The following is a 224,303-nucleotide window of genomic DNA, read 5'->3' on the forward strand; positions in this document are numbered from 1 at the left end:
GTGCAGCCGGACGAGGTCGCGGTCGAATTGCGCTTCGGCAAGCCGAAGGCCGAACTTTCGCAGCCCGGCCTGCATTTCCACTGGTGGCCGATCGAAACGGTCGAGACGGCCAAGATCTCCGAGCAACTGGTCAGCATCGGCGGCGGTTCGGGCACGACTTCGGGCCTCATGCTCTCCGGCGACCAGAACATCGTCAACGTGCAGTTCTCGGTGGCCTACCAGGTCTCCGATCCACGGGCCTATCTGTTCGACGTCTCCGATCCCGACGGCATGCTGACGCAAGTGGCCGAGAGCGCCATGCGCGAAGCGGTCGGCCGGCGGCCGGCGCAGGACATCTTCCGCGACGATCGCCAGGGCATCGCGGCCGCGGTGCGCGAGATCATCCAGACGACGCTCGACGGCTACAAGGCCGGTTTGCAGGTCAACGCGATCTCGATCGAGGACGCAGCACCGCCGCGCGAAGTGGCGGATGCCTTCGACGAAGTGCAGCGCGCCGAGCAGGACGAGGACAAGTTCGTCGAGCAGGCCAACCAATATTCCAACCAGAAGCTCGGCCAGGCGCGCGGCGCAGCGGCCCAGATCCGCGAGGACGCGGCCGCCTACAAGAACCGCGTCGTGCAGGAGGCGGAAGGCGAGGCGCAGCGCTTCATCTCCGTCTACAACGAATACGCCAAGGCGCCCGACGTGACGCGCAAGCGGCTTTATCTGGAAACGATGGAGAGGATCCTGAAGGACTCGAATAAGGTCGTCGTCGAACAGGGCAACGGGCAGGGCGTGCTTCCCTATCTGCCGTTGCCGGCACTGCAGCCGAAGGCGCCGCCGGCGCCGGCCCCCATGGGCGCCACGACGGGAGGTAACCAGTGATGGCCAACCGTCTTCCCATCATTGCCGTCCTCGCGGCGGTCCTCCTGTTCCTGCTCTATTCCTCGGTGTTCGTAGTCAATGCGGGCCAGCAGGCGATCGTGCTCAGGTTCGGCGAGATCATCGACGTCAAGAGCGAGCCCGGCATCTACTTCAAGGCGCCATTCGCCTTCTTCGACGCCGACAGCGTCCAGATGATCGAGAGGCGGGTGATGCGCTTCGACCTGGACAATATCCGCGTCCAGGTCTCCGGCGGCAAGTTCTACGAGGTCGATGCCTTCATCGCCTACCGCATCTCGGATCCGCGCACCTTCCGCGCCGCGGTATCCGGCCAGGTGGAACTCGCCGAAGCCAGGTTGAAGACGCGCCTCGATGCGGCGCTGCGCCGCGTCTACGGTCTGCGCGACTTCGAGGCGGCACTCTCCGAGGAGCGCGCCGTGATGATGCGCGAAGTACGCGATCAGCTGCGGCCCGACGCCACCTCGCTCGGCCTCGATATCGAGGACGTGCGCATCCGCAGGACGGATCTGACCGCGGAAGTCTCGCAGCAGACCTACGACCGCATGAAGGCCGAGCGCCTGGCCGAAGCCGAGCGGCTCAGGGCACGCGGCAACGAGGCGGCGCAGCGCATCAGGGCAAGAGCCGACCGCGAGGTCGTCGAGATCGTCGCCGAGGCGCAGAAGGAATCGGAGATCCTGCGCGGCGAGGGCGAGGCGCAGCGCAGCGCCACCTTCGCCGATGCCTATAAGCGCGATCCGGCCTTCTTCGATTTCTATCGCTCGATGAATGCCTATGGCACGGCCCTGGACAACAGCGGAACGACCATGGTGCTGTCGCCCGAGTCCGAGTTCTTCCGCTACTTCCGTGATCCGGCAAGCAAGCCAGGTCCCGGACAGCCGGCGGCATCGCTACCGGCACCGGCCGGGTCTACCGCGCCCGCTGCCCCGGCCACACAACCCAGCACCGCCCAGTAGCGGGCGGTGCAGGATTTCCTGGCGGCAATCGGCCTGGTGCTGGTCGTCGAAGGCATTGTCTGTGGCGGGTTTCCGGGCCTGGCCCGGAAACTGGCGGCAGAGGTGCTGTCGATGCCGGAGAATATGCTGCGGCTCGGCGGGCTGGCGGCGATCGCCGTCGGCGTCGGTATTGTCTGGCTGGTCCGCGGCTAGTTGTTTGTTTTTACGCAATTCCGGACGGAAAACCGCTGCGCACTTTTCCTGGAATTGCTCGAGTGAAAATTCCTTGGTGCCGCGGCGATTGACGTTTTATCTTCCACCGATAGCTATAGCCGCAAACGCGCCTTATTTCTTACCAACATGACAGGACACGGCGTTTTTGCGGAAGCGCTTTTCCAGTTCAGAAACACCGGGAGGCCACGATGATATCCCACACCCTGTTGCGCGCGGCACGGCGCACGCTGTTCGCCGGCGCCACGGCATTCGTCGTCGGCACGCTTGCCGTACCGTCCTTCGTCAGCCCGACGGTGGCGGCGGACGGTCCGCCCTCGGTCGCCGATCTCGCCCAGGGCCTGCTTGGCGCGGTGGTCAACATCTCGACCTCGCAGACCGTGAAAGGCACGGAGGGTCCTGGCGCGGTGCCGATGCCGCAGCTCCCCGAAGGCTCGCCCTTCCAGGACTTTTTCGATGACTTCTTCAAGAACCGCGGCGGCGACAAGGGTGGTGGCGGCCAGAAAGTGCAGTCGCTCGGTTCCGGCTTCGTCATCGATGCCGAACAGGGCATCGTTGTGACCAACAACCACGTCATTGCCGATGCCGACGATATCGAGGTGAATTTCTCCGACGGCGTGACGCTGAAGGCGACGCTTGTCGGCACTGATACCAAGACAGACGTCGCGGTGCTGAAGGTCGATCCGAAGGGCCACAAGCTGACGGCGGTGAAGTTCGGCGATTCTACCAAAATGCGCGTCGGCGACTGGGTGATGGCGATCGGCAATCCGTTCGGCCTCGGCGGTACGGTGACGGTCGGCATCGTCTCGGCGCGTAACCGCGACATCAATTCCGGTCCCTATGATGACTTCATCCAGACGGATGCGGCCATCAATCGCGGCAATTCCGGCGGTCCGCTGTTCAATAGCGCCGGCGAGGTCATCGGCATCAACACGGCGATCATCTCGCCGTCGGGCGGCTCGATCGGCATCGGCTTCTCCATCCCCTCGCAGCTTGCCTCCGGCGTCGTCGACCAGCTTCGCCAGTTTGGCGAGACGCGGCGCGGCTGGCTTGGCGTGCGCATCCAGCCGGTGACGGACGACATTGCCGAAAGCCTCGGCATGGCGACCGCCAAAGGCGCGCTGGTCGCCGGCGTCATCAAGGGCGGCCCGGTCGACAATGGCACCGTGCAGGCCGGCGACGTCATCATCAAGTTCGACGGCAAGGACATCCACGAGATGCGCGACCTGCCGCGCGTGGTCGCCGAAAGCCAGGTCGGCAAGGCGGTCGATGTCGTGATCGTGCGTAAGGGCGTCGAGCAGACGGTGAAGGTGACGCTCGGTCGGCTCGAGGATGGCGAGAAACTGGCCAGCGGCGGTGAAAACGGCAACACCGATCAGGGCAAGGGCGACAAGGCGACGCCTCCGGTATCGTCGGCTTCCGTGCTCGGCATGACGATCGGCGAGCTCAATGACCAGACAAGGCAGAAATTCGGCATCGCGGCCGATGTCTCCGGCGTCGTGGTCACCGACGTCGCCAAGAATTCGGCGGCCGCCGAGCGCGGCATCCAGCCGGGCGAGGTGATCACCGAGATCGCGCAGGAGTCGGTCGGCACGCCGAAGGACGTCATGGACCGGATCGGTGCGCTGAAGGAACAGGGGCGCAAGAACGCGCTGCTGATGCTTGCGTCCAAGACCGGCGAATTGCGCTTCGTGACGATCCGGATGGATTGATTCCGGAGATACTGACAACCCATTGAGGTTCAAGAAAAAGGGCGGTTAGCGGACCGCCCTTTTTCGTGCCCGCCAATCCTCGCGCGACAGCCTGTAGAGGACATGCCGCTTGAGATGCGGATGACTGTCGGGAACGGCCGGATGATCGAAGTCGCCGGCCGGATCGGCGCGCATGCCGAGGCGTTTCATGACGGCGACGGAGCGGTGGTTCTCAGCGACGGCAAAGGAAACGATTTCACCCAGCCCGAGCGTTTCAAAGCCGAAGGCGAGCCAGGCTTCAGCCGCTTCGGTGACATAGCCCTTGCCCCAGAATTCCGGCGCCAGCCGCCAGCCGATCTCGATCGTGCCGTCCGGTAGCGATGGCACATCATCCGTATCCAGGAGACCGACGAAGCCGACGCATTCGCCGGTGGCCGCGATCTCGGCGGCGGCGAAGCCGTAGCCATCCTCCTCGATCCAGCCGCGCAATTCGTCCATCTTGGCATCCGCGGCGGCACGATCGCGGCGGAATGGGAAGAACTCCATGACGCGCTCGTCGGAGTTGATGCGATGGAAGAGCGCGCGGTCGCGCTCTTCCCAGTTGCGCAGGATGAGGCGTTCGGTCCGGATCGGCTTCATTGCACGAATTCCTCCCGGCGATAGCCCTGGAGATAAAGCAGCGCCGTCAGATCGCTATGGTCGATGCGGATCCTTGCCTGCTCCGCCACGACCGGCTTGGCGTGGAGGGCGACACCCGTCCCGGCAAGGCGGATCATGTCGAGATCGTTGGCGCCGTCGCCGACGGCAAGCGCGTCGGCGGTCGTCAGGCCAAGCCTTGCCGCGATGTCGAGCAGCGCTTCGGCCTTGGCGGCGCGGCCGAGAATCGGCTCGGCCACCATGCCGGTGAACCTGCCGTTTTGCTCAACCAGATGGTTGGCGCGGTTTTCCTGAAAGCCGAGCATTGCCGCGATGCGGCTGGTGAAGACATCGAAACCGCCGGAGACCAGCACGGTCCAGGCGCCGTTGGCGCGCATCGTCCGCACCAGCGCGCGGCCACCTGCGGCCAGCGTCAACCGGTTGGCGATGATGCGGTCGACCACGGCTGTGTCGAGACCTTTCAGCAAGGCGACGCGCTCGCGTAAAGCCGGCTCGAACGCGATCTCGCCATTCATCGACCGCGCCGTAATCGCGGCGACATAGGCCTTGACGCCGATCTCGTCAGCCAGCTCGTCGATGCATTCCTGGTCGATCATCGTCGAATCCATATCGGCAAGCAGGATCTTCTTCCGCCTGCCTTCGGCGGGCTGGACGACGATGTCGACCGGCTCGGAGGCGAGTGCCGCCCGCAGGTTGGCTGTCATTTCGCCGACGTCGGGATCCTCCGGCAGGACGAGATCGCAGGCGATGCCTTCAGCCAGCCAACGAAGGTCGCTTGCGCCGGACGCACGTGAGGCCATATTCGCAAGCGGGGCCGACACTGTGCGGTCTTGCGGATGGGATATAAGCGTGGCGATCAGCGGCATCGAGAATTCCGGCGAGCAAGCGGGCGACGGCCGCGTGACGAACGCGATCCTGATAGCGGGGCCGACCGCCAGCGGCAAGTCGGCGCTGGCGCTCGATCTCGCCGAGCGCAAGGGCGGTGTCATCGTCAACACCGATTCCATGCAGGGCTATTCGGTGCTCGACGTGCTGACGGCGCGTCCAAGTGCCGCCGAACTGGCACGCGTACCGCATTTCCTCTACGGCCATGTGCATCCGTCGACAGCCTATTCCACCGGCGCCTGGCTGCGCGATGTAACCCGGCTGATCGCGGCTGGCGTCCTGTCGGGGCGGCCGGTCATCTTCGTCGGCGGCACCGGGCTCTACTTTCGCGCGCTCGCCGAAGGCATCTCGGACATGCCCGACATTCCGCAATCGGTTCGCGAGCGCTGGCGCTACGAGCTCAAGGAGCAGGGGGCTGAAAGGCTGCATCGCATTCTGATGCGCGAGGATTCGACCGTGGCCATGCAACTCAGGCCGACCGACGGCCAGCGCATCGTACGGGCTCTCGAAGTGCTCGACGCTTCAGGGCGGTCGATTCTCGAATGGCAGGCGGCGCGCGGCCGGCCGCTCGTCGATCGCGACAGCGCCCGTTTCCTGGTGATCGAGCCGGACCGCGGCGAACTGATCGAGCGCATCGAGGCGCGGTTCGACCACATGCTCGACAAGGGCGCGCTTGATGAAGTCAGGCGATTGATGGCGCTTGATCTCGATCCGGACCTTCCGGCGATGAAAGCGATCGGCGTGCGCGAGCTGCAGGCCGCTATTGCCGGGCAAATGAGCTTTCCCGAAGCAATCGAGCACGCCAAAACCGCGACCCGCCAATATGCCAAGCGCCAGGCGACCTGGTTCAGGCACCAGCTGGGACCGGAATGGCAGAGGCTCCGCCCGGGCGATGCGCTGGCAGATTGATGAATCGCAATTGCAATCAGCGACTTAAAATCGTGATCCTGGCTTCCCGCTCAGGTTGTCCGGGTTAACTGTCCGTAAGGCCAGGCGTGCCATAACATCGGCGGGGTTGAAGTCCCGCGGGGAGTTGATGCGTTTTCACAAGGCGGAATCCGCATTTTTCGTCTTTATTTTCGTGATCCTGGCCGCCGGCCTGGTGACGTTCCATGCTTATTGCCAACTGCAGGACATTGCGACGGATCTCGATACCGCGTCCCGCATCGAAAGGATCGTCTATCTCAACAAACTGCTTTTCGTGACCGGTGCGCTGCTGGCGGCGGCGCTGTTCTTCGGGGTCTTCTTCATCTACCCGCTGATCCGCGGCCAGGTCAGGGAAGAAGGTAAACTGCGCGCCATGACGGTTTCGCTCAGCGCCCGTTCGCAAACGCTCGAGCAGGCGGCCCTTACCGACGGGCTGACCGGCATGCAGAACCGCCGCTATTTCGACGATGCGCTGCGGGAATATCTCGATGAGTTCCGCCGCATCGACAAGCCGGTGGGGCTGATGATCCTCGACCTCGACCATTTCAAGCAGGTCAACGACACGCACGGCCACGATGTCGGCGATGAGGTGCTGCGGGCGGTCGCCACGTGCCTGAGGGGCATGACACGCTACCACGACGTGGTGGCGCGGCTCGGCGGCGAGGAGTTCGCGGTCGTCACGCCCAATATGGATAGCGAACTGCTGCTCAGATTTGCCGAACGCATCCGCAGGGCAATCGCCGGCATGTCGGTGCTGTCGGGCAATGTGCGGCTGAAGGTCACCACCAGTGTCGGCCTTGCCGTCTGGGACCGCAAGGAAAGTGCCGAGGACTTCTATCGCCGTGCCGACCGCCAGCTCTACGAGGCGAAGAAGCAAGGCCGCAACCGCGTCTGCGCCTAAAATTCCGTCATCAAATTCGTGAGGCTGGCCGCCTGAAGCCGCTTTGTGCGCTTCCGGTGCTCACGGACTGAATGTCCGCTCCGCTCCGGTTCTCCAAAGCGACTCCAGTCGACTCAGCCTGACGAATTTCCTGACGGAATTTATCCATGACGGCCGACGACGCAGAGCCGTAGGAGCCTACCTGGTTCTTTTATCGAGACGGCGAGAGGCGCGGGTCAATCGTTCTGCTGGCGCATGCCGAAGGTCGAGGGCTTCAGGCCGTAGCGCAGGTCGAAATCGTCGTCCGGCTGGACGCGTGGCGCCGGCGGCTTTCGATAGTCCGGGTCGCCGGCCTGGCGGCCGGTGTCCACCGCCTCGGCGAAGGCTATGGATTGCTGCGGCTTCGGTACGTTGCGCAACCGCTCGACAATCGCCGCAAGGTCGACATCGTCGCCGGCTTCGGCGGGGAGGGTCTGCTCGCGCTTGGCTGTGCCCGGAATGAACTCCTGGGACAGTTTTTCGAATTTGAGCCGCATGGTCGTTGCCACACCTTCGCCGAAGGCAATGGCTTCGCGCTGGCCCATAGAAGACAGGAACGCAAGCGTCGAGGCCGAGGAGTCGGCGATCGCCGAGCGGATGATCGCCTGGTCCTGCTCATTGGCGAGCCGCATGGCGAAGAAGGTCGAGCATTGCGACAGGATGGTCGGATCGAGCTCGCCCGGACGCTGGGTGACGACGCCGAGGTAACAGCCATATTTGCGGCCCTCCTTGGCGATGCGCGACAGAGCGTGCCTGGTCGGCGCGAAACCGAGGCGCGGATCCGCCGGCATATAGCGGTGCGCCTCCTCGCAGAGGAACAGCAGCCGCAGCCGCCCCTCGCTCCAAAGCGCAAGGTCGAAGGCCAGGCGCGCCAGCACCGAGCAGACGGAATTGACTACCTCGGACGGCATGCCGGCCATTTCGAAGCAGGTCACCGGACGGCCATGGTGGGGGACGCGGAAAATGTTGCCGATCGTCTCGTGGATGGTGTCCTCGATCAGCCGCGAATTGAACATGAAACGGTAGCGCGGGTCGGCCGCCGCCGATTCGATGCGCGTCTTCAGCGACTTCAAGGTCGGGCGGTCGTTCTTGCTTTCAAGCAGGCCCATGCGCTCGTCGATCTGCTTGATGAGATCGGCGACGCGGTAAGGCACCGGCGTGTCGGCGGTCAGCGCATCGCTGCCGCGCCGCAGATAGGTGCCGGACGTCGGATTGCGGTAGAGGTTCTTGGCGGCCGGGATGAGGTCGCGCAGGACATCGACTTCTTCCGGCACCGTCTCGCGTCCGCGAAACAGCACCTCGGCGAACTCCTCCAGCCTGAACATCCAGAAAGGCAGGTCGAGCGTCTTGGAATCGACCTTCACGCAATATTCGGGAAGCGATGCGGCAAACTCGTTGTGGGGGTCGAGGATCAGCACGCGCAGGTCAGGTCGCGCTTCGATCGACTTGCGCAGCAGCAGCGAGACGGCCGTGGACTTGCCGACGCCGGTCGTGCCGACAATTGCAAAATGGCGCGCCAGCGTGTCGTCGATCGCGATGTTGGCGTCGATCGCCTCGTCCTGGGACAACGTGCCGATGGTGATCGAATGGCGCCCGGCGAGATCGTAGACCGCCTGCAGGTCGCGACTGCGGATGCGGTGGGCGATGGCTCCGATATGCGGGTAGCTGGTGATGCCGCGGTCGAAAACAGGCTTGGCGCCGGGATCGGCGCCGTCACGCACCTCACCGATCAGCTCGATGCTGACCTCGATCGCATTCTGTCCCTCGTTGCTCCAGGCGCGGTCGGACTTGCCGATCTCATAGACAAGGCCGACCGTGCGCGTCGAGCCGAGATTGATGGAAATCATCTTGCCGACGGTCCATAGGCCGGTGACCGCGCCGTCGGCGTCCTCGGCATAGGCGCTGATGGTCGCGCGGGCGCCGTCGCATTGCACGACATTGCCCAGAATGCGCTTGTCGTTCTGGTCCCGATTGCGGCGCTCCTGTGAGGTCAGTTCCCCCGCGGAGACTTCGCGTTCGACAAACATCGTTGGTCTGATCCCGTTCCCATGGAGCGTCAAACCTATCCAGTCGGGGTTAAGGTCGCGTGAGGTCGGATGGTGTAGGCGTGGTTAAGCCGGTTGTGAAAGTTCGATCGACAGCCTCTTTCGTAGCACCCGGGTTTTCGTTATATTGGATGAATGAATGATATATCGAACAACATCACCTCGACGATCGGCAGACGGATTCACTCGGAAAGGGTGCTGCGCGGCTGGTCGCTGGCCGAGCTTGCCGGGCGCTCCGATGTCTCCAAGGCGATGCTGAGCGCCATGGAGCGCGGCATGACCAGCCCGACCGCGGCGCTCCTGGTGCGCATCGCAGCGGCTTTCGGTATGACGCTCTCGACGCTGATCGCGCGCGCCGAGACGCAAGGCGGCGGTCTCTCCCGCAAGGACGAGCAGCCGGTCTGGCAGGATCCCGCGACCGGCTACATCAGGCGGCATCTGTCGCCGGCATCGCAAATGCCGCTCGAACTGATCCGGGTCAGCCTGCCGGCCGGCGCCAGGGTGAGTTTCCCGGCTGCATCCTACGCCTTCATAAAACAGCAGATCTGGCTGATCGGGGGCCGGCTCGACTTTACCGAAGGCGATGTCGTGCACAGGCTGGAACCCGGTGACTGCCTGGCGCTCGGCGCGCCGTCGGACTGCAGCTTCCATGCGCCAGGACCGGAAGCCGCCGACTATCTGGTGGCGCTGATCAGAGGCTGATTACATGGCGGATCAGCCGAAGCGCTCGCACAACGGCGGGCCACCTCTCAACGACTACGAAGGTCCGCCCTGGGGCAAGAGCGACGCTTATGTTTTCCTTGCCTGGCGCGCTGCCCACGACAGGGCGTGGAAGGCGCCTGGTCATGAAATCATGCTGATGCGGCTGGAGCGGGCCGAACGGCTTGGCCTGACCTACGAGGAATACACGTTTTGGAGCGCGGGCGTCACCTTGGCCACGACGATGCCGAGCGCATCGCCGAGATCCGCCGGGCGCGGCGGCGCAGGCGGGTCAGCCATTTCAAATGACCGCGGCCCGGTATCGCATTGCTGGAGAAGATCGATATGAATTCCCTTGAAATCAGGGCGCTGACTAATGACGCGACGATCAATGCGATCCTGGCCGATCTGTTGATCGAAACCGTCGCCGCCGGCGGCTCGGTAAGTTTCATGCACCCATTGTCTCCCGAAGCTGCGGAGGATTTCTGGCGCAAGTCGCTGGCCGCTGCGGCGCGGGGCGAAAGGGCGGTGCTGGGCGCCTGGGACGGCGAGGCGCTCGTCGGCACCGTCACGCTGCTTCTCGATTTGCCGCCCAACCAGCCGCACCGGGCCGAGATCGCCAAATTGATGACCCGCCGCGACCGTCGCGGCAAAGGCATCGCGACCCGCCTGATGCGAGCCGCGGAAGAACTGGCCATTGAGAAGGGCAAGACATTGCTCGTGCTGGATACCGCAAGCGAAGAGGGTGCTTCCGGCCTTTACGAGAAACTCGGCTTCACGCTGGCCGGCGAGATTCCCGACTTTGCGCTGAAGCCGCATGGCGGGCTGACCGGCACGCTGGTCTACTGGAAGCGGATAGGCGGTAGGAGCAGCCGAAGGTAGCATTTGTGCAACATCGCATCACACCGGCGTAGCCAAGAAATCCGCCATCTAGATTTTCGACGGCCCAACGAGAAACTCTCTAGCTAAAATGTATCGATACTGATACAGTACGCCCGTGAAGGTGATTGAATGGCTTGGAAGCAGTAGGTCGGATGTTCGGGCGTTTCCTGACGATGCGCGGATAGAGGCTGGCTAGCAGCTCGAACTTGTTCAGCGCGGCGACGATCCCGACGACTGGAAGCCCATGCAGATCGTGGCGCAAGGCGTCAGGGAAATTAGGATTCGGGAAGCGTCGGGAGCGTTCCGCATCATCTATCTGGCGACGTTAGAGGACCGCGTTTTGGTACTTCATGCGTTCCAGAAGAAGACACAGGCCACATCAAAGAAAGATCTCGATGTAGCGGCCCAACGGCTGAAACGATGGAAGGCAGAACGATGAACGTAGAAATCTATGAAAACGTCTGGGATGCCCTGGCCGACACGGAACAGGAGGCCGCAAACCTGAAAGCGCGTTCGGCGCTGCTCTACGAAATCCGTAAGGCGGTCCAGCGTTGGGACATTTCTCAGGAGCAGGCCGCCAAGCGGCTCGGCCTGACGCGCCCCCGGACCAATGACCTGCTGCGCGGCAAGCTCGCCAAGTTCTCGCTTGACGCGCTCGTCAACATCGCCGCCTCCGCGCACCTCGATATTGAAATCCGGGTAAAAGAGGCGGCGTGATCATGAGGTGTGTCGCGGGCGTACTGTCGCAAGGATAAGTGCGCCGTTCTCTCCGCCGCCGCCCTCAGAGCCATTGGGCAAAGTCATCAGAAAGCGATTCACTTAATATTGTGAGTGTCCTTAGGGCCAGGCGACTTCGCTGCTTGACTGTCAGGATATATCGCGGGGAAAGGCAGAACATTGCTCGTGCTGGACACGGCAAGCGAAGCGGGAGCCTCCGGCCCTTACGAGAAACTCGGCTTCACGCTGGCCGGCGAGATTCCCGACTTTGCGCTGAAGCCCCATGGCGGGCTGACCGGCACGCTGGTCTACTGGAAGCGGATAGGCCGGTCATAAAAATAGTCGGGTGCCGGGGCACTGGGGTCCGCACAAAGGAAAGCGCGACCAGGCCACGCCTTCCTTCCTTCGCACGCGGACAGCGGCCTATCCCTTATGGTGGACCTGCTGCAGCCCATAGACGGGCGTCGGCAAGCCAACCTGTCTTGCCTTCAATTGAAGCGACAGGAATTGTGAATAGTGACGCGACTGGTGCAAATTGCCGCCGTGGAACCACAGCGCCTCCTGCTGGGTGGGCTTCCACATGTTGCGCTGCTCGCCTTCCCAGGGGCCGGGATCCTTGGTGGTGTTCGAGCCGAGACCCCAGCATTTGCCGACCTTGTCGGCGACCTCCTTCGAGATCAACTCCGCCGCCCAGCCATTCATCGAGCCGTAACCTGTGGCGTAGACGATAAGATCTGCCGGAAGTTCGGTGCCGTCGCTGAGCAGCACCGAATGCTCCTTGATCTCGCTCACGTCGACGCCGCTCTTCAGCTTGATGGCGCCGTCGATAATCAGTTGCGAGGCGCCGATGTCGATATAGTAACCGGAACCGCGCCTCAGGTACTTCATGAACAGGCCGGAACCGTCATCGCCCCAATCGAGCATGAAGCCGGCATCCTCCAACCCCTTGTAGAAGGCGGCGTCGCGTTGCTTCATCTTCTCATAGAGCGGAATCTGGAACTCGTGCAGGATCTTGTAGGGCAGGGAGGCGAAGATGAGGTCGGCCTTGGCGGTGGTCATACCGTTCTGCACCGCCTGCTCCGAATATAGCGCGCCAAGGCCGATGTCCATCAGCGTGTCCGACTTGACGATATGGGTGGTCGAGCGCTGCACCATGGTGACGTCGATGCCCGCTTCCCAAAGTGCCGCGCAGATGTCGTGGGCTGAATTGTTGGAGCCGATGACGACCACCTTCTTCCCGGCATATTTGTCCGGTCCGGGATGTTTCGAGGAATGGTGCTGGTCGCCCTTGAAAGCCTCCATGCCCTTGAACTTCGGCAGGTTTGGCCGGCCCGACATGCCGGTCGCCAGCACCAGCTGCTTCGGCTTCAGCGTGATGTCCTTGCCGTCGCGGCGGACGACGACGGTCCATTCCTTTTTCTCGTCGTCATAGGACGCGCTCTTGGCCTCGGTCGAGGACCAATAGTTCAGCTCCATGACCTTGGTGTACATTTCCAACCAGTCGCCGATCTTGTCCTTGGGCGAAAACACCGGCCAGTTCTTCGGGAAATCGATATAGGGCAGGTGGTCGTACCAGACCGGATCGTGCAGGCAGAGCGACTTGTAGCGCTTGCGCCAGCTGTCGCCGGCCCGCTGGTTCTTCTCCACTATGATGGTCGGCACGCCGAGCTGCCGCAGCCGCGCGCCGAGCGCAATGCCGCCCTGACCGCCGCCGATGATCAGCGTGTAAGGCTGGGTCTTGAAGCCAAGTTCGGCTGCTTCCTTCTCTCGCTCCTCCTTCCAGGTCGGGCGATTCTTGCCCGAGCCATGCTTTGCGCCCAACGGCCGCGCGAAGCCCGCCGGCTCCTCATGGCCCTTGAGTTCGGCCATGGTGGTCAGCAACGTCCAGATCTTGCCATCCTTCAGCCTGATTTGCCCGAAGCCGCGCGCAAGCTCCGTTTCGAAGCTGATCCAGCCCTCGATCAGGCCGCCGCTTTCGCTCGCATCCTCGTCCCTGGCGACGGCAAAATGCGACGGCCTGATCTTCGACAGCTGGCTTTCCAGCATGTCGCGCACCTGATCGCGGCCTTCCATGGTCTTGATGTTCCAGGTGAAGGTGACGAGGTCGCGCCAATAGCAGTCTTCCTGGAAGCAATCGACCGCCCCGTCGATATCGTTGGCGGCAAGGGCCGCGCCGAATGAATCGAGAAAGTCGGACAGCTTCTTGTTAGGAGCCTTCTCAAGCATTCAAATTCCTCCCATGGAATCCTGGTTGTCGTTGCTCTCCGCCAGATCTGTACCCTGCGGAGAGTATCGGCAGAGATGGCGCTCTTCGTCACGCCCCACCATAGTTTTCAACGGTTTCAATGAGTTGCCTGAAATAGGCACTCACAGGCAGGAGACCAAGACCTGTGCCGGCGCTGGCCGACGAGCCCATCCCTGGCCTTGCCTGCCTGTGATTTTTCCCGTTGACACGCTGCCTTTCGCGCCCGTAGTGTCCGCCACCATGAAAACGGCACTCATTCTCGTAGGAAAGCGCGTGGGCAAGGCGGTGTAACCGCCGGGCGGAAACCTCCCATGCGCATCACACAGGCTCCCTCGGGGGCCTTTTTTATTGCCTGAAACACGACTAAACGACCAGCAATCGCCAAGGCGAACAGTACGGGACCAGACCGATGAGCAACGGACAGAACGAGCGGCGCGAGATTTCAAGGACCGAAATGCCAAGGACCGAAATGACTGGCGCCGAAATGGTGGTGCAGGCGCTGAAGGACAATGGCGTCAAGCACGTCTTCGGCTATCCGGGCGGTGCGGTGCTTCCGATCTATGACGAAATCTTCCAGCAGGATGAGGTCGAGCACATTCTCGTGAGGCACGAGCAGGGCGCCGGCCACGCTGCCGAAGGCTATGCGCGCTCGACCGGCAAGGCAGGTGTCCTTCTGGTGACCTCTGGCCCGGGTGCGACCAATGCGGTGACGCCGCTGCAGGACGCGCTGATGGATTCCATTCCGCTGGTTTGCTTGACCGGCCAGGTGCCGACCTCGCTGATCGGCTCCGACGCCTTCCAGGAATGCGACACGGTCGGCATCACGCGTCCCTGCACCAAGCACAATTGGCTGGTGAAGGACGTCAACGAACTGGCCGCCACCATCCACGAGGCTTTCCATGTCGCAACCACGGGGCGTCCGGGTCCCGTCGTCGTCGACATTCCGAAGGACGTGCAGTTCGCCAAAGGGACCTACGTGCCGCCGCAGACGGCGCCGCGCACCAGCTACCAGCCGAAGGTCCAGGGCGACCTGGATAAGGTCAAGGCAGCGGTCGAGCTGATGGCCGGCGCCAGGAAACCGGTCATCTACAGCGGCGGCGGCGTCATCAATTCCGGACCGGAAGCGAGCCATCTGCTGCGCGAGCTGGTCGACCTCACCGGCTTCCCGATCACCTCGACGCTGATGGGGCTCGGCGCCTATCCGGCCTCGGGCAAGAACTGGGTCGGCATGCTCGGCATGCACGGCACCTATGAAGCCAACATGGCCATGCATGATTGCGACGTGATGATCTGCATCGGCGCGCGTTTCGATGACCGCATCACCGGCCGGCTCACCGCGTTTTCGCCGAACTCGAAGAAGATCCACATCGATATCGATCCGTCGTCGATCAACAAGAACGTCCACACCGATGTGCCGATCCTCGGCGATGTCGGCCGGGTGCTGGAGGATCTGGTGCGGCTGTGGCGGGCGACCGCCAAGGCCGACAAGAAGGCGCTCTATCCATGGTGGGAGCAGATCGCGAAATGGCGCGCCCGGGATTCGCTCGCCTACAAGATGAACAGCGACGTCATCATGCCGCAATACGCGATCCAGCGGCTCTATGCGCTGACCAAGGATATGGACACCTACATCACCACCGAGGTCGGCCAGCACCAGATGTGGGCGGCGCAGCACTATCATTTCGAGAAACCGAACCGCTGGATGACCTCGGGTGGACTCGGCACGATGGGCTACGGCTTGCCGGCGGCGCTCGGCGTGCAGATCGCACACCCCAACGCGCTCGTCATCGACATTGCCGGCGATGCCTCGGTGCAGATGACGATGCAGGAGATGAGCACGGCGGTGCAGTACGAAGCGCCGATCAAGATCTTCATCCTCAACAACCAGTATATGGGCATGGTCAGGCAGTGGCAGCAGCTGCTGCACGGCAACCGGCTGTCGCATTCCTACACTGAGGCGATGCCGGACTTCGTCAAGCTGGCCGAAGCCTATGGCGGCCACGGCATCCGCTGCGACAAGCCGGACGAGCTCGACGACGCGATCAGGGAAATGATCTCGGTGAAGAAGCCGGTGCTGTTCGACTGCCGCGTGGCGACTTTAGCCAATTGCTTCCCGATGATCCCGTCAGGCAAGGCGCATAACGAGATGCTGTTGCCGGACGAAGCGACGGACGAGGCGGTGGCCAATGCCATCGACGCCAAGGGCAGGGAACTAGTCTGACGGACCGGGGCAGGGCTTGTTGCAAAAAGCCGTGTGGAAACAGAGAATTAGCTCAAGAGTTTGAAATCGAGATTATGTCATGAACGCACAGCTCCAGCCGACCGGCTCCGCCTATTTCATCGCCAAGGAAACCGAGAAACCGGAAACGCACACGCTTTCGGTGCTGGTCGACAACGAGCCGGGCGTGCTTGCCCGGGTTATCGGCCTGTTTTCCGGGCGCGGCTACAACATCGAAAGCCTCACGGTCTCCGAGACCGAGCATGAAAAACACCTGTCGCGCATCACCATCGTGACGCGCGGCACGCCGCATGTGCTGGAGCAGATCAAGCACCAGCTCGAGCGCATCGTGCCGGTGCACCGCGTCGTCGACCTCACCGTGCGCTCGCACGAATTCGGCCAGGAACGGCCGCTTGAGCGGGAATTGGCGCTGGTCAAGGTCGCCGGCACCGGCGAGGCCCGCGTCGAGGCACTGCGGCTGGCGGACGCCTTTCGCGCCAGCGTCATCGACGCCAACACCGAGCATTTCATCTTCGAGATCACCGGCAAGGGCTCGAAGCTCGACCAGTTCATCGCCATCATGAAGCCGCTCGGGCTGGTCGAGATCTGCCGCACCGGCGTTGCCGCGATGAACCGCGGCCCGCAGGGAATGTGAACAGGACGATCATCCTGTTTCAAGCTTTGGCCCGGAAGTTGCCCGTTTCTGGCTTTTGCGCATTTGCTAAAAGGACAGCAAGGCTGACGTATCCGGGAGGATAACATGTCGCTCGACGCGTTTCTTGCCCTGCTGGTCTATGCCTTCGTGACCTCGATCACGCCGGGGCCGAACAACCTCATGCTGCTGACATCGGGCGTCAATTTCGGCATCGTCAGGACGATCCCGCATATGCTCGGCATCAGCATCGCTTTTTTCGTCCTGCTGCTGTCCGTGGGCCTTGGCCTCGGCGCGGTGCTAACCGCGTTTCCGGCGCTGCATACGACACTGAAGATCGCTGGCGTTGCCTATCTGCTCTATCTCGCCTGGAAAATTGCCATGTCGCGCTCGTTGAGCGGCAAGGGCGAGGCGCGCGCAAAGCCGATGCGTTTTATCGATGCGGCAGCTTTTCAGTGGGTCAATCCAAAGGCATGGATGATGGCGGTGTACGCCATGGCCGTCTACACCAATGCCGACCACCCGTTCATTTCGGTGATGCTGATCTCGGCCGCCTTCGCCATCGTCAACCTGCCGAGCGTCTCCGTTTGGGCTGGATTCGGCACGGCGATGCGCGGCTTCCTGTCGGATCCGGTGCGGCTGAAATGGTTCAACATCGCCATGGGCGTTCTGCTTGCGGCGACGCTCTGGCCGATGTTGCGCTGAGCCTTATTCCGGGCTCGCAAAGGGCCCGTCGCGGCATGTTAGCCGGCTGCACGGTTATTGTGCAGTGCACATTAAATCTTCGTAATGCCGCCTTTTGGCCCTTTTCCGCCAAACCCTTCTTCTATCTATTCGGCGAAAATCGCGGCAATGGACCGTGAATCGAGCTAAAATGGACCACCGGGATCGGCGTGTCGGGTAGAAGGCGTATGTCGATGCGCGGAAAAATTGCCTTGGCAGTTGCAGCGGTCGCCTGTCTGGCGGGCGCCGGGCTCTATTTTTCGCCTGCGACGCTCGGCAAGGTCGAGCAGCTGATTTCCGGCCAGCAGGCGGCGACGGACAGCACCGGCAGGACGGCCAAGGCGTCGGACAACCCGGCATCTGATAATCCGAAGGGCGGCGGCGGGGGCGCGCGTTCGGCTTCGATCGTTTCGGCAACCGCTACGACCGCGGATTTCCCGATCCGCCGCTATGCCATCGGCTTCGTTTCCTCGCCGGAGGTGGTCAGCATCAACGCCCGGGTCTCCAGCCAGATCGTGTCGATCCACGTCAAGGACGGGCAGATGGTGAAGGCCGGCGACCTGTTGATCTCGCTCGACGATCGCGCGCTGAAGGCGCAACTCGCCAAGGATCAGGCGACGCTCGCCAAAGACCAGGCGATGCAGGTCAGTGCCGCGGCCGACCTGCAGCGGGCCAAGGATCTCGTTGCCAAGCAGGCCGGCACCCAGCAAACCTACGACCAGGCGGTGGCGGCGCAGAAGGCGGCGGCGGCAACCGTCGATGCCGACAAGGCGACGATCGATGCCGATACGGTCCAGCTGAGCTACGCGACGATCACGGCGCCGATCTCGGGCAGGCTGGGTGCCGTCAACGTTTCGGTCGGCGATCTCGTCACCACCAGCAACGGCAACAGCAGCAGTTCCACGCCGTTGGTAACGATCACCCAGATCGATCCGCTGCAAGTGAACTTCAACCTGCCGGAAAGCAATCTGGCGCTGCTGCACAAGGCGCTGGCCAACCCGCAGCAAGGGGCGGTCACCTTGACCAAGGACGGCGACCCGACACCGATCGGCAAGGGCACGCTCGATTTCGTGGATTCCAGCGTCAATACCGCCTCCGGCACCATCGCCACCCGGGCGAGCATACCGAACTCGGACCTTTCGCTGTGGCCCGGCCAGTATGTGAACGTCGTGCTCGAGGCCGGCACGATGCCGCAAATGACCTCGGTTCCGACGGTCGCGGTGCAGCCCAGCCAGAAGGGACCGTTCGTCTACGTGGTCAAGCCTGACAATACGGTCGAGATGCGGCCGGTGCAGGTGGCGCTGACGGAAGGCCAAAACAGCGCCATCAGCCAGGGGCTGAAGAGTGGCGAGAAGGTGGTCGTCGAAGGCCAGACGAGGCTGAAGCAAGGCGCGGCCGTGCATGAAGGCAAGGCGGCCAACGATGGCGGTCAGGCTGCTCCAAAGGTCGCGGAAGCCGACAAGGCCGGCGGGGCCAGCCAATGATCTCCGAATTCTGCATTCGCAGACCCGTCGCCACGCTGCTGATGTCGTTCGCCCTCGTGCTGGGCGGAGTGTTTGCCTACAAATTCCTGCCGGTCGCTGCGCTGCCGAGTGCTGAATTTCCGGTGGTCAACGTCTCCGCGCAGTTGCCGGGCGCCTCGCCGGAAACCATGGCGACATCGGTGGCGACGCCGCTGATCAAGCAATTCGCGACCATCGCCGGCATCGATTCCATCTCGACCACCAACTCGCTCGGCCAGACCTCGATCGCCATTCAGTTCGTGCTCAACCGCAATATCGACGCGGCGGCCGCGGACGTGCAGGCGGCGATCGCGCGCACGCAGCGGCAGCTGCCGCCGCAAATGACCGCGCCGCCGAGCTATCGCAAGGTCAATCCGGCCGACGCGCCGATCCTTCTGATGTCGCTGGTCAGCGACACAGTCCCGTTGACCGATCTCGACGCCTTCGCCGAAAATGTCATTTCGCCGTCGCTGTCGACCATCGACGGCGTCGCGCAGGTATCGATCTTCGGCCAGCAGAAATACGCGGTGCGCATCCAGATCGATCCGACCGCACTTGCCGCGCGCGGCATCTCGATCGACCAGCTGCAAGCAGCGATCGCCTCGGCCAACAGCAACACGCCGCTGGGTGTCCTGCAGAACAACAAGCAGCAGCTGACGATCACGACGAACACCGAGCTCGACAACGCCGCCGGTTTCTCCAACCTCATCATCGCCACCAAGGATGGCCATCCGGTGCGGCTCGGCGAGGTGACGCGCGTGGTCAATTCGGTGCAGACCACGACGACGGCGAGCTGGTATGACGGCACTCGCGCCGTCATTCTCGCCGTGCAGCGCCAGCCCGACGCCAATACGGTCGACGTCGTCGACAAGGTCAAGGCGATGCTGCCGTCCTTCCAGGACCAGATGCCGGCCGCTGCCGAGATCAAGCTGCTCAACGACCGCTCGACCTCGATCCGCGCCGCCGTCGACGATGTGCAGTTCACGCTGCTTCTCACCGTCGCCCTCGTGGTTTTGGTAATCTTCGTCTTCCTGCGCCGGGTGACGGCAACCATCATCCCGGCGGTGGCGGTGCCGATCTCGCTGATCGCGACGCTGGGCGCGATGTTCCTGTTCGGCTTCTCGATCGACAACATTTCGCTAATGGGTCTGACACTTGCCGTCGGCCTTGTCGTCGACGACGCCATCGTCATGCTGGAAAACATCTTCCGCCACATGGAGGAGGATGCGCTGTCGGCCTTCGACGCCTCGCTGAAGGGCGCGCGCGAGATCGGCTTCACCATTATCTCCATCTCGATCTCGCTGGTGGCGGTGTTCATCCCCGTGCTTTTGATGGGCGGCGTGATCGGCCGCATCTTCAACGAGTTCGCGGTCGTGGTGACAGTCGCCATCCTGGCTTCGATGTTCGTATCGCTGACGCTGACGCCGATGCTGTGCTCCAGGCTGCTGTCGGTATCGAAGGCCGACCGCGATGCGCACCGCGAAGGCCACGGGCACGACCTCTTCACCCGCGGCTACAACTGGCTTTTGAGCTTCTGCCTGCAGCACACTTTCCTGGTGTTCCTCGTCTTTGTCGGCACCGCGGCGCTGTCGGTCTGGCTGATCCAGGTGTCGCCGAAAGGCTTCTTCCCGCAGGAAGACATCGGCCAGATCTCGGTGACGGCGATTGCCCGCCAGGACATCTCCTTCGACGCCATGGTCAAGCTGCAGGGCCAGGTGGCGAAAGTATTTGCCCAATCACCCTACGTCTCGCACGTGGCCTATTCCACCGGCAGCGGCGGCAGCGCGCTGAACCAGGGCCAGCTCTATGTGCAGCTGAAAGACAAGAGCCAACGCCCGAACATCGAGAAAGTGCTTGCCGACCTGAGACGGCAACTGGCCGGCGTCGCCGGCATCGAGACCTACATGCAGCCGGTGCAGAACCTCAGACTCGGCGCGCGATCCTCCGCCAGCGCCTACCAGCTCGTCGTGCAGGGTCTCGATACCGGCCAGACCGATATCTGGGCGCAGAAGCTTAATGATGCGATGGCGGCCGATCACACCATGTTCACCGACGTCAGCAGCGACCTGCAGAACAATGCCTTGCAGGCGACGCTGGTCGTCGATCGCGACAAGGCGGCAAATCTCGGCATCGACACCGATACGCTGCGTTCCAGCCTCTATGGCGGCTTCGGCACCCAACAGGTCTCGACCATTTTCGGCTCGGCCGACAGCTACCAAGTCATCATGGAACTCGACCCCAACATCGAATGGTCGCCCGAGCGGATGCTGGCCATCCAGGTGAGGACGGCGAGCGGCAGCCTGGTGCCGCTCGGCGCCTTCGCGCGGGTCGATCGCACGGCCGGCGCGCTGACGGTCAACCAGCTCGGCCAGCTTCCGGCGGTGACGATTTCCTACAATTTGCCGCAGGGCGTGTCGCTTGGCGACAGCGTCACCCGGATCAACGCGCTGAAGGAGCAGATCGGCTTGCCGAGCACGATCTCGACCACCTTTGCCGGCACGGCCAAGATCTTCCAGGATTCGCTTGCCAATCAGGGCCTGCTGATCGGCGGCGCGATCCTGACGATCTACATCGTGCTCGGCATTCTCTATGAGAGCTTCATCCACCCGCTGACCATTCTCACCGGCCTGCCTTCGGCGGTGCTGGGCGCGGTGCTTGCGCTGCGTTTCGCCGGCATGGATCTTTCGGTGATCGCGGTGATCGGCATCCTGATGCTGATCGGCATCGTCAAGAAGAACGGCATCATGATGGTCGACGTCGCGCTGGAGCTCCGACGGCAGGGCATGTCGGCCAAGGACTCCATCCACAAAGCCTGCCTGATGCGTTTCAGGCCGATCATGATGACGACGCTGGCAGCACTCATGGGCACGTTCCCGATCGCGCTCGGCACCGGCGCCAGCGCCGAGTTGCGCCAGCCGCTGGGTGTCGCGGTCGTTGGCGGCCTGCTTGCCTCGCAGGCGCTGACGCTGTTCGTCACCCCGGTGATTTATGTCTATTTCGAGAATTTCTCCGGCTGGCTGCTCGGCTTCTCATCGAAGAGGAGCCGGCCGGCGTTGCGCGCGGTCCAGCCAGTCGAACAACCCTCGCTGTTCGAGGAAGAAACCGAACCGAAAAAGGTGGCCGCCGAATAGAGGATGATCCCGAAAAGTTGCAGACTTTTCGGAGAAGACCATGCTTCAAACAAAAAGCGGCCGCCTCTGGCCCAAGTCGTGCCGCTTGCGGCAGCGTGCCGGCGATCCTAGTCTGATGTCATGGCCCATGATCATGACCACGACAACGAGCTCGATCCGTTCGCTGCGCGGGTACGCGCGCTTGAGACGATCCTGACCCAGAAGGGCCTGATCGATCCGGCGGCAATCGACGTCATCGTCGACACCTATGAGACGAAAATCGGCCCGCGCAACGGCGCCAGGGTGGTGGCCAAGGCGTGGAACGATCCGGCCTATGCCGAATGGCTCAAGCGCGACGCGACGGCGGCGATCGAATCGCTCTCCTACACCGGCCGGCAGGGCGAGCACATGCAGGCGGTGTTCAACACTGAGGAAACGCACAACCTCGTCGTCTGCACGCTCTGCTCCTGCTATCCGTGGTCGGTGCTCGGCCTGCCGCCGGTCTGGTACAAGGCGCCGCCCTACCGGTCGCGTGCGGTGATCGATCCGCGCGGCGTGCTGGCGGAGTTCGGGTTGACCTTGCCGGCGGAGAAGAAGATCAGAGTCTGGGATTCGACCGCCGAGCTGCGCTATCTCGTCGTGCCGATGCGGCCAAGGGGCACCGAAGGCTGGAGCGAGGAGCAACTCGCCGGGCTGGTCAGCCGCGACGCCATGATCGGCACGGCGCTGGCCCAAGAGCCGCAATAAAGGGGAACCGGCATGAACGGGCCGCAGGATCTCGGCGGGCAGATGGGTTTCGGACCGATCGCGCCCGAAAAGGACGAGCCTTATTTCCATGCCGAATGGGAAAAGCGGGCGCTAGGCGTTACGCTGACGGCCGGCGCCATGGGCGCCTGGAATATCGACGAGAGCAGGCATGCGCGGGAATCGCTGCATCCCGCCGACTATTACTCATCGAGCTACTACCAGATCTGGATCAAGGCGCTGGAGACGCTGCTCAAGCGCCACGGCTTCGTCACGGAACGCGATCTTGCCGCCGGCAGGGCCGTCGATGCGGCCGCGACGCCAAAGAGAGTGCTGAAGGCGGCGGAGGTGCCGGCGGTGCTGGCCAAGGGCGGACCATGCGACCGCCCGATCGCCAGGCCGGCGCGGTTCCGGGCGGGCGATCACGTGCGCACGAAGAATTTCAACCCGACCGGCCACACGCGCCTGCCGCGCTATGCGCGCGGCAAGAACGGCAGGATCGAGGCGGTGCGCGATGGCTTCGTGTTCCCCGACAGCAATGCGCATGGCAAGGGCGAGAACCCGCAATGGGTCTACACGGTGGTGTTCGAGGGCGCCGAGATCTGGGGCGAGGGCGCCGACCCGACGCTGAGCGTCTCGATCGACGCCTGGGAGAGCTATCTTGAGCCGGCATGAGGCCAAGCTGCCGGAGGGGTTCGAAGAACCGGTATTCGCGGAGCCCTGGCAGGCGGAAGCCTTCGCCATGACAGTGGCGCTGCACGACAAAGGGCTGTTCTCGTGGAGCGAATGGGCGGAGGCCTTGTCCGCCGAGGTGAAGCAGCCGGGCGCTGCAAGCGATGGGCACGATTACTACGAGCATTGGCTGGCGGCGCTGGAAAAGCTGCTGTCGCGAAAACGGGTCGCCGGCAAGGGCGAGGTGGACGAGCTCGCCGCCGCCTGGGAACGCGCCGCGCATGCGACGCCGCATGGCAAGCCGATCCTGCTACAGAACGATCCGGGGCCTGACAAGTAACGTCAGGTCAAAAGTCCGCTTGTTCCCTTTACGTTCCGGTCTGCGCCTGATAGCGTATCCTACTGGAGGCAAATGAGATCGTTGCCGGCGATGTCAATGGGCAGGCGGCCAATCTTGTCTTTCGCTCGCGAATCCGGTCTGTCGAACTGATGGAATTCTCTCCCCAACAGGACGAGGCCCTGAAGGCGGTCGGGCGCTGGCTCAAGGAGGGCCGGCCGCAGGTCTTTCGGCTGTTCGGCTATGCCGGCACCGGCAAGACGACGCTGGCGCGCTACTTCGCCGAGCATGTCGACGGGCAAGTGCAGTTCGCCGCCTTCACCGGCAAGGCCGCGCAGGTGCTGCGCTCGAAGGGCGCCGTCAATGCGCGCACCATCCATTCGCTGATCTATCGGCCGCGGGGCGAAGAATCGGTTGCCGACGAGGTGACCGGCAAGACCTCGATCTCGCCGACCTTCTCGCTCAACCGGCAAAGTCCGATCGCGCGCGCCAAGCTGGTCGTCATCGACGAGTGCTCGATGGTCGACGAGCAGCTCGGCCGCGACCTGCTGAGCTTCGGCACACCGATCCTGGTGCTCGGCGATCCGGCCCAGCTGCCGCCGATCTCGGGCGGCGGCTTCTTCACCGAGCACGAGCCGGACGTGCTCTTGACCGAAATCCATCGCCAGGCGCGCGACAACCCGATCATCCGGCTGGCGCTCGACGTGCGCGAGGGCCGCGAGTTCATGCGCGGCGACTATGGCGCGGCGCAGGTAATCGGCAAGGAAGCCGTCACTCAGGATCTGGTGCTCAAGGCCGACCAGGTTCTGGTCGGCACCAACCGCACGCGCCGCCGCTACAACCAACGCCTTCGCGAGCTGAAGGGGTTCAACGCCGACTATCCGCAGGCAGGCGACAAGCTGGTGTGTCTGCGCAACGATCCGGCCAAGGGGCTGCTCAACGGCTCGCTGTGGAAGGTGATGACCTCGTCGCGCGAGACGGTGAAACCCGGCATCAACCTGCTGGTCTCGCCCGAAGAGGATGATCCGGATCGCGGCGTTGCCAAGATCAAGCTGCTCAAGGCTGCATTCGAGGATCCCGACGCCGAAATTCCCTGGCAGCAGAAGAAGCGGTTCGACGATTTCGACTATGGCTATGCGCTGACCGTGCACAAGGCGCAGGGTTCGCAATGGAACGACGTCGTGCTGTTCGACGAGAGCTGGGCCTTCAAGGAGACCCGGCAGCGCTGGCTCTATACGGCGATCACCCGCGCCGCCGAGCGGCTGACGGTCGTCCGCTAGCCGCCGTCTGTCTCGCGCCAAGCCATTGCCAGGCGGCTTCTTCGTCGTCACTGCCAAAGCGCCTGAACTCGAACGGCAAAACCTTCGGGAAGAAGCCGCCAGCAAAGGACGACCAGTCCGGCTCGCCAATGACCGCGCAGCGCACGACATGTTCCAGCGCATCGGCCACACCCTGGCGGAGCGTTTCTTTCGAGATGTTGGCCCAATCGACGCTTTCCTGGTCGGTCAACCGAACCAGAACGTCGATCCTCGGGTGAAGCGCATAGGCCGCTTCCAGCAGACCGAACAGGTTTTCCGCATCCGCTGGGGTTACGTCACCGACCACATCGATGGCAAAAAGCGCATCGCGGTTGGTGTCGAGGCGGCGTATCGCCGGCACGGCGTCGAGGAAATTCACGACCTTTTCCTTTCGCTTTGCCACCGTCTGGTTCTTCTGGAACACCGAAAACCCACTATCTGTTCCCGTTAAAGGCGGTATAGATGCCCGCCAAAATCCAGTTTGGAAGCCTGATCATGCCCGCAAAGCTTTCGGTCAATCTCAACGCCGTCGCCATGCTGCGCAACCGTCGCGACCTGCCGTGGCCGAGCGTCACCGGCCTTGGCCGCATTGCGCTCGCCGCCGGCGCGCATGGGCTGACGGTGCATCCGCGTCCCGACGAGCGGCATACCAGGCATTCCGATCTGCCTCAGATCAGGGCGCTGATCGACGATGAGTTTCCCCAGGCGGAATTCAACATCGAGGGTTATCCGACCGAGGATTTCCTCGCGCTCGTCGAAAAGCATCAGCCGGAACAGGTGACGCTGGTGCCGGACGATCCGGCGCAGGCGACATCGGACCACGGCTGGAACTTCGTTGCCCAGGCCGCGTTCCTGTCACCGGTCGTCAAGCGATTGAAGAAGGGCGGCTTTCGCGTGTCGCTGTTTTCCGACGCCGATCCGGGCGGTGTGAATGCCGCCCGCGATACCGGCGCCGACCGGATCGAACTCTACACCGGCCCCTATGGCGGCTTTCATTCCGATTCCGCCAGGGCGGCGAAGGAACTGGAAAAACTGGGAAAAACCGCGGATGCGGCACTCGCGGCCGGGCTTCAGGTCAATGCCGGGCACGATCTGACGGTGGCTAACCTGCCGGCGCTGGCCAGACGCATCCCGGCATTGGCCGAAGTATCGATCGGACATGGGTTGACAGCCGATGCGCTGGAGTATGGCATGGCCGGCACGGTTGGGCGGTTCTTGAAGGCATGCGGATGGTAGGGCGAGGAAGCCTTGCGTAACTCCCGCGTTTTTTGCGAGTCTTTCGCAATGCGGCGACAGTGGAGCATCGCGCATCTGATAAAGTGGGGTGCATGGTGCTAGCCAACGCCAGCAGCGAGGCGGAAAACCTCGAACAATCGGGCCATGCCGAAACCGAGCGGCAGCACAGTACCAAAGTTCTCATGCTCGGCGCGCTCGGTGTCGTCTACGGCGATATCGGCACCAGCCCGATTTATGCCTTCCGCGAGGCGCTCCACGCGTCGGGAGGGCCGATCGCCCGCAACGACATCCTCGGCGTGTTGTCGCTGATCGTGTGGGCGCTGACGATCATCGTCACGATCAAATATGTCGCCTTCGTCTTGAGGGCGGACAACAAGGGCGAGGGCGGCACCTTGTCGCTGATGTCGCTGGCGCGCAGCGCCTACCCGAACGGATCGAGGTTCATCCTCGGAATCGGCCTTTGCGGCGCGGCGCTGTTTTTCGGTGATTCGATCATCACGCCGGCCATCTCGGTGCTTTCCGCCGTTGAAGGCCTGGAGGTCATCACGCCGGCGCTCGATGCCTATGTCGTTCCAATCACGCTGGTCATCCTGGCGGTACTTTTTGCCGTGCAGCGTTTCGGCACCGGCAAGGTGGCGGCGGTGTTCGGGCCGGTGACGGCAACCTGGTTCGTGGCCATAGGCCTTGCCGGCCTGTACCATCTGCTCGACGATCCGTCCGTCCTGCTGGCGATCAACCCCTATTATGCGGTCTCTTATCTGGCCACCACGCCAACGGGGGCCTTCGTCACCGTCGGGGCGGTGTTCCTGGCCGTCACCGGGGCCGAGGCGCTTTATGTCGACCTTGGCCATTTCGGCCGCAAGCCGATCGTGCTGGCATGGTTTTCAATCGTGTTCCCCTGCCTGCTGCTCAACTATTTCGGCCAGGGCGCGTTCGTGCTGGCGCATGGCGGCAAGCCGACCAATCCGTTTTTCCAGATGCTGCCCGAATGGTCGCTGATGCCGATGGTGGGCCTTGCGACGGCAGCGACCGTCATCGCCAGCCAGGCGGTCATCTCCGGAGCTTTCTCGCTGACGCGGCAGGCGGTGCAGCTCAACCTTTTGCCCCGTATCGAAGTGCAGCACACTTCCGAGATGCAGAGCGGCCAAATCTATATGCCCAGGGTCAATCTGCTGGTTGCGCTCGGCGTGATGCTTTTGGTCGTCGGCTTCGGCAGCTCGAGCGCGCTCGCCTCGGCCTATGGCATTTCGGTGACCGGCGAAATGCTGATGACGACGATCCTTTTGTTCGTGGTCATGCGCTGGCTCTGGAAATGGCAGCTGGCGCCCGCAATTGCGCTGGCGCTGGTCTTCGGCACCATCGATCTCGGCTTCTTCTCGGCCAACATCGTCAAGATCGTCGAGGGCGGCTGGGTGTCGATCACGGTCGCCTGCATCATGGGGCTGATCATGTCGACCTGGATCCGCGGCACCCGATATCTGTTCGACAAGACCCGCCGCAACGAAATTCCGCTCGATTTCCTGGCGGCGAACCTTCTGAAGAAAAAACCGCAGCTGGTGTCGGGCACCGCCGTCTTCCTGACCAGCGATCCGCTCAGCGCCCCGACGGCGCTGATGCACAGCCTGAAGCACTACAAGGTGCTGCATGAAAAGAACGTCATCCTCTCGGTCGTGACGGCGCCGCAGCCGACCGTGCCGGACAGCGAGCGGGTCAAGTTGGAGACGGTCAACGAGCTTTTCATGCGCGTCACGCTGACCTTCGGCTACATGGAGCAGCCCAACATCCCGCGCGCCCTGGCGATCTGCCGCAAGCAGGGCTGGAAGTTCGACATCATGACGACATCCTTCTTCCTGTCGCGCCGCTCGCTCAAAGCCTCGCCCAATTCCGGCATGCCGGTGTGGCAGGATCGGCTGTTCATCAACCTGGCGCGTTCGGCGGCGGATGCGACCGAGTATTTCCAGATCCCGACCGGGCGCGTGGTCGAGATCGGTACGCAGGTGGCGATCTGACGGCTGCCCGGATGAGGGCCCCCGGCCGCTCCGTATAGGGGTAAGCCCTGCGCTGGCGGCATGGGAGCCCTAACGCCACGGCACTTGATATTGCACTGCAGCAAGCGTAGAGCACCGCGCGTTTATCGGAGTGTCGTGCATGGCTCTTACCAATGGTGGTATAGAGGCAGAACCCGTCGACCAATCGAGCCATCCGGAAATCGAACAACACAGCACGAAGGTGCTGATGCTGGGCGCCCTCGGCGTGGTCTATGGCGATATCGGGACCAGCCCTATCTACGCGTTTCGCGAGGCACTGCATGCCTCGTCCGGGGGCGATGTCGCCAATCGTGCCGATATCCTCGGCGTCCTGTCGCTCATCATCTGGTCGCTGACGATCACGGTCACCGTGAAATACATCATGTTCGTGCTGCGCGCGGACAACCGCGGCGAGGGCGGCGTGCTGTCGCTGATGGCGCTGGCGCGCGGCAGCTTTCCGACGCGCTCGGCAATCATCCTCGGCATCGGCATCGTCGGCGCGTCGCTGTTTTTCGGCGATGCGGTCATCACGCCAGCCATCTCGGTGCTGTCGGCGGTCGAAGGCATGAATGTCGTCACGCCTGCCTTCCAGCCCTACGTGGTGCCGCTGACGCTGGTCATCCTGGCCATGGTGTTCGCCGTGCAGCGGTTCGGCACCGGCGGCGTCGGTCTGGTGTTCGGACCGATCACCGCCATCTGGTTCCTGGCCATCGGCCTTTCCGGCCTCAACCACATCATCAGCGACCCCGAAATCCTGTGGGCGATCAGCCCCCACTATATCGTCGCGTTCCTGATCCATTCGCCCGATGTGTCTTTCGTGACGATCGGTGCCGTCTTCCTTGCGGTTACCGGTGCCGAGGCGCTCTACGCCGATCTTGGCCATTTCGGCCGCAAGCCGATCGTGCTGGCGTGGCTGGCGATCGTGTTCCCATGCCTGCTGCTCAACTATGCTGGACAGGGCGCCTTCGTGCTGGCCAAGGGCGGCGTGGTAGGCCATCCGTTCTTCGAGATGAACGAGGGCTGGGCGCTCATTCCCATGGTGGTGCTGGCAACGGCGGCGACCGTGATTGCCAGCCAGGCGGTGATTTCCGGCGCCTACTCGCTGACCAGGCAGGCGGTGCAGCTCAACATGCTGCCGCGGCTCGAGATCCTGCACACGTCGGAAAGGCAATCCGGCCAAGTTTATATGCCGCGCGTCAACACACTGCTGGCGCTGGTGGTGATGCTGCTGGTGGTCGGTTTCGGCGAATCCAGCAGGCTGGCGTCCGCTTACGGCATCTCGGTGACCGGCAACATGCTGGTGACGACGACGCTGCTTTTCGTCGTCATGACGCGCATCTGGAAGTGGAACATCTGGCCGGCGATCGCGTTGACGGCGCTGTTCGCGCTGATCGACATCGGCTTCTTCGCTTCCAACATCATCAAGGTGTTCGAGGGTGGCTGGGCCTCGCTCGCCGTGGCCTTCGCCATTATCCTCGGCATGTGGACCTGGGTGCGCGGCAGCCGCTACCTGTTCGAGAAGACCCGCCGCAACGAGATCCCGCTCGACTTCCTGGCGGCGAACCTTTTGAAGAAAAAGCCGCAGCTGGTTTCTGGCACCGCCGTCTTCCTGACCAGCGATCCGCTCAGCGCCCCGACGGCGCTGATGCACAGTTTGAAGCACTACAAGGTGCTGCACGAGCAGAACGTCGTCCTGTCGGTGGTGACAGCGCCGCAGCCGATCGTGCCGGACAGCGAGCGGGTCAAGATGGAGACGGTCAACGAGCTGTTCATGCGCGTCACGCTGACCTTCGGCTTCATGGAGCAGCCGAACATCCCGCGCGCTTTAGCCATCTGCCGCAAGCAGGGCTGGAAGTTCGACATCATGACGACATCCTTCTTCCTGTCGCGGCGCTCGCTGAAAGCCTCGCCCAATTCCGGCATGCCGATCTGGCAAGACCGGCTGTTCATCGGCCTGGCCAAAACTGCGGCTGACGCGACCGAGTATTTCCAGATTCCGACCGGGCGCGTGGTCGAGATCGGCACGCAAGTGGCGATCTGAAGCGCCACTCGGCGATCCGCCGTTTTATGCATGTCGTGGTCCCGAAAACCATTGTACGGTTTGACCGGCATGCATTTGGGAGGCGGATGTGAGCGGCGAATTGGTGCTTGTTACCGGCGGCTCCGGCTTCCTTGGCGCGCATTGCATCGTGGCCCTGCTGAACGCCGGCTACCGCGTGCGCACGACCATACGCTCAGCCAAGCGCGAGGCGGACGTTCTCGCCATGCTGAAAGCCGCGGGGATCGAGCCGGGCGACAGGCTTTCCTTTGCCGCCGCCGATCTCATGGCCGATGCGGGCTGGCCGGCGGCGGTCGCCGGCTGCGATCACGTCCTTCACGTCGCCTCGCCATTTCCGCCCGGCGTGCCGAAGCACGAGGACGATCTGATTGTGCCGGCCCGGGAAGGCGCTTTGCGGGTGCTCAGGGCCGCGCGGGACGCCGGCGTCAGGCGCGTTGTGCTCACCTCGTCCTTTGCCGCGATCGGCTATGGCAAGATACCGCCCGACGGGCGGCCTTTCACCGAACAAGACTGGACCGATCCGACGGCCAAGGTCAGCGCCTACGTGAAGTCGAAGACGCTTGCCGAACGCGCCGCGTGGGATTTCATCGCCGGCGAGGGCGGCGCGCTGGAACTGTCGGTGGTCAATCCGGTCGGGATTTTCGGACCGGTGCTCGGCCCGGACCATTCAACCTCCACCGCGTTTGTCCAGCGCATGATGAACGGTGCGCTGCCAGGCCTGCCGCGCATGTCGTTCGGCGTGGTCGACGCGCGCGACGTGGCCGATTTGCATTTGCGCGCCATGACGAATCCCGCCGCCAAGGGCGAGCGCTTCCTGGCGGTATCGGGTGACTTCATGACCGCGCAGCAGATCGCGCAAACCGTGAAAACCCGACTGGGTGCTGCCGCGGCGCGCGTCTCGACCAGGATGCTTCCAGATTGGCTGGTGCGGGTCGCCGGACTGTTCAACGCCGAAGCCGCGCAGCTCGTGACGGAACTCGGCAAAGTCAAGAACGCCACCAACGCCAAGGCGGTGCGCCTGCTGGGCTGGTCGCCGCGATCACGCGAAGATGCGCTCGCGGCGACCGGCGAAAGTCTGATCCAACTGGGACTGGTGAAGAAATAGGACAGGCCGAGCCATCCGGTCCGGCCTGTCCGATAGGTCAGATCAAACTGCCAGGACGGCCTTGTTAGCCTCCAGGAATTGCTTCAGCGACACGGATTTGCGGCCGGAGAGTTTTTCGACGGCGTCCGTCACCATGCCGAGTTTGCCGACGCGCGTGGCGGCGTCGAAGGATACCAAAAGCCGGGCGATCGGTTCGGGGACGCCGACTGCCTTTATCCCCTCGGCCAAAGCTTCATCGGAAAGCTGAATGACCTCGATCGGCTTGCCGGTGATTTCCGTGGCAAGCGCTGCAACCTCGGCGACAGTGTAGGCTTTCGGCCCGGTCAGGGTGTAGGTCGTGCTTGCGCGGGCCTCGGAAGCCAGCCCGGCGGCGATCGCTGCCGCCAGATCGTCGCGCGCGCCGTATGATATGCCGCCATCGCCCGCCGACGTGTACCAGTGTCCCGACGCCAAGGTCTGCGGCAGCGACAAGAACAGATTCTCGTCATACCAGCCGTTGCGGAAGATCGTATAGGCGATGCCGCTCGCCTTGATTGCCTGTTCGGTGGCCAAATGATCGGGAGCGAAGAGAATTGGCGAACCTGGCTCGGGATCGGGCATCGATGTGTAGAGAATATGGGCGACGCCTGCCTGCCTGGCCGCCGCCACGGCCGCCAGCTGCTGCTCCTGCCGCTTGCCCCGCACCGCCAATTCGCTGGTCGAGATGATCAGCACCCGGTCGGCGCCCTTGAAAGCCTCCTCCAGCGAAGCCGGGTCGTCGAAGTCGGCGGCCCTGACGCTGACGCCCTGCGCAGCGAGATCGGCAAGGTTCCCGGGACTGCGCGTTGTGGCGATGATGCGGGCCGGCGCGACCTGTTGCGCATCCAGCAAATGACGGATGACGGCGCGGCCGAGCTGGCCGGAAGCGCCGGTGACGAGGAGGGTTTCGGTCATGGGAGGTCCTTGGAATTGCGCCAAAGGGCGCGTGCCGTTACTGGTCTCGAAAAGAGACCAGCGCTAAAATAAGAATTGACCTGAGGCCGTAAAGAAGGCAGTTTTTCGGGAGGTAGGCACAGCCGGGGAACCACTCGGCTGGATGCCGTTTCGAGCAACGGACGCCGTCATGGACAGCAAGATTGTCAACCTGAAATCGAAGCTCGAGGTCTACAAAGCGATGACCGGCGGCGGCAATATCGCTGATTGCCCGGTTCGCGATGTTATCCAGGGCATCAACGGCAAATGGAGCTCGCTGCTGGTCATGGCGCTGGCCGAAAAGCCTTATCGGTTCGGCGAATTGCGCCGCCTGGTGCCCGACATCTCGCAGCGCATGCTGACGCAGACGCTCTACGATCTGCAGCGCGACGGCTATGTGCATCGCGAAGTGTTTCCGACCAAGCCGCCGAGCGTCGAGTACAGCCTCACCGATCTCGGCCGCTCGATGTTCGCGCCGTTGCAGATGCTCATCCAATGGGCCGAACTCAATCACGATACCGTACGCGAGGCGCGCGCCGCCTTCGATGCCGCGCAGGCCTGAGCCGGCTCCATCGACGACAAGCGTCAAAGCGCCAGCTTGATTTGGCGCTGGCCGTGAGAGATTGTCCCCGCCGGTTCGGGTTTGGGGGCAATGGACAAGTCTTACGAGATCGCGATTGCCGGCGCCGGTCCGGCCGGCTTGGCCGCCGCCCTCTATCTCGAGCGGGCAGGGCACAAAGTCACCGTTTTCGAGCGCTTCGACGAGCCGAAGCCGGTCGGCTCCGGCCTGATCCTGCAGCCGACCGGGCTGACGGTGCTCGCCGATCTCGGCCTGCTTGAAGACATCCTTTTGCTCGGCAGCCGCATCGAGCGTCTTTGTGGCACCGATGCCAAGAGCGGGCGAACGGTGCTCGATGTCCGCTATGATTCGAGGCGCGGCCGCTTCGGTCTCGCGGTACATCGGGCGGCGCTTTTCGGCGTGCTTTATCGTGCGGCGCGGCGCGCGGCGATCGCCATCGAAACCAATGTCGAGATCGAGACGTTGGAGGCCGGTGAAAGGGCGACGCTTGTCTGCGGTAACGGGAAGCGGCTGGGACCTTTCGATCTGGTCGTCGACGCCAGCGGGGCGCGCTCCAGGCTGCGGCAATGCCTCGGCGATCCGGCCATGCCGCGCCCGCTTACCTATGGCGCCTTCTGGGCCTCGCTCGGCTGGCGCGACGGTTTTGACCCGAAAGCGCTGCTGCAGCGCTACGACAAGGCCAGCGTCATGGTCGGCGTGCTGCCGATCGGCAGGCCCGAGCCAAGCGCCGAGACGATGGCCGCGTTCTTCTGGAGCCTCAAGCCGGCGGATGTCGAAAGCGTGCGGGGCGAAGGCCTCGACGCGTGGAAGGCGAGGGTGATCTCGGTATGGCCGCAATGCGAGGCTTTCACCCGCCAGATCGACAGTTTCGAGCAGCTCTCGCTTGCCCGCTACGGCCACCACACGATGGCGCTGCCGGCCGGGCGACGGCTGGCGGTTATCGGCGACGCCGCGCATTCGACCAGCCCGCAGCTCGGCCAGGGCGCCAACATGGCGCTGCTCGACGCGGCGGCACTCAGCCATGCGCTGGCGCGAACGAGTGGCGTCGACGAGGCGCTGGAGACTTATGCAAGGGCACGCCGCTGGCACGTGCGGGTCTTCCAGGCGCTGTCCTTGTCGTTGACGCCGTTCTACCAGTCGGACTCCGTCACGTTGCCGTTCGTGCGCGACCGGCTGGTGGCGGCGCTGGCGAAGATCCCGCCGGGGCCGCAATTCCTCGCCGCCATGGTTGCAGGAACCGTGATCGATCCGTTCAGGCCGATCGGGCTAGCCGAGCTGCAATGGCCTCCGACCGGATCATCTGCGACAGATAGGACGCCTTTGCCCGCAGGAAGGCGTGCAACCGCAGCGGATAGCCCGGACTGACAGCCTCCTTCACCGATTGCCGTTCGCTCAACGCCTTGCGCCAGGCCTGGACGAGAGGTTTTCCATCCAGGATGCCAAAATCACCGAACCTGTCGAACGTGTCGAAATAGCGGAAGATCGGCCCGTAGACGGCATCGACCAATGAGAAGCGGTCGCCGGCGAACCACGGACCGCTCCGCCTTGCCGACAGTTCCGCCTCCATACGCCCAAACATTTCCGACAAGCCGCTGCTTTCCTTGAAGAACGCGGCCTCATCGGCAGCGGAATAGAAGCGGCCTATCGCATTGAGAATGGCCGAGCCGAATTCGATCCAGGCGCGGTGCCTGGCACGCATGAGCGGATCGGCCGGGTGCAACGGATTGGCCTGCGTCTCCTCGAGAAATTCGAGGATGACGGCCGATTCGAAGATGATTTCTTCTCCGCCGTCGTGCCGCACGCGCAGCAGCGGCACCTTGCCGAGCGGCGAGATCGCCTTGAACCAGTCTGGCTTGTCGGCGAGGTCGACGTTGACGCGTTCGAACGGCACGCTTTTCTCGGCCAGCGAGATCGCCGCGCGTTGCACATAGGGGCAGAGGTGATGGCTGACGAGAACGAGCTTTTCGCCCATCTCACTCTCCCCAGATATAGTTCAGCGTGCCATCCTCAACGCGCGTGGAGAGAAACATCAGGCGCGAGCCCTTCGGCGCCGGGCCTTCGAGCCGCGCGCCGCTTTCCATGTCGAAGCTGGCGCCATGCCATTGGCAGACGAAAGCGCCGTCCCTGCAGTCGAGCGGCCCGCCGAAATGCAGGCAGACATTGGCCGCGGCGCGAATGCGCTCGCCGCTGCGCCAGACATGGACCTCGCGGCCGAAGAACGGCGCGATCAGGCTGCCGCTTTGCGGGATGTCGGCGATCTTGCAGATTTCGTGTTTCATCGGAAAACTCCATATCGATGCATTTGCATTTATATAGATGCATATGCATCGACCGTCAAGCTTGATGCAATTGCATCTATCGCGTAGGCTGCGCCGATGACGAAGACATCCCCTTCACCGCAGGCCATCGACGCCTGGGCTCGCCTGATGCGCGTCTCGCGCCAGCTTGTCGAAAGGACCGAGGAGGTGCTGAAGGCCGGCGGCCTGCCGCCGCTTGCCTGGTACGACGTGTTGCACGAACTCGCCGAAGCGGGCGAGGGCAGTTTGCGCCCCTTCGAACTGGTCGATCGCACACTGTTGGCGCAGTACAACATCTCGCGGCTCCTGGCGCGGCTCGAGGCGGATGGCCTGGTGGAGAAATTGCCCGTCACCGAAGACGGCCGTGGGCAAACGGTGCGCATCACGGCGAGCGGCCGGAACATGCGACGCCGCATGTGGTCGGTCTACGGAGCCTCGATCAAGGCGCTGATGGGCGACAAGCTTTCAGTGAAGGAATTGGAAACGCTGGCGGCGCTGCTCGGGCGGCTGCGGCATCCGCCGATCATGGAATGAAAAACCAGGCAGGCGCCTTAGGGTGTGTTGATATTCAGGTGAGGCCGGCCTGCAAATGGCGGTTTCCTGCGCTTCCGGTGCTCACGTACTTCAAGTACGCTCCGCTCCGGTTCTCGGAAGCCACCATTTTCGACTCGGCCTGACCTGAATCTCAACACACCCTAGGCAACATACAACGCCCAGAGAAAGGCTATCGTCGCCAGCGCGCCCAATGTGGTGCGGACGAGATGCATCCCGCCCCATTTGATGATCAACGGCCGCGCCTGCGGATTTGCAACCGCCACATCCATAGCCTCAAGCTGCCGGTTCGTCGGCATCATCACCAGCAGCGTCCATGGCCAGGGCAGGATGACGAGCACCGCTCCGGCCAGATAGGCTGAAAAACCGGTCCGCCACCAGGCGATCAGGCCGAGAATGCAGGCAAGCAAGGCGATCGAGGCCTGCATGGCGGCGCCGCGTTTGTAGGAAGGCTGCCATTCCTGCAGCAGCGCCTTGTCATCCAGCCGCAGCCGCGCCGGTTGCTCGGCGACGCTGACATAGATTGCGGCGCCGGTGAAGGCGGCGGCAACGGTCAAGGCCAGCAACCCGATCAGCATCGTCGTCCCTCGATAACCTAATATTCTATTCGGGCCATCCTGATATGCGGTCTGCAGGCAAATAGGGCTTGCGCCGATCGAGGCAATGCGGCATAGACTGCAGAACCGTAACGTACGGTACGCTTCTTGCCGCAAGCCTGACGAGAGAACTTTGTTGAACAGCGCGCCGGACATTGACAACAGCGAAGGGCTCACCGAACGGCAGCAAGCCGTTCTGGATGCGGCGCTTCGCCTGCTGGTCGAGGAGGGCGACAATCTGACCATGACCGCGGTGGCGCGGCGGGCAAGCTGTTCCAAGGAAACGCTCTACAAATGGTTCGGCGACCGCGACGGGCTACTGACTGCGACGGTCCAATGGCAGGCCTCCAAGGTGCGCGTGGCGCCAGTCGACCGCGACAGGCTCGACCTTGCTTCGCTGACGGCAAGCCTGGAGCGTTTTGCCTCCGACTGGCTGAGGGTGATCTCCAGCGACACGTCGATCGCGCTGAACCGGGTGGCGGTCGGTCATGCCGGTTCCGGCAAAGATGATCTTGGCGCTATCGTGCTGCAGAACGGGCGCTTCGCGCTCGCCAGGCGCCTGAAGCCGGTGCTCGAAGCGGGACGCGAGGCCGGGCTGCTCGACTTCGAGGAAGCCGAGACGGCGTTCAGGACCTTTTTCGGACTGGTCGGCCGCGACGTGCAGATCCGGCTTCTGCTCGGCGACCGGCTGCAATTGACTGAGGCGGCAATCGGCGGCGACGCCGCCCGCGCGACGCAGCAGTTTCTCGCTCTCTACGGGTCGAAGACCCGGGAGGCAAACAACCGGCCGCAAGGCCTCTGATCTTCAAAACGGGAAGGAAGACCAAAATGCGTGTCTATTACGATCGCGATGCCGATCTCAATCTGATCAAAGGCAAGAAGGTCGCCATCATCGGCTATGGCAGCCAGGGCCGGGCGCATGCGCTCAACCTGAAAGATTCCGGCGTCAAGGACATCGCCATCGGCCTCAAGGCCGGCTCGGCGACCGCCAAGAAGGTCGAGGCCGACGGACTCAAGGTGATGAGCGTGGCGGATGCCGCCAAATGGGCCGACCTGATGATGATGGCGACGCCGGACGAGCTGCAGGCCGACATCTACAAAAACGAGATCGCGCCGAACATCCGCGACGGCGCCGCGATCGCCTTCGCGCACGGCCTCAACGTGCATTTCGGCCTGATCGAGCCGAAGGCTTCGGTCGACGTCGTCATGATCGCGCCGAAGGGTCCCGGCCACACGGTGCGCGGCGAATACCAGAAGGGCGGCGGCGTGCCGTGCCTGGTCGCCGTCAACCAGGACGCTTCGGGCAACGCGCTCGACCTTGCGCTCTCCTATGCCTGCGGCGTCGGCGGCGGCCGCTCGGGCATCATCGAGACCAACTTCCGCGAGGAATGCGAGACGGACCTGTTCGGCGAGCAGGTGGTGCTGTGCGGCGGTCTCGTCGAGCTGATCCGCGCCGGTTTCGAGACGCTGGTGGAAGCCGGCTACGCGCCGGAGATGGCCTATTTCGAGTGCCTGCACGAGGTCAAGCTGATCGTCGACCTGATCTATGAAGGCGGCATCGCCAACATGAACTACTCGATCTCGAACACCGCCGAATGGGGCGAATATGTCTCGGGTCCGCGCATCATCACCGCCGAGACCAAGGCCGAGATGAAGCGCATCCTGAAGGACATCCAGACCGGTAAATTCACCTCCGAATGGATGCAGGAATACCGCGCCGGCCTGTCGCGCTTCAAGGGCATCCGGCGCGGCAACGACAGCCACCAGATCGAGGAAGTCGGTGCCAAGCTGCGCGCGATGATGCCGTGGATCGCCAAGAACAAGCTGGTCGACAAGGCCAAGAACTAAGGCGATCCTGATCACGCATTTTATTGCTACGGCAAAGGCCGACGGGGCAAACCGCCGGCCTTTTCGCGCCTTGGTTGTTGTCGACTGACCGCGACCCCCGGCGTCAGCCGTAATGCCAGTGCGGCTTCGGCTCGGTGCCCGTGAACTCGACGCCGATGCGGTCCTCGCGGCGCCAGCGGACGATCGCCTTGTAGCCGATGCCGTCGGTCGGCACATAGAGCAGGAACTCGTCGGGCACGCGCGCCTCGATCGGCACCTTCAGTTCGGCGCCGCCGGGATGCATGTTGCGCACCGTGCACTTGACCTCGGAATTGGCAATGCCGGTCAGGATCGCCGCACCCTTCAGCACGCGCTGCCTGCGCTTGGTTCTGTTGTCATCTTCGGGCATGGCGGCATGTCCTGACGATCGATGAGGCGATCGTGTTTTGGGGGCACCGCGCAGCGAGATACATCGCGCCGATGAACATAGGGTTACACGGGCCATCGCGGACAGCTTGGACATGACGAAACGGGCCGCGTCGCGGCCCGCTCATCGGACTAACCCTTGGCCTCAGGCATAAGGTGAAATGCACTGCCGACGGGGGCCGTAATTAGGCTGGAAAGTGTTGTCCCAGGCGCGATAGGACCGATAGCGGTTGTAGCACCACCGGACATGCGCGCTGGAAAGCCGCTCCGTCCGGTAAATGCGCCGCGGGTGGTAGTAGCGCGGATAGGGATCATAGTAGTAGGGGTCATAATAATTGTCGTAGGCCAGGCTGCCCAGGCCAAGGCCGAGGCCCAAGCCAAGAAGGGCGGCTTCACCATTGTCGAAACCTCGATGATGGCGATGGTGCCGCCAGCGCCAGTCGCCATTCCAATCGCCGCCATCCCAGTTGCGGGAGAAATGGCGGGCGCGGAAGTCGCCGCCGCGCCATCTGAAGTCGCGGCCGCGCCAGTCGCCGCCGCGCCGCCAGCGCCAGTCAAACATCTGCTGCCGGTCGTTGCCGCCGGCCCAGCTGTCGCGCACCGGGATGATGGTGGGTGCCGCCGAACTTGTCGCGGTCGATAGATCGGGCTGCAGGATCGGACCGGCGATCGACGGCGCCGTCAGACCCGCCATAAGGCCCAAGGCCACCAGCCCGGAGCCGAGGGAAGAAAAGAGCGGTTTCATTTCACTCTCCAAGGAGCAAGGCCCCACGCCCAGAATACCCCGGGGAAGAGGCCTATTGATGGGACTTTCCGTCTGAACGGAAGATGAACGGAAAAGGTTCCATCAACCATGGCGCGTAGGCGCCCGGCTCTTGTTTTCGGCCTCGCTTGCAGGCAAAGGTCACGGCCATGCCGCTTCGCCTAGCCACCTTCAACGTCGAGAACCTGATGAACAGGTTCGATTTCTCCGGATATCGCAACCAGCTCAACGAGGATCGCACGCTGGCGCTGTTCGATATCCAGAGCGAGGCCGAATATCGCATGCTGGAGCAGGCAAGGGCGATCGCGCAGTCGGACGATACGCGCCAACTGACCGCGCTTGCCATCGCCGCCACCCGCGCGGACATCATCTGCATGCAGGAGGTCGACAATATCGAGGCGCTGAAGGCGTTCGAATATGGCTATCTGTTCAAGATGGTCGGGCAGGGCTACCGCCAGAAATACACCACGGCCGGCAACGACTCGCGCGGCATCGACGTCGCCGTGATGATGCGCAGCGAGACCGCGCAGGGCCAGCCGATCGAGTTCGTGCGCATGACCAGTCATGCCTATGTCACCTTCGAGCAGTTCGGCCTGTTCACGCCGGAGCTTGCCGCGCTCGGGCATTTGGCCAACGAACGCGTTTTCCGGCGCGACTGCCTCGAGATCGACGTCAGGGTGGGCGGCGTGCCGCTGACGCTTTATCTCGTGCATCTGAAATCGATGGGCTCGCCCCGCAACGGGCTCGACGGCCGCGAGGCGACGATGCCGCTGCGCGTTGCCGAGGCTCAAGCCGTGCGCCGCATCATCGAGGAGCGCTTCGGCAAGGATCATGCCGCCGACAAGCGCTGGGCGATCTGCGGCGACATGAACGATTACAGGCAGCGCGTGAAGATCGAAGGCGACAGCCTCGACGGCTACCGCTTCGAGGTGATCGACGAGCGCCAATCCTGCATCAACGTGTTCACCGCCGGCGGCTTTTGCGAGAACGTCGTCGAGCGGCGGCCGGAGATGGACCGCTGGAGTTTTTATCACACGCGCGGCCCGCAAGAGCGGCATCTGTGCCAGCTCGACTATATCCTGCTGTCGAAGGCGTTTGCCGCGAAGAACGCGACGGCGGTTCCGGACATCATCCGCAACGGCCAGCCGTGGCGCACCATCTTTCCGCCCGGCCAGGAAGTCGAGCGCTTCCCACGTGCCGGCTGGGATCGGCCGAAGGCGTCCGACCACTGCCCGGTGGCGATCACCCTGGACATGGCATAACCGGTGAGTTTCGACCTGCCCCGCAATGTGATCCTGCCGGTCGACGCGGTCGACGTCCGGCTCGACTCAGGCCCGCACCCGTTCGAACGCGACAACCAGGCTGCCATCGCCGAGAACTGGCAGCGCGAGATGAGCGCCAAACCCGCGCTCTACGACGGCACGGTGGTGCTGCTTTCGGAGCTCAGCTACCGCGACAGCCGGCTCACCGGACGCTGCCATGCGGTGAAGTATTCGAGCTTCATGCTGTGGCGCAGGCAGCGCCAGGGGAGCGGCGCCGAGCATGCCTACGCACATGCCATGCTGGTCGCCGGCGACAATGCGCTGGTGGCAATCCGCATGGGCGCGCACACGGTCAATGCAGGCGGCGTCTATTTCGCCGCCGGCTCGTTCGAGCCGACCGATTTTCGCGACGGTTTTGTCGATGTCGACTTCAACATGATCCGCGAGGTGAGGGAGGAGACTGGGCTGGACCTTTCGACGGCTGAGCGCGGACAGCGCTATCACGCGCTATCGACGGCAAGCGGCACCGTGATCTTCCGCCGCTACCAGGTTCCCGAGCCGGCCGACGAGATCGAGCGGCGCATCAGCGCCTTCGTTGCCGCCGAGGCAGAGCCGGAGATCGAGGGGCCGGTGATCATCCGCCATGCCGCCGACCTGCCGGGCGGGCTGATGGGGCATATGAAGCCGCTGATCGAGTGGCATTTCTCCGACGATCAGCCCTGAATTTATCCGGACAGGCCGCCGGTAATCACTCGTGGCGGAGCGCATCGATCGGGTCGAGCCTGGCGCCGCGCAGCGCCGGGAAGAAGCCGAACACCATGCCGATCAGCGCCGAGAAGCCGACGGCGAGCAGGATGACCGCCGGACTGGGCGCGAACGGGATGTTCAGCGTCGCCGAGGCGAGGCCGGCCAGCGAAAGTCCGATCAGGATGCCGATGATGCCGCCAAAGAGCGACAGCACCGTCGCCTCGACCAGGAACTGGATGAGGATGTGTTTTTCATGCGCGCCGATCGCCAGCCTGATGCCGATCTCGCGCGTGCGCTCGGTCACCGAGACCAGCATGATGTTCATGATGCCGATGCCGCCGACAAGCAGACTGACGCCGGCGACGGCGCCCAGCATGCCGGTCATGGTGGTGGTGGCGCTGGCCATGGCGTCGGCGATCTGGGTCATGTCGCGGATGGCAAAATCGTCATCGCGGTCGGGCGTGACGCGGCGCGTGTCGCGCAAAATGTCCTCGACGCGCGGCTGCAATTCGCTGGTCGGCGTCCGCTCGTCGGCGGCGATATAGATGTTGTCGATGTCGCGGTTGCCGGCAATGCGGCGCTGATAGGCGTGCAGCGGCATCAGCACGACATTGTCCTGGTCCTGGCCGAAGCCGGTGTAGCCCTTCGGCTCCAGCAGACCGACGATCTTGCAGGAGGTGCGGTTGACGCGGATGATCTCGCCTTCGGGATCGCCGGCGCCAAAGAACTGCTGGCGCACCGTCTCGCCGATCAGGCACACACCGGCGCCGGAGCGCGTCTCGGAATCGCTGAACGGCCGGCCCGAGACCAGCTTCCAGTCGCGCGCGTCGAGATAGGCGCTGTCGGTGCCGGTGACGCCCGACGTCAGGCTTTCGGTGCCGAAGATGACGCGCACCTGCTTTTGCGAGGCGGGCGAAATGGCGCGCGCGCCGCTCAGATGCGCGACCAGGGCGGCAACATCCTTTTCGGCCAGCGGCCGCACCACCTGGTCGAGCCCTCCCGGCCCGCCAGGGCCAGCCGGGCGGCCGGCGCGAACGACGAGCAGATTGCTGCCGAGCTTGGAAATGTCGGACTTGACCTTCTCGGTCGTGCCTGAGCCGATGGTCAGCATGGCAATGACGGCGGCGACGCCGATGACGATGCCGAGCAAGGTCAGGAACGAGCGCAGCACGTTGCGGCGAATGGAGCGCAGCGAAAGGCGAACCGTCTCCCAGATCATTGGGCGAGTTCCAGCTTCGCGGTGTCGGAAGCAACATGGCCGTCGAGGAAGCGCACGGTGCGCTCGGCATATCCGGCGACGTCGGCCTCGTGCGTGACCATGACGATGGTGAGGCCGAGCTCGGCATTGAGCCTGGTCAGCAATTCCATGATCTCGTGCGTGCGCGCCGTATCGAGATTGCCGGTCGGCTCGTCGGCGACGAGCAGCGTCGGCCGGGTGACGATGGCGCGCGCGATCGCCACGCGCTGCTGCTGGCCGCCGGAGAGTTCGGCTGGCGTGTGGTGCTCGCGCCCGACCAGGCCGACCTCAGCCAGCGCCTGCATGGCGAGATCGCGGCGCTCACGGGCCGAAACGCCGCGGTAGATCAGCGGCAGCTCGACATTTTCGGCCGCCGTGGTGCGCGGCAACAGATTGTAGCCCTGGAAGACGAAGCCGACATAGAGGTTGCGCAGCACGGCGCGGCGGTTGCGGTCGAGCCGGCCGGCATCGATGCCCATGAAACTGTAGGTTCCGGCGGTCGGCGTGTCCAGGCAGCCGATGATGTTCATGGCCGTCGACTTGCCCGAGCCGGACGGCCCCATGATGGCGACGAACTCACCGCGGCGTATGGCGAGGTCGACGCCGGCGAGCGCATGCACCTGCGCCTCGCCCTCGCCATAGCTCTTCCAGACCTTGTCGAAGGTGATGAGCAGGGGAGCGGACAAGGATCAGCTCCGCTGCTGCGAAGCGGTGATGACCTCGACGCCTTCCTCGAGGCCGGAGGTGATCTCGGTCAATTCGCCGTCGGTCGAGCCGATCTTGACGTTGACCGGATGCGGCCGTCCGTTTTCCAGCACATAGAGCGTGCGCGAGCCGTCGGTCGGCGCCTTCGTCGCCTCGCGCTGCCGGTTGGGGCGGCCCATGCGGCCGCTGAACAGGTCGCTCAGGCTCCATGCGCGGGCGACAGGTGCTGCGGGCCGGTAGCGGAAAGCGGTCGACGGGACAGTCAGCACGCCCTTGGCCTGCTTGGTGACCACCGAGACCGTTGCCGTCATGCCGGGCCGCAAGAGCAACTCGCCATTGTCGACTTCGAGCCGCGCTTTGTAGGTGACGACGCCGTCGGTGGTGACCGAGGCGTAGGAGATGTCGCGGATCTCGGCATCGAAGGGACGGTCGGGAAAGGCGTCGACGGTAAAACGGGCATGCTGGCCGGGCTTCACCGCGCCGATATCGGCTTCATCGACCGCCGCCTGCAACTCCATATTTCTCAGGTCGGCGGCGATGATGAACAGCACCGGCGCCTGCAGCGAGGAGGCAACGGTCTGGCCGGGATCGACCGAACGCGTCAGCACGATGCCGTCGATCGGCGCATAGATGGTGCTTTTCGCCAGATCCGTCTGTTGCGCCTTGAGGTCGGCCTCGGCGATAGAGAGATTGGCTTCGGCGCTGTCGAGCGCTGCCTTGGAGCGATCGCGCGTCGCCGTCGCCGCTTCGAGAGACTGGTCTGTCGCCATGCCGCGCTTGGTCAGCGCGCTTGCGCGAACAACCGCGTTCTCGTTCTCCTGCAGGGTCACCTTGGCGTTCTCGACGGCCGCGGCCGCCGCCTTGGCGGAGGCGGTGGCCCGCTCGATCTGGACCTCCAGCTTGGCGGTATCGAGCCTCGCGAGCACGTCACCCTTCTTCACCTGCTGGTTCTCGTCGGCCGCGACCGAGCGGACGATGCCGGACAATTCGCTGGAAATATCGACCTGCGTCAGCGGCTGCAGCGTGCCGGTCGCCGACACCGCGACGGTGAGATCGGCGATCGTAGCGGGCGTCGTGGTGTATTCGACCCTGGCCGGAGACGCGGCATACCGTTGATAGCCGCCAATGCCGGCCGCAACGACAGTGAGCGCCAGCAGCGCGTAGAACCAGTTGCGGCGGCGTTTGCGGCTCACACCCTTGCGGTCGAGCCCCAGTGCCGCCTCGATGGAGGAATCGGTTTCCGCCTTTGGCGGCTTGACAAGCTGGTCCACGCCGGACCCCTATGGTGGAAGTTGATGTCCCTATCCGTGCACAAATCAGGCCTTGAGGTTCGAATTTCAAATTAAATTTCCCTCATGTTTGGATTGAGGCAGAAATTCGGACCGAGGCGGAAGGTTTTCTCGACGATGCGCAATTACTTGCTTTACGATGTGTTTACGACCGAACGGCTGGCCGGAAACCCGCTCGCCGTGGTGCTCGACAGCGACGGGCTCGACAGCGCCGCCATGCAGGCGGTAGCGCGCGAATTCAACCTGTCGGAGACGGTTTTCGTGCTGCCGCCCGACAATCCCAAGCACCGCAACCGTATCCGCATCTTCACGCCCGACTATGAAATGCCGTTCGCCGGCCATCCGACGGTCGGCGCGGCGATCGCGCTTGCCGAACTGGCCGGCGAGGCGACCGGCATCTTCGTGCTGGAGGAGAATATCGGCCCCGTGCGCTGCGCGGTGAGCAAGCACGACGGCTCAACCTTTGCCGAATTCGACCTGGCAAAGCTGCCGGAGCGGTTGGACCTGAAGGCCGATCCCGAAGCCATTGGCGCCGCACTTGGCCTGACGTCGCACGAGATCGGCTTCGAGAACCACCGCGTCTCCTTCTGGTCGGCCGGCGTGCCCTATGTCACCATTCCGGTCGCCGGCCTCGAAGAGGCGGCGCGGATCAGGCTGGACAACCAGGCCTGGTCGGAACTCGCGCCGCGCAAGAGCGAATGGGCCTTCGCCAGCCCCTATGTCTATTGCCGCGAGACGCAGCAGCACGACAGTGCCTTCCATGTGCGCATGATCGTGCCGGGCACGCCTTCCTATGAGGACCCCGCGACAGGTTCGGCGGCTGCCGCATTCGCCGGTGCCATCATGCATTTCGACGGCCCGACCGACGGCATTTCGCAGCTCTGGATCGAGCAGGGGCTGGAGATGGGCCGGCCATCGCGCATCCGCCTGGAGCTCAACGTCGATGGCGGAAAACTCGCCTCCGCACGTATCGGCGGCCATGCGGTCAAGGTGGCTGAAGGCAAGCTTTTCGTTTGATGCGGTGCCGGGCTTTTAGTGAGCATGATCTTTTCCGAAAACCGGATTCCACTTTTTGGGATCATGCTTGAGGCGATTTGTCGGGAAATGATCCGAGCAGGGCTGGACATACCGGAGATCGGCGGCTATATGCCCGCCGACGCTGGGTTTACCGGCCGTGTGGGTGTGTAGCTCAGTTGGTAGAGCAGCTGACTCTTAATCAGCGGGTCCACAGTTCGATCCTGTGCACACCCACCAATAAAATCAATAGCTTACAGCAAATCCCGTATAGTCGCCGTTTGGCGAAAATGAATGTTCAATGAATGCAGCCACGAGTTTTGCATTGATTTTCCGTCATTCCGACCGGTCCGACTCAAAAGACATTGGATTGACATTTCAAAACGATCCCCGCATATATTGGACACCAAATCGGCGCGATGCCGGGAAGGGCGATGACCTGCATTAGCCTCATTCGAGGCCGGACGTGGGCAGGCTTCGCGAGACGAACGCGAAAGAAAAACAAAGCCGCAAAGGCCGCGTCTCCAAATGTAAACACCGACACACTGGCCCCGCTTTTTGGCCGGCGTGCGGTAACATTTGGGGTGTAGTCCAATGCAGACTTTGTTAACTCGTCGGCAAGTCGCCGATCTTCTTTCCGCATCAACATCGACCATCATCAGACTTGAACGGGCTGGACAGCTGCCAATCGTGCGACTGGCTGGCGGGCGAGGTCGCGTCAGATATGCCGCAGCCGATGTTCAAAATTTGATCGAAGGCTCGAAAGAGCAACCGGCCAAGCCGGATCGCGTCCGCGTCCAGAAGCGGGAGGGCTGACCATGACTCGCAGATATAACAAGCACCACCACCACGAGCCTCTAACCAGCGATGGACGTGGGTTCTACAGCGGGACATTGGATTCTCTGTCTGCCGGACTTAACAGTTCGGACCCACTCGTTGCGGCAATGGCACGTGCCATCGAAGGGGAATTGTGGACAGCTATGGAGCAGTGGGCCGAAAACGAGCGTGAACGCGAAACCGATCCCGCCATAATCATGGAGGCACTTGCCCTTATTCAGATACAGGCCTGGGCCAACTTGATGGCGGAGTGTATCGAGCCGGAACCCGGTTATGCGAATGCTGCTCGACACTACAAGCAATTGGTGCGGGATAACTTGATCCCCTATGCCAAAAAAATGCTGGCACGCTGGGACGACGGCGGGGATCAGGCCGATGAGTAAATCATTCGTCTACAAGGCCAACCCCGAAGCAGTTCAAAGGCGGGCGGAACGATGGCAGCGTGAAGCAGCGAAGGAGGCGCCCGATAGTCAGCAGCAGCGCGACGACGTTCTGCCACAAACTGATCAGGAGAACATGATTTCGGCACTCGCGCACAAAGACGAGTTGGGGCGAAAGCTTCTCCAGTCGCTCACCCCTGGCCTTTTTGAAGGCGACTATAAGTTCGTCGCGGAGCGGCTGTTCGAATACCGGAAACGATATGATCGACCACCTGGGGTACACACAGCTGATCTGTTCTCTGACATTCTAGAAGACCCCCAATCGAAACGCCGCGGCACCATTCATCGCATCCTCGTCAGCATGTTGCAGCTTGCGGAGGCGATGGACGAAAACTTTGTCTTCGACAGGGTCGGTAAATTCATCCGCCGGCAGAAGCACAAGATTTTCTTACCGAGAATGGTCAATGCGCTGAACTCCGGGCGCGACGCGGAGGCCGAGCGGCTGCTGTTGGAGCATATCGAGGGCAGCACCGACGGGGCCGGTGCGCGACTCGTCACCGGCGACCAATTCGAGATGAGGGAAATCGAATGGTACATGCGACCATTCTTTCCCTTCGACATGGTGTCGATCCTGAGTGCGGAAAAAGGTCAGGGCAAAACAACTATCATCGCCGACATCGCCGCCGACCTGGGAAAGCATGGCGGCCACATGGTCTATATTTCGAACGAAAGCACGCCGTCGCTCGAATTCCTGCCACTGGTCGAGGCGGCCGGCGGCGCCGCCGCCAGAAGCAAAATTCTGCTGTACGGCGAGCCGGACGCGGCCGGCAAAATGGATTATCGACCACCGACTTTGTTAACGCCGCAGGAGCTGGCCAGACTCGAAGGGTTCATACGGGAACACAATGAGGCTGGCCGGCCTGTCGAATGCGTCGTTCTCGAACCCCTGAACTCGTTCATTCTGGCCGCCAAGGCCAGCAGCGATGCCGGCGTTCGCGAACTCCTCGATCGCCTTGCCCTCATGGCCGCGCGACTTGGTGTCATGGTGATAGTGACGACACACTGGAACAAGAATACCGAGCTTCGAGCGCGAGATCGCATCATGGGATCTGTCGGGGTTATCAATGCAGCGCGCAGCGTCAACGTCATCGTCAACGATCCTGACGAGGATGGCGGCAAACTGCTCGTCAACCTGCTCGGTAACTTCGTATCGCCGCACGAAAACAATGCGCGCGGCTATCACACGGTGCAGGTCCGCGCCTTGCGCAAAATCAAGTGGGAACGGCGGTGCGACATGTTTCGGATGGACGAGGACGAGGTGGACGCGCTCGTCGTGCGCAAGGCGGAAGCGAAGAAGCCCGGCAGACCCGCCAAGACCGATGACTGCGAAACCGAACTGCGCCGGCTGCTCCGCAACGGACCGATGCCCGTGCGGGAGCTCAAGCAGAAACTGAACGTCCTGGGTTACTCCGACTCGACGGTGGACCGCGTCAAGGCAAGGTGTGACGACGACATTAGTACTGATGTAGAGGACAGCGTCCGCTATTGGTTACTCAATAAGGCGCGTCAAAAAGCAGGAAATTAGTTTTGATGAGGGTTTTGACGAAGGGTTTTGACGAAGAGGACGGGTTACTCGACAAGGGGACTTCGTCAAAACCTCCCCCCTAATAGGGGGGAATAGTTTTGATGACGTGATGAAAAAGAGACGAAATAGGTCCTCACTTCATCAAAACCCCCTCTACACACATGCGCGCGTGAAGGAGACAGAAAGAATGAAAAAGGAGTTCGAATATCGCCCTTGTCTAGAAGCCCGCATCAGGCGCGCGAAGCAAGGCGAACACCTGAGAGTTTGGAGAGAACGAAAACAGAATTATGATGTCAGGGCTGTTCTTGCGGAAGAACGCCGGAGACGGCGAGACGAGTATGAAAGGAAGTGAACGGAAGGAGGAAAGAAACATGTCGTTTTTCAATTTCGTCGATCATGGGAAAATAGAGGAAGTGCTGGGTAAGTATCGGCGGATCGGGAAGCAAGAGAAACCAAGCAAGAAGGTCAGCCTTCCACGTGTTCGCATTTATCCGCAACGAGGGCATTTGAGGTTGGTTTGGGATGCCGATCGGGAAGAGAAAAGAGCGCGTAGTGTAATCCGTTCGAGATAACAGGAGTGCGTGAGGTGAAGGAGGGTTGGTTTGGTGAAGGATTAGAAAAGGCAACCACTCACCAGTAACCAAACATCTAATAAACAATCAGTGAGTACCAATACTGTACCCCTTGCGAAGCAACGGTTATGCTGAAGGTTTGACAAAGGAATGAATACTATAAACAATATGAGCGCATGGAAACTACGCTCAAAGAACGTTCGCTGATCGCCCTTAGAAGGCTGAAAACAGACGCTCGCACCCGAAAATCCAAACGTTGGCGTCAACTCTATTGCGACTACATGACGCGGACAGAGGGCAGATACGAAGAATTAGTGCAGGCATTGTGCTCGTTGGTCATTCAACGCGAAACTTTGCAAAACGAACAGCTTCGTGGCATCGCCAATAATGCCTACCTGATCGCGAAGACTTCCCAGCAACAGACCTACCTGATGACGCAACTTGGCCTTGTCAAGGTCGAGAAGCAACAGCGTCGGCCTCTGCGTGAATCCTTGATGGAGGGTCACCGTGATTGAGCGCGTCCGCCTCGACGTGGATATGCGCGGCACAGGGCGGAGGCAATGGCGATCAGGGGTAGGGACCCCCGAAATCGCCGAAACACCTCCCCATGCCTCCCACAGAGGCGCTGAGAATCCATTTGGGCGAGGGCTCCATGCGTCAATGGTCGATGACAGGCTTTTCGGCACCACATTCTCCGCAGATAGCTTTTGGACGTGGCGCACTGTCGCCAAGCTGATCGACGGCCTTCCCCTCGACAGGCGCGAACGTGAACTATTCAAGCAATGCACCGGACGGACGAAGCCACCCAAAGGCGGCGTGCATCGGCTGATCCTGCTTATCGGCAGACGCGGCGGGAAGGATAGATTCCTGAGCGCCGTCGCCGGCTATCGTGCCTTACTCGCCTCCGATTGGCCGAAAACACTGTCTGCGGGTGAGCAGGCAGTCGTTCAGTTGCTGGGAAAGGACAAGGGCCAAGGCGCCATCCTGCACAGGTACTGTAGGGGCCTCGTCCTGGCTTCACCTGTCTTGTCAGATCAAATCGTGCGCGATGTCGGCTCCGGCATTGTCGAGTTCACCAATGGCGCCGCCATCGAAATTTCGACCAATGATGTCGGCGCGCTGCGTGGAAGAAGCTCCATAGGTGTCTTGGGTACTGAATCCTGCTTCTGGCGCACAGACAGTGACCACTTATCCAGCGACGAGGAAATCGTCTTGGCCGCAGAGCCTGCAATGGCGATGGACCCGACAGGTGGTGTGCTGATCATGGCGTCGTCCACCTACAGAAAAAGAGGCTGGATGTATCGGCAGTACCGCGACTTGTTCGGCGCCGATGCAAGCGATGATGTCGTGTGGCTGGCGCCAAGCCGCGTCATGAACCCTCTCTTGCGGGAATCCTTCATCCAAAAGGCGATCGAACGTGACGGTTCGAAAGCCCGTGCCGAGTACTTAAGCGAATGGCGCGAAGATGTCAGTGACTTCCTGCCCCTCGACATTGTGGAAGCCGCGACAGACCGCACCATCATCGAGCGCCCACCTAGGGACGGTAACCGATATTTCGCCTTCACGGACGCGGCTGGTGGAAGCGGCCAGGATTCATTCACCGTCGCGATAGGTCACCATGATCGCGAGGCAAACCACCTCGTCGTCGATGCCATGCGTGAACGCAAGCCGCGTTTCGCTCCGGCTGAAGTCGTCAACGAATATGCGGTCCTGCTGAAACAGTATCGCGTTTCCGAGGTCTCGGGTGACCGTTACGCCGGCGCCTTCCACGCAGATGAATGGACACGTCAAGGCATCACCTATCGCGACTCGTCGCATTCCAAATCAGAGATCTATTTGGGCGCATTGCCCCTGCTGATGAACGGGCGCGCCAGGCTCTTGGACAGCGAACGCCTGCGGTCGCAGCTAACCGGCCTCGAACGTCGCGTCGGCGAAGGCGGCCGGGAGCATGTCGACCACAGCCCCGGCGCTCACGACGACCTCTGCAACAGTGTGTGCGGGTTGCTCGTGCACATGGCCGACCTGCACGCCCGCGAGCCACGCGTTTCCCTTGTCGGGCCAAGCGTCATCACGTCAGACGGCTTGGATTCCTATGCACGGCGGCCCCGCGGCTTTCCCGACCCGTATTGGACGCCCGATTGAAAAGGGATGAATCCCATGCTGAAAGCTGCAGTCAAAGCCAAAAGCCCCATGGGCAAAACGCTCTATGCCCAGCCAGGCCGCAAGGCCCATCTGTCTGCCTTGATCACAGATATCGAGGCCGAAATCCGCGACATCGACGAGGCAATCGACGGTCTCGCCTCGAACCAGGCTTTCATGGCGACATCAGGCCCGGTCGGCGGCATCCTGGGGGCCACCAGCGCCGACAGGCACGACGCATTCGCACGGATCAGGGGAATGCTGGCCGACGAGCTACGTCTTGCTGAAAACGAGCTTGCCCGCACAGTCGAGTCTTTGGTCAGCGAGGAAGACATTGAGCGGTTTGAGCGCAGCCAGCGGGAGATCGAAATCGAGGTCGGAAGCAGAAGGGACACCTATGCGAGAGCGATAGCACAGTTTAGCCAGCAAAATGATCATCGCAGCGCCGCGACGTATGCCTTTGAGAGAGCAATGGCTCGAGCTGCGCTTGCCAAGCAATGGGAAGGACGATGAGCGATTCCCTTGGTCTGATATTCGGCTGGGCTCTGGTCTCGGAGATCAACGGCGAACCGTACTACGACCTCCAAGGGGATTACGTTCCGCAGGATGCGATGTTGCGCGAGACCACGCGGTTCATGGAAAACAATCGCATGGGCAAACTCATGCACGCCGGCGAACAGGTCGGCACCATCGTGCACAGCTTGCCCCTGACCGCCGACATCGCCAAGGCGCTCGGCATCAGTACCCGCAGGACGGGTTGGATCGTTGCCTACAAGCCCACCGACAGCAGTCTGGTCGACAAGGTCCATGCCGGCATCTACGGCGGCTTCTCAATCGGTGGGACGCGAGGCGTCAAGGAAACGGAGACGCAAACAACAACGCGGACAACAGGAAAACGCAAACCGAACGGCTACTTTGCCGGGCTCGGGACCAGGAGATCAGGATGACCACGAAACAGATACTCGACGATTTCGAAATCCGGGAGCTGTCGCTTGTCGATTCCCCGGCTCAGGAAGGCGCTCTTGTCGCCATCACAAAGGCAAGGCCCGCGCCGATCATTGTCAGGCCTTACGAGGCGAAGATGCAGGAGACTCATCAGATGGAAAAGAAAGACGACGCGATCAGCTTCGGCAGTTTCGAGGAGGCCTGCGCACATCTGCGCAAGGCCGGTCTGGGTGGGGCGGAGGCGATGGTCGCCGCGCGCCAGCAGCATCCCGCCTTGTTCCAGAAGGCTCAGTCCCGCGAGCATGAGGTGACCGATCAGGAACAGGACCTCAAGAAGGCACGCGACGGGCGTGCCCGAATGAACCAAATCGACGCGTTGGTCCGCACAACGGCTCTCGGCAAGGGCGTGAGCAGAACGGATGCCCTTCGAATGGTCAGGAAATTGAATCCGGCATTGTTCGACGACTGATCATGATTCCGTGGCCGTTTTCGGGTTATCACGGTCACGGGATAGGCCCGCGGGGTTTTCGGTTCTTCCCCGCGTGACATCGCCTGCCTGACCGCGATGGGCCGCATGGTCGGGTAACTTGGGGAACGTCGGTTCCATCGCCAGTTACGGCCGACGTTCCCCCTTTTTCCAAAAGGGCACGCTCACCGATCCCTTGGTAGTGGGTCAGTGTGAATTGCCGGGGCTAGACGGTGCCGGGGCTATATAGTTGACAGACCCAACCGGATTCATAGCACCTAGCCATGGGTCTGGTTAGGGCGTAGGCTCATCTGGTCGCCCGCGCATAACCTGGCCAACGGACGCTTGGAAGAGACGATCAGGCTTTCGCCCCAACGGGAGGAAAGCCATGCCTAGCGATAGCGGCCGCGAGCATCAGACTGCTAAGGAAAGGCACGTCAACTGGCTTGTGGACAGAACCGGCATCACCCATACGCAGGCCCATGAGCTTATCGACTTGCTCGGTGTGGGCAATCTGTCGTCGCTGGTGCGTGAAGCGCTCTTGCTGAAAAAGTAGTCCGCCCCTACTTCGACGGCCCCGTCCCGATATGGAACATTTCCCTGACTGTGGGATTAATCATTCTAGGCGGTTGGGGATGCAGCCGCCCGTTTCGAGAGTAACTCTCCTGGCAAGCCCGTCGCCTAGTTGGGTTAAGCGGCGGGCTGTTATCCCACTTGAGGCGAAGGTCACCAAACGGTTTCAAGCGTTAAGAACATTCGGGAAGCTTGCACTTTTTGAGATTTAGCTGTGCTCGGCTACACGCCAGCAGGGCTTCGGTCAGCTGTTTGTTATCCACATTCTTACCCGTGAACGCGCGCAGCAGTTCACTTGCTTGCTTTTCCCACTCGGTTTCGGGGGTGTCTTCGATGCTCGCCGTTAATGCGCGGCAGAGAATGTCAAAGTCGAATGCAGAAATCCCTGGACGGCTGCCGTTCATAGCTCCTTCTCCCCTAACCCTACCCGAGCCTTAATTGAATGACTCTCCGAGGAGTTGGCAATAATTTTTGTTAATATGTCCACTTGAAATATAGCGCTGGTTCTCGTTAGCGCTGTGAGACGGAAACGCATCGAAACGACCCCTGACCTGATCGATGCCTCCGCTGCTTCTGTAGCGCCCCTCCCTGCTGTCGCAATCCGCAAAAAAGCCCCCGATGAAGGGGGCTTTTGCAATTCGATGATTTTTTGTCAGGCGTCGGTCTCGGTCTTGCTTTCAGACTCGACGGCTTTCGCGGCAACATCGGCTGCGGCGTCGGCGGCCGTCTCGATTGTTTGAATGCCCTTCGGCTTCTTCACGGTCTTCGGTTTCGCCTCGACAGGCTTCCACAGGCCTTTCGTCTTCCATTGCCGAATCCAACTCGTGATCGTTCCTTTGGCAAGGCCGAGTTGGATGCCCAGCTTCAACGCGGCATCAGCGCCTTTCGCCTTGAGTTCGATGGCGACTTTTTCCTTCCTGGTCCCGGCTACAACTCCGAACTCACCCTTGGTCTTCTTCGCAATCACGGGTGTTTCAGTTCCCGCTTTGTTCTCAGACGTCTTTACACTTTGCCGGCCCTTGGAATCGGCAGTCTTCGTAACGGGTTTGCCTGTTGCGGCTCCGGTCTTCTTAGCCATTTGCTCTCTCCAATCGAAATCGCAGTTCCAATCAACTGCAAGTTGCATATATGCGACTGAGATGCAGGGACAAGCCGAATGGGCACACTGAAAGCTGTCGAAAGCAGGGAGGGGCGCTGCAGAGGCGCGAGGAGCGACACGCACAGTGACGCAGGCGCCAAAGAGGAGGGCGTCCTGATCCCAGATTAACAAATGTTAATCGTCCAGCGGAACCTATACGAGCTTCGCCCGTTGCGGCTCGGGGGAATAGGGGCCCCAAACAATGATTTCTGGTTCTGTGCTGGTTGTCGAGGACGAGTCTGTTGTGCTCCTTGACATTGACCACTCGCTTCAAGAGGTAGGATACAGCGTGATCACCGCCTATCGTGGCGCGGATGCGATAGAGGCGTTCGATGACCATCCCGAGCGTGTCCGAGGGCTCGTAACTGATATCAGGCTTGGCGATGACACTGACGGCTGGGCAGTGGCCAGACACGTGAGGAGCGTCAATCCAGACCTTCCGGTGATCTACATGAGCGGCGATGGGGCGGTAGACTGGCAGACTGAGGGCGTCTCAAATAGTCTTATGATCGAGAAGCCCTTCGAGATGCAGCAGATCATCACTGGTCTGGCTGACCTGCTGAATGAGGCCCCAGTCGGGGCGTACCCATGAGTAACCTAAAGAGGAAAAGGGCAGGGACCGACGCTGTGGCGGAGGTAGCAGCGACATGATGACTTGTACGTCACGACGCCGAAAAGCGCCCTAGGCGCCGTGTATCGCCCCAATTCGAGCGATTTTGTCGTCATCGGGGCCGTGAACGATCAATGCGATCTCCGACGCGACGGCTTCAAGTGCCTGATCCACACGCGGGCCATATTCGCGCGGATCGTCATAGACCGCCTGAATGCCTTTGATGCTGTGCCCGAGGGCACGTTCTGCAATCTCCGTTTCGACGTGACGACGAGTCATCAGCTTTCGGGCTGTTCGGCGCAAATCGTGATGAATCCAGTGCGGCATGTCGGTGGGCAATAGCTTATCGATTTCGGCCTTGCGTTGGCTGAATGCGTTGAACGCCTTTTTCCCCCGTCCGGCGAAGACATACGGGTTATCTGCCATCCTCGGGATTGTCGCGATGATGTCACGTGCCGCCTGCGACAGCGTGAGGGAAGGTGGAGTGCCCTTTTCACGGGCTTCATGAGCGATGGTCCAGATGCCCTTGTCGTCAACGTCCTCCCATTGCATCGTTGACAGCTTCTCGCGGCGCTGGCCCGTCAACAGCATCAGCCTGATCATCGCGCCGTAAGGGCGATATAGATCCTCATGATCACACGCTGCCCACACGTTCCTGATCTCGTCGTCCGACAGCCAGCGCTCGCGTGGCTTGTATTCGCCGCGTTTCATGCCCCTGACCACAGGCGAAACGAACTGGTCATCGCGGCTCTCGTACCAACTGAACATCTTGCGGATCGTGGCAAGGACGGCGTCGGCCTGGCGTGCGCCGTGATCGTCTTCGATGTCGTCAAGGAGTTTGTTTACATCGCGGCGTTTGATGTCGAAGAAAGCTCGATCCTTCCATTTCGGGTAAACGTAGACGTTCAGTTGGCGTTCGATCTCGCGCTTCGATCTCAGGCCCTTCTTGTCAACGTGGCGCTTGATGAAGTCTGCTGCGACTTCCGTGAACGTTCCGGCTTCCTTCGATGCGGTGTGTTGTTCGGGTTTGAACTTGCCAGCGGCTTTACGGGCATCGGCAACGCCCATGTCGGGGTAGGTGCCTAGCTTCGCTGATTTCGGCTTGCCGGCTTCATACCACAATGCCCGCCAAGACTTCGTTCCGCCGTGGCTGACGACAAGGACGAGGCTACGGCCACGTTCGAGGCGTTCGAGGAAGGACCATTGGTTGGGCTTGTCGGTCTTCAAGGGCAATCGAACGTGTTTGATCCAGCGCTCCGTGAACGAGCCGCTGAAATCAGGTTTGTCGGTCTGCATGATTTGCTCTCTCCTGCATAGTGAATGCATTAATGAATGTAATGCAGGAGCCTTCGCAAAACCATGCATGTTTGGTCATGTTTGGTCAACGCATTGAAATTTTTATAGAAATAGTAACTGGGCAATGCGATATGACACGATGTGAATAACGCTGAAACGGTCACTCATGCGACTCTTAATCAGCGGGTCCACAGTTCGATCCTGTGCACACCCACCAAATCTTCCGCTGAAAATCCAAGCCGTTGACCGGAAAGCTTCACGAGAACAAGCTCGCATCCCAGTCTCATGGATAGGTCTCGCGTGAGATTTTCTCGGTTGCCATGATGTTCAGGCCTCCTTGTGGTGCATCTTTTCCTTAGGTAGAACGACGCCGGGGTTGGGGGCGTTCGAAATGCAGTCGTTTTACATCAACTTGGCGGTCTCTGTTGACCGCCGGAACTGGTTTGATGCGCAAGCAGACCGGCTGGGCCTGGATATCGAACGATTTGACGCGGTGAGCAATGCTTCGATCGCGGACAGCGTGGCTGATCAGTTCAATGTCTCTAAGGAAGCGGTCGCCTGCTTCTTCAGTCATCGCGCGATTTGGAAGGAAATCGCCGCCGGGCGCGACAGGTTCGCCGCTATTTTCGAGGACGACGCGCATCTTGGCGCAGATCTGCCCGCGTTCTTGAATGATACGTCGTGGATACCGGCCGATGCCGACATCGTTCATCTTGAAAAATTGGGAAAACGGTTTGTCGGCATCGAAACCGGGCAGAGACCACTGGGGAGAAAGCTCTATCAGGCGATCTCGGGTTTCGCCGGGACGGCGGCCTACATCATTTCACGCGAATGCGCCGCGAAGCTGTCCGCCACCTTCACGGAAATCAATCAAGAGTTCGATCGGCACCTGTTCGAGGAGGGAATGCCCGGCCTGAAGATTTACAAAATCGGTCCCGCGCTATGCATACAGGACCGGTTCACCGCCAAGCCACGTTTCGCATCGATGATCGTGCGCCCTGAGCCGCCAAAACGTGTTCGCGCTCCCGGCGCGGTATTGCGCGAGGCGGCAAGGATCTACAGGAGGCTGGCTTCCTTCATCGTCCGCTCCTTGCGGCCGCGCCGCCCCAGGATCATTGCCATCAAGATCAAGTGGTGACACGGCGGGTGTCAGCCGGCGCACCCGGATCGGACCATGTCAGTGTTTCTTCAAATGTAGCGGTCCGGATGCGGTTTGGCTGGCCAATGGTACGATTGGTTACTGCGCCGTCTTGCTGAGGCCGACCTTGAATTTGACCTTCATGGTGATCTGTCCGGTCACCGTGATCTGCGATCCATTATAGCCATCGAAATTGCGGTTGCGGCCATTGACGTTGGTCGTCATGCCGATGATCTCGCATGTATCGGCCACGGTCTCGACAACCATGGCGCAGCTGCCGGCCGCGACCTTGTAGAAGGAGCGAAGCGCGACTTGCTGCTGTGCGGCGGCGTCTTCGTCATCCTTGACCGGAAGGCTCATCGAGAACGAAGACTGGATCATGGCGGCCCCGTTGTCACCGGGACGAGGTGGGCGGATGTACTGATCCTGAGCAAAGGCCGGCAAAGCCGCACCGAAAAGAAATACAGCCAATATTAGGCCTTTGAAATACATCGATCGATCTCCCTCGTGAAACATCTTGTCCATGGAATGATCAAGACGGCGTTATTTCAATGTTTCAACAGTGTTGAAATTTCGACGGAATTTATTTTTCCGACACGCCGGCTTCGGCAAAGCTCGCCATCCTGGCATGGCATTCCAGCGCCGAGCGGACGATGTTGACGGCAAGGCACGCGCCGGAGCCTTCGCCGAGCCGCATGCCGAGGTCGAGCAGCGGCGGCAGGCCGAGCGCCTCGAGCAGGCGGCGGTGGCCGGCTTCGGCCGAGACGTGAGCGGCGATGGTGTGGGCGAGGCCGGTCGGATGCAGCCTTGCCAGCGGCGCCGCGGCAGCGGTGCAGACGAAGCCATCGAGCAGCACCGGCACATTATTGCGGCGCGCGGCGAGCGTGGCGCCGAGGATGGCCGCGAGTTCACGCCCGCCCAGCGCGGCAGCAATCTTCAGCGGGTCCGACAGCGAATCGGCATGGCGCTTGAGGCCCGCCTCGATCGCAGTGATCTTGCGGATCATTCCAGCGTCATCGACGCCGGTGCCGCGGCCGGTCCATTTCTCGGCGCCGCCGCCGAACAGCGCCGTCGAGATCGCCGCCGCCGGCGTTGTGTTGCCGATGCCCATCTCGCCGAAGCAGACGAGGTCGAGGTCCTTAGTCACCGCGTCGTAGCCGGCCGAGACGGCGGCGAGGAACGCCTTTTCGTCCATCGCCGGCACTATCGTGAAATCGCCGGTCGGATGGTCGAGGTCGAGCGGGATGACGTCAAGCCTGGCGCCGGCGACGCGCGCGAGCTGGTTGATGGCCGCGCCGCCGCCGGCGAAATTCGCCACCATCTGCACGGTGACTTCCGACGGATAGGCCGAGACGCCTTGAGCGGTGACGCCGTGGTTGCCGGCAAAGACGAACACCTTCACGTCGTCGAGCTTGGGCATGTCGCGGCCCTGCCAGCGCGCCAGCCAGGCGGCGATGGTTTCGAGGCGGCCGAGGCTGCCCGGCGGCTTGGTCAGCGTGTCCTGGCGGCGGGCAACGGCATTGGCGGCGGTGTCGCTGCCGGCGGGCAGGTCGAGGCAGGCGGCGCGCAAGTCTTCGAGCGAATTGAACGACATGGGGGCAAGGTCTCCAAAAGGAATCAAGACAGGGAAACGGAAGCGACGAGCAGCACCATGATCTCGCCGAGCTGCTGCAGCGCGCCGATCGTGTCGCCGGTCTGGCCGCCGATCTGACTGAGGCAAAGCGCGCGGAAGGCGACGAAGAGCAGGGCGAGCAGGATCAGCGCTGCCAGCGCGCCGCCAAGGCCGAGCGCCAGCAGTGCGACGGCGCCGACCGCCGCGCCGACTGCGGCAGTTTCGGCGCTGACGGTCCCCGCGCTAGCCGACAGGCCATCGGTGCGAGCCGGCGGCAGAAAGTGCATGAAGGCGCCGAACAGGCCGCGCGAGGCGGCATGCGCGGCCAGCAGCGCCAGGAAGACATGGCCGGGGCCGGAAAGCTCGGCAAGCGCGCTCCAGCGGATCAGCTGCGACAACCCGAGCGCCGCTGCGCCATAGGCGCCGATGCGGCTGTCGCGCATGATGTCCAGCTTTCTCTCGCGCGTGCCGCCGCCACCGAAGCCATCGGCGATATCGGAGAGCCCGTCCTCATGCAGGCAGCCGGCGGCAAGCATCGTCGCGGCAAGCGCGAGCGCGGCGGCAGGGCCTGTCGCGAGACCGGCCTTGGCAGCGACGGCGTAGACGAGCGCGCCGAGGATCGCGATGGCGAGACCGGCAAAAGGTGCCGCCCAGATCGCGTCGGCAAGGCTTCGGCCGCCGAAGTCGCGTGTTGGCAGCGGCAGCCGCGTGAAGAAGACGAGGCTGACCCAAATGTCGTCCAGGAACTGCCGGGGCGAGGGGCTTGCGGTCATGCGGCCCTCGCAATGGCATGGAAGAACGTGCCGCTGACATGGCCGCGCCGGTAACCGGAAGCGCCGAGCGGATTGCCCTGGCCGTCGGCGAGGTCGGCCAGCGGCTCGTCATTGCCGGTGCCGGTCATCTGCGCATAATGGAATTCGTGGCCGCGGATCAGCGTGCCTTCGGCGCCGAGTGGGCAATCGGCGCGCAGGCGCGCCTCGCGGTAGCCGAGATTCATCTTACGCTTGGCGAAACTGGTCGAATGGCCGAGCAGGCCGAGCATCCGGTGGCTTTCGCCGGCCGCATCCTCCAGCGCCTCGCCAAGCACCATGAAGCCACCGCATTCGCCATGCACCGGGCGTGTTGCTGCGAAGGCCAGCATGCCGGCGCGGAAGTTGTCCGCCGCCGCCAACCGGCCCGCATGAAGTTCGGGATAGCCGCCGGGCAGCCAGCAGACATCGCAGCGGTCTTCGGGCGCTTGGTCGGCAAGCGGCGAGAACGGGACAAGCTCAGCGCCGGCGTTGCGCCAGTGCGCAGCGACATGCGGGTACAGGAAGGTGAAGGCGGCATCTTCGGCAAGCGCGATGCGCTGGCCGGGCGGCTGCAGCGCATCGCCGAAGTCTCCAATTTGCGGCTCCAGCGGTGTCGCCAGCGCGAGAATGGCGTCGATGTCGAGCGACTTTTCTACCATGTCGGCCAGCCGGTCGAGATGGGCCATCAGGTTCTCATACTCGCCGGCCTGGACGAGGCCGAGATGCCGTTCCGGCAGGTTGAGCGTCGGGTCGCGCATGATGGCGCCGACCACCGGCAGGCCGATCGCCTCGATGGCGTCGCCGCAGAGCCGGCGATGCCGCTCGCTGCCCAGCCGGTTGAGGATCACGCCGGCCATGCGCACGTCCGGATCATAGGTGGCAAAGCCCTTGGCCACCGCGGCTGCCGTCGTCGATTGCCCCGATACATCGAGCACCAGCAGCACCGGCAGGCCGTAAAGCCGGGCAAGATCGGCGGCCGAGCCCGACCGGCCTTCGGGCGCCGGGATGCCATCGAACAGGCCCATGGCGCTTTCGAGGATGACGAACTCGGCATCGTCGGCAGCTTGCGCGGCGAGGGCGTTGAGCAGCGAAGGCGACATCGCCCAGCTGTCGAGATTGACGCCGGACAGGCCGGTTGCGGCGGTGTGGAAGCCGGGGTCGATATAGTCAGGTCCGGACTTGGCGCCGCGCACTTTCAGCCCGCGCCGGGCGAGTGCACGCAGCAGGCCGATGGTGACGCTGGTCTTGCCCGAACCGGAGCGCGGCGCGCCGATGATGATCGCCCGTGCTGTCATGTCTCGCCCGCCAGTGCCGCGCGCATGGCGACGATGCCGCCGACGACGATCAGCGCCGGCGAGGTGAGACCGGCGGTCGCCGCCTCCTCGGCGATGGTGGCGAGCGTGGCGACGACGATGCGCTCCTGCGGCGTTGTTGCAGAAACGACGACCGCCGCCGGCGTCGACGGCGCCAGTCCACCCTCAAGCAGCGAAGCGGCAATCCGCGGCAGGTTGGCCATGCCCATATAGACGACGACCGGTTGGCCGGTGCGGGCGATCGCGCCCCAGTCGAGGTCGTCTTCGGTGCCGGCGGCGTGACCGGTGGCGAGGATGACCGCCTTATTGATGCCGCGCATGGTGGCGGGAATGCCGGTGGCGGCCAGCGCGGTGAGGCCGGAGGTGAGGCCTGACAGCACCCGAAACGGAATGGCTTCCCGCGCCAGCGCCAAAGCCTCTTCGCCGCCGCGGCCGAAAATATAGGGATCGCCGCCCTTCAGCCTGACGACGCGGCGGCCTTCGCGCGCCAGCCGCACCAGCAAGGCGGTTATGTCGTCCTGCTTCATCGACGGCTGGCCGCCGCGTTTTCCGGCGTAGAACAGCTCGGCGCCTTCCGCAACGGCAACGACATCGGGTGAGACGAGCGCGTCGTAGACCAGTGCATCGCATTGTCCGAGCGCGGCCAGCACTTCCAACGTCAGGCAGCCGGGATCGCCGGGACCGGCGCCGGCCAGCCAGACATGACCGGGCTCCAGTTCGCGCGGGTTGAAGTTCAGCCGCGCCAGCGCCTGCTCCACATTTGCCCGTCCGTTCGTATTGGCGCTGGCGTTCACAATCCGTCCCGTCCGCGAAAACGCCGCTGGTAGTGGGCGTCGTAAAGTGAGCTTTCGCCGAAATCCCGTGCGGCCAATGCGCTGCCGACGAAGATGATCGCCGTGCGTTCCATCGGATTTTCCGCCAGCTGTGCCTCGATGGTCGAGAGCGTGCCGGTTACTACGCGTTCATCCGGCCATGAGGCGCGGAAAACGATCGCGACCGGGCATTCGGCGCCATAGAGCGGCGTCAGCTCGGCGACGACGCGGTCGATGGCGTGGATGGCGAGATGGATGGCGAGCGTGGCGCCGGTGCGGCCGAAGCCGGCCAGCGTCTCGCCGGGCGGCATCTTCGACGCACGGCCGGAGACGCGGGTCAGCACAAGGCTTTGGGCGAGTTCGGGAATGGTGAGTTCGCGCCGCAGCGCTGCAGCGGCAGCGGCGAAGGACGGCACGCCGGGCGTGAGCGTGTACGGGATGCCGTGCTTTTCCAGCCGGCGGATCTGCTCGGCCACGGCGCTCCACACCGACAGGTCGCCGGAATGCAGGCGGGCAACATCGTGGCCTTCCTTGTGGGCGGCGACATATTCACCCTCGATCTCGTCGAGCGACATCGGCGCGGTGTCGATCAGTTTTGTTCCCGGGGCGCAGTGCTGCAAAAGCTCAGGCGCGACGATCGAGCCGGCGTAGAGGCAGACCGGGCAGCTGGCCAGCAGCCGGCTGCCGCGCAAGGTGATGAGGTCGGCGGCGCCCGGTCCGGCGCCGATGAAGTGGACGGTCATGCGGCGCCTCCACCAAGCGCGATGGCGCAGGTGACCGGGCCGACCACAGTACGCGGCCCGAGCAGTTGTGCGTTCTTGCCGGCCGCAGCGAGGGCGGCGGCTTCCGAAACCGATGGCGTGCGGGCATGGGCCTGCGACAGATCGGAATGGCTGGGCGTGGCCGATGAAGGTGCTTTCAGCGCCTCGTCATCGACGACGATGAGCGGAAGGCCGAGTTGCCGTGCGGCGGCCATGATCGCTGCCTCGTCCTGCTTTAGCCTGGCGGTCGCCAGTGCCGAAAGCGCCGTCAGCGCCAGCCCATGCGCCTCCAACGCGGTCTCTACGGCCGCAAGCACGTCCTCGACGTTAATGCCCTTCCGGCTGCCTATGCCCGCGACCATCATGGCTTCACCCAGCTCCATTGCATCACGGGCATGGCCGGCCGCCATGCCTGCATCGTGCCGACGGGCGAAGCGCGAGAGAGCGCGATGCGGATCAGATCGCCGCCGTGCTTCGTGTGCTGTTCGAGCAGCAGCGTCTCCATTTCCAGCGTCACCGCATTGACGACGAGCCGGCCCCCGGCGCTTAGCGCTTTGATCGCGTTCTCCAGCACGCCGGCATCGCTGCCGCCACCGCCGATGAAAATCGCATCCGGCGTTTCCAATCTGGCCAGCGCCTTGGGCGCCGAGCCTTCGACGACGATGAGACCGGGAACACCGCAGGCAGCCGCATTGTGCCGAATGCGGGCAGCGCGTGTCGGATCGGCCTCGATGGCAATCGTGCGCAGCGAGGGATGGGCGAGCATCCATTCGATGCCGACCGAGCCGGAGCCGGCGCCGATATCCCACAACAATTCGCCGCGCCTGGGGGCCAACACCGACAGCGTGATGGCGCGGACCTCGCGCTTGGTGATCTGACCGTCATGCTCGAACAGATGATCGGCAAGGCCCGACGCCAGCGACAGGATGCGCGCGTCCGGCGTCGCTTCGATTTCCAGTGCCAGCACGTTGAGCGGATTGATGTTTTCGAGATCGAAAGCATCGGCGCGGGCTGATCGCAGCGTTTCATGCGGACCGCCCAGGGCCTCCAGCACCGTCAGCGCCGACGCGCCGAAATCGAGTTCGGTGAGCAGGCGCGCGATCGCGGCCGGCGCATCGCCGTCGGAGCTCAACGCGAGAATACGCGCGCCCGGATGCAGGAGTGGCCGGATCAGGTCGATCGGGCGGCCGTGCAGGGAGATGGTCTCGACATCCTGCAGCGCCCAGCCGAGACGGCAGGCTGCCAACGAGACCGACGACGGCGCCGGCAGAACGAGCATCTGCTCCGGCCTCACCTTGCGGGCCAGCGTGGCGCCGACGCCGTGGAAGAACGGGTCGCCGGAGGCAAGCACGCAGACGTTCTTGCCCTCGAGCGCCAGCACGTCGCGCATTTCAGGGTCGAATGGGGTCGGCCAGCAGCGTGTATTGCCCTTGGCCAGGGACGCCACCAGGGCGAGGTGCCGCTTGCCGCCGAAGACGAATTCGGCCTCGGCGATCCGCCGCTTGGCCTCGTCGCCGAGACCCGCTACACCGTCCTCGCCGATGCCGACGATGGTGAGCCATTTTTTGCTGAGCCTGACGCCGCGCGGACCCTTAGCAGGCATGATGACGCACCGTATCCTGATCCTCGGCGGAACCACGGAAGCCCGGCAACTGGCGGCAAAGCTCGCCATGCGCCCCAATTCCGCAATCACGCTGTCGCTGGCCGGCCGCACTGAAAGCCCGGTTGCGCAAGGTGTGCCTATCCGCAGCGGCGGCTTCGGCGGTGCCGACGGGCTGGCGGTGTATCTCAAGGAGGCGGGCATCGATCTGCTGATCGACGCCACGCATCCCTACGCGGCGCGCATCTCGGCGAATGCTGCCGAAGCGGCCACGCGAACCGGCCTGCCGATCCTTGCTCTGCGACGCCCCGCCTGGGAGCCTGCCGCGGGCGATCGTTGGACGCTCGTGGAAAATGTGGTGGAAGCGGTGAGGGCGCTCGGCAATGCACCCCGCAAAGTCTTCCTGGCGATCGGCAGGCAGGAGGCCGGCGCCTTCGAGGCGGCTCCGCAGCACCGCTATCTCATCCGCAGCGTCGATCCGGTCGAGCCGAAGTTGGCACTGCCGGATGCGATCTATCTGCTGGCGCGCGGTCCGTTTCCGGAAGCCGACGAGCGTGCGCTGCTCGAAGAGCATGGCATTGATGCCGTCGTGTCGAAGAACAGCGGCGGCGCGGCAAGCTACGGTAAGATCGCGGCGGCGCGGGCGCTCGGCATCGAGGTGATCATGGTCCGCCGGCCGTCTTTGCCGGCCGTCCCGTCGGCCGAAACCGTCGATCAACTGGCGGCAAAAGTCGATCATGCCCTGGAGCCCGCCGCCGAGCGCGGCGTGTAAACCAGCGACGGCTTGTCACCGCGCCGGATGATACGGGTCTCGGGCGATCCGATGATGATGCAGGTGGCCATGTCGGCTTTTTGCGCATCGACATCCGCCAGCAGGTGGACCTCGATGCGCTCGTCGGGCCGCCCGGCGGCGCGGCCGAAGATGACCGGCGTGGTGCCGGGCAGGATGGCGGCGAGGCATTCGAAGGCGCGGCTGAGCTGCCAAGGGCGCGCCTTGCTGATCGGGTTGTAGAGCGCGATGACGAATCCGGCGCCGGCCGCCGCCAGCAGCCGCAATTCGATCAGCTCCCACGGCTTCAGATTGTCGGACAGCGAGATGGCGCAAAAATCGTGGCCGAGCGGCGCGCCAATGCGGGCGGCGACGGCAAGCATGGCGGTGACGCCGGGCACGATGTCGAGGTCGATGGCTCGCCATTCGGCTGGACCGGCTTCGATCGCCTCACAGACGGCCGCTGCCATGGCGAAGACACCGGGATCGCCGCCGGAGACGACGGCAACGTTATGGCCTTCAGCGGCTTTCATCAGGGCATCTTTGGACCGTGCCAACTCCTCGCGATTGTCGGAGGCGACGCGGGTCTGATCCGGGCGAAGCTCAAGCCGATCGAGATAGGGCTTGTAGCCGTAGAAGAATTCGGCTTCCGCTACTGCGCGGCTTGCTTCCGGCGTGACCTGATCGGCATTGCCGGGTCCAAGGCCGATGACGGTCAGACGGCCGCTCATAGCTTGGCTCCGGGCCGGCCGGACCAGCCGGCCACCAGCACGATGGCGAAATAAGGGGCCTTATCGTCCGGCTTTTCGGCAAGCCGCATCGAGACGCTGCCCGGCATGGTGCCGCGCTCGACATAGACGGCTTTCGTCAGCTTGCCGGTCGCCTCCAGCGCGCGGCGAATTTTTGGCAGGTTACGGCCGACCTTCATGATGACGGCGGCATCGGTATCGGCGAGGCGTCGTGTCAATTCGAACTCGCTCATCGTGCCCGGCAGCACGGTAAGCACATCGTCGCCCTGGACGATCGGCAGGCCGGTCGCCGACCAGCAGCCGGACATGGCGGTGACGCCGGGAATGACTTCGGTAGAAAAACGATGCGCCAGCCGCACATGCAGGTGCATGTAGGAGCCGTAGAAGAGGGGATCGCCTTCCGACAGGACGGCCACTATCCTGCCGGCATCGAGATGCCGGGCGACCTGTTCCGCCGACTGCTCGTAGAAGTCGGCAATCTGCGCGCGGTAATCGTCGTGATCCTTGTCGATCTCGGTCGTCACCGGATAGAGCAGCGGCAGCTCCAGCATGTCCGGCCTGAAGCGCGCCTCGACGATGGCGCGCGCATTGCTGTTGTTGCCGCGCTTGGCGAAATAGGCCACGACATCGGCCTCGGCCAGCGCCCGCGCTGCCTTCAGCGTCAAAAGCTCCGGATCGCCGGGGCCGGTGCCGACGCCGACCAACCGTCCTTTGACCGGCGCGTTCATAGGCCCGGCCTCGCCAGTGCATTGAGCGCGGCGGCGGTCATGGCGCTGCCGCCCAGCCTGCCGCGCACGATGGCGTAAGGCACGCCATAGGAATTTTGCGCCAGCGCGTCCTTCGATTCGGCGGCGCCGACGAAGCCGACCGGCATGCCGATGATAGCCGCCGGCTTCGGCGCGCCGTCGCGCAGTTTTTCCAGCAGATAGAAGAGGGCGGTTGGCGCGTTGCCGATAGCGACGATAGAGCCGGCGATGCGCTCGCCCCAGAGATCGATGGCGGCGGCCGAGCGCGTGTTGCCGATTTCCCTGGCGATGTCGTGCGTGCGCGGGTCGCGCAGCGTGCAGATCACCTCGTTGCCGGCGGGCAGACGGGCGCGGGTGACGCCGTGCGAGACCATTTCGGCATCGCAGAAGATCGGCGCGCCGGCGGCGAGAGCCGCGCGGGCGGCGGCCACGAAATCGGGCGAGAAGACGAAATTTCGGGCCGCTTCGACCTGACCGCAGGCGTGGATCATGCGGATGGCGACATCTGCCTCGGCCTCGGAAAAGCACGACAGGTCGGCCTCGGCGCGGATGATGGCGAAGGAGCGTTCGTAAATCGCCGTGCCGTCATGGATGTAGTCGTAGGCGGCCATTCATTAGTCCTGTCGATAGATTTCGGCGGCGCCGGCCGCGCCAAGCCTTGCCAGGCAGGCCGCGGCGGTTTCGCCGGGATGTCTTTGCCCGCGCACCGCGGCAAGGATGCCGCCGATGCCGCGCGCGGCGTCATAGCCCGGCCTGTATCCGGCAGGAAGTGCCTTCGCCGTCCCGTCCACGACAAGTCCGGCTCCGTTTTCGTCGCCGACCAAAGTGAGCGCCGCCGCGCCGGGGTGCGCGCAGCCCTTGGCACAGCCGGAAATGTGGAGGGTGAGAGAGGCATCGAAGAGGTCGGCGTTTTGCGAAGCGATGGTCTCGGCGATAGCGCGGGCGGCGATGCGGCCGGAGGCGCAGGCAGGAGCGCCGGGGCAGGCGGCGATACTGGTGCGCGGATCGGCGGGGGCGGTGACGAAGCCGAGGGTGGCGGCAAAGGCTTGCAGCGAGGCGCAGGCGGATGGGGTGAGGCCGAGGAAAAGCAGGGCGCGGCCGGGGGCTAGGCGGATTTCGGTGACGCCGAGGTGTGAGGCTTGGCTGGCGAGATCGATGAGGTTTTGAGCGGGCATGCTTCCGAAGGGAAGGGCGATGCCGAGGGCGTAGCCGTTGTCCAGGTTGAATAAGCCAATGGGACTTCCCACAGGCTGGCGTTCCTGCGCCCCCCTCTCTGTCCTGCCGGACATCTCCCCCTCAGGGGGGGAGATTATTCCTTCACCTCGGCTTTCGCCAATTCTCAACGTTTTACGGGGGGGGCCGGCGGCGGAACTGCCAATCTCCCCCCTTGAGGGGGAGATGTCCGGCAGGACAGAGAGGGGGGCGACAGAGTGCCAACCTGCGAGCGAGGCCAGCTGCCGCTCCGACAGGTCTCTCGTATGCGCCTCGCGCCCTTTTTCAGCGACCATCCTAAGAGCCGCGACGGCAATGCTGCGCGCCGCATTTTCATCGACGGTCACGAGCGGCTTCGCACTTCGTGCGTCGCCAGCAACCGACACACTCCACTGGACGCCCGCATCGGCCCTTACTGCCCTCAGCCTCACATCTGCCGTCACCGCGTCCATCGCCAACTGCCCACCGCCATCGACAACCACCGACACCTTCGGCCCCAACCGCGGCGTCAGCCCAGCTTCCTCGATTGCTGCGCTTATCCGCTCTGCCAGGGGCCGCGGATCGGCAATTTCCTGCGGATCGATTCCCGCCAGCGGCCCGACTTCGACCGGCACGCCGCTGCGCACTGCAATGCCAAGCGCATCCACCTCCGCCGCCAGCAGCCGCGCGCTGTCCGCCGTCAAACCACGGATCTGCAGGCTGCCGCGCGCCGTCACTTCCATGATGCCGTTGCCGTGGCGCAAAGCGGATTCACAGAGTCCGATCAGCAATTTCGGGACAAGTCCTCCAGCGACCGGGTTGAGCCGCACCAGCAAGCCGTCGCCGGTTTGCATCGGGGCGCTCAGGGCAGGGCAGGCGCCGCGGCGGGAGAAGGTGTTCATGCCGCCACCCCGCTTGCCTGGGCCTCGGCGATCAGCGCCGCGAGATCGTCATCGATCGAATTCCTAAGCGGATGCCACAATCCGCGCCGCCGCGCCGACTGAAACCGCTCGGCGATGACCTTCGCCGCCGCCGGGTTCTCGCGCAGGATGAAGGCGCGAACCTCCGGATCGCCGACGTAAGCATCGTGAACCGCCTCGATCAGCGTTCCCGAAATGGCATTCGTGGTCTCGGCGAAGCCGACCAGGCGGTCGACCGTCTCGGCGAATTCCGAGGCGCCGCGCGGGCCGTGGCGCATCTGGCCGGCGATGAAGCGGGGATTGACGGCGCGGGCGCGCACCACGCGGGTCACCGCCTCGCCGACCGAGCGCGGCTTCGGCTTTTTCGGGTCGGTGGTATCAAGCACGATGACGTCGGCATTCCTGCCGAGCGCGGCAAGGGCGGCCGAAAACCCGCCGATGAAGGCGACGTCGGCCGAGCCTTCGAGGATGTCGCGGCCCGGATCGTCGCCGGTGTGGACGAGAAGGTCGGCTTCGGCGATGCGGCCTTCGAAGGCGCCGGGCGCCGAGATCGCTTCGCCGTCGGCGCCGCCATAGGCATGCGAGGTGGCGTCGAGATAGGCGCGGCCGATCTCTTCGCGCGCGCCCCATTCGCCGCGCGACAGCAGGTCCTCGACACCGGCGCCATAGGTGCCGGGCGAGGTGCCGAAAATGCGCGGGGCGATCTTGCCCTCGGCACGGGTCGCTGCTGCAAGCGGATTTTCGGAATCGTCCTCGTCGCGCGCGGCAACGGCGTTTGCGGCCGCATCGATAAGGGCGATCTGGGTCGGGAACATGTCGCGGAACAGGCCGGAAATGCGCCAGGTGACGTCGACGCGCGGGCGGTCGAGCGTCGCCGGCGGCAGCACCTCGATGCCGGTGACGCGGCCGGTCGCGCTATCCCACTGCGGCCGGCAGCCCATCAGCGCCAGGCCTTGCGCGATCTCCTCGCCGCCGGTGCGCAGCGAAGCCGAGCCCCAAAGGTCGATGACCAGCGATCGCGGCCAGTCGCCATGCGCCTGCATATAGCTGCGCACCACTTCTTCCGCTGCCGCCTGGCCAAGATCGTAGGCTGTTGGCGTCGGCATGGTGCGCGGATCGGAAGTGAAGAGGTTGCGCCCCGTAGGCAGCACGTCGGACCGGCCGCGCGCCGGCGCACCGGCGGGGCTTGCCTTGATGTGGCGGCCGTCGAGGGCGGCGAGCAGGGCCGATTTTTCGGCTTCGGCGCTTTGCCGGCGCAGCGGATCGGTTTCGTCTTCCGGCACGCGGCCGTAGACATGCAGCCCGTCCTTGACGGCGAAATCTTTCAGGTCGCAGAGCCAGGCGTCGATGCGGCGCAGCGCCTCGTCGGGCGCATCGGTGCCGGCAACGCCGGCTTCAGAAGCGAGGCCTGTCTTCTGCGCCGTTTCGACGATCAGCTTCGCAAGTCGGTCGCGGCGGCGCCGGTCGAGCCCGTCGGCTTGCGCATATTCATCTACAAGCCGTTCCAGCCGTTGCTGCGCTTCGTCGAGGCCGGCGCCGGTCAGCGGTGGCGGCAAATGGCCGAGCGTGACGGCGGCGATGCGCCGCTTGGCCTGCGCCGCCTCGCCGGGGTTGGAGACGATGAAGGGATAGATAACCGGCAGCGGGCCGGTGACGATCTCGGGAAAACAGTTTTCGGAGAGCGCAACCGTCTTGCCCGGCAGCCATTCCAGCGTGCCATGCGCGCCAACATGGACGATGGCATGGACGCCGAGCGATTTTTGCAACCAGAGGCCGAAAGCGATCAGCTCGTGACGGGGCGGCAGCGTCGGGTCGTGGTAGTCGGCGCGGCGATCGGCAGAGCGGCCGCGATCGGGGGCAAGCGCCACGGTGACGTTGCCGAAGGTGGCGGCACGGAAGGGGAAGTGGGGGCTTGCCTGCGAAGGTAGGCGTTCTGGCGCCCCCCTCTCTGTCCTGCCGGACATCTCCCCCTCAAGGGGGGAGATTATTCCTTCACCTCGGCTTTCGCCAATTTTCAGCGTTTTACGGGAGGAGCCGGCGGCGGAACTGCCAATCTCCCCCCCTGAGGGGGAGATGTCCGGTAGGACAGAGAGGGGGGCCTCGCGCAGACTTATCTCGTCCATCTTTCCCCAGGCCGCGTCGACGGCAGCCACCGCCTCAGCCGACAGATCCCTGGAGAATTTCAGATACGCCTCCAATCCGAGCCCTTCGCCACTTCGCTCCAGCGCATCCAGCAATTCCCTTGGCGATTGCGGAATCCCTTCAACCGCATAACCCTGTTCCCTCAGGTCGTGCAGCATCGCCAGCACGCTTGAAGGCACATCGAGGCCGACGGCATAACCGGTGCGGCCGGGGGCGCTCGGGTAATCCGGGATCAGGATGGCCAGCTTGCGCTCAGCCCGCTTCGCCCGCTGCAGCCGGATGAAAGCCGCGATGCGGGCGGCGACCTGCGCGACGCGATCCGGTTCCGGCCGGTTGGCGAACGCGCGGAAGGCCAGCGCCGGATCGGTTTCGATTTCGCCTTTGAAGGACACGGCGCCGGCGAGGATGCGGCCGTCGAGCTCCGGCAGCACGACATGCATGGCAAGGTCGGCCGGCGCCAGGCCGCGCTGGTTCTTCTCCCACACCTCGCGCCTGGTCGTCGCGACAATGACCTGGAAGACGGGCACGCCGGCACGGTCGAACAGAGTTTCTGTACCAGGCTCGGCGCCGGAGGCAAAGGCTGTGGCGGTGACGATGGCGGCGGGGTTCAATGTTGCGAGTGCGGTTTCGACGAAGGCGAGCGACGTCGGATCTTTCAGACTGGAAACGAAGATCGGTACCGGGGTGAGACCTTGCAGCTTCAACGCTTCCACGAGAGCGTCGATCGGCGCTACGTCTGCCGCCAGCAGCATCGAGCGGTAGAAGAGGATGGGGATGATGGGCGCGACGTTCCCCTCCCCCTCGAGGGGAGGGTGGCCCGCAGGGCCGGGTGGGGTCGGGACGACCGGGCTGGATCCTTCATCCTGTCGCCGCACTTCAGGGCGTTGGCGCGTTTCGCAGAGGACCCCACCCCCGGCCTGCGGCCGGATCCTCCCGTCAAGGGGGAGGGGGACGCCGCGCTCCACGACGCCAAATCCTGGCACGTAAAACCCAGCCTTCGGCACACTGACCGGCTCAGCCACGGCCGCATCCGACCCCGCCAGCCGTGCCAGCCTTTGCACCAGCGCGTTCATATTGGCCGGCCCGCCCTCACGAAAATAACCGAGCAACGCATCAAGCTCCTCGCGCGGCAGCGTCGAGGCTTCGATCAGGCGCTGATCCTCGTCGTGACTCTCGCCCGGCAGCAGCGCCAGCTTGATGCCTCGCTCGCGCGCAACCGCTGCCAACTGGTCGCAGCCATAGCGCCACCAGTCGTAGCCGCCGAGGATGCGCACGAGGATGACCCTGGCATGCTTGGCGACGCTGTCGACCCAGAGGTCGACGGACATCGGATGGCGCAGGTCACGAAGCGCTGCGAGCCGCATCGATGGCAGGCGCTCCGCATCCGCCTTCCATGCCGCCGCCAGTCCGGCGAGATCACTGTCGGTGAAGGACAGGGCCACGACATCCGCAGGTGTCTGCCTGAGATCGATCGGCTCGGCGAGATCGTCGAGCGAGGCGGAGGTCGTGGTGAGGATATGCATCGCTTTTCGTGTTGACCTCAGCCGGCGAGGATACGCTCGATCGCCGGACGGTTCAGCCCCTTCAGGCCAATGACGACGAGGCGCGAGCGGCGGTTGTCTTCGGCCGTCCAGGCGCGGTCGTAATAGTGGTTGACGCGCGGCCCGACGGCCTGCAGCAGCAGCCGCATCGGCTTGCCGCCGACTTCGACGAAACCCTTCACCCGCAAGACGTTTTCCTGCTCGGCCGCCGTGGCGACGCGCCTGGCCAGTTCGTCCGGATTGGCGATCGACGGGATATCGATGACGAAAGAGTCAAAGTCGTCGTGCTCGTGGTCGAGCTCGTCATCGTGATGGGTCTTGCGGTTCTCGATATCATCCTCGACCGCAAGCCCGAGGCCGAGCAGCACCGACGGATCGACCTTGCCCTGCGCGGTGGGCACGACCTTGACCGCCCGCGCGATATGCTCGCCGATGGCGGCGTTGGCGCGCGCCGAGCCCGCCGCATCCATCAAATCGCTCTTCGACAGGATGATCAGGTCGGCGCAGGCGATCTGGTCCTCGAACACTTCCTCGACCGGATCGTCATGGTCGAGGCTTTCGTCCTGCGCGCGCTGCGCCTGCAGCGCCTCCATGTCGGAGGCAACGCGGCCCTCGGCCAGCGCCGGCCCGTCGACCACGGCGATGACGCCGTCCACCGTGACGCGGCTTTTTACGCTCGGCCACTGGAAGGCCTGCACAAGCGGCTTTGGCAAAGCCAGGCCGGAGGTCTCGATCAGGATGTGGTCGACCTTGGGCGTGCGCGACAGGATCTGGTCGAGCGCCGGAACGAAATCGTCGGCGACGGTGCAGCAGATGCAGCCATTGGCGAGCTCGACGATGTTCTCCTCCGGGCAGCTGTCGATGCCGCAGCCCTTCAGGATCTCGCCGTCGATGCCGATGTCGCCGAATTCGTTGACGATAATCGCCAGCCGCTTGCCCTTGGCGTTCTCAAGCAGGTTGCGGATCAGCGTCGTCTTGCCGGCGCCGAGAAAGCCGGTGACGACGGTGCAGGGGACGCGCGAAACGGAAGCGTTCATGATCAGTCCTTCAGCATGTCGAGGGGAGGAATGCGGGCAACAAGGCCGCGCTTCAGGCAATCGGGCCGGCCGCGCCAAGGGATGAGACCGTCGGTGGAGGTGGCGAAAAGCTTTGCGCCGGCGACGAGGTCGGCGCCGCTGGTCGTCTCCAGGTCGCCGAAGACATAGCTCCAGCAGCCGTCGCGCAGGATCGCGGCACTGAGGCGGCGCTTGCAATTGCCGAGGCATTCGACGGTACGGATGCAAATGTTTTCGGGAGCCGCGGCCCGCCGGGCGTCTTCGGCCAGCAGCGCGCCGGCGCGGGGGTGCGCGTCGGAACCGGTTTCGTCGCGGCAGGAGACGCAGACGATGACGGTGACGCCGGCCAAGACATCGCTATCGCCGGACGCATTGTCCGCTGTGCCAGCCGAAAAACTGCTGTCTTGGTCCAAAAATCAGGCTCCTTGCCCGGTAACCCGCCGGGCGATCGGATTCTTATGTCGCAGACGGCAGGTCTCCTGGCTCGCGGGTCATCGCCTTGGTAGCCGCCTTCCCGGGAATATCCCAGTGGCTTTCGGCCTTGGCTCTTCGCTCACAGTTGCGGGGACAGCCGCGGATTTGGGATTTTGTCCCGCACCGCATTCCCTCTTGGCTCCTCCCTTTGCCGAGAGGAGACCGTCTGCACCGGATTTAGGCTTACGGGTGTAGGCGTGTCAACGCGCGGTTACGACGCGGCGATGTCGGCCAGCGCCGGCCCGAGATCGCCAGCCGGAGTCACCTCGATGCGCTCCAGGCCAAGCCAGCCCTGCATCTGCTTCAGTTCCTCGAAGAGCTGGGCGACTGTCTCCGGCGGGGCGCCGGGCTCAGTATAGGCGGCATGGACGCGCAACACACCGGCCGGACGGTCGGCCTTGAGGTCGATGCGCCCGACGATCCGGTCGCCGAGCAGGAACGGCAGCACATAATAGCCGTATTGGCGTTTTTCGGCCGGCGTGTAGATCTCGATGCGATAGCGGAAATCGAACAGCCTTTCTGTGCGCGAGCGTTCGAAGACCACCGGGTCGAACGGGGCGAGCAGGGCGCGCGCCTCGATTTTTCGTGGCAGGCGGGCATCCCTATGAAGGTAAGCCGGCTTGTCCCAGCCCTCGACGCGCACCGGCAGCAACTCGCCCGTCTCGACCAGTTCCTCCAGCCGGCCTTTCATGTCGGCGGGCGACAGGCGGAAATAATCGCGCAGGTCGCCTGCCGTCGCTATGCCGTGGGCGCGGGCGGAAATGCGCAGCAATTCGCGATGCGCATCCTCGGCCGCCGGCACCGGCAAGTCGAGGACCGCCTGCGGCAGAACGCGTTCCGGAAGGTCGTAGTAGCGTTCGAAGCCGCGCCGATAGGCGGTGGTGATGCGCCCGGCCCAGAACAGCCATTCGAAAGCGTGCTTGGCCTCGCTCCAGCCCCACCAGCCGCCATTGCCCTTGTGGCCCTCTATGCCGGAGGCGGCGATCGGCCCGCGCTCGGCGACCTGGTCATAGATATCCTTGATCAGTCCGGTCCGCTCGCGGCCCCATTTGGCCAGACCGAGATACATCTCGTCGCCTTGCTCGGCGCGCTGCATGCGCCAGCGCAGCAGCGGATAAGTCTCGACCGGCAGGAACGAAGCCTCATGCGCCCAATATTCGAAAACCGTGCGCTTGCGGTTGACGGCTGCGCTGTCAAGCAGCGAAAGCGGGTAGGGGCCGAGTCGCGAATAGAGCGGCATGTAGTGAGCGCGCACCACCGCGCTGACGGAATCGATCTGCAATAGGCCGGTGCGGGAGAGCACGCGGGCGAGATGGCGGCGATCGGGCGTGCCGGACGGCCGCGGATCGGTGAAACCCTGCGCGCCAAGCGCTATGCGCCTGGCCATGGCGAGCGAGATTTTTTCCTTCATCAAAACGCCTTGCCCGATCGTTTTACTCGAATTCCTGGCCGATGATTCCGGCCATGCTAGCAGGCCAGTGGCAGGATATGTGTCAGGAGAAAAAGTGGAGTAAAACATGAAGGAAATCAAACAGGAGCGGATCGGACCAGTTTGTTCCGATATGGCGTCCAGGGCCGCGAATTGAACAAGGTTTGACTTGCTTCGCCGAAACCGCTGCGCTAACCCTCGCCGCGTTGCAGCATAGGCGCCCTAAAACGGTTCAGCGGTAAATCTGTCACGCTTCCGCAATAGGGTTGGTTGCTGTAATCAACGTTGATTGGCCGCCAAGGGAAAGCCGCTGCATGAGCGCACTCCTGAGTTCGTATCTGCCCATCGTCCTGTTCATCGCCGTGGCGCTGGTCGTCGGTTTGGCGCTGATCATCGCGCCGTTTCTGGTCGCCTACCAGAATCCCGACCCGGAAAAGCTGTCTGCGTATGAATGCGGCTTCAATTCGTTCGACGACGCCCGCATGAAGTTCGACATCCGCTTCTACCTTGTGTCGATCCTGTTCATCATCTTCGATCTCGAAGTCGCCTTCCTGTTCCCCTGGGCGGTGTCCTTCTCCAAGGTCGGCATGCTCGGTTTCTGGTCGATGATGGTGTTTTTGGCTGTGCTGACCATCGGCTTTGCCTATGAATGGAAAAAAGGAGCGCTGGAATGGGATTGAACGACAGTTCAGGCACCCTCGTCGCGCCGAAGCCCAAGGGCATCATCGATCCCAACACCGGCCGGCCGGTGGGGGAGGATGATCCCTTCTTTCTCGAAATCAACAATGAGCTGGCCGACAAGGGCTTTCTCGTCACCTCGACCGAAGCGCTGATCACCTGGGCGCGCAGCGGTTCGCTGATGTTCATGACCTTCGGCCTCGCTTGCTGCGCGGTCGAGATGATCCACACCTCGATGCCGCGTTATGACTCCGAGCGTTTCGGCGTCGCGCCGCGCGCCTCGCCGCGCCAGTCCGACATCATGATCGTCGCCGGCACGCTGACCAACAAGATGGCGCCGGCGCTGCGCAAGGTCTACGACCAGATGCCGGAGCCGCGCTACGTCATCTCGATGGGTTCCTGCGCCAATGGCGGCGGCTATTACCACTATTCCTATTCGGTGGTGCGCGGCTGCGACCGCATCGTGCCGGTCGACATCTACGTCCCCGGCTGCCCGCCGAGCGCCGAAGCGCTGCTCTACGGCATTCTTCTGTTGCAGAAGAAGATCCGCCGCACCGGCACGATCGAACGGTAAGCCGATGACTCAGGCGTTTAATGAACTCTCCACCTATCTCGGCGAGAAGCTTACCGGCCGCGTCGGCGAGGCGGTGCTCGCCTATGGCGAGCTGACGGTTTCCGTCGAGCCGGGCAACCTGATCGAGGTGGCGACCTTCCTGCGTGACGATCCGCGTTGCCAGTTCATCTCGATCATCGACATCTGCGGCGCCGACTATCCGTCCCGCGCCAAGCGCTTCGACGTCGTCTATCACCTGTTATCGCCGAAGCAGAACGTGCGCATCCGGCTGAAGGTCCAGGCCGACGAGGAGACGCTGGTGCCATCGCTGACGGCCGTCTATCCGGGCGCCGACTGGTTCGAGCGCGAGACCTACGATCTCTATGGCGTGCTGTTCTCCGGCCATCCGGACCTGCGCCGCATCCTGACCGACTACGGCTTCGACGGTCACCCGTTGCGCAAGGATTTCCCGCTGACCGGCTTCGTCGAGGTGCGCTACGACGACGAGGCCAAGCGGGTCATCTACGAGCCGGTGGAGTTGAACCAGGAATTCAGAAACTTCGATTTTCTTTCCCCCTGGGAGGGTACGGATTACGTGCTGCCGGGGGATGAAAAGGCGAAACAGTGAGTAGGGAAGTAGTGAGTAGTCAGTAGGGAAGGAATTGGAAAAGCGGATCGAATCTTATCGCGACCTGATGGTGTGGCAATCGGCGATGGTTCTTGCCGAAGATTGTTATCGCGTCACCAAAGGTTTTCCGAGGGACGAGATCTATGGAATGACCTCCCAGATGCGCCGCTCGGCGGTGTCTATCGCCGCCAATATTGCTGAGGGGTATGGTCGTGAGAACAGAGGTTCGTTCGTTCAATTTCTGCGCATGGCGCAGGGTTCGTTGAAGGAACTGGAAACGCATATATTGCTGGCATGCCGTGTCGGTATGCTGGAAAGAGGCAACGAGACTGAACTGCTGCTGAGATGCGAAGAGATTGGGAAAATGATGCGATCTCTTATCAGGACAGTGCAGGCAAAACAGGCGGAATAAGTAGGTTTTGAGATTGATGATCACTACTCACTACTCACTACTGACTCTTCGCCAGAGGCGCCAGAATGGCTGAAACTTCCGTCCGCAATTTCAACATCAATTTCGGACCTCAACACCCGGCGGCGCATGGCGTTTTGCGCCTGGTGCTGGAGTTGGACGGCGAAGTGGTCGACCGCGTCGATCCGCATATCGGACTGCTCCACCGCGGCACCGAAAAGCTGATCGAGCACAAGACCTATCTGCAGGCCGTGCCCTATCTCGACAGGCTCGACTATTGTGCGCCGATGAACCAGGAGCATGCCTTCGCGCTCGCCGCTGAGCGGCTGCTCGGCATCGAGGTGCCGAAACGCGGGCAGCTGATCCGCGTGCTCTACGCCGAGATCGGCCGCATCATGTCGCACATCCTCAATGTGACGACGCAGGCGCTGGACATCGGCGCGCTGACGCCGCCGCTGTGGGGATTCGTCGAGCGCGAGAAACTGATGGTCTTTTACGAGCGCGCCTCGGGATCGCGCATGCATGCGGCCTATTTCCGGCCGGGCGGCGTGCACCAGGACCTGCCGCAGAAGCTGATCGAGGACATCGGCAAGTGGATCGATCCGTTCCTGAAGTCGATCGACGACCTCGACGCGCTGCTCACGCCCAACCGCATCTTCAAGCAGCGCAATGTCGATATCGGCACGGTGTCGCTGGCCGATGCCTGGGCCTGGGGTTTTTCGGGCGTGATGGTGCGCGGCTCGGGCGCTGCGTGGGATCTGCGCAAATCGCAGCCTTATGAATGCTACTCCGAGATGGATTTCGACATTCCGATCGGCAAGAACGGCGATTGCTACGACCGCTATCTGGTGCGCATGGAAGAGATGCGCCAGTCGGCCAAGATCATGCGCCAGTGCGTCGATCGCCTGCTCGGCGCCGACAGCAGCGGACCGGTGTCCAACCTCGACGGCAAGGTGGTGCCGCCGAAGCGCGCGGCGATGAAGCGTTCGATGGAAGCGCTCATCCACCATTTCAAGCTTTATACCGAGGGCTACCGCGTGCCGGCCGGCGAGGTCTATGCGGCGGTCGAGGCGCCGAAGGGCGAATTCGGCGTCTACATGGTCTCGGACGGCACCAACAAGCCCTATCGCTGCAAGCTGCGCGCGCCCGGCTTCGCACACCTGCAGGCCATGGATTTCCTCTGCCGCGGCCACATGCTGGCCGACGTAACCGCCGTGCTTGGCTCCCTCGACATCGTGTTTGGTGAGGTCGATCGCTAAAATGTCAGTCCGCCGCCTCGCAGAAGCCCGCCTCCAGCCAGCCTCCTTCGCCTTCAACGAGACGAATGCGGCGGCGGCTCAGCAATGGATTGCCAAATATCCGAAAGGCCGCGAGCAGTCGGCGATCATTCCGCTGCTGATGCTGGCGCAGGAGCAGGAAGGCTGGGTCACCAAGGCGGCGATCGAGACGATCTGCGACATGCTTGAAATGCCGCGCATCCGCGGGCTCGAGGTGGCGACCTTCTACACGCAATACCAGCTCAATCCTGTCGGCACGCGCGCCCATATCCAGGTCTGCGGCACCACGCCCTGCATGCTGCGCGGCTCCGAAGCGCTGATGGACGTCTGCCGTTCGAAGATCCATCACGACCAGTTTCACACCAACGCCGATGGCACGCTGTCGTGGGAAGAGGTCGAGTGCCTCGGCGCCTGCGTCAACGCGCCGATGGTGATGATCTTCAAGGACACGTTCGAGGACCTGACGCCGGAACGGCTGGCCGAGATCATCGATCTCTACGAGGCCGGCAAGGGCGCCGAGGTCAAGCCGGGCCCGCAGAACGGGCGCACCGGCTCCGAGCCGGCTTCCGGCCTGACGACGCTGAAGAGCGAGAAGGCGATCCTGAAGTCGACCCGCGACAAGGAAGCCAAGGCGGCGGCGAAGGCGGCCAAGGAGGCAGCTGCCGCGGCCGCGCCGGCTGCTGTACCCGCTGCTGTCGTGTCGCAGGCGCCTGCCGCGCCGGTACCTTCCGGCCCGGTCGGGCCGTCGAAATCCAGCAAGCCCAAGACCGATGCGCCGGAAACCAGCCCGGCATTGACGACTCCGTCGCCGGTCAAGGTTTCGCCGGCCACAGAGAAGGCGGCCAGCGTCAGGCCACCGCGCCACTCGGCAGCGAACGCCAACCAGGCTTCTCCGGAAGTCGAGGCGGTTTCGAAGCCGCGCAGCGGGCCGAAGAACAAGGCCGAACCGGCCGCCGCGTTCAAGTCGCCGGAAACCAAGCAGCCTGCCGCCAAGACGGCAAGGCCATCGCTTGATGACGAGAACCGGCCGGCGGGCATCGAGCGGCCGTCAGCGGTCGACGATCTCAAGCTGATCTCCGGCGTCGGTCCGAAGATCGAAGGTATCTTGCATTCGCTCGGCATCTACACCTTCGCGCAGGTCGCCTCCTGGAAGAAGGCCGAGCGCGAATGGGTCGACGGCTATCTCAATTTCCGCGGCCGCATTGAGCGCGACGACTGGGTGAACCAGGCCAAGGCGCTCGCCAAGGGCGGTGTCGAGGAATACATCCGCGTCTTCGGCAAGAAGCCGGTCTGAGGAACGAATGATGCTGCAGGACAAAGACCGCATCTTCACCAACATCTACGGCCTGTTCGACAAGTCGCTGGCGGGAGCGCAATCGCGCGGCGCCTGGGACGATACCCCTGGCCTCATCGCCAAGGGACGCGACTGGATCGTCAACGAGATGAAGGCCAGCGGCCTGCGCGGCCGCGGCGGCGCCGGCTTCCCGACCGGCCTGAAATGGTCGTTCATGCCCAAGCAGAGCGACGGCCGCCCGAGCTATCTCGTCATCAATGCCGATGAATCCGAGCCCGGCACCTGCAAGGACCGCGACATCCTGCGCAACGATCCGCACACGCTGGTCGAAGGCGCCCTGGTCGCCGGCTTCGCCATGGGCGCGATCGCCGCCTATATCTACGTGCGCGGCGAGTTCATCCGCGAGCGCGAGGCGCTGCAGCGCGCCATCGACGAGGCCTATGAAGCCAGGCTGATCGGCAAGGGCAACACCTCCGGCTACGATTTCGATATCTATATGCACCATGGCGCCGGCGCCTATATCTGCGGCGAGGAGACGGCGCTGCTCGAAAGCCTCGAAGGCAAGAAGGGCCAGCCCAGGCTGAAGCCGCCGTTCCCGGCCAATGTCGGCCTTTATGGCTGCCCGACCACGGTCAACAATGTCGAATCGATCGCGGTGGCGCCGACCATCCTGCGGCGCGGCGCGGCCTGGTTCTCGTCCTTCGGCCGGCCGAACAATGCCGGCACCAAGCTGTTCTGCGTCTCCGGCCACGTCAACAATCCGTGCACCGTCGAAGAGGCGATGTCGATCCCGTTCCGCGAGTTGATCGAGACGCATTGCGGCGGCATTCGCGGCGGCTGGGACAATCTGCTGGCCGTGATCCCGGGCGGCGCCTCGGTGCCGCTGGTGCCGGCCGGCCAGATCATCGACGCACCGATGGATTTCGACGCGCTGCGCGACCTGAAATCCGGCCTCGGCACCGCGGCTGTCATCGTCATGGACAAGTCGACCGATATCGTGAAGGCGATCGCGAGACTTTCCTACTTCTACAAGCATGAGAGCTGCGGCCAGTGCACGCCTTGCCGCGAAGGCACCGGCTGGATGTGGCGGGTGATGGAGCGGCTGGTGCGCGGCGAGGCGCAAAAGCGCGAGATCGACATGCTGCTCGATGTCACCAAGCAGGTCGAGGGCCACACGATCTGCGCGCTGGGCGACGCGGCGGCCTGGCCGATCCAGGGCCTGATGCGGCACTTCCGCGGCGAGGTGGAGCGGCGCATCGACGAGTTTTCGCGCAACGCCCACCGGGTGGAACCGGTGATGGTTGCTGCGGAATAGAAATTGGAATGCGGGCAATTGCCCGGGACGAAAAGCAGGGGCGGGGCACACGAAGAAACGACCAGGAGATGTCTATGGCGCCGTATTCGAAAGCCTACCCACTGATGCCCGATTTGGACCAATTCGAGAAGATGAACCAGGACCTGACCAAGATGATGCCCAAGGAGATGGCCAGCGCCGTCAACCTGATGGCGCATCCGGTCGCCGGCGCGGCGGCGATGTCGGCGCTCGGCATCGGTCTTGCCAACCAGGCCTTCGGCGTCTGGATGGGCGCGGTCACCGGCGCATTCGAAGCATCGCAACGTATGTTCCAGCCGATCTTCGAAGAATTCGAGACGCAGGCCGAAGCCGCCAATAACTCGTCCAAGGCCCGCAAGGCGACGGAGACGCTGATCGCCGAGGCGCAGACCTTCGCCAGGGACGTGACCGACATTGCGGCGAACGCCACCGAGAAAGCGCATGACTCGACCGGCGCCGACATGGTTGCGCAAACGGCCGCGACCGGGCTGATGCCGGAAGATTTCAAGCAGCCCAAGGCTGTCGCGAAGCCGGCAAGGCCTTCAGACCTGAAGGCGATATCGGGCATCGGGCCGAAGCTCGAGAAGGTGCTCAACGGGCTCGGCATCTGGACCTATCGCCAGATCGCGGCCTGGACGTCGGAAGAGATTGCCTGGGTCGAGGATTATCTGTCGCTCGCCGGCCGCATCGGCCGTGACGACTGGACCGGGCAGGCGGCGGCGCTCGCGGCGAAGAAGAAGTGAATGAAATGCCGGGCGCGGCCTCGGTCGCGCCCGGAAATTGAGATTGGGTTTGAGGCGAATGGCAAAGCTCAAGGTCGACGGGAAAGAAATAACGGTACCCGACCATTACACGCTGCTGCAGGCGGCCGAGGACGCCGGCGCGGAGGTGCCACGCTTCTGCTACCACGAGCGGCTTTCCATCGCCGGCAATTGCCGCATGTGCCTGATCGAGGTGAAGGGCGGGCCGCCCAAGCCGCAGGCCTCCTGCGCCATGGGCGTGCGCGACCTGCGCCCCGGCCCGAACGGCGAGCCGCCGGAAATCTTCACCAACACGCCGATGGTTAAGAAGGCCCGCGAAGGCGTGATGGAGTTCCTGCTGATCAACCATCCGCTGGATTGCCCGATCTGCGACCAGGGCGGTGAGTGCGACCTGCAGGACCAGGCAATGGCGTTCGGCGTCGATTCCTCGCGCTATCACGAGAACAAGCGCGCGGTCGAAGACAAGTATATCGGCCCGCTGGTCAAGACGGTGATGAACCGCTGCATCCACTGCACGCGCTGCGTCCGCTTCACCACCGAGGTCGCCGGTATTTCCGAGCTTGGACTGATCGGCCGCGGCGAGGATGCCGAGATCACCACCTATCTTGAGGAGGCGATGACGTCGGAGCTGCAGGGCAACGTCATCGACCTCTGCCCGGTCGGCGCATTGACCTCGAAGCCGTTCGCCTTCCAGGCGCGGCCCTGGGAACTGACCAAGACCGAATCGATCGACGTCATGGATGCCGTCGGCTCGGCGATCCGCGTCGATAGCCGAGGCCGCGAGGTGATGCGCATCCTGCCGCGCGTCAACGAGGCGGTGAACGAGGAGTGGATTTCGGACAAAACCCGCTTCATCTGGGACGGCCTGCGCACGCAGCGTCTCGACCGCCCCTATGTGCGCAAGAACGGCAAGCTTGTCCCGGCAAGCTGGGCCGAGGCCTTCGCGGCGATCAAGGACGAGGTGGGCAAGACCGCGCCCGAGCGGATCGGCGCCATTGCCGGCGACCTCGCGGCGGTCGAGGAGATCTATGCGCTGAAGCTCCTGATGGGCGCGCTCGGCTCGAAGAACATCGACTGCCGCCAGGACGGCGCAGCGCTCGATCCGTCGCTCGGCCGCGCCAGCTACATCTTCAATCCGACCATCGAAGGCATCGAACAGGCCGACGCGGTGCTGATCATCGGCGCCAATCCGCGTTTCGAGGCCTCGGTGCTCAATGCCCGTATCCGCAAGCGCTGGCGCGTCGGCAATCTGCCGGTCGGCGTCATCGGCGATGTCGGCGACACGCGCTACGACTACGAGTTGCTCGGCGCCGGTCCGGAATCGCTGAAGGACCTTGCCGACGGCAACGGCAAGTTCTTCGAAGTGCTGAGCAAGGCGACGCATCCGCTGATCATCGTCGGCCAGGGCGCGCTGGCGCGCACCGATGGCGCGGCGGTGCTCGGCCAGGCGGCAAGGCTGGCGGCCGCCGTCAATGCGGTCACGGCCGACTGGAACGGCTTTGCCGTGCTCCACAACGCAGCGGCCAGGGTCGGCGGCCTAGATGTCGGCTTCGTGCCGGGCGAGGGCGGCAAGAACGTCGCCGGCATGCTGGGCCAGACAGATCTGCTCTTCCTGCTCGGCGCCGACGAGATCGACATGGCCAGGACCGGCGGCGCCTTCGTCGTCTATATCGGCACGCATGGCGATGCCGGCGCGCACCGCGCCAACGTCATCCTGCCGGGCGCCGCCTACACCGAAAAATCCGGCACCTATATCAATACCGAAGGCCGCGTGCAGCAGACGAACCGCGCCGGTTTCGCGCCGGGCGAGGCGCGCGAGGACTGGGCGATCCTGAGGGCGCTGTCGGACGTGCTCGGCAAGAAGCTGCCGTTCGATTCGCTGCCGCAGCTGCGCGCCAAGCTCTATGGCGAATATCCACATCTTGCCCGCATCGACCAGGTCGCCGCCGGCAGCGCCGACGATGTCGCCAGAGCGGCGAAGCTCGGCGGGCGGCTGAACAAGGGCGCCTTCACCTCGCCGGTAAAGGACTTCTATCTAACCAACCCGATCGCGCGGGCGTCGGCCGTGATGGCCGAATGCTCGGCGCTGGCCAAGAGCGGCTTCAAGCAGGCGGCGGAATAAGCATGGAAACCTTCCTCTCCTTCTACGTGCTGCCGGCGCTGCTGATCCTGGTGAAGTCGGTCGTGCTGATCGTCGTGCTTCTGATCGGCGTCGCTTATCTGCTCTACGCCGACCGCAAGATCTGGGCGGCGGTGCAGTTGCGCCGCGGCCCGAACGTCGTCGGTCCGTGGGGAACGCTGCAGGCCTTTGCCGACCTTCTGAAATTCGTCTTCAAGGAGCCGGTGATCCCGTCGGGCGCCAACAAGGGCGTGTTCCTTCTGGCGCCGTTGGTTTCCGCCGTGCTGGCGATCTCGGCCTGGGCGGTCATTCCGGTCAATGAGGGCTGGGCGATCGCCAACATCAATGTCGGCATCCTCTATGTCTTCGCCATCTCCTCGCTCGAGGTCTATGGCGTGATCATGGGGGGCTGGGCGTCGAACTCGAAATATCCGTTCCTCGGCGCGCTGCGCTCCGCAGCGCAGATGGTGTCCTACGAAGTCTCGATCGGCTTCGTTATCGTCACCGTGCTGCTCACCGTCGGCTCGCTCAACCTCTCCGACATCGTCATGTCGCAGCAGGACGGTCTCGGCACGCGGCTCGGCCTGCCCAACACCTTCCTCGACTGGCACTGGCTGTCGCTGTTCCCGATGTTCGTGGTGTTCTTCATCTCGGCGCTTGCCGAGACGAACCGCCCGCCTTTCGACCTCGTCGAGGCGGAATCGGAACTGGTCGCCGGCCATATGGTCGAATATTCCTCGACGCCGTTCCTCTTGTTCTTCCTCGGCGAGTATGTCGCCGTCGTGCTGATGTGCGCGCTGGCCACCATCCTCTTCCTCGGCGGCTGGCTGCCGCCGTTCAACTTCGCGCCCTTCACCTGGGTGCCCGGGGTGATCTGGTTCGTGCTGAAGATCTGCCTGATGTTCTTCATGTTTTCGATGGTGAAGGCTTTCGTGCCGCGCTACCGCTACGACCAGCTGATGCGGCTGGGCTGGAAGGTGTTCCTGCCGATCTCGCTGTTCATGGTCGTCGCCACCGCGGCCTTCCTCAAGATCACGGGGTTTGCGTGATGTCCGCTCTTGGCCAAGCTGCAAAGGCGCTGCTGCTGAAGGATTTCGTCAGCGCCTTCTTCCTGTCGATGCGCCAGTTCATGGCGCCGAAGGAGACGATCAACTATCCGCACGAAAAGGGGCCGTTGAGCCCGCGCTTCCGCGGCGAGCATGCGCTGCGCCGCTATCCCAATGGCGAGGAGCGCTGCATCGCCTGCAAGCTGTGCGAAGCGATCTGCCCGGCGCAGGCGATCACCATCGAAGCCGGCCCTCGCCGCAACGACGGCACGCGCCGCACCGTGCGCTACGACATCGACATGGTGAAGTGCATCTATTGCGGCTTCTGCCAGGAAGCCTGCCCGGTCGACGCCATCGTCGAGGGGCCGAATTTCGAATTCGCGACCGAGACGCGCGAGGAGCTCTACTACAACAAGGAAAAGCTGCTCGCCAACGGCGATCGCTGGGAGCGGGAACTGGCGCGCAACATCGCGCTCGACGCGCCGTATAGGTGATTAGCGTGCTTCTCCCCGTTTGCGGGGAGAAGATGCCGGCAGGCAGATGAGGGGCGGCGCCAGCTTCTGGAACTTGGCGTTACCCCTCATCCGACCCTTCGGGCCACCTTCTCCCCGTAAACGGGGAGAAGGAACAAGAAAGTGGACGGCGCAACGTCGTCCGTCTAAGGAACACGCGGTTTCGAACCGGAGGCGGGTCGGAGTCGGAATTTGGAACCCGGGGAACCCCATGCTGACTGGATTAGAGGCGGTCTTCTTCTACCTCTTCGCCTTTATCGCCGTGGCGTCGGCCTTCATGGTCATTTCGGCGCGCAACCCCGTGCATTCGGTGCTGTTCCTGATCCTGACCTTCTTCAACGCCGCTGGGCTGTTCCTGCTGACCGGCGCCGAGTTCCTGGCCCTGATCCTGCTCGTCGTCTATGTCGGCGCGGTGATGGTGCTGTTCCTGTTCGTCGTCATGATGCTCGACGTCGACTTCGCCGAGATGAAGCAGGGCGCGCTGCAATATGCGCCGATCGGCGCGCTGGTCGGACTGATCCTGGCGGCGGAGTTGATCGTCGTGCTCGGCGGCTACAGCTTCGCGCCGCAGCTGGCCTCGACCGTTGCACAGCATACTCCCGATCTCGCCGCGCGCTCCAACACGGCCGCGCTCGGCGACATCCTCTACACGGATTATCTCTACTACTTCCAGATTGCCGGCCTGGTGCTGCTGGTCGCCATGATCGGCGCCATCGTCCTGACGCTGCGCCACAAGCCGGGCGTCAAGCGGCAGTCGATCGCGGCACAGGTCGGCCGCACGCCGGCCACGGGCATGGAAATCCGCAAGGTCAAGTCGGGCGAGGGGATCTGAGATGGTCGTCGGCATTGCACATTATCTGACCGTTTCGGCGATCCTGTTCACGCTCGGTGTGTTCGGCATCTTTTTGAACCGCCGCAACATCATCGTCATCCTGATGTCGATCGAGCTGATCCTGCTTGCGGTCAACATCAACTTCGTCGCCTTCTCGGCTGCGCTGCATGACCTTGTCGGCCAGGTGTTCGCCCTGTTCGTGCTGACGGTCGCGGCGGCCGAGGCGGCGATCGGTCTTGCCATTCTTGTCGTCTTCTTCCGCAACCGCGGCTCGATCGCGGTCGAAGACGTGAACCAGATGAAGGGTTGACGGGAACAACCATGTACCAGGCCATCGTCTTCCTTCCGCTGCTCGGCTTTCTGATCGTCGGACTGTTCGGCAATTCGCTGGGCGCCAAGGCATCGGAATACATCACCTCGGGCTTCCTGGTGATCTCGGCGGTGCTGTCGTGGGTCGCCTTCTTCGCGGTCGGCTTCGGCCATGGCGAGGTGTTCACCGTGCCGGTGCTGCGCTGGATCCAGGCCGGCGGGCTCGATGCGGCGTGGGCGCTGAGGATAGACACGCTGACGGTGGTGATGCTGGTCGTCGTCAACACCGTTTCGGCGCTGGTCCATATCTATTCGATCGGCTACATGCACTACGATCCGGACCGGCCGCGCTTCTTTGCCTATCTGTCGCTGTTCACCTTCGCCATGCTGATGCTGGTGACGGCCGACAATCTGGTGCAGATGTTCTTCGGCTGGGAAGGCGTCGGCCTCGCCTCCTATCTCCTGATCGGCTTCTGGTACAAGAAGCCTTCGGCCAATGCCGCGGCGATCAAGGCCTTCGTCGTCAACCGTATCGGCGATTTCGGCTTCGCGCTCGGCATTTTCGGGGTCTTCGTGCTGTTCGGCTCGGTCAACCTCGGCACCATCTTCGCCAATGCGGCGACGTTCATTCCCGCCGAAGGCGCGCCGCAGGGTGCCGCCGTTTTGACCTTCCTCGGCCATGGGCTCGACAGGCAGACGGCCATGACCGTCGTGTGCCTGCTGCTGTTCATGGGCGCCATGGGCAAGTCGGCGCAGGTGCCGCTGCACACCTGGCTGCCGGACGCCATGGAAGGCCCGACGCCGGTCTCGGCGCTGATCCATGCCGCCACCATGGTGACGGCCGGCGTGTTCATGCTGGCACGGCTGTCGCCGCTGTTCGAACTGTCGCATTCGGCGCTGACCGTGGTCACCTTCATCGGCGCCTTCACCGCCTTCTTCGCGGCGACCGTCGGCCTGGTCCAGAACGATATCAAGCGGGTCATCGCCTATTCGACCTGCTCACAGCTCGGCTACATGTTCGTGGCACTCGGCGTCGGCGCTTATGGCGCGGCGATCTTCCATCTTTTCACGCACGCTTTCTTCAAGGCGCTGCTATTCCTCGGCTCCGGCTCGGTCATCCATGCGGTCTCCGACGAGCAGGACATGCGCAGGATGGGCGGCCTCAGGGCCCTCATTCCGAAGACCTACTGGATGATGGTGGTCGGCACGCTTGCCCTGACCGGCGTCGGCATTCCGGTTACGGTCATCGGCACGGCCGGCTTCTTCTCCAAGGACGCCATCATCGAAGCGTCCTTTGCCGGCCACAATGTGTTTGCCGCCACCGCCTTCGTGCTGCTCGTCGTCGCCGCCTGCTTCACCAGCTTCTACTCCTGGCGGCTGATCTTCATGACCTTCCACGGCGAGCCGCGCGCCAGCCATGAGGTCATGCACCACGTCCATGAATCGCCGCCGGTGATGCTGGTGCCGCTCTATGTGCTGGCGGCCGGCGCGCTGTTTGCCGGCATCATCTTCCACGGCGCCTTCATCGGCGAGGGCTATGCCGAATTCTGGAAGGCGTCGCTGTTCACGCTGCCGGACAACCGCATCCTCCACGAGATCCACGAGTTGCCGCTGTGGGTGGAACTGGCGCCTTTCGTCGCCATGCTGATCGGCTTTGCTATCGCCTGGCAGTTTTACATCCGCCAGCCGGAATTGCCCCGGAGCGTCGCCGCCAATCACCGCTTGCTCTACGCCTTCCTGCTCAACAAGTGGTATTTCGACGAACTCTATGACATACTGTTCGTGCGGCCGGCAAAGCGCCTCGGCTCCTTCCTGTGGAAGACCGGTGACGGCACTATCATCGACGGGCTCGGCCCCGACGGCGTCTCGGCGCGCGTCGTCGACGTCACCAACCGGGTCGTCAAGCTGCAGACCGGCTATCTCTACCACTACGCTTTCGCCATGCTGATCGGCGTGGCCGCTCTCGTCACCTGGATGATGCTCTGATGACCGACTGGCCAATCCTCTCGCTGGTCACCTTCCTGCCGCTGGTTGGTGTGCTGCTCATCCTGTTCATCAACGATGACAGCGAAAACGCGCGCCGCAACATCCGCTCGATCGCCTTCATCACGACGGCGTTCACCTTCCTGATCTCGCTGTTCATCTGGAAGGGCTTCGACAACTCGCAGGCCGGCTTCCAGTTCGTCGAGAAATACGCCTGGCTCGACTCCGGCATCTCCTACCACATGGGCGTCGACGGCATCTCGATGCTGTTCGTCATCCTGACCACCTTTCTGATGCCGCTCTGCATCCTGGCCTCCTGGGAAGCGATCGAGAAGCGGGTGAAGGCCTACATGATCGCCTTCCTGCTGCTCGAGACGCTGATGATCGGCGTGTTCTGCGCGCTCGACATCGTGCTGTTCTACGTCTTCTTCGAGGCCGGCCTGATCCCGATGTTCATCATCATCGGCGTCTGGGGCGGCAAGCGGCGCGTCTATGCCTCGTTCAAGTTCTTTCTCTACACGCTGGCCGGTTCGGTGCTGATGCTGCTCGCCATCATGGCGATGTTCTACCAGTCCGGCACCACCGACATCACCACGCTGTTGACGCACAATTTCCCGGCTAACATGCAGACCTGGCTGTGGCTCGCCTTCTTCGCCTCCTTCGCGGTTAAGATGCCGATGTGGCCGGTGCACACCTGGCTGCCTGACGCGCATGTCGAAGCGCCGACGGCAGGCTCGGTGATCCTGGCCGCCATCCTCCTGAAGATGGGCGGGTACGGCTTCCTGCGTTTCTCGCTGCCAATGTTCCCGCTGGCGTCCGAGACGTTCGCGCCGCTGATCTTCACGCTCTCCGTCGTCGCCATCATCTACACTTCGCTGGTGGCGTTGATGCAGGAGGACATGAAGAAGCTGATCGCCTATTCGTCGGTCGCCCATATGGGCTTTGTCACCATGGGCATCTTCGCCATGAACCAGGAAGGCGTGCAGGGCGCGATGTTCCAGATGCTCAGCCACGGCCTCGTCTCGGGCGCGCTGTTCCTGTGCGTCGGCGTCATCTACGACCGCATGCATACGCGCGAGATCGACGCCTATGGCGGGCTGGTCAACAACATGCCGAAATACGCCGCCGTGTTCATGATCTTCACCATGGCCAATGTCGGCCTGCCGGGCACCAGCGGCTTCGTCGGCGAGTTCCTGACCATGCTCGGCGTGTTCCGGGTCAACACCTGGGTGGCCTTCTTCGCCGCCACCGGCGTGATCCTGTCGGCGGCTTACGCGCTCTGGCTCTACCGCCGGGTGATCTTCGGCGCGCTAACCAAGGACAGCCTGAAGAACTTGCTCGACCTGTCGACGCGCGAGAAGGTGATCATCTACCCGCTGGTGGCGCTGGTCATCTTCTTCGGCGTCTATCCGGCGCCGGTGTTCGACGTCACGACGCAGTCGGTGAAGGCGCTCGTCACCAACGTCACCGCATCCATCAATTCCGCGCAGACCGCGGCGGCGAACTGACCGGGGATATAGCGAACCATGACGCCGGACCTTCTCTCCAGCCTTTCGCTCTCGACGCCGGAGCTGATCCTTGCCATCGGCGCGCTGGCGCTGTTGATGGTGGGTGCCTATTCGCGCTCCGACAACACGATGACGGTGACCGGCCTTGCCGTCGCAGTGCTGGTGCTCGCCGGCCTGTGGCTGGCGTTCTCAAGCGGCGGCGGTGACGCCTATGGCCGCGCCTTCGTCCAGGATTCCTTCGGCCGCTTCATGAAGATGCTGGCGCTGATCGGCTCGGCGGTGACGCTGGTCATGTCGATGCGCTTCGCCAGGCAGGAACATTTCGACAAGTTCGAATATCCGGTGCTGATCGTGCTCTGCACGCTCGGCATGATGCTGATGATCTCGGCCAACGGCATGATCGGGCTCTATCTCGGGCTCGAGCTGCAGTCGCTGGCGATCTATGTGCTGGCGGCGATCAACCGCGACAATCTCCGCTCGACCGAGGCGGGCCTGAAGTATTTCGTGCTTGGCGCGCTTTCGTCGGGCATGCTGCTCTACGGCATCTCACTGGTCTATGGCTACACCGGCAATACCGGGTTCCACGAGATCGCGACGGCGCTGGGCAGCGGCGAACGGCAGCTTGGCCTCGTCTTCGGCCTGGTTTTCGTGCTTGCCGGCCTTGCCTTCAAGATCTCGGCGGTGCCGTTCCATATGTGGACGCCGGACGTCTATGAAGGCGCGCCGACGCCGATCACCGCCTTCCTCGCGGCCGCCCCGAAAATGGCGGCGATGGCGCTGATCGTGCGCGTCACCATGGGCGCCTTCAAGCCGATCGCCGCCGACTGGCAGCAGATCGTGGTTTTCATCTCGATTGCCTCGATGGCGCTCGGCGCCTTCGCCGCGATCGGCCAGACCAACATCAAGCGGCTTATGGCCTATTCCTCGATCGGCCATATGGGCTATGCGCTGGTCGGCCTTGCCGCCAACAGCCAAGCCGGCGTGCGCGGCGTGGTCATCTACATGCTGATCTATCTGGTGATGACGCTCGGCACCTTCGCCTTCATCCTCGCCATGCGTCGCAAGGAAGGCAATGTCGAGCAGATCAGCGATCTCGCCGGCCTCGCCTCGACCAACCCGATCATGGCGACGATCCTCACGATCCTGATGTTCTCGCTGGCCGGCATTCCGCCGCTCGCCGGCTTCTGGGGGAAGTGGTACGTGTTCCTCGCCGCCATCAATGCCAACCTCTACGCGCTGGCGATCATCGGTGTGCTGGCCTCGGTGGTGGGCGCTTACTATTATCTGCGTATCATCAAGATCATGTGGTTCGACGAGCCGGTCGGCGGCTTCGTGCCGATGGCCAGCGAACTGCGCCTCGTGCTCGGCGTCAGCGGCGCCTTCGTGCTGTTTTACGTGCTGATCGGCGGCCCGATCGGCAGCTATGCCGAAGCCGCCGCAAAAACCTTCTTCTGACGGGATGGCATTTCGGCTGGCTCCAACCGCGGCGTCGGAAGGGTTCCGGCTCGAGGCCCATGACAGCGTCGGTTCCACCAACGCGCTGGCGCTGGACCATGCGCGGGCTGGCGATCCGGGCAAGCTCTGGGTCGTCTCGAAGAAGCAGGAAAGCGGCCGCGGCCGGCGCGGCCGCGCCTGGGCAACGCCGGAAGGCAACCTCGCCGCGACGCTGCTCGTCGTCCCCGGTGGGGAGTTGCGGCTGGCCGCGACGCTCGGCTTCGTCGCCGGCCTCGCGTTGGCGGACGCGCTCGATGCGGTGGTGCCGCAGGGCCGGATCGCCGTCGGCCTCGATGGAGCGAGCCAGGGGCGCAACCGCTTCGAGCTGAAATGGCCAAACGACGTGCTCGCCTCAGGCGCAAAGCTCGCCGGCATCCTGCTGGAATCGGCTATGCTGGAAGGCGGCCGTTTCGCGGTCGCCGTCGGCATCGGCGTCAATGTCGTGACCTACCCGCAGGATTTGCCCTATCCGGCGACATCGCTTCGGGCGCTGGGCGCCAATTGCGATGCGGAGATGTTGTTCCTGGCGCTGTCGGATGCCTGGAGCGAGAACGCCAGGCTGTGGGACGAGGGACGTGGGCTCCTCGCCATCCGGCGGCGCTGGCTTACCCGCGCGGCCGGTCTCGGCAGCGAGGTTGCTGTCAGAATTGACGGTAATGTGGTGCGTGGCGTCTTCGAGACCATTGACGAGGACTGCCGTTTCGTGATCCGCGACGATGCAGGGTCAGTTTTGACGATCGCCGCCGGCGACGTGCATTTCGGCGCCGTCGCGTCGGCCCGTGCTTGACGGACCTGGTTTGATTGACTTGGCCCGACCGGCCAGGAAGGAAAGATTAATGGCGAATGCGAATAACGCCGAACTCGTTTTCGTGCCGCTCGGCGGCGTCGGCGAGATCGGCATGAACTTCGCCCTCTACGGCTACGGGCCGGCGGACGCGCGCGAATGGATCGTCGTCGATGTCGGCGTCACCTTTCCCGACAGCGCGCATCCGGGCGTCGACCTCATCCTGCCCGACACACGCTTCATCGAGGAAAACCTCGCCGGATTGCGCGGCATCGTCATCACCCATGCGCATGAGGATCACTATGGCGCGCTGCTCGACATCTGGCCGCGGCTCAAGGCGCCGGTCTGGATGACGCCGTTCACCGCCGGCCTGCTCGAGGCCAAGCGGCAGGGCGAGCAGGGCGCGCCGAAGATCCCGGCGTCGATCTATCGGGCCGGCGAGAAATTCACCGTTGGGCCGTTCGAGATCGAGGCCATTCCGGTCGCGCATTCGATCCCGGAGCCGATGTCGCTGGCGATCACCTCGCCGGCCGGCACGGTGATCCATACCGGCGACTGGAAGATCGATCCTGCGCCGACGATCGGGCCGAAGACCGACGAAGCGCGCTTCCGCGCCTATGGCGACAAGGGCGTGCTGGCGCTGGTCTGCGATTCCACCAACGCGCTGCGCGAAGGCGAGTCGCCGTCGGAAGTGGCCGTCGGCGAGGGGCTGAAGGGCGTCATCCAGAGCGCCAGGGGCCGCGTCGCGGTCACCACCTTCTCCTCCAATGTCGGGCGCATCGTCTCGATCGCAAAAGCGGCGCGCGATGCGGGGCGCCAGTGCCTGGTGCTCGGCCGCTCGCTGAAGCGCGTCATCGATGTCGCGAGCGAGCTCGGCTACATGGATGGCCTGCCGGAATTCATCGCCGAGGAAGACTACGGTTTTATCCCGCGCGAGAATTTAGTGATCATCTGCACTGGCAGCCAGGGCGAGCCGCTGGCGGCGCTGGCCAAACTGTCGCGGGACGAGATGAAGTCCGTGGCGCTGACGGCCGGCGACACGGTGGTGTTTTCCTCGCGCACCATTCCCGGCAACGAAAAGGGGATTCTCGAGATCAAGAACCGGCTGATCGACCTCGGCATGAAGATCATCGAGGACGGCGACGCGCTGGTGCATGTCTCCGGCCACCCGCGCCGCAGCGAGCTGCGCAAGATGTATGAGTGGGTGCGGCCGCAGATCGGCGTGCCGGTGCATGGCGAGGCGGCGCATCTGGTGGCGCAGGGCTCGCTGATGTCGATGTCGGGCATCGGCCAGGTGGCGCAGGTGCGCGACGGCGATATGCTCAGACTCTGGCCGGGCGTCGCCACAATCATCGACCAGGTGCCTTTCGGCCGGCTTTACAAGGACGGCTCGCTGATCGGCACCGACCAGGCGATGGGCATTCGCGACCGGCGCAAGCTGTCTTTTGCCGGCCATGTCGCGGTCAATGTCGTGCTCGACGACAAATACGAGCTTGCCGGCGACCCCGACCTGGTGGCGATCGGCGTTGCCGAGGCCGATGCCAGCGGCGAGACGCTTGAAGAGCTGATGCTCGATGCGGCAATCGGCGCGGTGGACTCCATCCCCCGCCAGCGCCGAAAAGACCTCGACCTGGTGCAGGAGGCGGTGCGCCGCGCCGTCCGCGGCGCCGCCAACGAAGCCTGGGGCAAGAAGCCGCTGGTGACGGTATTCGTCACGCGGTGACGAATGAGGGAGTAGGGGAGTAGTGGAGTAGGGGAGTAGGGGAGTAGGGAAGAACGTTCAGTCTTGTTTTTCCCTACTTCCCTACTCCCTTACTCCCCTAAAGCGGAGCGCTTTATGCTCGGACGCCTGAACCATGTCGCGCTTGCTGTGCCGGACCTGGCTGCTGCGACGGCGGCTTATCGCGACACGCTTGGCGCCACCCATGTGAGCGCGCCGCAGGCGTTGCCGGAGCATGGCGTGACCGTGGTGTTCGTCGACGTCGGCAACACCAAGGTCGAATTGCTGGAGCCGCTGGGCGAGGCTTCGCCGATCGCTGCGTTCCTCGAGAAGAATCCATCGGGCGGCATGCATCACGTCTGCTACGAGGTCGACGACATCCTCGCCGCGCGTGACCATCTCAAAGCGAGCGGCGCGCGTGTGCTCGGCGACGGCGATCCGAAAACCGGCGCGCACGGCAAGCCGGTGCTGTTCCTGCATCCCAAGGACTTCTTCGGCACACTGGTGGAACTGGAGCAGGCATGAACTGGGTTTCGCTGGCGGCGCTGTTCTTCGTCACCTGGTGGCTGGTGCTGTTTGCCGTGCTGCCGTTCAGCCTGCGCACGCAGGACGAGGATGAGGACGTGACGCTGGGGACTGTCTCCAGCGCGCCGCGCGGCCCGCACATGCTGCGCGCGGCCATTCGCACGACGATCGTCACGGCTGTCGTCATTGGCATTTTCTACGGCCTGACGAAGGGGCTGGGCTTCGGCTTCGACGACATCCCGCATATCGTGCCGGACTTTAGTCATAGCGACAGTCACTAAAAGTCCTACACAGTTTTCGCAAGTATTGAGCAACCAGCGCAGTTGCTGGTTGAAATCGGAAGCCGGCTTCCGATTTTGGCGGCTAAATACGGGTAATGCTGTGCGGCAGATGGTCGTGCTAAGCAGATGATTGCACAAAAAAAATGCAAGGCACGAGGCCTTGCAATTTAAACGCGTCCGATCTGTTTCCGGTGTCCGGCGGCAGCGAGTAACCGCGCCTAGATCGCATCCTCCCAAGACTTTGACCGCGTAGGAGGGCGGATTTTTCTCCGCCCTCTCGGTTATCGAGGCACACTAGACCAACGCAGGTGAAAATGTCACGAAGAATTTTGCCTCCAAACAGGCAATATCGTGCTGCACTGCACAATAGTGCGGCAGGCCTTGCTTGTGAATCGATCAAATGGCCATCTGGAGCACTTTCGGGCCAAAACGCCCTCTTTGGTAAGGTGCAGAAGGCCCCCGATACTTTGGGGCACTCGGGTTTCAATTCCGTCACGAAATAGCTATGAAGCCGGGGCAAGCAGCCTCGGCTGCGCCGATTCCGGCGCCGCCATCCTCACTCACGGACCAGTCCATGCGTTTGTCGCGCTACTTCCTGCCTATTCTCAAAGAAAATCCTCGCGAGGCCGAAATCGTCTCGCATCGACTGATGCTGCGCGCCGGCATGATCCGCCAGCAGGGGCAGGGCAGCTTCACCTGGCTGCCGATCGGCAAGCGGGTGCTGGACAAAGTCTGCCGGATCATCCGCGAGGAGCAGAACCGGGCCGGTGCGCTGGAGATCCTGATGCCGACCATCCAGTCGGCCGATCTTTGGCGCGAAAGCGGCCGCTACGACGATTACGGCAAGGAGATGCTGCGCATCAAGGATCGCCAGGACCGCGACATGCTCTACGGTCCGACCAACGAAGAGGTGGTCACCGAGATTTTTCGCGGCTACGTCAAGTCCTACAAGGACCTGCCGCTCAATCTCTACCATATCCAATGGAAGTATCGCGACGAGGTGAGGCCGCGCTTCGGCGTCATGCGCAGCCGAGAGTTCCTGATGAAGGACGCCTATTCCTTCGACCTCGATTTTGAAGGCGCCAGGGCCGCCTACAACCGCATGTTCGTCTCCTATCTCAGGACGTTCACGCGCATGGGCCTGCAGGCCATTCCGATGCGCGCCGACACCGGCCCGATCGGCGGCGACCTCAGCCACGAGTTCATCATCCTGGCCGACACCGGCGAGAGCCAGGTGTTCTGCGACCGCCAGTATCTCTCGCTCGATGTGCCGGGGGCGGATACCGACTTTTCGAACGACGCCGAGATTGCCGGGATCGTCAAGACGTGGACGACGCCTTACGCCGCCACCGACGAGATGCATGACGAGGCAGCCTGGGACAAGCTCGCCGAGGACACCAGGGTTTCGGCGCGCGGCATAGAAGTTGGCCATATTTTCCACTTCGGCGAGAAGTATTCCAAGCCGATGGGCGCCAAGGTGACCGGGCCTGACGGCAAGGAGCATTTCGTCTCGGGCGGCTCCTACGGCATCGGCCCGTCGCGGCTGGTCGCGGCGATCATCGAGGCAAGCCATGACGAGAACGGCATCATCTGGCCGCAATCGGTGGCGCCGTTCGATATCGGCCTGATCAACATGAAGGCCGGCGACGCCGAATGCGATCGCGTCTGCGACGAGCTCTACGCGGCGCTGGCTGCTGCCGGCAAAGACGTGCTTTACGACGACACCGACCAGCGGCCGGGCGGCAAGTTCGCCACCGCCGACCTGATCGGTCTGCCCTGGCAGGTGATCGTCGGCCCGCGCGGCGTCGCCGCCGGCGACGTCGAAATCAAGAACCGCAAGAGCGGTGAGCGTGAGACGCTGCCGATCGCGGAAGCCAAGAAGCGCCTGGGTATCGCCGCATGAGCGAGGCGGCGGCAGCGGCCCGATCACCGGCAGGCGCCTTTTCGGGCTTCGAGCGCATGGTGGCGTGGCGCTATCTGCGTTCGCGACGCAAGGAGACGGTGATCTCGGTCATCGCCTCGATCTCCTTCCTCGGCATCATGCTGGGCGTCGCGACGCTGATCGTCGTCATGGCGGTGATGAACGGTTTTCGCGCCGAGCTGCTCACCCGCATCCTCGGCGTGAACGGCCATCTGATCGTGCAGCCGTTGGATTCGCCGCTGGAGGACTATGCCCAGGTGGCGAGCCGCATCAACGGTGTGTCCGGCGTCAAATACGCCATCCCGCTGATCGACGGGCAGGTGCTGGCGCAAGGCAATGTCGGCGGCGGCACCGGCGCGCTGGTGCGCGGCATTCGCGGCGACGACCTCGGCAAGATCGCCATCGTCGCCAGCAACATCAAGGAAGGCACGCTCGACGGCTTCGACGCCGGCGAGGGCGTGGCGATCGGCAAGCGCATGGCCGAGAATCTGGGCCTCGTGCTCGGCGACACCATCACGCTGATCTCGCCGGATGGCGACGTCACCCCGCTCGGCACGAACCCGCGCATGAAGGGCTACAAGGTCACGGCGATCTTCGAGGTCGGCATGTCGGAATATGACAGCTCGATCGTCTACATGCCGTTTTCCGAGGCGCAGCTCTATTTCAACATGGACGGACGGGCGCAGACCATCGAGATCTATGTTGACAACCCAGACAATGTCGACGCGCTGAAGCCGCTGGTCGAACAGGCGGCGCAGCGGCCGATCGATCTCGTCGACTGGCGCCAGCGCAACGAAACCTTCTTCTCGGCCTTGCAGGTCGAGCGCAACGTCATGTTCATGATCCTGACGCTGATCGTGCTGGTGGCGGCGCTCAACATCATCTCGGGCCTGATCATGCTGGTGAAGGACAAGGGCCACGACATCGCCATCCTGCGCACGATGGGCGCCTCGCGTGGCGCCATCCTGCGCATCTTCCTGATGACGGGGGCGGCGATCGGCGTCACCGGCACCATTGCCGGTGTGCTGCTCGGCGTCGTCATCTGCCTCAACATCGAATCGATCCGCCAGTTCTTCTCCTGGATGACCGGGCGGATCCTGTTCAACCCCGAGCTCTATTTCCTCAGCCAGCTGCCGGCGAAGATGGATCCGCGCGAGACCACCTATGTCGTCATCATGGCGCTGGCGCTGTCGTTCCTGGCGACGGTGTTTCCGGCCTGGCGGGCGGCGCGGCTCGATCCCGTCGAAGCCTTGAGGTACGAATGATGGCCGACGCCATTATCGAGCTCAAGGGCGTCGAGCGGCACTATGTCCAGGGGCCGCGCAAGCTCACCATTTTGAACGGCGCCGATTTCTCGCTGAAGCGCGGCGAGATGGTGGCGCTGGTGGCGCCGTCGGGCACCGGCAAGTCGACCTTGCTGCACACGGCAGGCCTGCTCGAGCGGCCCGACGCCGGCGACGTGGTCCTGAGCGGGCGCGCCTGCGGCCGGCTTTCCGACGAGGAACGCACCGCCATCCGCCGCAACGATGTCGGTTTCGTCTACCAGTTCCATCATCTGCTGCCGGAATTCTCGGCGCTCGAAAACATCATGATGCCGCAGCTGATCAAGGGTCTGGGACGCAAGGACGCCTCCGAGCGGGCGGCGCAGCTTCTCGACTATATGCAGATCGGCAAGCGCGCCCAGCACCGGCCATCCGAGCTTTCGGGCGGCGAGCAGCAACGTGTCGCAATTGCCCGCGCGGTCGCCAATGCGCCGCTGGTGCTGCTGGCCGACGAGCCGACCGGCAACCTCGATCCGGCAACCGCGTCTTATGTCTTCGACGCGCTGGAGGCGCTGGTCAGGCAGTCGGGGCTCGCGGCGTTGATCGCCACCCACAATCACGAGCTGGCCGGGCGCATGGACCGGCGGGTGACATTGGCAGAGGGCAAGGTGGTGCCGCTTTAGGGTATGTTCCCCCAACGTCGTCATCCTAGGGCGAAGCTCCGCGAAGCGGAGCGTAGACCCTAGGATCCATGCCGTTACTTTCGAGACAAATGCTGGGGTCAGGATAAGGGACCTCTATCAGAGCGATAGTTTTGCACCGTAGCATAACATCTATGTCACGGCATGGATCCTAGGGTCTGCGCGCGTCGCTTCGCTCTGGGATGACGAAGCGATGGGTATGCTGACCAATCGCAAAGGCGTGCGGCTGTCCGATAGCACTATTCGACGCCTCGTCAACCTTTCCTTAACCGTGCCCAAATGGACAGCCCAATTCACTCCGTGGGGCTCTCTGTGATCGTTGACATTCGAACAAAATTAGAACAAAATACGAACATGTTAACAACAGGAGAGAGTTATGGCCGATCTGGTGCAGGATGTCGTCTCGCTCGTCTGCATGAGCACCTTCCTCGTTTCCATGGCGATGTGGATTGGCGCCATGTGAGAATGCGGCTTCTGCCGCCGCTGTTTTCGGGCGGGCAAACGGCCCGCTCTCGAGACGGCAAGAGCCCGCCCGTGGGACAGGCAAGGGCCTGCCGTCGGGACGGGCAAGAGCCCGCCCGTTGTTAAGCCTTTCTTGCCGCACCGCCGCTAGGTTTGCCCGAAGCACAGGGAGTAGCATCGCGTGTCGGTCATCGTCACGGTCATCCTGGTGGCCGGAAATCTTGGACTGATCTTTCTCTTGATGACGGTGCCGCTCGGGCTGCGCACGGTCCGGGTCAGCCGCGTGGTGGCGGCCGACCGGCATCGCCTGTGGCAGGCGCTGTGGCCGTTCGGCAGCGACGCCGGCTGGTCGGGCGAAATCCTCTCGGCCGAGCCGCTGGACTGCGAGGGCATGACCCTGGTCAAACTGTCCTGGGAGGGCAGGGACGGCCAGCCGATCGAGCGCAAGGCGGTGTTCGAGGATGTCGTGGAAGAGAGCCGTTTTTCGATGCGCGTCATCGACGATACTGCGCTCGATCCCTCGTTCTGGGCCAATTATCGCGAGACCGCCGAGCTGGTGCCCGAGGGCGATGCAACGCGGGTCACCCTGACGCAGACCGACCGCTATCGCGGTCTCGCCTTCCTGATCTTCCGCTATTTTGCGCTGCGCCGCGAGCTCGGCAAGCTGCAGCTCTGGGTGCGGACTGGCGAGTTTCGCAAGGGCGGCTGGTTCGAGCATCCGCTCAGCCAGGTCGGCTTCGCCGTGCTTTCGGCTTTCATCCTGTGGCCGTTCTTCGGCCTCAACCCCGGCGGACTGATCCTGGCCGCCATCCTGACCTCGGTGGTGGCGCTGCACGAGCTCGGTCATATGGCGGCGTTCCGGCTGACGGGGCATCGCCGGGCGCGGATGATCTTCATCCCGCTGCTTGGCGGCATCGCCATCGGCGGCAGGCCCTATGACAGCCGCTTCGAGGTCGCCTTCGTGGCGCTGATGGGCGCCGGCTTCTCCGCCTTCCTGGTGCCGGTGCTGATCGCGGCCAGCGGCTTCGTCGGCGGCGAGGGACATCGCCTGGCGGCGGCGCTTCTGGCCACACTTGCCGGCTGCGCCTCGCTGTTCAACATCGCCAATCTGGTGCCGGTGTGGAAATTCGACGGCGGCCAGGTGCTGCGCCAGATCTGCCCCGGGCCGGTCGTGCTCGCGGCGGCGTCGTTCTTCCTGCTGTTCGCCCTGCTGGCGCTCGGCTGGCGGGCCGGCTTCTCGTCCAGCTTCTTGCTGATTGCCGGCGCGGTGTTTTCGATTCTCAGCCTGATCACCATGGGCAGCGGCGTGAAGCCGCGCCACGAGCTGAAGCCGATCCAGTCTTTCGATCGTCTCGCCATGGCCGGCGCGTTGCTCGCCGTTTTCGCCATCCACGGTTATGGCCTGCTGTGGGCCGCGGCGCAGCTGGCCTGACGCTTCCGGGAAGCAGGTTCAGCCTGCCTTGCGAACTGCCTCGACGAGTGGCACCGCCGCCGGCCCGAACACATCCTCGAAGGCGGATTTCAGCGCCAGGTCGAGATCGGCCATGGTGACGGGCAGGCCGAGATCGACGAGGCTGGTCACGCCATGATCCGAAACGCCGCAGGGCACGATGCCGCTGAAATGGCCAAGCTCGGGTTCAACGTTGATGGCGATGCCGTGAAAGCTCACCCAGCGCCGCAGTCTGATGCCGATTGCCGCGATCTTGTCCTCGGCCAGTGAGCCGTCAGGCAGGGCAGGGCGGTCCGGCCGCACTACCCAGACGCCGACGCGGTCCTCGCGCCGTTCGCCGCGCACGTTGAAGGCGGCGAGCGTGCCGATGATCCAGTGTTCGAGCGCGGCGACAAAGGCGCGGACGTCCTCGCGCCGGCGTTTCAGGTCAAGCATGACATAGGCCACGCGCTGGCCGGGGCCGTGATAGGTGTATTCACCGCCGCGCCCGGCGGCGAATACCGGAAACCGGTCCGGCTCGATGAGATCCTCGATGCGGGCGCTGGTACCGGCCGTATAGAGCGGCGGGTGCTCGACCAGCCAGACCATCTCGCCGGCCGCGCCTGAGCGGATTGCCTCTGCCCGCGCTTCCATGACGGCAAGCGCATCGGGATAGGCGGTAAGGCCGGGCTCGATCACCCATTCGACCGGCGCCGAACCGGGCAGGGGCAGGAACGACGTGGCGATCTGGCTGCGTTCTGTCATGGCTGTTCGTTTTAGCTCATGCATGCCCAAACCGCCTTACGTTTCCGGCGACATGCATTTGCCTTCATATGGCGGCAAATGGTCAAAACGTCCAGTTCCGGCGGCGCGCCGGGAAGGTGCCGTGCGTTGTGCCAATCCGCGGCGAATATTCCGCATGGCGCACTTGTTTCGCCGGAAACGATTTGCTACAGGCCGCGGGCCGGTCCGTTCCGGCTCCTACCACGTGCGGTCGTGGCGGAATTGGTAGACGCGCAGCGTTGAGGTCGCTGTGGGGCAACCCGTGGAAGTTCGAGTCTTCTCGACCGCACCAAATCTCCTCCCGGCGGTACGCGATTAGCCTTGGGCGATGATACGAGTGATGTAAGTGGCTTGGCAAAAACCGGGCCTATCCCGTCCACCCAAGGCCAGCCGAGATGCAATTGATCGATACGAGCAGAGCGTCGGTCGCCCTTTTTTGATCCGCTGTGCCGATATTTGCACGAACTTCACGCAGCAGATCGACCTGCAGCCGGTGAATGTCGTCCATCTGCCGCCGCAGATTGTCGAAACGCCGCTTGAACATCGGAAAGCGCGCGGAAAGATCGCCTCCTGTGAGGTCGCCAATCAGGCGTCGCGTCAACTCGTATTCGGCGGCGATGCGGGCGTGGATTCGTCTGGCCGCATCGCTGTCGGACACCAGGCTGGCGTAGAGCCGCGCGATCTCCATGTCGGACTGGTAAAGCGTCTTCTCGGCCTCGTCGACGATCAGGCGGAAGAAGCGCGAGTGTTCGAACATGCGCGCCAGAAGTTCGCGCCCGGCCTCGCCGCGCACTGTGACGAAGGAGCTGAGCGCGCTGCCGATGCCATACCAGCCGGTCAACAAATGACGGTTCTGGCTCCAGGCGAACACCCATGGAATGGCGCGCAGGTCGGCAATGCCGCTGGCGCCGAAGCGGCGATCCGGCCGTGAGCCCATTTTCAGGAGCGCCAGTTCCGCGACGGGGCTCGCCCGGTTGAAATAATCGAGGAAGCCGGGCTCAGCCATCAACCCGGCATAGGATGCCTGCGACATGCCTGCCAGCGCTTCCAGCGCTTCGTCAAACTCGGGCGTTTCCTTCGGCTCGACATCGTCGGGCGATCGGACACCGTGGGCCAGCACGGCAGCGGCGAGTATCTCGAGCTGGTTGAGCCCCGTGCCACGATTGGCGAACTTCGAAGATGCGACCTCGCCCTGCTCCGTTACCCGCATGCTTCCGGCGACAGTGCCTTGCGGCTGCGCCGCGATCGCCCGGCCGGTCGGTGCGCCGCCACGGCTGACAGAGCCGCCGCGACCGTGGAAGAAACTGATCCTGACGTTATGCTTGCGCCCGACGGCAGCGAGGCGCTTTTGCGCTTTTGCCAGTTCCCAATTGGAAGCGAGGAAACCGCCGTCTTTGTTGGAATCCGAATAGCCAAGCATGATTTCCTGGCGCGCGCCGAAATCCCCCACCGTACGCCTCACCAGCGAAACGCCGAGCAATCCGTTCAGGATGCCGGGAGCGGCCTGCAGATCGGCGATGGTCTCGAACAATGGCACGATCCGCAGCCGGATTGTGCCGCTGCCGGGCGCGGTCGAAAGTCCACAATATTGCGCCAGCAGATAGACCGCGAGCAGGTCGTCGGCCGAGCGGGTCATGCTCAGCACGAAAGAGCCGACAGCGTCGGCATCCGAGCCGGAGATATGCTCGCGGATGACGGCGAATGTCGAAAGCAGTTCAGCTGCTTCAGGCGAGAGCCGGCTTGCGTCGATCTCCAGCCGCTCGCCCCCACTTAGGGCCGAGCGGATGCGCGCCGACCATTGCGGTGTACCGGCCGCGACCGGATCGGCGGGATTTGTCAGCGCAAACAGCTCGGCCAGCACCCGGTTGACGATCGTGGAGTTCTGCCGGATGTCGAGCGAGACTGTGTGGAAGCCGAAGCTTCCGACTTGCCAAAGCAGAGGCTGGACGAAACGCTTGGCTACCGCGCGCCCTCCGATCGCTTCGAGAACGGAAGACAGCGCGTTCAGATCGGCACGAAACGCCTCTGCCGAAAGGTACGCCGCCGCACCGCCGTCCCGCGTGGCCACCAGCCGGGCAAGCAAGGCCGAGGCGAACTGGCGAAGCGGTTCGTCAGGGTTACGGGCGGCGATCATTTGCGCCTGTCCGCTTTTATCGAGCGCCGTTTGCAGCATCGGCTTGAAGCTGGCCGGCAGGTCGATGACGTTCGAACTGGCGCTGAGCACCGTCACCAGCCGCTGCACCTGCGCCAGATACCAGCCTATGGCGGTATTGCGGTATTCGGCCATGGCATGGTCGGTGACCGCAGCCGTCACATTTGGATTGCCATCGCGGTCGCCGCCGATCCACGAGGCATAGCGCATGAAGGAGGGAATTCTGATCGGCTTTCCCGGATAGTGACGCTCGAAGGCGCCTTCAAGCTTGCCATAGAGCTGCGGCGTTGCCTCGAAGATGACTTCGCGAAAGAAATGCAGGCCCCAGGCGATTTCGCGCTCGACCGTCGGGCGCTCCAGCCGCAGCTCGCCCGTCATCCACAGAAGCTCGATCTCGCTTTCCAGATCAGCGACCAACAGGTCGCGTTCGCGCGGCGCCCAGCGCGGCTGGTCGAGCTCGGTCAGCTTGCGATAGATACGGCGGTGGATCTCCAGCACCGTGACGCGTTTGGCCTCCGTCGGGTGCGCGGTCATGGTCGGCCCGACGCAAAGCTCATCGAGCGTCGCCTGGACTTCCTCCGCCGAGTGCCCATTCGCCGCCATCTGCGCGATCACGCTGGCGAAGCACCCGGGCACTTCATCGACACCCGCGCCTTGTTCGAGTTCGCGTCGCGCCCGCATGGCAAGCAACTCGTCGGCAATAGTCAGCAACTGGAACCATACGCCGCTCGCCTGAAGCGCCGGGATGCGCTGCTCCGCGGCGAGGGAGACAAGCGACCTGCGTCCGCCCAGAACGGCGGCGATCTCGGGCTCACGCGCGCTGGCGACCTGAAGCAGCAGGCGCAACAAAAGGCTGCGCTCGTCCTCGCGAAACTTGATGCGTCTGCTCTGTTCCAAATCCGTGCGCTTTCTTTGGTCCGTCGCGTCGGTTGCCGCCGCGGCCGCGCCCTGGATTGAGGGTTGGCGCGGACTGTCAGGCGACCCTGTCCGGGACCGGCCGGCCTTCGAAGAAGGCGGTCAGGTTCTCCACCACCTTCATGCCCATCGCGACCCGCGTCTCTTCCGTCGCACTGCCGAGATGCGGCAACAGCACGACGTTCTCCAGCCGCTTGAGCGCCTCCGGAACCGCAGGCTCCTCGGCAAAGACGTCGAGGCCTGCCCCGGCAATGTCGCGCCGTTCCAGCGCACCGATCAGCGCATCCTGGTCGACGACATCGCCTCGCGCGGTGTTGATCAGAAAGGCGCTGCGGTTCATGCACCGCAGGCTTCGCGCATTGATGAGATGACGGTTCTCGGCGCCACCCGGACAATGCAGCGACACGAAGTCGGAGGCCGCGAGCAGGTCATCGAGGGTCGGCATCTGGACCGCACCCATGGCGCGCGTCTCGTCGTCATCGACCGGCGACCGGTTGAAGAACACGATCTTCATGCCGAAGCCGAAATGCGCGCGCCTGGCAGTCGCCTTGCCGATGCGCCCATGCCGACAATGCCCAAAGTCTTGCCCGATACCTTCGCACCGGCCATGTGGGTCGGCGACCAGCCACGCCATTGTCCGGCGCGCAGCTGCCGCTCGCCTTCACCGGTCCGGCGCGCGACAGCCAATATGAGGCTGAGCGCAAGGTCGGCGGTGCAATCGGTCAGCACGCCCGGCGTGTTGGTCACCACGATGTCGCGGTCACGGGCCGCCGCGACATCGATATGGCTGAAGCCGACGCCGAAATTGGCGATGATCCGGGTGCGGGCGTCGCCTTCGGGAAACACCGCGGAAGGCAGGCGGTCGCTAACCGTTGCCAGGATCGCGTCAAAATCCGCGAATGCCGATGTCATTGCGGCAGGGCTCAGCGGCGTGTCGCTGGCGTTGAGCGTCGTGTCGAAGCGCTCGGCAAGGATCGCTTCAACAGCGGCTGGCCATCTGCGGGTGACAATCAAACGCGGTTCCATCGAGTTTCCTGGCAATCGAGGAGTCGCCGCGATGCTTCCGCGGACCCCAGAACAGACTTCATGTTTTGCGCCGCGTGGTCTTCACCCGGTCGGCCATCACGCCGCCTTCTTCGTCCGCGACAGCGTCTCCGCCACGACCTCGCCGAAGGAGGCAGGGGTCGGCACGATCACGACGCCGGCCTCTTTGAGGATTTCGACCTTCTCCTGCGCCGATTCCCCAAAAGCCGAGATGATGGCGCCGGCGTGGCCCATGCGGCGGCCTTTCGGCGCTGACAGCCCGGCGATGTAGGCGATGAGCGGCTTCCGCATATTGTCGCGCGCCCAGATCGCGGCTTCGGCTTCCTGCGGCCCGCCGATCTCGCCGATCATCACCACGGCGTCGGTGTCCTCGTCCCGCTCGAACAGCTGCAGAATGTCCTTGAAGGACGAGCCGTTGATCGGGTCGCCGCCAATACCGACGCTGGTCGACACTCCGATGCCGAGCGCCTTCATCTGCGAGGCCGCCTCGTAGCCCAGTGTGCCGGAGCGGCCGACGATGCCGACGCGGCCGGGCAGGTAGATGCTGCCGGGCATGATGCCCATCAGCGCCTGTCCGGGCGTGATGACGCCGGCGCAGTTCGGGCCGACCAGCCGCATGCGGTCCTCGAAGCGGTAGCGGCGCATGTAGCGCTTGACCTGCATCATATCCTGCGAGGGAATACCGTCGGTGATGCAGACGCAGAGCTTTATGCCGGCATCCGCCGCTTCCATGATCGAATCGGCGGCGAAGGGCGGCGGCACGAAGACGATGCTGGCTTCGGCGCGCGTCTCGCGCACCGCGCCCTTGACGGTGTTGAAGACAGGCAGGCCGAGATGCGTCTGGCCGCCCTTGCCGGGGGTGACGCCGCCGACCAGCTTGGTGCCGTAGCGCTTCATATCGTCGGCATGGAAGCTGCCGATCTTGCCGGTGAACCCTTGCACGATGACGCGCGTGCTGCGGTTGAGCAGGATTGCCATTTTTCGACCTCCCTCAGGCTGCTTTTTTCTTGGCGGCCGCGCGCCAGGCGGCGACGGCTTTTTCGGCGGCTTCGGCCAGCGTTTCGGCGACAATCACCGCTTCGCCGGAATCGGCCAGGATGCGGCGTCCTTCCTCGACCTTGGTGCCGGACAGCCGCACCACCAGCGGCACGTCGACGCCGACCTCGCGGATCGCCTTGATGACGCCTTCGGCCACCCAGTCGCAGCGGTTGATGCCGGCGAAGATGTTGACCAGGATGGTCTCGACGTTCTTGTCGCCGAGAACGGCGCGGAAGGATTTCGCCACCCGCTCCGGCGAGGCGCCGCCGCCGATGTCGAGGAAGTTGGCCGGTTCGCCGCCGGCAATCTTGATCATGTCCATCGTCGCCATGGCGAGGCCTGCGCCGTTGATGATGCAGCCGATGTTGCCTTCCAGGCCGACATAGGAGAGGCCGCGGTCGCTGGCGAAAGTCTCGCGCGGGTCTTCCTGGCTCTTGTCGCGCAGTTCGGAAATTTCCGGCCGCCGGAACAACGCGTTCTCGTCGAACGACATTTTTGCGTCGAGCGCGACAAGGCTGCCGTCGCGGGTCACCACCAGCGGGTTGATCTCCAGCATCGAGGCGTCGTAGTCGCGGAACACCTGGTAGCAGCCGAGGATGGTTTCGGTCGTCTTGCCGATCAGGTTGCTTTCAAGTCCGAGGCCGAAGGCGATCTCACGCGCCTGGAACTGCTGCATGCCGACACCGGGATCGACGGTGGCGCGGATGATCGAACCCGGCGCCTCCTCGACGATATCCTCGATCTCCATGCCGCCAGCGGCCGACGCGACGATCATGACGCGCTCTTCTTTGCGGTCGAGCACGAAGCCGAGATAGAGTTCCTGCGCGATGTCGACCGCCTCCTCGAGATAGAGGCGCGAGATCAGCTTGCCGCGCGGGCCGGTCTGCTGGGTCACCAGCTTGCGGCCGAGCATCGCTTCCGCCGCGTTGGAGATCTCCTCGTCATTGGCGCACAGCTTGATGCCGCCGGCCTTGCCGCGGGCGCCGGAATGAACCTGCGCCTTCAGCACCCATTTCGAGCCGCCGATCTCGCGCGCCCGGTATGTGGCCTGCTCGGGGCTGTAGGCGAGGCCGCCGCGCGGCACATGCACGCCGTGACGGGCGAGCAGTTCCTTGGCCTGATATTCGTGAATGTCCATTTTTTCCTCCCGATATTTCCTACCGCGCGGCGTGCGTTTGGCCGGCGCGTTCGATCGCCTCGCTTACCGCCAGCACGTTGCGCGCCATGCGCTCCGACGCCGCGTCGATCATCTTGCCGTCGAGCGCTGCGGCGCCCTTGCCGAGCGCCTCCGCCTCTTTGAGCACCTCCAGGATGCGCCTGGCGCGGGCGACTTCCTTTTCCGGCGGCGAAAACACATCGTTGGCAAGCGCGATCTGCGAGGGATGGATCGCCCATTTGCCCTCGATGCCGAGCGCGGCTGCGCGTCTGGCGGCGGCCGTATAGCCTTCGGGATCAGAGAAGTCGCCGAACGGACCGTCGATGGCGCGCAGGCCATAGGCGCGGCAGGCGACCGTCATGCGCGCCAGGGCAAAATGCCACTGGTCGCCGGGATAGTCGGGGTTGAGGCCGCCGATGTTGACGGTTCGGGCCTTGTTGCTGGCGGCATAGTCGGCGACGCCGAAATGCATCGCCTCCAGCCGGCCGGGCGCGGCGGCGATCGCCTCGACATTGGCCATGCCGAGCGCGGTCTCGATCAAGGCTTCGAGGCCGACGCGGGTCTTGAAACCCTTGGCCATCTCGATCTGGTTGACCATGGCCTCGACCATATAGAGGTCGGCTGGCACGCCGACTTTCGGCACCAGGATGGTGTCCAGCCGGTCGCCGGCCTGCTCCATCACGTCGACGACGTCGCGGTACATGTAATGCGTGTCGAGGCCGTTGATGCGCACCGAGACGGTCTTGCCCCTGGCGCGCCAGTCGATGTCGTTCAACGCCTGGATGATGTTCTTGCGGGCGCGTTCCTTGTCGGGCGGGGCGACGGCATCCTCGATGTCGAGGAAGACGAAGTCGGCGGCGCTGTTCGCCGCCTTGTCGATCATCTCGGGGCTGGAGCCCGGAACTGCCAGCTCGCTGCGCTGCAGCCGCAGTTTCTTGAGGTGGTTGATGGTATGGCTCATGGTCGGCTCCCTTATGCCGCTTCGGCGACCGGCAGCTGCGCGGAGGCGCGGAAGTGCTGGATGGCCGCGCCGACGCCCGAGCCCGGCGCGAGACGGACGCCGCAGTCGAGCAGCGCCATTTCCGCCGCCGATAGCGAGGCCAGCACCATCACCTCGTTCAGCCAGCCGAGATGGCCGATGCGGAAGACCTTGCCGAACACCTTGTTGAGGCCGCCGCCGAGCGAGGTCTGGTAGGTGCCGTAGGCGCGCTTGACCACGTCGCCGCTGTCGATGCCCTCCGGCACCAGGATGGCGCTGACCGTGTCGGAATGCCATTTCGGCGCCCTGGCGCAAAGCTTCAGGCCCCAGGCGTCGACTGCCTTGCGCACGCCTTCGGCCAGGCGATGGTGGCGGGCGAAGATGGCGTCCAGCCCTTCCTCGACGATGAGGTCAAGCGAGGCGCGCAGGCCGCGCAAAAGCTGCGTCGCCGGCGTGTAAGGGAAATAGCCGGCATCGTTGGCGCGGATCATGTCCTCGAAGGAGAAGAAGCAGCGCCGGTGGGTGGCGACCCGCGACGCGGCGAGCGCTTTCTTGCTGACCGACAGGAAGCCGAGGCCGGCCGGCAGCATAAAGCCTTTCTGCGAACCGCTGACAGCGCAGTCGACGCCCCATTCCTCCTGGCGGAAGTCGATCGAGCCGATCGAGGAGACGCCGTCGACGAAGAGAAGGGCAGGGTGGTCGGCGGCGTCGAGCGCGGCGCGGCAGCCGGCGACGTCGCTGGTGACGCCGGTCGCGGTCTCGTTCTGGGTGCAGAACACCGCCTTGATGCGGTGCGCCTTGTCGGCCTTCAGTTTCTCGGCATAGAGGTCGAGCGGCACGCCGGTTCCCCATTCGCAGTCGATGACGTCGACCTCGAAGCCGAGGCGCTCGGCCATGTCGACCCACAGATGCGAGAACTGGCCGAAGCGCGACATCAGCACCCGGTCACCGGGGCTGAGCACATTGGTCATCGCCGCTTCCCAGGCGCCGGTACCGGAGGACGGATAGATGAAGACGCGGCCGGTCTCGTTCTTGAATACTCGTCTGATGTCCTCGAACAGCGGCAGCGTAAGATCGGGGAAGGAGGCGGCGCGCATGTCCTCCATCGGCAGGTTCATGGCTTGCCGAACCTGTTCGGGAATGTTGGTGGGGCCTGGGATGAAAAGATGGGTGAACCCAGCCATGCGAACGCCTCCGATCGTTTTCAGGATTGTGGAGGGATTGTCGTTCCGGCGACGAGGCGCGACAACACCTTGCCGGGTAAGTTGTCGCCGCGCGCGGGTAGGCCCGGCCTACCCGGCCGTCCTACCCGAAAGGCGGTTTGGGGCTGCGGCGCTTCTCGCTCGCATAGAGCGCCACCGCCATGGCGCGGTTGCGGACGTCGAGCTTGTCGTAGAGATTCTTGAGATGGTACTTCACCGTGTTCTCGGATATCCCGGTCCGCGTCGCGATCTGGAGATTGGTCCAGCCGTCGGAAAGCACCGCCAGCAATTCACGTTCGCGCACGGTAAGCTGCGACAGCGGCGTGTCATTGACCTTGTTGATGTCGATGTAAGGGATGCAGATGCGGCCATGCGCCACCGCCAGGATCGTCTCGAAGATGATTGCCGGGTCGTCGAACTGGAAGCAGTAGCCCTGAGCCCCGAGGCGCACGCACTGCTTTAAAATGCCGATGTCATGGTCGTTGGAAAAGACCGTGATGCGCATGTCGAGCTTGCGGTTCTGGACCTCGGCCAGGATGTCGGCGCCGTCCATGTCGGCGAGCTTCCAGCCGATGACGGCGACATCGAAGCTGGTCTCTGCCGCCATTTCCAGGAATTGCTTGCCGCTTTGCAAGGCGCCCAGCAGTTCGAAACGCCCGTCGCAGTCCAGCATTTCGCGGAGCGCCGAGATGACGAGCGGATTGCGCTCGGCGACGACAACGCGAATGCGCCGCTCGCCGATTTCATTGCTCGTTTTCCCGGACTTGATGTGCAAGGGCCGTCGGTTCTCCCCGCCTGATTTTGTGCCTCAATGGTCCGACCTCGCGGCCGGACCTGTGTCATGACAATTCTGCCTCAACCGCAAGAGTGTGCTCTTTCCCCAGCGACATGCGCTGTCGCGCCGGCTGAACCGGGATCGCCATGCAGTCGGCTCGTCTCAGAGGTGTCGGGCGGGCGCATTTTCGCCGGATATTCCGCGTGTTAGCGCCACCTCTTCGCAAGACGAATCGCATCGCGGCCCTATCTGCCCGTATAAGCATCGGATTTCCCGAAAAGCGGTTTCCCCTTTTCGGGATCATGCTCTAGACCTGATTCAACACCCTTTCCGGATTCCTGAGGCGGAGGCGCTGGTGGAAGGCCAGGACAGACAGATGACCGGCGCCGGGATCGCCGACGAGCACCACGCCGACATCTATGGCGAGGACGGCGCCGTTCGATCGTCTTTCCTTGCCCGGATCGGCGCGGCGATCGCCGACCGCGACACGCTCACCTTAAAACGCGAAGTCGACGACCTGCACCAGTCGGAGCTCGGCGACCTCATCGAGGCGCTGCATCCCGAGCAGCGTCGCGCCCTGGTCGAGCTGCTCGGCGCCGATTTCGACTTTTCCGCGCTGACCGAGGTCGACGAAGCGATCCGCATGGATATCGTCGACAACCTGCCCAATGCGCAGATCGCGCAGGCGGTGCAGGAACTCGATTCCGACGACGCCGTCTACATTCTCGAGGATCTCGACCAGGAGGATCAGGACGAGATCCTGTCGCAGCTGCCGTTCACCGAACGCATCCGGCTCAGGCGCGCGCTCGACTATCCGGAAGAGACGGCCGGCCGGCGCATGCAGACGGAATTCGTCGCGGTGCCGCCGTTCTGGACGATCGGCCAGACCATCGACTACATGCGCGAAGACAAGAACCTTCCCGAGCGCTTCAGCCAGATCTTCGTCATCGATCCGAGCTTCAAGCTGCTAGGGGCCATCGACCTCGACCAGATCCTGCGCACCAAGCGGGCGGTAAAGGTCGAGGAGGTGATGCATGAGACGCGGCACGCCATCCCGGCCACCATGGACCAGGAAGAGGCGGCGCGGGAATTCGAGCAGTATAACCTGCTCTCCGCCGCCGTAGTCGACGAGAACGAGCGGCTGGTCGGCGTGCTCACCATCGACGATGTCGTCGACGTCATCCAGGAGGAGGCAGAGGAGGATCTGCTGCGCATGGGCGGCGTCGGCGACGAAGAACTATCGGACACGGTGTTTGCCACCTCGCGCTCGCGCGTGCCCTGGCTGCTGGTCAATCTCCTGACTGCCTTCCTCGCCGCATCGGTGATCGGCCTGTTCGACCGCACGATCGAGCACATCGTGGCGCTGGCGGTGCTGATGCCGATCGTCGCCGGCATGGGCGGCAATGCCGGCTCGCAGACCATGACGGTCACCGTGCGCGCCCTGGCGACGAGAGATCTCGATATCTACAACGCCTCGCGCATCATCCGTCGCGAGCTGGGCGTTGGCTTCATCAACGGCATCGTCTTCGCAGTGCTGATCGGCATCGTCGCGGCGACCTGGTTCCGCGATCCCAATCTAGGCGGGATCATCGCGGCGGCGATGATCATCAACATGTTCGCGGCCGCCTTGGCCGGCATCCTGATCCCGCTGCTGCTCGATCGTCTCAAGATCGATCCGGCGGTGGCCTCGGCGGTCTTCGTCACCACCGTCACCGACGTCGTCGGCTTCTTTGCCTTTCTTGGACTGGCGACGTGGTGGTTCAGCATTCGCTAAAGCAATAGGTCGCCGTCAATTGACTTTTACGTAAATGCCGTGCGACGCTGGCTCGGGGTCACGTGCCGATTCCGGCACATGACGGGGTTTTGATCGGAGGAAGGGCGACGCCGCTGGCGGCCATCGCGCTGACGTTCGGGATGGAGCGGGAATGCGGGAATATTACACGATCACCGAGCTGACGCGCGAATTCGACGTGTCGACGCGCACGCTTCGCTTCTACGAGGACGAAGGGCTGGTGCAGCCGATCAGGCGCGGCCGGACGCGGCTGTTCCGTCCGTCCGACCGGCATCTCATCCGCCAGATCATGCGGGGAAAAAGGCTCGGCTTCTCGATCAACGAGATCCGCGAGATCATTCAGATGTACAAGGAGCCGCCCGGCGAGGTCGGCCAGCTCAAGCTGATGATCAGGCGCATTGAGGAAAAGCGCGAGGATCTGAGGCAAAAGCGGCGCGATCTCGAAGAGACGCTTGCCGAACTGGATCAGGCCGAGGAGTCGTGCGTGGAGCGGCTGGCCGAGCTCGGCGTGAATACATAGGGATCCTGCATAGCGAACGTCGGCAGTTGGCCTGAGCGTCCTGAACTTCGTCATCCTAGGGCGGAGCAAGGAGCGAAGCGACGCGCGCAGACCCTAGGATCCATGCCGTGAAGCTAAAGCGTTGCAACGATTGCAGAATTCTGCGCCGTTGCGCTCGATGACGGAGGTTACGGCATGGATCCTCGGGTCAAGCCCGAGGATGACGACATTCGGAACGTTTCGGCCAATCGCCGAGGTCTTCGATCTTGTTTCCTAGCGACCTGCTGATGGGAGCCGAGCCGAGCCAACTCAAATCCACCGCCGCACTCGCTTGGCGTAGTCACGGTATTTCTTGCCGAACTTTGCCGCCAGCATCTTTTCTTCTTTCTCGATCGCCATCTTCTGCGTCGCGAAGCTGGCGATGAAGGCGAACAGCAGGAACCAGGCGATACCGGTGATGAAGGCGACGCCGATCAGAAGCAGCGTATTGGCGAGATACATCGGGTTGCGGGTGATGCCGAACGGGCCCGACGTCACCAGATGGTCCGGCTCGGCGTTGGGATCGAGCGTCGTCCTGGCGCGGATCATTGTGCGGATCGCGGTGACCCAGAGCGCGGCGACGCCGAACAGGGCCACCCAGCCGACGCCGAACAAAAGGCCGCCAAAAATGTCGCCGATCCACGGCAGCGGATAGAGCATGCCGAGTACGATGCTGGCGACGATCGCCACGACGTAGATCACCGGCGGCCAGGGGATGATCCCATGCTTGGGCTTGGTCGTGCCGGTCATTGCTGCCCTCCCTCCATCTTGCTTTCGGTCGCGGCGGTGCAGGTGCTCGCGAGATCCTCAAGATGCGATTTCCAGATGCTGGTCTGGTCGTTGCCGTAGAGTTTGTCGAGCGATCCTTCGCCCTTCAGCGTGTCCAGCATGCAGCCACAATAGCTGGAACAGAAGTTGGTGTCCCGCTGCTGTTCGCATTGCGCCTGGCAGGCCGGCAGGAAGCCGGCTTCCTTGTCCTGGGGGGCGGCCGGCATGACCTGCGAAAACAGCCAGACCGAGCCGAACAGCAGCGGCTGGTGGATCAGGTAGAAGGCGAGGCTGTGCTGGCCGATGAAGGTGAGCGGGCGCGACCAGCGGCCGGGCGTCAGGGCGCCCAGCCGGGCAAGCAGGCCGGAAGCGGAAGCGAACTTTGCCACGGCAATGCCGGCGAGCACCGCGCCGAACCAGGGGAACAGCGGCACATAGTCGTTGGAGCGCGGGTTGGTCGCCGAAAGGCCGACCCACCACAGCCACGGGTGGTCGAAGAACTCCGATCGCAGATAGAAAGGCGCCGCGATGACGAGCGCTGCAACAATTGCCGTCAGCAGCGCCGGCAGCCTGAGAAAAGCGAGGCCGAGCAGGCTCGCCAGCGCGATCTCATGCAGGATGCCGAAAAAGATGAAGCCGTCCGGCGTGACAAACCAGGTGACGGCCGAGATGGCGATCGCCGCCCCGGCGACCATGGCAAACCGCGTCCAGAAGCCGGGCCAGCGGATCTGCCGGCCATGGGCAAGGAACAGGCTGACGCCGACCAGGAACAGGAAGGTCGAGGCGATGCAGCGGGCGTAGATTTTCCACCAGCCGAAAGCGGTCAGGCCGGGGTCGGTATAGCCGAAATTCTCGAGATCCCAGGTGAAATGGTAGCTCGCCATGGCGATCAGCGCGATGCCGCGCAGGATGTCGATGGCGATGATGCGGCGCTGCTTCGGTGCGTCCTGAGCGGGTTCGCTCGTCGTCTCCATGCTCATGATCTCGCGTTCCGATTCAGTCGTGCCAAACGACTATCACGGTTCAAGCCGGCAACAGAAGGTGGCGTTAGGGCAGATCCTCATCGGGCGGGCGGCATGGCAAACTGCTTTAGGCCAGCAGCGGAAAGCCTTTGGCGGGTTTCGCTTTTCGGCTCGCGGGGGTCGGTTTCCTGCTACCGGCAAGCCAGTGGTCCGGCCAGATTTGGCCGGCGATTCCCGTCTCGGAGGGCTGATGTCCACCCACGTGCGCCATCCGATCTGGCTTCCCGCCTTGCGGCCTGCCGACGCGCGCACCTTCGCCTCGCTCTATGCGGTCGAATCCTTCGCCCGCGCCACCATCTCCAGCGTCATTCCGATCCAGGCCTATGAGATCCTGCACAACGAGCAGATCGTCTCGATCCTCTACACCGTCGTCTCGCTGCTCGGGCTGTCGGTGACGCTGTTCATGCCGATGCTGATCCGCCGCTTTGCCCGGCGCTGGGTCTATACGGCCGGCTGCCTGCTGCTGGCGCTCGGCTCGGTCTTCTTCGTCACCCATACGCTAGCCGGGCAACTCGCCGGCATGCTGTGCCGGGTGATGGGCGCCAGCGCGCTCTCGATCACGCTCAACCTTTACATCATGGACCACATCCGCAAGACCGATTTCATGCAGTCGGAATCGCTGCGCATGGCGTGGTCGATGTTTGCCTGGACGGGCGGGCCGACGCTCGGCATTGTCCTCTACACGCATTTCGGCATCTACGCCGCGCAAGGTGCGGTCGTGGTCTTTGCCTTGGCGCTGCTTGCGCTGTTCTGGACCTACCGGCTGAGCGACAACCCGTCGATCCGTCCGGGCAAGAGCCGGCCCGCCAATCCGCTCGCCAATATCGGTCGCTTCATCGCGCAGCCGAGATTGCGGCTTGCCTGGCTGATCGCCTTCGGCCGCTCCTGCTTCTGGACGACGTTCTTCGTCTACGGTCCGCTGTTCATGGTGATCACCGGGGAAGGCAAGCTTGCCGGCGGGCTGCTGGTGTCGGCAGGCAACGCGCTTTTGTTCACCGCGATTTTTTGGGGCAAGGCCGGAAAGCGGTTCGGCGGGCGGCGGACCATGACCTTCGCCTATTTCGCCATGGCGGCGATGCTTTTCGCGGCAGGCGGCGTCGGCGAAGCCGTGCCGCTGCTCACCGCCGCCTTCCTGCTCTGCGGCGCGCTCTTCACTATCGCGCTCGACGCGCTGGGCTCGACCGCCTTCATGCGCTCCGTCAGGTCCTATGAAAAGGCGCAGATGGCGGCGGTCTACCGCACTTATCTCGATTTCTCCGAGTTGACGCCGCCGCTGGTCTATTCGGTGGTGCTGTCCTTCTTCGGCCTCGGATCGGTGTTCGTCACGCTCGGCCTGTTGGCCGTCGCATGCGGCTTCGTCACCTGGCGCTATTTGCCGAGGTCGCTTTGATCGGAGAGCGGCAATTACGCGGCCGCATTGTGGCTTGCGGGCGCCGCCCTTAAGATCCGTTCGTCATCGCCGGCGGTTGCGTCGGCTGCTCAGGGCTGCGCGCATGCAAGCAAGAACGATGTCGCTGACCGAGGAACTGGTCGCCCGCTGTTTTCGGCAGGTCGAGGACAGCGGACCGGACCCGCATGCCGCGCATCTGGACGATGCCGACTACGACGCGATGCTGGATGCGCTGGAGCCCGAACTTCCCGCCACAGAACCAGTCTGGCTGTTCGGCTACGGCTCGCTGATCTGGAAGCCAGAGATCGAGCATGTCGAGGAGCGGGTGGCGGTGGCGCGGGGCTGGCATCGCTCCTTCTGCATGAACATGACACGCTGGCGCGGCACCAGGGAGCAACCGGGCCTGATGATGGCGCTCGACCGGGGCGGCCAATGCAAGGGGGTCGCTTTCCGGCTGGGCGATGGCGACCGGCGCCGGCAACTCGACAGGCTTCTGAGGCGCGAAGTGACGTTGAAGCCGACGAGCTACCATCCCCGCCTGCTAAGGCTGGCAAGCGACAGCGGGCCGCTGCGGGCGCTGGCCTTCGTCATCAACCGCAACGGCACCACCTATGCCGGCCCTCTCGACGAAGGCGAGGTGGTGGAAAGGCTGGCAACCTCCTGCGGCCATTGGGGTTCGGGTGCCGACTATCTCTACAACACCGTGAAGAACCTCGAGGAACGCGGCATCCACGACACCCATCTGTGGCGGCTGCAGCAGCTCGTGGCCGTCAGGATCGCCGCCTCGTAGCGCAGCAACCGGTGGCGCAATCCAGCCGCACGGTGACGGAATTTGGTTTGCCGGCCCCAACGATTCTGCCTATAGTCGTCCTTGTCGTCGGTTCCGTTTTTGGGACGAAGAGGGAATGCGGTGCGGACAAATCCTGTCCAATGCCGTTGCTGCCCCCGCAACTGTGTGCGGTAGTCCTCTCCATTAGACCACTGGGGAAAGTCCTCGGGAAGGTGGGGAAGGGCGCTGATCCGCGAGCCAGGAGACCTGCCGGCGACAGGAAACTGACTTACGTGCCCTCGGGTGGAGGGTGAAAGGACAAGCTATGGCTACCGCTTCCGTTTCTCTCGGCGCCTCCGTCTCCTCGCAGTCGCGCTTCATACAGCTCGCTCTCGCGGCACTGCTCGGCGTCTTCGTCGTCGGCTTTGTCGGCTTCTCGCATATCGATGCGGTCCACAACGCTGCCCACGACTATCGCCATTCGATGGCGTTTCCCTGCCACTGACGCGGATCTGACATCATGAACCTGTTTCGCAACGTCGTGTTCGTCGCGGCGATCGCGGGGCTCGTGGCCGGCGTCGTTCTCGCCTGCATGCAGGCCTATGCGACAGTGCCGCTGATCCTCAAGGCGGAAGTCTATGAAAAAGCCGGCGGCGGCCATCATCACGACCACGCTGCCGCGCCTGCCGCAACCGGCAATGCCATGAGTTCAGCCGCGCCGGCGGAAAACGCCATGAGCTCTATCGCGCCGGCTCCGGCGGAAGCGGCTGCTCCGGCCGAAGACGAGGGCTGGACGCCCGCCGACGGCTTCGAGCGCTTCGCCTTCAACGTCGTCGCCAACATCGTCACCGGCATCGGTTTTGCGCTGATCCTCGTCGCGGTGTCGGAGTTTGCCGGCGGCATCGGCAGCTGGCGCCAGGGGGTGTTCTGGGGCCTTGCCGGTTTCGCCGTGTTCACGCTGGCCCCTGGTCTCGGCCTGCCTCCCGAGCTGCCGGCGATGCCGGTCGCCGAGTTGCCGCCGCGCCAGATCTGGTGGGTCTCGACGGTGGCGGCGACCGCGATCGGCCTCGGGCTGATCGCCTTCCGCAAATCGCTGCCGCTGACGATCCTTGGCGTCGTGCTGATTGTGGCGCCGCACATTGTCGGCGCGCCGCAGCCCGACAGCTTCGAGACGGCAATCCCGGAAGGGTTGCACCGTCAGTTTGTGGTGGCGGTGACGCTCACCGATCTGGTGTTCTGGCTGGTGCTGGGCGCTGTCGCCGGCGTGGTGCGCAGCCGCTTCACCGGCGCGGGGGCCAGCCTGCGCGACAGCTTTGCCTGATCGCGCCACGGGTCAGCTGACCTTCATCATCGGCGGTGCGCGCTCCGGCAAGAGCGCGCATGCCGAAACGCTGGTGACGGCGCGGCCACCGCCTTGGGCCTATATCGCCACCGCGCAAGCCTATGACGACGAGATGGGCGAGCGCATCGCACTGCATCGCTCGCGGCGCGGCGAAGGCTGGGTGACAGTGGACGCGCCGCTCGATCTGTCCGGCGCGCTCGAAGCCTTGCCCGACAACCAGCCGGTGCTGGTCGACTGCCTGACCTTGTGGCTGACCAACCACATGCTCGCAGAGCACGATATCGAGGCCGAATGCGGGCGGCTCGTCGACGTTCTGTCGCGGCCATGCGGACCGTGGTTCGTGGTGTCAAACGAAGTCGGGCTCGGCATCGTGCCGGACAATGCACTGGCGCGCCGGTTTCGTGATGCCGCCGGCCGGCTCAACCAGCAGGTTGCCGCGATTGCCGATACGGTGCTGCTGATGGTGGCAGGACTGCCGCTCAAGGTTAAGTGACATGGCCGGGATCGAAGACAAGACCACTGAAGATAAGGAAGCCGAACGCCATCGCGCCAAGATGGCCAGGCGCAAGGCGGTGCAGGACGCCGAGGTGGCTGGCAAGACGATCGAGAAGGGCCTGCTGATCGTCAACACCGGACCCGGCAAGGGCAAGACCACCGCGGCCTTCGGGCTGGCGCTCAGGATGCTCGGCTACGGCAAACGCGTCGGCGTTGTCCAGTTCATCAAGGGCAAATGGCACACGGGCGAAAAGGACGCCTTCGCCGCTTTCGGCGATCGCATCGTCTGGCACGCCATGGGCGAGGGGTTCACCTGGGAGACGCAGGACCTGAAACGCGACATCGCCGCCGCCGAAGCCGCCTGGGCGAAGGCGCTGGAGCTGATGGTCGATCCGTCGATCAGCCTTGTGGTGCTCGATGAGCTTAACATTGCGCTGCGCTACGATTATCTCGATCTGGAGAAGGTAGTTGTGGCGCTCAAGGCGCGGCGGGAAGGCCTTCATGTCGTCGTCACCGGCCGCAACGCCAAGCCGGCGCTTGTCGAGGCGGCCGATCTGGTCACCGAGATGGGGCTGACCAAGCACCATTTTTCGGCGGGCGTGAAAGCCCAGCAGGGTATCGAATTCTAGTCACCTATCCCGGGGAAGTCCGTTGGAACAAGCGGTGATTGTCTGTCTTCTTTTGAGTGGCGGTCAGTTTGGGACGCCGCAAGAAAGGCAATCGATCCAAGTTCTTGAGGATCAGTTGCAGCAAGTCGTTTCAAATGCGGACGTCGGTGAGTTTGACGGCGACGAGTTTGGCGGGGGCGAGTGCACCCTCTATTTGTACGGGCCAGATGCCGAGAAACTTTTCGTCACCATTGAGCCTGTTTTGAAATCCTCGTTAGCTGCCGCTGGCGGTTATGCGATCAAAAGGTTTGGTTCAGCTGCCGACCCAAATGCGAAGGAAGTCCGTGTCTCCTGGCAAACTGGGCTACCGAGTCACTGAGTGATTAAAATACCTAGATAAATCGCGACCGCCGAAAGGATCGCGAACAGGCCGATCAGCAGCCAGTCGGCGACCCGGTAGAGCTTCAGCGCCTGGCGAACGTCGGTGCTTTCGGCCTCGCGCCGGCCGCCTTCGCCCATGAAAGCATCGTCGACGACCACGCCGCGATAGCTGCGCGGTCCCGCCAGCGCCAGACCCAGCGCACCGGCCATCGCCGCCTCCGGCCAGCCGGCATTGGGCGAACGGTGTTTTCTGGCATCGCGCCGCATGGCCAGCCAGGCCTTGTGAGGATCGGCGCCCTTGACGAGGAAGGCCGCCAGCACGATCAACAGGCCGGTCAGGCGCGATGCCGGCACATTGACCAGATCATCGAAGCGCGCCGCCGCCCAGCCGAAGGCTTCATGTTGCGGGGTACGGTGGCCGATCATCGAATCGGCGGTGTTGACAGCCTTGTAAGCCGCTCCCCCCGCCAACCCGCCGATGCCGGTCCAGATTGCCGGTGCGACGATGCCGTCGGAGAAATTCTCGGCCAGGCTTTCGATCGCGGCGCGGGCGACGCCGGCCTTGTCGAGCTTTTCCGGGTCGCGGCCGACGATGCGCGAGACGGCGATGCGGCCGAGCGTCAGGCCCCCGGTCTCCAGCGCATCGGCCACCGCCTCGACATGCTCGGCCAGACTTTTTTGCGACAGCAGCGAGGAGCCCAATATGGCCGCTATGAGCAGGCCGGACGGGAAGATGAGCCAGAGCAGGACATGCAGTGCCAGTCCAATGGCCGCAGGCACCAGCACGATGACCAGCAAAGCCTGGACGCCGCGGCGGCGACGCAATTCGTCGGAATCGGTGGCGCGGTTGAGCCTGCGATCGAGAAAGGATATCAGCCTGCCGATCCAGGTGACGGGATGGCCGATGGCGCCGACCAGCCAGTCCGGATAGCCAAGGACGCGTTCAACGGCGAGCGACAGGAAAGCGATCAGGATCGACATGAAGCTACTTGGAATTGCGGCGGTGGATCATGGCGGCAGCCTTGGCCGCGCAAGCGCGCTTTTTCCTCATGCCCCCATGCCTTTCGTTGACCTCTCGACGGGTATCAATCCGCACTCCTATCCGCTTTTCGACCTGCCCGCCACCATCCTGTCACGATTGCCGGAAGCGGAGCGCCTGCGCGAGCTGGCCGGGATCGCGGCGAACGCCTATGGCGCGCCATCGGCGATGCATGTGGCGGCAGCGCCCGGCACGCAGATCCTTCTGCCGCGCGTCGCCTCGCTGGTAAGGCCGGGCAAGGCGCTGGTTCTCGGCCCTACCTATGCCGAACACGCCAGGGCAGCGGCAATCGCCGGCCACACGGCGGCCGAGGTCGGCGACTTCGACGCCTTGGCCGAGGCGGATCTCGCCGTGCTGGTCAACCCCAACAATCCGGACGGACGTATCGTTGAGCGCGAAAAGCTGCTTCGGCTTGCCGGCGAGCTCCGCGCCAGGGGCGGCCTGCTGGTCGTCGACGAGGCCTTCATGGATGTCGGCCCGGCCGAGCACAGCCTGGCCGGCGACGTCTGCGCGGGCGGCATCGTGGTGCTGCGTTCCTTCGGCAAGTTCTTCGGCCTCGCGGGCATGAGACTGGGCTTTGCGCTCGCCGACCCGCTGACGGCCGAGCGGCTGCAGGCACAGCTCGGGCCCTGGGCGGTTGCCGGCCCGGCGCTCGAATACGGTGTCCGCGCGCTGGCCGATACTGAATGGCAGGCCGGCATGCGGCGACGCCTGGCGGCGGACGCGGAGCGCCTCGACGCGCTGTTCGGCCGCTATGGGGTTGCAGTCGCCGGCGGCACCACGCTGTTCCGCTATCTCGTGTTGCCTGAGGCTGCCCACCTGTTTTCGGCGCTTGGCGAGCGTGGAATCCTGCTTCGCCATTTCGCTGAACGGCCCCAGGTCTTGCGGGCCGGCCTGCCAGGAACGGACGAGGAATGGCAGCGGCTCGAAAGCGCCCTTGCCGGCTGGGCCTCGCGGCGCGACGATGCGCTGAAGGAGATCGGCCGATGATTAACGTCTGTTCGCTATCGAAGGTCGAGGAAACTGTTACGAGAACTGGCGCCCAGCGTCTGCTGTCGCTGCTTGCCGCCGGCACCGAGGTGACCCGCCCAGCCTCGATCGCGGCGGCAAACCATCTGCATCTGGTCATGCATGACATCGCTGTCGCGCAGGACGGCATGACCATGCCCGGCGAGGAGCATGTGCGCGCTTTGCTCGATTTCGCCTATCGCTGGGACAGGGTGAAGCCGATGGTCGTGCACTGCTATGCCGGCATCAGCCGCTCGACGGCGTCGGCCTACATTATTGCGGCGGCGCTGGCGCCCAGGCGCGACGAGGCGGAACTGGCCAGGACGTTGCGTTTTCTGTCGCCGTCTGCGACGCCCAATCCCAGGCTGATTGCCGTCGCAGATACCTTGCTCGGACGCGACGGCCGAATGATCGCTGCTGTCGAAGCAATCGGACGCGGCGCCGAAGCTTTCGAGGGGACGCCGTTCGAGTTGAGAATCGAAGCTTAAGTCGATTTGGGCTAGTTATGACAGCCAGTCGGCAAGCTTCGCCTTTCGCACATCCCGGATGAGCCCGATAAAGCCATCGGCCTGATGCTCGGCGGTCAGCCGGCCCTTCTGGGCAGTGGCGATGCTGGCGTCGCCGACCACGCCGTTCGGATTGAGGTCGCTGGCAATCCAGGCGAAGGCATGCGTGCCGGTGTGGCGCAGCAGGGCGAATTCCTTTTCGGCGCGGCCGACATTGGAGACAAAATCGTCGGCCTTGCCCATGTCGACCAGATCGGGGCGGAAATGCAGCATCAGCGAGGTCTCGACATCGCCGCCGTGGATGCCGTGGCGATCCTCGAGCTCGGAATACATGCCGGCCGGCCTGCCGAAGCGCTGCCAGCTCGTCTTGACCGCCAGCATTTTGGCCCGCACGCGCAATTCGCGCGTGACGATGCCCATGATCTCCTCATTGCCGCCATGCGAGTTGACGACGATCAGCTTCCTGACGCCGGCGCGGGCGATCGACAGGCCGAGCTCCGTCCATGCGTCGACCAGGGTGGTGGCCGGCAGAGTGAGCGTTCCGGGCGCATGCAGGTGCTCGTTCGACTTGCCCACCGCCTGCACCGGCAGAATGCGGATGTCGAGATCGTCGGGCAGACGCGAGATCACCGTCTCCAGCATGCCGGTCATGATCGAGGTGTCGGTCGAGACCGGCAGATGCGGGCCGTGCTGCTCGATTGCCGCCACCGGCAGCACGGCGACCGTCGCTTCCGCGTCGATCGAGGCGTATTCGGTCGTCCGGTAATCGCCCCACCACACACGTCTTGTCGTCACTTTCATCTCCCGATTGGTCAGGCCCCAAATGGTCTAGAGCGCTTGAGGGCTGCCGGCAACCGCTAGCCCGCAGCCAGCGCTTCGACCTCGACCTTGAATTCCGGGCGGGCGAAGCCGGCGACGATGATCAGCGTCGAGGCCGGCGCGGGATCGGAAAACAGCCGGTTGCGGACATCCATATAGGCCTGCAGATGCGCGCGGTCGGTGACGAAGGCGTTGATGCGCACGATATCGTTCAGCGTCAGCCCTGCTTCGCCGAGAATCGCGGCGATGTTCTTGAAGCAAAGCTCCGTCTGCGCGCCGGCATCCTCGGGAACGGCGTCGTCCGGACCGATGCCCAACTGGCCCGAGCACAGGACAATGCGCTTCCCAGCTGGAATTTCGACGCCGTGGCTATAGCGGGCAAAAGGCGGCTTGATCGATTGGGGGGTGAGGTATTTAAGCATGGCATTCTCCTGTCCGAAGGCAGACTAAGGCTGGACTCACGAAACCTTCAAGATGCGGTGCATGCCGCCCGGGCGATTATGGACACGGGTCCAAAAAATAGGCACGATGCCTCCCGTACAGCATGACCCTTCCGGTCTCGGCAATGACTGCCGCGCAAGCAGGCGGCCCAGGCGGTGGCATGTGTCTTGCTTCTTGAACCAATGGTGTTGAGCCCAGCGCGCAGCGCGCCGGAGCCAAGAGAGGGTGATGTTAATGTACGGAAAACAGAAGATTCTGGCGGGGGCCGTCGTCTTGCTTGCAGCTGGCACGCTGGGTGCGGCTGCCAACGAGAAAGTCACCTTCGGCACCAACTGGCTGGCCGAGCCCGAGCATGGCGGCTACTACCAGGCGATCGCCGACGGCACCTATGCCGCCTGCGGCCTCGACGTCACCATCATGCAGGGCGGCCCGCAGGTCAGCGGCCGACCGATGCTGCTTGCAGGTAAGATCGATTTTTACATGGGCGGCAATCTGCTCTCGGCCTTCGACGCCGTGCAGCAGGGCATTCCGATGCGCGTCGTCGCAGCCGACTTTCAGAAGGACCCGCAAGTCATCATGTCTCAGCCGGGGCAGGGGCTGGACAAATGGGAGGACCTGAAGAACGCCGATCAGTACATTCTCGGCGACGAAGGCGCGCAGACCTTCTTCCAGTGGATGGTCACCGATCTCGGCTTCGATCCCGCAAAGCGCGTGCCTTACACCTTCAATCCGGCGCCCTTCATCGCCAACAAGAAGTCGATCCAGCAGGGCTATGTGACGTCCGAACCGTTTGCCGTGCAGAAGCAGGGCGGCTTCGTGCCGAATCAGTTCCTGCTCGCCGACAATGGCTGGGACACTTACGCGACGACCATCGAGGTTATGCAGGATACGATCGACAAGCGGCCTGAGGTGGTGCAGTGCTTCGTCGATGGCTCGGCCAAGGGTTGGTACAATTACCTCTACGGCGACAACAAGGCGGCCAACGCCATGATCAAGAAGGACAATCCGGACATGACGGATGAGCAGATCGCCTTCTCGATCGAGCAGCTGAAGAAGTTCGGCATCGTCGACTCCGGCGATTCGGAGAAGCTCGGCATCGGCGCCATGACAGACGCCCGCATCCAGAGCTTCTACGACAAGATGGTCAAGGCCAAGGTCGCGAAGCCGGGCATCGACATCAAGAAGGCCTATACGCTGGCCTTCATCAACAAGGGTGTTGGGCTGGAGCTGAAGAAATAAGCGGCCCGCCTGGGATGATGCAGGAGAAAATGGCGCATGCGCCGATAATGGCATCGGGCGAAAAACCAATGCTTTTGGCGCTGCGCAATGTCGGTAAGGTCTTTTCCAACGGCGTCACGGCGCTGAGCAAGGTCGATCTGACGATCCGCGAAGGCGATTTCCTTAGTCTGCTCGGGCCTTCGGGTTGCGGCAAGTCGACGGCGCTCAGGCTGATCGCGGGCCTGTCGACGCCGACGGCCGGCCAGCTCGAGTGGCGCGGCTCGATCGACCGTTCGAATATCGGCTTCGTCTTCCAGGAGCCGACGCTGCTGCCCTGGGCCAGCGTCTTCGACAATGTCTGGCTGCCGCTCCGGTTGAAGGGGGTGTCGCGGGCCAAGGCGTCTGCGGCGGTGATGGAGATGCTTGCGCGCGTCCATCTCACCGGCTTCGAGAACGCGGTGCCGCGCGAGCTTTCCGGCGGCATGAAGATGCGCGTCTCGATTGCGCGGGCCATGGTGACGAAGCCGCGCATCCTGTTGATGGACGAGCCTTTCGCGGCGCTCGACGAGATCACTCGCTTCAAGCTCAACAACGACCTTCTGGAACTGTGGCAGGACGAGCGCTTCACCGTCGTCTTCGTCACCCACAGCGTCTTCGAAAGTGTGTTCCTGTCCAGCCGCATCGTCGTCATGGCGGCGCGGCCGGGCCGGGTGCATAGCGAGCTTGTCATCGGCGCGCCCTATCCGCGCGACGAGGCCTTTCGCACCTCGCCAGATTACGCCGCGCTCTGCCGGCAGGCATCCGACGTGCTGGTCAACGCCATCAACTCAACCGCCGGACCGCGCCATGACGGCCATTGAAGACGCCACGCTGAAACTCGATCCCGAGGAGGCGCGCCGCGTTCGCCAGGAGCGGCTGGAGCGGATCGGCAAATGGGTTCTGCCGCTGGCGATCATGATCCTGGCGATATGGCTGTGGGACCGCGTCTGCGTCTGGAACGAGATCCCGCAATACATCCTGCCGCGGCCTGGCGTCGTGCTGCAGACCCTGCATGACGATGCGGGGTTGCTGTTCTCCTCGCTGCTGGTGACGCTGAGGATCACCTTCCTCAGCCTGCTGCTTGCCGTCATCGGCGGCGTCGGGCTGGCGGTACTGTTCGCGCAGTCGAAATGGGTGGAGATGTCGTTTTTCCCCTTCGCCATCGTGCTGCAGGTGACACCGATCGTCGCTATCTTTCCGCTGATCAACATCTACATCAACAACCAGACGACGAAACTTCTGCTCTGCGCCTGGATCGTCGCCTTCTTCCCGATCCTCTCCAACACGACGCTTGGGCTCAATTCGGTCGACCGAAACTTACGCGATTTGTTCAAGCTCAACGGCGCGACACGGTGGCAGCAATTGCGCTATCTGCGCCTGCCGGCGGCGATGCCCTATTTCCTCGGCGGGCTGAAGATCGCCGGCGGGCTGTCGCTGATCGGCGCGGTCGTCGCCGAATTCGTCGCCGGCGCGCAGGGGCAGTCGTCCGGGCTTGCCTCGCGCATCATCGAGGCCGGCTACCGGCTCAACGCGCCACGCCTGTTCGCGGCGCTGATCCTGATCTCGCTCACCGGCATATTGATCTTCCTGGTGCTGTCGCTGGTGTCGCATCTCATCCTGCGCCGCTGGCATGAGAGCGCGCTGAAGCAGGAGCGGTAGGGTGAAGGTCGTGATTGAGAACAGTGACGGGCTGCTTGGACCGGAGACACGGCGAACAGGCGTGCGGAGACATCGCGAACAGTTTTATACCGCCGCATCCTTCGGCGACCGTAACGGAATGGATCCTCGGGTCTACGCGTCCGCTTCGCTCCCGCTCCGCCCGTGGATGACGAAGGACAGGAAGGCATATGCAAATCGCCAATGCCGGATATTGGTAGAACCCCCGGTATCCCCGATGTTTGCGAATGGTGGCGGCATCTTTTCTGTTCGTCATCCTAGGGCGAAGCGGGAGCGAAGCGGACGCGTAGACCCTAGGATCCATGCCGTTCCCTTTGAGCTTAGCAGCGGTGCAAAACTGTTCGCGATGTCTCCGCACGGCCGTTCGCCGTGTCTCCGACTCAACCGACCCATTTGGGGAACGGTTTTGCATAGGAGAGCGGGGGCTACGCCTTGATACCAACCTCTGGTTCTTATCGCCTCACTAACGTTCGGCTTCATCGATCGCTCACGCCGGGTCTCGCCGCTGCTTTCGACGCCGACGGGTTTGCGCTCGCCGACATGGCCGTCGTCGACGGCAGGATCGCCAGCATCGCCGCGCATGGCAAGTCGAATACGCCGACGGATGCGATCGACCTCGGCGGCCGCATCGTGCTGCCGTGCTTCGTCGATTGCCACACCCATATCGACAAGGGCCACATCTGGCCGCGAAAACCCAATCCCGACGGCACCTTCATGGGCGCGCTCAACGCCACCGGCGCCGACCGCGCGGCGCGCTGGAGCGCGGAAGACGTTACGCGGCGCATGGATTTTTCGCTGCGCTGCGCCTACGCGCACGGCACCAAGGCCTTGCGCACGCATCTCGACAGTGTGCCGCCGCAGGAGGAAATCTCCTGGCCGGTGTTCGAAACGATGCGGGAGAGATGGCGCGGGCGCATAGAATTGCAGGCGGCCTGCCTGTTCGGCATCGAAGGCGTTCGCGACAAAGTATGGTTCGAAAGGTTGGCAAAGCGCGTCGCGGCGGCCAAGGGCGTGCTCGGCGTCGTCACCTACATGGTGCCCGACCTAGAGCAACTGCTGGACCAGGTGTTCGCGCAGGCGATCAGGCATGGGCTCGACCTCGATTTCCACGCCGACGAGACCGACGACGTCGCGGCCATATCGCTGAAGAAGATCGCCGAAGCATCGCTGTGGAACGGTTTTGACGGCAACATTCTGGTCGGTCATTGCTGTTCGCTCGCGCGCCAGCCGGACCTCGAGGTCCTCGACACGCTGGACAAAGTGGCGAAGGCGCGGCTCGCGGTGGTGTCGCTGCCGATGTGCAACCTCTATCTGCAAGACAGGCGTACCAACCAAACGACCCCGCGCTGGCGCGGCGTGACGCTGCTGCACGAGATGAAGGCGCGCGGCGTCAAGGTGGCGGTCGCCTCCGATAACACGCGCGACCCGTTCTATGCCTATGGCGATCTCGACGTGCTGGAAGTCTACCGCATGGCGACGCGCACCCTGCATCTCGACCATCCGGTCGGCGACTGGCCGAAGGCTGTTGCGGCGACGCCGGCCGAGGTGATGCGCCTCGAAGGCGCCGGCATCCTTGCCGCCGGAGGCAGCGCCGACTTCATCGTCTTCAAGGGGCGTAGCTGGACCGAATTGCTGTCGCGGCCCGAATCGGATCGCATCGTGGTGCGCGAGGGCAGGGCGATCGAGCGTAAGCTGCCCGACTATGCCGAACTCGATGAACTGATGGTGGGATGATGGATATCGCAGCGCTGAAGCGCGATCTCGAAGGGCTGAAGATCGACGATCATCCGGCGATCGTCCAGCAGAAGAGCCGCGATTTCTACTGGTACAGCCCGGTTCTGAAACAGCAGCTCGACCATGTCACCGGCGATTTGATCGTCACGCCGAAGAACGAGGCCGAGGTGATCCACGTGCTTGCCGCGTGCCACAAGCATGGCATCCCGGTGACGCCGCGCGGCAGCGGCACCGGCAATTATGGGCAGGCGATGCCGCTGTCGGGCGGCGTGGTGCTGAACCTCGCAGAAATGAACGAAGTGAAGGCGATTGCGCCAGGGCGCGTCGTGACCGGGCCGGGCGCCGTGCTGGCCGAAATCGACCGGGCGACTCGCGCGCATTCCGCGCAGGAGCTGCGCATGTCGCCCTCTACCTACAACACGGCCTCGATCGGCGGCTTCGTCGCCGGCGGCTCCGGCGGCATAGGCTCGATCCGCTGGGGCGGGTTGCGCGACCTCGGCAATGTCATCCGGCTGCGGACGGTGACCATGGAGGCCAAACCGCGCGTCATGGAACTTACCGGCGAGGATGTGCTCAAAGTCATGCACGCCTACGGTACCAACGGCGTCGTAACCGAAGTCGAGATGCCGCTGACCGCTTCCTATGACTGGATCGACGTCATCGTCGGCTTCGACGATTTCATGGATGCGGCCGGCTTCGGCAACGACCTCGCCATCCAGGACGGCATATTGGCCAAGCTGATCACGCCGATCGCTGCACCGATCCCTTACGACTATTTCAAGCGGCACCAGAAATTCTTCCGGCGCGAGCAGAGCATCGTGGTGTGCATGATCGCGCCGCATGCGATGGACGCCTTCCTCGCCTTTGTCCGCAGCGGCAAGGGCGAAATCGTCTTCCAAGCCGACCAGGAAGCCGATCTCAAGGGGCTGCCGCCGGCCTATGAACTGACCTGGAACCACACAACGCTGAGGGCGATCCGCGTCGATCCGACCATCACCTATCTGCAGGCGCGCTACCCGTCGCCGGATCACCTTGCCCACGTCAAGGCGATGGTCGACCGGTTCGGCGACGAGGTGCCGGCGCATCTGGAATTCATCCGCTTCGACGGCGCGATCGGCGCCGCCGGCCTGCCGCTGGTCCGCTTCACCACGCAAGAGCGGCTCGACGAGATCATCCGCATCCATGAGGACAACGGCTGCTGGATCTTCAACCCGCACCGCTACACGCTGGAAGAGGGCGGCATGAAGCGGACCGACGACGTGCAGCTTGCCTTCAAGCGCGAGACCGACCCGCAAGGCCTGCTCAATCCCGGCAAGATGATCGCCTGGGAAAACCCGGACTACGACTATCGCTCGGGCAAGTCGTTCCTGTTCAAGGGGCTGCAGAAGGCGGGCTGATGAACGTCCTCGTCCTCTACGCGCATCCGGTGGAGACCAGCTTCAACGCCGGCTTGCACCAGACGATCGTCGAGCGGCTTTCTGCGGCAGGGCATGCGATCGACGACTGCGATCTCTACGCCGAGGATTTCGATCCGCGGCTGACGCGGGCCGAGCGGCTCGGCTACCACGACCAGCGCGGGCCGGGCGATGCCGTAATCGGCTACATTGAAAGGCTGCGCAAAGCCGAGGCGCTGGTGCTGTCATTCCCGGTCTGGAATTACGGCTATCCGGCGATCCTCAAAGGCTTTTTCGACCGCGTCTTCCTGCCCGGCGTGTCGTTCAAGCTGGTCGACGGCAAGGTCCGGCCGACGCTGCACAACATAAGCAAGCTGGCGGCCGTCACCACCTATGGCGGCAGCCGGTTCCGCGCCATGCTGATGGGCGATCCGCCGCGCAGGATCGTGAAGCGCATGCTGCGGGCCACGATCAAGCCCGGCGCCCCGGTCTCCTACCTCGCGCATTATTCGATGAATCTATCAACCGACGAGACGCGCAAAGCCTTTCTGGCAAAAGTCGCGGCCAGGATGGATCGGTTCTAATGCGTATTCTGGTGGTCTATTGCCATCCGGTGCCGGAGAGTTTTTGCGCCGCGATCCGCGATACCGCTGTCGAGGTGTTGGCGCGAAGAGGCTGGGATGTTCGGCTGCTCGACCTCTATGCCGAGAATTTCAATCCGGTGATGAGTTGCAAGGAGCGGCGCTCCTACAATGACCGCGCTCCGGACGATCCGGCACTCGAGCCGCATTTCGAGCATCTGAAATGGGCGCAGGCGATCCTCTTCATCTATCCGACATGGTGGTATGGGCTGCCGGCGATGCTGAAGGGCTGGTTCGACCGGGTATGGGCGACCGACATCGCCTTCAAGCTGCCGGCGGGAAAGGGCAGGATCAAGTCACTGATGAGGCATGTCACCAAGGTCGGCGTCATCACCACCTGCGGCGCGCCGACCTGGTGGAGCGTCGTCGTCGGCCAGCCCGGCCGCAAGACCATCCTGCGTGGCATGCGGGCGCTGTGCGGCGCGCGCTGCAGGACGTTCTTCCTGGCGCATTACCTGATGGACGCCTCGACACCGAAGAGCCGGGCGGCGTTTCTGGGGAAGGTAAGGGCGAGGCTGGAGAGGTTTTGAGGGCCGGATTCCCTTCTCCCCTTGCGGGAGAAGGTGGATCGGCGCGTTAGCGCCGAGACGGATGAGGGGTGCGCGAAGGAATGAGGCGTGGAAAATCCCGCGCTTTCAGGCGCTTATGCCTTTGAAGCAGCGATCCGTCCAACACCCCTCATCCGTCCGAGCTTCGCTCGGCCACCTTCTCCCACAAGGGGAGAAGGGTAGACCGCGCTACATCCTCACCCGTTCCGCCTTCGGATCGTACATTGGCTTCAGCGACGCTTCGGCCGCAAAGCGCTCGCCGGCAATCTCGATCTCGTAGGATGAAGTCAGCACATCCACCTCGCTCTCGCCTTGGCAAGGCACATAGCCAAGCCCGATCGCGCCGCCGAGGTGGTGGCCGTAATTGCCTGACGTGATCGGGCCGACGATCTTGCCGTCGCGCAGGATGGCCTCATTGTGAAAGAGCAGCGGCTGCGGGTCCTTCAAGCGGAACTGCACCAGCCGGCGATCCAGCCCGGCTTCCTTCTTGCGCAGCACGGCATCACGGCCGATGAAATCGCCTTTGGCAGTCTTCACCGCGAAGCCGAGGCCAGCCTCCAGCACATTGTCCTCGTCGGTGATGTCGTGGCCGAAATGGCGGAAGGCCTTTTCGATGCGGCAGGAATCGAGCGTATGGAGGCCGCAGAGTTTCAGGCCGACATCCGCGCCGGCGTCGGCAATTGCCTCAAAGACGTGGGCCGCCTGCTCGGTCGAGACATAGAGTTCCCAGCCGAGCTCGCCGACATAGGTGACGCGATGGGCACGGGCGAGACCCATGCCGATCTCGATCTCCTGGAAGGTGCCGAAAGGATTGGCTTCATTGGAGAAATCGTTCGGGCTCACCTTCTGGATCAGCTTTCGCGAGTCCGGACCCATCAGGCAGATGACGGCTTCGGCCGTGGTTACGTCCGTGATGACGACAAACTCGTCGGCGAGATGCTTTCTCAGCCAGGCGAGGTCACGCTGCAGCGTGGCGCCTGGCACGACCAGGAAGTAGGCCGTGTCGGACAGCCGCGACACCGTGAGGTCACTCTCGATACCGCCGCGCTGGTTGAGCATCTGTGTGTAGACGATCTTGCCGGGCGCCACGTCCATGTCGTTGGCGCAGAGCCTTTGCAGGAACGCGCAGGCATCGCGGCCCTCGACGCGGATCTTGCCGAAGGAAGTCATGTCGAACAGGCCGACGCCTTTCCTCACCGCGAGATGCTCCTCACGCTGATTGTCGAACCAGTTCTGTCGTTTCCAGGAATAGCGGTATTCGCGCTCCTGCCCGTCGCGGGCAAACCAGTTGGCGCGCTCCCAGCCGGCGACCTCGCCGAAGACGGCGCCGCGCGCCTTCAGGTGTTCATGCAGGGGCGAGCGGCGCACGCCGCGTGAGGTCGCCATCTGGCGGTAGGGGAAATGATCGGCATAGAGCAGGCCGAGCGTTTCGGAGACGCGCTCTTTCAGATAGCGGCGGTTCTTCTGGAAAGGCTGGGTGCGGCGGATATCGACTTCCCAGAGATCGAAGGGCGCCTCGCCGTCGTTGATCCATTGCGCCAGCGCCATGCCGGCGCCGCCGGACGAGACGATGCCGATCGAATTGTAGCCCGTCGCCATCCAGTAGCCGGAGAGCTCCGGCGCTTCGCCCAGATAATAGCGGTCGTCCGGGGTAAAGCTTTCGGGGCCGTTGAAGAAGGTATGGATGCCGGCGGTGCCGAGCATCGGCATGCGGTTGACGCCCATTTCGAGGATCGGCTCGAAATGGTCCATGTCCTCGGGGAGCTGATCGAAGCAGAAATCCTCGCGGATGCCGTCCATGCCCCAGGGTTTTGCCACCGGCTCAAAGGCGCCGAGCATCATCTTGCCGGCGTCCTCCTTGTAGTACGCGCACTCGTCCGGCACCCGCAGCACCGGCAGGCGCGTCAGGCCGGGGATAGGCTCGGTGACGAGATAGAAATGCTCGCAGGCATGCAGCGGGATGTTGACGCCGTTCTGCGCCCCAAGCTCGCGCGCCCACATGCCGGCGCAGTTGACGACGATGTCGGTGTCGATGGTGCCTTGTTCGTCGCCCTGCGCCCAGGACACACCGGAGACGCAGCCGTTTTTGGTGTGGACCCTGGCGACCTTCACGTTCTCGATGATTGTCGCGCCGCGCTGGCGGGCGCCCTTGGCCAGCGCCATTGCAATGTTGGCCGGATCGCACTGGCCGTCGAGCGGCAGGTGCACGGCGCCGACGACATCGGACACATTGAGATGCGGATACATCTCCTTGACTTCGCGCGGCGAAATCTCGCGTACGTCGACATCGAAGGCGCGGGCGAGCGAAGCCTGCCGGTAGATTTCGTGCTTGCGCTCCTCGGTCAGCGCGACGGTGATCGAGCCGACCTGGCGCATGCCGGTGCCGACCTCAGTCTCGGCCTCGAGCTTCACGTAGAGGTCGGCCGAATATTTCGCCAGCCGCGTCATGTTCTGGGAGCCGCGCAACTGGCCGATCAGGCCGGCCGCATGCCAGGTCGTGCCGCAGGTGAGCTGCTTGCGTTCGAGCAGCACGATGTCGGTCCAGCCGAGCTTTGCCAGGTGATAGGCAACCGAGCAGCCGGAGACGCCGCCGCCGATGATGACGGCGCGGGCCTTGGTGGGAACGCTTTTAGTCATGCGGCCTCGCGGCGATAGCTGGAAGCAAAGCGGCGCAGGCGAAGCGCTGCCTCCCCGAGCACAGGTTCCGGCTGGCAGAGGCTGACGCGGATGTGGCCGGCTGCGGCCTCGCCGAAGCTCGAACCCGGCATGACGCCGACCTTTTCCTTCTCGAGCAGCGCCCAGGCGAACTTCTCGTCGTCGGGCTCGATGGCCGAGATGTCGAGCATGACATACATGCCGCCTTCGGAGCCGCGCACGGTGACGTGGTTCATGCCGCGCACGGCTTCGAGCATTGCCGTGCGCCGCGCCGCGTAGCGCGCGGCGATCTCCTTGACGCCATAGTGGTTTTCGAGTGCCTCGGCGCAGGCGATCGAGATGAAAGCCGGCAGGCCGTAGGTCGTCACCAGATTGAGATCGGTCATCAGCGCGATCATCGCCTTCGGGCCGGTCAGCCAGCCCATGCGCCAGCCGGTCATGCCGTGACTCTTCGACATCGAATTGATCACCAGCGTGCGCTCGGCCATGCCAGGCAGCGAACGCGGCGAGACATGCTCGCCGCCGCCGAGCGTCCAGTAAACCTCATCGGACAGCAGCCAGAGGTCGTGTTCCCTGCAGATTTCGGCCAGTTGTTCGAGGCGCTGGCGCGAATAGACAGCACCTGTCGGGTTGTTCGGCGTGTTGATCAGAATGGCGCGCGTGTTGGGTCTGAGCGCGGCACGGATCATGTCCGCGCGGGGTTGAAACCCATCTTCGGCGGGCGTCTCGACCACCGTGAAGCTGGCGCCGGCGGCGCTGAACGTGTTCGGGTAGGTGGCATAGTAAGGCGCGACGACGATGGCGTGATCGCCGGGATCGAGCACGCCCTGCACAGCGGCGTAGAGCGCGCCTTGGCCACCAGCCGTGGCGATGATCTCGTCCGGTTCCGTCGGGATGCCGGCGCAAGCGGTCGAGGCGGCGGCCATCGCCTTGCGCAGGCGCGGCAGACCGGGCAGCGGCGTATAGTGATGATTGCTTCCGCGCACGGCATTGACACAGGCCTCGATCGTTTCCGACGGCGTGTCGAAGTCGTGGTCGCCGACCGAGAGCAGGATGATGTCCTCGCCGGCCTGCTTGCGGGTCCAGGCGGCGAAGTGGACTTCCCAGCCATCCTTGCCCGAAGGCACGATACCGGTAATGCGCGATGATGGTTTTGGCATCAGGCTCTCAACCTCTCGTTTTTTGGATCCCACAGTGGTTCGTCCTTCTGCACCACCGCCGTGAAACGGTCGCCGAAGATTTCGACTTCGACGGCGGTGCCGGGCTCGGCAAGATCGGCGCGTAGCATGCCGAGCGCGATCGACTTGTCGACGCGATGGCCCCAGCCGCCCGAGGTCGTCTCGCCGACGATGCCGCCGCGGTGCCAGAGCGTCGACATATAGGGCGCATCGCAGTCGCCGGGGTTCTCGACAACAAGCGTGACGAAGCGCTTCTTCACGCCTTGCTGTTTTTCGTTCTGAAGCGCTGCCTTGCCGCGGAAGTCCGGCTTGTCCCATTTCACGAAGCGCTCCAGCCCGCCCTGCAGGATCGAATAGTCGGTCGACAGATCGCCCTTCCAGGCGCGGTAGCCTTTTTCCAGCCGGAGCGAATCCAGCGCATACATGCCGAATGGCTTGAGGCCGTGCTTCTGGCCCGCTGCCCAGACGGCGTCGAAGACCGCGCCGGTATCAGCAACCTTGGTGTGAATTTCCCAGCCGAGTTCGCCGGCGAAGGACACGCGCACCAGTTTCGTCCAGCGCCCGGCAATGGTTGTTTCCTGATGCGTCAGCCAGGCAAGGGTCAGGTCTGCATCGCAGACCTCGGCAAGGATTTTTCGCGAGTTCGGACCGGCGAGAATCTGCGTTGAATACTCGTCCGTGCGATCGGTCAGCATGAAAGCCGCATCGGCGGGCATACGCGATTTCAGCCATTCGAAATCATGCCATTGCGCAACCGCTGCGGTGATCAGCGTCATCAAATCCTCATCGTGGCGCACGACCGACATTTCGGTGACGATGCGGCCCTTGTCATCGGCGAAGTAGACCAGGCCGATGCGGCCTGGCTTCGGTACGAGGCCGGTCACCTGCAGCGCCAGCCAGCCGGCGGCGCCCGGACCTTCGAGATTGAAGCGCGAGAAGCCGGGCAGGTCGAGGATGCCCGCGGCATCGCGCACTGCCAGGCACTCCTCCCGCATGCGGTGCTGCCACGGCCCATCACGGCGGAAGGTCAGTGTCGCTTCCTCCGAAATGTCGTCGCCGGGTTGCGCATACCAGGTGGCGCGTTCCCAGCCATTATAGGCGTCGAATTGAGCGCCAAGCGCCTTGATGCGATCATGCAGCGGCGAATGCTTGCGGTCTCGTCCGGCCGGCCAGGCGTGGCGCGGGAACTGGATGGCGTATTCGTTGCCGTAGATCTCCATGCCTTTGGCAACGCAATAATCCGGCGCCGAAGCAAAAGAGGTGAAGCGGCGCGGATCGCAGGACCACATGTCCCACTCGGTCTGGCCTTGCGTCACCCATTCGGCCAGCACCTTGCCGGCGCCGCCGCCCTGCGCGATGCCGAAGGTGAAGACACAGGCCTCGAAGGCGTTCGGCAGGCCCGGCATCGGCCCGATCAGCGGGTTGCCGTCCGGCGTGTAGGGAATCGGCCCGTTGATGACCTTGGAGAGCCCGGCGGTACCGAGGATCGGCACGCGGGCGACGGCGTCGGCCAGATAGTGCTCCAGCCGGTCGAGATCGTCGGGGAAGAGCTGGAAGGAAAAATCCTCCGGCATCGGATCGTTATGGGTCGCCCAATGCGCGCGGCAATTGCGCTCGTAAGGGCCGAGATTCATGCCGGTCTTTTCCTGCCGCAGATAATAGGACGTATCGACGTCGCGCAGCAGCGGCAGTTTCTTGCCCTGTTCCCTGGACCAGGCGGCGAGCTCGGGGATTTCCTCGAACAATATGTACTGATGGCTCATCACCATCATCGGCACTTCGCGGCCGAACATTTTTCCAACTTCCGCCGCGCGGTAGCCGGCGGCGTTGATGACGATTTCGCAGCGGATTTCGCCCTGCGGCGTCGTGACCACCCATTCGCCGGCCTCGCGGCGAACGCCGGTGACCGGACAGAAGCGGATGATTTTCGCGCCCATGTCGCGCGCGCCCTTGGCCAGCGCCTGCGTCAACTGCGCCGGGTCGATGTCGCCGTCGCTCGGGTCGTAGAGCGCGCCTTTCAACTCATGCGTCTCGATGAAGGGATAGCGACGCTTGATCTCGTCGAGCCCGACGACGTCGATGTCCATGCCCTGATAGCGGCCCATGCCCCTGGCACGCTGGAACTCCTGCATGCGCTCCTTGGTGTGGGCGAGCCTGAGCGAGCCGGTGACATGGTAGTTCATCGGATAGTCGACCGCTTCGGCCAAGCATCGGTAGAGCTCGGTCGAATAACGCTGCATGTTCATCAGCGACCATGACGAGGAAAAGGTCGGCACGTTGCCGGCGGCATGCCAGGTCGAGCCGGAGGTCAGCTCGTTCTTTTCCAGCAGCACGCAATCGGTCCAGCCCGCCTTGCAAAGGTGATAGAGCGACGAGGCGCCGACGACACCGCCCCCGATGATCACCACGCGCGCCGTGGTCGGCAAACCGGCCATTTTGTTCCTCCCAACTTAACTCAGTAGACCGGTGGCGAAACCACCCAGATGACGACAGCCGGCTCGGTGCCTGGGTTGCGCCAGCGGTAAGGCTTGCCTTCGAAGCGAAACGAATCGCCTTCGCCAAGCCGATGCCAGACGCCTACGATTTCGATGTCGAACAGCCCGGATGCGATATATCCTGCCTCCTCGGTCGGCCGAAGCGCTGCGGTCTTCAACTCTGCCCCCGGCGCGAAGACCGAACGCACCATCTCGAAGCTACCGCCGAGGTCCGGCGACAGAAGCTCCTCCACCAGCCCGGATTCGCTTGTGCCAAGCGTGCGGCGCCTGCCGGCGCGCACGATCACACCGCGCTCGCTCTCGACCGGCACCTCATGGCTGAAGAACAGGCTGAGCGGCACGCCGAAGAGTTGGGCGAAGGCCCTGAGGTCGCCCAGCGAAGGGACTGAAAGGCCACGCTCGACCTGGCTGACCCAGCCGACCGAGCGGCCGAGCCTGAGCGCGATCTCGGTTAGCGTCAGCCCGCGCGCCTTGCGCAGCGCCCGGATATCGCCGGCTAGCAACCGCTCGCCATTATCCTGCTCCGATCTGACGGCAATGGGGGCCAATTCGCGCTCTGTGAAAAAATGCGGATAAATTTCATGAGACGGCAAGCGCATGAAAAAATCAAGAGCATTTTCATGAGCCACAAGATTTGCTTGCGCCGTTTTGGCGGTTCATGCAAAGGCTCGGCCACGAACGGCGGGTGGGGACGTCCGGTTCGGGGACCAGGTTTTTGACGAGTCTGCGCGTGGTCGGTTTCGGGAACCGGTTCCCGGTTCCGGACATGCGCAAAGGGACGGCCCATGCTGGAACACAACACCCGGATCGCCAAGGATGCGGCGATCGTCGACGAGGCGATCATCTCGCGCCGTTCGGTGCGTGCGTTTCTTCCCAATATGGTCGACGACGACACGATCCGCGACATTCTCGCCGTGGCGGCACGGGCGCCTTCAGGCACGAACATGCAGCCCTGGCGGGTCTATGTGACCAAGGGCGAGGTCAAGCAGCGCATCAGCGACGCCATTCTCAACTCGGGCATTCGCGCCGAGAAGGCCGAGTGGGACGAATACCGATACTATCCCGACCAGTTCTTCGAGCCTTATCTCAGCCGCCGCCGCGCCAACGGCTTCGGCCTATATGGCGCGATCGGCATCGGCCGGCGCGAGGTCGACAGGATGCGCGCGCAACACGACCGCAACTTCGTCTTCTTCGACGCGCCGGTCGGCATGATCTTCACCGTCGACCGCCGGCTGAACAAAGGATCATGGATCGACTACGGCATGTTCCTGCAGAACATCATGGTCGCGGCACGGGGCAGGGGACTGCATACCTGCCCGCAAGCGGCCTTCGCGCCTTATCACCGGCAAATCCGGCCGGTGCTCAACATTCCGGATGAAGAGATCGTCGTCTGCGGCATGGCGCTCGGCTACGAGGACAAGTCCAAGCCCGAGAACGAATTCCGCACCGACCGCGCGCCGATCGAGGATTGGGTGACGTTCGCCGAATAGGGCGGAGCTAAAGCATGTCGCGTGAGAAGGAATCACGCGACATGCTTTAGCTCTTTGGTTTTAAGCATGTCTTTGTCCCGAAACCGCTGCACACTTTCGGGAGACATGCTTTATTCCGTATTCATCTGCGCGCCATGGCCGCTGACATGGGCGCCATCCTGCGGCGTCAGCCTGAGATACGCCGATAGTGCGCAGAGCGTAATCAAGCCTTCGATGATGAACAGCATACGGAAGTCGTCGACACTGGCCTTGCCGCCGCCGGCAAGCAGGGACAAAAGTGCCGCCGCCAGACCGACGCTGATCGCCACCGCCAGCTGCCATAGGATGTAATAGAGCGCGCTGAAGCGGGCGAGCTGCTCGGGCGCGATGTCGGAATAGGAGAGATTGCCGGTCGAGGCCCACTGCACCGAGCGAACGAGGCCGAAGGCGAAAATGTAGGCAAGAACGATCCAGGCCGGCAGGCTGGCCTGCATCAAGGCAAAGCCCGCGACCAGCAGAGCGGCGATCGGCGTGTTGGTGATCAGCACGCGGCGGAAGCCGAAACGGTTCAGGATCCGCGGCATGAAGAAGCGCATCAGCAGCGACCCGATCGCGGCGATGAAGGTCAGCGATCCGGCCTGCACTGCGCTCATGCCGAAGCCGAGCTGGAACATCAGCGGCAGCAGGAAGACGACCGAGCTCAGGCCGATCGTGTCGAGGGCCCCGCCGGTAAGGAAGCTGATGCGGAAGGTACGGATGCGCAGCAGCTTCAGATCGAGCAGCGGATTGCGGGCGCGCAAGCAATAGAAGGCGGCGACGGTGAGGATGACGATCGCCAGCCCGAGTTCCGCCGCGATGCTTATGCCGGCGGCATCCTTGGCGGCGAGCGAGTCCATGCCGAAGACGAGCAGCGCCATGCCGCTGCCGACGAGCAGGAAGCCCGGAAAATCGAACGGCGTGCGCACCGGCTTGGTCGTCGAGGGAAACATCGAGGCCGCAAGCAGGGCGGCGGTCAGCGCGAACGGCACGTTGATGTAGAAGATCCAGCGCCAGGACACGTAGGTGGTCAGCGCGCCGCCGACCAGCGGCCCGACCAGCGGCCCGGATTGGCCGGCCAGCGAAATATACATGTTGATCTTGAGCGTGCGGTCGCGCGGAAAGCTCGACAGGATCACGACTTGGCCGAGCGTGCCCATCAGCGCGCCACCGAAACCCTGTAGCGCGCGTGAGGCGACCAGCATCCACAGATTGCCGGACAGCCCGCAAAGCGCCGAGGCGCTGGCGAAGACAAGCAGCGCAAAGCAATAGACGTTGCGCGGGCCGAAGCGGTCGGCCGCCCAGCCGCCGAGCGGCATCGAGACGATCAGGCTGGCGACATAGACGGTGATCAGAAGGCCGAGCTGGCTCGGCGGACGGTCCAGGCTTTCACCGATACCGGGGAGCGCGGTCACCACGACATTCTGGTCGAGGCTGGTCATGAAGACGCCGCAGGCGACCGTTGCCGGCAAAAGCATCGACGCCTCGCCCGCCGGAGCAAAGCGGGTTGTGGCCGTCGCCGAAGTCTCTGCGGTCATGGAAGGACAGGTCGAACTGGTTGCCTGGACAGGCGCCTAACCCGACAAGCGCCAGTGATTCCTTATGTATCGTCGCTGCTGGCCCAAGGCTCAAGCGGCAGTTGTGGCCGTCCATAGTGCCAAGCGCTCGCTGTGCCAATCGCCTGGTCCACAGCTTCGCACCGTTGGGCGATCTGCTTTACTGCACCTCGTAGCCGACTTCCTCTGAGGCGTGGCACAAGGCCTTCCAGAACGAGCGCGCGAAGGAGCGGAAAACGTAGATGTCGAACTGGTCGGCGCCGGTGCGCTGAATCTGGGCGAAAACATCGTGATGATTGGTCGAGCGGCCGGCGCCCAGCGGGAAGGCCGGCAGGGCGAAATCGATGGCGAAGAATTTCGCCATCACCCATTCGGCTCTCGGTCCGGCGATGCGGATCGCGGTGCGGCCATGCGAAAGATCGGTGAGCGTGCCGATGGCCGGCGTGACGACGCCGGCGAAGGCCGCTGCCAGATCCTCTGCCTCGTCGACTACGGTGAATTTGCCCGGCGCGAAGCCGAATGCCGAGCGCGCCCCATTGGTCACGCCACCGCCGGCGCCGTCCGGCAAGGTAAGACCGGTGACATTGCGGATGACGTCGATCAGCCGCTTCTCTTCGCCCGGCCATGCGGCGAGCTGCAGGATAGAGCCCGGCCGCGTTTCGGACAGGATGACGTCGACGCCATGCTCGAAATTGCCATGGGAGCCCGGATGGAACACCGGCTCAAGCGGTGACTGGCGCTCAACCATGCATGCGGCTCCCGTCCGGATCGTAGAAATGGTTGGAGACGATCTCGATCGGCCCGAAGCGGTTGCGTAGTGGATCGGAGACGAATGCGCGCGTGCCGTGCCGCGCCTTGCCGCCCTCGACCAGCGCCAGCGCGATGTATTTGCCGAGCGCCGGCGAATAGCAGCAGGCGGTGATGTGGCCGATCGAATCGCGGGGATTTTCTTCGTCCAGTTGCTCGACGATGTGACCGCCGCCATTGAATGGCCGGTTGTCGAGCGAGACCAGGCCGACCAGCTGCAGCCGGCCGGGCGCGATCAGGCCCTCGCGGTCCATCATCGCCGAGCCGATGAAAGGCTTCTTCTTCGACAGCATCCAGTCGAGATGCAGGTCGCGCGCCGTGGTGCGGCCGTCGATCTCGGCGCCGGTGACGTGGCCCTTCTCGATGCGCATCGTGCCCAGGGCCTCGAGCCCGTAGGGCACCAGGCCAAAGGGCTTGCCGGCCTCGATCAGGGCTTCCCAGACGCGGGTGCCGTAGCCGGCGCCGGAATAGACCTCGAAGGCCATTTCGCCGGAGAAGGAGAGGCGGCATATCATGACCGGCACGCCGGCGATCTGGCCGTGGACGATGCCCATGAACGGAAGCGCCGCATTGTCGACCGCGGTGCCGGTGACACAGGCGGCAAGGATAGTCCTGGCTTTCGGTCCGCCGATCGCGGCGCCCGCCCATTCGTCGGTGACGGAAGTGACCGTGACCTTCAGCTCCGGCCAGATGACGTCGAGGAAATATTCCAGATGCTGCATCACCTTGCCGGCATTGGCGGTGGTGGTGGTCATCAGGAAGTCTTGTTCGCCGAGCCGCCAAGTGGTGCCGTCGTCGAAGGCAAGGCCGTCCTCGCGCAGCATCAGGCCATAGCGGGCCTTACCGACGGCGAGGTTCGAAAACATGTTGGTGTAGACGCGGTCCAGCAGCTCAGCCGCGTCGGGGCCCTGCACGGCGATCTTGCCCAGCGTCGAGACATCGACGATGCCGGCGCTTTCACGCGTTGCCCTGGCCTCGCGCACATAGGCCTGCTCGATCGTCTCGCCGGGCAGGCCATAGATCATCGGCCGGTACCAAAGGCCGGCCGAATACATGGTGGCGCCGTTGGCGATGTGCCAGTCATGCATCGGCGTCAGCCGCTCGGGCTTCAGATCGCCGAAACGTTCCGCCGCCAGCGAGCCGATCGACACCGCGGTATAGGGCGGACGAAAGCGCGTCGTGCCGACTTCCGGGATCGGCTTGCCGAGCGCCTCGGCCATGATGGCGAGGCCCGGCACGTTGGAGCTCTTGCCCTGGTCGGTCGCCATGCCGAGCGTGGTGTAGCGCTTCAGATGCTCGACCGAGATGAAGCCCTCGCAATGCGCCAGCCGCACGTCCTCTGACGTTACGTCATGCTGGAAATCGACAAAGCTCTTGCCCTTGGCCTTGATCTCGAACACCGGCGCGGGATCGGGATCGCCCGGGAACGCCTCGACAACGGGCAGGGGAGCGGGCGGCGTTTCCCGGCCCGCAGCCGAGAGACCGGCCGCCCGGCCTTCTGCAATGGCTTGCGCGGTCGAAAAACTGCCGGTGAAGGCGCCGGCGCCGATCCAGCGCTGCGTCGGCTTGGGCGGCAGGAAGGCCTGCGTGGCCGGATCCCACTCAGCCCTGGCGCCGGCCTGGCTGGCCAGATGGATGGTCGGCGACCAGCCGCCGGACACAGCCAAGCAGTCGGCATGGATGCTGCGCGTGTCGCCGCTCAACGCGCCGCTCAGCATGTCGAAGCGCTGCACCTTGAGCCCGGAGAGCGCCTTGCCGCCTTCCGTGGCGATCACCGCATGGCCGGCAAGCAGTTCCGCCTCGGCTTCGCTCGCCAGCTTGCGCATCTCGTTCGAGACGTCGGCGCGGACGTCGATGATGGCAACGACGGCGGCGCCGGCCCTCTTCAGCGCGATGGCCGAGCGGTAGGCGCTGTCGTTGTTGGTGAACAGCGCGATCCGCTCGCCGGGCAGCACGCCATATTCGTTGGCGTAGTGTTCGGCCGCATGCGCCAGCATGACGCCCGGACGGTCGTTGCCGGGAAACACCAGCGGACGCTCGAAGGAGCCGGTGGCGAGAACCACCGTCCTGGCGCGGATCGCCCAGTAGCGCTGGCGCGGCTCGCCCTTGGCCGGCACCTCCTTGTGATCGGTGACGCGCTCGAGCGCGGCAAGGGTGTTGCCGTCGTAATAGCCCCAGACCGTCGTGCGCGGCAAAAGCCGCACATTGTCGTTGCCTTCAAGCTGGCCGGCAATGCGCGCCGCCCAATCGGCCGCCGGCGAACCATCGATCATCTCGCCCGACCAGTTGGCGGAACCGCCGAAACGCGGCTCGAGTTCGGCCAGGATGACGCGCGCGCCCTGGTCGGCGGCGGCCTTTGCCGCCATCAGCCCGGCCGGGCCGGAGCCGACCACCAGCACGTCGCAAAAGGCATTCATGCGCTCGTAGCGCGAGGGATCGGGCGCGACGCCCGCTTTGCCGAGGCCCGCGGCGCGGCGAATGAAATGCTCGCAGAACATCCAGAAGCGCGTGCCCTTAAGCGGCCCGATCACGGGCCCCATGAAGGTCTTGTAGTAGAAGCCGGCCGACAGCAGCTTGCCGCCGAGCTGGTTGACGGCGCTCACGTCCCAGGCGAGCGAGGGGAAACGGTTCTGGCTGACGGCAACAAGCCCGTCATAGATCTCGACCATGGTAGCGGCGATATTGGGTTCGCGCACCTCGCCGCGCAGCACCGTGACCAGCGCGTTCGGCTCCTCGACGCCGGCGGAGAGCAGGCCGCGCGGGCGATGGTATTTGAAGGAGCGCCCGAACAGCGTGACGCCGCTGGCGAGCAGCGCCGAGGCCAGCGTGTCGCCGGCATGGCCGGTGTAGGGCGCGCCGTCGAAGGTGAAGCGTATGGTGCGCAGCCGGTCGATGCGGCCGCCGGTCTCGGTGCGGCGCGGGCTCACGGCTTGCCCTCCGTCTTGTGAGACGATTTGTGGTGGTGACCACGGGCGAAAGCGGTGCTCCGGATCTCATGCGTGACCGTGTTGCGCACGACGCGGAGATGCGCGCGGCAGCCGCCCGAATGCTGCCAGATCTCGTTGTGGTCGCCGGCCGGGTTGAGCCGGTCGTAGACATAGGCATTCCATGCGTCGAGGTTTTGCGACGCCGGCTGCGGCCGCTCGCGATTGCCATCACCCTGATAGGTGAATTCGATGACGTCGCGTGGGCCGCAATAGGGGCAAGTAATCAGCATTCTATCAAGACCCTAGTGCAACCTGGGCGTCGCGCCCTGGCCTTTGTCGTCGATGACGAGGCCGCGGTAGAAACGGTCGAGCGTGAAAGGCGCGTTGAACTGGTGCGGTTCGTCCTTGGCAATGGTGTATGCAAAGCACCAGCCGGAGGCAGGCGTCGCCTTGAAGCCGCCATAGCACCAGCCGCAATTGAGATACATGCCGGGCAGCGGGCCGGTGGTGATGATCGGCGAGCCGTCCATCGTCATGTCGCAAAGCCCGCCCCAGGAGCGCAGCATGCGCACGCGCGCCAGGCCCGGGAACAGCGCCAGCATCTCGCTCATCACCTCGTCGACGATCGGCAGGCTGCCGCGCTGGGCGTAGCTGTTGTAGCCGTCGAGGTCGCCGCCATAGACGAGGCCGCCCTTGTCCGACTGCGACATGTAGAAATGACCCATGCCGAAGGTCAGGACCGTGTCGACGAACGGCTTCAGCGATTCCGTCACAAAGGCCTGCAGCACGTGGCTTTCGATAGGCATATGGTCGATGCCGGCAAGCTGCATGACCTGCCCCGTGCTGCCGGCAACGGCCAGGGCCACCTTTTTGGCGCGGATCTCGCCGCGCGAGGTCGAGACACCGGTGATGCGGTCGCCGTCGCGCAGGAAACCGGTGACCTCGCAATTCTCGATGATGTCGACGCCGCGCCGGTCGGCGCCGCGGGCATAACCCCAGGCGACAGCGTCATGGCGGGCGGTGCCGGCGCGCGGCTGCATCAGGCCGCCATAGATCGGGAATCGCGCCGAACCGGAAACGTCGAGCGCCGGGACCAGCCGGGAAATCTCGGCGGTCGTCATCAGCTCGGCATCGACGCCGAGATGGCGCATGGCGTTGCCGCGCCTGGCGTAGTCGTCGAGCTGGGCAGGCGTATGGGCAAGGTTGAGGCAGCCGCGCTGCGAGAACATGACGTTGTAGTTGAGATCATGGGAGAGGTTCTCCCACAGCTTCATCGAATGCTCGTAGAAGCGTGTGTTTGATGGCAAAAGGTAGTTGGAGCGCACCGCTGTGGTGTTGCGGCCGACATTGCCGGAACCGAGCCAGCCTTTTTCCAGCACCGCGACATTGGCGATGCCATGCTCCTTGGCGAGATAATAAGCCGTCGACAGACCATGGCCGCCGCCGCCGATAACGATGACGTCATAGGAGGCCTTGGGGTCCGGCTTGCGCCAGGCGGGCTTCCAGTCCTTGTTTCCGGTCAGCGCGTTCTTGAGCAGCGAAAAGGCTGAATATTCCGCCATTCTTCCTCTCGTCCTGTGGATGCGATGCGGCAGACTATAGAGCAGCCCATAGGCGCAAAGCCAAGATTGCGCCATGGCTTTTCGACAGGCCGACTCGCTTTCGTGCCGCCGGCTCCAGGCGGTATGGCTTGCCGCCCGGTATGGCGGTCTTTATCAAAGGGCGGAATTTTTCCAAGGTTTTCCGGCCGCGAGTCGCAGCGACGTCATGTTCTTCCGATTGCTTCGCCTGATACTGGTCGTCATCGTCGCCGCCGCGGCGCAGCCGGCGTTCGACGCGATGGCGCAGGCGATCGGCCAGGGTTCCGCCCAGCTGATTGCCGACCAGACCAAGGTCATCCAGGACCTGACTGCCAAGACCGACGGCCTCGAGAAGAAGATAGCCGACAATGGCGAGGACGATGCCGGGCTGGTCGACATCCGTCTGCAACTGGAGGATATGTCGCGAGCGGCGCTGACCAGCGCGCTGGCGTTCCGCTCCCGCATCAACGACATCAACAACCGCATCGAGGTTCTAGGGCCGCCGCCGGCGCAAGGGCAGCCGCCGGAGCCGGCGATCGTCGCCAATGAACGCGGCGCGCTGACATCCGAAAAGGCCGAGATCAATGCGGTCATCGCCAGCGCGCAGAATTTGTCGATCCGTATCAACGGGCTGGTCGACAGGATCGGGGCCATGCGCAGCGAGCTGTTCCGCAGCGTTCTGACCAAGCGCTACGAATTGTCGGATGCGCTCAGCCCGCAGACGTTTTCCGATGCCCACGATCAGTTCGCCGGCCTCTACAAGGCGGTCGCGTCATGGTTGACCTTTGCGTTCAGGTACAAATTCGAGGCCATCCTTGCCGCAACGATGATGGCGCTGGTGCTGGCGGCGGTGCTGCTGGTTGGCGGCCGGCGCCTGTTCGGGCGTGTCTTCGAGGCCGATCCCTCGGTCGAGGAGCCTTCCTATCTCAGCCGGCTTTCGGTGGCGTTCTGGTCGACGCTGCTGCCGACGCTGGCGCTCGGCGCCTTCCTTGCCTCGACCGTGTTCTTCTTCAACTATTACAATGTGCTGCGCGGCGACATCGGCATTTTCCTCAACGCGCTGCTGTCCGTGATCGCGGTGGTGTTCTGCGTCAACAGGCTGACCAATGCGGCGCTCGAGCCGCGGCTGCCGAACTGGCGCCTTATCCCGGTCCAAACCAGCCCGGCGCGCTGGCTGGTGCGGCTGACGACGGCGATGGCGGTGGTCATCGGCTTCAACTATTTCCTGACCGTGGTCAACGACAAGATGGGCTCGCCGCTGTCGCTGACGGTTGCCAGAAGTTTCATTGCCACCATCATCGTCGGCGTCATCCTGATCCTGATGGGCCTGCTCAGGCCATTCAGAGCCGGGGACGGCTCCTGGCGGCCATGGCCGGCATGGCTGCGCTACACTGCTTTCGCGCTCGGCCTGTTCACCATAGCGGCGGCGTTTCTCGGCTATATCGGCCTTGCAATTTTCGTCTCGGTGCAGGTCGTGGTCACAGGCACCATCCTGGTCACCGCCTATATCGGCTTCCTGTCGGCGCGGGCGATCGGCGAGGAGGGCGGCTTCGCCGACACTTCGGTAGGGCGCTGGCTGTCAGCCAATTCCAGCTATGAGGAAACCGCGCTCGACCAGCTCGGCCTGGTCGTCAGCATCGCCATCAACGTGATGATCGTGCTGGTGTTCCTGCCGCTGATCCTGTTGATGTGGGGCTTCCAGCCCGGCGACATCCAGGCCTGGGCATACAAGCTGGCGACCGGTGTGACGATCGGCTCGGTGACCATCTCGGTCCTCGGCATCTTCACCGGCATCGTTGTCTTTGCCATCGGCTATTTCCTGACGCGCTGGTTCCAGGGCTGGCTCGACGGCTCGGTGATGGCGCGCGGCAAGGTCGATACCGGCGTGCGCAACTCTATCCGGCTGGCGGTCGGCTATGCCGGTGTAGCGCTCGCCGGACTGGTCGGCATCTCGGCGGCCGGCATCGACCTTTCCAACCTGGCGCTCGTCGCCGGTGCGCTGTCGCTGGGTATCGGCTTCGGCCTGCAGAACGTTGTCTCCAACTTCGTCTCGGGTCTCATCCTGCTTGCCGAACGGCCGTTCAAGGTCGGCGATTGGATCGTCGCCGGAGAGGTTAGCGGCACGGTCAGAAAGATCAGCGTGCGGGCCACCGAGATCGAGACGTTCCAGCGGCAGGCGGTGATCCTGCCCAATTCCAGCCTCATCAACAACGCGGTCGGCAACTGGACGCACCGCAACAAGCTTGGCCGCATCGACATAAGGGTCGGCGTCGCTTATGGCAGCGACGTCAAACGCGTGCATGCGCTGTTGCTCGATGTCGCGCGCTCGCACCCGATGGTGCTGAAGAATCCCGAGCCGTTTGTGCTGTTCGTAAATTTCGGGGCTGCAGCGCTCGAATTCGAAATCCGCGTCTTCGTAGCCGACGTGATGAACGGCAACATCGTCCAGAACGATATCCGCTTCGCCATCTTCGAGACGTTCGAGGACGAGCATATCGAAATTCCCTCGACGCCGCGCGCCGTCGTCGAGACCAAAAAGCACGAACCGTGGCCGATCGACGACGACAAGACGGAAGTCGAGACCGCCGAGCAGGAGCGGCTGGAGGCGGAGGCAGCGGCCGAGATGAAACGCCTGGCGAAAACCCGACGCAAGGCGCCCAAGCCCGATCCCGACTAACCTTTGCAGGCCTCAAGCCCGCTTCCGCGAACCAATTGCGGCATGAATGCGGCATTCAGTTGCGGTTCAGCTTGCAAGTCATATAAGCTCCCGTGCAAAGGGCGGGAATGCCTTGCGAAAATGCAACAGAGGCGGTGTGGATACACCGGAATTGCAATGTGGAAGTCTGTCGTTACCGCCATCGCTTTTCTTGCCGTGGGCGGTTCGGCTTTCGCCGCCAGCGCGGTCAATAAGGACGCCCAGACCCGGACGCTGATCGTGACCGAAGGGGGCGGCAAGACGGAACTGGCGCTGGCCGCCGGCGAGACGGTGGAGTTCTGCCCGAACGGTTGCTTCGTCACCTTGCCCAATGGCGACCTCGAAGCCTTGACCGGTTCTGAAACGGTCGAGATCTCGGGCGGCGTCGCCCGCATCAAGTAAACGCAAGCAGCAGATTGGCAAAGGCCGGGCGAATGTCCGGCCTTTTATCGTTTCCGGTAGAAGCTGCTTAACGATGACGCCGGAAATACCGCCCCGACAGCCCGCTACAACCGGGCGTTTTAACGTTCACTCCGCCGTTCCCCGCTATACCCGATGCGCAGACGCCGAAACGCGGCGCAACGGGTTAAGGCAGGGCAGGAAAAATGGACGCGCGGTCGGACAGGAACGCAATCCCGTTTGCGGTCGACCTCGACGGCACGCTGATTGCAACCGACCTCCTGTGGGAAGGCCTGTTCATCCTGCTCAAGAAGAACCCGCTCTATCTCTTTCTCCTGCCGCTGTGGCTGACAGGCGGTCCCGCGCGGTTGAAGCAGGAGATCGCCGATCGCATCGACATCGATCCGGCCTCGCTGCCTTACCGGGTTGAATTGCTCGAGCGCCTGCGCGCCGAACACGATGAAGGCCGCAAGATCGTTCTGGCGACGGGAACGCCGCGCAAATTCGCCGAGGCGATCGCAGCCCATCTCGGCCTCTTTGACCATGTGCTGGCGACCGACGGTCCACACAACATGACTTCGGGCAGGAAGCGCGCCTCGCTGGTCGCCGCCTATGGCGACGGCGGCTTCGACTATGCCGGCAACAGCCGCCACGACCTCCAGGTATTCGACGCCGCGCGTACGGCAATCGTGGTCGCGCCGGACCGCAGCGCCGCGCGCTGGCAGGCGGCGCGCGGGGCCGAGAGCATGGCGGCGCCGAGGCCGAGTTGGAAGACATTGGTCAAGATGCTGCGCGTGCATCAGTGGCTGAAGAATTCGCTGATCGCGGTGCCGATGGTGCTGTCGCATGAGTATTTCAACATCGGCATGATTTGGCAGTGCGTGGTGGCGTTCGTTTCCTTCAGCGCCGTGGCGTCCGCCATCTATATCATCAACGATTTCTTCGACCTGGCGCTCGACCGCAAGCATCCGAGCAAGCGCAACCGGCCCTTCGCCAGCGGCGCGCTGTCGATCCCATTCGGCTTTGGCGCCATCGCCATGCTGCTGGCGACCGGCATCGCCGCGGGCTGCCTGCTGCCGATCCAGTTCCTCGGCGTGCTCGGCGGCTATATGGTCATCACCACCGCCTACTCGCTGTCGTTCAAGCGCATGCTTTTGATCGACGTGCTGACGCTTGCCGGCCTCTACACGGTTCGGGTGATGGCGGGCGCCGCGGCGACCGGCGTCGACGTGTCCTTCTGGCTGCTTGCCTTCTCGATCTTCTTCTTCCTGTCGCTGGCGCTGGTGAAGCGCTTCGTCGAATTGCGCACCACCGCCATTGCGCCAGGCGAACGCATTGCCGGTCGCGGCTATCGCACCGAGGACCAGGAGATCGTCGCCCAGGCGGGCATGGCTTCGGCCTTTTCCTCGGCGCTGGTTCTGGCGCTCTACATGGACAGCCCGGCGGTGCGCGAGCTCTATCCGCATCCATGGGTGATGTGGCCGCTGGCGCCGATCGTTCTCTATCTCACCATGCGCGTCTGGATTCTTGCCCGCCGCGACGAAATGAATGACGACCCGGTCGTGTTCATCATCCGTGACTGGCGCAGCCAGATCGTCGTCGCGGTCGGCGCGGCCCTGCTGGTTGTCGGGGGTTGGTGAGGATGGGCGGCGAACGCTTCGGCAGCTTCGGGCTGGCGACGCCGCCGGCGCGCCAGGCGATTGCGGCTGAAGACGCGATTGCCTTGCTGAAGATCGGCGCGGCCAAGCCGGGTTCCCTGCTTGGCTACGGCAATGGCCGCTCCTATGGCGACAGCTGCCAGAACGACGCCGGGATGGTGATCGACATGCGGCCGCTCAACCGCATTCGCGCCTTCAATGCCGAGACTGGGGTGATCGAGGCGGACGCCGGCGTGCTGCTTAGCGACATCATCTCCCATGCAGCGCCTTTCGGTTTCTTCCCGGCGGTGGTTCCCGGCACGCAGTTCGTCACGCTGGGCGGCGCCATCGCCAACGATGTCCACGGCAAGAACCACCACCGGCGCGGCACTTTCGGCTGCCACGTCGAAGCTTTCATGCTGCTCAGGTCGGACGGCAAGACATACCGTTGCTCCGAGACGGACAATGCGCGCCTGTTCCGCGCAACGATAGGCGGCATGGGGCTGACCGGCCTGATCCTTTCGGCCTCGATCCGGCTGATGCGGGTGCCGTCGCTCGATATCGTCGAGAAGGCGACCCGGTTCAGCGATCTCGGCGAATTCTTCGAGCTCGCCGAGGCGGCGGACCAGGCCAATGAATATGCCGTCGCCTGGATCGACCAGCTTGCCGGCGGTCATGGGCGCGGACGCGGGCTGCTGTTTACCGGCAATCATGCCGAGCATGGCTCGCACGCCGCCGCGCGGGCCGGCAGCCGGCTTGCGGTGCCGGCGCAGCCGCCGTTCAACGTGCTCAACCGGCCGTTCCTGACTGTCTTCAACGCGGCCTACCGGTGGAAAAAGGCACGCTCTGCCGCGCCCCGCCAGACGGGCTACCAGGGCTTCTTCTTTCCGCTCGACGGCGTTCGCGACTGGAACCGGTTCTATGGCCCGCGCGGGCTTTTCCAGCACCAGAGCGTGGTGCCGGAGGCCGCTGCGCGCCGCGCTATTCCCGCGCTGCTCGAAGCGGCGAGGCAAGCGGGGCAGGGATCGTTCCTGACGGTGCTGAAACGCTTCGGCGGCGTCCGCTCGCCGGCGCTGCTGTCGTTTCCGCGGCCCGGCTACACGCTGACGCTGGATTTCCCCAACCGGGGCGAAAGGACGTTGCGGCTGCTCGCCGAGCTCGACCGTATGACGGTCGACGCGGGCGGGGCGGTCAACCCTTACAAGGATGCCCGCATGGGCGCCGAGACCTTTGCGGCGTCCTTTCCGGAATGGCAGCGGCTGGAGGCGCTTCGCGACCCGGCATTCCTATCGAGCTTCTGGGCTCGAACGGCGAAAAAACTGGACGCAAGGCGCGGAACGGCGGAGGCGGCAGAGTAGATAGAATTTGAGTAAGTCATGGTAAATGAAGTGTTAAATCCATGGTTTACTCAAAACCTTCTTGTGACTTCACGAAACGTTTGCAGGTTTGTAGTAGGACTGCTGCGGGGCAGGGTGGCAATATGAAATACATCGTCTTCATTCTCTTCACGGTCATGACCAATGCCGCGGCGCAGCTGATGCTGAAGCAGGGCATGATGTCGCTCGGGCCGATCTCGTTCGAGGGCACCAATCCGCTCCTCAAGCTGCTGCAGATCGTCTTCAGCCCATGGGTTTTCGTCGGTCTGTGCACCTTCGTCATCTCGATGGCCTCGCACCTCTATGTGCTGTCCAAGGTCGAGCTCAGCTTCGCCTATCCGTTCCTCAGCCTGGCCTATGTCGCGGTCGCGATCTTCGCCTATTTCATCTTCCGCGAGGATATCAACGGCTGGCGCATCGCCGGCATCGCCTGCATCTGTGTCGGCACCGTGCTGATCGCGCAAAGTGGCCGGGAAATGGGCGGGCGCGGGCATGAGGACCAGACCGCTTCGATAATTCCCGACAAGATCGGCAGCAGCGAGATCGTTCGATGAGACATGTGATTTTCGGCGGCGACGGCTTCGTCGGCCGCCATCTTGCTCCCAGGCTCGTCGCGGACGGCGAGGAAGTTGTCGTCGCCGATGTCGTCAAGAGCGACCTGCCGCACTACCGCTCGGTCCGTTTCACCACATGCGACGTAACCGATCCGGCCTCTGTCGCCGCGGTCGGCCTCAGGGCCGACGACATGGTCTACAATCTGTCGGCCAAGATGCTGTCACCGATCCAGGTGCGCGCCAAGCGGCACGACTTCTTCTTTCCGGTCAATTTCCACGGCACCGAGCACATCATGCAGGCCATGGACAAGGCCGGCGCGCCAAAGCTCGTCCATTATACGACCGACATGATCTACGGCCACACGGTCACCTTGCCGATGACGGAGGACCACCCGGTCGCGCCGCTCGGCGAATATGGCTGGTCGAAGCAAAAGACCGAGGAACTTGCCGCCGAATGGCGCAAGCGCGGCATGTCGATCTCGCTGTTCAGGCCGCGCCTGATCATCGGACCCGGGCGTCTCGGCATCCTCGAAAAACTGTTCAAGCTGATCGACTGGAACCTGCCGGTGCCGATGATCGGCTCCGGGCGCAATCCCTATCAGTTCATTTCCGTTTTCGACTGCGCCGAAGCCGCGCGCGCGGCCTGGAAGGCCGGGGTGCCGAACGAGGCCTACAACCTTGGCTCGCTCAATCCGCCGCCAGTCAGGAAACTGCTAGGCGATCTGATCAAACATGCCGGCTCGAAGTCGATCCTGATCCCGACTCCCGGCTGGGCGGTCAAGCGCACGCTCGACCTGCTCGATTTGATGAACATGCCGATCATGGATCCGGAACAATATCTGATCGCCGATGAGGAATGCGTGCTCGACGTGTCGAAAGCCGGGCGCCAGCTCGGCTGGGTGCCGCGATACCGCGACGAGGACATGCTGATCGCCGCCTACAGCGAATACCGCGCCAAGAAAGACGGCCATGCCGTCGCTACGAAACATGTGCCTGCCGAGTAGGGCGCGAAGGGAGATTTCGAGATGACCGTAATGGCCAAGCCGGAACAGACAGGCACGCGCACGCTGGTCAACGCGCCGGCGCTGTCGCCCGCAGCAACAGCCAAGCCCGACCTGATCAGCGTCGAGCACGCCAAGGCGCTCGACGTCGCCCGCATCACCGACCTGTTCAAGGCGCATCTCAACCCCGGCCAATTGCATTTCATGAAGCTGCTCGGCTTCCACAAGATCAAGATCGAGCGCGCCGAGGGCATGTTCTACATCGACCAGAACGGCCGCAAGATCCTCGACTTCTTCGGCGGGTTCGGCTCGCTGGCCTTCGGCCACAACCATCCGCGCATTCTTGAAGCGCGCAAAAAGTTCCAGGAGGAAAAGCGCCAGGAAATCGCCATCGCCTTCATGTCGCAATATGCGGCGGCACTGGCGCACAACATCGCCAAGTGCTCGCCCGGCGATCTCGACATGGTGTTTTTGGGCTCCTCCGGCTCGGAAGCGATGGAAGCGGCGGTGAAGCTCGCCGAGCGAGCCGCCGGCCCGAAGCGGCCGAAAATCGTCTATGCCGAGAATTCCTTCCACGGCAAGACCAAGGGCGTGCTGGCGATCACCGACGGTTCACTCTACCGCGCCGATTTCAAGGTTCCTGAGAATGTCGTGCGGGTTCCCTTCGCCGACATCGATGCGGTCGAGCGTGCCTTCCGCAACGACCCCGAGATCGGCGTCATTGTGCTGGAAACCATCCAGGGCGGCGGCGGCATCATCCAGGCGCCGATCGAGTACTGGCAGAAGCTGCGCGCGCTCTGCGACAAGCACGGCGTGCTGTGGGTCGCCGACGAAGTGCAGTGCGGCTATGGCCGCTCCGGCCGCTTCTATGCTTTCGAGCATTACGGGGTTGTGCCCGACGTAACGGCGCTGGCGAAATCGCTAGGCGCCGGAAAAGCTGCGGTCGGCGCCATGATCGCCAAGCGCGACGTCTACATGAAAGCCTATGGCACGCCGAAGACGGCGATGATCCATGCCATGGCGACTTTCGGCGGCATGGGCGAGGCCTGCGTCACCGCGATCGAGGGGCTGAACGTCCTCTATGACGAGGGCCTGATCGACAATGCCGCCGCGACCGGCGATTACCTTTTGCAGCGCCTGCAGGCGCTGAAGGAAAAATATCCGAAGATCATCAAGGATGTGCGGGGCAAGGGTTTGATGGTCGGGCTCGAGTTCCACGATTTCTCGCAGACCTTGCCGATGGTTTTGCGGCCGGTGGTCAGCGTGCTCGACGACAAGCTCAAAGGTTCGCTGTCGGGCTTCGTCGGCTCGCTGCTCTTGCGCGATTACGACGTGCTCGTCGCCTTCACCGAGTACAACCGCAACGTCATCCGGCTGGAGCCGCCGCTGATCTGCCAATGCGAGCATGTCGACCGTTTCGTCGACGCCTTCGACAGCCTGCTCTCGCGCGGCATCGTGGCGATCGTGAAGGACTTCGTCAAAAGCCAAGTCGGCAAATAAGGCCGTTGAGCGAGACGATGCTGACCAGATCGCCGCCACCGAACAACCCGATCGACCGGCTCACCGAGGCCGGCCTGGCGTGGGGTGAGGGGACCTATGCGCGGCTGGCGGTGCCCATCGGGGCTGCGGCCTTCGCGCTCTACATCCTTTTGACCGCGTTTACCGCCTGGTTCATGCCCGACGCCAACTGGGACATGCTGCCTTATCTGGCGATCGCCGAGGAAGGCACCTATGCCGATCCACAGGCGCTGCATGATTATGCCTATGAGACGGTCAAGGCCGGCGTGTCGGCCGGCGACTACAAGGCGCTGACCGACGACGGCGGCGGCTTCCGCAGCCACATGACCGAAAATGCCGCCGACTTCCATTCGCTGCTCGGCATGTACCGGATCAAGTTCCTTTATGCCGAGGTGTTGTCCAGCCTCAGCCATATCGTGTCGCCGGTCGAAGCGATGCGGCTAGTGCAGGTGTTCTCGGTGCTTTTGTTCGGCGCCATCACGCTCGCCTGGCTACGCTCGCAGTACGCGCTGGCGCTGGCGCCGGTTGCCGGCGCTGTCCTGATCATGGCTGATTTCGGCGACGCGACACGCGCATCGACGCCCGACCTGTTGTGCTCGGCGCTGTTCGTCGGCGGGCTCTTTGCCTATGTACGCAAACGCGAGGCGGCGACCGCGATCCTGCTCTTCCTTGCCTTCATGGCGCGGCCGGACAATATTGTCTTCCTTGCCATTTTCGCCGTGCTGCTGGTCGTCTTCCGGCAAAGGGCATGGGGCGCGCTGGCCGGCTTCGCCGCCTCCTTCGTCGCCTATTTCGCCATCTCGCACTGGGCCCAGCATCCGGGCTGGTGGCCGCATCTGTGGTTCTCCAGCATCGAGCAGCACTACAACATGGACGGCTTCGAGCCGCCTTTCTCGGTGGCTGCTTATCTCAAAGCCTTCGCTGCTTCGGTGGTGCGCTCCGTCAGCGTCAACAGCTGGGTCGGCGTCTCGGTGCTGGCGCTGGCCGGATGGTATGGGCTTGACCGCGCCGGCTTCAGGCTCGACCGCCGCGCAGGTATCCTGCTTGCAGCACTTGTGCTCGGCGTGTTGGCAAAGTTTGCCGTCTTCCCGATCCACGACACCCGCATCTACTTTCCCAATCTGTTGCCGCCGTTCCTGTTGCTCGCCGCGCCCTTGATGGCGCTGTGGGGGTCGGCGAGCCATGGCGCACGCCACGCGGCACCGCAGGCCACTTCCGGAGACAAATCATGAGTTCGGTTTCCAGCCTGGCGCGCGTTCTTGTCTCGCTCGGCCTTCCCGCCGGCCTGCTCGACCGCGGCCCGGCGCTGCGCGGCACGAAGTTCCTCGCCAAGGCTGCCCTGGAGGCGCGTTTCAGCGGCGGCAGGCCGTTCCAGATGGTCAATGTCGGCGCCTGTGATGGCGCGCTGTTCGACGACGTCACACCCTGGCTGCACCGCATTCCGCGCGCCCGTGCCATGCTGGTCGAGCCGATCCCCTATAACCAGAAGCGGCTGCGCGCCAATTATCCCGATGCCGAGCGCTTCGTCATCGAGCCGGTGGCGGTGACCAGGACCAAGGGTACCATCACCGTCCACACTTTCGATGCCGCGGCGCTGGAAGCCGGCACGCTGCCGATCGAGTTCATCGGCTGCTCATCGGTCACAGACACCAATCTGATGTCGGGCAAGAATGCCTGGGGCGAGGCCGACGCCAACTTCAACAAGTTCGCGCCGCACCTCAAGGACATCGAGGTGCCGTCCGAGACGCTGCAGACGCTGCTCGACCGCAACGGCATCACCCATATCGACGCTTTCCTGGTCGATTGCGAAGGCGCCGACTGGATGGTGTTCGAACAGCTCGACCTCAAGCGCTACCGTCCCGGCATGATCAAGGTCGAGGTTGGCGCGCTGCCGGCCGCCGAGATCGGCCAGGTCGTCGTCAAGCTGAAGACCGCCGGTTACCAGGTCGGATTCCAGGCCGAGGATGTCTGGGCCTTCGCCTGAAAAAACGCCTTCCACAGCGAGCCTGCAGCCATGGTCGCGCCGCACCTGCGGCGTGTCGCAAACAGGCGGTAGCCGGGTCACTGTCCTCTGCATATTGTGCGCCCATTAAACGGGCGCCAATTTGCCCGCTTGTCACTTGGAGTCGAGGGCAATGGCAGAGTTTCCGAAAAAGGCGAAGGTCGTCATCGTCGGTCTGGGCGGTATCGTCGGCGCATCCGTCGCCCATCATCTGATCGAGCGTGGCTGGGACGACATCGTCGGCATCGACAAATCGGGCATCCCGACCGATATCGGCTCGACCGCGCATGCCTCGGATTTCTGCTACACGACCAGCCATGACTTTCTGTCCTGCTGGACGACGCTTTACTCCATCGATTTCTACGAGAAGATGGGCCACTACGCCCGCATCGGCGGCCTCGAGGTCGCCCGCGTGGGCGATGATGGCCGCATGGCCGAGATCAAGCGCAAGATCGCCTCGGCGAAATCCTTCGGCACCCGCGCGCGCCTGATCGAGCCGGCCGAGATCAAGCAAAAATTCCCGCTGATCGAGGAGCACCTGGTGCAAGGCGGCCTGTGGGATCCGGATGCGGGCCTTGTCATCCCCCGCTCGCAGACGGTGGCTGGCAAGCTGGTCGACCAGGGTGTCGCCTCCGGCAAGCTCCAGGCGTTCGCGAACACCTCTGCCAAGTCGCTCATCATCGAGGGCGGCCGTATCAAGGGCGTGGTGACCGAGCGCGGCACGATCGAAGCCGACTATGTGGTCGTCTGCACCGGTATCTGGGGACGTTTGACCGCAGCACTGGTCGGCGAGGACCTGCCGGTCATGCCGATCGACCATCCGCTCACTTTCTTCGGCCCCTACAACGAGTTCGCCGGCACCGGCAAGGAGATCGGCTGGCCGCTGCTGCGCGATCAGGGCAATTCGGCCTATATGCGCGACACCGGCGATCCGAAGACCGCCGAGGGCGGGCAGATCGAATGGGGCTATTACGAGGAAACCAATCCGCGCCTTTGCCATCCGCGCGACCTGCTGGAAAAGGACCAGGCGCGGCTTTCGCCGTCGCAGCGCGACCTCGACATGGAGCAGATCATGGCGCCGCTGGAGCGTGCCATGGAGCTGACGCCGATCCTCGGCGAGCTCGGCTACAATGAAGGCCATTCCTTCAACGGGCTGCTGCAGGTGACCACGGACGGCGGACCCTCCATGGGCGAAAGCCAGAAGGTGAGGGGGCTGTGGTATGCCGTCGCCATCTGGGTCAAGGACGGCCCCGGCATGGGCAAGCTGATCGCCGACTGGATGACCGACGGCCGCACAGCGATCGACCATCACGCCATCGACTATGCGCGCTTTTATCCGCACCAGATGCAGGAGCAGTTCATCTGGGACCGCTGCACCGAAACGGCGATGAAGGTCTACAATCCGGCGGTGCATCCGCGCGAGCCTTTCTCCAAGGGCCGCAACATCCGCCGCTCGCCGTTCTGGGAGCGCGAGAAGGAGCTCGGCGGCTATTTCATGGAGCTGGGCGGCTGGGAACGCGCGCATGGCTACGCCGCCAACGAGCATCTGCTGGAAAAATATGGCAACCGGGTGCCGGTGCGTGAAGACGAATGGGACAACCGCCATTTCTGGCGCGTGTCGAATGCCGAGCACCTGGCCATGAGCGAGGATTGCGGCATCGTCAACCTGTCGCATTTCTCCATGTATGACGTCGAGGGACCCGACCATGTCGCGCTGCTGGAGTGGCTGTGCGCGGCCAAGATCGGCGGCGACAACAACATCGGCAAGGGCATCTACACTCACTTCCTCGACGAGGAAGGCATGGTGCGCGCCGACTTTACCGTCATCCGCATGGCCGATCGCTGCCGGGTTATCGACGGCGCCGACGCCGGCCCGCGCGACTTCCGCTACATGCAGCGCACCGCGCAGGACAAGAGTTTTGATGTCACTATCACCGACGTGACAGAGAAATACGTCACCATCGGCATCTGGGGACCGAATGCGCGCACGACCCTGCAGAAGGTGGTCGAGGATCCAAACGGGCTGACGCCTGAGAATTTCCCCTTCGCTGCGATCAAGCCGATCCGGATCGGCGGCAGGGACGTCACCGCGTTCCGCATCTCCTATGTCGGCGAGCAGGGCTGGGAACTGCATATGCGCTACGAGGACGGCCTTGCCGTCTGGGACGCGCTGCGCTCGACCGGAGTCATGCCGTTCGGCGTCGAGACCTATGCCAACACGCGCCGCATGGAAAAGAGCCTGCGGCTGCAGAACGCCGATCTTCTCACCGAGTACAACCTGCTCGAAGCCGACCTTGCCCGCCCGAAGGTCAAGGAAAACGATTTCTGCGGCAAGGCCAAACATTTGGAATATCGCGCCCGCGAGCACCAGCCGGCGATGCTGTGCACGCTGGTGATGACCGACAACAAGGACTCGAAGGGCGTCGCGCGCTATCCGGTCGGCACCATGCCGGTGCTGGATCCGGCGACCGGCGGGACACTGGTCGACGAACTCGGCCGCCGTTCCTTCACCACCTCGGTCGCCTATGGTCCGACCATCGGCAAGAACATCGCGCTCGCCTATCTGCCCTGGGCCTACTGCCAGGAGGGCCGCAAGCTCAATGTGGAGTATTTCGGCGAAACCTATCCGGTCGAGGTGGCAAGCGTCGGCTACAAGCCGCTCTACGACCCGGAGAACCTGAAGCCGAGAAGCTGAGGCTCCACGTGTTCGCAGAAGGCCTGGTTTGCTCCGGGCCTTTTTACTTTTTCCGGCGGCGATTTTCACTTACCCTTCCGTGATGTCCGCTTCCGGCCGTGCAGGTCCTTGGCTTTCGGGCGCCGCCGCGTTGGCGATGCTGTTTGGCCTGACCACAGCATCGGCCGCCGCCGAGCCGGTCGATGTCGAACTGGTGCTGGCGGTCGATGTTTCGCTCTCGATGTCGCCGGCTGAGCTGGAGATCCAGCGCCATGGCTATGCGGCGGCGCTGACGCACGACAACGTGCTCAAGGCCATCGCCGACGGCACCTATGGCAAGATAGCGGTCACCTATGTCGAATGGGCCGGCACTAGATGGCAGCGGGTCATCGTGCCGTGGACGGTGATCGCCAATCGCGCCGATGCCGAAAGGGTGGTCGCGCAGCTCAACGCCCGTGCGCCGGACAGCGCCCGGCGCACGTCGATCTCCGGCGCGCTGACCTTCGGCAGCGACCTGTTCGCCGAGAGCGGCTTTCAGGGAACCAAGCGCGTCATCGATGTTTCGGGCGATGGGCCCAACAACCAAGGTCCGCCGGTCAACCTGACGCGCGACGAGGTGGTCAGGCAAGGCATCACCATCAACGGGCTGCCGTTGATGACGCGGGGTGGCTTCAGCGGCGCCTTCGACGTCGACAATCTCGACCGCTATTACAGCGATTGCGTGATCGGCGGACCCGGCGCCTTCATGATCCCGGTCAACGACTGGACACAGTTTCCCGAAGCCATCCGCCGCAAGCTGGTGCTGGAACTTGCCGGTCCGGCGTCGCGACAATGGGCTGCGGAAGAGATGGCTCACCCGCCGGTCGTCCGGACCGATGACAGGCCGCCCGCTGATTGCCTGGCTGGCGAGAAGATGTGGCGCAACCGCGGCTGGGGCATGCCGTGACGGATCGAGAAGCCGCTCCTCCGAAAACCGGTTCCCACTTTTCGGGATCATGCTCCAGTTTGGATCATGGCCGAGTGCGGCGTCAGCTTCATTGACAAGCCTTTTGGCGTCTGTGAGACAATTCTGTCTCACCACACAAAAGGGGAACCACAATGAAAAGAACCACCATTTTCGCGGCGGCGCTAACGGCCGTTGCGGCGTTGTCCGCGCCGGCCATGGCCGCCACGTCGCTCACCATCGGCATCAGCGGCTGGACCGGCTTCGCGCCGCTGACTTTGGCCAAGCAGGCCGGCCTCTTCGAGAAGCACGGCCTCGACGTCACGCTGAAGAAGGTGCCGCAGGCCAGCCGTCCGCTCGCCATCGCTAGCGGTGACCTGCAATGCGCGGCGACCACGGTCGAGACGTGGATGGTGTGGAACGCCAGCGGCGTCACCACCAAGCAAATTTTCCAGCTCGACAAATCCTATGGCGCGGACGGCATCGTCGTGCGCAACGACATCAAGACCGTCGCCGACCTCAAGGGCAAGACCGTGGCTTCCTCGGCGCCCGGCACCTCGCCCTATTTCCTGCTTGCCTGGGTGCTCAACAAGAACGGCATGACGACCAAGGACGTCACCGTCGTCAACCTGGAGCCGGACGCCGCCGCACAGGCCTTCCTTGCCGGCCAGAACGATGCTGCCGTCACCTATGAGCCCTTCATCTCGGCTGTGCGCGGCAAGGCCGACCAGGGCCATATCCTGGTGACCACGCTTGATTATCCGATGGTGCTGGACACCGTCGGCTGCACGCCGGACTTCCTCAAGGCCAATCCCGATGCCGCCAAAGCGCTGGCCGACAGCTATTTCGACGCGCTCGACATGATCAAGAAGGATCCGCAGAAATCCTACGAGATCATGGGCGCCGACGTGAAGCAATCGGCCAAGGAATTCGAGGATTCCGCCAAGTACCTGAAATGGGCCGACAAGGCCGAGAACAAGCAGTTCTTCACCAAGGAGTTCCAGGATTTCTCCAAGACCGCGGGCGAACTGCTGCTGCAGATGGGACTGATCAAGCAAGCGCCTGATGTCACCACGCTGGCCGACACCAGCGCGGTGGCCAACTGATCGCGGATCGTCCCGTCGACGGCGGCGATAACACGCCGCCGTCCTTCCTCCTCAAGGACCGTTCCTGATGCCGCGCCCCTTGCATCCCGTCCCGCCGGGCACGCGAACCGTGCTCGGCATTTCCTTCTTCGTGCTGTTCGTCTGCTTCTGGGCGTGGATCACGCTGGGCGGTCACGTCAACCGCATCTTCCTCGCCGATCCGCTGTCGATGGTGAAGGACGGCCGGCGGCTGCTGGTCGAGGACCGTTTCTGGCTGGATATACTGATCACCATCTGGCGGGTCTTCGGCGGCTTCGTGCTGGCCTCGGTCATAGCCGTGCCGATCGGCATCGCCATGGGCGCCTGGAAGCCGGTGGAGGCTTTTCTCGAGCCGTTCGTGTCCTTTGCCCGCTATCTGCCGGCCTCCGCCTTCATCCCGCTGCTCATCCTGTGGGCTGGCATCGGCGAACTGGAAAAGCTTCTGGTGATCTTCGTCGGCTCGGTCTTCCAGATCATCCTGATCGTCGCGGTCAAGGTCGGCAGCACCAGGCGCGACCTGGTCGAAGCCGCCTATACGCTCGGGGCAACCGACAACGGCATTGTCAAACGGGTGATCATGCCGGCCAATGCGCCGGAGATCGCCGAGACGCTGCGGCTGGTGCTCGGCTGGGCCTGGACCTATGTCATCGTCGCCGAGCTGATCGGCTCGTCTTCGGGCATCGGCTACATGATCATCAACAGCCAGTCGCGGCTGGCGACCGGGCAGATCATTTTCGGCATCATCGTGATCGGGCTGATCGGACTGTTGTCCGACTTCGCCTTCAAGGCGCTCAACCGCTGGCTCTATCCGTGGAGCCTGGCGTGAGCAAGCTTGTAATCGAAGGCGTTTCGCGGACCTTCGCCGGGGTGCGCGGCGGCAGCCCGGTCCAGGCGCTGCAGCCGGTCGACCTCGCCGTCGAGGCCAATGATTTCATCACCATCCTCGGGCCTTCCGGCTGCGGAAAATCGACGCTGCTGAGGATCGTCGCCGGGCTGGAGGCGCCGAGCCAGGGCCGCGTGCTGCTCGACGGCAAGGCCGTCATCCGGCCAGGTCCGGACCGCGGCATGGTCTTCCAGTCCTATACGCTGTTTCCGTGGCTGACGGTGGCCGAAAACATCGCCTTCGGCTTGCGTGAGCGCCGCATGCCGGAGCGCGAGCGCAACGAGATCGTGGCTTCCTATGTCGATCTCGTCGGGCTCAAAGGTTTCGAGAACCACTGGCCGAAGCAGCTTTCCGGCGGCATGCAGCAGCGCACGGCGATCGCGCGCGCTCTCGCCAACGATCCGGAAATCCTGTTGCTCGACGAGCCGTTCGGCGCGCTCGACAACCAGACCCGCGGACTGATGCAGGAATTGCTGCTCGGCATCTGGGAGCGGCGCAAGAAGACGGTGCTGTTCGTCACCCACGATATCGAGGAGGCGATCTTCATGGCCTCGCGCGTGATCGTGATGACGGCGCGGCCGGGCCGCATCAAGTCGGACGTGCCGGTCGAGCTGCCGCATCCGCGCCACTACACGCTGAAGACCAGCCCGGAGTTCTCGGCGCTCAAGGCGCAACTGACTGAAGACATCCGCATCGAGGCGATGCGCACGGCGCAGGGGCAGCCCGCCTAGGATTCGACGACGCTTATCGGCTCAAGCCGCCAGCAGCTGCTTGCGGTCGACGCGCTCCTGCTGCGGCGAGCGGGCGTAAAGCTCACGGTAGCACTTCGAGAAATGCGAGGCCGAGACGAAGCCGCAGGCCACCGCCACCTCGACCACCGGCATAGACGACTGGATCAAGAGATGCCGGGCACGGTCGAGACGGATCTCCAGATAATAGCGGGCAGGCGAGCGGCCCATCTCGGTGCGGAACAGGCGCTCGATCTGCCGGCGCGACAGGTCGACATGGTCGGCGATCTCAATCAGCGACAGCGGCTCGGAAAGGTTGGCTTCCATCAGCTCGATGATGGTCAGCACCTTGGAATTCTGGACGCCGAGGCGGGCGCGCAGCGGCAGGCGCTGGCGGTCGGTCGGGCTGCGGACGCGGTCGGTCAGCACCTGCTCGCAGACGCGGTTGACGAGGCTTTCGTCGAAATCGTCGCCGATCAGCTTCAGCATCATGTCGAGCGCAGCGGTGCCGCCGGCGCAGGTGTAGACATTCTGGTCGATCTCGTAGAGATCGGCAAAGACGTTGGCCTTCGGGTAGGCTTCGGAGAAGCCCGGCAGGTTTTCCCAATGGATGGCGCAGCGCTTGTTGGAGAGCAGCCCGGCGGCAGCCAGGATATGCGCGCCGGTGCATAGACCGCCGACGGCAACGCCGCGATTATATTCCTCGCGCAGCCAGGCGAAGGCCGACCTGTTCTGATAGCGCTCGACATTGATGCCGCTGCAGACGATGGCCATGTTGGGCCGGTCCGGCCCGGCCATCTTCTTGCGCTCTTCCTCCAGCGAGGTGTTGACGGCGCATTCGACACCGTTCGAGGCGCGCACCGGCTTGCCGTCGATGCTGGCCAGACGCCAGCGATAGGCCTCGTAGCCGAGCATCCGGTTGGCCGAGCGCAGCGGGTCGAGCGCCGTGGCAAAGGCGATCATGGTGAAATCGGGGACGAGGAAGAATACAAACGATCTTTTGATCGGATGCTTTACGGCATTCACGGGGGAACCTCACGCGGCCATGACGCGAACAGAATGTCGCGAACAGCATAGCGACATCAGGAAAAATCATTCCTGTCAATCGGGTAGGCGGCTAAGTGAAGACTAAATTTGCGACATGGGTCGCAAATGGGCAATTCTGCCCGTAAAGTGAGTGCAATTGGCTGAGCGCGAAAATGAAAACGCCGCCTCGGCGAAACCGGGCGGCGTTGCACGCAATTCAGTGGAACGGCATCAAATGCCGTCGGCAAGCGGCTGGCTCAGGCAACAAAGCCGAGACGGGCAGCAGCCATGGCGCCGGTCTGGCCGGGCATGGTGTTGGCGAGGCGCTGACGCTCGAGAGCGGTCGTCAGGTTCATTTCGCGGCGGGTGAACAGGCGGGCAAAAAGCTTCATTGTCATCTCCATTCGGTTGCTCAGACGGGTCGCCTTCGCTTGATGGAGTGGGGCAGCTCGTTTGCTGACGTGGATATAGGCTTGCTTCAGCAGAAACTAAATCGCAAAAACGAAGCGCTTGATATGAAAAGCGACATGGATTGCGACGTCCTTGGGCAGCTTGCCCGAAATTTGTGATTATCTACAATGACTTAATCTGAAAATTAACCCGCTATGCAGCTTGTTCATATGCGTCATGCAGCGGCGGCATGGCTCTAAAAACTCGTTTGATCACAAACGAAAGGCCTGCCGAGCTGACGCGGCAGGCCTTCAGTCCCGAATGCACACTTTGTTACTTCGCTCCGGCCCAGCTTCCAACGCCGAGGCGCGTACCGGTCTTGGCATCGGCGGCTTCCGGCCAGCCGATATCCTTCTGCAGTTCGATCGGCAGCGCATGGATGGCGCGTTCGGTCTGGTAGCGGGCGCGAGCCGCGCTGAATTCGGTCGCGAGCCGACCGATGGATGACAGGATAGACATTCTCTTTCTCCTCGATTCGGGCAGGGAGGCGCCCGGCAATGCGTTACGTCAGTTCTGTTTCAGCTTCATTTCACGTCGATTGCAGGTTTGTGTCGTGTGGTTTCATGGCTGCTTTTGGCAGCATCCTTAATCGACCGAGTTGACTATGCGCCCGGAGTGATGTTCAATCAAACGAAATGGAATGATCGTTTGCATCAGAAAAATTGAAGGCAAGCTCCGATGAACGCCCCGCTCAATCACCCCTTGCCGCTGCTCGATCTCGACGTGTTGCGCACCTTCGTGGCGATCGCCGAGACCGGCAGCTTCACCACCGCCGCCAATGCGGTGTTCCGCACGCCGTCGGCCGTCTCCATGCAGATCAAGAAGCTGGAGGATATTCTCGGCCGCTCGGTCTTTGCGCGCGACGCGCGTTCGGTGACGTTGACCACGGATGGCGAAATGCTGCTTGGCTATGCGCGCCGGCTGCTTTCGATCAATCGCGAAGTGGTGTCGAAGTTCATCATTCCCGACATTGTCGGCGTGGTGCGGCTGGGCTCGCCTGACGACTATGGCGAGCGTGTGCTGCCGCATGTCCTCAAGCGCTTCGCGCAGTCGCATCCTTCGATCGCCGTCGATGTCACCATCGACCAGAGCAGCAATCTGCGCCGGCGTATGGACGACCGGGCGCTCGACATCACGCTGCTGACCAATTCCTACAAGACCAGCGCACTGGGCGCCGAGGTGCTGCTCACCGAGCCGATCGTCTGGGCCGGCGCTAAGGGCGGCTGTGCGCATCTGCGCGAACCGCTGCCGGTATCGCTGTGGGAGGAGGGCTGCGCCTGGCGGGCCGGGGCGCTGGAAGCGCTCGGCCGCGAGGGCCGCAACTACCGCATTGCCTATATGAGCGCCCACACGGCCGGCCAGCGCGCCGCGATCATGGCCGATCTCGCGGTCGCGCCGCTGCCGAAATCGTTCCTCGGCGACGATATGGTCGAGCTTTGCCCGAAGGACGGCATGCCCGACATCGGCACCTACAATCTCGCCATGGTGGTGGCGCCGGACGCCAGCGCGCCGGTGAAGGCGGTCGCCGACCACATCAGGGCGACGTTCGAACTGTTCCGGGAAACCGGAAAATTCTGACGGGCGTCATGGACCGGGTTTCGGTGCTCAGCGACGGTTGACCGAAATGATTGACGAGCTTGGCTGGTCGGACACGCCAGTCATTGGGCGAACTTGCCGCTTCCGATGTCGAGCAGTGGGCAGACCTGATCGAACTCAGGGACGATATCAACTACCAGCCGGACCTGAGCGAGGAAATCGTGGCGGCGATTTTCGTGCTTGCCAATCCGCTCATCAACGGAACTCTCGACAAAACCCTGGCCGTCGAATTGACCGTCTCCCTTTCAGCCTGACTGTACGCTTCACCCTTGAGGAACGATGCGATGCGTTCACGCGCGCGCCGCGCCTCCGGCATGTCGATCAGCGGCCAGACATGGAACATGCCTTCCTCGTAAACGACCTCCATCTCGACGCCCGCGGCGCGGGCCTTTTCGGCAAAGATCAAATTGTCGGGGCTGAGCAGGTCGCGCGAGCCGGTGAGCAGCAATGTCTTCGGCAGCACCGAGAGATCGCCATAGAGCGGGCTGATGCGCCAATCGGCGCGATCGATGCCGGCACTGTAGAGCCGGATCGCCTCCATGCCGCCCGGAATGCCGAGCCAGGGATCGTTGCGCTCCGCCTCGAACACCTCCGGATTGGAAAGCGACATGTCGAGCCCAGGCGAGATCAGCACGTGGCGCGACGGCGAAGGCAGGCCTTCCTCGGCCGCCATCATGGTGAGCACGACCGCCATGGTGCCGCCGGCGGAATCGCCCATGAAAATGATGTCCCCGGCGTCGGTCTCGCTGAGCATGCGCCGGTAAACGTCGCCGACCATGCCGAACATGGCGTGGAAATCATGTTCCGGCGCAATCGGGTAGATCGGCACCGTGACGCCGAAGCCCAGTCGCTCCGCCATCTCGGCGATCAGCACCCAGTGATAGGAGGAGATCTCGAAGACGAAGGCGCCGCCATGCAGATAGAGGATGCGCCGCTGCTCGCCAGGCTTGGGTGCGATTTCATAGACGGGAAAGCCGTCGACGCTGCTTTCGGTGATGTCCAGCCGCGCCTTGAGCAACGCCGGCGGATGATGGTCCTCTGTCTTGCGGGCATAGGCGATCCAGCGCTGCAGGTTTTCAGGACTGGAAAAGGCCTTCTTGCGGCTGTGCCTGAGGATGAACGAGACGACGTGGCTTTTCAAACTGGGCATGTGAATACACGAACTTCGGCGGAGCCGACTAACCCCCCGCACTCCGAAGATTGTGCCTCAGTTAAAAATGTCAAGGTTTTCCACGGGCACATCGGCGTGAAGCCGGCGGCGCTCAGCGCCGTGCCGGCAGCAGCGCGGCGCGCAGCTTGTTGTCAGCGGCCGCCTTGGCCACACGCTGGCCCCGGCGCTTGCCGAGCAGTTTGCATTTGTCGGCGAAACTCATCAGCGCGGCGTTCCCAAGAGCAGCGCGGCAAGCGTTGCCTGCGGGTCGACGGGCGGCGAAGCCGGCCAACCGATATCCTTCTGGACATGCGCCGGCAGGCTGTTGAGCGCACGAACCGCCCTGTCCCTGGCGTGGGCCTGCCGGATGGACACACCGAAGCGGCCGAGATTTTCGAACATCGACATTTTTATCTCCTTTGAAGAGCAGCGGCGGCCAAAGGGCTATCCTCCGCCGCCGTTCGATGTCCGTTAAATGCTTCACGTATGTATCGGATGGATTTCGCGAAATGAGCGTTTCGGTTTCCGGATGGCGTGAATCCGGAAACATTTGCATACAAATGAAATGGAAAGAGCGAGTCCGCCTGGAGCGTTTCACCGTTTCACGGAAACGGCGAACCGCTCTATCTCTTTGTTTTTACGCAATTCCGGACGGAAGGCTACGGCGAAGTCGCCGAGCCTAACCGTGCCAGACTTTTCCTGGAATTGCTCTAAGGCCGGCTATTCCCGGCCGCGCCTTGCAGCGCGCTCTTCGCGCGAGCGGCGGCGCGGGGTGGCGTCGCCGGCGCTGCCGTCCTCGCTTATCGCCTTGCGCGGCGGCAGCTTCACCGCGGCCGCCAGTTTCGGGAACGGGTCGACCTTGTTCGGCAGCGCCATGGCGTAGACGAAGTGCTCCTGGAATTTCGGCTCCAGCGCCGTCTCGATCTTCTCGATCCGGCTGACCGTCTCCTCGATCTCGCGGCGATAGCCGCGATTGAGGAGCGCCATGCGGGCGCCGGCGCCGGCGGCATTGCCGACCGCCGAGACCTTGTCGAGGTCGCAGTCCGGGATCAGCCCCAGCACCATGGCGTATTTCGGATCGATGAAGGAGCCGAAGGCGCCGGCGAAATGGATGCGGTCGACATGATCGGTGTGCTGCTTTTCCATCAACAGCTTGGTGCCGGCGTAAAGCGCTGCCTTGGCGAGCTGGATGGCGCGCACGTCGTTCTGGGTGATGGTGATCTTCGGCTCGCCGTCCTTCAGCACATAGGAGAAGGTGCGGCCATTGGCGACGATGCGCGGCGAGCGCGCGCCGAGCGAACCGTCGACGACGCCGTCTTCCGAAATGATGCCGGCGAGATACATCTCGGCCACCACCTCGATGATGCCCGAGCCGCAAATGCCGGTGACGCCGGTCGCCTGCACGCTGTCGGCGAAACCGGGCTGATCGGACCACAGCTCCGAGCCGATGACGCGGTAGCGCGGCTCCAACGTGTCAGGATCGATGCGCACGCGCTCGATGGCGCCGGGCGCGGCGCGCTGGCCGCCGGAGATTTCCGCACCTTCGAAGGCCGGTCCGGTGGGGGAGGAGGCGGCCACCACGCGCGCGCTATTGCCGAGCACGATTTCGGCATTGGTGCCGACATCGACGATCAGCATCATCTCTTCCTGACGATGCGGGCCTTCCGACAGGGTCACGGCGGCGGCATCGGCGCCGACATGGCCGGCGATGCAAGGCAGCATATAGAGGCGGGCGCCCTGGTTCAGCTTCAGGCCGATATCGGAAGCCTTGATGCGCACGGCGCCCGAGACGGCGAGCGCGAACGGCGCACCGCCAAGCTCCGTCGGATCGATGCCGAGGAACAGGTGATGCATGATCGGATTGCCGACGAAGACGGAATCCAGGATGTCGTTGCGCTGCACATTGCCTTCGGCGCAAACCTTGTCGACGAGGCCGGAAACGGCCTCGCGCACGGCGACCGTCATGCCCTCGCGGCCATCCGGGTTCATCATCACGTAGGAGACGCGGCTCATCAGATCCTCGCCGAAGCGGATCTGCGGATTGGACGTGCCGGACGAGGCGGCGACGCGGCCCGACAGCAGCGACACCAGATGCATGGCGATGGTGGTCGAGCCGATATCGCAGGCGAGCCCGTAGGCCTCATTCTTGAGGCCGGGCCAGAGCGCGATGACACGCGCGATATCGCTGTCGGCATCCTTGTGGATGGCGGCGGTGGCGGTCCAGTTGCCCTTGCGCAGGATGGCCTGCACCTGCGGCAGCAAATAGAAATCGAATTCGAGGCTCTTGAAGCCCCAATCCTTCATCAGCGCGATCTTCAGCCGATCGAGATCGCCGAGCGGCTTGTGCATGTCGGGTTCTTCGATCTCGACATAGCACATGCGGATCGCCGTATCGCGGGCGATTACCCTGGTGTCGGCGTCCTTACGGATAGTCTGGGCGTTGATGACTGTGTCCTGCGGCACGTCGACGACGAGGTCGCCGAGGATCTGCGCCGAGCAGGAGAGGCGCCGCCGCTCGGGCAGGCCGCGCACGCGCTCGTAGCGCTCCTCCTTGGCGCCCTTGGGCGAGATGTGGTCGTTGGAGGAAACGATCTTGTGCTTGGCGAAATTGCCTTCCTGCACCTCGATCTGGCAGCGCCCGCAGGTGGCGCGGCCGCCGCAGACGCTTTCGACATAGACGCCGAGCTGGCGCGCGGCGTCGAGCACCGGTGTGCCGATCGGAAACCGCCCGCGCTTGCCGGACGGCATGAACAGCACGAGCGGATCGGTGATGTTGGGCGGCGGGTTCATGCTGGTACTGGTCTCGATGGCAATTGCCGATGCCGTTTAACGGATCGTTTTACTGTTGGGTGGAGTGTACGTTGGTCCAGAGGCCAATCATGTCGGATCTCCTCCTGTCCGCGATATTCACGACTTTCACCATGGTCCGCCTGCTGCGAGGCCCATGGCTGCGAAATCCGCAATATCTGGCATCCGGCATCGTCGGGGCGATTGTCGGTATCTTGCTGCTGCACGGATTCTGGCCAGGATTCGACGATGACTTCATCGTCGGCGGCGTGACCGGCATTTTCGGGTCGTGGGCGGGAATGGCGCTGTTCGACACCTTCGTGGGCATGGCCTGATCGCAAAGCAGAGCTGTCCGACCGCATTAACGATGCGATCGGTTCAACGTGGTTTGCCATGCGGCTCACGATTGCGCGCTTACCCCCGGGCCATCCGGGCTTCACGGCCGCCGCGACGACGTCCGCCATTGTTGGCGCCTTCGCCAGGAGTGGTCACCGGCGTCGGCGCGGCAACGGCCTGGCCGCCTTCGGCCGGCTTGTAGTCCTTGTAGGTGCGGATCCAGTTGGTGCAGTTCTCATCGGTGCCGTTGAGCACATTGGCGCCGCGCACGGCTTCCATTTCCTGCGGCCGCACCGGGTTCATGATGGCGCTCGTCATGCCGGCGCCGATCACCATCGGGATGAAGGCTGCGTTGATGCCATGACGATGCGGCAGGCCGAAGGAGATGTTGGAGAGGCCGCAGGTGGTGTTGACCTTGAGTTCCTCACGCAGCCGCCGCAGCAGCGCGAACACCTGGCGGCCGGCATCGCCCAGCGCGCCGATCGGCATCACCAGCGGGTCGACGACGACGTCATGGGCGGGAATGCCGAAATCGGCGCAGCGCTGCACGATCTTCTTGGCGACGGCGAAGCGAACATCCGGATCCATCGAAATGCCGGTCTCGTCATTGGAGATGGCGACCACCGGAACGTTATATTTCTTGATCAGCGGCAGGATGGCTTCGAGTTTTTCTTCCTCGCCGGTGACGGAGTTGACCAGCGGGCGGCCCTTGGCGACCTTCAGCGCCGCCTCGATCGCCGCGGTCACCGAGGAGTCGATCGACAGCGGCAGGTCGACGAGACCCTGCACGATCTCCAGCGTCTGCACCAGCAGCGCCGGTTCGGTGGCGTTGGGGTCGACGGCGGTGACGCCGGCATTGACGTCGAGCATGGTGGCGCCGCAGGCGGCCTGCTCGAGCGCGTCCTTGATGACGGTCTCGAAATTGCCGGCGACCATTTCGGCGGCCAGCTTCTTGCGGCCGGTCGGGTTGATGCGCTCGCCGATCACGCAGAAGGGCTGGTCGAAGCCGATGATGATTTCACGGGTTGCCGAGGCGACGATGGTGCGGGTCATGGATCTCTCCGTCGGGATATAAAGAGTTCTTTATATCGTTATCTGATTTCGTTCAAGCAAATGAGTGACGGCTGCGTCTTTCAATGCGCGGTCTTCACCATGTCCACCTGGGTTTCGGTAATCTCGTCGTGCAGTATGTGTTCGAGCCGGTCGGCGACCATCTGGTCGTCGCGCCGGATTTCCCGCTTCCATGGCTGGCGGCCTTTCAGGACGCCCGATTCATCGACGATCTCGGCGACATATTCCTCCTGGCGGTAGGCCATCACATGGACGCCGGCGACGCCCGGGATTTCCTTCACCTCATTGATGATGTCGATGCAGAGTTGCTTGCCTTCCTTCTTCTGGTCCTGCGCGCCTTCAAGCCGCTTGATGATCGCATCGGGGATGTGGATGCCGGGCACGTTGGAGCGGATCCATTTCCCCGTCTTGGCGGAAGCCAGCGGTCCGACGCCGCACAGGATGAAGACCTTTTCGGTGTGGCCGAGATCACGCGCCTTCTGCATGAAGGTCCTGAACATCGGCACGTCGAAACAATACTGCGTCTGCACGAACTGCGCGCCGGCGGCGATCTTCTTGCCGAGATGGATCGGGCGGAAATCATAGGGCGGCGCGAAGGGATTGACGGCAGCGCCGAGGAAGACCTGCGGCGGCGTCGTCAGCTTGCGGCCGGACAGGAACTTGCCGTTGTCGCGCATGATGCGGACGGTTTCGAGCAGCGACATGGAATCGAGGTCGAACACCGGCTTGGCGCCGGGCTGGTCGCCGGCCTGGACGCCGTCGCCGGTGAGGCACAGCATGTTGGCCACACCCATCGCCGCCCCGCCCAGCACGTCGCCCTGGATGGCGATGCGGTTCTTGTCGCGGCAGGCGATCTGCATGATCGGGGCATAACCCATGCGGGTCAAAAGCGCGCAGATGCCGACCGACGACATGTGGCAATTGGCGCCCGAGGCATCGACCGCGTTGATGGCATCGACCCAGCCGTCGAAGATCTTGGCGCGGTTGTAGACGTCTTCGGGGTCGGCGCTGTCGGGCGGGTTGAGCTCGGTGGTCACCGCGAACTCGCCACGGCGCAGCACGCGCTCCAGCCGGCCGCGCGAAGAGTGGCCGGGCAGGGGATCGAGCGGCAGATGGATTCCCGCCGGATTCTCGTCGCGCTGGCGGCCGATCATGCCGGGGCTCCGGGCTTCTGCGCGGTTTCGCGCGCGGCGGCCGCCTGCGCGGTCACCCTGAGCCAGGCGGAGGTTTCGCGCAGCGACTGATCGACCGGCTTCTGCACGGTCAGGATCCTCTCACCGTGCACCATGTTCTGTGAGCCTTCCCAGGCCTTGACCCAGACGCAAGGCATGTCCGGCTCGACCTCGCAATTGCCGTTGGCGCGCACGCCGCCGCAAGGGCCGTTGCGCAATTGCTTCGGGCAGTTCATCGGGCACGACATGCCGGTCGACGACAGGATGCACTGTCCGCACATGCGGCAGTCGAACATGAAGCCTTTTACGCGCTTTTCCACAAACTTGACCGGCGCCTCGACGCGGCCGTAGCCGATACCCTTCCACAGCGGATGCAGCAAAAGGAAGGTGTCGGCGAACCTTGCGTAGAACCACTCCAGAAGGCGCGAATGGCGGATCGACCACAGCCGCACGGCAAAGGTGCGCTGGACGCGCCGCTGCGGCGACACGTCGGCCGGCTTGTAGTCGGATTTCGGCGCCGCCTTCTTGACCAGCGTGGCCTGGGTAACCCCCGCGCCATCCTTGGCAGGAACAGTCTCAGACATTTTCTTTCCCACCCGCCTTGACCAGGGCGACCAGCCGCTCGCGGTCGTATTTCGCGTCGAGATCATGGAGTGCCTTCTCGGCCTCGGCCTCGATATCGTCGCCGACCGGAACCGGATCGGCCTTGCGCCACTCGGCCAGATAATCGTCGGTGCCGCCTGCGCCGGTGCGCATGGCGCACATGTCTATCGCCTCGGTGAAGCGCAGCGGCAGCTCGCGCTTGGCGTTCTGCCGGCCCTTCTTGACGATGACCTGGGCGGGGATGTCGCGCCAATAGACGACGATCAGATCGGCCATGAATTCTCAACTCCTCGATGTTTGGAGCATTGCCGCATGCGTCTTGGCGCCGCTTGTTATGGGACGACGCGCGCGCCTTCAAAAGCGACGCTGGTGGCGCGGCGAAGCAAAGGCCAAAATTCGCCGCCGGCTTATTACCAGACGCCGCTTGTCACACCCGTCCAGAGATAGAGCCAGATCGTCGGGTGAAACCATTGCTTCGAGGGCAGAGCGGGATCGATCGTTTCAAGCTTGCCGGCCAGCGCATTCTCAACCGCCTCGACGCAGATGTCGCGCGAAAAAGCCGCCTGCCGCAACGCATAGCTGGAGATGGTGTCGCCTTGCCGGGGCTTGCCGCGCGCCTGCTTCAGCACGCCGCCGGTGTCGACGCCGGCATCGACCAGATGCACGGTGGTGCCGAAATTTTGCGGATCACCGGAAGCCAGCGCCCAGTAGCCGCCATTCATGCCGCGATATTTCGGCGCGATGCCGGCGTGGTAGTTGAGCACCGGGCAAGGCATCCTTGCGAGCGTGCCCTTCGACAACAGCCTGCAACCGGCTAACAGCACGACGCCAGGCCTGATCTCGTCGATCGCCTGCAGGCATTCGGGCCCGTCGGCGGAAGACACATGGACGATCGTTTGGCCCTGGCGCGGCTCCGTCTCGAGCTTCTCTTCGGCAATCAGCCGCGCGGCATGGCCGGCGAACAGCCGCTTGCCCAGCCTGGTCAGCACCATGGTGCCGAGCTGGCCGATGGCCGAAATCCAGCCCTGGCGTCGGGCTCGGCCGAGCAGCAATCGCTTTTTGGATTCAGGGGTTTCGAGGATGACGTTGACCGGGCCGACACGGTCGGCAATGGCATTTACGATAGCCCAGATATGCGGGCCGCCTTCGGTGACGACCACGATCGGCCTCAGGCTGGATTCCGACGCCGCCATGGCAAGCACCCGCTCTCAAAAATCGAGGCCCATGCTAGGGAGGGCGGGTTAATCCTTGGTGAGCCGGAGCCGTCGATCAGGACATAAGAGGCTCTGAGTCAGCGCCTGAACTCTATGATGTCGAGCTTCGATTCGTAATAGGGCGCCGGGAATTCGATACGCCATTCGCCGGCGCCGTTGCGGAAGGCGTAGCCGACCTGGTCGGTCTCGGGGCCGCTGCCATAGGGCCTGGCCTTGTCGTCATTGACCGAAAACGAGCCGAGATAGATGGCGCGCTTGTCGCCATCGTCGAAGAAGCGGCCCACGGTGCGTTGCGAGCCGCTGGTCTTTTCCAGCCGCCAGCCGGAACCGTCGTCGCTCACCTTGCATTTGAACCAACCATAGATGACGAGCGGGCTCAGGCCGCCTGCCTTGATGGTGCGGCACTGCCAATTGCCCGTCAGGTCCTTGTCGGAGAACGCCACCAGCGGCTTGGCAAGCAGCGTATCGAGCTCTCTGACCTCGGCCGGATCGCCGGCCTTTGCCTCCTCGAGCGCGGCTTTGCGCGTCTCGCCATATTTGTCGAGCCGCGCCCTGTCGGCGGCGGTGATCAGCTTCTGCACCTCGCCATCGGCATGGGCCGGCAGGGCGAGGCAGGCGAGACCGATTGCGGTAAGCAGGAGGCGAGGGGTCATTGGCATGCTTTCCCTGATCGACGGCTGGAACAGCCGGTTCCATCTTCTGGTGCACAACTTACCCATTCGCGGCTGGCTGTCATCCGTGCTTGACAGCACCGGATCGGAAATTACGGTTTTGATCGATGCGGATCTTGCTCACGGGATCGTCCGGCTGGCTGGGCAGCGCGCTGGCGCCCCGGCTGAAGGCGCTTGGTCATCAGGTGGTCGGTCTCGATCCCGTTGCGTCGGCGCAGACGCAGGTGGTCGGCTCGATTGCCGATCGCGATTTGGTCCTGCGAACGGTTGGCGACAACCGCATCGAGGCCATCATTCACAGCGGCGCCCTGCACAAGCCGAACATCGAGCACCATGAGAATGCTGACTTCGTCGCGACGAATGTGCAGGGGACGCTCAACCTGCTCGACGCGGCAGTAGCATCCGGCGTCCAGCGCTTCGTCTTCACCTCGACGACATCGTTGATGATTTCACGGGCCATCCGCGCCGGCTTGACCGGCGGTGCGCGCAAGGCCGCCTGGCTGACGGAGGAGATGTCGCCGGAGCCGCGCAATATCTACGGCGTGACCAAGCTTTCGGCCGAGCATCTTTGCCGCCTTTATCATATCGAGCACGGACTGCCGGTGGTGGTGTTGCGCACCGCCCGCTTCTTTCCGGAGGCCGACGACATGGCGCACGCGATCGAGCAATCGGACGCCAATACAAAGGCGAATGAATTGCTGTTCCGCCGGCTGACGGTGGAGGATGCGGCGGAGGCGCATGTCGCCGCCTTGGAGAAGGCACGGGGCCTTGGCTTCGACATCTTCATCATCTCTGCCCCGACGCCGTTCCGGCCGGAGGACTGCGAAGCGTTGATTGCCGACGCGCCGTCGGTGGTTGCGCGTTATTTTCCGGATTATCCGAGGCTTTATGCCAGGCAAGGCTGGACGAGGTTTTCCTCGATCGACCGGGTCTACGATCCGTCGCGGGCAAAAGAGAGACTGGGCTTCGTCTGCAGAACGAGTTTTGCCGATGTGCTCGCGGCGCTGGCGGTCGAGTAGAAGCGCCACTATTGTCGCGAAGGTTCCGCGGGAGGTGCGCTTGGGTGTCACGATTCATTTTGAGGGACAGCTGTCCAGCGAAGAGCAGTATGCCGCGCTGTCACAGGAAGTCGAAGCGTTCGCCGTCACCCGAGGCTGGCCGATTCGCGAAATAGAAGAGGCTGAAATGGCTCTCAGCCGGGTCATTGATGAGCGCGAAGTGGATTATCTTGGCCCGGTCATAGGAATAAAAGTTCTGCCGCACCCCAGGTCGGACCCATTGCGGTTCGAATTCGACCGACATCTCTTCGTGCAGCAGTATTGCAAGACCCAGTTTGCCGGGTCTGGCGCCCATATCGAAATCATCGAGCTGCTTCGTAAAGCTGCCCCTCTTTTCGACAAGTTCGATGTTTTTGATGAAGGCGAATACTGGGAATCCGGCGACCGCTCAATTCTGCAGCGAAATCTCGACACTGTCGAAGCCATGATTGCTGAGGGTATGCGCAAGGATCCAACGGCAAGGGGGCCAATCCGACTTGAAAGCGGCCGCGTTATCGACTTCGTGTCGGATCCCCCACCGGGAGCCGAATAAGCCGAAGCCGAGCGGCTAACGCATGTCCACCGGATGTGCCGCAGCTCGCGCCAGCCCTGCCGTCAAATCACCATAGCCGGTCCGTCGGCGCTCATAGGCGAGGCCGAGCATCGCCGCGGCCTTCTCGGCGACCTTGTCGAGCTCCGGATCGTCGGTCTGGGCGAGATAGACCAGCTTCTCGTAATTGCCGAAATAGTCCTTGATCAACTCCGGATGCCTGTCGAGGCCGAGCGGCTTGATGAAAAAGGCCTCGAACTGGCGGCAAAGGAAATCGGTCATGTAGAACGACATCATGTCGTCGTCGGCGACCTTCGCATAGGCGTCCATGCCCTGGTAAAAGGCAAAACAGTGCGGCCCGGCCATGCGCTCGACGCCGTGCTTTTCGATCACGCGGTCGAGCAGGCCGCCGGTGCCGCAATCGGCATAGCCGACGAAGATGTGCTCGTAGCCTTCCGCCTTGGCCTTCTCGATCGCCTTGTCCATCGCCGGTGCGATGCGGTCCGGATAGAAATGGAACTCTGCCGGTAGGCAGGTCAGTTCGAGATGGTCGAGCTTTAGCTGTTGCTTGACGGCCAAAACTTCGCGCGCAATCATCCCGCAGGCGATGACGAGCAGCCTGTCTGTTTGATTCGGTTCCGTTTTTTGCGTCTTGACCAAGTCGGGCCGGCTTTCGCTGCGGGGCTTAATATCTGTCGAGGGAGACACCGTCCATGAAACTGCTACGCATCGCGCCGATCGCCATCCTGGCCAGCGCGCTTGCACTCACCGCCTGCGCCAACACCATCCGGGGCGTCGGCAAGGACGTCAAATCGACGGCAAGGGCGGTCAAAGACACTGTCAACTGATCGGCAGCCTCGCCTATCATCTGGGAACAAAAAAGCCGCGCTGCAAGGCGCGGCTTTTCTTGTCGATCCATCCTGATGCCCTGGTCAGGCGGAAGCGCGAACGTTGTGCTTGCGCTTCATGTAATCCTTTGCGGTCTCGACCGCCACCGCCGCGTCGCGGCAATAGGCATCGGCGCCGACGGCCTTGCCGAATTCCTCGTTGAGCGGCGCGCCGCCGACCAGCACGACGTAATCGTCGCGGATGCCCTTTTCCTTCATCGTGTCGATCACGACCTTCATATAAGGCATGGTGGTGGTGAGCAGCGCCGACATGCCGATGATGTCGGGCTGGTGCTGCTCGATGGCATCGAGATATTTCTCGACCGCGTTGTTGATACCAAGATCGATGACGTCGAAGCCCGCACCCTCCATCATCATGCCGACGAGGTTCTTGCCGATGTCATGGATGTCGCCCTTGACGGTGCCGATCACCATCTTGCCCTGCTTCGGCGCGCCGGTGGCGGCGAGCAGCGGGCGAAGGATGGCCATGCCGGCCTTCATGGCGTTGGCCGAGAGCAGCACTTCCGGCACGAACAGGATACCGTCGCGGAAATCCTCGCCGACGATGCGCATGCCTTCGACCAGCGCTTCGGTCAGCACCTTGTAAGGCGCCCAGTTGCGCTCGAGAAGGATGTTGGTGCCTTCCTCGATCTCTTCCTTCAGCCCGTCATAGAGATCGTCGTGCATCTGCTGCACGAGCTCGTCGTCGGAAAGCTCGGAAAGGATGATCTCGTCGTCGGCCATTTTTTCTCGGGCTCCTTGCCGCTCGGAATGAGCGCGGCAGCTTAAAATCGATGCGCCAATACCTAACCCGCGAGGGCCGGGTGTCCATAGCTGATTTGCGACTTCCCGCAAAAGGAAAACGACCGCAAATCTATTGGAATTCTTGTCGATTTTGCGACAGGCGTTGGCGCTGGCGGGCCGTTTCCAATAAGGTGCATGGCTACGATCCGGCGAGCAGTAGCGGTGTGCGGCCGCAGGCGAATTCGTCGAACAGTTTCAGGGAAGAACGATCATGAGCGAGAACGCGGCAGTCGACCAGGAAGCGTCAAACGCACGGCGTGGACGTGGTGCCAGCGGCGGCGCGGCGGCCAGGCGCGCGGCGCGCTCGGGCGGCGGTCCGGGCACCCAGCTCACCTACATCAAGCGCAAGATCAACGTCTATGAGGTCCTCAACGAGGAAGGCCTGGCGCTGATCGAGAAGAACACCGACACTGTGCTGGAAGAGATCGGCATCATTTTTCGCGATGACGCCGAAGCCCTGCAGTTGTGGAAAGACGCCGGCGCCGAAGTGAAGGGTGAGCGCGTGCATTTCCCGAAGGGGCTCTGCCGCTCGCTTCTGAAGACCGCACCGCCCATCTACACCCAGCATGCGCGCAACGCCGAGCGCTCGGTGCAGATCGGCGGCAATGCGACCGTGTTCGCGCCGGTCTATGGACCACCCTTCGTGCGCGATCTCGACGGCAACCGCCGTTACGCGACGATCGAGGATTTCCAGAATTTCGTGAAGCTCGCCTATATGGCGCCGTCGATCCACCATTCGGGCGGCACGGTGTGCGAACCGGTCGACGTGCCGGTCAACAAGCGCCATCTCGACATGGTCTATTCGCATATCCGCTATTCGGACAAGCCGTTCATGGGCTCGGTCACGGCGCCGGAACGGGCCGAGGACACCGTGGCGATGGCCAAGATCGTGTTCGGCGACGATTTCGTCGAGAACAACACGGTGCTGACCAGCCTGATCAACGCCAACTCGCCGATGGTGTTCGACGAGACCATGCTCGGCGCGCTGAAGGTCTATTCGCGCCACAACCAGGCCTGCATCGTCACGCCCTTCATCCTGGCCGGCGCGATGAGCCCGGTGACGGTGGCCGGCACGCTGACGCAGGTGCTGGCCGAAGTGCTGGCCGGCGCCTCCTTCACTCAGTTGATCAGGCCGGGCGCGCCGGTGCTGTTCGGCACCTTCGCCTCCTCGATCTCGATGCAGTCGGGCGCGCCGACCTTCGGCACGCCGGAGCCGTCGCTGGTCTCCTATGGCGCAGCGCAGCTCGCGCGCCGGCTCGGCCTGCCGTTCCGCACCGGCGGCTCCCTCTGCGCTTCCAAGATACCGGATGCGCAGGCGGCTTACGAGAGCGCCAACACGCTGAATTCGACCATCCTTGCCGGCACCAATTTCGTGCTGCATTCGGCCGGCTGGCTCGAGGGCGGGCTCGCCTCCTGCTACGAAAAATTCATGATGGACATCGACCAGCTCGGCATGACGCAGAAATTCTCCGAGAGCGTCGACCTGTCGGAAAACGGACAGGCGATGGACGCCATCCGCCAGGTCGGTCCAGGCAGCCACTATCTCGGCTGCGACCACACCCAGGCCAATTTCCAGACCGCCTTCTACCGCTCCAACATCGCCGACAACAATTCCTACGAGCAGTGGCTGGCGGAAGGCCAGAAGACGGCGCCGCAGCGCGCCAACGAGCTCGCGCGGCGCTGGCTGGAAAGCTACGAGGCGCCTCACCTCGATCCGGCCATCGACGAGGCGCTGAAGGACTTCATCGCGAGGAAGAAGGGTTCGATGCCCGACGCCTTCACGTGAAAGGAGCCCGAGTCAGGCGGGGCTAAAGTCGCCAACATCATCCACAAGGAAGTCTGGCGGAGCGCATTCTCCGACCCGGACAAGAAGGGATGATACTTGCGCGCGGCTCGGCCGAGATAGCAGCCGCGCTTGCCGGCGATGGTCTCATCCTGCGCGGCGGGTTCATTTTTGCCGAGGGCGAGGCAGCGCCGGCCGGCATTTCGGGCGCGCAGGCCAGATCGGTCCTTCTGGTCGGGCAGGCGGGTGCGGCACCCTGGCCGCATTTCCAGCGCTGGCTGGAACGGCAGGCGAGTGGGATCGCCAATCCGCTCGATACATGGTCGCGGCAGGTGATCGGCGCTCTCGCTGATCAGTTCGGAGCAAGAGCTGTTTCCCCCTCCGACCGCCCCTACCTGCCGTTCCAGCAATGGGCGATGCGGGCGGAAGGGCTGAAGCCGTCGCCACTCGGCATCCTTATGCATCCCGAATACGGGCTGTGGCACGCCTATCGGGGGGCATTGCTCTTCGAAGACGAGCTTGCGATCGCCGATCCTTATGTAGCGGTTCACCTTTGCGATACATGCATCGATAAACCCTGCCTGAAAGCCTGCCCGGTCGATGCCTATTCCGAGCAGGGCTTTGGCCATGAAGCCTGCCGTGGCCATGTGCGCAGACCGCGCGGCGGGCCCTGCCGCACCGGCGGCTGCCTCGACCGCAACGCATGTCCTTACGGCACGGAATATCGCTATCCGCCGGAGGTGCAGGCCTTTCACATGGCGGCCTTTGCCCGGCTTTGAGTGAAAGCCGTTAGTCGCACGAAATCTTGAACGACAGGTTTGGCGATTCTCTTGCCCAACCAGCCTCAGCCGATATCTATCGCGCCACAGCGGAGGGCAGGATGGCTAAGCAAGACATCGGGATCGAAACCAGGGACGGCAAGGCGAAAGCCGGATTGTTCCGGCCTGCATCAACAGCCAAGGCCGGCGCCATCCTTTACATGGACGCCTTCGGGCCACGCCCGGCGCTCGATGAGATGGCGGAGAGGCTCGCTGGCGAAGGCTATGCCGTGCTGGTGCCGGACCTGTTTTACCGCGATGCGCCCTATGGTCCGTTCGATGCCAAAACCGCCTTTGCTGTGGAGGAAACGAAAAAGGCGCTGATGGCGCTGGTCGCCGGCACGACGCAGGAGATGACCATTCGCGACAGCGCCGCCTTTCTCGACGCATTTGCCTCCGAAGGTATTGACGGACCGATTGGCGTCGTCGGCTACTGCATGGGCGGCGCGCGGGCGCTGAATGCTGCGGGGACCTATCCCGACCGCATCGCCGCCGCGGCGAGCTTCCACGGCGGCAATCTGGCAAGCGATGCCGCCGACAGCCCGCACCGCAAGGCAGCCTCGCTCAAGGCGCGCGTCTATGTCGGTGTCGCCGGCGTTGACCGCAGCTTCCCGCCGGAGCAGTCGGCCAGGCTGGCGGAAGCATTGCGCGTCGCCGAGGTCGACCACACGATCGAGAATTATGTCGGTGTCGGCCATGGCTGGTGCATCAAAGACCACAGCCTCTACGACGAGGCCGGCGCCGAGCGGCACTGGAAAAGGCTGACGATGTTTTTTGGTGAGGCGTTGGGCTGAGCCACTTTCTCGCGCCGTCGCGCTGCCCCTGATCCGCCCTTTGGGCGTTCGTCGTTCGAAAAGCCAGTCAGTTGGCTTTTCGCCCGCTGCGCGGACCACTCCTCACCTCTCCCGTGAACGGCAGGGCTGTCCGGGGAAAGTTATTCATAATCGAAGCCCAACTGGTTTGGGGATGTTCGATCCCTTCGGCGGCTCGAATTGATCGGAGGCGGCTTGTTGATGGCCTCGATTCTTCGGCGCTCGAGCAGGCATTGGCTAACCAGATCGGTGAAGCGCAGGATGGGCATGGCGATGCGGTAGGTCCGGGCGGCGATGCGCAGCAGCGCATAGGCGATCATGGCGGCGAAGAGCTGCAGGCGGATGGCGTTGTCGTTGTTGCCGAGGAACCTGCGTATCTTGAGATGCTGTTTGATCCAACGGAACAAGAGTTCGATCTGCCAGCGGCCCTTATAGAGCGCGGCAATCTCAACGGCCGGGCGCTTGAGATCGTTGGTCAGCAGCGTGATGGTGTCGCCGTCCTGGCGCTTGACGATCAGGCGGCGCAATTTGATCGGCAGCTTGCAGTGGGTTTTGCCGGCAAGGCTCACCTCAGCGTCGTCGAGAACGGTGAAGCCGTCGCCCCGCGCGACCTTGACGGGACGTTCGGAGAGCACCTCGAGCCCCATGTTGGATTTGGGTCGGGTGACGAAGAAAGCTTGGGCTGCGGCGATCTGCGTCCACCAGCCGTAATGGCAATAACCCTTGTCGAACACATAGGTCGCGCCCTTCTCGATGGCGATCGTGCGGCCGACCTGGGCATCGTTGACGTTGGCATCGGTGATGTCGAGGATGCGCGGGCAATCGGCGTTGGGATCATAGACGACGTGCATCTTCATGCCGCGGATGCGACCGTTCGACTTGGCCCAGCCGCACAACTTGCCGAGCGGGATCGGTGTGGAATCGATCAGCCGCAGCATAGCGGTGCCCTCACGGCGTGTCTGCCGGTCGAGTTGGTTGGCGAGCAGGCCGAAGATCTCGGCAAAGACGGCGACGGGGCGCCTGCGGCCGGCATCCGACAAGGTCGAGCGCCGCAACACGTCACTGCCCAGATGGTAATGATGCTGGCCGTTGGCGTTCCAGCCGGCTTCCAGGCTGCGAAGGCTCGCACTACCGCTGAGCTGGGCATAGATCAGCACCATGAGATGGTCCCAACTTCTGAACGACTTGTCGTAGGCGTCCCCGCCATGGCTATCCACAATCGTCTGGAAGCGGCGGCGATTGATCGGTTCAACCAGCTTGCCAAGAATGCTAGGCGTAAAGCGCATGCCCCGTCCCCTTTCTGAGTCTCGACAACCAGAAGGTAGACGGAAAATCCCCGTCTTACGGGGCATGCGCCTGCGGCATTTCGATTCACCAAACACTTTCCCCGGACAGCCCTGCGTGAACGGGGAGAAGGAAGAAGCTATAAAAAAACTTTCCATCACCCCAAGGATTAGCCATTAGCCTTCGTCCAATAGGCAAATGACGGCGATGATGCTGGACGACAGCGAAGCCTCCGATGCCGATTTGGTCGGGCGGGCGAGGGGCGGAGACAGGGGGGCTTTCGGCAAATTGCTCGAAAGGCACTATGGCTTCGTCTATCGCGCCGCCTATCGCTGGTGCGGCAGGAAGGCCGACGCCGAGGACATCGCCCAGGACGTCTGCGTGAAGCTCGGCCGGGCGATCCGCGACTATCAGGGCAGCGGCGCCTTCACGACCTGGCTCTATGCCATGACGCTGAACGCTTCGCGCGACATGATGCGCAAGCGCGCCCGCGACACCGCTAAGGCCGACGCCTACGGCGCCTATGCGCTAATCGCGGGCGAAGCGTCGGCGGAGAGCGATGATCCGACTGAAGCGCTATGGGCAGCGGTGCGGCTACTGCCGGACAAGCAGCGCGACGCGGTGCTGCTGGTCTATGGCGAAGGTCTCAACCACGCGGCGGCGGCGGAGGTGATGGCGCTCTCGGAGACGACGGTTTCCTGGCACATCCATGAAGCGAAGAAACGGCTGAAGGTGCTGATGCGTTCAGCCGGGGAAGTGTGACCATGGTCGACGACAACGAACTCGAAAGGCTGCGCGACATCACAGCACCGGCGCCGGACGACGAAGCCAAGGGGCGTGCCCTGGCTGCCGCGATGCACGCCTTCGATATGGAAGAGGAAAAAATTTCGACGGCTGCCCAAGGAACGGCGGCGGGCCTTCGTCTCACGGAGCGAGCAAGAAAGCTCTGGAGAGAAATCATGCAACGCAAACTCATTGCCACGCCGGCGATCACCGCGCTGGTTGCCCTGCCTATTGCCGGTTATGCCGCCTTTGAGATGCTGAAGGAACAGCCGCCCGTCGGCGGCAACGACACGGTCACCGAGACCTTGGCTGACATGCCGGCGGCGCAGAAGCCTGCTCCGGAGCAGCCCGCGATCAACGAGCCGCTGGCAGCGGCGCCCGCAAATGAAAAGAAGACAGACGCCGACGCCGAGACCCGGGCCAATTCACAAGTGGCGGCGCCGAAGCCGGCGACAGAGGTCGACGGTCTGCTCAAGCAGGAGGCTGCGCCGGAGGCCAAGCCTGCTCTGCAACCTGCGCCAGCAGAGAGTGGCCAACTCGCAGCCGGCGGCAAGGGCGGGTCGTCCAAAAGGGTGATCATGTCAATGACACCGCCGCCTAGCGTCGATGAGGCTGAGCGGGCCGACAAGGCGCCGGCAGGCAGCGCGGCCGCCGTTCCAGCGTCTCCGCCAGCCGTCGCCGATTCCAAGCTGATGGTGCAGCATGCGCCAGTACCTGTCGATCAGATCCAGCCGCAAGAGGAAAACCGCGACCGCGTCGAGACCTTCAAGACCAATCCGGTGCACGAAACCGCCCAGGATCCGGTCTCGACCTTCTCGATCGATGTCGACACCGCTTCCTATTCCTTCGTGCGTCGCTCGCTGAAGGAAGGCACGCTGCCGCAGGCCGATACGGTCCGCGTCGAGGAGATGATCAACTATTTCCCCTATGGCTGGAAGGGACCGGACTCGGCTTCGACGCCGTTCAACTCGACCGTCACCGTCATGCCGACGCCCTGGAATGAGCACACCAAGCTGATGCATGTCGCGATCAAAGGCTTCGACGTGAAGCCGGCCGAGCAGCCCAAGGCCAACCTGGTCTTCCTGATCGACGTGTCGGGCTCAATGGACGAGCCGGACAAGCTGCCGCTGCTGAAGTCGGCCTTCCGGCTGCTGGTCAGCAAGCTCAAGGCCGACGACACCGTCTCGATCGTCACTTATGCGGGCGACGCCGGCACGGTGCTGATTCCGACAAAGGCGGCCGAGAAGCAGAAGATCCTTGCCGCCATCGACAATCTCACGCCGGGCGGATCGACGGCCGGCGAGGCCGGCATCAAGGAAGCCTACAAGCTTGCCCAGCAATCCTTCGTCAAGGACGGCGTCAACCGGGTGATGCTGGCCACCGACGGCGACTTCAATGTCGGCCAGACCGATGACGAGGATCTCAAACGGCTGATCGAAAGCGAGCGCAAGACCGGCGTGTTCCTGTCGGTGTTCGGCTTCGGCCGCGGCAATCTGAACGACCAGATGATGCAGACCATCGCCCAGAACGGCAACGGCACGGCAGCCTATATCGATACGTTGGCCGAAGCCGAAAAAGTGCTGGTCGAGGATGCCTCCTCGGCGCTGTTCACCATCGCCAAGGACGTCAAGATCCAGGTCGAGTTCAACCCGGCCAAGGTGTCGGAATATCGGCTGGTCGGCTATGAGACGCGGGCGCTCAAGCGCGAGGATTTCAACAACGATCGCGTCGATGCCGGCGATATCGGCTCCGGCCATTCGGTGACAGCGATTTATGAGATCACGCCGAAGGGCAGCGGCGCCGAGCGGGTCGATCCACTGCGCTACGGCCAGGCGACGGTCGACAATGGCGGCGTCGCCAATGCGGGCGAATATGCCTTCATCAAGATCCGCTACAAGCTGCCGAACGAGAACGTCTCGAAACTCATCACCACGCCGGTCACTGCGGCTAACGAGGTCTCGTCCTTCGACGAGGCGGGTGCCGACCAGCGCTTCTCCGTCGCGGTTGCCGCCTTCGGGCAGAAGCTGCGCGACGAGGACCAGACGGCGAATTTCGGCTACGACCGCATCCTGGAGATCGCCAGCGCGGCCCGTGGCGCCGATCCCTTCGGCTACCGAGCGGAATTCCTGTCGCTGGTGCGGTTGGCCTCATCGCTTGGCGGCAACAAATAGCTTTCGCATAAGAATGCAAAAAAGGCCGGCAGGGAGTGTCCAGCCGGCCTTCTTACGATCGTTAAATTGCGCGGCTTTTCCCAAACTTCATCGCAATGAGCTTTTGTTAGTCGAAGCTGATAGAGGGGCTGAGGGCTGGAATTGCATATCACCACAATTGGGACCGCTGGCTGGACGGCGGGCAGCGCGCCGACACGGGAAGCGACCGCTCCGTCAGCCGAATCCGCGCGCATCAGAAATGATGTCGACGCCGCTCGCAACACCGCGCTTTCGGCGCTGAACAACGACCGCTTCCGCGTCATGCTCGAACAGATCAGCGATCCGCACGCATCGGATGCGTTGATGACGATGGGCGCTCATGGCCAGGATAAGGCCGGCACCGACATCAACACGGCCCTGTCGCGCTACGCCGAGAGCGGCGACTAAGCAGACATTCTCAGGCGCGGCTGCGCCGGCGCTCGCGCCGGGCTTCGCTGGTCTCGGCGCCATTGGCCGTCGCCACCTTGTTGCGCATCGGACCGATGCGCTCGACGATCGTCTCGACGGTCGGGCGCGCCGACTTTGTGTGGGCGTCGAGCGCCTTGCGCATGGCGGCGAGGTGGGCGAACGAGGTGCCGCAGCAGCCGCCGACGATTTTCGCGCCGGCATCGACCGCCAGTCGTACATAATCGGCCATCAGTTCGGGCGTGCCGGAGTAATGGATCTCGGTGCCGCGGAATTCGGGGATGCCGCAATTGCCCTTGACGATCACCGTCGCTTCCGGCTTTGCCGCGGTCATGTCGAGCAACGATGCCAGGATGTCGGCGGCGCCGACGCCGCAATTGGCGCCGACGCCGAGCGGCCTTTCGGAAAGCCCTTCGGCAACGCCGTGGATGTCCTTCGGCAACAGCCCCATCATGGTGCGGCCGGCGGTGTCGAAAGAACCGGTATAGGTGTAAGGCAAGCCGACGCGGATGGCGGCTTCAGCGGCGGCGCGGATCTCGTCCGGCGCCGACATGGTTTCAATCCAGGCGACTTCGGCGCCGCCGGCCTTGAGGCCTTCGATCTGCTCGGCAAAGGCATCGACCGCCTCGTCATAGGTCATGGCGCCGAGCGGCACCAGCAATTCGCCGGTCGGGCCGACCGAGCCGGCGACGATCACCTTGCGGCCAGCCTTGTCGGCGACGGAACGGGCGATCTCGGCGGCGCGCTTGTTGAGGTCATGCACGCGGTCCTGCGCGTGATGCAGCTTCAGCCGATGGCGGGTGCCGCCAAAGGAATTGGTCAGGATGATGTCGGCGCCGGCATCAACGAAATTCTGATGCAGGCTGACGATCGTGTCGGCCGCCGTCTCGTTCAGCAACTCCGGCGCCTCGCCGGCCTCGAGGCCCATCGCGAACAGATTGGTGCCGGTGGCGCCGTCGGCCAGCAGCACGCCCTTTTCGGCAAGCAATGCGTCGATGGGATTGATCGTGGTCATTGGCTTGGCTTTCATGTCCTGAATTCGAATAAGGATATAAAGAAGTCTTTATGTCCAGTCAATGCGTTTGCAGGCGCGCAAGCCGCATCAGGCAGCGCTTGACGGGAAGGACATTCCAGCCAGCTTTTGGGTGAAGCTTGCCGCCTCATGCGCGTTGATGTCGGCGGCGCGGATCAGATTGTCGAAATGACTGGTCAAGGTGCGGACCGGCTGGGTGGAGTTCAGCACTATGTACATGTCGCCGACATAGATGGCGGCGCGATAGGGACCGAAGATGGTGTAAGGGATCGAATAGCGCATACGCCCGTCATAAAGGAACAGGCGGAAGGTCGGGTAGAGGTCGTCCAGCAGGGTCGCCATGTGCAGAAGCTGCTCGCGACGGTCGGCTTCAGGAAAACGGTCCCAGATGCCCAACCCGCGCGCAAAAATTTCCAGCGTATGGCGCGGCATGCAGACTTCCATGTCGGTCTCCGGCCGCCGGTTATAGTCGATGCGGTATTGCGTCTCGCCGGCCTGCGCCTCACGGCTTTTGTTGGCGATGCGGGCCTCGTAGTCGACCAGCGCTTCGGTGCGCAGCAGATCCGGAATGCCGGCCGGCACGTAGCGGATCTTCGTGCCGGCCGCCTCGGCGTGCCATTTGGCGAGCAGCGTGCGATCGAACCCGTCGGGCGCCTCCTCGATCTCGAGGCTCTCACGGATTTCGCCGGTGACGCCCTCGTCCTGAGAGAGCCCAAGCAGCCAGTCCAGCGACACTTTGAACTCGGCGGCGATGTTGAGAAGCGTCTCGGCGCGGGGCAGGCGGGTCGAGGCGCCGGAAAGCAATTGCGACAGTGCCGAGCGGTCGATGCCGACCGCGGTGGCAAAGGCCGACTGGTTCAAGTCGGAACGTGTCAAGAGCAATTTCAGGCGGTCTCGGAAGACCGTCGATAGATCGCGCTTGTCCATCACGTCACTCCTTCTTCGGAGAGGAAAAATTTGCGCTGAGACCATTCCAGTCACGGCTCAGGCGTAAATAAATCCCCGATACTGTTTACAATGTATAACACATGCGGCCAGGAATGCGCATTCGCAACAGTTTGTGCGCTTTGTCGCGTTGCGGCAACGCGATGCTCCTGACACAATGCTGTCAGGAATCAAAGTGGTTCCGGCGACTGGAAGGCAGTGGTCGATAGCATGACGAGCATGAAAAAGAGACGTAGCAGTGCACCGGCAATCGAATGGCCGACAGTCTTCCTCGCACTCTTCTGCTACGGCGCATGGCTCGCCGCCGGTTTCCTGCTCTGGCCTTCCTATCCGCTGATCGCGCTGGCTGCCCTGGCGCTGATCGCGGCGCTGCAATCCTCGCTCATGCATGAAGTGCTGCACGGACATCCGACCCGCAACGCCAGGATCAACGAAGCTTTCGTCTTCCTGCCGATCGGCATGGTCTGGCCATTCCGCCGCTTCAAGACGATCCATCTGCGTCACCATGCCGATGAGCGGTTGACCGATCCTCTGGACGATCCGGAAAGCTATTATCAGGCGCTCTGGATGCATGAGGAATTGCCTCCGGCGATGAAATTCCTGCTGAAGATCAACAACACCATGGTCGGCCGCTTGTTTCTCGGCCCGTGGCTGTCCTCGATCGGCTTCTTCATCGATGACGCCAAGCAGATCGCTGCCGGCGACAAGGCGATCCGCAACGCATGGCTGCTGCATGCCATCGGCCTTGCCCTGTTGGTGCCGATCGTGACCTTCGGCTTCGGCATCCCGCTCTGGCTCTACATACTGGTGCCGGTGTGGTTCGGCCAGTCGCTGATCTCGATCCGCACCTATGCCGAACACCAGTGGTCGGAGCATCCGGAAGGACGCACGGTGATCGTCGAGCGCTCGCCGCTCTCCTTCCTGTTCCTCAACAACAATCTGCATTTCGTCCATCACAAGAGCCCGACAGTTGCCTGGTACAAGCTGCCGAAACTGTTCCGCGATCGCCGCGACGAGTGGCTGCGGATGAACAATGGCTATGCCTACCCGAACTATTTCGCGTTGCTGAAAGCCCATGCGTTCAGGGCCAAGGAGCCGATCGTGCATCCGGTGCTGCGGCGCACGCCCGAGCCCGGCCGCGCCTTCAAGCCCCGCATCAGGGCGCGCAACGTCAATGGGCTTGGGACGGCTCCGGTACCCGCCGAGCCCCCCAAAGAGTGATTTGCGCGACAGCACTTGCGCGTTAGGCTGGCGATATTTCAACAGCTCGTCCATCTTCGCACATAATGGTCAGACTTACGGCATGAGCGAATTCATTGCAGGCTTGCCGATGTATGACTGGCCCGAAGCGCGCGGCGAGGTCGACGCGCAGTGGGCGCAGCTGCGTGACGCGTTCCGGCAGAGAGGCGTCGATGCGCCGGACATAATCGTGCGCCGCAATGGCGACCTGCCGCCGGTGCCGGGCGGCATTCGCAATACCGCAGGAGAACCGATCGCGCCCGATCCGGCAACGCTGCTTGCCGACGACCTCGATTTTCATCATCTTTGGCTGCATCCCGCACTGCTGTTCGCGCAGGCCTGCTGGGGGCCGATGGAACTCGGGCTCGCCGAACATGTGCAAGTGGTCGGCCAGCCAAGCTACGACGGCTTCGAAGGCGGGCAGGGCGAGCTCTATTCCAGCGCATTGGTGATGCAGGCCGACGGCACGGCGTCGGTACCATCGCCGGCGGACGGCAAGTCGCTCATCCCGCTCGACCTCATGCGTGGCAAACGCTTCACCTTCAACAGCCTCGATTCCATGTCGGGCATCATCGCGCTGACGCGCGATCTGGCGGCAATGGGAAAGGGCCTCGACATCTTCGCTTCGCATGGCGAAAGCAGCGGTCATCGCGCCTCGATCATCGCCGTCGCCGAGGGCAAGGCTGATGTCGCCGCGATCGATTGCGAAAGCTGGGCGCTGGCGCAGCGTTTCGAGCCGGCGGCGCAGAACGTGAAGGCCGTCGGCTGGACGGCAAGGCGCAAAGGCCTGCCTTTCATCACCGCCAGGACAACGCCGGCAAAGATCGTTGCCGCTATGCGTGACGCGGTCGCGGCTGTTGGCCGCGACAGATCAGAGCAGCCGCTGATCCAGCGGATAGGCTGAGAGCTTTTCGTTGCCGGTCCCGGTGATCAGGATCTGCTCCTCGATCTTGACGCCTTCCTGCCCGCCCAGCCTGCCGATATAGCTCTCGGCGCACAGCACCATGCCGGGTTCGAGCACGCCGTCCGGCGTGTCGTCCGTCCAATCGCCGGCATGCGGCAGCGTCGGGTATTCGTCCGCCAGTCCGACGCCGTGATAGAGCACGCCGTATCGTGCCGGAAAGCAGTCGCCGGGCGGCACCGCCGAGCGCTCGACGAGGTCGCGGAAGGAGATGCCCGGCCGTATCAATTGCGTGTTATGGGCGATCTGGTCGGCGGCGATGCGGAAGAGGCCGCGCTGCTCGTTCGACGGTTTCCCGTCGCCGCAGAGCCAGGTGCGCGAGAGATCGGCGCAGAAGCCATAGGGACCGATCAGGTCGGTGTCGAAGGCGACGAGATCGCCATCTTCGATAACGCGCGAGGAGCATTCCTGGAACCAGGGGTTGGTGCGCGGTCCCGACGACAAAAGCCGGGTCTCGATCCATTCGCCGCCGCGCGCAATGTTGCCGCGATGCAGTTGCGCCCACAATTCGTTCTCGGAGATGCCGGGCTTGAGCGCTTGTTCCATCTCGCCCATCGCCGCCTCGCAGGCGACGATGGCGCGGCGCATGGCCAGGATCTCGTCCGGTGATTTGATCAGCCGCGCATTTTCCATCACCGCCTCGCCATTGCCGATGGCGATGCCATGGCGGGCGAGCTCCCCGACGCCTTCTGGATTGATGTGGTCGACGGCGATGCGGCGATTGCCGCCGCCATGCTCCGTTACCAGATCGGCAATGCCTGCGGCCCAGCGGCGGACTTTGAGTTCGGTGAGCTCGCCACTGTAAAGATAAATCCACGACACGGCCGGACGCACCTCGTCGACGACGCCGACATGGTCCGACAGGTGCTCGCAGGAGAAATAGTCGAACAGCACCACCGGACCTTCCGTCGCGACGAAACAGTGGCGGGTCCGGTTGTGCGCCACCCAGGGCTGCATATTGGTCGAGTCGGTCGCGTAACGGATATTGACCGGGTCGTAGAGCAGGGCGCCGGCATAATCGCGGCGCTTCAGCTCGGCGCGGATGCGGTCGAGCCGGTATCTTCGCATTGCAGGCAGGTCGGGCGCGGCGATGCCGGCCGCTGCCCACTCGGCTTCCGCTTGCGCGCCGTAGCCCAGCACATGCTGGTTGAGCGACGCCGCCTTCCGGCGGGAGGCGTCGCGCAGCGCATCGACGGAGCCGGGTTCGAACGGCATGATCTTGCGATGGCGGCCGAAGCTTCCCCTGGGTGCCGCGCTGTCCATCGCGAAACCTTAGGTCCGCATCTTCTCACCGCTCGGGTCGAAGGGTGGTTCGACATTGATGCGGGCCGGGCGGCGATGGCCGAGGATCTCGATCTCGAACAGGCCGGCGCTTTCGTCCTCGGCAAGCGCTGCCGGCACATAGCCCTGCGCCATCGACTTCTGTACATAATGCGCAAAGCCGCCCGATGTGACCCAGCCGACGACGCGCCAGTCGCCGTCGACGATGCCGCGCACGGCGGACGCGCCTTCGGCGGCCTTCGATCCGCGCACTTCCTTGCCGGCCGTGTCGAAACGCGGCGCGCCATAGCCATGCGGTTTTTCCACCGTGCCGTAATCCTTGCTGACCTTGGCCCAGATCGGCTCGTCGCCCATCACGTCGGCATCGGCGGCATCGACGACGAAGGAGACACGGCGCAGTTTTGGTCCGTCGGCCTGTTCTTTCGCCGCTGCCTCGCGGCCGATAAAATCGTTCTTCTCGAGCTTGATGAAGCGGTCCATCGAGCCTTCGAACGGCCCGTAGATCGGGCGCAGTTCGCGGAACCAGGTCGGGAAGTTCTTTTCGAGGCGCATCGACAGCAGCGCGCGCATGCCGAAGTCGACGATGCCGAATTCCTCGCCGGCTTCCTTGATCGCTTTGTAGACGAGGCGCTGATAGGTCGGCGCCATCCAGATCTCGTAGCCGAGGTCGCCGGTATAGGTGATGCGGTTGACCATGCAGGGCGCGCCGGCGACCGCCATCTCGCGGAAATCCATGAAGCGGAAGGCCTTGGTCGAGACGTCTACGTCCACTAGTTTCTGGAGCAAATCCCGCGCGCTCGGGCCGGCGATGGACAGGCCGACAAGGGTCTGATCGAAGCGATGGATGCGCACCGATCCGTCCTTGGGCAGGTGCTTCTCGAACCAGCGCATATGATATTTCTGCGCGGCAGACGAGCCCCAGATCATGAAGCGGTCTTCTCCATTCCTTGGGCCGGCCTTGGCGATGGTGAAGTCGCCGATCAGCTTGCCGAACTCGTTGACCATCGGGGTGAGCACGATACGGCCAACCTTCGGCATGCGGTTGGTCATCAGCCGGTTGAGGAAGTCTTCCGCGCCCGGACCTGACACTTCATACTTGGCGAAGTTGGCGATCTCGGTGACGCCCACCTTCTCGCGCGTGGCGCGCACTTCCTCGCCGATCGGGCCGAAATCGTTGGAGCGGTGGAAGGAAACGATGTCCTTCGGCTCGGTGCCCTTCGGAGCGAACCAGAGCGGGGTTTCGAGACCCCACGAATCGCCCATGACGGCGTTGTTGGCGAGCATGGTGTCGTAAAGCGGCGTCGTCTGCGCCGGGCGCGCGGCCGGCAACTCTTCATTGGGGAAGCGGATCGAGAAGCGCCGCGAATAGTTTTCGCGCACCTTGGCATTGGTATAGCGCAGCGTCGCCCATTCGCCGAAGCGCGCCACGTCCATGCCCCAGACGTCGAAGCCCGGATCGCCATTCACCATCCAGTTGGACAGCGCCAGGCCGACGCCGCCGCCCTGGCTGAAGCCGGCCATGACGGCGCAGGCGCACCAGAAATTGGTCAGGCCCTGCACCGGGCCGACCAGCGGGTTGCCGTCGAGGGCGAAGGTGAAGGGACCGTTGATGATCTGCTTGATGCCGGCCTTCTCGATGCCGGGGAAATGCTTGAAGCCGATCTCCAGCGAGGGCGCGATGCGGTCGATGTCGGGCTGCAAGAGCTCATGGCCGAAATCCCAGGGCGTGTTGACCGGCGACCACGGCTTGCAGGCCTTCTCATAGGTGCCGAGCAGGATGCCGTTGCGCTCCTGGCGGGTGTAGATCTCGCCCTTGAAATCGAGCACCCCGATCATCTCGCGGCCGGTCGATTTATTGAAAGCCTCGACCTCGGGCATCGGCTCGGTGAGCAGATACATGTGCTCCATCGCCAGTACTGGCAGTTCGACGCCGACCATGCGGCCGATCTCGCGCGCCCATAGGCCGCCGCAGTTGACGACATGCTCGGCGTGAACCGTGCCCTGTTCGGTGACGACGTTCCAGGTGCCGTCGACCTCCTGCGTCAACTCGACGACGCGGTTGCGCAGCACGATCTCGGCGCCCAGTTTCTTGGCCGCCTTGGAATAGGCGATGGTGGTGCCGGACGGATCGAGATGGCCTTCGACCGGATCCCACATGGCGCCGACGAAGTTGGTCTCGTCCATCAGCGGGAACATCGCCTTGGCTTCCGAAGGCGTGATCAGTTCGGTGTCCATGCCGAGATAGCGGCCTTTGGCGTGGGCAAGGCGCAGGAAATCCATGCGCTCCGGCGTATCGGCCATCATGACGCCGCCGGTCAGGTGCAGCGAGCAGGACTGGCCGGAAATCTCCTCGATCTCCTTGTAGAGCTGCACCGTATAGGCCTGCAGCTTGGCGACGTTGGGGTCGCCGTTGAGCGTATGGAAGCCGCCTGCCGCGTGCCAGGACGAGCCGGAGGTTAGCTCCGAACGCTCGATCAGCATGATGTCCGTCCAGCCGGCCTTGGCCAGATGATAGAGCACCGAGCAGCCGACGACGCCGCCGCCGATAACAACCGCTTTTACGTGAGATTTCATTAGAGATAGGTCCGTTTTCTAAGAGATTGAATCGAAAGAGCGGATGCCATTTCTCCTCCGTCGATTGGGGGAGAGGTGTCGAGCGCAGCTCGACGCAGTGGGGGTCGACCGTTTGCCAGCAACATGGATCAGAAATCGGTCGGCGCGCCGCCTTCGGCGGTGCGCTTCTCGACGAAGGCGTTGAGTTCCTCGCGGATGGCGGGATCGATATAGGGCTCCTCGTAGGAGGCCAGCCGCTCTTTCCACACCCGGTTGGTCTTTTCCAGCGCGGTCGGCGAGCCTGCCTCGGCCCAGGTTTCGAAATTGCGCCAGTCGGAAACGATCGGCGAATAGAAAGCGGTCTTGTAGCGGTCCTGGGTGTGCTGGGTGCCGAAGAAATGACCGCCCGGGCCGACCGACTGGATAGCGTCGAAGCCGAGCGCGGCCTCGGAAAGGTCGAGCGGGGTCAAAAATTCAGCCACCATCTGCAGCAGGTCGATATCGAGGATGGTCTTCTCGTAGGAGCAGCGCAGGCCGCCTTCCAGCCAGCCTGCCGCGTGCATCATCAGATTGCCGCCGCCCTGGATGGCGCCCCACAGCGAGAACACGCTCTCGTACGCGGCCTGCGCGTCGACCGTGTTGGCGGCGCAGGTGTTGGAGGTGCGGTAGGGGATGTTGTAGCGGCGGGCAAGCTGGCCGCCGACCAGCTGCGCCTTCATGTATTCGGGCGTGCCGAAGGCCGGCGCGCCGGACTTCATGTCGACATTGGAGGTGAAGCCGCCATAGCCAACCGGCGCGCCCTTCCTGACCATCTGGGCGAAGGCGATGCCGGAGAGCGCCTCGGCATTCTGCTGCACCAGCGCGCCGGCAATGGTAACCGGCGCCATGGCGCCGGAAAGCGTGAACGGCGTGACGATCACCACCTGGCCCATGCTCGACATCTGGATGATGCCTTCCATCATCGGCACGTCGAGCTTGAGCGGCGAATTGGTGTTGATGATGGTGAAGACCGACGGCTCCTGCATCAGCTGCTCGCGGCTGATGCCGCGCGCGATGCGGGTGATCTCGATGCCGTCGACATTGCGTTCCTTGCCGAGCGAATAGATGTGGAAGACCTTGTCGGTCAGCAGGCTGAGGTCGCGGATGCATTCGAGGTGGCGGACCGAGGGATGGATGTCGATCGGCTCGACCGGATAGCCGCCGGTGCAGTTCAGGATGTTGTGCATCTGCGCCAGCCGCAGGAAGTTGCGGTAGTCGGCCTGGTTGCCCGGCCGGCGGCCGCGATCGAGGTCGGAGCAGTTGGGCGCCGAGGCCATCATCGAGATGATCAGATTGTTGCCGCCGAAGCGCACATTATGCGCCGGGTTGCGGGCATGGATGGTGAATTCCGAGGGGCAGTGTGAGACGAGCTCGAGGATCATGTCGCTGTCGAAGCGCACCCGCTCCGAGCCTTCGCGCACGTCGGCGCCATGTTCCTTCATGATGCGGCGGGCTTCATCGTGCAGCACATCGACGCCGATTTCCCTCAGCACGCGCAGCGAGGCAAGGTGGATCGATTCCAGCTCGTCGTCGGAAACCAGCCTGGTCGGCTGCAGCGGGTTCTTCAGCTGCCGGAACGCCGGCTGCTCGAACGCGGCCGATCCGCCGGCGCGCTTTCCCGCGCGGCCGCCGCGGCGGGCGCGATCGGTAGCCAGTGCCGGTTCGGCGGGTTGAAGGGCAGCGGTCATGAAAGGCCTCGTGAGATGCAAAAGTGGCCGGCATAATGGACCGGCGGCAATATTGCCGGTACGGAGGTGGCGACCACTAGAGCGAGGGAAGCGACATGCCGGAACGGCAGCCGGGCGTTGCCGCGGCTGCCGTGTGAAGCGCGTTACAGTTCTGTCTTTTACTTCCGCTATACCTGCACGTTGAGCATCCAAGGGGATAACGATGCCCGATGTCATCAAGGTGCGCGCGGCGACCAACAACGAGGTGGCGTTCCTGGCATGGGACATTGACGGGATGATCCCGGGCTGTCTCGGCTTCGAGATCGTCCGCATCTATCCCGATACTGGCGAAGAGCGTTGTCTGGCGGCGTGGGTGCCATTCAAGGGACAGCGCAACCCAAGATGGATACCTCAGGATACCGGCGTTTGGCCTGTCCAGAAGACTTTCTGGCGCGATCTTACGGTGCGCCGGCGCCGCGACAGCATCGATCTTAGGCCGGCCGGTGAGATGATTGCCTACCGCGTGCGCCCGGTGGGCGACATGAGGCCCGGCCTCGATCCGGTGCCGGTGCGTCCGGAGCAGATCGTGGACGGCGAGCCGGCCTACACAGGCACCCCGCGGCCGCTCGGCTATCTTGGCAAGGGCGCCGTCAGCGCGCCGATCTTCCTGGGACAGATGTTCGGCAAGGCGCGGGTCGCCTTCACCAACGGCGTGCTCTCCACGCAATGGATGTCGCATGCACTCGCGGAAGCCGGCATCAAAGTCGGGCAGCGCGACAAGATTGCGGCCGAGCTTCAGCGCCCCGGCAGCAAGATACGCGCCTATCTGCATGGCGACGTGCCCGACGTGCTCACCAGCCTCATGAAACGGGCCAAGAGCGAAGGCGGCACCGTCAGGCTGGCGCTTTACGAGCTTGGTGATGAGGAGCTCTGCGACGCGATCATCGACGCCAAGGACGTCGTCGAAGTGATCCTGTCCAATTCCGCCAAGGACGATCAGACCAAGCTCTGGGATGCCGGCAACGCGCCGTTCAGGAAGCGCCTGCGCGACGCGGGCGTGGTGCTGACGGATCGCCTGTTCAACAACAACCATATCGGCCACAACAAGTTCGCCGTCTACCGCGATGGCCAGGGCAATCCACAGGCGGTCATGACCGGCAGCACCAACTGGACGGCGACCGGCATCTGCGGCCAGTCCAACAATGCCTTTGTCCGCGATGATCCGGTCATGGCGGAGGTGTTCAATGCCTATTGGGAGCGGATGAAAGCAGATGTTTTCCCGCCGCCGGCCAATGAAGGAGCGGCCGGACACGCCGTGCAGACGCAAGGCGTGCCGTTCCGGACGGAAAACCACAGGCCGAACCCGTTGAACGGCGCCTCGGCGCAGCTTGACGGCATGACAATATGGTTTTCGCCGAATGATCCCCAGCGAAACAAAAAGGACATCACGGTGCGGCCGGTCGACCTCGAAGACGTTTTCGCCCGCATCAAGGCGGCGAAGGACTGCGTGCTGTTCCTGGTGTTCAATCCCTCGCTGCTTGGCGACAATTCGATCATCGACCAGGCGGTCGCGGCGGCGAAGGCCAATCCGAAGCTGATCGTTCAAGGCGCGATCAGCGACGAAACCGCCATGCCCAACTATGTCGCCCCGACCAGGGATCCCGTCACCCACAAATCCAACAAGGATGGCAAGTCGCCCTTCGTCTATCCCGAAAAACTCTGGGAGGCGCCGAACGTCTCGATTGTCAGGGCGGCCAACCTGACGGCTGCCTCGATTGCCAGGGATTTTCAGGCGGAGGTGCTGACTGTCGGCCATGCCATTGTGCACGACAAGATCGTGATCATCGATCCGATGGCAGACAACGCCACCGTGATCACCGGCAGTCACAACCTCGGCTACAAGGCTTCCTATGAGAACGATGAGAATCTGGTGATCGTGGAAGGCGACAAAACGTTTGCCGCGGCCTATGCCGTGCACATGCTCGACGTTTTCGATCACTACAAATTCCGTGCCTGGCGCCGGACAATCGGCAAGGGTCCCGCGGACGATGACGGAATTTTCATCGACGACCACTGGCTCGCGCCCTATGCCGAAGGCAAGAAAGGGGCGATCGCCCGCTATTTTCCATAGATGTCTTTCCGGCGACGGACAAAATTCAGCTCATCGGCCGCGCTTGCTGGGCTGCTGATCGCCTTCGCGCTCTCTCGTTCGGCCAAGCGCAAAAGCGCCTGACAGGATCTGGCTGGAGCAAGCGCTTTTTACCGCCGGGACTTACGGCCATCGAAGCGAACCGCTAAGGCTGCCCGACGGGAAGCAGATCATGGACATGGCGCAAACGAACAGGGATGAGCCGATGCAGTGGGCGGCGATCACCGGCGTGATCGCTACCGTCTCGGTGTTCGCCATCGCGCAGGGACTGTCCTATCCGCTGCTCAGCTTCATCCTGCAGCGCCAGGGCGTGTCGCCGGCGTTGATCGGCCTGTCGGCGGCGATGACGCCGATCGGCTTCATCCTGTCCTCACCGCTGATCCCGGCGCTGGCGCGCCGCTTCGGGGCAGGGCGCACCGCGCTCACTTGTGCCGCGCTTTCGGCGCTGGTGCTGGCGATGATCGGCTGGACGCAGGATCTCTATCTGTGGTTTCCGCTGCGCTTCCTCATCGGCGCCGTGACCAACCCGCTCTATGTCTTGAGCGAAATCTGGGTGATCGCGCTGGCGCCGCCATCGCGGCGCGGCCGCGTCATGGGCGTCTATTCGACCATCATCTCGGCCGGTTTCGCGGCCGGTCCGCTTTGCCTGCTTGCCGTCGGCACCGAGGGCTGGCCGCCTTTTCTCGTCGGCATCTTTGCTTTCCTGTTCTGCGGCGCCTGCCTGGCCATCGTCGTCCGCCGGCTGCCCAAGGTCGACGAGGCCGGCAACAAGGTCTCGGTCATGGGCTTTATGCCGCTGGCCTGGCTGCTGCTCGCCGCGGTCGTCGTCGCAGCGGGCTTCGAACAGGGAGTGCTGGCGCTGCTTCCGGTCTATGGCACGCATTACGGCATCGCCGAGGCCAGGATGTCGGCGCTGCTGTCAGTGATGATTGCCGGCAACATCGCCATGCAGGTGCCGCTTGGCCTGCTCGCCGAACGTCTGACGGCGCGCCTGGTGCGGTTCGGCTGCGTGCTGGTGACGATGCGGGGCTGCGTGCTGCTGCCGGTCTTGATCGAGACGCCGCTGATCTGGGTATGCGTGTTTGTCTGGGGCGCTGTTTCCTACGGCGTCTACACCATGTCGATCATCGAGCTCGGCGAGCGCTTCAGCGGCTCGGCGCTGGTCGCAGGCAATGCCGCCTTCTCGCTGATGTGGGGCGTCGGCGGCATCCTTGTGCCGCCGCTCACAGGCGGCGTCATGGATGCGATCGGCGCGGCCGGCCTGCCGGTGACGCTGGGCGCGATCTGCGCGGCGCTGGCATTAGCGACCATCGCCCGAAGGCGGATGGTGTAAATCAAATCGATGATCGGCCAGGCTTGCGGCACATTGCGGCTTGAATGTGAGCGCATCGAACGCGATGTAGGCAGGGCTGCAAGACAATCCGGAGACCTGCATGACCAGCTTGATGACCAAAGGCCAGCCTGAACAGGCGGCCGACGATCCCTTCCTCTGGCTGGAAGAGCGCAACAGCAAGGAAGCGCTCGACTGGGTCCATCGCCAGAACGAGCTGACGGTTGCCGAATTGCAGGGCGATCCTTGCTATCAGCCCGCCTTCGACACCTCGCTCGACCTGATGACGGCCGAGGACAATATGCCGGTCGGGTCGGCCCTTGCAGGCCACGTCTATAATTTCTGGCAAGACAAGACCAATGCGCTCGGTCTGTGGCGCCGCACGAGCGTCGCTTCCTACAAGACCGACAAGCCTGAGTGGGAGCCGATCATCGATTTCGATACGCTCTCCGCCAAGGAAGGGGTGAAATGGGTGTTCGGCGGCGCCAGCCGGCTCTATCCCGATTTTAACCGCTGTCTGCTCTCCATGTCGCCGGACGGCGGCGACGCCAGCGAGATGCGCGAGTTCGACATCACAACCAAATCCTTCGTCGAGGACGGCTTTCGCGCGCCGGCTTCGAAGTCGGGCTTTTCCTGGCTGGACAAGGACACGGTGATCGTGTCGGCGGCGTTTGAGGAGGCCGACAAGACGCAGTCCGGCTATCCGCGGGTCATCAAGCTCTGGCGGCGCGGCACCAAGCTGGAGGATGCAACACCGGTTTTCGAAGCCGAGAAGCAGCATCTTGCGGTCGGCGGCGGTGTCGAGTTCGATGGCGACAAACGGCATGTGCTGTTGGGCAAGACCATCGACTTCTTCACCTCGCACAGTTTTCTGCGGCTGACTTCCGGCGAGAACAGGCGCATTCCGCTGCCGGATGACGCCACCGATACGGCAATCTTCAAGGGACAGCTTGTCTTCGGCGTGCGCAGCCCCTGGACAGCGCCGGACGGCATGCACTGCCTGCCCGACGGGCTCTATTCGGTCGATTTCGACCGCTGGATCGAGACCGGCAGCTTTGAGCCGGTCGAAATCGTGCTGAAGCCGGCGCATCGCGTTTCCATCGCCGGGCTCGCCAGGACACAGGACCGGCTGTTCATCAATCTGATGGACAATGTGCGCGGCAAGGTCGTCGCCTGCGACCGCACCGCCGATCGCTGGTCGCTGAAGCCGGTCGCGCTGCCGGACAACGGCAATGTCGGCATCAGCCATGCCGAGCATTTCGGCGCCAGCGTCTCCTTCTCCTTCACCGATTTTCTGACGCCCAGCTCGATCATCTGGTCGGACGACAATGGCGAGACTTTGAAGACCGTGAAATCGCAGCCGGCCCGCTTCGACGCCTCGCCCTACATTTCGGAACAGTTCGAGGCGCGATCGAAGGACGGCACGATGATCCCGTATTTCGTCGTCAGGCGGCGCGACCTGAACGGGCCGGTGCCGACGCTGCTCTACGGTTATGGCGGCTTCGAAGTGCCGCTCTTGCCGGGCTATGCCGGCATTCGCGGCAGGCTGTGGCTGGACAAGGGCAATGCCTATGTGCAGGCCAATATCCGCGGCGGCGGCGAGTTCGGGCCGGCCTGGCACCAGGCGGCGCTGAAGGGCAAGCGCCAGAACGCTTTCGACGATTTCGCCGCTGTCGCCGAGGACGCGGGCAGGCGCGGCATCACGACCGCCGCGCAGCTCGGTATCCAGGGTGGCTCGAATGGCGGACTGCTCACAGGCGTGTCGCTGACGCAGCGCCCCGAGCTGTTCGGCGCCGTCATCATCGACGTGCCGCTGCTCGACATGCTGCGCTACACCGAACTGCCGCCCGGTGCCTCGTGGATAGCCGAATATGGCGATCCCTCGAAGCCGGAGGACGCGGCCTGGCTGGCGGCCTATTCGCCCTACCAGCATGTCGCGGCCAACGTCGCCTATCCGCCGGTGCTGCTGATGACTTCGACCGCCGACGACCGCGTCCATCCCGGCCATGCGCGCAAGATGGCGGCGCGGCTGCAGGAGGCCGGCCATGCCAATACGCTGTTCTTCGAGGAGACTGAAGGCGGACATGGCGGGCGCGGCGACCGCCGGCCGCAGGCCGCGCAAACGGCCATGCGCTATGTCTTTCTGCAGCGGGCGCTTGGCGGATTAGCTTGAATTTGTAGCCTCGCGCGGCTTAATGTGCCGGCATGGTCCGCATCAGCACATCAGGCGCCTTCGGGGTCGCGGTGACGCCGTCACCGCGCACGCTGCGTGCCGAGCTTTTGCGCCTGTGCGCCCGCATCGGCTATTCGCCGCCCATCCTCCTCTGACGAATCCGCCCCGGCTGTTGCCGGATTGATTCAAGAGGAAAGATCAAAATCATGACCTACCAGAACTATTCGCTGAAGCAGCTTCAGCAGATCGACGCCGCGCATCACCTTCATCCCTTCACCGACCATAAGGAACTGCGTGAGGCCGGCTCGCGCATCATCACCCGCGCCGACGGCCCGTTCATCTACGATTCCGAAGGCGCTGAAATCCTCGACGGCATGGCCGGCCTTTGGTGCGTCAATGTCGGCTATGGCCGTGACGAGCTGGCCGACGCCGCCTCCGCCCAGATGAAGGAACTGCCTTACTACAATTCCTTCTTCAAATGCTCGACGCCGACGCCGGTGCTGCTGTCGAAGAAGCTTTCGGAACTGGCGCCAAAGCATGTCGGCCAGGTGTTCTACGGCTCCTCCGGCTCGGAGGCCAACGACACCGCGCTGCGGCTCGTCCGCCACTATTGGGCACTGGAAGGCAAGCCGGAGAAGAACCGCATCATCTCGCGAAAGATGGGCTATCACGGCTCGACGATCGCCGGCACCTCGCTCGGCGGCATGGAGCCGATGCACAAGCAGCTCGGCGGCGCCGTGCCCAACATCGTCCATGTCATGATGCCCTATGCCTATGAGCTGGCGCTGCCCGGCGAAAGCGACCATGATTTTGGCATCCGTGCAGCCAAGGCGGTCGAGGACGCCATTCTCGAAGCCGGCGCCGACAAGGTCGCCGCTTTCATAGGCGAGCCGGTGATGGGCGCCGGCGGGGTGAAAATCCCGCCGATGAGCTACTGGCCGGAAGTGCAGCGCATCTGCCGCAAATACGATGTGCTCTTGATGCTGGATGAGGTGATCACCGGTTATGGCCGCACCGGCGAATGGTTCGCGGCACAGACTTTTGGCGTCGAGCCCGACACCATCACCACCGCCAAGGCGCTGACCTCCGGCTACCAGCCGCTGTCGGCGCTGCTGGTGGGCGACCGCATCGCCTCGACTCTGGTCGGAAAGGGCGGCGAGTTCTATCACGGCTACACCTATTCCGGTCATCCGGTGGCCTGCGCGGTGGCGCTGAAGAACCTTGAGATCATCGAGCGGGAAGGCCTGGTCGAGCGGGTCAGGAACGACACCGGTCCGTATTTCGCGCAGGCGCTGCAGGAGCATATCGCCGGCCACAGGCTGGTCGGCGAGGTGCGCTCGATCGGCCTGATGGGCGCGATCGAGATCGTCAAGGACAAGGCGACCAAGGAGCGTTATTTGCCGTCGGGAAGTGCCGCTGTGATCGTGCGCGACCATGCGATCGCGCAAGGCATGATGCTGCGCGCCACCGGCGACACGATGATCCTGTCGCCGCCGCTGATCTGGACACGCGACACGATCGACATGGCCTGCGAGCGCATTGCCAGGGCGCTCGACCTCGCCGAGGCGGATTTGCGCAAGCGGTAGGCTAGGCAAAGTGATCGGGCGCCTCGAGTATGGGGCGCCCGGCGATCGATCGGCTGGGAGCGCCTTGCGTTAGAAACGCAAAAACCGCGTCCCAAGGGGAACGCGGCTCTGCCAAGAAACGCATGGCACTACGCTACTGGAATACTTGCGAAACGTACGGGCTCCGGTACGCGAGACCTGATCCGGAGCGCCGGGCGGACGTGATGTCCGCCTCACAGTCCGTTTTAAAGGCACATCGTTACCGGGGAGTTATCGAGAGCTTAAGCAAATCTAAATTTGCCGGCTTACCGCCGAAAATTTTCACTAATAAGCCTTTGAAAGCAGCAATTTACGTTTTGTCACCGCGCAGGAAATTTATGATGCCGGAAAAATCGGCCCCGGCATTGCCTTGCGCGTTGAACAGCGCGTAAAGCTGCGTCGCCTCGGCGCCGAGCGGCGTCACCGCGCCGGCGCCCTGGGCGGCTTCCTGCGACAGTTTCAGGTCTTTCAGCATGAGGGCCGCGGCAAAGCCCGGCTTGTAGTCGCGGTTGGCGGGCGACGCCGGCACCGGGCCGGGCACCGGGCAATAGGTGGTCAGCGACCAGCACTGGCCGGAGGAGGTGGAGGCGACGTCGAACAGCGCCTGGTGCGAGAGGCCGAGTTTTTCGGCGAGCACGAAGGCTTCGGCGACGCCGATCATCGAAATGCCGAGAATCATGTTGTTGCAGATCTTGGCGGCTTGGCCGGCGCCATCGCCACCGCAATGGACGATGCGGCCGGCCATCGGCTGCAGGATCGGCTCGGCGGCGGCGAAGGCCTGATCCGAGCCGCCCGCCATGAAGGTCAGCGTGCCTGCGGTGGCGCCGCCGGTGCCGCCGGACACCGGCGCGTCGATCGACGGCAGGCCGTGTCTGGCGGCAATGGAATGGGCCTTACGCGCCGATTCGACATCGATGGTCGAGGAATCGATTAGCAAAGCGCCTTTCTTCGCCTTGGGCGCGATGTCCTCGTAGACTGACAACACATGTCTGCCGGCGGGAAGCATGGTGATAACCATGTCGGCATCTTTCACCGCGGCGACGGCGTTGGCCATCACCGTCACGCCGTGCTCTTTCGCGATCGCAAGGTTCTCAGGCACGAGATCGAAGCCCAGCACTGCATGGCCAGCCTTGACCAGATTGGCGGCCATCGGGTTCCCCATGTTGCCGAGACCGATGAAGGCGATAGTTGCCATCGTTGTTCTCCAGAATATTTGTCGTCAGCGTCCGATCAGGGCCCGTGCGATGATGACGCGCATGATCTCATTGGTGCCTTCAAGGATCTGGTGAACGCGCAGGTCCCGCACCAGCTTCTCGATGCCGTAGTCGTGCAGATAGCCGTAGCCGCCATGCAGTTGCAGCGCGTCGTTGGCGACGTCGAAGCCTATATCGGTGACGAAGCGCTTGGCCATCGCCGACCATTTGCCGGCGTCCGGCGCCTTGCGGTCGAGCTTCGAGGCGGCGGCGTAAAGGAAGATGCGGGCCGCCTGCAGCTCCGTCTCCATGTCGGCCAGCTTGAACTGCAGCGCCTGGAACTGGTTGATCTTCGAGCCGAAGGCCTTGCGCTCGGCCGTATAGGCGAGCGCCTTGTCCAGCGCCGACTGCGCGCCGCCGAGCGAACAGGCGGCGATGTTGAGCCGTCCGCCATCGAGACCAGCCATGGCGATGCCGAAACCGGCGCCTTCCGCAGCCAGCAGGTTTTCGGCCGGCACCTTGCAGTCTTCGAAGATGACCTGGCGGGTCGACTGCATGTGCCAGCCCATCTTGTGCTCATTGGCGCCGAAGGAGAGGCCGGGCGCGTCCCTCGGCACGACAAAGGCCGAAATGCCTTTCGGGCCCTCGGCGCCGGTGCGCGCCATGACGACATAGAGATCGCTGTCGCCGGCGCCGGAGATGAACTGCTTGGCGCCGTTGAGCACATAATCGCCGCTGCTCTTCACCGCGCGCGTCTTGAGGGCCGCGGCATCCGAGCCGGAGCCGGGCTCTGTCAGGCAATAGCTCGCCAGCCACTCCATCGACGTCAGTTTCGGCAAGAAGCGCCAGCGCTGCTCGTCTGAGCCGAAGCGGTCGATCATCGAGGCCGCCATATTGTGGATGGAGATGAAGGAGGAAAAGGCGGGGTCGGCATGGGCGAGCGCCTCGAAGATCAGCACGGCGTCGAGACGGCCGAGCGCCGAGCCGCCGACATCGTCGCGCACATAAATGCCGCCGAGGCCGAGCGGCCCGGTTTCGCGGATCACATCGGCGGGAAAGTGCTTTGCGCGATCCCAGTCGAGCGCGTTCGGCGCGACGCGGTCTGCAGCGAAGGCCCCGGCCATCTCCTTTATGGCGCGCTGCTCCTCGGTGAGTTCGAACTGGCCGGTGCCGGCATCGACCGCCGCGTCCATCGCGTGCTCCCTGTCGTTTCAGACCTTCTGGCCTGTCGTTTTTGGCTTTGCGCGCTGTTCAATCTAGACCAATGATGCCGCCGCGCAACCCGGCCGTCCGCGGAGCGGCTGTGCATGGATTGATCAACGGAGCCGCACGTGCCTACAGTTTTCGATGAGTTGCTGGAGCGCTTGCATGGCTATCTGGCCAATGTCGACAGCGATCTGGTCGCGGATACCGTCGCCCGCATCGACTGGGACATGCCCTCCCGCTCCCTCGAACCTCGCCCGCTCGACTGCCTTCGCTATCTCGACCGGATCGCGGAGCTTGCGCCGCCGGACATCCGGCCTGTGGCGCGGTTCGTGGCGGATCATCGCGACGACTTTCGCTGGGGCCAGACCTATACCGCCGCCGATTTCGGCCAGGAATTCATCGACAATTACGGCTGGCTGGAGGTGTTCGGCACACGCGGGCATTTCGTCAATGACGAAGTCGCGGCAGGCCTGCTGATCCTCGGGCCCGACATCGTCTATCCCGACCATCATCACATCGCCGAGGAGATCTACATCCCGCTGACCGGCGGCACTGAATGGCGCATGGGCGAGGGCGGTTTTCATGTTCGCGCGGCAGGCGAAGTAATCCATCATTTGTCCAACGTCAGCCATGCCATGCGAACGGGCAAGGAGCCGCTGATGGCGCTCTACATCTGGCAGGGCGGGCCACTGGCACAGACATCCACAATACGCGACGCCGTCGCGGGGGGCAGGGGCTGATGGCCAAAGCGATCATGCTGCAGGGCACCGGCTCCGATGTCGGCAAGACCGTGCTGGTGGCGGGGCTTTGCCGCGCGGCAAGGAGGCGCGGGCTGAAGGTCCGGCCGTTCAAGCCGCAGAACATGTCGAACAATGCCGCCGTCGCCGACTTGCCGGGCGACAACAGAGCCGGAGGCGGCGAGATCGGCCGTGCGCAATGGCTGCAGGCGATGGCCTGCGGCGTCGCGCCGACCGTGCATATGAACCCGGTGCTGCTCAAGCCGCAGAGCGATATCGGCTCGCAGGTCGTGGTGCAGGGCAAGGTGTTCGGCGAGGCACGGGCGCGCGACTACCAGGCGATGAAGGGCCGGCTGATGGACGCCGTGCTGGACTCCTGGGCCAAGGTCGGTGAGGGCGCCGATCTCGTCATCGTCGAAGGCGCCGGCTCTGCGGCCGAGATCAACCTCAGGAGCCGCGACATCGCCAATATGGGTTTTGCCACGCACGCCGACGTGCCGGTGATCCTCGTGGGAGACATCGACCGAGGCGGCGTGATTGCGTCCGTGGCCGGCACGCATCTGATCCTGCCGGAGGGGGACCGGCGCATGATCGCCGGCTACCTCATCAACAAGTTCCGGGGCGATGTTTCGCTGTTCGACGACGGGATCAAAGCGATCGAAAAATTCACCGGCTGGCGCTGCTTCGGCGTCGTGCCGTGGCTGAAAGCGGCGGTAAGATTGCCGTCGGAGGACTCGGTCGTGCTCGAACGGCTGGCCTCGGGCGAGAAGCGGGCGCTGAAGGTGGCAGTACCGACGCTGGCGCGCATTGCCAATTTCGACGATCTCGATCCGCTCAAGGCCGAGCCGCAGGTCGAGGTGGTTTTCGTGCCGCCGGGCAAGAAGCTGCCGGAAGATGCCGGGCTGGTTGTCATTCCCGGCTCTAAATCGACCATCGGCGATCTCATAAAATTCCGTGAGAATGGCTGGGATCGCGATCTCATCGCCCACCGCAAGCGCGGCGGCTATGTGGTGGGCATCTGCGGCGGCTACCAGATGCTCGGCCGGATGGTGCGCGACCCCGACGGCATCGAAGGCAGCGTGACCGAGGCGGAAGGCCTTGGCCTGCTCGACATCGAAACGATGATGGAGCCGGAAAAGACGGTGCGCAATTCAAGCGCCCGGTCGGTGCCGTTCGGGCTGCCGCTCGAAGGCTACGAGATCCATCTCGGCCGCACCACCGGACCGGACACCGCCCGGCCGTCAGCGATCATCAACGGCGTCGAGGACGGCGCGATCTCCGCCGACGGCAAGGTGATCGGCACCTATCTGCACGGCCTGTTTTCCGCAGATGCCTTTCGCGCTGCATATTTGGAAAGCCTCGGCGTCAGAAATGGTGGCATCGACTATCGCGCCGAAGTCGGGCGGGCACTGGACGAGGTCGCGGCCGAGTTGGAGAGGCATCTCGACTGCGACGCGATCTTTGGGTTGGCGCGGTAGTTTCTCGATGCCTTGAGCTGCGTTCGTTCGCGAGTCCTGTACCTTGGCGATTAGCCGAGTCACGTGTGCCGTCGTCATCCACGGGCGAAGCAAGGAGCGAAGCGACGCAGCGCAGACCCGAGGATCCATTCCGTGACGTCGAGGTGTTGCAACGGTGCAGAATTCTGCTCCGCCGCGCCCTTCGATCAACGTAACGGCATGGATCCTCGGGTCTCCGCGACGGAGCTTCGCTCCTGCTTCGCCCGTGGATGACGAAGTTTAGACGCCGTCGCTAACCTCGATTGCCGGCGGTAGACCTACGCTTTCTCTCTGAGCCCGATGGCGAAGGCTTCGGCGAAACTGATCACCAGCGGCACGGTCAGCGAGGCATATTCGACAATGCGGAAATGTCCGGGCAGCGTCTCACGGTAACCGCAGATGTCGGTGACGATGCCGCCCAGCGGTAGGGCAGGTGTGAGCCTCACCATCTCGAACCTATCGGCGACGGTCCGATTGTCTTTTCGATGGCGCTCCGTCTCGACGGACATGGGATGATTCTATCAGACCGTGTCCTGGAATCAAAAGCGCCCGGCCGGGCCGGGCGCTTCGAGTCGCCTAAGATTCGCGATTTCAAGCACCACGCATCAGGCAGCCGCCGGCGAGCACAATATAAGCGATGAGGACGATCCACACCGCGGCAAGAGGGATGAACGCAAGAATGCCAAGAGCGGCGAGAATGCCGATGATGGCGATGATCAACGAAATAATGAACACGATTTGGGTGGGTGCACTGAGGTTCATGTCTAGTCCCTTCAACATGATTCGTACGCACCCAGTCTATCAGCGGCGCCGTCACACACCAATTAGCTGGCGCAAAGGATTCGCAGGGTCGGCGAACAGCTTGATCGCCAGCGCCAGGCAGACGACAAAAATAGCAGCTCGATCAGTCTGGCGCCGATGCGGATGGCCAGCCCTGCGTCGACGCGGGCGCGCCGAGGAACCCTGTTTGCGCAAGACCGATTCCACGCTAACAAAGAGATCGGAATCGCAACGGGAGGCTGATGGCGATGGCGCTGCTCGACCAGATACGATCGATCTTCGACGGCGACCCCGGCGTGCGCAAGGTGGCGGACGATCCGGTGCTGTCGGCCGAACTCCTGATGCTGTTCCGGATGATCCTGGCCGACGGCTCGGTCGCGGAGAGCGAGATGATCGCCTTCCGGCGCATCTGCAAGGATGCGTTCGGCATCCCCGAAACCTCGATCGACAGCGTCATCGAATATCTCAACGACTACGGCTACGAGACCAACGGCTCGCAGGCAATCGCGTTGTTTCACGATCTTGACGTGGAGCGGCGCAAGCTGCTCGCCCGCCATATGGCGGAGATCGCCAAGGCCGATGCCAAACTCGCCGAAAGCGAGGTCAAGTTGCTGCGCCGCACGCTGGATCTGCTCGACATCAGTCCCGTCGACCTGGTGAAGCCGGAGGGCTGACGCTTGAGCAAACAGTTCGCTGGCGCTGGGAGCGTTTGAATGGCCTTTGCCGACAGCTATCTTGGGCGATTGCGGGCGTTGATCGGGAACCGTTTGGTGCTGATGCCAGGCGCGCGCATCGTCATCGAGCGCGCCGACGGCTGCATCCTGCTGCAGAAGCGAACTGATTTCGGCGTGTGGGGCCTGCCTGGCGGCAATGCCGAGGAAGGCGAAGGCTTGGAAGCGGTGGTGATCAGGGAGGTTGTCGAGGAAACCGGGTTGATCGTCAGCGATATCGAACCGTTCGGGTTCGGCTGCGACCCACAATATGAAACCATCCAGTTTCCGAATGGCGATCGCACACAGTTTTTCGCGCTGGTGTTTTACACGCGCTCCTTCGAAGGCGAGCCGGCCGTCACAGATGATGAAAGCACTGCGGTCGGCTGGTTTACGCCCGACGGCTTGCCCGAAATGCTGCCCAACATGGCGCGCAGCATAGAGGCCTATCTGCGGTTCAAGGCCTCCGGAAAATTCCAGATGATCTGAGAGGCTAAAGCATGTTGCGTGAAAAAGGGTTCACGCGACATGCTTTAGGTCTTTGATTTAAGCATGTCTTTGTCCCGAAACCGCTGCACACTTTCGGGAGACATGCTTTAACCTTGTTCCTGCAACCGCCGAGCGATGGCCCGATGCAGGTCAGGGGCAGCGGCAACAAGCGCCTGTGCTGCTTCCGAACGCGGATGGTCGAGCACAGCGCCGGTCTTGCCGCGCTCGACGATCTTGCCTTCATGCATGACCAGCACCTCGTCCGAGATGGCGCGGGCGACCGTCAAATCGTGGGTGATGAACAGGTAGGCGATGCCGAGCTTCTGGTTGAGCTCGGCGAAGAGGTCGAGGATCTGGGCGCGTATCGACACGTCGAGCGCCGAGACCGGCTCGTCGGCGACGACCAGCTTCGGCCGCGTGATGATGGCGCGGGCGATCGACAGACGCTGGCGCTGGCCGCCCGAGAATTCATGCGGATATTTATCCATGTCGCGCCGGTCGAGGCCGACCTCGTGCAGCGCATGCGCGACCATCTCGCGCCGCTCGGCTCTCGCCGGCTGCTTTTCCAGAAGGTGCAGCGGCTCAGCAACCAGCTTTTCGACTTTCTGGCGCGGATCGAAGGAGCCGTAAGGGTCCTGGAACACCACCTGCATGTCACGGCGCGCGGGCTTCAGCTCGGCCTCTGTCTTGCCGGTGATGGTTTCATCGCGAAAGCGGATCGTGCCGGCCGTCGGCTTGTCCAGCGCCAGGATCATGCGGGCAAGGGTGGACTTGCCGCAGCCAGAACGGCCGACGAGGGCCACCGATTGGGCCGGTTCAATGGTCAGCGAGACATCGTCGACGGCGCGGATCGGCTCTGCCGGCCTGAACAACGATTTGCGCCGACCCGGATAATCCCGGCTGACGCTCTCTACCTCGAGCAAGGGCTTTGCCGAACCGGCAAGGTGCGTCTTAGGCCGTGCCGGCACATGCGTGGAAGCCAGGGCCAGCTCACGCGTATAGGGATGCGACTGCTCCGACAGCGTGCGCGCGGTGTCGCCGGCTTCCATCACCTCGCCACGGCGCAGGATGGTCAGGCGATCGGCTATCTCGGTCACCACCGCGAGGTCGTGCGAGATGAGCAATAGGCCCATGCGGTTTTCGGCGACGAGATCGCGCAAGAGATCGAGGATCTGCGCCTGCAGCACCACGTCGAGCGCCGTTGTCGGCTCGTCGGCAATGAGCAGCTTCGGTTTCAGCGCGCAAGCGATGGCAATGACGACGCGCTGGCGCTGGCCGCCGGACAGTTCGTGCGGGTGGCGCGACAGCGGGAATTTTGCCTCCGGCAACCCGACCCGGTCCAGCATTTTTCGCGCCCGCTCCTCGGCCTCGGCGCGACTTGCCTTGGTGTGCCAGCGAATGCCTTCGGCCACCTGCTCGCCGATCGTCTTGACCGGGTTGAGCGCCGTCATCGGCTCCTGGAAAACCATGCCGATGTCGTCGCCGCGCAGCGCGCACATCTGGTCCTCGCTTGCGGCAAGGATATTGATGCCGTCGAAGGTAATTTTTCCGTTGGGGCGTGCGAGGTGCGGCAGGAGCCGCATGATTGTCAGCGCCGTCATCGACTTGCCCGAGCCCGATCCGCCAACCAGGCCGACCACCTCGCCGGGCGCGATTGCGAGCTCGACTCCCTTAAGGATCGGCGTGCTGCCGATCGAGAGCGACAGAGCCTCGATCTCGAGCAGGCTCATCGCCGTCGCCGCGATTTCGGGTCAAGGATGTCGGCGATGCCGTCGCCGAGCAGGTTCAGGCCGAGCACGGTGATGACGATCGCCATGCCGGGAAAGATCGCCATCCATGGCGCCGTCACCATGCGCGTCTGCGCGTCGAACAGCATGCGGCCCCAGCTCGGCATCGGTGGTTGCGCGCCGAGGCCGACATAGGAAAGGCCGGCCTCGGCGAGGATGCCGAGCGCGAACTGGATGGTGCCCTGGACGAGCAGCAGCGTGGCGATATTGGGCAGGATGTGCTCGATCGTGATCCCGGTCATGCCCTTGCCGGCGGCGCGCGCGGCAAGGATGAATTCGCGTGGCCAGATTGCCAGCGCGCCGGCGCGGGCGACACGCGCGAACACAGGGATGTTGAAGATGCCGATGGCGATGATGGCGTTGATCGCGCCGGGGCCGAAAATGGCTGTGATCATGATTGCAGACAGCAGAGCAGGGAATGCGAAGACGAGGTCGTTGATGCGCATCAGCGCTTCGTCCGCGAGACCGCCGCGCGCCGCGGCAAGGGCGCCGAGCGGCACGCCGACGCCCATGCCGATGCCGACAGCGACCAGCGCCACCGCGATCGAATTGCGCGAGCCGACCATGATCATCGACAGGATGTCGCGGCCGAAATGGTCGGTGCCGAACCAGTGCGCCAGCGACGGCGCCTGCGTCTTGTCGGCGATCACCAGCCTGGTGACGTCATAGGGCGTCCAGACGAAGGAAAGCAGCGCGACTGCCGCCACCAGCAGCGTGATGACGAAGCCGATCAGGAACGAGCGGTTGCCGAACGCCTTGGCCAGAACCCCGGCAAGCGTCTCCTCGGGCAGGTCGACGCGCATCGTCATTGCCGGCCCCTGAGCCTAGGGTCGACGAGGGCATAGGAGAGATCGACGAGCAGGTTGACGGCGATCACGGCGGCGACGAGCAGCATGACGACGCTCTCGACGACGACCAGGTCGCGTTGGGTGATGGCCTGGAACACCAGCCGGCCGAGGCCGGGCAGGTAAAAGACGTTCTCGATGATGATGGTGCCGGCGAGCAGGAAGGCGAATTGCAGGCCGAGAATGGTGAGCACCGGGATCATGGCGTTGCGCAATGCATGGCGCCAGAGCACCGCGCGGTAGGGCAGGCCCTTGGCGCGGGCGGTGCGGATATAGTCTTCGTTCAGCACCTCGATCAGCGCCGAGCGGGCGACGCGCGCCAGGATCGCCGCCTGTGGCAAAGCTAGCGCAATGGCCGGCAGCATCAGCGATTTCAGCGCCGGCCAGAGGCCAGCGCTCCAGCCGGGAAAGCCGCCGGCTGGCACCAGCCGCAGCCAGACGGCGAACAGATAGATCAGCATCAGCGCGAACCAGAAGTTCGGTACCGCAACACCAAGCTGCGCCGCGCCCATCGCCACGGTATCGCCGGCGCGGCCCTGGCGGCTGGCGGAAAACAGGCCGACCGGGATGGCGATCACCGTCGAAAGCGCCAGCGCGATCAGCGCCAGCGGCAGGGAGACGACAATGCGCTCGCGCACGAGATCGATAACGGGGACCGAATAGGTGTAGGAGCGGCCGAAATCGAGGCTGAGCAGCCCGCCCGCCCAGTGCAGATAGCGCAGGATGAGCGGCGCGTTGAGGCCCATCTGGTTGCGCAGCAGTTGAACCTGATCGGCGCTGGCGTTGAAACCAAGCATCAGCCGCGCCGGATCGCCGGGCAGGATCTCCAGCACGGCAAACACCACCATCGAGGCCAGCACCAGGGTAAGGGCGGCGATGATGAGGCGTTTGAGCAGGTAGGCGGTCACGGCGCAGCGACCCGGCGATCGCGCCTTTCGGCCACAGCCGTCAATCCGTCCATTTCACCTTGGTGAGGTCGTTGGCCTGGATCGGGGCATTTTCCCACAGGCCTTGCAGCCTGGTATCCCAGACGCCGACCTTCGGCAATTCGTAGAGGAAGCCGACCACGGCATCGTCGGCGAGGATCTTCTGCGCTTCGCCGAGCAGTTCCTTGCGCTTTGCCTCATCCGAGGTGAGGTTCAGGTCGGCGATGATCTTGTCGAAGGTGGGATTGTCGTAATTGAAGTAATAATCCTTGCGCGAATAGATGTCGATGTCGTTGGGCTCGGTGTGGGAGACGATGGTCAGGTCGTAGTCCTTCTTGGTGAAGACCTGATCCAGCCACTGCGCCCATTCGACCGGGATGATCTCCAGATCGATGCCGACATCGCGCAGCTGCGAGGCGATGATCTCGCCGCCAAGCCGCGCATAGGAAGGCGGCGGCAGCTTCAGCGTCGCCTTGAAGCCGTTTTCGAGTCCGGCCTCCTTCAGCAGTTCCTTGGCCTTGTCGACATTGTGCGGATAGAGGCCGGTCAGGTCGACATAGTCCTTGTTGGCCGGCGACATGTGCGAGCCGATCGGCACGCCCAGCCCCGCCGAGGCGCCGTCGATGACCGCCTTGCGGTCGAGCGCGAAGGAGATCGCCTGCCTGACCTGCAATTTGTCGAAAGGCGGCTTCTTGTTGTTGATGGCGAGGATGGTCTCGCCCTCGGTCGAGCCGATCACCACCTTGAAACGCGGATCACCCTTCACCTGCGAGAGGCTGTCGGGGTCGAAAAAGGGAAAGGCCTGGATGTCGCCCGACAGCAGCGCCGGAACGGCGGCGGCGGCATCCGGCACGATGCGGAACTCGACCTTGTCGAGGAAGACCGGGGCGCCCCAGTAATTGTCGGATTTCACAAGCGTGATTGAGGAACCCTTGGTCCAGGCCTGGAACTTGAACGGGCCGGTGCCGATCGGCTTTTCCTTGTTGGTGTCGGCCGATCTGGGCGACACGATCACCGCGTCGCCCCAGCCCATATTGTAAAGGAAGCCTCCTTGCGGGTTCTTCAGCGTGACCTTGACGGTCGCCGCGTCGATCACCTCGACCTTGTCGATTTGCGCGAACAGGCCCTTTTGCGCATTGACCGAGTTGTCGGCGCGGGCGCGGTCGAGCGAGAATTTGACGTCGTCGGCGCTGAAGTCGGTGCCGTCATGGAACTTCACGCCGGTATGCAGCTTGAAAAGATAAGTCTTGCCGTTATCCGAAATGGTCCAGCTTTCGGCGAGGTCGGGCAGCACCTCGCCATTCGGCCCGATGCGGGTCAGGCCTTCGAAGACATTGGCATAGAGCACCTCGTCGATCGCCGCCGCCGCGCCGGCGGTCGGATCGAGATGCGGCGGCTCGAGCGGAATGCCGATGACGAGGTCGGTGCGCGTGGCAAACGCCGGAGCGGCGGTGGCGAGTGCCAGAACGGCCGCGGCCAGAATGGTCTTCCACAGTTTCATCGCACCGACTCCCATTTGCCAGAGCCTTATCCATCCCGACGGAAATCGGAATGGGGCTCGATGTTTGGTTGAGCATGATCTTTCCGAAAACCGGTTCCCACTTTTCGGGGATCATGCCCTGTGCTCAAGCCTGGCGGATAGAAGCGTGATTTCGCGCGGGAGTAAATTGCGTTTCGTGTTGTCCGGCCGAACGGGGAGAAATGTTTTTCGCCATCGCCGGTCAGGCCGTCGTGCCGCGCAGCAGCAGGTTGAGGCCGATCGCCATCACCTTAGCCGACTCCACCATGTCCGAAATGCCGACCCATTCGTCGGGACGGTGGGCGAGGTCGAGAATGCCCGGACCATAGGCGATGCAGTCATAAAGGTGGCCGATGCGGGCGATGTGCTTCTGGTCGTAGGTGCCGGGCGAGATAACGTACTCCGGCTCGCGATCGAAAACTTCCATGATGCCTTGCGCGACGGCCTTGACCACGGGCGCGTCGCGCTCGGTCATCAGCGGCAGCACCTCCATCAGGTCGCGGATCTCGTAGTCGAATTTCTTGCGCTGGCGCTTCAGCCGCTCGAGGATGCCAGTCACCTCGCCCTTCACCGTATCGAGGTCTTCCTCGAGCAGGAAGCGGCGGTCGATGGTCAGGCGGCACCAGTCGGGCACGTTGGGCGAGGGCAGGCCGGGGCGAAAATCCTCGGTCTGACCGCCATGGATGGAATTGATGTTCATGGTCGAGCGCCTGGCGCCTTCGGGCACCACAGGCATGCGCGTCACCTTGCGGTCGAGCGCCGGGAACAATTCGTCCTCGAAAGCCTGCAGCACGGCGCCCATATGGCGCACGGCATTGTCGCCGAGGAACGGCATCGAGCCATGCGCGATCTCGCCCTTGGTCTCGATCTCGGCCCACCAGACGCCGCGATGGCCGAGGCAGATGCGATCCTTGTTCAGCGGCTCGGGAATGATGACGTGGTCGACCTTCGGCTTCGAGAAATAGCCGAGCCTCGCCAGATGCGCGACGCCGCCGAAGCCGCCGGACTCCTCGTCCGCCGTGCCGGATATCTCGATGGCGCCGGGAAAGTCGGGATAGACTTCCATGAAAGCTTCGGCGGCAATGATCGAGGCGGCAAGCCCGCCCTTCATGTCGCAGGCGCCGCGGCCGTAAACCCTGCCGTCCTTGACCAGCCCGGCGAAGGGATCGACGGTCCAGCCGTCGCCGGCCTCGACCACGTCGATATGCGAATTGAAATGCACGCAAGGACCCGGCGAGCGGCCGTCGAAGCGGGCCACGACATTGATGCGCGGATAGCGGTCGGTGTCGCCGGGCGTGCCTTCGGCGCGGATGAACTCGATCTCGAAACCGAGTTTCCGTAAGCGCGCGCCGACATACTCGGCGCATGGCCCATAGGCCTCACCCGGCGGGTTGACGGTCGGAAAACGGATCAGGTCGGCGGTCAGCGCTACCAGCTCGTCGAGCCGGTTGTCGACGGCCCTCAGGAGTCGTTCCTTCATCGGACAATTGAAGAAGGAACGCGGCATTTTTGCAAGCAACCTGCCGCGATCAGTGTGTATCGGCCAACGCAATCCCGGAACGCCTAAACCGTCGAGGGTGCATGTGGCGGCGGCAACTATAGCGGGAAAATCGTTCAAATTCGTCGTTGTGGGTTGGCGAATTTATCAAGGAGTGTGTGCTACTTAACGCACCTGCCGGTGAAACGATGGAAAGAAACCGCGTGATGGCGGGGGGCAATCAAAGGGGTTTGATCGCATGAAAAAGTTCGTTCTCATGGCAGCCGTTCTGGCAGCAGCGCTGCTTGGCACGTCATTCGCAAGCCGGGCGGCCACGCTGGTCGCCAACATCGACGTTTCGACGCAGACCATGACCGTCAGCAGATACGGCCAGGTGCTTTACCGTTGGGACGTATCGACCGCGCGCAAGGGTTATTTCACGCCGCGCGGCTCCTACCGACCGCAATGGACCGCCCGGATGTGGTATTCGCGCAAATACGACAACTCGCCGATGCCCTATTCGGTGTTCTTCCACGGCGGCTACGCCATCCACGGCACCGGCGCGGTGAGGTATCTCGGGCGCCCGGCCTCGCATGGTTGCGTGCGCCTGCACACGGCCAACGCTGCGACCTTCTATACGATGGTAAAGGAAGTCGGCTTCGGCAATACGCGGATCGTCGTCACAAACTGATCGCTTGTGAAACGCCGGTCTTTAGGATTGGCCGGTTGCTTCGGGTGACCGCCCGCGCTTGCGGCGGCGGCCACTGATTTCCCAGCGTTTGTGGAACCACATCCACTGGCCGGGGTCCTCGCGCACCCAGCGCTCGACAATATCGGCGAGCACCTGGGTGGTGGCATGGACGTCGACGCTGCCGCTTTCGGTGCGCGGCAAATCGAGCTTGTCCTCGATCTCGAGGCGGAACCGATTTCCCGGCAGCCTGACGCAACGGGCCGGATAGACGTCGCAATCATAGTGGCGGGCGAGCATGCCCAGCATCGGATTGCTCTGGCATGGACGGCCGAAGAAGGTCGTGTCCACGCCGCCGGAGAATTTCTGATCGACCAACACGCCGATGTTGCCGCCCTTTTCCAGGATGGCGGCAAGGGCGAAGGATGCGCCGGTGGAGGAAGGCAGCAGGCCACCCATCGATGAGCGGCGCGTCGAATGGATGTAGTCGGCGAGATAGGGGTTGTTGGGCGGACGAAACAGTGCCGTGATATTCATGCCGAAAGTGGCGGCGGCCACCGGCAGCAATTCGAAATTGCCGAGATGGCCGGTGAACAGGATATGCGGCTTCTTCTCGCCGGCGATCTCGGCGAAATGCTCGACGCCGCTGACTTCGACCCGGCCCGGCTTCGCGGCATTGGGATCAAAATCGAAGAGGGCGTCGAGAAAGATGTATTCGGCGGCAAGCCGGGCCATGTTGCCCCACATGTCGGACGCGATGGCCTCGATCTCGGCATCGCTCTTTTGCGGATAGGCAAGGCGCAGATTGTTCAACGCCACACGGTGACGCCCGACCATCGGGCCGATGCGGCGGGCGACGCGGTCGGCGAAATTGAGCGCCCGGTCCGGCGGCAAAAGGCGCAAGAGCGAGATCATCGCCATGGCGAGGCGGGCGACCAGCCAGTGTTCCATCTGGCGCAGCCGCCGACCGTAGCGGAACATGAAGTCCCGGCGGGCTTTTTTGAGCACCTTGCCGACCATTTTGCTTAAGAGACGCGCAGGATGATCTTGCCGAAGACGTCGCGGCCTTCCATGCGCTTCAGCGCGGCGTCGATATCGTCGAAACCGACCTCGGTATCGATGACAGGGGCGACGAGGCCGGCCGCCATCTTCTGCATGGCATCGGCCATGTTCTCCATGCGGCAGCCGAACGAGCCGAGCAGTTTCAGCTGCTGCTGAAAAAGCTGCATCAGATTGACCTGCGTCGACACGCCCGAGGTCGAGCCGCAGGTGACGAGCCGCCCGCCGCGTTTCAGGCACAGCATCGAGCCGGCAAAGGTGTCGGCGCCGACATGCTCGAAGACGACGTCGACGCCCTTCTTCCTGGTCAGCTTGCGCACGACGCCTTCGAAACGGTCCTCGCGGTAGTTGATGACATGGTCGGCGCCGAGCGCCCTGGCCTTGTCGATCTTGTCGTTCGAACCGACCGTGGTGATGACCGTGCAGCCCATCTTCTTCGCCAATTGGATTGCCGCACTGCCGATGCCGGAGCCGCCCGCGTGCACCAGGACAGTCTCGCCGGGCTCGAGTTTCGCATTGTCGAACAGCATGTGCTCGACGGTGCCGAAGGTGACGGGCGCGACCGCGGCGCCAATCTCGGTGACGCCGGGCGGAGCCGGCACCAGAAGGCGGGCAGGCAGGTTGATCTTTTCCTGCGCGAAGCCGTCGAGATGGAAGCCATGGACGCCGGAGACGTGCTCGCAGAGGTTGTCGCGGCCTTCGCGGCAGGCGCGGCAAAGGCCGCAGGTGCGCGCGCCATAGATCGACACCAATTGCCCCGGCAACAGGCCGGAGACGCCAGGACCGACCGCTTCGACCTCGCCGGAAGCCTCCGCCCCGACGACCAGAGGCAGCTTGCGCTTGGCAAAGGCCATGCCGCGCCAGCCCCAGACGTCGATATGGTTGAGCGCCACCGCCCGGATGCGCAGCGTCACTTCGCCGAGCGAAGGCGGCGGGGGAGGCGGCAGGTCCACCGTTTCAAGCCGGCGGTCCTCGATAAGTTGCAAAGCGCGCATTGGGCCTGTCAGTTTTGTCGAGCGGAAAAGGCTCGCTTAGACCGGTTCCCGCGCCATGACAAGGCAGGTGTTCTGGCCGCCGAAGCCGAAGGAATTCGACAGAACCGTGCCGACTTCGGCGTTGCGCTTGCTGTTCGGCACGACGTCGAGCACGATCGCCGGATCGGGATTGTCGTAATTGATCGTCGGCGGAATGACGCTTTCGCGCATCGTCATCAGCGAGAAAGCGGCCTCGACCGCGCCGGCCGCCGAGAGCGTGTGGCCGATCATCGACTTGTTCGACGAGATCGGCATCGAGCCGATGCGCTCGCCGAAGACGGTCGACAGCGACAGATGCTCCATCTTGTCGTTTTCCGGCGTCGAGGTGCCGTGTGCGTTGACATAGTCGATCTCGTCTTCGCCGAGGCCGGCATCGGCCAGCGCTGCGCGGACCGCCGCGATCGCCGGCGAACCGTCGGGCTTGGAACGGGTGCGGTGGAAATCGTCGGCCTTTTCGCCGCAGCCGCGCATGATGCCGAGGATGGTGGCGCCGCGGGCAAGGGCCGCTTCCAGCGATTCCAGAACAAGCGCGCCGGAGCCTTCGGCCAGCACGAAGCCGTCGCGGTCCTTGGAGAACGGCTTTGACGCCTTCTCAGGGATATCGTTGTGGGTGGAAAGCGCCGACAGCAGCGAGAAGCGGATCAGCGCCTCGGCGGTGGCGGAGCCGTCGGCGCCGATCGACAGCGCCTTGTCGCATTCGCCGCGGCGGATGGCCTCGACGCCGAGCTGGATGGCGGTGGCGCCGGAGGCACAGGCCGTCGAGAGCGTGATCGGCAGGCCGCGCGTGCCGAAGCGGTCGGCCAACCTGTCGGCGATCGAGCCGAACTGCGTGGTCTCGAAAACGTCGAGCTCCTTCAGCGCGCGGGCCACGCGCAGCAGCCGCTCGGCGCCGGCATCCTGCTTGTCGGAATTGTAGAGCGAAAAGCGGTCGGCCCAGTCGAGCTCGACCGGCGGCGAGGCCAGGAACAGCGGTCCGCCGAATTCACTGGAATCAAGACCAGCTTCCGAGACCGCCTCCTGCGCCGCCGTTTCCGCCAGCTCATAGGTAAGGGGGCTTGCGCCCCTGGAACTCGAGGGGAGGAAGTCGACCATGCCCGAAATGCGGGTGTTCAGGTGATCGACCGGAAAGCGGGTGATCGGATGGATGCCGGACTTGCCCGAGGTCAGCGCCGCCCAATTGTCAGCCTTGCCGACGCCGAGCGACGTCACCACGCCGATGCCGGTCACGGCAACGATCGGCCTGCCCATGTGGTCTGTGAGATTGGCCATGTTTTGTCCTGACAATATCGATCGCAGCTCAGGCCGCCTTGATCAGCCCCATGCCCTCGAATTGGTGATAGCCGATCGCCGTTGCAAGAACGGTTTCGGGAACGCCGCCAAACGGCTTTTCCGCCGTGGCGTCGAAAGCGGGATAACCTGCTTTGCGGTCGACGGCCATCGCGGCGAGCGCCACGGCAAAAGGAAATTGTGCTTCCTTGATATGGCCGGTCAATGTCGAGAAGGCGCGCGCGGCGAGCCCGGGATTGGCGTCGAGCGCCGCTTTCTCGGCAGCCGTGGCGGCATGGGCGCCGGAGGCACCCGATATGGTCAGCAATTCGCCGGCGGGCAGCGCTGCCTGTTCTAATAGCGCGGCGATCGCGGTGTCCAGCTCGCCATGCCGGCGCCTGGCGCGGCCGGAAACAACCGGGCCGAGTTCGGCGTAGATCTTGCGGCCGCGGCTTTGCGCATGCCCGCGCTGCTCTAGTACCAGGAAGGCGCCGCCGGATCCCGTCACCACGCCGCCGCCTTCAGCGCCTTGCCGCTGCCAGATCGGCTTCCAGGCGCCGCGATGCAGATAGCCGGCGAGCTCGTAGCCGAGCAGCATGTCGGAATGTTCGGTCTGGAAGGCGCCGCCGACCAGGACATGGGTCGACTGGCCGGAGCGGATGCGGGCGGCGGCCGTCTCGACGGCAGCGACGCCGGCGCCCTCCTCGCCCATGAAGGTGCGGGAGGAACCGGTGACCTTGTGGACGATCGAAATGTTGCCGGCGAGCAGGTTCGAAAGCTGGGCCAGAAACAGCGTCGGCCGCAATTCCGTCGTGAGCTTCTCGTTGAGCAGCACGTCGCGGTCGTTGCGGCTTTCGGAAGCGGCGAGAATGGCGGCATCGACGGCTTCGTCACGTTCGCCGCCGCCGGCAGCCACCACCATGTCCATGGTGGCGCAGAGCTCGTCATTGCCCTTGATGCCGGCGTCGTCAAGCGCCAGACCGGCGGCATAGGTGCCGAGCCGCTGCCAGGTTTCCATCTGGCGCTGGTCGCCGCGCTTGGCGATCTGCAGGTTCCAGTCGATCGCGGGCAGGGGATGGATGGTGTAGGGCGCAAAGCGCGCGGCCTCGAGCACCGGCTCGAGGCCCGGCTGGGTGAGCTTCTGCCAGTGCGCATCAGGACCCTCTCCCAGCGAAGAGACAAGGCCGATGCCGGTGATGACGACGTCGTGGGAGCTCATGGGCGGCTGTTGTGGGTCAGTCGGCAAGGCGCGTCAAGATTGCGCCGAGTTGCCTCAGGCGGCCTTGGCCGCAACCAGCGCGTCGATCTTGGCGCAGAGGTTCTTCATGACGAAATAGTCGTCGGTCGAGGCCTTGCCGTCATTGACCTCTTGCGTCCACTTTTCCAGCGGCACCTTGATGCCGAATTCCTTGTCGATGGCAAAGACGATGTCGAGGAAATCGAGGCTGTCGATGCCGAGATCGTCGATGGTGTGGCTTTCGGGCGTGATGGTGTCGATATCGATCTCGCTGGTGTCGGCAATAATCTTGGCGACTTTCTCGAACGTGGTGGACAAGGGCTCTTCCTTCGGTTGCGGGCGGAATCTGTCCGCATCTTGTTTGGGCGCTGTCTAATCGGTTTTTCCGGGCAGGAAAAGGCCGAATGCGCCGCGCGCAAATGGGATGCCGGGTCTGTGAACGCAAGAAGGGCCGCCGGTCGGCCCGGCGGCCCTTCCCATCACGTCATGTCAGCTCAGCTGTCGCGGAGCTTGACTAGGTCGTTCAGCAGCCCGCCCGTCCCGTTGTGGACGGTCAGGCGCTCGACCTTGCCGGCGATGGCCTCCAGAGCCTCGAGCTCCTTCAGCCGCAGCATCACCGGGTTCTCGGCCATCACCTTGGCCGTGTTGAGCAGCGAACGCGTGGCGTTCGTCTCCTCGCGGCGGCGGATGACGTTGGCCTCGGCCTGCTTTTCGGCCGAAACCACCTGGTTGAGGATTTCGCGCATCTCGCCCGGCAGGATGACATCCTTGAGCGCGATATCGCTGACTTCGACGCCGATCGCGGCCATGTCGGCACGCACCTTGGCCGCCGCCTCTTCGTCGACCGTCACCTTCTTTTCAAGGATCTGGTCGAGGGTGAGCGCGCCAAGCGTCTTGCGGAAGGCGTACTGCAGGGCGCGGTAGAGGGCTTCCGTGAAGTCCTTCACCGTGCTCACCGCCTTGACCGGATCGACGACCCGGTATTCGGCGGCGATGTTGACGCGGATCGTCACGCGATCCTTGGTCAGCACTTCCTGCCCGGCGACATCGAGCGACTGGCGCTTGATGTCGACGACCTTCACCTGGACCATGCGTCCGACGTTCCAGAAGGCGTGCACGCCCGCGGCAAGCGTGCGGGCGAACACGCCGTCGACGAACAGCAGTCCGACCTGGCCGTCCACGACCGGATGCAGGAACATCAGTTCCGTCTTCCGGGCCTGGCCGATCCGGCGCATGACCGCCGGATCGATGGCGAGATCGGCCGACGTGTCGACCAGCGTCACCTTCCACGGTCCGGCATCCGTCCACAGCACGAGCTTGCGGTCCGGCGCCAGCACGGCATGCAGGTTGCCGTCCCGCTCGATGACGGCGACGTCCGTGCGCCCGGTGCGAACGACGGTGAAATGACGCGCGGCCACGGCCGGGAGCTTGTCGAACAACGCCTTCTCGTATGCCGAAACGAATTCCGGGTTCTTCAGGTCGTGCCTGGACACTTCCAGGTTGCCGCGCCGGTTGGCGAGCCAATGTTCGCCCGGCATCAGAACAGCCTGGATCTCACCCTTGTAGAGGGCGACGGCACGCTCATTTTCCTTAACAAGGACGCGCTGGCGTCCAAGAACCTTTTCGAGAATGGTCTTCATTGTCTTACTCCTGTCGGGCATGGCCCCATGCGAGGCGTCACGTCATGCGTCGATCGTCCTTTCGTTTCTCGTTTCCTTTTCCCGGCACGAATGATCCGGAGACCGGTGGCATTTGCACACGGCGGGCCTTCGGGAGCGGATCGCGGGACGGCAAAGCGGGCGCCGGAGGCCGAAGCCTCCTTTGCCGGCACCGCCGCGCCTTGATCGTCACCGCGGGCCTAGCCGCGAGCCGATGGCGCAAGACACCGCCGCCCGGCGAGGCCGAAGCCCCTGCCGTCCGTAGAGTCCTCGCATT

The 224,303-nt window shown here is 63.5% G+C and carries 211 protein-coding genes, 2 tRNA genes, 4 pseudogenes and 2 riboswitches (1 of these 219 only partly in view); of the genes and pseudogenes, 127 read left to right on the forward strand and 90 right to left on the reverse strand.

What is annotated here, in order from left to right:
• The 4 genes from hflK to FJ974_RS13205 form a co-directional block, all read left to right on the forward strand.
• Positions 1–864: the 3' portion of an FtsH protease activity modulator HflK gene (hflK, locus tag FJ974_RS13190; protein WP_140530427.1), read on the forward strand. Its footprint begins 249 nt before the window's first position; 864 of the gene's 1,113 nt are visible here — the last part of the coding sequence; the start codon falls outside the window, past its left edge; it ends in the stop codon at positions 862–864.
• Complete coding sequence (gene hflC / locus FJ974_RS13195; RefSeq protein WP_140530430.1) at positions 864–1,835, forward strand: protease modulator HflC; 972 nt, start codon at positions 864–866, stop codon at positions 1,833–1,835. Before hflK ends, hflC begins: the two co-directional genes overlap by 1 nt.
• Before the next feature lie 6 nt (positions 1,836–1,841).
• Positions 1,842–2,027 carry a DUF2065 domain-containing protein gene (locus FJ974_RS13200; protein ID WP_140530432.1) on the forward strand — a complete coding sequence of 62 codons (186 nt, stop codon included), beginning with the start codon at positions 1,842–1,844 and terminating at the stop codon, positions 2,025–2,027.
• A 209-nt stretch (positions 2,028–2,236) separates the two neighbouring features.
• Positions 2,237–3,757 carry a DegQ family serine endoprotease gene (locus FJ974_RS13205; RefSeq protein WP_140530435.1) on the forward strand — a complete coding sequence of 507 codons (1,521 nt, stop codon included), beginning with the start codon at positions 2,237–2,239 and terminating at the stop codon, positions 3,755–3,757.
• A 45-nt stretch (positions 3,758–3,802) separates the two neighbouring features.
• Here FJ974_RS13205 and FJ974_RS13210 read toward each other — a convergent pair whose 3' ends face one another.
• Both FJ974_RS13210 and serB read right to left on the reverse strand, forming a co-directional pair.
• Positions 3,803–4,375, reverse strand: coding sequence for a GNAT family N-acetyltransferase (locus FJ974_RS13210; protein WP_140530438.1), 573 nt, complete (start codon positions 4,373–4,375; stop codon positions 3,803–3,805).
• Positions 4,372–5,259, reverse strand: coding sequence for a phosphoserine phosphatase SerB (serB, locus tag FJ974_RS13215; protein WP_140530441.1), 888 nt, complete (start codon positions 5,257–5,259; stop codon positions 4,372–4,374). The genes FJ974_RS13210 and serB overlap by 4 nt, the downstream gene beginning before the upstream one ends.
• Between serB and miaA the strand changes: the two genes are divergently transcribed.
• Together miaA and FJ974_RS13225 are read left to right on the forward strand one after the other, a co-directional pair.
• Complete coding sequence (gene miaA / locus FJ974_RS13220; RefSeq protein WP_140530896.1) at positions 5,249–6,187, forward strand: tRNA (adenosine(37)-N6)-dimethylallyltransferase MiaA; 939 nt, start codon at positions 5,249–5,251, stop codon at positions 6,185–6,187. The genes serB and miaA overlap by 11 nt on opposite strands.
• Positions 6,188–6,314: 127 nt before the next feature.
• Positions 6,315–7,106, forward strand: coding sequence for a GGDEF domain-containing protein (locus FJ974_RS13225; RefSeq protein ID WP_140530443.1), 792 nt, complete (start codon positions 6,315–6,317; stop codon positions 7,104–7,106).
• Positions 7,107–7,321: 215 nt separating this feature from the next.
• Here FJ974_RS13225 and FJ974_RS13230 read toward each other — a convergent pair whose 3' ends face one another.
• Positions 7,322–9,151: an ATP-binding protein gene (locus tag FJ974_RS13230; protein ID WP_140530446.1), complete on the reverse strand. Its 1,830-nt coding sequence runs from the start codon at positions 9,149–9,151 to the stop codon at positions 7,322–7,324.
• A 153-nt stretch (positions 9,152–9,304) separates the two neighbouring features.
• Here FJ974_RS13230 and FJ974_RS13235 point away from each other — a divergent pair, with 153 nt between their 5' ends.
• The 6 genes and pseudogenes from FJ974_RS13235 to FJ974_RS13260 all read left to right on the forward strand — a co-directional run.
• Entirely contained in the window at positions 9,305–9,871 is a 567-nt protein-coding gene (locus FJ974_RS13235; protein ID WP_140530448.1) for a helix-turn-helix domain-containing protein, read from the forward strand.
• Positions 9,872–9,875: 4 nt separating this feature from the next.
• On the forward strand, positions 9,876–10,217 hold the full coding sequence (locus FJ974_RS13240) for a hypothetical protein (protein ID WP_226891589.1): 342 nt from the start codon (positions 9,876–9,878) through the stop codon (positions 10,215–10,217).
• Positions 10,214–10,750, forward strand: coding sequence for a GNAT family N-acetyltransferase (locus FJ974_RS13245; protein WP_140530451.1), 537 nt, complete (start codon positions 10,214–10,216; stop codon positions 10,748–10,750). The genes FJ974_RS13240 and FJ974_RS13245 overlap by 4 nt, the downstream gene beginning before the upstream one ends.
• Before the next feature lie 115 nt (positions 10,751–10,865).
• A pseudogene (locus FJ974_RS13250) lies at positions 10,866–11,189 on the forward strand (type II toxin-antitoxin system RelE/ParE family toxin).
• On the forward strand, positions 11,186–11,467 hold the full coding sequence (locus tag FJ974_RS13255; RefSeq protein WP_140530453.1) for a helix-turn-helix domain-containing protein: 282 nt from the start codon (positions 11,186–11,188) through the stop codon (positions 11,465–11,467). Before FJ974_RS13250 ends, FJ974_RS13255 begins: the two are co-directional and overlap by 4 nt.
• Positions 11,468–11,635: 168 nt before the next feature.
• A pseudogene (locus FJ974_RS13260) lies at positions 11,636–11,803 on the forward strand (GNAT family N-acetyltransferase); the annotation flags it as partial.
• An 87-nt stretch (positions 11,804–11,890) separates the two neighbouring features.
• Here FJ974_RS13260 and FJ974_RS13265 read toward each other — a convergent pair.
• Positions 11,891–13,693: an NAD(P)/FAD-dependent oxidoreductase gene (locus tag FJ974_RS13265; protein ID WP_140530456.1), complete on the reverse strand. Its 1,803-nt coding sequence runs from the start codon at positions 13,691–13,693 to the stop codon at positions 11,891–11,893.
• A gap of 488 nt (positions 13,694–14,181) precedes the next feature.
• Here FJ974_RS13265 and FJ974_RS13270 point away from each other — a divergent pair, with 488 nt between their 5' ends.
• The 9 genes from FJ974_RS13270 to FJ974_RS13310 all read left to right on the forward strand — a co-directional run bounded on the left by FJ974_RS13270 (position 14,182) and on the right by FJ974_RS13310 (position 24,950).
• Positions 14,182–15,933 (forward strand): acetolactate synthase 3 large subunit, encoded by a 1,752-nt coding sequence (locus tag FJ974_RS13270; RefSeq protein WP_181177028.1) that lies wholly within the window; start codon positions 14,182–14,184, stop codon positions 15,931–15,933.
• Between the two features lie 79 nt (positions 15,934–16,012).
• On the forward strand, positions 16,013–16,585 hold the full coding sequence (ilvN, locus tag FJ974_RS13275; RefSeq protein ID WP_140530462.1) for an acetolactate synthase small subunit: 573 nt from the start codon (positions 16,013–16,015) through the stop codon (positions 16,583–16,585).
• Between the two features lie 105 nt (positions 16,586–16,690).
• Positions 16,691–17,287: a LysE family translocator gene (locus FJ974_RS13280; protein WP_140530465.1), complete on the forward strand. Its 597-nt coding sequence runs from the start codon at positions 16,691–16,693 to the stop codon at positions 17,285–17,287.
• Positions 17,288–17,499: 212 nt separating this feature from the next.
• A complete protein-coding gene (locus FJ974_RS13285; RefSeq protein WP_140530468.1) occupies positions 17,500–18,789 on the forward strand; it encodes an efflux RND transporter periplasmic adaptor subunit in 1,290 nt (429 codons plus the stop codon).
• The gene (locus tag FJ974_RS13290; protein ID WP_140530471.1) at positions 18,786–21,938 is read left to right on the forward strand and encodes an efflux RND transporter permease subunit; all 3,153 of its coding nucleotides are present in this window, start codon (positions 18,786–18,788) and stop codon (positions 21,936–21,938) included. The genes FJ974_RS13285 and FJ974_RS13290 overlap by 4 nt, the downstream gene beginning before the upstream one ends.
• A gap of 120 nt (positions 21,939–22,058) precedes the next feature.
• On the forward strand, positions 22,059–22,664 hold the full coding sequence (nthA, locus tag FJ974_RS13295) for a nitrile hydratase subunit alpha (RefSeq protein ID WP_140530473.1): 606 nt from the start codon (positions 22,059–22,061) through the stop codon (positions 22,662–22,664).
• Positions 22,665–22,676: 12 nt separating this feature from the next.
• Positions 22,677–23,336 carry a nitrile hydratase subunit beta gene (gene nthB, locus FJ974_RS13300; protein WP_140530476.1) on the forward strand — a complete coding sequence of 220 codons (660 nt, stop codon included), beginning with the start codon at positions 22,677–22,679 and terminating at the stop codon, positions 23,334–23,336.
• Positions 23,323–23,673, forward strand: a complete 351-nt coding sequence (locus tag FJ974_RS13305) for a nitrile hydratase accessory protein (protein ID WP_140530478.1) — start codon at positions 23,323–23,325, stop codon at positions 23,671–23,673. Before nthB ends, FJ974_RS13305 begins: the two co-directional genes overlap by 14 nt.
• 149 nt (positions 23,674–23,822) lie before the next feature.
• Entirely contained in the window at positions 23,823–24,950 is a 1,128-nt protein-coding gene (locus FJ974_RS13310) for an ATP-dependent DNA helicase (protein ID WP_140530481.1), read from the forward strand.
• On the opposite strand, the gene FJ974_RS13315 is transcribed toward FJ974_RS13310, so the two are convergent.
• Positions 24,913–25,392 (reverse strand): STAS/SEC14 domain-containing protein, encoded by a 480-nt coding sequence (locus FJ974_RS13315; protein WP_319023058.1) that lies wholly within the window; start codon positions 25,390–25,392, stop codon positions 24,913–24,915. The genes FJ974_RS13310 and FJ974_RS13315 overlap by 38 nt on opposite strands.
• 71 nt (positions 25,393–25,463) lie before the next feature.
• Here FJ974_RS13315 and FJ974_RS13320 point away from each other — a divergent pair, with 71 nt between their 5' ends.
• From FJ974_RS13320 to FJ974_RS13335, 4 genes are all read left to right on the forward strand, one after another.
• Entirely contained in the window at positions 25,464–26,204 is a 741-nt protein-coding gene (locus FJ974_RS13320; RefSeq protein WP_140530486.1) for a pyridoxine 5'-phosphate synthase, read from the forward strand.
• A gap of 92 nt (positions 26,205–26,296) precedes the next feature.
• Positions 26,297–28,213 (forward strand): potassium transporter Kup, encoded by a 1,917-nt coding sequence (locus FJ974_RS13325; protein WP_140530489.1) that lies wholly within the window; start codon positions 26,297–26,299, stop codon positions 28,211–28,213.
• 139 nt (positions 28,214–28,352) lie between these two features.
• Positions 28,353–30,272 carry a potassium transporter Kup gene (locus FJ974_RS13330; protein ID WP_140530492.1) on the forward strand — a complete coding sequence of 640 codons (1,920 nt, stop codon included), beginning with the start codon at positions 28,353–28,355 and terminating at the stop codon, positions 30,270–30,272.
• Between the two features lie 88 nt (positions 30,273–30,360).
• Positions 30,361–31,395 carry an SDR family oxidoreductase gene (locus FJ974_RS13335; protein ID WP_140530494.1) on the forward strand — a complete coding sequence of 345 codons (1,035 nt, stop codon included), beginning with the start codon at positions 30,361–30,363 and terminating at the stop codon, positions 31,393–31,395.
• Positions 31,396–31,437: 42 nt separating this feature from the next.
• Here FJ974_RS13335 and FJ974_RS13340 read toward each other — a convergent pair whose 3' ends face one another.
• Entirely contained in the window at positions 31,438–32,328 is an 891-nt protein-coding gene (locus tag FJ974_RS13340; RefSeq protein WP_140530497.1) for an SDR family oxidoreductase, read from the reverse strand.
• A gap of 169 nt (positions 32,329–32,497) precedes the next feature.
• Between FJ974_RS13340 and FJ974_RS13345 the strand changes: the two genes are divergently transcribed.
• Together FJ974_RS13345 and FJ974_RS13350 are read left to right on the forward strand one after the other, a co-directional pair.
• Positions 32,498–32,908 carry a winged helix-turn-helix transcriptional regulator gene (locus tag FJ974_RS13345; RefSeq protein WP_140530499.1) on the forward strand — a complete coding sequence of 137 codons (411 nt, stop codon included), beginning with the start codon at positions 32,498–32,500 and terminating at the stop codon, positions 32,906–32,908.
• A gap of 90 nt (positions 32,909–32,998) precedes the next feature.
• Positions 32,999–34,291 (forward strand): FAD-dependent oxidoreductase, encoded by a 1,293-nt coding sequence (locus FJ974_RS13350; RefSeq protein ID WP_140530502.1) that lies wholly within the window; start codon positions 32,999–33,001, stop codon positions 34,289–34,291.
• Here the strand turns inward: FJ974_RS13350 and FJ974_RS13355 are convergent.
• Together FJ974_RS13355 and FJ974_RS13360 are read right to left on the reverse strand one after the other, a co-directional pair.
• Complete coding sequence (locus tag FJ974_RS13355) at positions 34,179–34,898, reverse strand: glutathione S-transferase family protein (RefSeq protein WP_140530504.1); 720 nt, start codon at positions 34,896–34,898, stop codon at positions 34,179–34,181. The genes FJ974_RS13350 and FJ974_RS13355 overlap by 113 nt on opposite strands.
• Position 34,899: 1 nt before the next feature.
• Positions 34,900–35,205, reverse strand: a complete 306-nt coding sequence (locus tag FJ974_RS13360) for a Rieske (2Fe-2S) protein (protein ID WP_140530507.1) — start codon at positions 35,203–35,205, stop codon at positions 34,900–34,902.
• 96 nt (positions 35,206–35,301) lie between these two features.
• Between FJ974_RS13360 and FJ974_RS13365 the strand changes: the two genes are divergently transcribed.
• On the forward strand, positions 35,302–35,757 hold the full coding sequence (locus FJ974_RS13365; protein WP_140530510.1) for a MarR family winged helix-turn-helix transcriptional regulator: 456 nt from the start codon (positions 35,302–35,304) through the stop codon (positions 35,755–35,757).
• Positions 35,758–35,918: 161 nt separating this feature from the next.
• Here the strand turns inward: FJ974_RS13365 and FJ974_RS13370 are convergent, their stop codons facing one another.
• The gene (locus tag FJ974_RS13370; protein ID WP_140530513.1) at positions 35,919–36,353 is read right to left on the reverse strand and encodes a DUF1772 domain-containing protein; all 435 of its coding nucleotides are present in this window, start codon (positions 36,351–36,353) and stop codon (positions 35,919–35,921) included.
• A 151-nt stretch (positions 36,354–36,504) separates the two neighbouring features.
• Here FJ974_RS13370 and FJ974_RS13375 point away from each other — a divergent pair, with 151 nt between their 5' ends.
• Both FJ974_RS13375 and ilvC read left to right on the forward strand, forming a co-directional pair.
• Positions 36,505–37,173, forward strand: a complete 669-nt coding sequence (locus tag FJ974_RS13375) for a TetR/AcrR family transcriptional regulator (protein WP_226891590.1) — start codon at positions 36,505–36,507, stop codon at positions 37,171–37,173.
• 26 nt (positions 37,174–37,199) lie between these two features.
• Positions 37,200–38,219: a ketol-acid reductoisomerase gene (gene ilvC, locus FJ974_RS13380; protein ID WP_140530520.1), complete on the forward strand. Its 1,020-nt coding sequence runs from the start codon at positions 37,200–37,202 to the stop codon at positions 38,217–38,219.
• 103 nt (positions 38,220–38,322) lie between these two features.
• Here the strand turns inward: ilvC and FJ974_RS13385 are convergent, their stop codons facing one another.
• Positions 38,323–38,607, reverse strand: a complete 285-nt coding sequence (locus FJ974_RS13385; RefSeq protein ID WP_140530522.1) for a PilZ domain-containing protein — start codon at positions 38,605–38,607, stop codon at positions 38,323–38,325.
• 162 nt (positions 38,608–38,769) lie between these two features.
• Positions 38,770–39,369 (reverse strand): BA14K family protein, encoded by a 600-nt coding sequence (locus tag FJ974_RS13390; RefSeq protein WP_140530525.1) that lies wholly within the window; start codon positions 39,367–39,369, stop codon positions 38,770–38,772.
• Positions 39,370–39,536: 167 nt separating this feature from the next.
• Here FJ974_RS13390 and FJ974_RS13395 point away from each other — a divergent pair, with 167 nt between their 5' ends.
• Both FJ974_RS13395 and FJ974_RS13400 read left to right on the forward strand, forming a co-directional pair.
• Positions 39,537–40,649: an endonuclease/exonuclease/phosphatase family protein gene (locus tag FJ974_RS13395; protein ID WP_140530528.1), complete on the forward strand. Its 1,113-nt coding sequence runs from the start codon at positions 39,537–39,539 to the stop codon at positions 40,647–40,649.
• A 3-nt stretch (positions 40,650–40,652) separates the two neighbouring features.
• Positions 40,653–41,372 carry a hypothetical protein gene (locus tag FJ974_RS13400; RefSeq protein WP_140530531.1) on the forward strand — a complete coding sequence of 240 codons (720 nt, stop codon included), beginning with the start codon at positions 40,653–40,655 and terminating at the stop codon, positions 41,370–41,372.
• Between the two features lie 25 nt (positions 41,373–41,397).
• Here the strand turns inward: FJ974_RS13400 and FJ974_RS13405 are convergent, their stop codons facing one another.
• Genes FJ974_RS13405 through FJ974_RS13415 form a run of 3 tightly spaced genes read right to left on the reverse strand, consistent with a single transcriptional unit; the run spans position 41,398 to position 44,609 of the window.
• Positions 41,398–42,615 (reverse strand): ABC transporter permease, encoded by a 1,218-nt coding sequence (locus tag FJ974_RS13405; protein WP_140530534.1) that lies wholly within the window; start codon positions 42,613–42,615, stop codon positions 41,398–41,400.
• Positions 42,612–43,319 carry an ABC transporter ATP-binding protein gene (locus FJ974_RS13410; protein ID WP_140530537.1) on the reverse strand — a complete coding sequence of 236 codons (708 nt, stop codon included), beginning with the start codon at positions 43,317–43,319 and terminating at the stop codon, positions 42,612–42,614. The genes FJ974_RS13405 and FJ974_RS13410 overlap by 4 nt, the downstream gene beginning before the upstream one ends.
• A 3-nt stretch (positions 43,320–43,322) precedes the next feature.
• On the reverse strand, positions 43,323–44,609 hold the full coding sequence (locus FJ974_RS13415; protein ID WP_140530540.1) for an efflux RND transporter periplasmic adaptor subunit: 1,287 nt from the start codon (positions 44,607–44,609) through the stop codon (positions 43,323–43,325).
• A gap of 135 nt (positions 44,610–44,744) precedes the next feature.
• Here FJ974_RS13415 and FJ974_RS13420 point away from each other — a divergent pair, with 135 nt between their 5' ends.
• The 11 genes from FJ974_RS13420 to FJ974_RS13470 all read left to right on the forward strand — a co-directional run bounded on the left by FJ974_RS13420 (position 44,745) and on the right by FJ974_RS13470 (position 53,121).
• Positions 44,745–45,644 carry a PhzF family phenazine biosynthesis protein gene (locus tag FJ974_RS13420; RefSeq protein ID WP_140530543.1) on the forward strand — a complete coding sequence of 300 codons (900 nt, stop codon included), beginning with the start codon at positions 44,745–44,747 and terminating at the stop codon, positions 45,642–45,644.
• A 161-nt stretch (positions 45,645–45,805) separates the two neighbouring features.
• Positions 45,806–45,881: transfer RNA gene (locus FJ974_RS13425), tRNA-Lys, on the forward strand.
• A gap of 354 nt (positions 45,882–46,235) precedes the next feature.
• Complete coding sequence (locus FJ974_RS30400; protein ID WP_140530546.1) at positions 46,236–46,457, forward strand: helix-turn-helix transcriptional regulator; 222 nt, start codon at positions 46,236–46,238, stop codon at positions 46,455–46,457.
• Positions 46,458–46,459: 2 nt separating this feature from the next.
• Positions 46,460–46,861 carry a hypothetical protein gene (locus tag FJ974_RS13435; protein WP_140530549.1) on the forward strand — a complete coding sequence of 134 codons (402 nt, stop codon included), beginning with the start codon at positions 46,460–46,462 and terminating at the stop codon, positions 46,859–46,861.
• Positions 46,854–48,443, forward strand: a complete 1,590-nt coding sequence (locus FJ974_RS13440; protein WP_181177020.1) for an AAA family ATPase — start codon at positions 46,854–46,856, stop codon at positions 48,441–48,443. Before FJ974_RS13435 ends, FJ974_RS13440 begins: the two co-directional genes overlap by 8 nt.
• Positions 48,444–49,191: 748 nt before the next feature.
• The gene (locus tag FJ974_RS13445; protein WP_140530555.1) at positions 49,192–49,530 is read left to right on the forward strand and encodes a hypothetical protein; all 339 of its coding nucleotides are present in this window, start codon (positions 49,192–49,194) and stop codon (positions 49,528–49,530) included.
• Positions 49,531–49,675: 145 nt separating this feature from the next.
• On the forward strand, positions 49,676–51,157 hold the full coding sequence (locus tag FJ974_RS13450; RefSeq protein ID WP_140530558.1) for a hypothetical protein: 1,482 nt from the start codon (positions 49,676–49,678) through the stop codon (positions 51,155–51,157).
• 15 nt (positions 51,158–51,172) lie between these two features.
• The gene (locus FJ974_RS13455) at positions 51,173–51,667 is read left to right on the forward strand and encodes a hypothetical protein (RefSeq protein WP_140530560.1); all 495 of its coding nucleotides are present in this window, start codon (positions 51,173–51,175) and stop codon (positions 51,665–51,667) included.
• Positions 51,664–52,101, forward strand: coding sequence for an XkdF-like putative serine protease domain-containing protein (locus FJ974_RS13460; protein ID WP_181177021.1), 438 nt, complete (start codon positions 51,664–51,666; stop codon positions 52,099–52,101). Before FJ974_RS13455 ends, FJ974_RS13460 begins: the two co-directional genes overlap by 4 nt.
• Complete coding sequence (locus tag FJ974_RS13465) at positions 52,098–52,568, forward strand: hypothetical protein (RefSeq protein ID WP_140530566.1); 471 nt, start codon at positions 52,098–52,100, stop codon at positions 52,566–52,568. The genes FJ974_RS13460 and FJ974_RS13465 overlap by 4 nt, the downstream gene beginning before the upstream one ends.
• Positions 52,569–52,953: 385 nt before the next feature.
• Positions 52,954–53,121 carry a hypothetical protein gene (locus FJ974_RS13470; RefSeq protein ID WP_181177022.1) on the forward strand — a complete coding sequence of 56 codons (168 nt, stop codon included), beginning with the start codon at positions 52,954–52,956 and terminating at the stop codon, positions 53,119–53,121.
• A gap of 190 nt (positions 53,122–53,311) precedes the next feature.
• Here FJ974_RS13470 and FJ974_RS13475 read toward each other — a convergent pair whose 3' ends face one another.
• Positions 53,312–53,542, reverse strand: coding sequence for a hypothetical protein (locus FJ974_RS13475; protein ID WP_140530568.1), 231 nt, complete (start codon positions 53,540–53,542; stop codon positions 53,312–53,314).
• A 248-nt stretch (positions 53,543–53,790) separates the two neighbouring features.
• A complete protein-coding gene (locus tag FJ974_RS13480; RefSeq protein WP_140530571.1) occupies positions 53,791–54,216 on the reverse strand; it encodes a hypothetical protein in 426 nt (141 codons plus the stop codon).
• A gap of 262 nt (positions 54,217–54,478) precedes the next feature.
• Between FJ974_RS13480 and FJ974_RS13485 the strand changes: the two genes are divergently transcribed.
• Positions 54,479–54,868, forward strand: a complete 390-nt coding sequence (locus FJ974_RS13485) for a response regulator (protein ID WP_140530573.1) — start codon at positions 54,479–54,481, stop codon at positions 54,866–54,868.
• A 90-nt stretch (positions 54,869–54,958) separates the two neighbouring features.
• On the opposite strand, the gene FJ974_RS13490 is transcribed toward FJ974_RS13485, so the two are convergent.
• The gene (locus tag FJ974_RS13490; RefSeq protein ID WP_181177023.1) at positions 54,959–56,182 is read right to left on the reverse strand and encodes a tyrosine-type recombinase/integrase; all 1,224 of its coding nucleotides are present in this window, start codon (positions 56,180–56,182) and stop codon (positions 54,959–54,961) included.
• A 391-nt stretch (positions 56,183–56,573) separates the two neighbouring features.
• Between FJ974_RS13490 and FJ974_RS13495 the strand changes: the two genes are divergently transcribed.
• Positions 56,574–57,320 (forward strand): glycosyltransferase family 25 protein, encoded by a 747-nt coding sequence (locus FJ974_RS13495; RefSeq protein WP_140530579.1) that lies wholly within the window; start codon positions 56,574–56,576, stop codon positions 57,318–57,320.
• 99 nt (positions 57,321–57,419) lie between these two features.
• Here FJ974_RS13495 and FJ974_RS13500 read toward each other — a convergent pair whose 3' ends face one another.
• From FJ974_RS13500 to cbiE, 8 genes are all read right to left on the reverse strand, one after another.
• Entirely contained in the window at positions 57,420–57,812 is a 393-nt protein-coding gene (locus FJ974_RS13500) for a hypothetical protein (RefSeq protein WP_226891592.1), read from the reverse strand.
• A gap of 91 nt (positions 57,813–57,903) precedes the next feature.
• Positions 57,904–58,914: a nicotinate-nucleotide--dimethylbenzimidazole phosphoribosyltransferase gene (gene cobT / locus FJ974_RS13505; RefSeq protein WP_140530584.1), complete on the reverse strand. Its 1,011-nt coding sequence runs from the start codon at positions 58,912–58,914 to the stop codon at positions 57,904–57,906.
• Between the two features lie 23 nt (positions 58,915–58,937).
• Positions 58,938–59,705, reverse strand: coding sequence for an adenosylcobinamide-GDP ribazoletransferase (gene cobS, locus FJ974_RS13510; protein ID WP_140530586.1), 768 nt, complete (start codon positions 59,703–59,705; stop codon positions 58,938–58,940).
• Entirely contained in the window at positions 59,702–61,018 is a 1,317-nt protein-coding gene (locus FJ974_RS13515) for a cobyrinate a,c-diamide synthase (RefSeq protein ID WP_140530588.1), read from the reverse strand. The genes cobS and FJ974_RS13515 overlap by 4 nt, the downstream gene beginning before the upstream one ends.
• Entirely contained in the window at positions 61,015–61,830 is an 816-nt protein-coding gene (gene cobA, locus FJ974_RS13520) for a uroporphyrinogen-III C-methyltransferase (protein WP_413468343.1), read from the reverse strand. Before cobA ends, FJ974_RS13515 begins: the two co-directional genes overlap by 4 nt.
• Positions 61,827–62,591, reverse strand: a complete 765-nt coding sequence (cobM, locus tag FJ974_RS13525) for a precorrin-4 C(11)-methyltransferase (protein WP_140530594.1) — start codon at positions 62,589–62,591, stop codon at positions 61,827–61,829. The genes cobA and cobM overlap by 4 nt, the downstream gene beginning before the upstream one ends.
• Positions 62,588–62,974, reverse strand: coding sequence for a cobalamin biosynthesis protein (locus tag FJ974_RS13530; RefSeq protein WP_140530899.1), 387 nt, complete (start codon positions 62,972–62,974; stop codon positions 62,588–62,590). Before FJ974_RS13530 ends, cobM begins: the two co-directional genes overlap by 4 nt.
• Entirely contained in the window at positions 62,971–64,212 is a 1,242-nt protein-coding gene (cbiE, locus tag FJ974_RS13535; protein ID WP_140530597.1) for a precorrin-6y C5,15-methyltransferase (decarboxylating) subunit CbiE, read from the reverse strand. The genes FJ974_RS13530 and cbiE overlap by 4 nt, the downstream gene beginning before the upstream one ends.
• A gap of 1 nt (position 64,213) precedes the next feature.
• Here cbiE and FJ974_RS13540 point away from each other — a divergent pair, with 1 nt between their 5' ends.
• Positions 64,214–64,981 carry a cobalt-precorrin-6A reductase gene (locus tag FJ974_RS13540; RefSeq protein WP_140530599.1) on the forward strand — a complete coding sequence of 256 codons (768 nt, stop codon included), beginning with the start codon at positions 64,214–64,216 and terminating at the stop codon, positions 64,979–64,981.
• On the opposite strand, the gene FJ974_RS13545 is transcribed toward FJ974_RS13540, so the two are convergent.
• The 8 genes from FJ974_RS13545 to FJ974_RS13580 form a co-directional block, all read right to left on the reverse strand.
• On the reverse strand, positions 64,945–65,709 hold the full coding sequence (locus FJ974_RS13545; protein ID WP_140530602.1) for a precorrin-3B C(17)-methyltransferase: 765 nt from the start codon (positions 65,707–65,709) through the stop codon (positions 64,945–64,947). The two genes, FJ974_RS13540 and FJ974_RS13545, sit on opposite strands and share 37 nt — an antisense overlap.
• Entirely contained in the window at positions 65,706–66,455 is a 750-nt protein-coding gene (locus FJ974_RS13550; RefSeq protein ID WP_140530605.1) for a precorrin-2 C(20)-methyltransferase, read from the reverse strand. Before FJ974_RS13550 ends, FJ974_RS13545 begins: the two co-directional genes overlap by 4 nt.
• The gene (locus tag FJ974_RS13555; protein WP_140530608.1) at positions 66,452–67,084 is read right to left on the reverse strand and encodes a precorrin-8X methylmutase; all 633 of its coding nucleotides are present in this window, start codon (positions 67,082–67,084) and stop codon (positions 66,452–66,454) included. Before FJ974_RS13555 ends, FJ974_RS13550 begins: the two co-directional genes overlap by 4 nt.
• Positions 67,085–67,087: 3 nt before the next feature.
• Positions 67,088–68,566 carry a precorrin-3B synthase gene (gene cobG / locus FJ974_RS13560; protein WP_140530611.1) on the reverse strand — a complete coding sequence of 493 codons (1,479 nt, stop codon included), beginning with the start codon at positions 68,564–68,566 and terminating at the stop codon, positions 67,088–67,090.
• Complete coding sequence (locus tag FJ974_RS13565; RefSeq protein WP_226891594.1) at positions 68,563–72,249, reverse strand: cobaltochelatase subunit CobN; 3,687 nt, start codon at positions 72,247–72,249, stop codon at positions 68,563–68,565. Before FJ974_RS13565 ends, cobG begins: the two co-directional genes overlap by 4 nt.
• 17 nt (positions 72,250–72,266) lie before the next feature.
• Positions 72,267–73,304 carry a cobalamin biosynthesis protein CobW gene (cobW, locus tag FJ974_RS13570; protein ID WP_140530617.1) on the reverse strand — a complete coding sequence of 346 codons (1,038 nt, stop codon included), beginning with the start codon at positions 73,302–73,304 and terminating at the stop codon, positions 72,267–72,269.
• A 2-nt stretch (positions 73,305–73,306) separates the two neighbouring features.
• Entirely contained in the window at positions 73,307–73,735 is a 429-nt protein-coding gene (locus tag FJ974_RS13575) for a DUF1636 family protein (RefSeq protein ID WP_140530620.1), read from the reverse strand.
• Positions 73,736–73,773: 38 nt separating this feature from the next.
• Positions 73,774–73,978: riboswitch (cobalamin riboswitch) on the reverse strand.
• 29 nt (positions 73,979–74,007) lie between these two features.
• Positions 74,008–75,207, reverse strand: a complete 1,200-nt coding sequence (locus tag FJ974_RS13580) for a winged helix-turn-helix domain-containing protein (RefSeq protein WP_140530623.1) — start codon at positions 75,205–75,207, stop codon at positions 74,008–74,010.
• A gap of 332 nt (positions 75,208–75,539) precedes the next feature.
• On the opposite strand from FJ974_RS13580, the gene FJ974_RS13585 reads away from it, so the two are divergent.
• The 24 genes from FJ974_RS13585 to FJ974_RS13700 all read left to right on the forward strand — a co-directional run bounded on the left by FJ974_RS13585 (position 75,540) and on the right by FJ974_RS13700 (position 101,049).
• Entirely contained in the window at positions 75,540–75,905 is a 366-nt protein-coding gene (locus FJ974_RS13585) for an NADH-quinone oxidoreductase subunit A (protein ID WP_140530626.1), read from the forward strand.
• Positions 75,896–76,477, forward strand: a complete 582-nt coding sequence (locus FJ974_RS13590; protein WP_013531090.1) for a NuoB/complex I 20 kDa subunit family protein — start codon at positions 75,896–75,898, stop codon at positions 76,475–76,477. Before FJ974_RS13585 ends, FJ974_RS13590 begins: the two co-directional genes overlap by 10 nt.
• A gap of 4 nt (positions 76,478–76,481) precedes the next feature.
• Complete coding sequence (locus tag FJ974_RS13595) at positions 76,482–77,084, forward strand: NADH-quinone oxidoreductase subunit C (RefSeq protein WP_140530629.1); 603 nt, start codon at positions 76,482–76,484, stop codon at positions 77,082–77,084.
• An 85-nt stretch (positions 77,085–77,169) separates the two neighbouring features.
• On the forward strand, positions 77,170–77,496 hold the full coding sequence (locus FJ974_RS13600; RefSeq protein WP_413468354.1) for a four helix bundle protein: 327 nt from the start codon (positions 77,170–77,172) through the stop codon (positions 77,494–77,496).
• Between the two features lie 65 nt (positions 77,497–77,561).
• Positions 77,562–78,752, forward strand: a complete 1,191-nt coding sequence (locus FJ974_RS13605; RefSeq protein ID WP_140530635.1) for an NADH-quinone oxidoreductase subunit D — start codon at positions 77,562–77,564, stop codon at positions 78,750–78,752.
• 1 nt (position 78,753) lies between these two features.
• Entirely contained in the window at positions 78,754–80,064 is a 1,311-nt protein-coding gene (locus FJ974_RS13610; protein WP_140530637.1) for an NADH-quinone oxidoreductase subunit E, read from the forward strand.
• 10 nt (positions 80,065–80,074) lie between these two features.
• Positions 80,075–81,379 carry an NADH-quinone oxidoreductase subunit NuoF gene (gene nuoF, locus FJ974_RS13615; RefSeq protein WP_140530640.1) on the forward strand — a complete coding sequence of 435 codons (1,305 nt, stop codon included), beginning with the start codon at positions 80,075–80,077 and terminating at the stop codon, positions 81,377–81,379.
• A 74-nt stretch (positions 81,380–81,453) separates the two neighbouring features.
• Positions 81,454–82,140: an NADH-ubiquinone dehydrogenase gene (locus FJ974_RS13620; protein WP_140530642.1), complete on the forward strand. Its 687-nt coding sequence runs from the start codon at positions 81,454–81,456 to the stop codon at positions 82,138–82,140.
• A gap of 58 nt (positions 82,141–82,198) precedes the next feature.
• Positions 82,199–84,280: an NADH-quinone oxidoreductase subunit NuoG gene (gene nuoG, locus FJ974_RS13625; RefSeq protein WP_140530645.1), complete on the forward strand. Its 2,082-nt coding sequence runs from the start codon at positions 82,199–82,201 to the stop codon at positions 84,278–84,280.
• A 2-nt stretch (positions 84,281–84,282) separates the two neighbouring features.
• Positions 84,283–85,326 carry an NADH-quinone oxidoreductase subunit NuoH gene (nuoH, locus tag FJ974_RS13630; protein WP_140530647.1) on the forward strand — a complete coding sequence of 348 codons (1,044 nt, stop codon included), beginning with the start codon at positions 84,283–84,285 and terminating at the stop codon, positions 85,324–85,326.
• The gene (gene nuoI / locus FJ974_RS13635) at positions 85,326–85,817 is read left to right on the forward strand and encodes an NADH-quinone oxidoreductase subunit NuoI (RefSeq protein WP_140530650.1); all 492 of its coding nucleotides are present in this window, start codon (positions 85,326–85,328) and stop codon (positions 85,815–85,817) included. Before nuoH ends, nuoI begins: the two co-directional genes overlap by 1 nt.
• 229 nt (positions 85,818–86,046) lie before the next feature.
• A complete protein-coding gene (locus FJ974_RS13640) occupies positions 86,047–86,667 on the forward strand; it encodes an NADH-quinone oxidoreductase subunit J (protein WP_140530652.1) in 621 nt (206 codons plus the stop codon).
• A gap of 1 nt (position 86,668) precedes the next feature.
• Entirely contained in the window at positions 86,669–86,977 is a 309-nt protein-coding gene (nuoK, locus tag FJ974_RS13645; RefSeq protein WP_066998791.1) for an NADH-quinone oxidoreductase subunit NuoK, read from the forward strand.
• 11 nt (positions 86,978–86,988) lie between these two features.
• Complete coding sequence (nuoL, locus tag FJ974_RS13650; RefSeq protein WP_140530655.1) at positions 86,989–88,962, forward strand: NADH-quinone oxidoreductase subunit L; 1,974 nt, start codon at positions 86,989–86,991, stop codon at positions 88,960–88,962.
• Positions 88,962–90,467, forward strand: a complete 1,506-nt coding sequence (locus FJ974_RS13655) for an NADH-quinone oxidoreductase subunit M (protein ID WP_140530657.1) — start codon at positions 88,962–88,964, stop codon at positions 90,465–90,467. The genes nuoL and FJ974_RS13655 overlap by 1 nt, the downstream gene beginning before the upstream one ends.
• Positions 90,468–90,485: 18 nt before the next feature.
• A complete protein-coding gene (gene nuoN, locus FJ974_RS13660; RefSeq protein ID WP_140530659.1) occupies positions 90,486–91,922 on the forward strand; it encodes an NADH-quinone oxidoreductase subunit NuoN in 1,437 nt (478 codons plus the stop codon).
• A gap of 4 nt (positions 91,923–91,926) precedes the next feature.
• A complete protein-coding gene (locus tag FJ974_RS13665; RefSeq protein WP_140530662.1) occupies positions 91,927–92,748 on the forward strand; it encodes a biotin--[acetyl-CoA-carboxylase] ligase in 822 nt (273 codons plus the stop codon).
• 49 nt (positions 92,749–92,797) lie between these two features.
• Positions 92,798–94,468 (forward strand): ribonuclease J, encoded by a 1,671-nt coding sequence (locus tag FJ974_RS13670; protein WP_140530664.1) that lies wholly within the window; start codon positions 92,798–92,800, stop codon positions 94,466–94,468.
• A gap of 114 nt (positions 94,469–94,582) precedes the next feature.
• Positions 94,583–94,990, forward strand: a complete 408-nt coding sequence (gene mce, locus FJ974_RS13675; RefSeq protein WP_140530667.1) for a methylmalonyl-CoA epimerase — start codon at positions 94,583–94,585, stop codon at positions 94,988–94,990.
• Positions 94,987–95,271: a DUF1467 family protein gene (locus FJ974_RS13680; protein ID WP_140530670.1), complete on the forward strand. Its 285-nt coding sequence runs from the start codon at positions 94,987–94,989 to the stop codon at positions 95,269–95,271. The genes mce and FJ974_RS13680 overlap by 4 nt, the downstream gene beginning before the upstream one ends.
• 574 nt (positions 95,272–95,845) lie before the next feature.
• Positions 95,846–97,174: a proline--tRNA ligase gene (gene proS, locus FJ974_RS13685; RefSeq protein WP_140530672.1), complete on the forward strand. Its 1,329-nt coding sequence runs from the start codon at positions 95,846–95,848 to the stop codon at positions 97,172–97,174.
• On the forward strand, positions 97,171–98,457 hold the full coding sequence (locus tag FJ974_RS13690; protein WP_140530675.1) for a lipoprotein-releasing ABC transporter permease subunit: 1,287 nt from the start codon (positions 97,171–97,173) through the stop codon (positions 98,455–98,457). The genes proS and FJ974_RS13690 overlap by 4 nt, the downstream gene beginning before the upstream one ends.
• Complete coding sequence (locus FJ974_RS13695) at positions 98,457–99,137, forward strand: ABC transporter ATP-binding protein (protein ID WP_140530901.1); 681 nt, start codon at positions 98,457–98,459, stop codon at positions 99,135–99,137. Before FJ974_RS13690 ends, FJ974_RS13695 begins: the two co-directional genes overlap by 1 nt.
• Before the next feature lie 661 nt (positions 99,138–99,798).
• Positions 99,799–101,049, forward strand: a complete 1,251-nt coding sequence (locus tag FJ974_RS13700) for a site-2 protease family protein (RefSeq protein WP_140530677.1) — start codon at positions 99,799–99,801, stop codon at positions 101,047–101,049.
• Positions 101,050–101,067: 18 nt separating this feature from the next.
• On the opposite strand, the gene lipB is transcribed toward FJ974_RS13700, so the two are convergent.
• Positions 101,068–101,811: a lipoyl(octanoyl) transferase LipB gene (lipB, locus tag FJ974_RS13705; RefSeq protein ID WP_140530680.1), complete on the reverse strand. Its 744-nt coding sequence runs from the start codon at positions 101,809–101,811 to the stop codon at positions 101,068–101,070.
• Between the two features lie 225 nt (positions 101,812–102,036).
• Here lipB and FJ974_RS13710 point away from each other — a divergent pair.
• Positions 102,037–102,121 (forward strand) — tRNA-Leu (locus tag FJ974_RS13710).
• A gap of 75 nt (positions 102,122–102,196) precedes the next feature.
• On the opposite strand, the gene FJ974_RS13715 is transcribed toward FJ974_RS13710, so the two are convergent.
• The 7 genes and pseudogenes from FJ974_RS13715 to FJ974_RS13745 form a co-directional block, all read right to left on the reverse strand.
• Entirely contained in the window at positions 102,197–104,878 is a 2,682-nt protein-coding gene (locus FJ974_RS13715; protein ID WP_140530683.1) for a phosphoenolpyruvate carboxylase, read from the reverse strand.
• Positions 104,879–104,954: 76 nt separating this feature from the next.
• A pseudogene (locus FJ974_RS13720) lies at positions 104,955–105,922 on the reverse strand (2-hydroxyacid dehydrogenase).
• 96 nt (positions 105,923–106,018) lie between these two features.
• Complete coding sequence (gene sucD / locus FJ974_RS13725) at positions 106,019–106,918, reverse strand: succinate--CoA ligase subunit alpha (RefSeq protein ID WP_140530686.1); 900 nt, start codon at positions 106,916–106,918, stop codon at positions 106,019–106,021.
• A 13-nt stretch (positions 106,919–106,931) separates the two neighbouring features.
• On the reverse strand, positions 106,932–108,116 hold the full coding sequence (locus FJ974_RS13730; protein WP_140530688.1) for a malate--CoA ligase subunit beta: 1,185 nt from the start codon (positions 108,114–108,116) through the stop codon (positions 106,932–106,934).
• A 19-nt stretch (positions 108,117–108,135) separates the two neighbouring features.
• Positions 108,136–109,095 (reverse strand): HpcH/HpaI aldolase/citrate lyase family protein, encoded by a 960-nt coding sequence (locus FJ974_RS13735; RefSeq protein ID WP_140530691.1) that lies wholly within the window; start codon positions 109,093–109,095, stop codon positions 108,136–108,138.
• Between the two features lie 11 nt (positions 109,096–109,106).
• On the reverse strand, positions 109,107–110,297 hold the full coding sequence (locus tag FJ974_RS13740; RefSeq protein ID WP_140530693.1) for an aminotransferase class V-fold PLP-dependent enzyme: 1,191 nt from the start codon (positions 110,295–110,297) through the stop codon (positions 109,107–109,109).
• A gap of 121 nt (positions 110,298–110,418) precedes the next feature.
• Positions 110,419–111,042 carry a LuxR C-terminal-related transcriptional regulator gene (locus FJ974_RS13745; protein ID WP_140530904.1) on the reverse strand — a complete coding sequence of 208 codons (624 nt, stop codon included), beginning with the start codon at positions 111,040–111,042 and terminating at the stop codon, positions 110,419–110,421.
• Between the two features lie 424 nt (positions 111,043–111,466).
• Between FJ974_RS13745 and mgtE the strand changes: the two genes are divergently transcribed.
• Complete coding sequence (mgtE, locus tag FJ974_RS13750; RefSeq protein WP_181177029.1) at positions 111,467–112,864, forward strand: magnesium transporter; 1,398 nt, start codon at positions 111,467–111,469, stop codon at positions 112,862–112,864.
• A 151-nt stretch (positions 112,865–113,015) separates the two neighbouring features.
• Positions 113,016–113,402: a MerR family transcriptional regulator gene (locus tag FJ974_RS13755; RefSeq protein ID WP_140530699.1), complete on the forward strand. Its 387-nt coding sequence runs from the start codon at positions 113,016–113,018 to the stop codon at positions 113,400–113,402.
• A 288-nt stretch (positions 113,403–113,690) separates the two neighbouring features.
• Here FJ974_RS13755 and FJ974_RS13760 read toward each other — a convergent pair whose 3' ends face one another.
• Together FJ974_RS13760 and FJ974_RS13765 are read right to left on the reverse strand one after the other, a co-directional pair.
• Positions 113,691–114,170, reverse strand: coding sequence for a methyltransferase family protein (locus FJ974_RS13760; protein WP_140530702.1), 480 nt, complete (start codon positions 114,168–114,170; stop codon positions 113,691–113,693).
• Positions 114,167–115,168 (reverse strand): heparan-alpha-glucosaminide N-acetyltransferase, encoded by a 1,002-nt coding sequence (locus FJ974_RS13765; RefSeq protein ID WP_140530705.1) that lies wholly within the window; start codon positions 115,166–115,168, stop codon positions 114,167–114,169. The genes FJ974_RS13760 and FJ974_RS13765 overlap by 4 nt, the downstream gene beginning before the upstream one ends.
• Positions 115,169–115,400: 232 nt before the next feature.
• Here FJ974_RS13765 and FJ974_RS13770 point away from each other — a divergent pair, with 232 nt between their 5' ends.
• The 7 genes from FJ974_RS13770 (at position 115,401) to FJ974_RS13800 (ending at position 120,193) form a co-directional block, all read left to right on the forward strand.
• Positions 115,401–116,600, forward strand: a complete 1,200-nt coding sequence (locus FJ974_RS13770) for an MFS transporter (RefSeq protein ID WP_140530708.1) — start codon at positions 115,401–115,403, stop codon at positions 116,598–116,600.
• A gap of 103 nt (positions 116,601–116,703) precedes the next feature.
• Positions 116,704–117,390, forward strand: coding sequence for a gamma-glutamylcyclotransferase (locus FJ974_RS13775; protein WP_140530711.1), 687 nt, complete (start codon positions 116,704–116,706; stop codon positions 117,388–117,390).
• A gap of 71 nt (positions 117,391–117,461) precedes the next feature.
• Positions 117,462–117,659, forward strand: a riboswitch (cobalamin riboswitch).
• Positions 117,660–117,694: 35 nt separating this feature from the next.
• Complete coding sequence (locus FJ974_RS13780) at positions 117,695–117,874, forward strand: CbtB domain-containing protein (RefSeq protein ID WP_140530713.1); 180 nt, start codon at positions 117,695–117,697, stop codon at positions 117,872–117,874.
• 15 nt (positions 117,875–117,889) lie between these two features.
• Positions 117,890–118,690 (forward strand): CbtA family protein, encoded by an 801-nt coding sequence (locus FJ974_RS13785; RefSeq protein WP_140530715.1) that lies wholly within the window; start codon positions 117,890–117,892, stop codon positions 118,688–118,690.
• Positions 118,683–119,204, forward strand: coding sequence for a bifunctional adenosylcobinamide kinase/adenosylcobinamide-phosphate guanylyltransferase (gene cobU, locus FJ974_RS13790; protein ID WP_140530718.1), 522 nt, complete (start codon positions 118,683–118,685; stop codon positions 119,202–119,204). The genes FJ974_RS13785 and cobU overlap by 8 nt, the downstream gene beginning before the upstream one ends.
• Before the next feature lies 1 nt (position 119,205).
• Positions 119,206–119,835, forward strand: a complete 630-nt coding sequence (cobO, locus tag FJ974_RS13795) for a cob(I)yrinic acid a,c-diamide adenosyltransferase (RefSeq protein WP_140530721.1) — start codon at positions 119,206–119,208, stop codon at positions 119,833–119,835.
• Between the two features lie 22 nt (positions 119,836–119,857).
• The gene (locus FJ974_RS13800; protein WP_140530724.1) at positions 119,858–120,193 is read left to right on the forward strand and encodes a hypothetical protein; all 336 of its coding nucleotides are present in this window, start codon (positions 119,858–119,860) and stop codon (positions 120,191–120,193) included.
• Here the strand turns inward: FJ974_RS13800 and cbiB are convergent.
• A complete protein-coding gene (cbiB, locus tag FJ974_RS13805) occupies positions 120,187–121,176 on the reverse strand; it encodes an adenosylcobinamide-phosphate synthase CbiB (protein WP_140530728.1) in 990 nt (329 codons plus the stop codon). The two genes, FJ974_RS13800 and cbiB, sit on opposite strands and share 7 nt — an antisense overlap.
• Here cbiB and cobD point away from each other — a divergent pair.
• Positions 121,175–122,224 carry a threonine-phosphate decarboxylase CobD gene (cobD, locus tag FJ974_RS13810; protein ID WP_140530731.1) on the forward strand — a complete coding sequence of 350 codons (1,050 nt, stop codon included), beginning with the start codon at positions 121,175–121,177 and terminating at the stop codon, positions 122,222–122,224. The genes cbiB and cobD overlap by 2 nt on opposite strands.
• Positions 122,221–122,730, forward strand: a complete 510-nt coding sequence (locus FJ974_RS13815; protein WP_140530733.1) for a tyrosine phosphatase family protein — start codon at positions 122,221–122,223, stop codon at positions 122,728–122,730. Before cobD ends, FJ974_RS13815 begins: the two co-directional genes overlap by 4 nt.
• A 15-nt stretch (positions 122,731–122,745) precedes the next feature.
• On the opposite strand, the gene FJ974_RS13820 is transcribed toward FJ974_RS13815, so the two are convergent.
• Together FJ974_RS13820 and FJ974_RS13825 are read right to left on the reverse strand one after the other, a co-directional pair.
• Positions 122,746–123,549 (reverse strand): creatininase family protein, encoded by an 804-nt coding sequence (locus FJ974_RS13820; protein ID WP_140530736.1) that lies wholly within the window; start codon positions 123,547–123,549, stop codon positions 122,746–122,748.
• 56 nt (positions 123,550–123,605) lie between these two features.
• Positions 123,606–123,989, reverse strand: a complete 384-nt coding sequence (locus FJ974_RS13825) for a RidA family protein (RefSeq protein ID WP_140530739.1) — start codon at positions 123,987–123,989, stop codon at positions 123,606–123,608.
• Positions 123,990–124,242: 253 nt separating this feature from the next.
• Here FJ974_RS13825 and FJ974_RS13830 point away from each other — a divergent pair, with 253 nt between their 5' ends.
• The 7 genes from FJ974_RS13830 (at position 124,243) to FJ974_RS13860 (ending at position 131,241) form a co-directional block, all read left to right on the forward strand.
• Complete coding sequence (locus tag FJ974_RS13830; protein WP_140530741.1) at positions 124,243–125,247, forward strand: ABC transporter substrate-binding protein; 1,005 nt, start codon at positions 124,243–124,245, stop codon at positions 125,245–125,247.
• Positions 125,248–125,261: 14 nt separating this feature from the next.
• The gene (locus FJ974_RS13835; protein WP_140530744.1) at positions 125,262–126,086 is read left to right on the forward strand and encodes an ABC transporter ATP-binding protein; all 825 of its coding nucleotides are present in this window, start codon (positions 125,262–125,264) and stop codon (positions 126,084–126,086) included.
• The gene (locus tag FJ974_RS13840) at positions 126,073–126,924 is read left to right on the forward strand and encodes an ABC transporter permease (RefSeq protein ID WP_140530747.1); all 852 of its coding nucleotides are present in this window, start codon (positions 126,073–126,075) and stop codon (positions 126,922–126,924) included. The genes FJ974_RS13835 and FJ974_RS13840 overlap by 14 nt, the downstream gene beginning before the upstream one ends.
• A gap of 450 nt (positions 126,925–127,374) precedes the next feature.
• Positions 127,375–128,676, forward strand: coding sequence for a cytosine deaminase (locus FJ974_RS13845; RefSeq protein ID WP_140530749.1), 1,302 nt, complete (start codon positions 127,375–127,377; stop codon positions 128,674–128,676).
• Complete coding sequence (locus FJ974_RS13850; RefSeq protein ID WP_140530907.1) at positions 128,676–130,073, forward strand: FAD-binding oxidoreductase; 1,398 nt, start codon at positions 128,676–128,678, stop codon at positions 130,071–130,073. Before FJ974_RS13845 ends, FJ974_RS13850 begins: the two co-directional genes overlap by 1 nt.
• Complete coding sequence (locus FJ974_RS13855) at positions 130,073–130,654, forward strand: NAD(P)H-dependent oxidoreductase (protein WP_181177025.1); 582 nt, start codon at positions 130,073–130,075, stop codon at positions 130,652–130,654. The genes FJ974_RS13850 and FJ974_RS13855 overlap by 1 nt, the downstream gene beginning before the upstream one ends.
• Complete coding sequence (locus FJ974_RS13860; RefSeq protein ID WP_140530754.1) at positions 130,654–131,241, forward strand: NAD(P)H-dependent oxidoreductase; 588 nt, start codon at positions 130,654–130,656, stop codon at positions 131,239–131,241. Before FJ974_RS13855 ends, FJ974_RS13860 begins: the two co-directional genes overlap by 1 nt.
• Positions 131,242–131,448: 207 nt before the next feature.
• On the opposite strand, the gene FJ974_RS13865 is transcribed toward FJ974_RS13860, so the two are convergent.
• From FJ974_RS13865 to FJ974_RS13880, 4 genes are read right to left on the reverse strand one after another with little or no spacing between them, the layout of a single operon-like run.
• A complete protein-coding gene (locus tag FJ974_RS13865; protein ID WP_140530757.1) occupies positions 131,449–133,896 on the reverse strand; it encodes a GcvT family protein in 2,448 nt (815 codons plus the stop codon).
• Complete coding sequence (locus FJ974_RS13870; protein WP_140530759.1) at positions 133,893–135,074, reverse strand: pyridoxal phosphate-dependent aminotransferase; 1,182 nt, start codon at positions 135,072–135,074, stop codon at positions 133,893–133,895. The genes FJ974_RS13865 and FJ974_RS13870 overlap by 4 nt, the downstream gene beginning before the upstream one ends.
• On the reverse strand, positions 135,074–137,527 hold the full coding sequence (locus tag FJ974_RS13875; protein WP_140530762.1) for a GcvT family protein: 2,454 nt from the start codon (positions 137,525–137,527) through the stop codon (positions 135,074–135,076). The genes FJ974_RS13870 and FJ974_RS13875 overlap by 1 nt, the downstream gene beginning before the upstream one ends.
• Positions 137,528–137,547: 20 nt before the next feature.
• On the reverse strand, positions 137,548–138,135 hold the full coding sequence (locus FJ974_RS13880) for a helix-turn-helix domain-containing protein (RefSeq protein WP_181177026.1): 588 nt from the start codon (positions 138,133–138,135) through the stop codon (positions 137,548–137,550).
• A 237-nt stretch (positions 138,136–138,372) separates the two neighbouring features.
• Here FJ974_RS13880 and FJ974_RS13885 point away from each other — a divergent pair, with 237 nt between their 5' ends.
• Positions 138,373–139,077 (forward strand): nitroreductase, encoded by a 705-nt coding sequence (locus FJ974_RS13885; protein WP_140530764.1) that lies wholly within the window; start codon positions 138,373–138,375, stop codon positions 139,075–139,077.
• A gap of 110 nt (positions 139,078–139,187) precedes the next feature.
• Here FJ974_RS13885 and FJ974_RS13890 read toward each other — a convergent pair whose 3' ends face one another.
• From FJ974_RS13890 to FJ974_RS13910, 5 genes are all read right to left on the reverse strand, one after another.
• Complete coding sequence (locus FJ974_RS13890; RefSeq protein WP_140530767.1) at positions 139,188–140,630, reverse strand: MFS transporter; 1,443 nt, start codon at positions 140,628–140,630, stop codon at positions 139,188–139,190.
• Positions 140,631–140,808: 178 nt separating this feature from the next.
• Positions 140,809–141,396 (reverse strand): sarcosine oxidase subunit gamma family protein, encoded by a 588-nt coding sequence (gene soxG, locus FJ974_RS13895; RefSeq protein WP_140530770.1) that lies wholly within the window; start codon positions 141,394–141,396, stop codon positions 140,809–140,811.
• Positions 141,389–144,382, reverse strand: a complete 2,994-nt coding sequence (locus tag FJ974_RS13900; RefSeq protein WP_140530772.1) for a sarcosine oxidase subunit alpha — start codon at positions 144,380–144,382, stop codon at positions 141,389–141,391. Before FJ974_RS13900 ends, soxG begins: the two co-directional genes overlap by 8 nt.
• Positions 144,379–144,672: a sarcosine oxidase subunit delta gene (locus tag FJ974_RS13905; protein ID WP_140530775.1), complete on the reverse strand. Its 294-nt coding sequence runs from the start codon at positions 144,670–144,672 to the stop codon at positions 144,379–144,381. The genes FJ974_RS13900 and FJ974_RS13905 overlap by 4 nt, the downstream gene beginning before the upstream one ends.
• A 12-nt stretch (positions 144,673–144,684) precedes the next feature.
• On the reverse strand, positions 144,685–145,944 hold the full coding sequence (locus FJ974_RS13910; protein ID WP_140530777.1) for a sarcosine oxidase subunit beta: 1,260 nt from the start codon (positions 145,942–145,944) through the stop codon (positions 144,685–144,687).
• A 205-nt stretch (positions 145,945–146,149) separates the two neighbouring features.
• Between FJ974_RS13910 and FJ974_RS13915 the strand changes: the two genes are divergently transcribed.
• The 14 genes from FJ974_RS13915 (at position 146,150) to FJ974_RS13980 (ending at position 163,499) form a co-directional block, all read left to right on the forward strand.
• Complete coding sequence (locus tag FJ974_RS13915) at positions 146,150–148,639, forward strand: mechanosensitive ion channel family protein (protein ID WP_140530780.1); 2,490 nt, start codon at positions 146,150–146,152, stop codon at positions 148,637–148,639.
• 156 nt (positions 148,640–148,795) lie between these two features.
• Positions 148,796–149,059 (forward strand): hypothetical protein, encoded by a 264-nt coding sequence (locus FJ974_RS13920; RefSeq protein ID WP_140530782.1) that lies wholly within the window; start codon positions 148,796–148,798, stop codon positions 149,057–149,059.
• Between the two features lie 203 nt (positions 149,060–149,262).
• Positions 149,263–150,696: a UbiA family prenyltransferase gene (locus FJ974_RS13925; RefSeq protein ID WP_140530785.1), complete on the forward strand. Its 1,434-nt coding sequence runs from the start codon at positions 149,263–149,265 to the stop codon at positions 150,694–150,696.
• 2 nt (positions 150,697–150,698) lie between these two features.
• Positions 150,699–152,051: an FAD-binding oxidoreductase gene (locus tag FJ974_RS13930; protein ID WP_140530788.1), complete on the forward strand. Its 1,353-nt coding sequence runs from the start codon at positions 150,699–150,701 to the stop codon at positions 152,049–152,051.
• A 122-nt stretch (positions 152,052–152,173) separates the two neighbouring features.
• The gene (locus tag FJ974_RS13935; protein WP_140530790.1) at positions 152,174–152,623 is read left to right on the forward strand and encodes an EamA family transporter; all 450 of its coding nucleotides are present in this window, start codon (positions 152,174–152,176) and stop codon (positions 152,621–152,623) included.
• Entirely contained in the window at positions 152,620–153,627 is a 1,008-nt protein-coding gene (locus tag FJ974_RS13940; RefSeq protein ID WP_140530793.1) for an NAD-dependent epimerase/dehydratase family protein, read from the forward strand. The genes FJ974_RS13935 and FJ974_RS13940 overlap by 4 nt, the downstream gene beginning before the upstream one ends.
• A 21-nt stretch (positions 153,628–153,648) precedes the next feature.
• On the forward strand, positions 153,649–155,124 hold the full coding sequence (locus tag FJ974_RS13945) for an aspartate aminotransferase family protein (protein ID WP_140530796.1): 1,476 nt from the start codon (positions 153,649–153,651) through the stop codon (positions 155,122–155,124).
• A 17-nt stretch (positions 155,125–155,141) separates the two neighbouring features.
• Positions 155,142–156,374 carry a hypothetical protein gene (locus FJ974_RS13950; RefSeq protein ID WP_140530799.1) on the forward strand — a complete coding sequence of 411 codons (1,233 nt, stop codon included), beginning with the start codon at positions 155,142–155,144 and terminating at the stop codon, positions 156,372–156,374.
• On the forward strand, positions 156,371–157,126 hold the full coding sequence (locus FJ974_RS13955) for an FkbM family methyltransferase (protein ID WP_140530802.1): 756 nt from the start codon (positions 156,371–156,373) through the stop codon (positions 157,124–157,126). The genes FJ974_RS13950 and FJ974_RS13955 overlap by 4 nt, the downstream gene beginning before the upstream one ends.
• Positions 157,127–157,277: 151 nt before the next feature.
• Positions 157,278–159,839: a GcvT family protein gene (locus FJ974_RS13960; RefSeq protein WP_140530805.1), complete on the forward strand. Its 2,562-nt coding sequence runs from the start codon at positions 157,278–157,280 to the stop codon at positions 159,837–159,839.
• 82 nt (positions 159,840–159,921) lie between these two features.
• Positions 159,922–160,764 carry a DUF1194 domain-containing protein gene (locus FJ974_RS13965; RefSeq protein WP_140530808.1) on the forward strand — a complete coding sequence of 281 codons (843 nt, stop codon included), beginning with the start codon at positions 159,922–159,924 and terminating at the stop codon, positions 160,762–160,764.
• Positions 160,765–160,916: 152 nt separating this feature from the next.
• Complete coding sequence (locus FJ974_RS13970) at positions 160,917–161,867, forward strand: ABC transporter substrate-binding protein (protein WP_140530812.1); 951 nt, start codon at positions 160,917–160,919, stop codon at positions 161,865–161,867.
• Positions 161,868–161,934: 67 nt separating this feature from the next.
• Positions 161,935–162,711 (forward strand): ABC transporter permease, encoded by a 777-nt coding sequence (locus FJ974_RS13975; RefSeq protein WP_140530815.1) that lies wholly within the window; start codon positions 161,935–161,937, stop codon positions 162,709–162,711.
• The gene (locus FJ974_RS13980) at positions 162,708–163,499 is read left to right on the forward strand and encodes an ABC transporter ATP-binding protein (protein WP_140530818.1); all 792 of its coding nucleotides are present in this window, start codon (positions 162,708–162,710) and stop codon (positions 163,497–163,499) included. Before FJ974_RS13975 ends, FJ974_RS13980 begins: the two co-directional genes overlap by 4 nt.
• A gap of 21 nt (positions 163,500–163,520) precedes the next feature.
• Here FJ974_RS13980 and FJ974_RS13985 read toward each other — a convergent pair whose 3' ends face one another.
• From FJ974_RS13985 to FJ974_RS13990, 3 genes are all read right to left on the reverse strand, one after another.
• A complete protein-coding gene (locus tag FJ974_RS13985; protein ID WP_413468355.1) occupies positions 163,521–164,459 on the reverse strand; it encodes a GlxA family transcriptional regulator in 939 nt (312 codons plus the stop codon).
• A gap of 320 nt (positions 164,460–164,779) precedes the next feature.
• Positions 164,780–164,914 carry a hypothetical protein gene (locus FJ974_RS30175; RefSeq protein WP_080512035.1) on the reverse strand — a complete coding sequence of 45 codons (135 nt, stop codon included), beginning with the start codon at positions 164,912–164,914 and terminating at the stop codon, positions 164,780–164,782.
• A gap of 331 nt (positions 164,915–165,245) precedes the next feature.
• Positions 165,246–165,431 (reverse strand): hypothetical protein, encoded by a 186-nt coding sequence (locus tag FJ974_RS13990; protein ID WP_140530824.1) that lies wholly within the window; start codon positions 165,429–165,431, stop codon positions 165,246–165,248.
• A 219-nt stretch (positions 165,432–165,650) separates the two neighbouring features.
• On the opposite strand from FJ974_RS13990, the gene FJ974_RS13995 reads away from it, so the two are divergent.
• Complete coding sequence (locus FJ974_RS13995) at positions 165,651–166,550, forward strand: LysR substrate-binding domain-containing protein (RefSeq protein WP_140530827.1); 900 nt, start codon at positions 165,651–165,653, stop codon at positions 166,548–166,550.
• A 151-nt stretch (positions 166,551–166,701) separates the two neighbouring features.
• On the opposite strand, the gene FJ974_RS14000 is transcribed toward FJ974_RS13995, so the two are convergent.
• The 3 genes from FJ974_RS14000 to FJ974_RS14010 form a co-directional block, all read right to left on the reverse strand.
• A complete protein-coding gene (locus tag FJ974_RS14000) occupies positions 166,702–167,718 on the reverse strand; it encodes an alpha/beta hydrolase (RefSeq protein ID WP_140530830.1) in 1,017 nt (338 codons plus the stop codon).
• A gap of 222 nt (positions 167,719–167,940) precedes the next feature.
• Positions 167,941–168,126: a hypothetical protein gene (locus FJ974_RS14005; RefSeq protein ID WP_140530833.1), complete on the reverse strand. Its 186-nt coding sequence runs from the start codon at positions 168,124–168,126 to the stop codon at positions 167,941–167,943.
• A gap of 312 nt (positions 168,127–168,438) precedes the next feature.
• Positions 168,439–170,508, reverse strand: a complete 2,070-nt coding sequence (locus tag FJ974_RS14010; protein ID WP_140530836.1) for an ASKHA domain-containing protein — start codon at positions 170,506–170,508, stop codon at positions 168,439–168,441.
• A gap of 89 nt (positions 170,509–170,597) precedes the next feature.
• On the opposite strand from FJ974_RS14010, the gene FJ974_RS14015 reads away from it, so the two are divergent.
• A complete protein-coding gene (locus FJ974_RS14015) occupies positions 170,598–170,840 on the forward strand; it encodes a hypothetical protein (RefSeq protein ID WP_226891256.1) in 243 nt (80 codons plus the stop codon).
• A 79-nt stretch (positions 170,841–170,919) separates the two neighbouring features.
• Here the strand turns inward: FJ974_RS14015 and FJ974_RS14020 are convergent, their stop codons facing one another.
• The 6 genes from FJ974_RS14020 to FJ974_RS14045 form a co-directional block, all read right to left on the reverse strand.
• Positions 170,920–171,894, reverse strand: a complete 975-nt coding sequence (locus tag FJ974_RS14020) for a methyltetrahydrofolate cobalamin methyltransferase (protein WP_140530842.1) — start codon at positions 171,892–171,894, stop codon at positions 170,920–170,922.
• A gap of 80 nt (positions 171,895–171,974) precedes the next feature.
• Entirely contained in the window at positions 171,975–173,066 is a 1,092-nt protein-coding gene (locus FJ974_RS14025; RefSeq protein ID WP_140530844.1) for a methylenetetrahydrofolate reductase, read from the reverse strand.
• Positions 173,063–173,668 carry a methylenetetrahydrofolate reductase C-terminal domain-containing protein gene (locus FJ974_RS14030; RefSeq protein WP_140530847.1) on the reverse strand — a complete coding sequence of 202 codons (606 nt, stop codon included), beginning with the start codon at positions 173,666–173,668 and terminating at the stop codon, positions 173,063–173,065. Before FJ974_RS14030 ends, FJ974_RS14025 begins: the two co-directional genes overlap by 4 nt.
• Positions 173,661–173,963 carry a virulence factor gene (locus tag FJ974_RS14035; protein WP_140530849.1) on the reverse strand — a complete coding sequence of 101 codons (303 nt, stop codon included), beginning with the start codon at positions 173,961–173,963 and terminating at the stop codon, positions 173,661–173,663. The genes FJ974_RS14030 and FJ974_RS14035 overlap by 8 nt, the downstream gene beginning before the upstream one ends.
• A 134-nt stretch (positions 173,964–174,097) precedes the next feature.
• Positions 174,098–174,880 (reverse strand): formyl transferase, encoded by a 783-nt coding sequence (locus tag FJ974_RS14040; protein WP_140530852.1) that lies wholly within the window; start codon positions 174,878–174,880, stop codon positions 174,098–174,100.
• Positions 174,881–174,978: 98 nt separating this feature from the next.
• Positions 174,979–175,554, reverse strand: a complete 576-nt coding sequence (locus FJ974_RS14045; protein WP_140530855.1) for a DUF4893 domain-containing protein — start codon at positions 175,552–175,554, stop codon at positions 174,979–174,981.
• A gap of 125 nt (positions 175,555–175,679) precedes the next feature.
• Between FJ974_RS14045 and FJ974_RS14050 the strand changes: the two genes are divergently transcribed.
• A complete protein-coding gene (locus FJ974_RS14050) occupies positions 175,680–176,591 on the forward strand; it encodes an NAD-dependent epimerase/dehydratase family protein (RefSeq protein WP_140530858.1) in 912 nt (303 codons plus the stop codon).
• Positions 176,592–176,631: 40 nt separating this feature from the next.
• A complete protein-coding gene (locus FJ974_RS14055; protein WP_140530861.1) occupies positions 176,632–177,162 on the forward strand; it encodes a hypothetical protein in 531 nt (176 codons plus the stop codon).
• A gap of 15 nt (positions 177,163–177,177) precedes the next feature.
• On the opposite strand, the gene FJ974_RS14060 is transcribed toward FJ974_RS14055, so the two are convergent.
• The gene (locus FJ974_RS14060; RefSeq protein ID WP_140530864.1) at positions 177,178–177,819 is read right to left on the reverse strand and encodes a DUF1638 domain-containing protein; all 642 of its coding nucleotides are present in this window, start codon (positions 177,817–177,819) and stop codon (positions 177,178–177,180) included.
• A gap of 53 nt (positions 177,820–177,872) precedes the next feature.
• Here FJ974_RS14060 and FJ974_RS14065 point away from each other — a divergent pair, with 53 nt between their 5' ends.
• Complete coding sequence (locus tag FJ974_RS14065) at positions 177,873–178,007, forward strand: entericidin A/B family lipoprotein (protein WP_140530866.1); 135 nt, start codon at positions 177,873–177,875, stop codon at positions 178,005–178,007.
• Between the two features lie 84 nt (positions 178,008–178,091).
• Here FJ974_RS14065 and FJ974_RS14070 read toward each other — a convergent pair whose 3' ends face one another.
• Entirely contained in the window at positions 178,092–178,790 is a 699-nt protein-coding gene (locus tag FJ974_RS14070) for a corrinoid protein (protein ID WP_140530869.1), read from the reverse strand.
• Positions 178,791–179,061: 271 nt separating this feature from the next.
• Here FJ974_RS14070 and FJ974_RS14075 point away from each other — a divergent pair, with 271 nt between their 5' ends.
• The 3 genes from FJ974_RS14075 to FJ974_RS14085 all read left to right on the forward strand — a co-directional run bounded on the left by FJ974_RS14075 (position 179,062) and on the right by FJ974_RS14085 (position 182,245).
• Positions 179,062–180,636: a trimethylamine methyltransferase family protein gene (locus tag FJ974_RS14075; protein WP_140530871.1), complete on the forward strand. Its 1,575-nt coding sequence runs from the start codon at positions 179,062–179,064 to the stop codon at positions 180,634–180,636.
• A gap of 89 nt (positions 180,637–180,725) precedes the next feature.
• A complete protein-coding gene (locus tag FJ974_RS14080; protein WP_140530874.1) occupies positions 180,726–181,412 on the forward strand; it encodes a hypothetical protein in 687 nt (228 codons plus the stop codon).
• A 101-nt stretch (positions 181,413–181,513) separates the two neighbouring features.
• Positions 181,514–182,245 carry a dienelactone hydrolase family protein gene (locus FJ974_RS14085; RefSeq protein ID WP_140530877.1) on the forward strand — a complete coding sequence of 244 codons (732 nt, stop codon included), beginning with the start codon at positions 181,514–181,516 and terminating at the stop codon, positions 182,243–182,245.
• Positions 182,246–182,385: 140 nt separating this feature from the next.
• Here the strand turns inward: FJ974_RS14085 and FJ974_RS14090 are convergent, their stop codons facing one another.
• Positions 182,386–183,549, reverse strand: coding sequence for an IS4 family transposase (locus tag FJ974_RS14090; RefSeq protein WP_140539332.1), 1,164 nt, complete (start codon positions 183,547–183,549; stop codon positions 182,386–182,388).
• A 196-nt stretch (positions 183,550–183,745) separates the two neighbouring features.
• Here FJ974_RS14090 and FJ974_RS14095 point away from each other — a divergent pair, with 196 nt between their 5' ends.
• The 3 genes from FJ974_RS14095 to FJ974_RS14105 all read left to right on the forward strand — a co-directional run bounded on the left by FJ974_RS14095 (position 183,746) and on the right by FJ974_RS14105 (position 186,927).
• Complete coding sequence (locus FJ974_RS14095) at positions 183,746–184,309, forward strand: RNA polymerase sigma factor (RefSeq protein WP_140537449.1); 564 nt, start codon at positions 183,746–183,748, stop codon at positions 184,307–184,309.
• Between the two features lie 2 nt (positions 184,310–184,311).
• Entirely contained in the window at positions 184,312–186,501 is a 2,190-nt protein-coding gene (locus FJ974_RS14100; RefSeq protein ID WP_140537448.1) for a VWA domain-containing protein, read from the forward strand.
• 141 nt (positions 186,502–186,642) lie between these two features.
• Positions 186,643–186,927 carry a hypothetical protein gene (locus FJ974_RS14105; protein ID WP_226891257.1) on the forward strand — a complete coding sequence of 95 codons (285 nt, stop codon included), beginning with the start codon at positions 186,643–186,645 and terminating at the stop codon, positions 186,925–186,927.
• A 10-nt stretch (positions 186,928–186,937) separates the two neighbouring features.
• On the opposite strand, the gene bmt is transcribed toward FJ974_RS14105, so the two are convergent.
• Both bmt and FJ974_RS14115 read right to left on the reverse strand, forming a co-directional pair.
• A complete protein-coding gene (gene bmt / locus FJ974_RS14110; RefSeq protein ID WP_181177254.1) occupies positions 186,938–187,960 on the reverse strand; it encodes a betaine--homocysteine S-methyltransferase in 1,023 nt (340 codons plus the stop codon).
• Between the two features lie 87 nt (positions 187,961–188,047).
• Complete coding sequence (locus FJ974_RS14115) at positions 188,048–188,905, reverse strand: helix-turn-helix domain-containing protein (RefSeq protein ID WP_140537444.1); 858 nt, start codon at positions 188,903–188,905, stop codon at positions 188,048–188,050.
• 228 nt (positions 188,906–189,133) lie between these two features.
• On the opposite strand from FJ974_RS14115, the gene FJ974_RS14120 reads away from it, so the two are divergent.
• Both FJ974_RS14120 and FJ974_RS14125 read left to right on the forward strand, forming a co-directional pair.
• Complete coding sequence (locus FJ974_RS14120) at positions 189,134–190,144, forward strand: fatty acid desaturase (protein WP_140537442.1); 1,011 nt, start codon at positions 189,134–189,136, stop codon at positions 190,142–190,144.
• A gap of 82 nt (positions 190,145–190,226) precedes the next feature.
• Positions 190,227–191,066 carry a phosphate/phosphite/phosphonate ABC transporter substrate-binding protein gene (locus FJ974_RS14125; protein WP_140537441.1) on the forward strand — a complete coding sequence of 280 codons (840 nt, stop codon included), beginning with the start codon at positions 190,227–190,229 and terminating at the stop codon, positions 191,064–191,066.
• Here the strand turns inward: FJ974_RS14125 and FJ974_RS14130 are convergent.
• The 3 genes from FJ974_RS14130 to FJ974_RS14140 form a co-directional block, all read right to left on the reverse strand.
• A complete protein-coding gene (locus tag FJ974_RS14130) occupies positions 191,034–192,386 on the reverse strand; it encodes a M24 family metallopeptidase (RefSeq protein WP_140537439.1) in 1,353 nt (450 codons plus the stop codon). The two genes, FJ974_RS14125 and FJ974_RS14130, sit on opposite strands and share 33 nt — an antisense overlap.
• 9 nt (positions 192,387–192,395) lie before the next feature.
• Positions 192,396–194,978, reverse strand: coding sequence for a GcvT family protein (locus FJ974_RS14135; RefSeq protein WP_140537437.1), 2,583 nt, complete (start codon positions 194,976–194,978; stop codon positions 192,396–192,398).
• A gap of 128 nt (positions 194,979–195,106) precedes the next feature.
• On the reverse strand, positions 195,107–196,684 hold the full coding sequence (locus FJ974_RS14140) for a trimethylamine methyltransferase family protein (protein ID WP_140537436.1): 1,578 nt from the start codon (positions 196,682–196,684) through the stop codon (positions 195,107–195,109).
• 202 nt (positions 196,685–196,886) lie between these two features.
• On the opposite strand from FJ974_RS14140, the gene FJ974_RS14145 reads away from it, so the two are divergent.
• The 5 genes from FJ974_RS14145 (at position 196,887) to FJ974_RS14165 (ending at position 203,901) form a co-directional block, all read left to right on the forward strand.
• Positions 196,887–198,794: a phospholipase D-like domain-containing protein gene (locus FJ974_RS14145; RefSeq protein WP_140537434.1), complete on the forward strand. Its 1,908-nt coding sequence runs from the start codon at positions 196,887–196,889 to the stop codon at positions 198,792–198,794.
• 190 nt (positions 198,795–198,984) lie between these two features.
• A complete protein-coding gene (locus FJ974_RS14150; protein ID WP_140537432.1) occupies positions 198,985–200,145 on the forward strand; it encodes an MFS transporter in 1,161 nt (386 codons plus the stop codon).
• Between the two features lie 100 nt (positions 200,146–200,245).
• Positions 200,246–202,315 (forward strand): prolyl oligopeptidase family serine peptidase, encoded by a 2,070-nt coding sequence (locus tag FJ974_RS14155; RefSeq protein ID WP_140537431.1) that lies wholly within the window; start codon positions 200,246–200,248, stop codon positions 202,313–202,315.
• A 32-nt stretch (positions 202,316–202,347) separates the two neighbouring features.
• Positions 202,348–202,470 (forward strand): capsid protein, encoded by a 123-nt coding sequence (locus FJ974_RS14160; protein WP_140537429.1) that lies wholly within the window; start codon positions 202,348–202,350, stop codon positions 202,468–202,470.
• Between the two features lie 51 nt (positions 202,471–202,521).
• Positions 202,522–203,901, forward strand: coding sequence for an aspartate aminotransferase family protein (locus FJ974_RS14165; protein WP_140537427.1), 1,380 nt, complete (start codon positions 202,522–202,524; stop codon positions 203,899–203,901).
• 328 nt (positions 203,902–204,229) lie between these two features.
• On the opposite strand, the gene mmsB is transcribed toward FJ974_RS14165, so the two are convergent.
• On the reverse strand, positions 204,230–205,114 hold the full coding sequence (gene mmsB / locus FJ974_RS14170; protein WP_140537424.1) for a 3-hydroxyisobutyrate dehydrogenase: 885 nt from the start codon (positions 205,112–205,114) through the stop codon (positions 204,230–204,232).
• A 24-nt stretch (positions 205,115–205,138) separates the two neighbouring features.
• Positions 205,139–206,305: an isobutyryl-CoA dehydrogenase gene (locus FJ974_RS14175; RefSeq protein WP_140537423.1), complete on the reverse strand. Its 1,167-nt coding sequence runs from the start codon at positions 206,303–206,305 to the stop codon at positions 205,139–205,141.
• Positions 206,306–206,443: 138 nt separating this feature from the next.
• On the opposite strand from FJ974_RS14175, the gene FJ974_RS14180 reads away from it, so the two are divergent.
• Both FJ974_RS14180 and FJ974_RS14185 read left to right on the forward strand, forming a co-directional pair.
• Entirely contained in the window at positions 206,444–207,058 is a 615-nt protein-coding gene (locus FJ974_RS14180) for a dimethylsulfonioproprionate lyase family protein (RefSeq protein ID WP_140537421.1), read from the forward strand.
• Positions 207,058–208,533, forward strand: coding sequence for a cobyric acid synthase (locus FJ974_RS14185; protein WP_140537420.1), 1,476 nt, complete (start codon positions 207,058–207,060; stop codon positions 208,531–208,533). Before FJ974_RS14180 ends, FJ974_RS14185 begins: the two co-directional genes overlap by 1 nt.
• 311 nt (positions 208,534–208,844) lie before the next feature.
• On the opposite strand, the pseudogene FJ974_RS14190 reads toward FJ974_RS14185, so the two are convergent.
• Both FJ974_RS14190 and FJ974_RS14195 read right to left on the reverse strand, forming a co-directional pair.
• Positions 208,845–209,060: pseudogene (locus FJ974_RS14190) on the reverse strand (AraC family transcriptional regulator); the annotation flags it as partial.
• An 82-nt stretch (positions 209,061–209,142) separates the two neighbouring features.
• Entirely contained in the window at positions 209,143–209,313 is a 171-nt protein-coding gene (locus FJ974_RS14195; RefSeq protein ID WP_140537418.1) for a hypothetical protein, read from the reverse strand.
• Between the two features lie 260 nt (positions 209,314–209,573).
• Here FJ974_RS14195 and FJ974_RS14200 point away from each other — a divergent pair, with 260 nt between their 5' ends.
• Together FJ974_RS14200 and FJ974_RS14205 are read left to right on the forward strand one after the other, a co-directional pair.
• Positions 209,574–210,005, forward strand: coding sequence for a TerB family tellurite resistance protein (locus FJ974_RS14200; protein ID WP_140537417.1), 432 nt, complete (start codon positions 209,574–209,576; stop codon positions 210,003–210,005).
• A gap of 39 nt (positions 210,006–210,044) precedes the next feature.
• Positions 210,045–210,530, forward strand: coding sequence for an NUDIX domain-containing protein (locus FJ974_RS14205; RefSeq protein WP_140537415.1), 486 nt, complete (start codon positions 210,045–210,047; stop codon positions 210,528–210,530).
• A gap of 107 nt (positions 210,531–210,637) precedes the next feature.
• On the opposite strand, the gene FJ974_RS14210 is transcribed toward FJ974_RS14205, so the two are convergent.
• From FJ974_RS14210 to FJ974_RS14230, 5 genes are all read right to left on the reverse strand, one after another.
• Positions 210,638–212,260: a dipeptide ABC transporter ATP-binding protein gene (locus FJ974_RS14210; protein WP_140537413.1), complete on the reverse strand. Its 1,623-nt coding sequence runs from the start codon at positions 212,258–212,260 to the stop codon at positions 210,638–210,640.
• Positions 212,257–213,126: an ABC transporter permease gene (locus FJ974_RS14215; protein ID WP_140537412.1), complete on the reverse strand. Its 870-nt coding sequence runs from the start codon at positions 213,124–213,126 to the stop codon at positions 212,257–212,259. Before FJ974_RS14215 ends, FJ974_RS14210 begins: the two co-directional genes overlap by 4 nt.
• Positions 213,123–214,070 carry an ABC transporter permease gene (locus tag FJ974_RS14220; protein ID WP_140537410.1) on the reverse strand — a complete coding sequence of 316 codons (948 nt, stop codon included), beginning with the start codon at positions 214,068–214,070 and terminating at the stop codon, positions 213,123–213,125. The genes FJ974_RS14215 and FJ974_RS14220 overlap by 4 nt, the downstream gene beginning before the upstream one ends.
• Positions 214,071–214,110: 40 nt before the next feature.
• Complete coding sequence (locus FJ974_RS14225; protein WP_140537408.1) at positions 214,111–215,589, reverse strand: ABC transporter substrate-binding protein; 1,479 nt, start codon at positions 215,587–215,589, stop codon at positions 214,111–214,113.
• A gap of 220 nt (positions 215,590–215,809) precedes the next feature.
• Entirely contained in the window at positions 215,810–217,087 is a 1,278-nt protein-coding gene (locus tag FJ974_RS14230) for an acetylornithine deacetylase/succinyl-diaminopimelate desuccinylase family protein (RefSeq protein WP_140537407.1), read from the reverse strand.
• A 256-nt stretch (positions 217,088–217,343) separates the two neighbouring features.
• On the opposite strand from FJ974_RS14230, the gene FJ974_RS14235 reads away from it, so the two are divergent.
• The gene (locus tag FJ974_RS14235; RefSeq protein ID WP_140537405.1) at positions 217,344–217,775 is read left to right on the forward strand and encodes a L,D-transpeptidase; all 432 of its coding nucleotides are present in this window, start codon (positions 217,344–217,346) and stop codon (positions 217,773–217,775) included.
• A 21-nt stretch (positions 217,776–217,796) separates the two neighbouring features.
• On the opposite strand, the gene FJ974_RS14240 is transcribed toward FJ974_RS14235, so the two are convergent.
• The 6 genes from FJ974_RS14240 to FJ974_RS14265 all read right to left on the reverse strand — a co-directional run bounded on the left by FJ974_RS14240 (position 217,797) and on the right by FJ974_RS14265 (position 224,008).
• Positions 217,797–218,792, reverse strand: a complete 996-nt coding sequence (locus FJ974_RS14240; protein ID WP_140537403.1) for a lipid A biosynthesis lauroyl acyltransferase — start codon at positions 218,790–218,792, stop codon at positions 217,797–217,799.
• 5 nt (positions 218,793–218,797) lie between these two features.
• Complete coding sequence (locus tag FJ974_RS14245) at positions 218,798–219,826, reverse strand: zinc-binding dehydrogenase (protein ID WP_140537402.1); 1,029 nt, start codon at positions 219,824–219,826, stop codon at positions 218,798–218,800.
• Positions 219,827–219,862: 36 nt separating this feature from the next.
• Complete coding sequence (locus tag FJ974_RS14250) at positions 219,863–221,134, reverse strand: beta-ketoacyl-ACP synthase (protein ID WP_140537400.1); 1,272 nt, start codon at positions 221,132–221,134, stop codon at positions 219,863–219,865.
• A 28-nt stretch (positions 221,135–221,162) separates the two neighbouring features.
• Complete coding sequence (locus FJ974_RS14255; protein WP_140537398.1) at positions 221,163–222,350, reverse strand: beta-ketoacyl-ACP synthase; 1,188 nt, start codon at positions 222,348–222,350, stop codon at positions 221,163–221,165.
• A 54-nt stretch (positions 222,351–222,404) separates the two neighbouring features.
• On the reverse strand, positions 222,405–222,686 hold the full coding sequence (locus FJ974_RS14260; RefSeq protein WP_027167184.1) for an acyl carrier protein: 282 nt from the start codon (positions 222,684–222,686) through the stop codon (positions 222,405–222,407).
• 176 nt (positions 222,687–222,862) lie between these two features.
• Complete coding sequence (locus FJ974_RS14265; RefSeq protein ID WP_181177253.1) at positions 222,863–224,008, reverse strand: slipin family protein; 1,146 nt, start codon at positions 224,006–224,008, stop codon at positions 222,863–222,865.
• Between the last annotated feature and the right edge of the window lie 295 nt (positions 224,009–224,303).

The sequence above is a fragment of the Mesorhizobium sp. B1-1-8 genome (assembly GCF_006442795.2).
In the GTDB taxonomy this organism is placed as follows: domain Bacteria; phylum Pseudomonadota; class Alphaproteobacteria; order Rhizobiales; family Rhizobiaceae; genus Mesorhizobium.

What these genes read in the sequence shown, in the direction of transcription:
- hflC (WP_140530430.1), top strand. Translation starts at nt 864, where the DNA reads ATGGCCAACCGTCTTCCCATCATTGCCGTCCTCGCGGCGGTCCTCCTG.
- FJ974_RS13205 (WP_140530435.1), top strand. Translation starts at nt 2,237, where the DNA reads ATGATATCCCACACCCTGTTGCGCGCGGCACGGCGCACGCTGTTCGCC.
- FJ974_RS13210 (WP_140530438.1), bottom strand. Translation starts at nt 4,375, where the DNA reads ATGAAGCCGATCCGGACCGAACGCCTCATCCTGCGCAACTGGGAAGAG.
- serB (WP_140530441.1), bottom strand. Translation starts at nt 5,259, where the DNA reads ATGCCGCTGATCGCCACGCTTATATCCCATCCGCAAGACCGCACAGTG.
- FJ974_RS13225 (WP_140530443.1), top strand. Translation starts at nt 6,315, where the DNA reads ATGCGTTTTCACAAGGCGGAATCCGCATTTTTCGTCTTTATTTTCGTG.
- FJ974_RS13230 (WP_140530446.1), bottom strand. Translation starts at nt 9,151, where the DNA reads ATGTTTGTCGAACGCGAAGTCTCCGCGGGGGAACTGACCTCACAGGAG.
- FJ974_RS13235 (WP_140530448.1), top strand. Translation starts at nt 9,305, where the DNA reads ATGAATGATATATCGAACAACATCACCTCGACGATCGGCAGACGGATT.
- FJ974_RS13240 (WP_226891589.1), top strand. Translation starts at nt 9,876, where the DNA reads ATGGCGGATCAGCCGAAGCGCTCGCACAACGGCGGGCCACCTCTCAAC.
- FJ974_RS13245 (WP_140530451.1), top strand. Translation starts at nt 10,214, where the DNA reads ATGAATTCCCTTGAAATCAGGGCGCTGACTAATGACGCGACGATCAAT.
- FJ974_RS13255 (WP_140530453.1), top strand. Translation starts at nt 11,186, where the DNA reads ATGAACGTAGAAATCTATGAAAACGTCTGGGATGCCCTGGCCGACACG.
- FJ974_RS13265 (WP_140530456.1), bottom strand. Translation starts at nt 13,693, where the DNA reads ATGCTTGAGAAGGCTCCTAACAAGAAGCTGTCCGACTTTCTCGATTCA.
- FJ974_RS13270 (WP_181177028.1), top strand. Translation starts at nt 14,182, where the DNA reads ATGACTGGCGCCGAAATGGTGGTGCAGGCGCTGAAGGACAATGGCGTC.
- ilvN (WP_140530462.1), top strand. Translation starts at nt 16,013, where the DNA reads ATGAACGCACAGCTCCAGCCGACCGGCTCCGCCTATTTCATCGCCAAG.
- FJ974_RS13280 (WP_140530465.1), top strand. Translation starts at nt 16,691, where the DNA reads ATGTCGCTCGACGCGTTTCTTGCCCTGCTGGTCTATGCCTTCGTGACC.
- FJ974_RS13285 (WP_140530468.1), top strand. Translation starts at nt 17,500, where the DNA reads ATGCGCGGAAAAATTGCCTTGGCAGTTGCAGCGGTCGCCTGTCTGGCG.
- FJ974_RS13290 (WP_140530471.1), top strand. Translation starts at nt 18,786, where the DNA reads ATGATCTCCGAATTCTGCATTCGCAGACCCGTCGCCACGCTGCTGATG.
- nthA (WP_140530473.1), top strand. Translation starts at nt 22,059, where the DNA reads ATGGCCCATGATCATGACCACGACAACGAGCTCGATCCGTTCGCTGCG.
- nthB (WP_140530476.1), top strand. Translation starts at nt 22,677, where the DNA reads ATGAACGGGCCGCAGGATCTCGGCGGGCAGATGGGTTTCGGACCGATC.
- FJ974_RS13310 (WP_140530481.1), top strand. Translation starts at nt 23,823, where the DNA reads ATGGAATTCTCTCCCCAACAGGACGAGGCCCTGAAGGCGGTCGGGCGC.
- FJ974_RS13320 (WP_140530486.1), top strand. Translation starts at nt 25,464, where the DNA reads ATGCCCGCAAAGCTTTCGGTCAATCTCAACGCCGTCGCCATGCTGCGC.
- FJ974_RS13325 (WP_140530489.1), top strand. Translation starts at nt 26,297, where the DNA reads ATGGTGCTAGCCAACGCCAGCAGCGAGGCGGAAAACCTCGAACAATCG.
- FJ974_RS13330 (WP_140530492.1), top strand. Translation starts at nt 28,353, where the DNA reads ATGGCTCTTACCAATGGTGGTATAGAGGCAGAACCCGTCGACCAATCG.
- FJ974_RS13340 (WP_140530497.1), bottom strand. Translation starts at nt 32,328, where the DNA reads ATGACCGAAACCCTCCTCGTCACCGGCGCTTCCGGCCAGCTCGGCCGC.
- FJ974_RS13345 (WP_140530499.1), top strand. Translation starts at nt 32,498, where the DNA reads ATGGACAGCAAGATTGTCAACCTGAAATCGAAGCTCGAGGTCTACAAA.
- FJ974_RS13350 (WP_140530502.1), top strand. Translation starts at nt 32,999, where the DNA reads ATGGACAAGTCTTACGAGATCGCGATTGCCGGCGCCGGTCCGGCCGGC.
- FJ974_RS13355 (WP_140530504.1), bottom strand. Translation starts at nt 34,898, where the DNA reads ATGGGCGAAAAGCTCGTTCTCGTCAGCCATCACCTCTGCCCCTATGTG.
- FJ974_RS13360 (WP_140530507.1), bottom strand. Translation starts at nt 35,205, where the DNA reads ATGAAACACGAAATCTGCAAGATCGCCGACATCCCGCAAAGCGGCAGC.
- FJ974_RS13365 (WP_140530510.1), top strand. Translation starts at nt 35,302, where the DNA reads ATGACGAAGACATCCCCTTCACCGCAGGCCATCGACGCCTGGGCTCGC.
- FJ974_RS13370 (WP_140530513.1), bottom strand. Translation starts at nt 36,353, where the DNA reads ATGCTGATCGGGTTGCTGGCCTTGACCGTTGCCGCCGCCTTCACCGGC.
- ilvC (WP_140530520.1), top strand. Translation starts at nt 37,200, where the DNA reads ATGCGTGTCTATTACGATCGCGATGCCGATCTCAATCTGATCAAAGGC.
- FJ974_RS13385 (WP_140530522.1), bottom strand. Translation starts at nt 38,607, where the DNA reads ATGCCCGAAGATGACAACAGAACCAAGCGCAGGCAGCGCGTGCTGAAG.
- FJ974_RS13390 (WP_140530525.1), bottom strand. Translation starts at nt 39,369, where the DNA reads ATGAAACCGCTCTTTTCTTCCCTCGGCTCCGGGCTGGTGGCCTTGGGC.
- FJ974_RS13395 (WP_140530528.1), top strand. Translation starts at nt 39,537, where the DNA reads ATGCCGCTTCGCCTAGCCACCTTCAACGTCGAGAACCTGATGAACAGG.
- FJ974_RS13405 (WP_140530534.1), bottom strand. Translation starts at nt 42,615, where the DNA reads ATGATCTGGGAGACGGTTCGCCTTTCGCTGCGCTCCATTCGCCGCAAC.
- FJ974_RS13420 (WP_140530543.1), top strand. Translation starts at nt 44,745, where the DNA reads ATGCGCAATTACTTGCTTTACGATGTGTTTACGACCGAACGGCTGGCC.
- FJ974_RS30400 (WP_140530546.1), top strand. Translation starts at nt 46,236, where the DNA reads ATGCAGACTTTGTTAACTCGTCGGCAAGTCGCCGATCTTCTTTCCGCA.
- FJ974_RS13435 (WP_140530549.1), top strand. Translation starts at nt 46,460, where the DNA reads ATGACTCGCAGATATAACAAGCACCACCACCACGAGCCTCTAACCAGC.
- FJ974_RS13440 (WP_181177020.1), top strand. Translation starts at nt 46,854, where the DNA reads ATGAGTAAATCATTCGTCTACAAGGCCAACCCCGAAGCAGTTCAAAGG.
- FJ974_RS13445 (WP_140530555.1), top strand. Translation starts at nt 49,192, where the DNA reads ATGGAAACTACGCTCAAAGAACGTTCGCTGATCGCCCTTAGAAGGCTG.
- FJ974_RS13450 (WP_140530558.1), top strand. Translation starts at nt 49,676, where the DNA reads ATGGTCGATGACAGGCTTTTCGGCACCACATTCTCCGCAGATAGCTTT.
- FJ974_RS13455 (WP_140530560.1), top strand. Translation starts at nt 51,173, where the DNA reads ATGCTGAAAGCTGCAGTCAAAGCCAAAAGCCCCATGGGCAAAACGCTC.
- FJ974_RS13460 (WP_181177021.1), top strand. Translation starts at nt 51,664, where the DNA reads ATGAGCGATTCCCTTGGTCTGATATTCGGCTGGGCTCTGGTCTCGGAG.
- FJ974_RS13465 (WP_140530566.1), top strand. Translation starts at nt 52,098, where the DNA reads ATGACCACGAAACAGATACTCGACGATTTCGAAATCCGGGAGCTGTCG.
- FJ974_RS13470 (WP_181177022.1), top strand. Translation starts at nt 52,954, where the DNA reads ATGCCTAGCGATAGCGGCCGCGAGCATCAGACTGCTAAGGAAAGGCAC.
- FJ974_RS13475 (WP_140530568.1), bottom strand. Translation starts at nt 53,542, where the DNA reads ATGAACGGCAGCCGTCCAGGGATTTCTGCATTCGACTTTGACATTCTC.
- FJ974_RS13480 (WP_140530571.1), bottom strand. Translation starts at nt 54,216, where the DNA reads ATGGCTAAGAAGACCGGAGCCGCAACAGGCAAACCCGTTACGAAGACT.
- FJ974_RS13485 (WP_140530573.1), top strand. Translation starts at nt 54,479, where the DNA reads ATGATTTCTGGTTCTGTGCTGGTTGTCGAGGACGAGTCTGTTGTGCTC.
- FJ974_RS13490 (WP_181177023.1), bottom strand. Translation starts at nt 56,182, where the DNA reads ATGCAGACCGACAAACCTGATTTCAGCGGCTCGTTCACGGAGCGCTGG.
- FJ974_RS13495 (WP_140530579.1), top strand. Translation starts at nt 56,574, where the DNA reads ATGCAGTCGTTTTACATCAACTTGGCGGTCTCTGTTGACCGCCGGAAC.
- FJ974_RS13500 (WP_226891592.1), bottom strand. Translation starts at nt 57,812, where the DNA reads ATGTATTTCAAAGGCCTAATATTGGCTGTATTTCTTTTCGGTGCGGCT.
- cobT (WP_140530584.1), bottom strand. Translation starts at nt 58,914, where the DNA reads ATGTCGTTCAATTCGCTCGAAGACTTGCGCGCCGCCTGCCTCGACCTG.
- cobS (WP_140530586.1), bottom strand. Translation starts at nt 59,705, where the DNA reads ATGACCGCAAGCCCCTCGCCCCGGCAGTTCCTGGACGACATTTGGGTC.
- FJ974_RS13515 (WP_140530588.1), bottom strand. Translation starts at nt 61,018, where the DNA reads ATGACAGCACGGGCGATCATCATCGGCGCGCCGCGCTCCGGTTCGGGC.
- cobM (WP_140530594.1), bottom strand. Translation starts at nt 62,591, where the DNA reads ATGACCGTCCACTTCATCGGCGCCGGACCGGGCGCCGCCGACCTCATC.
- FJ974_RS13530 (WP_140530899.1), bottom strand. Translation starts at nt 62,974, where the DNA reads ATGATGGTCGCGGGCATAGGCAGCCGGAAGGGCATTAACGTCGAGGAC.
- cbiE (WP_140530597.1), bottom strand. Translation starts at nt 64,212, where the DNA reads ATGCCTGCTAAGGGTCCGCGCGGCGTCAGGCTCAGCAAAAAATGGCTC.
- FJ974_RS13540 (WP_140530599.1), top strand. Translation starts at nt 64,214, where the DNA reads ATGACGCACCGTATCCTGATCCTCGGCGGAACCACGGAAGCCCGGCAA.
- FJ974_RS13545 (WP_140530602.1), bottom strand. Translation starts at nt 65,709, where the DNA reads ATGAGCGGCCGTCTGACCGTCATCGGCCTTGGACCCGGCAATGCCGAT.
- FJ974_RS13550 (WP_140530605.1), bottom strand. Translation starts at nt 66,455, where the DNA reads ATGAACGCGCCGGTCAAAGGACGGTTGGTCGGCGTCGGCACCGGCCCC.
- FJ974_RS13555 (WP_140530608.1), bottom strand. Translation starts at nt 67,084, where the DNA reads ATGGCCGCCTACGACTACATCCATGACGGCACGGCGATTTACGAACGC.
- cobG (WP_140530611.1), bottom strand. Translation starts at nt 68,566, where the DNA reads ATGAACACCTTCTCCCGCCGCGGCGCCTGCCCTGCCCTGAGCGCCCCG.
- FJ974_RS13565 (WP_226891594.1), bottom strand. Translation starts at nt 72,249, where the DNA reads ATGCATATCCTCACCACGACCTCCGCCTCGCTCGACGATCTCGCCGAG.
- cobW (WP_140530617.1), bottom strand. Translation starts at nt 73,304, where the DNA reads ATGAACGCTTCCGTTTCGCGCGTCCCCTGCACCGTCGTCACCGGCTTT.
- FJ974_RS13580 (WP_140530623.1), bottom strand. Translation starts at nt 75,207, where the DNA reads ATGAAGGAAAAAATCTCGCTCGCCATGGCCAGGCGCATAGCGCTTGGC.
- FJ974_RS13585 (WP_140530626.1), top strand. Translation starts at nt 75,540, where the DNA reads ATGAGCGCACTCCTGAGTTCGTATCTGCCCATCGTCCTGTTCATCGCC.
- FJ974_RS13590 (WP_013531090.1), top strand. Translation starts at nt 75,896, where the DNA reads ATGGGATTGAACGACAGTTCAGGCACCCTCGTCGCGCCGAAGCCCAAG.
- FJ974_RS13595 (WP_140530629.1), top strand. Translation starts at nt 76,482, where the DNA reads ATGACTCAGGCGTTTAATGAACTCTCCACCTATCTCGGCGAGAAGCTT.
- FJ974_RS13600 (WP_413468354.1), top strand. Translation starts at nt 77,170, where the DNA reads ATGGTTCTTGCCGAAGATTGTTATCGCGTCACCAAAGGTTTTCCGAGG.
- FJ974_RS13605 (WP_140530635.1), top strand. Translation starts at nt 77,562, where the DNA reads ATGGCTGAAACTTCCGTCCGCAATTTCAACATCAATTTCGGACCTCAA.
- FJ974_RS13610 (WP_140530637.1), top strand. Translation starts at nt 78,754, where the DNA reads ATGTCAGTCCGCCGCCTCGCAGAAGCCCGCCTCCAGCCAGCCTCCTTC.
- nuoF (WP_140530640.1), top strand. Translation starts at nt 80,075, where the DNA reads ATGCTGCAGGACAAAGACCGCATCTTCACCAACATCTACGGCCTGTTC.
- FJ974_RS13620 (WP_140530642.1), top strand. Translation starts at nt 81,454, where the DNA reads ATGGCGCCGTATTCGAAAGCCTACCCACTGATGCCCGATTTGGACCAA.
- nuoG (WP_140530645.1), top strand. Translation starts at nt 82,199, where the DNA reads ATGGCAAAGCTCAAGGTCGACGGGAAAGAAATAACGGTACCCGACCAT.
- nuoH (WP_140530647.1), top strand. Translation starts at nt 84,283, where the DNA reads ATGGAAACCTTCCTCTCCTTCTACGTGCTGCCGGCGCTGCTGATCCTG.
- nuoI (WP_140530650.1), top strand. Translation starts at nt 85,326, where the DNA reads ATGTCCGCTCTTGGCCAAGCTGCAAAGGCGCTGCTGCTGAAGGATTTC.
- FJ974_RS13640 (WP_140530652.1), top strand. Translation starts at nt 86,047, where the DNA reads ATGCTGACTGGATTAGAGGCGGTCTTCTTCTACCTCTTCGCCTTTATC.
- nuoK (WP_066998791.1), top strand. Translation starts at nt 86,669, where the DNA reads ATGGTCGTCGGCATTGCACATTATCTGACCGTTTCGGCGATCCTGTTC.
- nuoL (WP_140530655.1), top strand. Translation starts at nt 86,989, where the DNA reads ATGTACCAGGCCATCGTCTTCCTTCCGCTGCTCGGCTTTCTGATCGTC.
- FJ974_RS13655 (WP_140530657.1), top strand. Translation starts at nt 88,962, where the DNA reads ATGACCGACTGGCCAATCCTCTCGCTGGTCACCTTCCTGCCGCTGGTT.
- nuoN (WP_140530659.1), top strand. Translation starts at nt 90,486, where the DNA reads ATGACGCCGGACCTTCTCTCCAGCCTTTCGCTCTCGACGCCGGAGCTG.
- FJ974_RS13665 (WP_140530662.1), top strand. Translation starts at nt 91,927, where the DNA reads ATGGCATTTCGGCTGGCTCCAACCGCGGCGTCGGAAGGGTTCCGGCTC.
- FJ974_RS13670 (WP_140530664.1), top strand. Translation starts at nt 92,798, where the DNA reads ATGGCGAATGCGAATAACGCCGAACTCGTTTTCGTGCCGCTCGGCGGC.
- mce (WP_140530667.1), top strand. Translation starts at nt 94,583, where the DNA reads ATGCTCGGACGCCTGAACCATGTCGCGCTTGCTGTGCCGGACCTGGCT.
- FJ974_RS13680 (WP_140530670.1), top strand. Translation starts at nt 94,987, where the DNA reads ATGAACTGGGTTTCGCTGGCGGCGCTGTTCTTCGTCACCTGGTGGCTG.
- proS (WP_140530672.1), top strand. Translation starts at nt 95,846, where the DNA reads ATGCGTTTGTCGCGCTACTTCCTGCCTATTCTCAAAGAAAATCCTCGC.
- FJ974_RS13690 (WP_140530675.1), top strand. Translation starts at nt 97,171, where the DNA reads ATGAGCGAGGCGGCGGCAGCGGCCCGATCACCGGCAGGCGCCTTTTCG.
- FJ974_RS13695 (WP_140530901.1), top strand. Translation starts at nt 98,457, where the DNA reads ATGGCCGACGCCATTATCGAGCTCAAGGGCGTCGAGCGGCACTATGTC.
- lipB (WP_140530680.1), bottom strand. Translation starts at nt 101,811, where the DNA reads ATGACAGAACGCAGCCAGATCGCCACGTCGTTCCTGCCCCTGCCCGGT.
- sucD (WP_140530686.1), bottom strand. Translation starts at nt 106,918, where the DNA reads ATGGCAATCCTGCTCAACCGCAGCACGCGCGTCATCGTGCAAGGGTTC.
- FJ974_RS13730 (WP_140530688.1), bottom strand. Translation starts at nt 108,116, where the DNA reads ATGGACATTCACGAATATCAGGCCAAGGAACTGCTCGCCCGTCACGGC.
- FJ974_RS13735 (WP_140530691.1), bottom strand. Translation starts at nt 109,095, where the DNA reads ATGAGCCATACCATCAACCACCTCAAGAAACTGCGGCTGCAGCGCAGC.
- FJ974_RS13740 (WP_140530693.1), bottom strand. Translation starts at nt 110,297, where the DNA reads ATGGCTGGGTTCACCCATCTTTTCATCCCAGGCCCCACCAACATTCCC.
- mgtE (WP_181177029.1), top strand. Translation starts at nt 111,467, where the DNA reads ATGACCGGCGCCGGGATCGCCGACGAGCACCACGCCGACATCTATGGC.
- FJ974_RS13755 (WP_140530699.1), top strand. Translation starts at nt 113,016, where the DNA reads ATGCGGGAATATTACACGATCACCGAGCTGACGCGCGAATTCGACGTG.
- FJ974_RS13760 (WP_140530702.1), bottom strand. Translation starts at nt 114,170, where the DNA reads ATGACCGGCACGACCAAGCCCAAGCATGGGATCATCCCCTGGCCGCCG.
- FJ974_RS13765 (WP_140530705.1), bottom strand. Translation starts at nt 115,168, where the DNA reads ATGAGCATGGAGACGACGAGCGAACCCGCTCAGGACGCACCGAAGCAG.
- FJ974_RS13770 (WP_140530708.1), top strand. Translation starts at nt 115,401, where the DNA reads ATGTCCACCCACGTGCGCCATCCGATCTGGCTTCCCGCCTTGCGGCCT.
- FJ974_RS13775 (WP_140530711.1), top strand. Translation starts at nt 116,704, where the DNA reads ATGCAAGCAAGAACGATGTCGCTGACCGAGGAACTGGTCGCCCGCTGT.
- FJ974_RS13780 (WP_140530713.1), top strand. Translation starts at nt 117,695, where the DNA reads ATGGCTACCGCTTCCGTTTCTCTCGGCGCCTCCGTCTCCTCGCAGTCG.
- FJ974_RS13785 (WP_140530715.1), top strand. Translation starts at nt 117,890, where the DNA reads ATGAACCTGTTTCGCAACGTCGTGTTCGTCGCGGCGATCGCGGGGCTC.
- cobO (WP_140530721.1), top strand. Translation starts at nt 119,206, where the DNA reads ATGGCCGGGATCGAAGACAAGACCACTGAAGATAAGGAAGCCGAACGC.
- cobD (WP_140530731.1), top strand. Translation starts at nt 121,175, where the DNA reads ATGAAGCTACTTGGAATTGCGGCGGTGGATCATGGCGGCAGCCTTGGC.
- cbiB (WP_140530728.1), bottom strand. Translation starts at nt 121,176, where the DNA reads ATGTCGATCCTGATCGCTTTCCTGTCGCTCGCCGTTGAACGCGTCCTT.
- FJ974_RS13815 (WP_140530733.1), top strand. Translation starts at nt 122,221, where the DNA reads ATGATTAACGTCTGTTCGCTATCGAAGGTCGAGGAAACTGTTACGAGA.
- FJ974_RS13820 (WP_140530736.1), bottom strand. Translation starts at nt 123,549, where the DNA reads ATGAAAGTGACGACAAGACGTGTGTGGTGGGGCGATTACCGGACGACC.
- FJ974_RS13825 (WP_140530739.1), bottom strand. Translation starts at nt 123,989, where the DNA reads ATGCTTAAATACCTCACCCCCCAATCGATCAAGCCGCCTTTTGCCCGC.
- FJ974_RS13830 (WP_140530741.1), top strand. Translation starts at nt 124,243, where the DNA reads ATGTACGGAAAACAGAAGATTCTGGCGGGGGCCGTCGTCTTGCTTGCA.
- FJ974_RS13835 (WP_140530744.1), top strand. Translation starts at nt 125,262, where the DNA reads ATGATGCAGGAGAAAATGGCGCATGCGCCGATAATGGCATCGGGCGAA.
- FJ974_RS13840 (WP_140530747.1), top strand. Translation starts at nt 126,073, where the DNA reads ATGACGGCCATTGAAGACGCCACGCTGAAACTCGATCCCGAGGAGGCG.
- FJ974_RS13850 (WP_140530907.1), top strand. Translation starts at nt 128,676, where the DNA reads ATGGATATCGCAGCGCTGAAGCGCGATCTCGAAGGGCTGAAGATCGAC.
- FJ974_RS13855 (WP_181177025.1), top strand. Translation starts at nt 130,073, where the DNA reads ATGAACGTCCTCGTCCTCTACGCGCATCCGGTGGAGACCAGCTTCAAC.
- FJ974_RS13860 (WP_140530754.1), top strand. Translation starts at nt 130,654, where the DNA reads ATGCGTATTCTGGTGGTCTATTGCCATCCGGTGCCGGAGAGTTTTTGC.
- FJ974_RS13865 (WP_140530757.1), bottom strand. Translation starts at nt 133,896, where the DNA reads ATGACTAAAAGCGTTCCCACCAAGGCCCGCGCCGTCATCATCGGCGGC.
- FJ974_RS13870 (WP_140530759.1), bottom strand. Translation starts at nt 135,074, where the DNA reads ATGCCAAAACCATCATCGCGCATTACCGGTATCGTGCCTTCGGGCAAG.
- FJ974_RS13875 (WP_140530762.1), bottom strand. Translation starts at nt 137,527, where the DNA reads ATGGCCGGTTTGCCGACCACGGCGCGCGTGGTGATCATCGGGGGCGGT.
- FJ974_RS13885 (WP_140530764.1), top strand. Translation starts at nt 138,373, where the DNA reads ATGCTGGAACACAACACCCGGATCGCCAAGGATGCGGCGATCGTCGAC.
- FJ974_RS13890 (WP_140530767.1), bottom strand. Translation starts at nt 140,630, where the DNA reads ATGACCGCAGAGACTTCGGCGACGGCCACAACCCGCTTTGCTCCGGCG.
- soxG (WP_140530770.1), bottom strand. Translation starts at nt 141,396, where the DNA reads ATGGTTGAGCGCCAGTCACCGCTTGAGCCGGTGTTCCATCCGGGCTCC.
- FJ974_RS13905 (WP_140530775.1), bottom strand. Translation starts at nt 144,672, where the DNA reads ATGCTGATTACTTGCCCCTATTGCGGCCCACGCGACGTCATCGAATTC.
- FJ974_RS13910 (WP_140530777.1), bottom strand. Translation starts at nt 145,944, where the DNA reads ATGGCGGAATATTCAGCCTTTTCGCTGCTCAAGAACGCGCTGACCGGA.
- FJ974_RS13915 (WP_140530780.1), top strand. Translation starts at nt 146,150, where the DNA reads ATGTTCTTCCGATTGCTTCGCCTGATACTGGTCGTCATCGTCGCCGCC.
- FJ974_RS13920 (WP_140530782.1), top strand. Translation starts at nt 148,796, where the DNA reads ATGTGGAAGTCTGTCGTTACCGCCATCGCTTTTCTTGCCGTGGGCGGT.
- FJ974_RS13925 (WP_140530785.1), top strand. Translation starts at nt 149,263, where the DNA reads ATGGACGCGCGGTCGGACAGGAACGCAATCCCGTTTGCGGTCGACCTC.
- FJ974_RS13930 (WP_140530788.1), top strand. Translation starts at nt 150,699, where the DNA reads ATGGGCGGCGAACGCTTCGGCAGCTTCGGGCTGGCGACGCCGCCGGCG.
- FJ974_RS13935 (WP_140530790.1), top strand. Translation starts at nt 152,174, where the DNA reads ATGAAATACATCGTCTTCATTCTCTTCACGGTCATGACCAATGCCGCG.
- FJ974_RS13940 (WP_140530793.1), top strand. Translation starts at nt 152,620, where the DNA reads ATGAGACATGTGATTTTCGGCGGCGACGGCTTCGTCGGCCGCCATCTT.
- FJ974_RS13945 (WP_140530796.1), top strand. Translation starts at nt 153,649, where the DNA reads ATGACCGTAATGGCCAAGCCGGAACAGACAGGCACGCGCACGCTGGTC.
- FJ974_RS13950 (WP_140530799.1), top strand. Translation starts at nt 155,142, where the DNA reads ATGCTGACCAGATCGCCGCCACCGAACAACCCGATCGACCGGCTCACC.
- FJ974_RS13955 (WP_140530802.1), top strand. Translation starts at nt 156,371, where the DNA reads ATGAGTTCGGTTTCCAGCCTGGCGCGCGTTCTTGTCTCGCTCGGCCTT.
- FJ974_RS13960 (WP_140530805.1), top strand. Translation starts at nt 157,278, where the DNA reads ATGGCAGAGTTTCCGAAAAAGGCGAAGGTCGTCATCGTCGGTCTGGGC.
- FJ974_RS13965 (WP_140530808.1), top strand. Translation starts at nt 159,922, where the DNA reads ATGTCCGCTTCCGGCCGTGCAGGTCCTTGGCTTTCGGGCGCCGCCGCG.
- FJ974_RS13970 (WP_140530812.1), top strand. Translation starts at nt 160,917, where the DNA reads ATGAAAAGAACCACCATTTTCGCGGCGGCGCTAACGGCCGTTGCGGCG.
- FJ974_RS13975 (WP_140530815.1), top strand. Translation starts at nt 161,935, where the DNA reads ATGCCGCGCCCCTTGCATCCCGTCCCGCCGGGCACGCGAACCGTGCTC.
- FJ974_RS13985 (WP_413468355.1), bottom strand. Translation starts at nt 164,459, where the DNA reads ATGATCGCCTTTGCCACGGCGCTCGACCCGCTGCGCTCGGCCAACCGG.
- FJ974_RS30175 (WP_080512035.1), bottom strand. Translation starts at nt 164,914, where the DNA reads ATGAAGCTTTTTGCCCGCCTGTTCACCCGCCGCGAAATGAACCTGACG.
- FJ974_RS13990 (WP_140530824.1), bottom strand. Translation starts at nt 165,431, where the DNA reads ATGTCTATCCTGTCATCCATCGGTCGGCTCGCGACCGAATTCAGCGCG.
- FJ974_RS13995 (WP_140530827.1), top strand. Translation starts at nt 165,651, where the DNA reads ATGAACGCCCCGCTCAATCACCCCTTGCCGCTGCTCGATCTCGACGTG.
- FJ974_RS14000 (WP_140530830.1), bottom strand. Translation starts at nt 167,718, where the DNA reads ATGCCCAGTTTGAAAAGCCACGTCGTCTCGTTCATCCTCAGGCACAGC.
- FJ974_RS14005 (WP_140530833.1), bottom strand. Translation starts at nt 168,126, where the DNA reads ATGTCGATGTTCGAAAATCTCGGCCGCTTCGGTGTGTCCATCCGGCAG.
- FJ974_RS14010 (WP_140530836.1), bottom strand. Translation starts at nt 170,508, where the DNA reads ATGAACCCGCCGCCCAACATCACCGATCCGCTCGTGCTGTTCATGCCG.
- FJ974_RS14015 (WP_226891256.1), top strand. Translation starts at nt 170,598, where the DNA reads ATGTCGGATCTCCTCCTGTCCGCGATATTCACGACTTTCACCATGGTC.
- FJ974_RS14020 (WP_140530842.1), bottom strand. Translation starts at nt 171,894, where the DNA reads ATGACCCGCACCATCGTCGCCTCGGCAACCCGTGAAATCATCATCGGC.
- FJ974_RS14025 (WP_140530844.1), bottom strand. Translation starts at nt 173,066, where the DNA reads ATGATCGGCCGCCAGCGCGACGAGAATCCGGCGGGAATCCATCTGCCG.
- FJ974_RS14030 (WP_140530847.1), bottom strand. Translation starts at nt 173,668, where the DNA reads ATGTCTGAGACTGTTCCTGCCAAGGATGGCGCGGGGGTTACCCAGGCC.
- FJ974_RS14035 (WP_140530849.1), bottom strand. Translation starts at nt 173,963, where the DNA reads ATGGCCGATCTGATCGTCGTCTATTGGCGCGACATCCCCGCCCAGGTC.
- FJ974_RS14040 (WP_140530852.1), bottom strand. Translation starts at nt 174,880, where the DNA reads ATGGCGGCGTCGGAATCCAGCCTGAGGCCGATCGTGGTCGTCACCGAA.
- FJ974_RS14045 (WP_140530855.1), bottom strand. Translation starts at nt 175,554, where the DNA reads ATGACCCCTCGCCTCCTGCTTACCGCAATCGGTCTCGCCTGCCTCGCC.
- FJ974_RS14050 (WP_140530858.1), top strand. Translation starts at nt 175,680, where the DNA reads ATGCGGATCTTGCTCACGGGATCGTCCGGCTGGCTGGGCAGCGCGCTG.
- FJ974_RS14065 (WP_140530866.1), top strand. Translation starts at nt 177,873, where the DNA reads ATGAAACTGCTACGCATCGCGCCGATCGCCATCCTGGCCAGCGCGCTT.
- FJ974_RS14070 (WP_140530869.1), bottom strand. Translation starts at nt 178,790, where the DNA reads ATGGCCGACGACGAGATCATCCTTTCCGAGCTTTCCGACGACGAGCTC.
- FJ974_RS14075 (WP_140530871.1), top strand. Translation starts at nt 179,062, where the DNA reads ATGAGCGAGAACGCGGCAGTCGACCAGGAAGCGTCAAACGCACGGCGT.
- FJ974_RS14080 (WP_140530874.1), top strand. Translation starts at nt 180,726, where the DNA reads ATGATACTTGCGCGCGGCTCGGCCGAGATAGCAGCCGCGCTTGCCGGC.
- FJ974_RS14085 (WP_140530877.1), top strand. Translation starts at nt 181,514, where the DNA reads ATGGCTAAGCAAGACATCGGGATCGAAACCAGGGACGGCAAGGCGAAA.
- FJ974_RS14090 (WP_140539332.1), bottom strand. Translation starts at nt 183,549, where the DNA reads ATGCGCTTTACGCCTAGCATTCTTGGCAAGCTGGTTGAACCGATCAAT.
- FJ974_RS14095 (WP_140537449.1), top strand. Translation starts at nt 183,746, where the DNA reads ATGACGGCGATGATGCTGGACGACAGCGAAGCCTCCGATGCCGATTTG.
- FJ974_RS14100 (WP_140537448.1), top strand. Translation starts at nt 184,312, where the DNA reads ATGGTCGACGACAACGAACTCGAAAGGCTGCGCGACATCACAGCACCG.
- bmt (WP_181177254.1), bottom strand. Translation starts at nt 187,960, where the DNA reads ATGACCACGATCAATCCCATCGACGCATTGCTTGCCGAAAAGGGCGTG.
- FJ974_RS14115 (WP_140537444.1), bottom strand. Translation starts at nt 188,905, where the DNA reads ATGGACAAGCGCGATCTATCGACGGTCTTCCGAGACCGCCTGAAATTG.
- FJ974_RS14120 (WP_140537442.1), top strand. Translation starts at nt 189,134, where the DNA reads ATGACGAGCATGAAAAAGAGACGTAGCAGTGCACCGGCAATCGAATGG.
- FJ974_RS14125 (WP_140537441.1), top strand. Translation starts at nt 190,227, where the DNA reads ATGAGCGAATTCATTGCAGGCTTGCCGATGTATGACTGGCCCGAAGCG.
- FJ974_RS14130 (WP_140537439.1), bottom strand. Translation starts at nt 192,386, where the DNA reads ATGGACAGCGCGGCACCCAGGGGAAGCTTCGGCCGCCATCGCAAGATC.
- FJ974_RS14135 (WP_140537437.1), bottom strand. Translation starts at nt 194,978, where the DNA reads ATGAAATCTCACGTAAAAGCGGTTGTTATCGGCGGCGGCGTCGTCGGC.
- FJ974_RS14140 (WP_140537436.1), bottom strand. Translation starts at nt 196,684, where the DNA reads ATGACCGCTGCCCTTCAACCCGCCGAACCGGCACTGGCTACCGATCGC.
- FJ974_RS14145 (WP_140537434.1), top strand. Translation starts at nt 196,887, where the DNA reads ATGCCCGATGTCATCAAGGTGCGCGCGGCGACCAACAACGAGGTGGCG.
- FJ974_RS14150 (WP_140537432.1), top strand. Translation starts at nt 198,985, where the DNA reads ATGGACATGGCGCAAACGAACAGGGATGAGCCGATGCAGTGGGCGGCG.
- FJ974_RS14155 (WP_140537431.1), top strand. Translation starts at nt 200,246, where the DNA reads ATGACCAGCTTGATGACCAAAGGCCAGCCTGAACAGGCGGCCGACGAT.
- FJ974_RS14160 (WP_140537429.1), top strand. Translation starts at nt 202,348, where the DNA reads ATGGTCCGCATCAGCACATCAGGCGCCTTCGGGGTCGCGGTGACGCCG.
- FJ974_RS14165 (WP_140537427.1), top strand. Translation starts at nt 202,522, where the DNA reads ATGACCTACCAGAACTATTCGCTGAAGCAGCTTCAGCAGATCGACGCC.
- mmsB (WP_140537424.1), bottom strand. Translation starts at nt 205,114, where the DNA reads ATGGCAACTATCGCCTTCATCGGTCTCGGCAACATGGGGAACCCGATG.
- FJ974_RS14175 (WP_140537423.1), bottom strand. Translation starts at nt 206,305, where the DNA reads ATGGACGCGGCGGTCGATGCCGGCACCGGCCAGTTCGAACTCACCGAG.
- FJ974_RS14185 (WP_140537420.1), top strand. Translation starts at nt 207,058, where the DNA reads ATGGCCAAAGCGATCATGCTGCAGGGCACCGGCTCCGATGTCGGCAAG.
- FJ974_RS14195 (WP_140537418.1), bottom strand. Translation starts at nt 209,313, where the DNA reads ATGAACCTCAGTGCACCCACCCAAATCGTGTTCATTATTTCGTTGATC.
- FJ974_RS14200 (WP_140537417.1), top strand. Translation starts at nt 209,574, where the DNA reads ATGGCGATGGCGCTGCTCGACCAGATACGATCGATCTTCGACGGCGAC.
- FJ974_RS14205 (WP_140537415.1), top strand. Translation starts at nt 210,045, where the DNA reads ATGGCCTTTGCCGACAGCTATCTTGGGCGATTGCGGGCGTTGATCGGG.
- FJ974_RS14210 (WP_140537413.1), bottom strand. Translation starts at nt 212,260, where the DNA reads ATGAGCCTGCTCGAGATCGAGGCTCTGTCGCTCTCGATCGGCAGCACG.
- FJ974_RS14215 (WP_140537412.1), bottom strand. Translation starts at nt 213,126, where the DNA reads ATGACGATGCGCGTCGACCTGCCCGAGGAGACGCTTGCCGGGGTTCTG.
- FJ974_RS14225 (WP_140537408.1), bottom strand. Translation starts at nt 215,589, where the DNA reads ATGAAACTGTGGAAGACCATTCTGGCCGCGGCCGTTCTGGCACTCGCC.
- FJ974_RS14230 (WP_140537407.1), bottom strand. Translation starts at nt 217,087, where the DNA reads ATGAAGGAACGACTCCTGAGGGCCGTCGACAACCGGCTCGACGAGCTG.
- FJ974_RS14235 (WP_140537405.1), top strand. Translation starts at nt 217,344, where the DNA reads ATGAAAAAGTTCGTTCTCATGGCAGCCGTTCTGGCAGCAGCGCTGCTT.
- FJ974_RS14240 (WP_140537403.1), bottom strand. Translation starts at nt 218,792, where the DNA reads ATGGTCGGCAAGGTGCTCAAAAAAGCCCGCCGGGACTTCATGTTCCGC.
- FJ974_RS14245 (WP_140537402.1), bottom strand. Translation starts at nt 219,826, where the DNA reads ATGCGCGCTTTGCAACTTATCGAGGACCGCCGGCTTGAAACGGTGGAC.
- FJ974_RS14250 (WP_140537400.1), bottom strand. Translation starts at nt 221,134, where the DNA reads ATGGCCAATCTCACAGACCACATGGGCAGGCCGATCGTTGCCGTGACC.
- FJ974_RS14255 (WP_140537398.1), bottom strand. Translation starts at nt 222,350, where the DNA reads ATGAGCTCCCACGACGTCGTCATCACCGGCATCGGCCTTGTCTCTTCG.
- FJ974_RS14265 (WP_181177253.1), bottom strand. Translation starts at nt 224,008, where the DNA reads ATGAAGACCATTCTCGAAAAGGTTCTTGGACGCCAGCGCGTCCTTGTT.